General features: G+C 63.8%; 179 protein-coding genes, 2 tRNA genes and 42 pseudogenes (2 of these 223 running past the window's edge). 114 read left to right on the top strand and 109 right to left on the bottom strand.

Translation table 11 applies throughout. The features are described 5' to 3' along the window. The 3 genes from pcaH to pcaF form a co-directional block, all read right to left on the bottom strand. On the bottom strand, positions 1-89 hold the beginning of the coding sequence (pcaH, locus tag ACVWW3_RS33040; protein ID WP_247442101.1) for a protocatechuate 3,4-dioxygenase subunit beta. Its footprint begins 613 nt before the window's first position; only the first 89 of its 702 coding nucleotides appear in the window; the start codon lies at positions 87-89; its stop codon lies off the left edge, out of view. Between the two features lie 95 nt (positions 90-184). Next, positions 185-1,078 carry a dioxygenase family protein gene (locus tag ACVWW3_RS33035; RefSeq protein WP_456651887.1) on the bottom strand — a complete coding sequence of 298 codons (894 nt, stop codon included), beginning with the start codon at positions 1,076-1,078 and terminating at the stop codon, positions 185-187. 54 nt (positions 1,079-1,132) lie between these two features. Continuing rightward, complete coding sequence (pcaF, locus tag ACVWW3_RS33030) at positions 1,133-2,341, bottom strand: 3-oxoadipyl-CoA thiolase (protein ID WP_456651888.1); 1,209 nt, start codon at positions 2,339-2,341, stop codon at positions 1,133-1,135. A 216-nt stretch (positions 2,342-2,557) separates the two neighbouring features. Here pcaF and mutS point away from each other — a divergent pair, with 216 nt between their 5' ends. Beyond that, positions 2,558-5,293, top strand: coding sequence for a DNA mismatch repair protein MutS (gene mutS / locus ACVWW3_RS33025; RefSeq protein WP_456672268.1), 2,736 nt, complete (start codon positions 2,558-2,560; stop codon positions 5,291-5,293). 108 nt (positions 5,294-5,401) lie between these two features. Here mutS and ACVWW3_RS33020 read toward each other — a convergent pair whose 3' ends face one another. The 5 genes and pseudogenes from ACVWW3_RS33020 to ACVWW3_RS33000 all read right to left on the bottom strand — a co-directional run bounded on the left by ACVWW3_RS33020 (position 5,402) and on the right by ACVWW3_RS33000 (position 9,639). Further along, positions 5,402-6,199 carry a hypothetical protein gene (locus ACVWW3_RS33020; RefSeq protein ID WP_354103337.1) on the bottom strand — a complete coding sequence of 266 codons (798 nt, stop codon included), beginning with the start codon at positions 6,197-6,199 and terminating at the stop codon, positions 5,402-5,404. A 61-nt stretch (positions 6,200-6,260) separates the two neighbouring features. Further along, positions 6,261-6,770: an OsmC family protein gene (locus ACVWW3_RS33015; RefSeq protein WP_354048069.1), complete on the bottom strand. Its 510-nt coding sequence runs from the start codon at positions 6,768-6,770 to the stop codon at positions 6,261-6,263. Positions 6,771-6,822: 52 nt separating this feature from the next. Beyond that, positions 6,823-7,608: an ABC transporter ATP-binding protein gene (locus tag ACVWW3_RS33010; protein WP_456651889.1), complete on the bottom strand. Its 786-nt coding sequence runs from the start codon at positions 7,606-7,608 to the stop codon at positions 6,823-6,825. A 4-nt stretch (positions 7,609-7,612) separates the two neighbouring features. Continuing rightward, positions 7,613-8,458, bottom strand: a complete 846-nt coding sequence (locus ACVWW3_RS33005) for an ABC transporter permease (protein ID WP_247351664.1) — start codon at positions 8,456-8,458, stop codon at positions 7,613-7,615. A 208-nt stretch (positions 8,459-8,666) separates the two neighbouring features. Continuing rightward, positions 8,667-9,639: pseudogene (locus ACVWW3_RS33000) on the bottom strand (aliphatic sulfonate ABC transporter substrate-binding protein). A 188-nt stretch (positions 9,640-9,827) separates the two neighbouring features. Between ACVWW3_RS33000 and ACVWW3_RS32995 the strand changes: the two are divergent. Further along, positions 9,828-12,618 (top strand): annotated as a pseudogene (locus ACVWW3_RS32995) ([protein-PII] uridylyltransferase). 29 nt (positions 12,619-12,647) lie between these two features. Here ACVWW3_RS32995 and ACVWW3_RS32990 read toward each other — a convergent pair. Then, positions 12,648-13,552 (bottom strand): annotated as a pseudogene (locus ACVWW3_RS32990) (LysR substrate-binding domain-containing protein). A 184-nt stretch (positions 13,553-13,736) separates the two neighbouring features. Between ACVWW3_RS32990 and ACVWW3_RS32985 the strand changes: the two are divergent. Next, the gene (locus ACVWW3_RS32985; RefSeq protein ID WP_456651892.1) at positions 13,737-14,105 is read left to right on the top strand and encodes a nuclear transport factor 2 family protein; all 369 of its coding nucleotides are present in this window, start codon (positions 13,737-13,739) and stop codon (positions 14,103-14,105) included. 17 nt (positions 14,106-14,122) lie between these two features. On the opposite strand, the gene ACVWW3_RS32980 is transcribed toward ACVWW3_RS32985, so the two are convergent. Next, positions 14,123-14,653 (bottom strand): methylated-DNA--[protein]-cysteine S-methyltransferase, encoded by a 531-nt coding sequence (locus ACVWW3_RS32980; RefSeq protein ID WP_456651893.1) that lies wholly within the window; start codon positions 14,651-14,653, stop codon positions 14,123-14,125. Between the two features lie 98 nt (positions 14,654-14,751). On the opposite strand from ACVWW3_RS32980, the gene ACVWW3_RS32975 reads away from it, so the two are divergent. From ACVWW3_RS32975 to ACVWW3_RS32965, 3 genes and pseudogenes are all read left to right on the top strand, one after another. Then, a complete protein-coding gene (locus ACVWW3_RS32975; RefSeq protein ID WP_456652133.1) occupies positions 14,752-15,108 on the top strand; it encodes a DUF1304 domain-containing protein in 357 nt (118 codons plus the stop codon). Positions 15,109-15,257: 149 nt separating this feature from the next. Continuing rightward, positions 15,258-16,500, top strand: a pseudogene (locus ACVWW3_RS32970) (ABC transporter substrate-binding protein). 233 nt (positions 16,501-16,733) lie between these two features. Further along, positions 16,734-17,961 (top strand): annotated as a pseudogene (locus tag ACVWW3_RS32965) (ABC transporter substrate-binding protein). 120 nt (positions 17,962-18,081) lie between these two features. Here the strand turns inward: ACVWW3_RS32965 and ACVWW3_RS32960 are convergent. Beyond that, complete coding sequence (locus ACVWW3_RS32960; RefSeq protein ID WP_456652134.1) at positions 18,082-18,507, bottom strand: DUF1330 domain-containing protein; 426 nt, start codon at positions 18,505-18,507, stop codon at positions 18,082-18,084. 168 nt (positions 18,508-18,675) lie between these two features. Here ACVWW3_RS32960 and ACVWW3_RS32955 point away from each other — a divergent pair, with 168 nt between their 5' ends. After that, entirely contained in the window at positions 18,676-20,889 is a 2,214-nt protein-coding gene (locus ACVWW3_RS32955) for a transglycosylase domain-containing protein (protein WP_456651895.1), read from the top strand. Positions 20,890-21,216: 327 nt separating this feature from the next. Here the strand turns inward: ACVWW3_RS32955 and ACVWW3_RS32950 are convergent, their stop codons facing one another. From ACVWW3_RS32950 to ACVWW3_RS32935, 4 genes are all read right to left on the bottom strand, one after another. Beyond that, positions 21,217-22,056: a M48 family metallopeptidase gene (locus ACVWW3_RS32950; protein ID WP_247442073.1), complete on the bottom strand. Its 840-nt coding sequence runs from the start codon at positions 22,054-22,056 to the stop codon at positions 21,217-21,219. 217 nt (positions 22,057-22,273) lie between these two features. Beyond that, entirely contained in the window at positions 22,274-23,602 is a 1,329-nt protein-coding gene (locus ACVWW3_RS32945) for a polyhydroxyalkanoate depolymerase (protein ID WP_247351646.1), read from the bottom strand. Positions 23,603-23,724: 122 nt separating this feature from the next. Next, on the bottom strand, positions 23,725-24,543 hold the full coding sequence (locus ACVWW3_RS32940; RefSeq protein ID WP_247351643.1) for an ABC transporter permease: 819 nt from the start codon (positions 24,541-24,543) through the stop codon (positions 23,725-23,727). Continuing rightward, positions 24,540-25,343 carry an ABC transporter ATP-binding protein gene (locus ACVWW3_RS32935; protein ID WP_456651896.1) on the bottom strand — a complete coding sequence of 268 codons (804 nt, stop codon included), beginning with the start codon at positions 25,341-25,343 and terminating at the stop codon, positions 24,540-24,542. The genes ACVWW3_RS32940 and ACVWW3_RS32935 overlap by 4 nt, the downstream gene beginning before the upstream one ends. Positions 25,344-25,450: 107 nt before the next feature. On the opposite strand from ACVWW3_RS32935, the gene ACVWW3_RS32930 reads away from it, so the two are divergent. Both ACVWW3_RS32930 and ACVWW3_RS32925 read left to right on the top strand, forming a co-directional pair. Further along, on the top strand, positions 25,451-26,761 hold the full coding sequence (locus ACVWW3_RS32930; RefSeq protein ID WP_354103342.1) for an ActS/PrrB/RegB family redox-sensitive histidine kinase: 1,311 nt from the start codon (positions 25,451-25,453) through the stop codon (positions 26,759-26,761). 104 nt (positions 26,762-26,865) lie between these two features. Then, positions 26,866-27,420 carry an ActR/PrrA/RegA family redox response regulator transcription factor gene (locus ACVWW3_RS32925; protein ID WP_211395226.1) on the top strand — a complete coding sequence of 185 codons (555 nt, stop codon included), beginning with the start codon at positions 26,866-26,868 and terminating at the stop codon, positions 27,418-27,420. Between the two features lie 164 nt (positions 27,421-27,584). Here the strand turns inward: ACVWW3_RS32925 and ACVWW3_RS32920 are convergent, their stop codons facing one another. Next, the gene (locus ACVWW3_RS32920) at positions 27,585-28,073 is read right to left on the bottom strand and encodes an MmcB family DNA repair protein (RefSeq protein WP_354103413.1); all 489 of its coding nucleotides are present in this window, start codon (positions 28,071-28,073) and stop codon (positions 27,585-27,587) included. Between the two features lie 119 nt (positions 28,074-28,192). On the opposite strand from ACVWW3_RS32920, the pseudogene ACVWW3_RS32915 reads away from it, so the two are divergent. Then, a pseudogene (locus ACVWW3_RS32915) lies at positions 28,193-29,891 on the top strand (alpha-amylase family protein). Positions 29,892-29,905: 14 nt separating this feature from the next. On the opposite strand, the gene ACVWW3_RS32910 reads toward ACVWW3_RS32915, so the two are convergent. Continuing rightward, positions 29,906-31,504, bottom strand: a complete 1,599-nt coding sequence (locus ACVWW3_RS32910) for an alpha-amylase family glycosyl hydrolase (RefSeq protein WP_456651897.1) — start codon at positions 31,502-31,504, stop codon at positions 29,906-29,908. A gap of 172 nt (positions 31,505-31,676) precedes the next feature. Here ACVWW3_RS32910 and ACVWW3_RS32905 point away from each other — a divergent pair, with 172 nt between their 5' ends. After that, complete coding sequence (locus ACVWW3_RS32905; RefSeq protein WP_354049076.1) at positions 31,677-32,345, top strand: MBL fold metallo-hydrolase; 669 nt, start codon at positions 31,677-31,679, stop codon at positions 32,343-32,345. Positions 32,346-32,350: 5 nt separating this feature from the next. Here ACVWW3_RS32905 and ACVWW3_RS32900 read toward each other — a convergent pair whose 3' ends face one another. After that, a complete protein-coding gene (locus tag ACVWW3_RS32900; protein ID WP_247442059.1) occupies positions 32,351-32,731 on the bottom strand; it encodes a winged helix-turn-helix transcriptional regulator in 381 nt (126 codons plus the stop codon). 131 nt (positions 32,732-32,862) lie between these two features. Here ACVWW3_RS32900 and ACVWW3_RS32895 point away from each other — a divergent pair, with 131 nt between their 5' ends. Further along, the gene (locus ACVWW3_RS32895; RefSeq protein ID WP_456651898.1) at positions 32,863-33,165 is read left to right on the top strand and encodes a hypothetical protein; all 303 of its coding nucleotides are present in this window, start codon (positions 32,863-32,865) and stop codon (positions 33,163-33,165) included. 1 nt (position 33,166) lies between these two features. Here ACVWW3_RS32895 and ACVWW3_RS32890 read toward each other — a convergent pair whose 3' ends face one another. The 3 genes from ACVWW3_RS32890 to ACVWW3_RS32880 all read right to left on the bottom strand — a co-directional run bounded on the left by ACVWW3_RS32890 (position 33,167) and on the right by ACVWW3_RS32880 (position 36,276). Next, entirely contained in the window at positions 33,167-34,345 is a 1,179-nt protein-coding gene (locus tag ACVWW3_RS32890; RefSeq protein ID WP_456651899.1) for an extracellular catalytic domain type 1 short-chain-length polyhydroxyalkanoate depolymerase, read from the bottom strand. A gap of 140 nt (positions 34,346-34,485) precedes the next feature. Next, complete coding sequence (locus ACVWW3_RS32885) at positions 34,486-35,898, bottom strand: MFS transporter (RefSeq protein ID WP_456651900.1); 1,413 nt, start codon at positions 35,896-35,898, stop codon at positions 34,486-34,488. Positions 35,899-35,988: 90 nt separating this feature from the next. After that, positions 35,989-36,276, bottom strand: a complete 288-nt coding sequence (locus tag ACVWW3_RS32880) for a hypothetical protein (RefSeq protein ID WP_456672470.1) — start codon at positions 36,274-36,276, stop codon at positions 35,989-35,991. Between ACVWW3_RS32880 and ACVWW3_RS32875 the strand changes: the two are divergent. Both ACVWW3_RS32875 and ACVWW3_RS32870 read left to right on the top strand, forming a co-directional pair. After that, positions 36,196-37,373: pseudogene (locus tag ACVWW3_RS32875) on the top strand (LLM class flavin-dependent oxidoreductase). The gene ACVWW3_RS32880 and the pseudogene ACVWW3_RS32875 sit on opposite strands and share 81 nt — an antisense overlap. Positions 37,374-37,437: 64 nt before the next feature. Next, positions 37,438-38,814 carry a cytochrome P450 gene (locus tag ACVWW3_RS32870; RefSeq protein WP_456651902.1) on the top strand — a complete coding sequence of 459 codons (1,377 nt, stop codon included), beginning with the start codon at positions 37,438-37,440 and terminating at the stop codon, positions 38,812-38,814. Between the two features lie 100 nt (positions 38,815-38,914). On the opposite strand, the gene ACVWW3_RS32865 is transcribed toward ACVWW3_RS32870, so the two are convergent. Then, a complete protein-coding gene (locus tag ACVWW3_RS32865) occupies positions 38,915-39,757 on the bottom strand; it encodes an SDR family NAD(P)-dependent oxidoreductase (RefSeq protein WP_456651903.1) in 843 nt (280 codons plus the stop codon). A gap of 194 nt (positions 39,758-39,951) precedes the next feature. On the opposite strand from ACVWW3_RS32865, the gene ACVWW3_RS32860 reads away from it, so the two are divergent. The 10 genes and pseudogenes from ACVWW3_RS32860 (at position 39,952) to ACVWW3_RS32815 (ending at position 52,566) form a co-directional block, all read left to right on the top strand. Continuing rightward, positions 39,952-40,917: a sensor histidine kinase gene (locus ACVWW3_RS32860; protein WP_247442051.1), complete on the top strand. Its 966-nt coding sequence runs from the start codon at positions 39,952-39,954 to the stop codon at positions 40,915-40,917. 198 nt (positions 40,918-41,115) lie between these two features. Then, positions 41,116-42,852 (top strand): putative bifunctional diguanylate cyclase/phosphodiesterase, encoded by a 1,737-nt coding sequence (locus ACVWW3_RS32855; protein ID WP_456651904.1) that lies wholly within the window; start codon positions 41,116-41,118, stop codon positions 42,850-42,852. Positions 42,853-43,088: 236 nt separating this feature from the next. Next, a complete protein-coding gene (locus ACVWW3_RS32850) occupies positions 43,089-44,273 on the top strand; it encodes a substrate-binding domain-containing protein (protein WP_456651905.1) in 1,185 nt (394 codons plus the stop codon). Between the two features lie 168 nt (positions 44,274-44,441). Then, the gene (locus tag ACVWW3_RS32845; protein ID WP_354103352.1) at positions 44,442-45,233 is read left to right on the top strand and encodes an ABC transporter ATP-binding protein; all 792 of its coding nucleotides are present in this window, start codon (positions 44,442-44,444) and stop codon (positions 45,231-45,233) included. Further along, complete coding sequence (locus tag ACVWW3_RS32840; RefSeq protein ID WP_456651906.1) at positions 45,230-45,952, top strand: ABC transporter ATP-binding protein; 723 nt, start codon at positions 45,230-45,232, stop codon at positions 45,950-45,952. The genes ACVWW3_RS32845 and ACVWW3_RS32840 overlap by 4 nt, the downstream gene beginning before the upstream one ends. Then, on the top strand, positions 45,949-46,959 hold the full coding sequence (locus tag ACVWW3_RS32835) for a branched-chain amino acid ABC transporter permease (RefSeq protein WP_247351609.1): 1,011 nt from the start codon (positions 45,949-45,951) through the stop codon (positions 46,957-46,959). Before ACVWW3_RS32840 ends, ACVWW3_RS32835 begins: the two co-directional genes overlap by 4 nt. Beyond that, positions 46,956-48,043: pseudogene (locus ACVWW3_RS32830) on the top strand (branched-chain amino acid ABC transporter permease). The gene ACVWW3_RS32835 and the pseudogene ACVWW3_RS32830 overlap by 4 nt, the downstream one beginning before the upstream one ends. A 136-nt stretch (positions 48,044-48,179) precedes the next feature. Continuing rightward, a complete protein-coding gene (locus ACVWW3_RS32825; protein WP_456672267.1) occupies positions 48,180-51,377 on the top strand; it encodes a bifunctional diguanylate cyclase/phosphodiesterase in 3,198 nt (1,065 codons plus the stop codon). Then, the gene (locus ACVWW3_RS32820) at positions 51,377-52,432 is read left to right on the top strand and encodes a sensor domain-containing diguanylate cyclase (RefSeq protein ID WP_456651907.1); all 1,056 of its coding nucleotides are present in this window, start codon (positions 51,377-51,379) and stop codon (positions 52,430-52,432) included. Before ACVWW3_RS32825 ends, ACVWW3_RS32820 begins: the two co-directional genes overlap by 1 nt. 57 nt (positions 52,433-52,489) lie before the next feature. Beyond that, a tRNA-Arg gene (locus tag ACVWW3_RS32815) sits at positions 52,490-52,566 on the top strand. Between the two features lie 246 nt (positions 52,567-52,812). Here the strand turns inward: ACVWW3_RS32815 and ACVWW3_RS32810 are convergent. From ACVWW3_RS32810 to ACVWW3_RS32780, 7 genes and pseudogenes are all read right to left on the bottom strand, one after another. Next, complete coding sequence (locus tag ACVWW3_RS32810; protein WP_456651908.1) at positions 52,813-53,751, bottom strand: NmrA family NAD(P)-binding protein; 939 nt, start codon at positions 53,749-53,751, stop codon at positions 52,813-52,815. A gap of 85 nt (positions 53,752-53,836) precedes the next feature. Continuing rightward, positions 53,837-54,658 carry an alpha/beta fold hydrolase gene (locus ACVWW3_RS32805; protein ID WP_456651909.1) on the bottom strand — a complete coding sequence of 274 codons (822 nt, stop codon included), beginning with the start codon at positions 54,656-54,658 and terminating at the stop codon, positions 53,837-53,839. Positions 54,659-54,859: 201 nt separating this feature from the next. Then, positions 54,860-55,804 (bottom strand): annotated as a pseudogene (locus ACVWW3_RS32800) (nitrilase-related carbon-nitrogen hydrolase); the annotation flags it as partial. A gap of 139 nt (positions 55,805-55,943) precedes the next feature. Further along, positions 55,944-56,318, bottom strand: a complete 375-nt coding sequence (locus ACVWW3_RS32795) for a hypothetical protein (protein ID WP_456651911.1) — start codon at positions 56,316-56,318, stop codon at positions 55,944-55,946. A gap of 30 nt (positions 56,319-56,348) precedes the next feature. Beyond that, positions 56,349-56,723, bottom strand: coding sequence for a hypothetical protein (locus ACVWW3_RS32790; RefSeq protein WP_456651912.1), 375 nt, complete (start codon positions 56,721-56,723; stop codon positions 56,349-56,351). 41 nt (positions 56,724-56,764) lie between these two features. Next, positions 56,765-57,220, bottom strand: a complete 456-nt coding sequence (locus ACVWW3_RS32785; protein ID WP_456651913.1) for a hypothetical protein — start codon at positions 57,218-57,220, stop codon at positions 56,765-56,767. A gap of 30 nt (positions 57,221-57,250) precedes the next feature. Further along, a complete protein-coding gene (locus ACVWW3_RS32780) occupies positions 57,251-58,090 on the bottom strand; it encodes an alpha/beta hydrolase (RefSeq protein WP_456672266.1) in 840 nt (279 codons plus the stop codon). 144 nt (positions 58,091-58,234) lie between these two features. On the opposite strand from ACVWW3_RS32780, the gene ACVWW3_RS32775 reads away from it, so the two are divergent. Together ACVWW3_RS32775 and ACVWW3_RS32770 are read left to right on the top strand one after the other, a co-directional pair. Beyond that, on the top strand, positions 58,235-59,191 hold the full coding sequence (locus ACVWW3_RS32775; protein WP_456651915.1) for a GlxA family transcriptional regulator: 957 nt from the start codon (positions 58,235-58,237) through the stop codon (positions 59,189-59,191). Between the two features lie 166 nt (positions 59,192-59,357). Further along, positions 59,358-60,332, top strand: coding sequence for a GlxA family transcriptional regulator (locus tag ACVWW3_RS32770; protein ID WP_456672265.1), 975 nt, complete (start codon positions 59,358-59,360; stop codon positions 60,330-60,332). Here the strand turns inward: ACVWW3_RS32770 and ACVWW3_RS32765 are convergent. Next, positions 60,333-60,859 (bottom strand): annotated as a pseudogene (locus ACVWW3_RS32765) (integrase arm-type DNA-binding domain-containing protein); the annotation flags it as partial. Between the two features lie 398 nt (positions 60,860-61,257). On the opposite strand from ACVWW3_RS32765, the gene ACVWW3_RS32760 reads away from it, so the two are divergent. Both ACVWW3_RS32760 and ACVWW3_RS32755 read left to right on the top strand, forming a co-directional pair. Next, positions 61,258-61,500: a hypothetical protein gene (locus ACVWW3_RS32760; RefSeq protein WP_456651917.1), complete on the top strand. Its 243-nt coding sequence runs from the start codon at positions 61,258-61,260 to the stop codon at positions 61,498-61,500. 131 nt (positions 61,501-61,631) lie between these two features. Further along, positions 61,632-63,479, top strand: a complete 1,848-nt coding sequence (locus ACVWW3_RS32755; RefSeq protein WP_456651918.1) for an acyltransferase family protein — start codon at positions 61,632-61,634, stop codon at positions 63,477-63,479. A 223-nt stretch (positions 63,480-63,702) separates the two neighbouring features. On the opposite strand, the gene ACVWW3_RS32750 is transcribed toward ACVWW3_RS32755, so the two are convergent. Beyond that, positions 63,703-63,912 (bottom strand): hypothetical protein, encoded by a 210-nt coding sequence (locus ACVWW3_RS32750; protein WP_247351587.1) that lies wholly within the window; start codon positions 63,910-63,912, stop codon positions 63,703-63,705. 123 nt (positions 63,913-64,035) lie between these two features. Here ACVWW3_RS32750 and dinB point away from each other — a divergent pair. After that, positions 64,036-65,134 (top strand): annotated as a pseudogene (gene dinB / locus ACVWW3_RS32745) (DNA polymerase IV). A 79-nt stretch (positions 65,135-65,213) separates the two neighbouring features. Here dinB and ACVWW3_RS32740 read toward each other — a convergent pair. From ACVWW3_RS32740 to ACVWW3_RS32715, 6 genes and pseudogenes are all read right to left on the bottom strand, one after another. After that, complete coding sequence (locus ACVWW3_RS32740; RefSeq protein ID WP_247351582.1) at positions 65,214-65,507, bottom strand: hypothetical protein; 294 nt, start codon at positions 65,505-65,507, stop codon at positions 65,214-65,216. 267 nt (positions 65,508-65,774) lie between these two features. Then, a pseudogene (locus tag ACVWW3_RS32735) lies at positions 65,775-65,950 on the bottom strand (DNA-3-methyladenine glycosylase I); the annotation flags it as partial. 34 nt (positions 65,951-65,984) lie between these two features. Continuing rightward, a pseudogene (locus ACVWW3_RS32730) lies at positions 65,985-66,149 on the bottom strand (cyclic nucleotide-binding domain-containing protein); the annotation flags it as partial. 275 nt (positions 66,150-66,424) lie between these two features. After that, positions 66,425-67,166 (bottom strand): annotated as a pseudogene (locus ACVWW3_RS32725) (di-trans,poly-cis-decaprenylcistransferase). 29 nt (positions 67,167-67,195) lie between these two features. After that, positions 67,196-67,573, bottom strand: a complete 378-nt coding sequence (locus ACVWW3_RS32720) for a transcriptional regulator (RefSeq protein ID WP_456672264.1) — start codon at positions 67,571-67,573, stop codon at positions 67,196-67,198. After that, complete coding sequence (locus ACVWW3_RS32715) at positions 67,560-68,177, bottom strand: hypothetical protein (protein ID WP_247442027.1); 618 nt, start codon at positions 68,175-68,177, stop codon at positions 67,560-67,562. The genes ACVWW3_RS32720 and ACVWW3_RS32715 overlap by 14 nt, the downstream gene beginning before the upstream one ends. Before the next feature lie 202 nt (positions 68,178-68,379). Here ACVWW3_RS32715 and ACVWW3_RS32710 point away from each other — a divergent pair, with 202 nt between their 5' ends. Then, positions 68,380-69,636 (top strand): S1C family serine protease, encoded by a 1,257-nt coding sequence (locus ACVWW3_RS32710; RefSeq protein WP_456651920.1) that lies wholly within the window; start codon positions 68,380-68,382, stop codon positions 69,634-69,636. Positions 69,637-69,713: 77 nt separating this feature from the next. Here the strand turns inward: ACVWW3_RS32710 and ACVWW3_RS32705 are convergent, their stop codons facing one another. Then, positions 69,714-69,992 carry a DUF3551 domain-containing protein gene (locus tag ACVWW3_RS32705; RefSeq protein ID WP_247351570.1) on the bottom strand — a complete coding sequence of 93 codons (279 nt, stop codon included), beginning with the start codon at positions 69,990-69,992 and terminating at the stop codon, positions 69,714-69,716. A 149-nt stretch (positions 69,993-70,141) separates the two neighbouring features. Beyond that, positions 70,142-71,116 carry a Bug family tripartite tricarboxylate transporter substrate binding protein gene (locus tag ACVWW3_RS32700; RefSeq protein ID WP_456651921.1) on the bottom strand — a complete coding sequence of 325 codons (975 nt, stop codon included), beginning with the start codon at positions 71,114-71,116 and terminating at the stop codon, positions 70,142-70,144. A 125-nt stretch (positions 71,117-71,241) separates the two neighbouring features. Between ACVWW3_RS32700 and ACVWW3_RS32695 the strand changes: the two are divergent. Then, positions 71,242-71,653, top strand: a pseudogene (locus tag ACVWW3_RS32695) (VOC family protein). A 98-nt stretch (positions 71,654-71,751) separates the two neighbouring features. Then, positions 71,752-73,329 (top strand): annotated as a pseudogene (locus ACVWW3_RS32690) (ATP-dependent acyl-CoA ligase). A 16-nt stretch (positions 73,330-73,345) separates the two neighbouring features. Here ACVWW3_RS32690 and ACVWW3_RS32685 read toward each other — a convergent pair. From ACVWW3_RS32685 to ACVWW3_RS32675, 3 genes and pseudogenes are all read right to left on the bottom strand, one after another. Further along, positions 73,346-74,441 (bottom strand): annotated as a pseudogene (locus ACVWW3_RS32685) (HD-GYP domain-containing protein). A 263-nt stretch (positions 74,442-74,704) separates the two neighbouring features. Continuing rightward, positions 74,705-76,987, bottom strand: coding sequence for a molybdopterin cofactor-binding domain-containing protein (locus ACVWW3_RS32680; protein ID WP_456651923.1), 2,283 nt, complete (start codon positions 76,985-76,987; stop codon positions 74,705-74,707). Then, positions 76,984-77,475, bottom strand: a complete 492-nt coding sequence (locus ACVWW3_RS32675) for a (2Fe-2S)-binding protein (protein ID WP_027514647.1) — start codon at positions 77,473-77,475, stop codon at positions 76,984-76,986. Before ACVWW3_RS32675 ends, ACVWW3_RS32680 begins: the two co-directional genes overlap by 4 nt. Positions 77,476-77,773: 298 nt before the next feature. Here ACVWW3_RS32675 and ACVWW3_RS32670 point away from each other — a divergent pair. The 4 genes and pseudogenes from ACVWW3_RS32670 to ACVWW3_RS32655 all read left to right on the top strand — a co-directional run bounded on the left by ACVWW3_RS32670 (position 77,774) and on the right by ACVWW3_RS32655 (position 80,353). Next, positions 77,774-78,540: pseudogene (locus ACVWW3_RS32670) on the top strand (alpha/beta fold hydrolase). Positions 78,541-78,564: 24 nt separating this feature from the next. Further along, complete coding sequence (locus ACVWW3_RS32665) at positions 78,565-78,900, top strand: hypothetical protein (RefSeq protein WP_247351555.1); 336 nt, start codon at positions 78,565-78,567, stop codon at positions 78,898-78,900. 160 nt (positions 78,901-79,060) lie between these two features. Next, complete coding sequence (locus ACVWW3_RS32660) at positions 79,061-79,732, top strand: dienelactone hydrolase family protein (protein ID WP_456651925.1); 672 nt, start codon at positions 79,061-79,063, stop codon at positions 79,730-79,732. A 138-nt stretch (positions 79,733-79,870) separates the two neighbouring features. After that, a complete protein-coding gene (locus ACVWW3_RS32655) occupies positions 79,871-80,353 on the top strand; it encodes a hypothetical protein (protein ID WP_456651926.1) in 483 nt (160 codons plus the stop codon). Between the two features lies 1 nt (position 80,354). Here the strand turns inward: ACVWW3_RS32655 and ACVWW3_RS32650 are convergent, their stop codons facing one another. The 3 genes from ACVWW3_RS32650 to ACVWW3_RS32640 all read right to left on the bottom strand — a co-directional run bounded on the left by ACVWW3_RS32650 (position 80,355) and on the right by ACVWW3_RS32640 (position 82,580). Next, positions 80,355-81,101: a polysaccharide biosynthesis/export family protein gene (locus ACVWW3_RS32650; protein ID WP_456651927.1), complete on the bottom strand. Its 747-nt coding sequence runs from the start codon at positions 81,099-81,101 to the stop codon at positions 80,355-80,357. Between the two features lie 358 nt (positions 81,102-81,459). Beyond that, positions 81,460-82,116 carry a peptide-methionine (S)-S-oxide reductase MsrA gene (gene msrA, locus ACVWW3_RS32645; RefSeq protein ID WP_456651928.1) on the bottom strand — a complete coding sequence of 219 codons (657 nt, stop codon included), beginning with the start codon at positions 82,114-82,116 and terminating at the stop codon, positions 81,460-81,462. Between the two features lie 146 nt (positions 82,117-82,262). Further along, complete coding sequence (locus tag ACVWW3_RS32640) at positions 82,263-82,580, bottom strand: hypothetical protein (RefSeq protein ID WP_007616084.1); 318 nt, start codon at positions 82,578-82,580, stop codon at positions 82,263-82,265. 401 nt (positions 82,581-82,981) lie between these two features. Here ACVWW3_RS32640 and rpsT point away from each other — a divergent pair, with 401 nt between their 5' ends. From rpsT to ACVWW3_RS32580, 12 genes and pseudogenes are all read left to right on the top strand, one after another. Continuing rightward, positions 82,982-83,248 (top strand): 30S ribosomal protein S20, encoded by a 267-nt coding sequence (gene rpsT / locus ACVWW3_RS32635; protein WP_007598259.1) that lies wholly within the window; start codon positions 82,982-82,984, stop codon positions 83,246-83,248. Between the two features lie 1,250 nt (positions 83,249-84,498). After that, a pseudogene (dnaA, locus tag ACVWW3_RS32630) lies at positions 84,499-85,912 on the top strand (chromosomal replication initiator protein DnaA). Between the two features lie 256 nt (positions 85,913-86,168). Then, positions 86,169-87,287, top strand: coding sequence for a DNA polymerase III subunit beta (gene dnaN / locus ACVWW3_RS32625; protein WP_247351542.1), 1,119 nt, complete (start codon positions 86,169-86,171; stop codon positions 87,285-87,287). A gap of 257 nt (positions 87,288-87,544) precedes the next feature. Continuing rightward, entirely contained in the window at positions 87,545-87,910 is a 366-nt protein-coding gene (locus tag ACVWW3_RS32620; RefSeq protein WP_456651929.1) for an endonuclease domain-containing protein, read from the top strand. 82 nt (positions 87,911-87,992) lie between these two features. After that, the gene (recF, locus tag ACVWW3_RS32615) at positions 87,993-89,129 is read left to right on the top strand and encodes a DNA replication/repair protein RecF (RefSeq protein WP_456651930.1); all 1,137 of its coding nucleotides are present in this window, start codon (positions 87,993-87,995) and stop codon (positions 89,127-89,129) included. A gap of 120 nt (positions 89,130-89,249) precedes the next feature. Further along, a complete protein-coding gene (locus ACVWW3_RS32610; RefSeq protein WP_456651931.1) occupies positions 89,250-89,993 on the top strand; it encodes a hypothetical protein in 744 nt (247 codons plus the stop codon). A gap of 126 nt (positions 89,994-90,119) precedes the next feature. Further along, positions 90,120-92,289, top strand: a pseudogene (locus ACVWW3_RS32605) (hypothetical protein). A 281-nt stretch (positions 92,290-92,570) separates the two neighbouring features. After that, complete coding sequence (gene gyrB, locus ACVWW3_RS32600; protein ID WP_456651933.1) at positions 92,571-95,006, top strand: DNA topoisomerase (ATP-hydrolyzing) subunit B; 2,436 nt, start codon at positions 92,571-92,573, stop codon at positions 95,004-95,006. A gap of 292 nt (positions 95,007-95,298) precedes the next feature. Continuing rightward, positions 95,299-96,594, top strand: coding sequence for a UDP-N-acetylglucosamine 1-carboxyvinyltransferase (murA, locus tag ACVWW3_RS32595; RefSeq protein WP_456651934.1), 1,296 nt, complete (start codon positions 95,299-95,301; stop codon positions 96,592-96,594). A gap of 193 nt (positions 96,595-96,787) precedes the next feature. Then, positions 96,788-98,182 (top strand): MATE family efflux transporter, encoded by a 1,395-nt coding sequence (locus ACVWW3_RS32590; protein ID WP_456651935.1) that lies wholly within the window; start codon positions 96,788-96,790, stop codon positions 98,180-98,182. Beyond that, a complete protein-coding gene (locus tag ACVWW3_RS32585) occupies positions 98,179-98,667 on the top strand; it encodes a DUF2867 domain-containing protein (RefSeq protein WP_456651936.1) in 489 nt (162 codons plus the stop codon). Before ACVWW3_RS32590 ends, ACVWW3_RS32585 begins: the two co-directional genes overlap by 4 nt. Continuing rightward, positions 98,664-98,771, top strand: a pseudogene (locus ACVWW3_RS32580) (2-hydroxychromene-2-carboxylate isomerase); the annotation flags it as partial. The gene ACVWW3_RS32585 and the pseudogene ACVWW3_RS32580, both read left to right, overlap by 4 nt. Before the next feature lie 54 nt (positions 98,772-98,825). On the opposite strand, the gene ACVWW3_RS32575 reads toward ACVWW3_RS32580, so the two are convergent. Continuing rightward, positions 98,826-99,941 carry an FUSC family protein gene (locus ACVWW3_RS32575; RefSeq protein ID WP_247441991.1) on the bottom strand — a complete coding sequence of 372 codons (1,116 nt, stop codon included), beginning with the start codon at positions 99,939-99,941 and terminating at the stop codon, positions 98,826-98,828. 123 nt (positions 99,942-100,064) lie between these two features. Between ACVWW3_RS32575 and ACVWW3_RS32570 the strand changes: the two genes are divergently transcribed. The 3 genes and pseudogenes from ACVWW3_RS32570 to ACVWW3_RS32560 form a co-directional block, all read left to right on the top strand. After that, a complete protein-coding gene (locus tag ACVWW3_RS32570; RefSeq protein WP_456651937.1) occupies positions 100,065-101,432 on the top strand; it encodes an MmgE/PrpD family protein in 1,368 nt (455 codons plus the stop codon). Positions 101,433-101,696: 264 nt separating this feature from the next. After that, positions 101,697-101,945, top strand: coding sequence for a helix-turn-helix domain-containing protein (locus tag ACVWW3_RS32565; RefSeq protein ID WP_456672263.1), 249 nt, complete (start codon positions 101,697-101,699; stop codon positions 101,943-101,945). 151 nt (positions 101,946-102,096) lie between these two features. Further along, positions 102,097-102,528: pseudogene (locus tag ACVWW3_RS32560) on the top strand (DDE-type integrase/transposase/recombinase); the annotation flags it as partial. 403 nt (positions 102,529-102,931) lie between these two features. Here ACVWW3_RS32560 and ACVWW3_RS32555 read toward each other — a convergent pair. Further along, the gene (locus tag ACVWW3_RS32555; RefSeq protein ID WP_456651938.1) at positions 102,932-104,038 is read right to left on the bottom strand and encodes a hypothetical protein; all 1,107 of its coding nucleotides are present in this window, start codon (positions 104,036-104,038) and stop codon (positions 102,932-102,934) included. Then, on the bottom strand, positions 104,038-105,474 hold the full coding sequence (locus ACVWW3_RS32550; RefSeq protein WP_456651939.1) for an MBOAT family O-acyltransferase: 1,437 nt from the start codon (positions 105,472-105,474) through the stop codon (positions 104,038-104,040). Before ACVWW3_RS32550 ends, ACVWW3_RS32555 begins: the two co-directional genes overlap by 1 nt. 155 nt (positions 105,475-105,629) lie before the next feature. Between ACVWW3_RS32550 and ACVWW3_RS32545 the strand changes: the two genes are divergently transcribed. Next, positions 105,630-107,735, top strand: a complete 2,106-nt coding sequence (locus ACVWW3_RS32545; protein WP_456651940.1) for a S9 family peptidase — start codon at positions 105,630-105,632, stop codon at positions 107,733-107,735. 183 nt (positions 107,736-107,918) lie between these two features. Here the strand turns inward: ACVWW3_RS32545 and ACVWW3_RS32540 are convergent, their stop codons facing one another. The 5 genes and pseudogenes from ACVWW3_RS32540 to ACVWW3_RS32520 all read right to left on the bottom strand — a co-directional run bounded on the left by ACVWW3_RS32540 (position 107,919) and on the right by ACVWW3_RS32520 (position 113,039). Next, on the bottom strand, positions 107,919-108,638 hold the full coding sequence (locus tag ACVWW3_RS32540; RefSeq protein ID WP_456651941.1) for a ribonuclease activity regulator RraA: 720 nt from the start codon (positions 108,636-108,638) through the stop codon (positions 107,919-107,921). Positions 108,639-108,648: 10 nt separating this feature from the next. Next, positions 108,649-110,388 carry an L-arabinonate dehydratase gene (araD, locus tag ACVWW3_RS32535; protein WP_456651942.1) on the bottom strand — a complete coding sequence of 580 codons (1,740 nt, stop codon included), beginning with the start codon at positions 110,386-110,388 and terminating at the stop codon, positions 108,649-108,651. Continuing rightward, the gene (locus ACVWW3_RS32530) at positions 110,385-111,245 is read right to left on the bottom strand and encodes an ABC transporter permease (protein ID WP_354049720.1); all 861 of its coding nucleotides are present in this window, start codon (positions 111,243-111,245) and stop codon (positions 110,385-110,387) included. The genes araD and ACVWW3_RS32530 overlap by 4 nt, the downstream gene beginning before the upstream one ends. An 11-nt stretch (positions 111,246-111,256) precedes the next feature. Next, positions 111,257-112,018, bottom strand: coding sequence for an ABC transporter ATP-binding protein (locus ACVWW3_RS32525; protein ID WP_456651943.1), 762 nt, complete (start codon positions 112,016-112,018; stop codon positions 111,257-111,259). Further along, positions 112,018-113,039 (bottom strand): annotated as a pseudogene (locus ACVWW3_RS32520) (ABC transporter substrate-binding protein). The gene ACVWW3_RS32525 and the pseudogene ACVWW3_RS32520 overlap by 1 nt, the downstream one beginning before the upstream one ends. Positions 113,040-113,130: 91 nt before the next feature. Here ACVWW3_RS32520 and ACVWW3_RS32515 point away from each other — a divergent pair. From ACVWW3_RS32515 to ACVWW3_RS32505, 3 genes and pseudogenes are all read left to right on the top strand, one after another. Continuing rightward, positions 113,131-113,847, top strand: a complete 717-nt coding sequence (locus ACVWW3_RS32515; RefSeq protein ID WP_456651945.1) for a GntR family transcriptional regulator — start codon at positions 113,131-113,133, stop codon at positions 113,845-113,847. 183 nt (positions 113,848-114,030) lie between these two features. Next, positions 114,031-114,459 carry a response regulator gene (locus ACVWW3_RS32510; RefSeq protein WP_456651946.1) on the top strand — a complete coding sequence of 143 codons (429 nt, stop codon included), beginning with the start codon at positions 114,031-114,033 and terminating at the stop codon, positions 114,457-114,459. 67 nt (positions 114,460-114,526) lie between these two features. Further along, positions 114,527-118,029 (top strand): annotated as a pseudogene (locus ACVWW3_RS32505) (PAS domain S-box protein). A gap of 150 nt (positions 118,030-118,179) precedes the next feature. Here ACVWW3_RS32505 and ACVWW3_RS32500 read toward each other — a convergent pair. After that, positions 118,180-118,817, bottom strand: a pseudogene (locus tag ACVWW3_RS32500) (response regulator transcription factor). A gap of 150 nt (positions 118,818-118,967) precedes the next feature. On the opposite strand from ACVWW3_RS32500, the gene ACVWW3_RS32495 reads away from it, so the two are divergent. After that, positions 118,968-119,258: a hypothetical protein gene (locus tag ACVWW3_RS32495; RefSeq protein ID WP_354103393.1), complete on the top strand. Its 291-nt coding sequence runs from the start codon at positions 118,968-118,970 to the stop codon at positions 119,256-119,258. Positions 119,259-119,306: 48 nt separating this feature from the next. Here the strand turns inward: ACVWW3_RS32495 and ACVWW3_RS32490 are convergent, their stop codons facing one another. The 7 genes from ACVWW3_RS32490 to ACVWW3_RS32460 form a co-directional block, all read right to left on the bottom strand. Continuing rightward, the gene (locus tag ACVWW3_RS32490; protein WP_247345197.1) at positions 119,307-119,810 is read right to left on the bottom strand and encodes a response regulator; all 504 of its coding nucleotides are present in this window, start codon (positions 119,808-119,810) and stop codon (positions 119,307-119,309) included. Positions 119,811-119,951: 141 nt separating this feature from the next. After that, the gene (locus ACVWW3_RS32485; protein ID WP_247345200.1) at positions 119,952-120,266 is read right to left on the bottom strand and encodes a PilZ domain-containing protein; all 315 of its coding nucleotides are present in this window, start codon (positions 120,264-120,266) and stop codon (positions 119,952-119,954) included. A gap of 2 nt (positions 120,267-120,268) precedes the next feature. Continuing rightward, positions 120,269-121,150 carry a CheR family methyltransferase gene (locus ACVWW3_RS32480; protein ID WP_247445511.1) on the bottom strand — a complete coding sequence of 294 codons (882 nt, stop codon included), beginning with the start codon at positions 121,148-121,150 and terminating at the stop codon, positions 120,269-120,271. A gap of 59 nt (positions 121,151-121,209) precedes the next feature. Further along, complete coding sequence (locus tag ACVWW3_RS32475) at positions 121,210-121,596, bottom strand: response regulator (protein WP_247445512.1); 387 nt, start codon at positions 121,594-121,596, stop codon at positions 121,210-121,212. 29 nt (positions 121,597-121,625) lie between these two features. Beyond that, positions 121,626-122,099: a chemotaxis protein CheW gene (locus ACVWW3_RS32470; RefSeq protein WP_354049728.1), complete on the bottom strand. Its 474-nt coding sequence runs from the start codon at positions 122,097-122,099 to the stop codon at positions 121,626-121,628. Between the two features lie 108 nt (positions 122,100-122,207). Next, a complete protein-coding gene (locus ACVWW3_RS32465) occupies positions 122,208-125,003 on the bottom strand; it encodes a hybrid sensor histidine kinase/response regulator (protein ID WP_456651948.1) in 2,796 nt (931 codons plus the stop codon). Positions 125,004-125,421: 418 nt separating this feature from the next. Then, positions 125,422-125,682: a hypothetical protein gene (locus ACVWW3_RS32460; protein WP_456651949.1), complete on the bottom strand. Its 261-nt coding sequence runs from the start codon at positions 125,680-125,682 to the stop codon at positions 125,422-125,424. On the opposite strand from ACVWW3_RS32460, the gene ACVWW3_RS32455 reads away from it, so the two are divergent. The 3 genes from ACVWW3_RS32455 (at position 125,670) to ACVWW3_RS32445 (ending at position 127,313) form a co-directional block, all read left to right on the top strand. Next, positions 125,670-126,368, top strand: a complete 699-nt coding sequence (locus ACVWW3_RS32455; protein WP_354107886.1) for a Crp/Fnr family transcriptional regulator — start codon at positions 125,670-125,672, stop codon at positions 126,366-126,368. The genes ACVWW3_RS32460 and ACVWW3_RS32455 overlap by 13 nt on opposite strands. Positions 126,369-126,525: 157 nt before the next feature. Further along, complete coding sequence (locus ACVWW3_RS32450) at positions 126,526-126,903, top strand: Hpt domain-containing protein (protein WP_456652136.1); 378 nt, start codon at positions 126,526-126,528, stop codon at positions 126,901-126,903. A gap of 161 nt (positions 126,904-127,064) precedes the next feature. Further along, positions 127,065-127,313 carry a hypothetical protein gene (locus tag ACVWW3_RS32445; RefSeq protein WP_247339500.1) on the top strand — a complete coding sequence of 83 codons (249 nt, stop codon included), beginning with the start codon at positions 127,065-127,067 and terminating at the stop codon, positions 127,311-127,313. Positions 127,314-127,394: 81 nt separating this feature from the next. Here the strand turns inward: ACVWW3_RS32445 and ACVWW3_RS32440 are convergent, their stop codons facing one another. Further along, complete coding sequence (locus tag ACVWW3_RS32440; protein WP_247339499.1) at positions 127,395-128,015, bottom strand: LuxR C-terminal-related transcriptional regulator; 621 nt, start codon at positions 128,013-128,015, stop codon at positions 127,395-127,397. A gap of 338 nt (positions 128,016-128,353) precedes the next feature. Here ACVWW3_RS32440 and ACVWW3_RS32435 point away from each other — a divergent pair, with 338 nt between their 5' ends. Beyond that, complete coding sequence (locus tag ACVWW3_RS32435; RefSeq protein WP_456651950.1) at positions 128,354-129,517, top strand: hypothetical protein; 1,164 nt, start codon at positions 128,354-128,356, stop codon at positions 129,515-129,517. A gap of 219 nt (positions 129,518-129,736) precedes the next feature. Here ACVWW3_RS32435 and ACVWW3_RS32430 read toward each other — a convergent pair whose 3' ends face one another. Beyond that, complete coding sequence (locus tag ACVWW3_RS32430; RefSeq protein ID WP_456672262.1) at positions 129,737-130,021, bottom strand: hypothetical protein; 285 nt, start codon at positions 130,019-130,021, stop codon at positions 129,737-129,739. A gap of 55 nt (positions 130,022-130,076) precedes the next feature. Between ACVWW3_RS32430 and ACVWW3_RS32425 the strand changes: the two are divergent. Then, positions 130,077-131,292, top strand: a pseudogene (locus tag ACVWW3_RS32425) (EAL domain-containing protein). Positions 131,293-131,299: 7 nt separating this feature from the next. Here the strand turns inward: ACVWW3_RS32425 and ACVWW3_RS32420 are convergent. Both ACVWW3_RS32420 and ACVWW3_RS32415 read right to left on the bottom strand, forming a co-directional pair. After that, positions 131,300-132,160 carry a DMT family transporter gene (locus ACVWW3_RS32420; protein WP_456651951.1) on the bottom strand — a complete coding sequence of 287 codons (861 nt, stop codon included), beginning with the start codon at positions 132,158-132,160 and terminating at the stop codon, positions 131,300-131,302. Positions 132,161-132,509: 349 nt separating this feature from the next. Next, on the bottom strand, positions 132,510-132,854 hold the full coding sequence (locus ACVWW3_RS32415) for a hypothetical protein (protein ID WP_456651952.1): 345 nt from the start codon (positions 132,852-132,854) through the stop codon (positions 132,510-132,512). 142 nt (positions 132,855-132,996) lie between these two features. Between ACVWW3_RS32415 and ACVWW3_RS32410 the strand changes: the two genes are divergently transcribed. After that, a complete protein-coding gene (locus ACVWW3_RS32410) occupies positions 132,997-134,055 on the top strand; it encodes a nucleotide kinase domain-containing protein (protein ID WP_456651953.1) in 1,059 nt (352 codons plus the stop codon). Here the strand turns inward: ACVWW3_RS32410 and ACVWW3_RS32405 are convergent. The 3 genes from ACVWW3_RS32405 to ACVWW3_RS32395 form a co-directional block, all read right to left on the bottom strand. Further along, on the bottom strand, positions 134,044-135,717 hold the full coding sequence (locus ACVWW3_RS32405) for a hypothetical protein (RefSeq protein ID WP_456651954.1): 1,674 nt from the start codon (positions 135,715-135,717) through the stop codon (positions 134,044-134,046). The two genes, ACVWW3_RS32410 and ACVWW3_RS32405, sit on opposite strands and share 12 nt — an antisense overlap. A 126-nt stretch (positions 135,718-135,843) precedes the next feature. Beyond that, positions 135,844-136,350 carry an Nmad2 family putative nucleotide modification protein gene (locus ACVWW3_RS32400; RefSeq protein ID WP_456672261.1) on the bottom strand — a complete coding sequence of 169 codons (507 nt, stop codon included), beginning with the start codon at positions 136,348-136,350 and terminating at the stop codon, positions 135,844-135,846. Beyond that, positions 136,347-136,808, bottom strand: a complete 462-nt coding sequence (locus ACVWW3_RS32395) for a hypothetical protein (protein WP_456651956.1) — start codon at positions 136,806-136,808, stop codon at positions 136,347-136,349. The genes ACVWW3_RS32400 and ACVWW3_RS32395 overlap by 4 nt, the downstream gene beginning before the upstream one ends. Before the next feature lie 127 nt (positions 136,809-136,935). Between ACVWW3_RS32395 and ACVWW3_RS32390 the strand changes: the two genes are divergently transcribed. From ACVWW3_RS32390 to ACVWW3_RS32375, 4 genes and pseudogenes are all read left to right on the top strand, one after another. Next, positions 136,936-137,244: a type II toxin-antitoxin system HigB family toxin gene (locus ACVWW3_RS32390; RefSeq protein ID WP_456651957.1), complete on the top strand. Its 309-nt coding sequence runs from the start codon at positions 136,936-136,938 to the stop codon at positions 137,242-137,244. After that, on the top strand, positions 137,234-138,394 hold the full coding sequence (locus ACVWW3_RS32385; RefSeq protein ID WP_456651958.1) for an ImmA/IrrE family metallo-endopeptidase: 1,161 nt from the start codon (positions 137,234-137,236) through the stop codon (positions 138,392-138,394). Before ACVWW3_RS32390 ends, ACVWW3_RS32385 begins: the two co-directional genes overlap by 11 nt. A 454-nt stretch (positions 138,395-138,848) precedes the next feature. Next, a pseudogene (locus ACVWW3_RS32380) lies at positions 138,849-139,031 on the top strand (helix-turn-helix domain-containing protein); the annotation flags it as partial. A 1-nt stretch (position 139,032) separates the two neighbouring features. Then, positions 139,033-140,031, top strand: coding sequence for an integrase core domain-containing protein (locus ACVWW3_RS32375; protein WP_456651959.1), 999 nt, complete (start codon positions 139,033-139,035; stop codon positions 140,029-140,031). Positions 140,032-140,075: 44 nt separating this feature from the next. On the opposite strand, the gene ACVWW3_RS32370 is transcribed toward ACVWW3_RS32375, so the two are convergent. Together ACVWW3_RS32370 and ACVWW3_RS32365 are read right to left on the bottom strand one after the other, a co-directional pair. Continuing rightward, positions 140,076-140,165 (bottom strand) — tRNA-Ser (locus tag ACVWW3_RS32370). 546 nt (positions 140,166-140,711) lie between these two features. Next, positions 140,712-141,860 carry an ROK family protein gene (locus tag ACVWW3_RS32365; protein ID WP_456651960.1) on the bottom strand — a complete coding sequence of 383 codons (1,149 nt, stop codon included), beginning with the start codon at positions 141,858-141,860 and terminating at the stop codon, positions 140,712-140,714. Between the two features lie 345 nt (positions 141,861-142,205). Between ACVWW3_RS32365 and rplU the strand changes: the two genes are divergently transcribed. The 3 genes from rplU (at position 142,206) to ACVWW3_RS32350 (ending at position 143,718) form a co-directional block, all read left to right on the top strand. Then, complete coding sequence (rplU, locus tag ACVWW3_RS32360) at positions 142,206-142,601, top strand: 50S ribosomal protein L21 (protein WP_456651961.1); 396 nt, start codon at positions 142,206-142,208, stop codon at positions 142,599-142,601. Between the two features lie 97 nt (positions 142,602-142,698). After that, positions 142,699-142,968 carry a 50S ribosomal protein L27 gene (gene rpmA / locus ACVWW3_RS32355; RefSeq protein WP_007598923.1) on the top strand — a complete coding sequence of 90 codons (270 nt, stop codon included), beginning with the start codon at positions 142,699-142,701 and terminating at the stop codon, positions 142,966-142,968. Between the two features lie 156 nt (positions 142,969-143,124). Beyond that, positions 143,125-143,718 carry a GNAT family N-acetyltransferase gene (locus tag ACVWW3_RS32350; protein WP_456651962.1) on the top strand — a complete coding sequence of 198 codons (594 nt, stop codon included), beginning with the start codon at positions 143,125-143,127 and terminating at the stop codon, positions 143,716-143,718. A gap of 3 nt (positions 143,719-143,721) precedes the next feature. Here the strand turns inward: ACVWW3_RS32350 and ACVWW3_RS32345 are convergent, their stop codons facing one another. Further along, on the bottom strand, positions 143,722-144,636 hold the full coding sequence (locus tag ACVWW3_RS32345; protein WP_247339471.1) for a DMT family transporter: 915 nt from the start codon (positions 144,634-144,636) through the stop codon (positions 143,722-143,724). Positions 144,637-144,780: 144 nt separating this feature from the next. Between ACVWW3_RS32345 and ACVWW3_RS32340 the strand changes: the two genes are divergently transcribed. The 3 genes and pseudogenes from ACVWW3_RS32340 to ACVWW3_RS32330 all read left to right on the top strand — a co-directional run bounded on the left by ACVWW3_RS32340 (position 144,781) and on the right by ACVWW3_RS32330 (position 148,149). Then, a complete protein-coding gene (locus ACVWW3_RS32340) occupies positions 144,781-145,260 on the top strand; it encodes a MaoC family dehydratase (RefSeq protein WP_456651963.1) in 480 nt (159 codons plus the stop codon). 114 nt (positions 145,261-145,374) lie between these two features. Continuing rightward, entirely contained in the window at positions 145,375-146,415 is a 1,041-nt protein-coding gene (gene obgE, locus ACVWW3_RS32335; protein WP_354049743.1) for a GTPase ObgE, read from the top strand. 98 nt (positions 146,416-146,513) lie between these two features. After that, a pseudogene (locus tag ACVWW3_RS32330) lies at positions 146,514-148,149 on the top strand (alkaline phosphatase family protein). 133 nt (positions 148,150-148,282) lie between these two features. Here the strand turns inward: ACVWW3_RS32330 and ACVWW3_RS32325 are convergent. After that, positions 148,283-149,248 carry a Bug family tripartite tricarboxylate transporter substrate binding protein gene (locus ACVWW3_RS32325; protein WP_456651965.1) on the bottom strand — a complete coding sequence of 322 codons (966 nt, stop codon included), beginning with the start codon at positions 149,246-149,248 and terminating at the stop codon, positions 148,283-148,285. Between the two features lie 195 nt (positions 149,249-149,443). Between ACVWW3_RS32325 and proB the strand changes: the two genes are divergently transcribed. The 10 genes and pseudogenes from proB (at position 149,444) to ACVWW3_RS32275 (ending at position 159,118) form a co-directional block, all read left to right on the top strand. Further along, complete coding sequence (gene proB, locus ACVWW3_RS32320; RefSeq protein WP_247444058.1) at positions 149,444-150,565, top strand: glutamate 5-kinase; 1,122 nt, start codon at positions 149,444-149,446, stop codon at positions 150,563-150,565. A gap of 192 nt (positions 150,566-150,757) precedes the next feature. Continuing rightward, on the top strand, positions 150,758-152,056 hold the full coding sequence (locus ACVWW3_RS32315) for a glutamate-5-semialdehyde dehydrogenase (protein WP_456672260.1): 1,299 nt from the start codon (positions 150,758-150,760) through the stop codon (positions 152,054-152,056). A 20-nt stretch (positions 152,057-152,076) separates the two neighbouring features. Then, positions 152,077-152,721 carry a nicotinate-nucleotide adenylyltransferase gene (locus ACVWW3_RS32310; protein WP_247339463.1) on the top strand — a complete coding sequence of 215 codons (645 nt, stop codon included), beginning with the start codon at positions 152,077-152,079 and terminating at the stop codon, positions 152,719-152,721. A gap of 224 nt (positions 152,722-152,945) precedes the next feature. Continuing rightward, a complete protein-coding gene (rsfS, locus tag ACVWW3_RS32305; protein WP_247339456.1) occupies positions 152,946-153,302 on the top strand; it encodes a ribosome silencing factor in 357 nt (118 codons plus the stop codon). Positions 153,303-153,396: 94 nt separating this feature from the next. Then, positions 153,397-153,879, top strand: coding sequence for a 23S rRNA (pseudouridine(1915)-N(3))-methyltransferase RlmH (gene rlmH, locus ACVWW3_RS32300; RefSeq protein ID WP_456672259.1), 483 nt, complete (start codon positions 153,397-153,399; stop codon positions 153,877-153,879). A gap of 33 nt (positions 153,880-153,912) precedes the next feature. Then, entirely contained in the window at positions 153,913-155,244 is a 1,332-nt protein-coding gene (locus ACVWW3_RS32295) for a murein hydrolase activator EnvC family protein (protein WP_456651967.1), read from the top strand. Beyond that, positions 155,241-156,599 carry a S41 family peptidase gene (locus ACVWW3_RS32290; RefSeq protein ID WP_247339450.1) on the top strand — a complete coding sequence of 453 codons (1,359 nt, stop codon included), beginning with the start codon at positions 155,241-155,243 and terminating at the stop codon, positions 156,597-156,599. The genes ACVWW3_RS32295 and ACVWW3_RS32290 overlap by 4 nt, the downstream gene beginning before the upstream one ends. Before the next feature lie 144 nt (positions 156,600-156,743). Next, positions 156,744-157,974, top strand: a pseudogene (locus ACVWW3_RS32285) (divergent polysaccharide deacetylase family protein). A 76-nt stretch (positions 157,975-158,050) separates the two neighbouring features. Further along, on the top strand, positions 158,051-158,554 hold the full coding sequence (locus tag ACVWW3_RS32280) for an RNA pyrophosphohydrolase (protein ID WP_247339447.1): 504 nt from the start codon (positions 158,051-158,053) through the stop codon (positions 158,552-158,554). A 63-nt stretch (positions 158,555-158,617) separates the two neighbouring features. Beyond that, complete coding sequence (locus tag ACVWW3_RS32275; RefSeq protein WP_456651969.1) at positions 158,618-159,118, top strand: RNA pyrophosphohydrolase; 501 nt, start codon at positions 158,618-158,620, stop codon at positions 159,116-159,118. 256 nt (positions 159,119-159,374) lie between these two features. On the opposite strand, the gene ACVWW3_RS32270 is transcribed toward ACVWW3_RS32275, so the two are convergent. From ACVWW3_RS32270 to ACVWW3_RS32245, 6 genes are all read right to left on the bottom strand, one after another. Further along, complete coding sequence (locus tag ACVWW3_RS32270) at positions 159,375-160,943, bottom strand: adenylate/guanylate cyclase domain-containing protein (protein WP_456651970.1); 1,569 nt, start codon at positions 160,941-160,943, stop codon at positions 159,375-159,377. Positions 160,944-161,093: 150 nt separating this feature from the next. Then, a complete protein-coding gene (locus ACVWW3_RS32265; RefSeq protein ID WP_247339445.1) occupies positions 161,094-161,501 on the bottom strand; it encodes a F0F1 ATP synthase subunit epsilon in 408 nt (135 codons plus the stop codon). Between the two features lie 86 nt (positions 161,502-161,587). Then, positions 161,588-163,030, bottom strand: a complete 1,443-nt coding sequence (gene atpD / locus ACVWW3_RS32260; RefSeq protein WP_247339443.1) for a F0F1 ATP synthase subunit beta — start codon at positions 163,028-163,030, stop codon at positions 161,588-161,590. Between the two features lie 54 nt (positions 163,031-163,084). After that, positions 163,085-163,960: a F0F1 ATP synthase subunit gamma gene (locus ACVWW3_RS32255; RefSeq protein WP_354049751.1), complete on the bottom strand. Its 876-nt coding sequence runs from the start codon at positions 163,958-163,960 to the stop codon at positions 163,085-163,087. Positions 163,961-164,112: 152 nt separating this feature from the next. Next, positions 164,113-165,642, bottom strand: coding sequence for a F0F1 ATP synthase subunit alpha (gene atpA, locus ACVWW3_RS32250; RefSeq protein ID WP_247339437.1), 1,530 nt, complete (start codon positions 165,640-165,642; stop codon positions 164,113-164,115). After that, positions 165,642-166,202: a F0F1 ATP synthase subunit delta gene (locus ACVWW3_RS32245; RefSeq protein ID WP_247339434.1), complete on the bottom strand. Its 561-nt coding sequence runs from the start codon at positions 166,200-166,202 to the stop codon at positions 165,642-165,644. Before ACVWW3_RS32245 ends, atpA begins: the two co-directional genes overlap by 1 nt. A gap of 635 nt (positions 166,203-166,837) precedes the next feature. Here ACVWW3_RS32245 and ACVWW3_RS32240 point away from each other — a divergent pair. Beyond that, positions 166,838-167,347, top strand: a complete 510-nt coding sequence (locus ACVWW3_RS32240) for a septal ring lytic transglycosylase RlpA family protein (RefSeq protein ID WP_247444067.1) — start codon at positions 166,838-166,840, stop codon at positions 167,345-167,347. Positions 167,348-167,581: 234 nt separating this feature from the next. Here the strand turns inward: ACVWW3_RS32240 and ACVWW3_RS32235 are convergent, their stop codons facing one another. After that, entirely contained in the window at positions 167,582-169,792 is a 2,211-nt protein-coding gene (locus ACVWW3_RS32235; protein WP_456651971.1) for a primosomal protein N', read from the bottom strand. Positions 169,793-169,903: 111 nt separating this feature from the next. Between ACVWW3_RS32235 and ACVWW3_RS32230 the strand changes: the two genes are divergently transcribed. Further along, the gene (locus ACVWW3_RS32230; RefSeq protein ID WP_456651972.1) at positions 169,904-170,869 is read left to right on the top strand and encodes a tyrosine recombinase XerC; all 966 of its coding nucleotides are present in this window, start codon (positions 169,904-169,906) and stop codon (positions 170,867-170,869) included. A gap of 4 nt (positions 170,870-170,873) precedes the next feature. Here the strand turns inward: ACVWW3_RS32230 and ACVWW3_RS32225 are convergent, their stop codons facing one another. Continuing rightward, positions 170,874-171,437: a hypothetical protein gene (locus tag ACVWW3_RS32225; protein WP_247344388.1), complete on the bottom strand. Its 564-nt coding sequence runs from the start codon at positions 171,435-171,437 to the stop codon at positions 170,874-170,876. 120 nt (positions 171,438-171,557) lie between these two features. Between ACVWW3_RS32225 and ACVWW3_RS32220 the strand changes: the two genes are divergently transcribed. Then, a complete protein-coding gene (locus tag ACVWW3_RS32220) occupies positions 171,558-172,148 on the top strand; it encodes a DUF4337 domain-containing protein (protein ID WP_247344391.1) in 591 nt (196 codons plus the stop codon). Between the two features lie 97 nt (positions 172,149-172,245). On the opposite strand, the gene ACVWW3_RS32215 is transcribed toward ACVWW3_RS32220, so the two are convergent. From ACVWW3_RS32215 to zapE, 10 genes and pseudogenes are all read right to left on the bottom strand, one after another. After that, entirely contained in the window at positions 172,246-172,776 is a 531-nt protein-coding gene (locus tag ACVWW3_RS32215) for a hypothetical protein (RefSeq protein WP_456651973.1), read from the bottom strand. A gap of 33 nt (positions 172,777-172,809) precedes the next feature. After that, positions 172,810-174,211, bottom strand: a pseudogene (lpdA, locus tag ACVWW3_RS32210) (dihydrolipoyl dehydrogenase). A 57-nt stretch (positions 174,212-174,268) separates the two neighbouring features. Further along, a complete protein-coding gene (locus tag ACVWW3_RS32205; RefSeq protein WP_456651975.1) occupies positions 174,269-175,030 on the bottom strand; it encodes an SDR family oxidoreductase in 762 nt (253 codons plus the stop codon). A gap of 52 nt (positions 175,031-175,082) precedes the next feature. Then, on the bottom strand, positions 175,083-176,333 hold the full coding sequence (odhB, locus tag ACVWW3_RS32200; RefSeq protein ID WP_456672258.1) for a 2-oxoglutarate dehydrogenase complex dihydrolipoyllysine-residue succinyltransferase: 1,251 nt from the start codon (positions 176,331-176,333) through the stop codon (positions 175,083-175,085). Between the two features lie 160 nt (positions 176,334-176,493). Next, positions 176,494-179,463, bottom strand: a complete 2,970-nt coding sequence (locus tag ACVWW3_RS32195; protein WP_456651976.1) for a 2-oxoglutarate dehydrogenase E1 component — start codon at positions 179,461-179,463, stop codon at positions 176,494-176,496. A gap of 137 nt (positions 179,464-179,600) precedes the next feature. Continuing rightward, positions 179,601-180,485 carry a succinate--CoA ligase subunit alpha gene (gene sucD / locus ACVWW3_RS32190; protein WP_247344406.1) on the bottom strand — a complete coding sequence of 295 codons (885 nt, stop codon included), beginning with the start codon at positions 180,483-180,485 and terminating at the stop codon, positions 179,601-179,603. 34 nt (positions 180,486-180,519) lie between these two features. Next, positions 180,520-180,999, bottom strand: coding sequence for a DUF1579 family protein (locus ACVWW3_RS32185; RefSeq protein ID WP_456651977.1), 480 nt, complete (start codon positions 180,997-180,999; stop codon positions 180,520-180,522). A gap of 4 nt (positions 181,000-181,003) precedes the next feature. Next, the gene (sucC, locus tag ACVWW3_RS32180; RefSeq protein ID WP_247344410.1) at positions 181,004-182,200 is read right to left on the bottom strand and encodes an ADP-forming succinate--CoA ligase subunit beta; all 1,197 of its coding nucleotides are present in this window, start codon (positions 182,198-182,200) and stop codon (positions 181,004-181,006) included. A gap of 203 nt (positions 182,201-182,403) precedes the next feature. Continuing rightward, positions 182,404-183,372 (bottom strand): malate dehydrogenase, encoded by a 969-nt coding sequence (mdh, locus tag ACVWW3_RS32175; protein WP_456651978.1) that lies wholly within the window; start codon positions 183,370-183,372, stop codon positions 182,404-182,406. 222 nt (positions 183,373-183,594) lie between these two features. Further along, positions 183,595-184,779 (bottom strand): cell division protein ZapE, encoded by a 1,185-nt coding sequence (gene zapE, locus ACVWW3_RS32170; RefSeq protein ID WP_456651979.1) that lies wholly within the window; start codon positions 184,777-184,779, stop codon positions 183,595-183,597. Positions 184,780-184,918: 139 nt separating this feature from the next. Between zapE and ACVWW3_RS32165 the strand changes: the two genes are divergently transcribed. Continuing rightward, complete coding sequence (locus ACVWW3_RS32165) at positions 184,919-185,173, top strand: type II toxin-antitoxin system VapB family antitoxin (RefSeq protein ID WP_456651980.1); 255 nt, start codon at positions 184,919-184,921, stop codon at positions 185,171-185,173. Between the two features lie 41 nt (positions 185,174-185,214). Here ACVWW3_RS32165 and thpR read toward each other — a convergent pair whose 3' ends face one another. Together thpR and ACVWW3_RS32155 are read right to left on the bottom strand one after the other, a co-directional pair. Beyond that, positions 185,215-185,751: an RNA 2',3'-cyclic phosphodiesterase gene (gene thpR, locus ACVWW3_RS32160; protein WP_247444080.1), complete on the bottom strand. Its 537-nt coding sequence runs from the start codon at positions 185,749-185,751 to the stop codon at positions 185,215-185,217. 175 nt (positions 185,752-185,926) lie between these two features. Next, positions 185,927-186,564, bottom strand: a pseudogene (locus ACVWW3_RS32155) (GDSL-type esterase/lipase family protein). 55 nt (positions 186,565-186,619) lie between these two features. On the opposite strand from ACVWW3_RS32155, the gene ACVWW3_RS32150 reads away from it, so the two are divergent. The 4 genes and pseudogenes from ACVWW3_RS32150 (at position 186,620) to ACVWW3_RS32135 (ending at position 191,798) form a co-directional block, all read left to right on the top strand. Then, positions 186,620-187,342, top strand: coding sequence for an ABC transporter ATP-binding protein (locus ACVWW3_RS32150; protein WP_354049763.1), 723 nt, complete (start codon positions 186,620-186,622; stop codon positions 187,340-187,342). After that, the gene (locus ACVWW3_RS32145; protein ID WP_456651981.1) at positions 187,339-189,909 is read left to right on the top strand and encodes an ABC transporter permease; all 2,571 of its coding nucleotides are present in this window, start codon (positions 187,339-187,341) and stop codon (positions 189,907-189,909) included. Before ACVWW3_RS32150 ends, ACVWW3_RS32145 begins: the two co-directional genes overlap by 4 nt. Positions 189,910-190,178: 269 nt before the next feature. Beyond that, a pseudogene (locus tag ACVWW3_RS32140) lies at positions 190,179-190,971 on the top strand (Bax inhibitor-1/YccA family protein). 296 nt (positions 190,972-191,267) lie between these two features. After that, positions 191,268-191,798: a GNAT family N-acetyltransferase gene (locus ACVWW3_RS32135; protein WP_247344434.1), complete on the top strand. Its 531-nt coding sequence runs from the start codon at positions 191,268-191,270 to the stop codon at positions 191,796-191,798. A 27-nt stretch (positions 191,799-191,825) separates the two neighbouring features. On the opposite strand, the gene ACVWW3_RS32130 is transcribed toward ACVWW3_RS32135, so the two are convergent. The 3 genes and pseudogenes from ACVWW3_RS32130 to acnA form a co-directional block, all read right to left on the bottom strand. After that, on the bottom strand, positions 191,826-192,194 hold the full coding sequence (locus ACVWW3_RS32130; protein WP_456651982.1) for a DUF2794 domain-containing protein: 369 nt from the start codon (positions 192,192-192,194) through the stop codon (positions 191,826-191,828). A gap of 614 nt (positions 192,195-192,808) precedes the next feature. After that, positions 192,809-193,585 carry a DUF1223 domain-containing protein gene (locus tag ACVWW3_RS32125; RefSeq protein WP_247444084.1) on the bottom strand — a complete coding sequence of 259 codons (777 nt, stop codon included), beginning with the start codon at positions 193,583-193,585 and terminating at the stop codon, positions 192,809-192,811. 232 nt (positions 193,586-193,817) lie between these two features. After that, a pseudogene (gene acnA / locus ACVWW3_RS32120) lies at positions 193,818-196,539 on the bottom strand (aconitate hydratase AcnA). Positions 196,540-196,782: 243 nt separating this feature from the next. Here acnA and ccmA point away from each other — a divergent pair. The 5 genes from ccmA to ACVWW3_RS32095 all read left to right on the top strand — a co-directional run bounded on the left by ccmA (position 196,783) and on the right by ACVWW3_RS32095 (position 199,764). Continuing rightward, on the top strand, positions 196,783-197,385 hold the full coding sequence (gene ccmA, locus ACVWW3_RS32115; RefSeq protein WP_456651984.1) for a heme ABC exporter ATP-binding protein CcmA: 603 nt from the start codon (positions 196,783-196,785) through the stop codon (positions 197,383-197,385). Positions 197,386-197,461: 76 nt separating this feature from the next. Further along, positions 197,462-198,130, top strand: coding sequence for a heme exporter protein CcmB (ccmB, locus tag ACVWW3_RS32110; RefSeq protein WP_354048371.1), 669 nt, complete (start codon positions 197,462-197,464; stop codon positions 198,128-198,130). 76 nt (positions 198,131-198,206) lie between these two features. Next, a complete protein-coding gene (locus tag ACVWW3_RS32105; RefSeq protein ID WP_456651985.1) occupies positions 198,207-198,998 on the top strand; it encodes a heme ABC transporter permease in 792 nt (263 codons plus the stop codon). Beyond that, positions 198,995-199,180, top strand: a complete 186-nt coding sequence (ccmD, locus tag ACVWW3_RS32100; protein WP_456651986.1) for a heme exporter protein CcmD — start codon at positions 198,995-198,997, stop codon at positions 199,178-199,180. The genes ACVWW3_RS32105 and ccmD overlap by 4 nt, the downstream gene beginning before the upstream one ends. Further along, positions 199,177-199,764 (top strand): DsbE family thiol:disulfide interchange protein, encoded by a 588-nt coding sequence (locus tag ACVWW3_RS32095; protein WP_456651987.1) that lies wholly within the window; start codon positions 199,177-199,179, stop codon positions 199,762-199,764. Before ccmD ends, ACVWW3_RS32095 begins: the two co-directional genes overlap by 4 nt. A gap of 102 nt (positions 199,765-199,866) precedes the next feature. Here ACVWW3_RS32095 and ACVWW3_RS32090 read toward each other — a convergent pair whose 3' ends face one another. Together ACVWW3_RS32090 and ftsY are read right to left on the bottom strand one after the other, a co-directional pair. After that, positions 199,867-200,469, bottom strand: a complete 603-nt coding sequence (locus tag ACVWW3_RS32090; RefSeq protein WP_456651988.1) for a septation protein A — start codon at positions 200,467-200,469, stop codon at positions 199,867-199,869. 127 nt (positions 200,470-200,596) lie between these two features. Next, positions 200,597-201,546, bottom strand: a pseudogene (gene ftsY, locus ACVWW3_RS32085) (signal recognition particle-docking protein FtsY). 60 nt (positions 201,547-201,606) lie between these two features. On the opposite strand from ftsY, the gene ACVWW3_RS32080 reads away from it, so the two are divergent. Together ACVWW3_RS32080 and ACVWW3_RS32075 are read left to right on the top strand one after the other, a co-directional pair. Continuing rightward, a complete protein-coding gene (locus ACVWW3_RS32080; protein WP_247444093.1) occupies positions 201,607-202,308 on the top strand; it encodes an RluA family pseudouridine synthase in 702 nt (233 codons plus the stop codon). 252 nt (positions 202,309-202,560) lie between these two features. Further along, a complete protein-coding gene (locus tag ACVWW3_RS32075) occupies positions 202,561-203,670 on the top strand; it encodes a DUF2336 domain-containing protein (RefSeq protein ID WP_456651990.1) in 1,110 nt (369 codons plus the stop codon). Between the two features lie 133 nt (positions 203,671-203,803). On the opposite strand, the gene mtaB is transcribed toward ACVWW3_RS32075, so the two are convergent. Next, positions 203,804-205,057, bottom strand: coding sequence for a tRNA (N(6)-L-threonylcarbamoyladenosine(37)-C(2))-methylthiotransferase MtaB (gene mtaB / locus ACVWW3_RS32070; RefSeq protein ID WP_456651991.1), 1,254 nt, complete (start codon positions 205,055-205,057; stop codon positions 203,804-203,806). Next, positions 205,057-205,932, bottom strand: a complete 876-nt coding sequence (gene dapF, locus ACVWW3_RS32065) for a diaminopimelate epimerase (RefSeq protein WP_456651992.1) — start codon at positions 205,930-205,932, stop codon at positions 205,057-205,059. Before dapF ends, mtaB begins: the two co-directional genes overlap by 1 nt. A 235-nt stretch (positions 205,933-206,167) precedes the next feature. On the opposite strand from dapF, the pseudogene ACVWW3_RS32060 reads away from it, so the two are divergent. After that, positions 206,168-206,957: pseudogene (locus ACVWW3_RS32060) on the top strand (GyrI-like domain-containing protein). 5 nt (positions 206,958-206,962) lie between these two features. Then, complete coding sequence (locus ACVWW3_RS32055) at positions 206,963-207,682, top strand: SIMPL domain-containing protein (RefSeq protein WP_456651994.1); 720 nt, start codon at positions 206,963-206,965, stop codon at positions 207,680-207,682. Between the two features lie 145 nt (positions 207,683-207,827). Here the strand turns inward: ACVWW3_RS32055 and ACVWW3_RS32050 are convergent, their stop codons facing one another. Then, positions 207,828-208,892 (bottom strand): MBL fold metallo-hydrolase, encoded by a 1,065-nt coding sequence (locus ACVWW3_RS32050; RefSeq protein ID WP_456651995.1) that lies wholly within the window; start codon positions 208,890-208,892, stop codon positions 207,828-207,830. 331 nt (positions 208,893-209,223) lie between these two features. Between ACVWW3_RS32050 and ffh the strand changes: the two genes are divergently transcribed. The 7 genes and pseudogenes from ffh (at position 209,224) to ACVWW3_RS32015 (ending at position 215,243) form a co-directional block, all read left to right on the top strand. Then, on the top strand, positions 209,224-210,768 hold the full coding sequence (gene ffh / locus ACVWW3_RS32045) for a signal recognition particle protein (RefSeq protein WP_456651996.1): 1,545 nt from the start codon (positions 209,224-209,226) through the stop codon (positions 210,766-210,768). A gap of 85 nt (positions 210,769-210,853) precedes the next feature. After that, on the top strand, positions 210,854-211,186 hold the full coding sequence (gene rpsP / locus ACVWW3_RS32040) for a 30S ribosomal protein S16 (RefSeq protein WP_014438992.1): 333 nt from the start codon (positions 210,854-210,856) through the stop codon (positions 211,184-211,186). Between the two features lie 9 nt (positions 211,187-211,195). Further along, complete coding sequence (gene rimM, locus ACVWW3_RS32035; protein WP_456651997.1) at positions 211,196-211,726, top strand: ribosome maturation factor RimM; 531 nt, start codon at positions 211,196-211,198, stop codon at positions 211,724-211,726. 106 nt (positions 211,727-211,832) lie between these two features. Then, positions 211,833-212,589 (top strand): annotated as a pseudogene (trmD, locus tag ACVWW3_RS32030) (tRNA (guanosine(37)-N1)-methyltransferase TrmD). Positions 212,590-212,697: 108 nt separating this feature from the next. Next, positions 212,698-213,081 carry a 50S ribosomal protein L19 gene (gene rplS / locus ACVWW3_RS32025; RefSeq protein WP_247344496.1) on the top strand — a complete coding sequence of 128 codons (384 nt, stop codon included), beginning with the start codon at positions 212,698-212,700 and terminating at the stop codon, positions 213,079-213,081. Positions 213,082-213,532: 451 nt separating this feature from the next. After that, a complete protein-coding gene (gene leuC, locus ACVWW3_RS32020) occupies positions 213,533-214,939 on the top strand; it encodes a 3-isopropylmalate dehydratase large subunit (RefSeq protein ID WP_247444103.1) in 1,407 nt (468 codons plus the stop codon). Between the two features lie 94 nt (positions 214,940-215,033). Beyond that, positions 215,034-215,243 (top strand): hypothetical protein, encoded by a 210-nt coding sequence (locus ACVWW3_RS32015; protein WP_247344503.1) that lies wholly within the window; start codon positions 215,034-215,036, stop codon positions 215,241-215,243. A gap of 53 nt (positions 215,244-215,296) precedes the next feature. Here ACVWW3_RS32015 and ACVWW3_RS32010 read toward each other — a convergent pair whose 3' ends face one another. The 3 genes from ACVWW3_RS32010 to ACVWW3_RS32000 form a co-directional block, all read right to left on the bottom strand. Further along, entirely contained in the window at positions 215,297-215,863 is a 567-nt protein-coding gene (locus tag ACVWW3_RS32010; RefSeq protein ID WP_456651999.1) for a hypothetical protein, read from the bottom strand. A gap of 152 nt (positions 215,864-216,015) precedes the next feature. After that, the gene (locus ACVWW3_RS32005; RefSeq protein WP_247344509.1) at positions 216,016-216,282 is read right to left on the bottom strand and encodes a hypothetical protein; all 267 of its coding nucleotides are present in this window, start codon (positions 216,280-216,282) and stop codon (positions 216,016-216,018) included. Positions 216,283-216,333: 51 nt separating this feature from the next. Further along, a complete protein-coding gene (locus ACVWW3_RS32000; protein WP_247344596.1) occupies positions 216,334-216,615 on the bottom strand; it encodes a hypothetical protein in 282 nt (93 codons plus the stop codon). A gap of 154 nt (positions 216,616-216,769) precedes the next feature. Between ACVWW3_RS32000 and ACVWW3_RS31995 the strand changes: the two genes are divergently transcribed. The 4 genes and pseudogenes from ACVWW3_RS31995 to ACVWW3_RS31980 all read left to right on the top strand — a co-directional run bounded on the left by ACVWW3_RS31995 (position 216,770) and on the right by ACVWW3_RS31980 (position 219,303). Further along, on the top strand, positions 216,770-217,171 hold the full coding sequence (locus tag ACVWW3_RS31995; protein WP_456652000.1) for a metallopeptidase family protein: 402 nt from the start codon (positions 216,770-216,772) through the stop codon (positions 217,169-217,171). 90 nt (positions 217,172-217,261) lie between these two features. Continuing rightward, positions 217,262-217,864: pseudogene (leuD, locus tag ACVWW3_RS31990) on the top strand (3-isopropylmalate dehydratase small subunit); the annotation flags it as partial. Between the two features lie 84 nt (positions 217,865-217,948). Beyond that, positions 217,949-218,734 carry a hypothetical protein gene (locus tag ACVWW3_RS31985; RefSeq protein ID WP_456652001.1) on the top strand — a complete coding sequence of 262 codons (786 nt, stop codon included), beginning with the start codon at positions 217,949-217,951 and terminating at the stop codon, positions 218,732-218,734. A gap of 152 nt (positions 218,735-218,886) precedes the next feature. Beyond that, complete coding sequence (locus ACVWW3_RS31980; protein ID WP_456652002.1) at positions 218,887-219,303, top strand: hypothetical protein; 417 nt, start codon at positions 218,887-218,889, stop codon at positions 219,301-219,303. A gap of 33 nt (positions 219,304-219,336) precedes the next feature. Here ACVWW3_RS31980 and ACVWW3_RS31975 read toward each other — a convergent pair whose 3' ends face one another. Next, positions 219,337-220,986: a caspase family protein gene (locus ACVWW3_RS31975; protein WP_456652003.1), complete on the bottom strand. Its 1,650-nt coding sequence runs from the start codon at positions 220,984-220,986 to the stop codon at positions 219,337-219,339. Positions 220,987-221,143: 157 nt separating this feature from the next. Then, positions 221,144-221,413: pseudogene (locus ACVWW3_RS31970) on the bottom strand (CoA ester lyase); the annotation flags it as partial. A 25-nt stretch (positions 221,414-221,438) separates the two neighbouring features. Here ACVWW3_RS31970 and ACVWW3_RS31965 point away from each other — a divergent pair. Beyond that, positions 221,439-221,972 (top strand): annotated as a pseudogene (locus tag ACVWW3_RS31965) (hypothetical protein); the annotation flags it as partial. Positions 221,973-222,202: 230 nt separating this feature from the next. On the opposite strand, the gene ACVWW3_RS31960 reads toward ACVWW3_RS31965, so the two are convergent. Continuing rightward, a complete protein-coding gene (locus ACVWW3_RS31960; RefSeq protein WP_456652004.1) occupies positions 222,203-223,318 on the bottom strand; it encodes an MFS transporter in 1,116 nt (371 codons plus the stop codon). A 173-nt stretch (positions 223,319-223,491) separates the two neighbouring features. Then, positions 223,492-224,349 (bottom strand): HpcH/HpaI aldolase/citrate lyase family protein, encoded by an 858-nt coding sequence (locus ACVWW3_RS31955; RefSeq protein WP_456672433.1) that lies wholly within the window; start codon positions 224,347-224,349, stop codon positions 223,492-223,494. A gap of 136 nt (positions 224,350-224,485) precedes the next feature. On the opposite strand from ACVWW3_RS31955, the gene ACVWW3_RS31950 reads away from it, so the two are divergent. Further along, positions 224,486-225,130 (top strand): carbonic anhydrase, encoded by a 645-nt coding sequence (locus ACVWW3_RS31950; RefSeq protein ID WP_247444113.1) that lies wholly within the window; start codon positions 224,486-224,488, stop codon positions 225,128-225,130. Between the two features lie 81 nt (positions 225,131-225,211). Here the strand turns inward: ACVWW3_RS31950 and ACVWW3_RS31945 are convergent. Beyond that, positions 225,212-226,247 (bottom strand): annotated as a pseudogene (locus tag ACVWW3_RS31945) (aspartate-semialdehyde dehydrogenase). A 116-nt stretch (positions 226,248-226,363) separates the two neighbouring features. On the opposite strand from ACVWW3_RS31945, the gene ACVWW3_RS31940 reads away from it, so the two are divergent. Both ACVWW3_RS31940 and ACVWW3_RS31935 read left to right on the top strand, forming a co-directional pair. Then, positions 226,364-227,152: a hypothetical protein gene (locus tag ACVWW3_RS31940; protein WP_456652006.1), complete on the top strand. Its 789-nt coding sequence runs from the start codon at positions 226,364-226,366 to the stop codon at positions 227,150-227,152. Between the two features lie 155 nt (positions 227,153-227,307). Next, positions 227,308-227,686 (top strand): annotated as a pseudogene (locus ACVWW3_RS31935) (hypothetical protein). Positions 227,687-227,786: 100 nt separating this feature from the next. Here ACVWW3_RS31935 and leuB read toward each other — a convergent pair. Then, a pseudogene (gene leuB / locus ACVWW3_RS31930) lies at positions 227,787-228,718 on the bottom strand (3-isopropylmalate dehydrogenase) (it continues 183 nt past the right edge of the window).

The raw sequence follows: 228,718 nt of genomic DNA, 5'->3' as shown, positions 1-228,718 counted from the left end.
TTCGGCGCGCGCTTGATCGAGCTCTTGTATTCGGGCGACAGCGGCAGCGGATGCGCCTGGTTGCTGTCGACGGGATAGATGAATGTCATTGGCGAACTCCTCCCCGGCCCTGTTCGGTCCGACCGGTCAACGCTTCCGCCAATCATTATAGGATATAACTAATTGGGGGAAGCGGCTTTGAGCCCTATTTGATCGGCGGACGCGGCAGCACGGCCTCGCCGGCTTCGAGCCGGTAGACATGATCGAGCGAATACCAGGGCGTCGCGACATCGCGCTCTGTCGGGTGTGGCGCGTCATGACGCAGGAACTTGCCTATCAGCGCCTTCGTCACGCCGAACTGCACGTCGCTGTCGATATGCGGATCGGCCGGGTCGTAGACCTGCGAGATCAGCACCTTGAAGCCGGGCTTGAAGACCAGGGCATGCAGGTGCGCGGGACGATAGGGATGCCGGCTCTGCGCCTCCAGGAGACGGCCGACCACGCCATCGGTCGGAATGGGATAGCCGACCATCATCACGGAGCGGAAAGAGAAGCCTCCGTCCTGGTCGGTCGTAAACTTGCCGCGCAGATTCATGTCGACCTGCTCCGGGTCCTGGTTCTCATAGAGACCGACAGGCGACGCGTGCCAGACGTCGACCTCGGCGCCGGCGACGGGACGGCCGTCCCTGTCCACGACGTGACCGTTGACGAACAGCGGCGCGCCCGGCGTCTTGGAGCGCACGATCGATCCGCCATTCTCCATCCGCGGCGAGTTCAACCGCCAGAACGGTCCGAGCAGCGACTGGTCGGTTTCCGTGTTGCCCTGATCGCCATTGTTCAGCAGGCACACCAGCGGCGAGACGCCGAGCGAGCCCGCCATCAGCACGACCTCATTATGCGTGTCGGTCGAGAGCTCGCCGAGCTCGGCGATAACAGCCGTGGCGTCGCGGAATTCCTTCTCGGTCAGACGAACGTCGCGGACGAAGCCGTGCAAATGCTTGACCAGGGAGACCATGATCTGGCGCAGCCGCGGATCGGACGTCCGCTCCATCACCGCCAGGGCCGCGGCCGTGACGTCCTGCTCGCCCGCAATGATCATGGAAGCGGATCCCTAAAATTTCTCTCTCCCGCAAGCAGGGAGAGAGAAGAGAGCCTAGTTCAGCTTCTCGATCGCGACAGCCACGCCCTGGCCGACGCCGACGCACATGGTGGCAAGCGCGAGCTTGCCGCCGCGCTTTTCCATGCCGTGCACGGCGGTGAGCGCAAGGCGCGCGCCGCTCATGCCGAGGGGATGGCCGAGCGCAATCGCGCCGCCATGCGGATTGACGAAATCGGCATCGTCGGCAACGCCGAGCTGGCGCATGCAGGCGATGCCCTGCGAGGCGAAGGCTTCGTTGAGCTCGATCAGATCGAAATCACTGATCTTCTTGCCGAGACGCTCCATCAGCTTGCGGGTCGCGGGCACAGGGCCGATGCCCATGATGCGCGGCGGCACGCCGGCCGACGCAAGCCCGAGGATGCGGGCACGCGGCGTCAGGCCATGCTTTTTCACGGCGGCTTCGGACGCCAGGATCATCGCGGCGGCGCCGTCATTGACGCCGGAGGCATTGCCCGCGGTTACCGTGCCGGGATTGCGTACGATCGGCCTCAGCTTGGCGAGGGCTTCGAGCGTGGTCTCGGGGCGCGGATGCTCGTCCTTGTCGACGATAACGGGGCCGGCCTTGCCGCCGGGAATGGTGATCGGAGTGATTTCTTCGGCGAAATAGCCGGCCGCAATCGCCGCACCGGCGCGTTGCTGCGAGCGGATCGCGAAAGCATCCTGATCGGCACGCGACACCTGGAACTCTTCCGCAACGTTCTCGCCGGTCTCCGGCATGGCATCGACGCCATACTGCGCCTTCAGCAGCGGATTGATGAAGCGCCAGCCGATCGTGGTGTCGAAGATGTCGGCAGAGCGCGAGAAGGCTTCCTGCGCTTTGCCCATCACGAACGGCGCGCGCGTCATGGATTCGACGCCGCCGGCAATCGCGAGCTCGATCTCGCCGGAACGGATGGCGCGGCCGGCGGCACCGACCGCATCGAGGCCGGAGGCACAGAGCCGGTTCAGGGTTTGGCCGGGAACTGAATCCGGCAGGCCCGCAAGCAGGAGCGCCATGCGTGCAACGTTGCGGTTGTCCTCGCCGGCCTGGTTGGCGCAGCCGAAGAAGACCTCGTCAACCTGTGCCCAGTCGAGATTGGGGTGCTTGGCCATCAGTGCCCTGATCGGGGCGGCCGCAAGGTCGTCGGCGCGCACTTTGGCGAGGGAGCCGCCGAAACGGCCGATCGGGGTCCGCACGGCATCGCAGATAAAGACGTCACGCATCGCTGTTCTCCCTGAATGCCGCGATCGGGCCTAAATTCTTCAATGTCGACGGAGTTTTAGGAGGGCGCCCGCGGCAGGTCAATTGACTGATACGCGCGTGTTCCGAGGGGTGCGCACGCCAGCAGCGCATGCCGCGGTGCGGACAACGTGGAAAACCTCCCCGCCCCGGCCAAAGCGATAGGAGCGCGGGGCGAAATTTTGTAGGTTGCGCCGCCCATGACAATGCAACAACCGATCCCTGTACCGCCCCCCGACGAAGCGACCACGCCGCAGGCGGAAGCTGCCGCGCGCGTCACGCCGATGATGGAACAGTACCTTGAAATCAAGGCGGCCCATCAGGGCTTGCTGCTGTTCTACCGGATGGGCGACTTTTACGAGCTGTTCTTCCAGGACGCCGAGATCGCCTCCAGGACACTCGGCATCGTGCTGACCAAGCGCGGCAAGCATCAGGGCGCCGATATCCCGATGTGCGGCGTGCCGGTCGAGCGCTCCGAGGATTATCTGCACCGGCTGATCATCGCGGGGCACCGGGTGGCGGTGTGCGAACAGACCGAGGATCCCGCCGCCGCCAAGGCGCGCGGCAACAAGAGCGTCGTGCGCCGCGGCGTGGTGCGCCTGGTCACGCCGGGCACGCTGACCGAGGACACGCTGCTCGACGCGCGCGCCAACAACTATCTGATGGCGCTCGCGCGCGCCCGCTCATCGGCGGGCGGTGACCGCTTTGGCCTCGCCTGGATCGACATCTCGACCGCCGAATTCATGGTGACGGAGTGTTCGGGCGGAGAGCTCACCGCGACACTGGCGCGCATCAATCCGAACGAGGTGATCGTCACCGACGCGCTCTACAACGACAGCGAGCTCGGACAGACCCTGCGCGAGCTGCCGGCGGTGACGCCGCTGACCCGTGACGTCTTCGACGGCGCCACCGCCGAGAAACGGCTGTGCGATTATTTTGCCGTCGCGACCATGGACGGACTGGCGCAGCTCTCGCGTCTCGAAGCCACCGCCGCGGCCGCGGCCGTCACCTATGTCGACCGCACCCAGGTCGGCAAGCACCCCCCGCTGTCGCCGCCCGCGCGCGAGGCCTCGGGTGCGACGATGGCGATCGATCCGGCGACGCGCGCCAATCTCGAACTGACGCGGACGCTGGCGGGCGAACGCCGCGGCTCACTGCTCGACGCGATCGACTGCACGGTGACCTCGGCGGGGTCTCGACTGTTGGCGCAGCGGCTGGCCGCGCCGCTGACCGATGCGGCGGCGATCGCGCGGCGGCTCGATGCGGTCGGCAGCTTCGTTGCAGACTCTGCCGCGCGCGAGGACATCCGCAGCATCCTGCGCGGTGCGCCCGACATGTCGCGGGCGCTGGCCCGTCTGTCGGTCGGCCGCGGCGGCCCGCGTGACCTCGCCGGTCTGCGCGACGGCGTCATCGCCGCCGACCAGGTGCTGACGCGGCTCGGCGAACTCGACCAACCGCCGCAGGAGATCGCCGCGGTGATGGCAGCGCTGCAAAGACCATCGCGCGAGCTCGCGGCGGAATTCGCCAGGGCGCTCGACGATCAACTGCCGCTGATCAAGCGCGACGGCGGCTTCGTTCGCCAGGGCTACGAGCCTGCGCTGGACGAAACGCGAAACCTGCGCGACGCCTCGCGCCTGGTGGTGGCTTCGATGCAGGCGCGCTACGCCGACAGCACGGGCGTCAAGGGCCTGAAGATCCGGCACAACAACGTGCTCGGCTATTTCGTCGAGGTGACCGCGCAGCACGGCGACAAGCTGATGTCGCCGCCGTTGAACGCGACCTTCATCCACCGCCAGACACTGGCGGGCCAGGTGCGCTTCACCACCTCCGAATTGGGGGAGATCGAAGCCAAGATCGCCAATGCCGGCGATCGTGCGCTCGGCCTCGAGCTCGAGATTTTCGAACAGCTCTGCGCCAAGGCGCTCGACATCAGCGAGGATCTGCGTGCCGCCGCTCACGGCTTTGCGCTGCTCGACGTCGCGACGTCGCTGGCCAAGCTGGCGATCGACGAGAACTATGTGCGGCCCGAGGTGGACTCGTCTCTCGGCTTTGCGATCGAGGCCGGCCGCCATCCCGTGGTCGAGCAGGCGCTCAAGCGCAACGGCGAGCCGTTCATCGCAAATGCCTGCGACCTGTCGCCAGGACCTGCGCAAAAGTCCGGCCAGCTCTGGCTGCTCACCGGTCCCAACATGGCCGGCAAGTCGACCTTCCTGCGCCAGAACGCGTTGATTGCTCTTCTTGCTCAAATCGGAAGTTTCGTGCCGGCGAGGCGCGCGCGGATCGGCATTATCGACCGCCTGTTCTCCCGCGTCGGCGCCGCCGACGATCTCGCCCGCGGCCGTTCCACCTTCATGGTGGAGATGGTCGAGACCGCTGCGATCCTGAACCAGGCCGGCGAGCGCGCGCTCGTGATCCTCGACGAGATCGGCCGCGGTACAGCGACCTTCGACGGTCTCTCGATCGCCTGGGCCGCGATCGAGCATCTGCACGAGAGCAACCGCTGCCGCACGCTGTTCGCCACGCATTATCACGAGCTGACCGCGCTATCGGCAAGACTGCCGCGCATGTTCAACGCCACCGTGCGCGTGAAGGAGTGGCAGGGCAATGTCGTGTTCCTGCACGAGGTGCTGCCGGGCTCGGCCGATCGCTCCTACGGCATCCAGGTGGCGAAGCTGGCTGGCCTGCCGCCGGCCGTGATCACGCGCGCGAAATCGGTGCTGGCAAAGCTGGAAGCCCAGGACCGCGGCCAGACCGCACGCGCGCTCGCCGACGATTTGCCGCTGTTCGCAGTGCCCTCGCGCGCCGCGGCGGAAGCCGCGCCGCCGAGCGAAGCCGATCTGCTGATAGACGCCGTGAAGGCCCTGCACCCGGACGAGATGTCGCCGCGCGAAGCGCTCGATGCGCTGTATGCGTTGAAAGCGAAACTGCCGAAGTAGCGAACGGTCCTTCCGCAACCTTCATTGCGAGCGGAGCAGAGCAATCCAGCATCTCTCTGTGGCGGCAGTCTGGATTGCTTCGTCGCTTCGCTCCTCGCAATGACGAGGCTAGTGCGCCAATCGCTTCCTTCGCCCGTTCCACCACAGCGTCAGATTCCAAACGACGCAGGTGGAGAGCCCCATGCTAAGGCCGATCGCGGAGCCGAAATTGGCGGCGCCGACGTGCAGCACGGCGATCGCCATGCCGAATCCGAGCAAGCCCCAGGCGGAGTTGGCGAGCACGGCGGCGGTCGGCGGCCCCCCGATGCGCGGATGCAGGATCACCATGATGCTGGAGAACACGACCGGGTACAGCGCGATGATGCCGCTGATCCTGGGGCCGACCCAGCCCGACGTCGAGACCACGATGGCGACGAGGGTCGCAACCAGCAAAGCGCGCATCGGCACGTCATACCAGCGGCGCGTCACCAGCGGCATTTTCACATGGCGATAGCCCGCGAGTAGCGGAATGCAGATGCTGAACGCGATCAGATTGGCGACGAGCCCGGCGGCGAGCGGCCAGTCGAACTGGCGGATGATCGAGGCCAGCACGATCCATACCGCGACCGCGCTTCCGCAACTCACCAGAAGACTGTGCCGTTGCGACAGCACGACATAAATGAGGCACATGAAGATCGTGGCAGCATTGACCGGCAGGCTCGACAGCGCGCCCTGCGCGATGAAAGCGGCATCGTGGTCGAGCGCGAGGTAGACGTAGGAGGGACCGGCCGAGATCGGCAGGGTCGCCACCAGCGCTCCGATCACCGGGCCCGAGCGCTCGGTGATAACGGAGGCCGTCACGACGAACGCCGCCGCGATCGCCATGCGCAGGAGAAGGAAGAGAATGAAGTGGAGGTCGGGGGACATTTTTTTCTGTCATTCCGTCCTTGTGCGCAATTGCGCACAAGGCCAGGACGACACTTGTTGATTACATTCGCTGCATCGACACCGAGACTTTCGGGCCGTTCTTGATGGTCTGATAGACCACGCAATAGCGCTCGGTGAGCTTGAGCAGCAGGTCGAGCTTGTCCTGCGGCGCATCGGTGTCGACCTCGAAGCGCAGGCGTATCTCGGCGAAGCCGACCGGAGTCTCCTTGTCGACGCCGAGCGTGCCGCGGAAATCGAGATCGCCCTCGGCGTAAACGTCGCCGGTCTTCAAGGGCACCTCGATCGCGGTCGCGACCGACTTCAGGGTGACGCCGGCACAGGCGACCAGCGCCTCGAGCAGCATGTCGCCGGAGCAGAGCTCCAGGCCGGAGCCGCCGGTCGCGGGATGCAGGCCGGCCATTGCGATGGCGCGACCGGTCTCGACCTTGCAGGCGATGCCATCGCTATCCGTCGAGCCCTTGGCCTTCAACGTGATCATCGCGGTCTTGGGATCGGTCTTGTAGCGTTCCTTGATCGGGGCCTGCATCTGGCGCAGTTCTGCGGCGTCCATTGTTCTCTCCCGGAAGATACGCCTGCCGATGTACCGGCTCGGAGACGAATTGTCACCACCACATGGCCTGACCGGGACCCTGCATTGCGTCACGGTCGGGCACACTCCGGTCGAGCGAACGGTCGAGTGACGTCAGCACACTTCGCTTGAAATTCTCGAACAGCGGCGAATTGCGGTCGCGCGGCCGGCCCAGATTGATCTCGATCTGGTCGAACAGCCGGCCCGGCCGCGGCCGCATCACCAGCACGCGGTCAGCCAGCACCACGGCCTCGTCGACGTCATGCGTGACGAGGATGAGCGTCGGCCGCGTATCGGCCCAAAGATCGAGCAGATGATCCTGGAGATCCCTGCGGGTGAAGGCGTCGAGCGCCGAGAACGGCTCGTCGAGCAAGAGCACCTCGGGCTGAGGCACCAGCGCGCGTGCGATCGCGACACGCTGTGCCTGCCCGCCCGAAAGCTCGCGCGGCCAGGCCTGCGCCTTGTCGGCGAGCCCGACACGCTCGAGCGCGCGCGCCACTTTCTCACGCCGTTCGGTCGCAGGCAGGTCGGCGAGGCCAAAGCCGATATTGTCGGCGACACTGAGCCAGGGCAGCAGCCGCGGCTCCTGGAAGATGATGCCGATCTTGGCATGCGGCGAGGCGATCGCCTCGCTGTCGAGCGTCACGGTACCGGAACTCGTGCGGTCGAGGCCGGCGATGGCGCGCAGCAGCGTGGACTTGCCGCAACCCGAGCCGCCGATGATGGCGACGATCTCGCCTTGCTTGATTTCCGCCGAAAAGCGCGCCAGCGCCTGCACGCCGTTGGGATAGGTCTTGCTGACCCGTTCGAGCGCCAGCATCGCGTTACGCTCCCTTCGTGCGGCCGAAGGCATCCTGCCAGCGCAGGAAGGGCGCGGCCGCGACCTCGATCAGCCAATCCGTGAGCTTGCCGAGGATCGCGAAGATCACGATGGCGGCGAGGATCTGCGCGGGCTTGCCAAGCTGCTGGCCGTCGAGCAGGAGATAGCCGAGGCCTTCGGAGGCGCCGATCAACTCGGCCGCCACCACGAACATCCAGCCCAGGCCGAGACCGACGCGCAAGGACACGATATAGGCCGGCAGCACCGCGGGCAGCAGAATGCGGCGGATCATGGCGGGGCCGGAGAGACGGAAGGTGCGGCCGACCTCGACGATTTTTCGATCGACGATGAGGATCGCGCCCATCACGCCGAGATAGACCGGGAAGAACACGCCGACCGCGATCAGCACGATCTTCGAAGTCTCGAAGATGCCGAGCCAAAGGATGAACAGCGGCACCCAGGCCAGCGAGGGGATCGCGCGCAGCGCCTGAACGGTCGGATCGAGCAGCCGGCGCGCCAGCGACCAATACCCGGAGATAGCCCCGAGCAGCGTGCCCGCGACCACGCCGAACGCAAAGCCAAGACCGACGCGCCACAGCGTCGCGGCGATGTGACGGATCAGCTCGCCGGAGCGGGCGAGATCAGCGATGGTGGCAAAGACGCGCGAGGGGGGCGGCACCAGCCGGCCGTTGGACCAGCCAAACCAGACCACAAGTTCCCAGCCGAGCGCGAGGATCAGCGGCAACAACACACCCAGCATCGGCCGTGCATAACGCAAGATGCGCGACGGCGCGGCGGCGCTCTCGGCCGGTTCCGAGGTTTGTTGCAGGGCTGGCGCGTCGGAGATCATGGCCGTAGGAAGCGCGTCTGGTCGGGGAAAGCAACACTACTATTGCCGCGCCCTCCGCTGCTTTTCCCTTCTCTCCTTGCCGGAGAAGGTGGCGCGAAGTGCCGGATGAGCGGTTCTCTCCGCTCGCAATACCGATCGTGAGGAAAGATACCCTCACCCGCCTCGCTTCGCGAGGCACCCTCCCCACAAGGGGGAGGGAAAGAGCATCTCAATTCGTCGGCAGCGGGATCTGGTCGTCGATCAGCGCGTCCAGCGTCGCCTTCACGTCGACCTTGGAGTCGACGACGCCGGCCTGTTGCAGGGCGAGGCCCGCGGCGAGGATCGACTCGCGCTGCGGCGCGCCGATGCGGCTGTGGGTGAGCTCGGTGCGCTCCTTGAGCTGCTTGTCGACGACAGGCTCCGGCAGCTTGGTCACGGCGATGAAGGTCTTCTTCAGCTCGTCGTAATTGGCCAGCGAATATTTGCGCGCCTCTTCGTACATCGCGAGCACGCGGCGGGCGGCATCCGGATAGTCCTTCAAGAACTGCTCGCGCACATTGAGGATGCCCCAGGTATTGGCGTCGGCGTTGCGGTAGAACAGTTTTGCGCCCTCCTCGACCTCGGCCTGCGCCATCATCGGATCGAGCCCGGCCCACGCATCGACGTCGCCGCGGATCAGCGCGGTCTTGCCGTCAGCGTGCTGGAGCAGCACCGGCGTGATGTCTTTTTCGGTGAGGCCTGCGCCAAGCAGCGCGCGCACCAGGAAGATGTGCGGATCTGTACCGCGCGTCACCGCGACACGTTTGCCCTTGAGGTCCGCAACGGTTGCGATCTTGGAATCCTTTGATGTCACCAGCGCCGTCCATTCGGGACGCGAATAGACGTAGATCGATTTGATCGGGTTGCCGTTGATGCGGGGCGACCAGCGCCGCCGAGCCGGCGGTCGAGCCGAAATCGATCGAGCCGGCATTGAGGAATTCGAGCGCCTTGTTCGAGCCCGCCGACTGCACCCAGGTGACGGTGATGCCGTCCTTGGCGAACTCCTTCTCCAGGAGGCCCTTCTGCTTCAGGACCATCGACACCGGATTATAGGTCGCCCAGTCGATGCGGATTTCCTTGAGCGGATCCGCCGCCCGCGCCGCGGGGGTCACAGCAAGAGCCACCGCTCCCGCCAACAGTATGCGTCGTGTAATCCCAGTCATGCCCAGCCTCCTCCAAAACTTCATTGTTTTTCAATGAGTTATATCTAGAGGTCAACGAGAAAATCCGCCCCTTGAAAGCGCGCCGGCCGAGAACAGTTTTGCCCAAAGTCGTACCTTTCCAGCATGGAACGACTATTGCCAGAGAATGGCGGGTGACAGCGCCTGCGGCCTCTTATATCCGGTGAGACATGGACAGCGTCGCAACTGAGCACAAGGCCGAGGTGGACGATCGCTTCGACACCGCGCGGATCACCGCCGCGGTCGATGCGCTTGCCGAGAGACACCAGGGACGTGAGGACGCATTCCGCACGGCCATGGCGCAACTGCTCAAGGCCGAGCTGATCTCGGCGCGCGCCGCGGCACAAACGATCCTGCTGAAGGACCGGCACGGCCGGCGCTGCGCCGAGCGGCTGTGCCACGTGCAGGACGAGATCATCCGCATCCTGTATTCGGCCGCGACCCGCCACCTCTACCGCTCGCCGATCCCAAGCGGCGCCGAGCGCATGGCAGTGGTGGCGACCGGGGGCTATGGCCGCGGCCTGATGGCCCCCGAGTCCGACATCGATCTCTTGTTCATCCTGCCCTACAAGCAGACAGCCTGGGGCGAGCAGGTCGCCGAAGCCATCCTCTACTGCCTGTGGGACATGGGGCTGAAGGTCGGTCACGCCACGCGCTCGGTCGACGAGTCGATCCGGCAGGCGCGTGGCGACATGACCATCCGCACCGCGATCCTGGAGACGCGCTTCCTGACCGGCGACAAGCCGCTCTATGAAGAACTGGTCGCCCGCTTCGACAAGGAAGTCGTTCAAGGCACCGCGTCCGAATTCGTCACCGCAAAGCTCGCCGAGCGCGAGGAGCGGCATCGCCGCGGCGGCCAGTCGCGCTATCTGGTCGAGCCCAACGTCAAGGACGGCAAGGGCGCACTCCGCGACCTGCACACGCTGTTCTGGATCGCCAAATACGTCTACCGCGTGCGCGACACCAACGAGCTGGTCGAGCGCGGCGTATTCGACGCGCAGGAATACCGCACGTTCCGCCGCTGCGCCGACTTCCTCTGGTCGGTACGCTGCAACCTGCATTTCTATTCGGGACGGCCAGAGGAGCGGCTGTCGTTCGATCTCCAGCGCGAGATCGCGGTCCGGCTCGGCTATACCTCGCATCCCGGCATGCAGGATGTCGAACGCTTCATGAAGCACTACTTCCTGGTCGCCAAGGAAGTCGGCAACCTCACCGCCATCCTCTGCGCCAAGCTCGAGGACCAGCAGGCCAAGCCCGCGCCGGTGCTGAGCCGGATGATGGCGCGGCTGCGCCCCACTCCGGTGAAGCGGCGCGTGCCTGACAGCGACGACTTCATCGTCGACAACAACCGCATCAACGTTGCCGCGCCCGACGTGTTCAAGCACGATCCGGTCAATTTGATCCGCATCTTCCGCCTTGCGCAGAAGAACAACCTCGCCTTCCACCCGGACGCGATGCGCGACGTGACGCGCTCGCTCGGCCTGATCAACGCGCAGATGCGCGAGAATCCCGAAGCCAACCGGCTGTTCATGGAGATCCTGACGTCCGACAACGCGGAGATCGTGCTGCGGCGGATGAACGAGACCGGCGTGCTCGGTCATTTCATCCGCGCCTTCGGCAAGATCGTCTCGATGATGCAGTTCAACATGTATCATCACTACACCGTCGACGAACATCTGATCCGCTGCGTCGGCTTCCTCCCAGGACATCGAGCGCGGCGGCCTCGACGAATTCACGCTTGCAAGCGACCTGATGCGCAAGATCCGGCCTGAGCACCGGGCCGTGATCTATATCGTGACGCTGCTGCACGACATCGCCAAGGGCCGGCCCGAGGATCACTCGATCGCCGGCGCCAAGGTGGCGCGACGGCTGTGCCCGCGGCTCGGCTTCAGCGCGGCCGACACCGAGCTCGTGGCCTGGCTGATCGAGGAGCATCTGACGATGTCGACGGTCGCGCAGTCGCGCGACCTCTCCGACCGCAAGACCATCGAGAATTTCGCCGCCGTGGTGCAGTCGGTCGAGCAGATGAAGCTGCTGACGATCCTGACCACCGCCGATATCCGCGGCGTCGGTCCGGGCGTGTGGAACGGCTGGAAGGCGCAGCTGCTGCGCTCGCTATACTACGAGACCGAGCCGGTGCTGACGGGCGGCTTCTCGGAAGTCGACCGGGGAAAACGCCTCTCGGCCGCCTACGCCGAATTCCGCATGGCCTTTGCCGAGTGGCCGGCGGAGGAGCTCGATGCCTATATCGGCCGGCACTATCCAGCCTATTGGCTCAAGGTCGAGCTGCCGCGAAAAATCCGCCACGCCCGCTTCGTCCGCTCCAGCGAGCAGGCCGGCCACAAGCTCGCGATCAATGTCGGCTTCGACGAGGTGCGCGGCGTCACAGAGCTGACGATCTTCGCCGCCGACCATCCCTGGCTGCTCTCGATCATCGCCGGCGCCTGCGCCTCGGCCGGCGCCAACATCGTCGATGCCCAGATCTACACCACGACCGACGGACGCGCGCTCGATACCATCTCGATCTCGCGGGAATACGACCGTGACGAGGACGAGGGACGCCGCGCGACCCGCATCGGCGAGATGATCGAGGACGTGCTGGAAGGCAAGCTGCGCCTGCCGGAAGTGGTGGCGCGGCGCACCGTGCGCAGCAAGGCGCGCCCGTTCGTGGTCGAGCCGGAAGTGACCATCAACAACCAATGGTCCGACCGCTACACGGTGATCGAGATGTCAGGCCTCGACCGTCCCGGCCTGCTCTATGAGCTGACCACCGCGATCTCGAAGCTCAATCTCAACATTGCGTCTGCCCATGTCGCGACCTTCGGCGAGCGTGCCCGCGACGTGTTCTACGTCACCGACCTCCTGGGCGCGCAGATCAGCGCGCCGACACGCCAGGCCGCGATCAAGAGCGCGCTGATCCACGTGATGGCCGGCGACAAGGCGGCTCAGCCCGCGGCTTGACTTTCCCAAACGGACTCTGAGCCTTTCCATCATCGCGCCGCGTTTTGTCCAGAGAGTCGTAGCGCGTTCACCAGTGCAGACAGCGCGACTGGTTGATGCTGACGACTGGGGTAATACATGAAGAAGCCGGGAATTGGCGGCGTCCAATCCTCCAGCACGCGAACAAGGCGGCGCTTCGCAACATACTCGGCGACCTGATCTTCATAGGCGAGCCCGACACCAACTCCAGCGAGCGCCGCGCCTGAATCACCAGATGAGTATCGTCAATGATGAGCGGGCCGCTGACGTTGATCGTGACCGACTTTCGTCCCTGCTCAAACTCCCATCGATATGGACCGCCCGCAAGACGCAGGGTAATGCACCGATGATCGTTGAGATCCTTTGGCTTTTTGGGGATGTGTCGTGAAGCGAAATAGCTTGGCGACCCGACTACCGCCAATCGCAGTTCGGGCGTGACACGAACCGCGATCATGTCCTTTTGAATGTACTCGCCAAGCTGAATACCGGCATCGAACTCGCCTGCAACAAGGTCCACGGGGCCAGTGACGGTGACAACGTCCAGAACGATGTCAGGGTAGGCCTCAGCGAAAGCTCGGAGCCGCGGTAACAATACCATCACGGCAGCTGATCGTGACATTACGATTCGAAGCCGCCCTTCGGGTCGGCGTCGAACGCTTCGGGCTTTGTCGAGGGCATGACGAATTTGCTCAAGTGCCGGAGACAAGTCTTCCAGAAGAGCCGTCCCCGCAGCGGTCGGCGCAACGCTCTTGGTTGTTCGAGCGAGCAGCTGCAGCTCAAGCCGCTGCTCAAGCCTCCCTATTGTGTGGCTCAAGGCAGACTGAGACACACCTAGCTTTATCGCAGCGCGTGTGAAGCTTCGTTCACCGGCCACGATTGCAAACGCAGCGAGTTCGTTCATTTCGTTGGTCATCATTTATGAATATCGCTCACAAGCCCATGCCGTACAATACGTCTAGTCTCATAAGCTACCCTGCCGTAGCTTGAGCGAGCAAGAAGACGAACTGCAGTACTTTTCCGCACATGAGGGTTGGTTGACGCTCGGCGCAGTTGGCCGAGCCGCACGAATGAGTTCGGTGTAAAAGCCTTGAGGATGACAAATGGATATGGACGTTCCCGTCCTGCGCTCCCTTGCGCAGACCTATTTCGATGCTGCCTATGAAATGGATGCCGAGAAATTTGCATCCATATTTCACCCCTCGAGTTCAGTGACGAAGGTCGCCGAGGACGGCAACGTGGGCGTGACACCGATTGCGACCTGGCTGGCAGCGGTTCGCAACATGAAAGCTCCGAAGCAACAGGGCTTCGAGCGAGATGATCAGGTCCTGTCAATCGATGTTGAAAGGGAGCTCGCGCTCTTGAAGGTGAAATTTCAGATTCCGCCGCGTTCCTTCACGGACCTGTTGTCATGCTTAAAGGTGAACGGCACCTGGAAGATCGCGCAGAAGGTGATGACGTCGAAAATCTGACGGATTCGGTTACACTCTCAGACCTCCACCCCCTCGTGCCGCAGCAGCCAGCGCTTGCGCTCGAGGCCGCCGCCATACTTCACCAGCGAACCATTTGCGCCGATCAGGCGATGACACGGCAGCACCACGCTGATCGGGTTGGAGCCGTTGGCATGGCCGACGGCGCGAATGGCTTTGGGCATGTCGATCCCGGCGGCGAGCGCGCCGTAACTCATCGTGGTGCCGGCAGGAATGTTTGCGAGCGCGTTCCAGACCTTCTGCTGGAACGGCGTGCCGGCGACGCGCCATGAGATGCCTGAGAGCTGGCCGAAATCGCCTTCGAAATAGCCCGTCAGCGCAGTCCGCATCTCCGGCGGCGCAGGCTGGTCACTCAGCTCCACCGCACCGTAATGCAGGCGCAACAGTTCGCGCATGCGGTGCTCGTAGTCTTCCCAGTCGAGCGCGCGCAAGGCGCCCGCGGCGTCGGTGACCAGCAGGGCGATCCCGATCGGCGTCGCCAGACGATCGAGGCCGAAGCTTACAGACAGTGTGGTCGGTCGCGCGGGCATTTGCGGCACCATTGCATCGAAACACGCCATCGCACTTGCCACGCTGGCCGTGCTAACGTCCACCCGAAAGCTGACGCTTGGGGGAGCTCAACTTGATCCTGATCGCGAATATTCTGGTGGCGCTGGTTGCCGCACTGCACGCTTACTTCCTGATTTTGGAGATGTTTCTCTGGGACAAGCCGCAAGGCTTGAAGATCTTCCGCAACACGCCGGAGAAGGCAGCGATCACAAAGGTGCTGGCTGCGAACCAGGGGCTCTATAATGGTTTCCTGGCCGCTGGCCTGGTCTGGGGTCTGGTGCACGGCAATTCGGCTTTCGCGTTCCAGATCAAGGCGTTCTTCCTGCTCTGCGTGATCCTGGCCGGCGCTTATGGCGCGGCGACCGTCAGCACGCGCATCCTCATGGTGCAGGCGCTGCCGGCCGCGATCGCGCTGGTGGCGCTGTTCCTCGCCTAAAGCCCGCTGGCCTGAGACGCTTCGGCACAGCTCCGCGATCCTTGCGCGGCGGCGAACGTTCCTCCACAATCTTCGGCAGCGATGGCGACCGTTGCAATCAACGGAAAAAGACCATCGGCCGAAAATTCCGTCAGGAGGAACGACCCGATATGACCAATCGCAGAGCCCTCATAACGACCACGGCCGCGCTCGCCTTCGCGTTCTCCGTCAGCCAGGCCTTCGTAAGTCAGGCCCACGCCCAGAAGAAATACGACACGGGCGCGACCGATACCGAAATCAAGATCGGCCAGACCGTGCCGTTCTCCGGCGCCTATTCCGTCTACGCCAATATCGGCAAGACCCAGGCCGCCTATTTCAAGATGATCAACGATCAGGGCGGCATCAACGGCCGCAAGATCAATCTGATCCAGTATGACGACGCCTATTCGCCGCCGAAGACCGTCGAGCAGGTGCGCAAGCTCGTCGAAGGCGACGAGGTGCTCTTCACCTTCCAGATCATCGGCACCGCGGCGAACGCCGCCGTGCAAAAATATCTCAACGGCAAGAAGATCCCGCAGCTGCTGGCCTCCACCGGCGCCGCGCGCTTCAACGATCCCCAGAACTATCCCTGGACCATCGCCTACAATCCCAACTACGTGTCCGAGGGACGCATCTACGCAAAGTACATTCTCAAGGAGCATCCGAATGCCAAGATCGGCGTGCTCTATCAGAACGACGACATGGGCCGCGACTATCTCGCGGGCCTGAAGAGCGGGCTCGGTGACAAGGCCGCCGGCATGATCATCGGCGAGGTGTCCTACGAGGTGACCGACCCGACCGTGGACTCCCAAGTGGTCAAGCTGAAATCGCTCGGCGCCGACCTCTTGTACGATGCCTCGACACCGAAGTTCGCGGCGCAAGCCATCAAGAAGGTCGCGGAGCTCGGCTGGACGCCGGTGCACATTCTCGACATCAATGCGAGCCCGATCTCGGCGACGCTGAAGCCGGCCGGCCTCGACATCTCCAAGGGCATCATCTCGACCCAATATGGCAAGGAGCCCAGCGATCCACAGTGGAAGGACGATCCGGGCGTGAAGACATTCTTCGCTTTCATGGACAAGTATTTCCCTGAAGGCGACAAGCTCAACACCGTCAACACCTACGCTTATTCGGTGGCCGAACTGCTGACGCAAGTGCTGAAGCAGTGCGGCGACGACCTGTCACGCGAGAACGTCATGAGGCAGGTCGCCAACATCAAGGACTTCACGCCCCAGCTTCGCGCTGCCCGGCATCAAGATCAACACCGGGCCGAACGACTACCGCGTCAACAAGCAGATGCAGATGATGAAGTTCAACGGCGAACGCTGGGAGCTGTTCGGACCGATCATCGAGGACAATGGCACGGCGGGTTAGATCGACGCGTTGCTTAGGCGACAGCACACGCTGTCTCGCTCCCTCCCCCCTTGCGGCAGCCAGCAAGGGGGGAGGGCGGAGTGCGCAGATGAAGTGGTGCGCATACTTTAGCGCCCCTACGAACTGCTGGCGCGGCCCACCTTGCGTTGCAGCAACGCCTCCTCCACACTCGCCCTCAGCGGTGACATCCAGCAGGATCGATCACCTGCAATAACAAACCGAGGAAATTGCGAATGAGGAACGGAATTCTGCATCTGGCCACAGCAACGGCGCTGACTTTGGCGCTGTCGGTCTCTGGGGCCAATGCCCAGAAAAAATATGATCCGGGCGCCAGTGACACCGAGATCAAGGTGGGCCAGACGATGCCGTTTTCGGGACCGGCGTCGGCCTATTCGTCGATCGGCAAGACCCAGGCTGCCTATTTCAAGATGATCAACGACCAGGGCGGCATCAACGGCCGCAAGATCAATCTGATCCAGTATGACGACGCCTATTCGCCGCCGAAAGCCGTGGAGCAGATTCGCAAGCTCGTCGAAAGCGACGAGGTGCTCCTGACCTTCCAGATCATCGGCACGCCCGTGAACGCAGCCGTGCAGAAATATCTCAATTCCAAGAAGGTGCCGCAACTGTTCGCGGCGACCGGCGCCTCGAGGTTCACCGATCCGAAGAACTTTCCCTGGACGATGGGCTACAATCCAAACTACTTCGTCGAAGGCCGCATTTACGGACAGTACATCCTGAAGGAATATCCGAACGCCAAGATCGGCGTGCTCTATCAGAACGACGACCTCGGCAAGGACTATCTGAACGGCATCAAGGCCGGCCTTGGCGACAAGGCCGCCAAGATGATTGTGACCGAAGCGTCCTACGAAGTTTCCGATCCCACGGTCGACTCGCAGGTCCTCAAGATCAAGGACGCCGGCGCCGACCTGTTCTTCAGCGCCACCACGCCCAAGCAGGCGGCGCAGGCGATCAAGAAGATCGCCGAGATGGGCTGGCATCCGGTGCAGATCGTTGACATCAACGCCACTTCGGTCGGCGCGGTGCTGAAGCCGGCCGGCCTCGATGCCGCCAAGGGCCTGATCAGCGTCAACTACGGCAAGGAACCGCTCGACCCGAAATGGAAGGACGATTCCGGCATGAAGAAGTATTTCGACTTCATGGCCAAGTACTATCCGGACGGCGACAAGGACTCGAACTTCAACACCTACGGCTACGGCACCGCTCAGCTGCTGGTCCATGTGCTGAAGCAGTGCGGTGACGATCTGACGCGCGAAAACGTCATGAAGCAAGCCGCTTCACTGAAGGACGTCACCAGCGACATCGCGCTGCCGGGCATCAAGGCCAACACCTCGGCCAGCCGACTACCGCGTCAACAAGCAGCTTCAGATGATGAAGTTCAACGGCGAGCGCTGGGAACTGTTCGGACCGATCCTGGAGGATGCGGGTCCGGCGGGTTAGTTCTCGGCTAGAATTGCTTCAACCTCCCGGCCATCCACCTTCTTGGAGCAAGCAGGTAAGGCGTGGATGGCCGGGCCAAGCCCGGCCACGACGCTGGGGAAGGAAGTCCGCCCACGCCACTCAGGTCGGTATCTCGCCAAAATTCTTTCCCACCGGAAGCACCGCGTGCCGAATGAGCCGTGAATCCTCCACCGCGGCCTGCCTGTGCTTCACCGCTTCGCGGTAGACGGGATCGCGGATCATCTCGACGAAGGCTGCGACGCTCGGATACTCCGCGATGAAGCAATGGTCCCAGCGCTCGGCCTCGGGGCCGATCAGCATCAGTTCGAATTTACCCTGCCAGATAATGCGGCCACCGAGGCGCTCGAACACCGGGCCGCTTTCGCGGCCATAGGCCGCATAGGCTTCCGCGCCGCTTGCCTTGCGGCCATCCGGATAGGCCGCCTCTTTGCGCAAGCGCACCAGGTTCAGCATGTGGATCGGGCCGGGGCGGTCATTGTCCCGGAATTGCGCGAAAATCTCCTTGGTCGGATCGATGTGGCCCATCTGAGCTCCCTCTTGTTTCATGCCGACGATCCTAGCTCTGCCGCCCAACCAGCGGAACTGCGGCCAGCGAATGCCGCACCTCCTAATCACGCGTTAACGTCCGGGTAACCGGGCCTTAAACAGCGGCCGCTAGCGTGCGGCGGGGCGGGCTGACCGGGCGTTTTGCGTATGGGCTTGGGAAAGAAAAAGGGTGGGCGGAAGGAGCCGTTGTTCGGCTTGCCCGCGGCGCTCGCCGACCTGCGCCTGACCGCGGCGGACCGCGTCCCCGGCGGCGATGACAAGCCGAAGAGATCAACCAAATCATCCACCAAGCGCAAGAGCGACGATACTGGCGACGAGTCGCCGCGCGAGCGGAAGGCGCCGGCCGGCCGCGGCGGCGCCAAGCGGCGATCCAAGTCGCGCATCGGCGCTGGTCTCGGCCGCCTGGTCTATTGGGGCGCGGTGCTGGGCCTGTGGGGCGCGATCGCCGTGGTCGGCGTCGTGATCTATGTCGGCGCCCATCTGCCGCCGATCCAGTCGCTGGAAATCCCCAAGCGGCCGCCGACGATCCAGATCGTCGGCATCGACGGCAGCTTGCTGGCGCAGCGCGGCGAGATGGCCGGTGCCAACGTCTCGCTGAAGGATCTGCCGCAATATCTGCCCAAGGCGTTCATCGCCATCGAGGACCGCCGCTTCTACTCGCATTTCGGCATTGATCCCGTAGGCATCCTGCGCGCGCTCGTCACCAACGTCATGCATCGCGGCGTGACGCAGGGCGGCTCGACGCTGACGCAGCAGCTGGCCAAGAACCTGTTCCTGACCCAGGAGCGCACCATGCAGCGCAAGCTGCAGGAAGCGGAGCTCGCGATCTGGCTGGAGCGCAAGCACTCCAAGAACGAGATCTTGGAGCTCTATCTCAACCGCGTCTATTTCGGCTCCGGCGCCTATGGCGTCGAGGCTGCCGCGCAGCGCTATTTCGGCAAGTCGGCCAAGAACGTCACCGTCGCGGAAGCCGCGATGCTGGCAGGCCTCGTCAAATCGCCGTCGCGGCTGGCGCCGAACCGCAATCCCGAGGGCGCGGAAGCGCGCGCGAAAATCGTGCTCACGGCGATGGCGGATGCAAAATTCATCACCGACGCGCAGGCGCAGGCTTCGATCGGCCATCCCTCCTACAATGTGAAGCCGGTCGGCGCCGGCACGATCAATTACGTCGCCGACTGGATCGGCGAGGTGCTGGACGATCTGGTCGGCCAGATCGACGAGAGCATCAAGGTCGAGACCACGATCGACCCAAAGCTTCAGAGCGTGGCCGAAGCCGCCATCATCGACGAGCTCGCGGCCAAGAGCGTGAAGTTCAATGTCAGCCAGGGCGCGCTGGTGGCGATGACGCCTGACGGCGCGGTGCGCGCCATGGTCGGCGGGCGGAACTATTCCGAAAGCCAGTACAACCGCGCGGTCACCGCCAAGCGGCAGCCGGGCTCCTCGTTTAAGCCGTTCGTGTACCTCACAGCGCTCGAGCAGGGGCTGACGCCTGATACGGTCCGCCAGGACGCGCCGATCGAGGTCAAGGGCTGGAGACCTGAGAACTACACCCATGAATATTTCGGCGCGGTGACGTTGACGCAGGCGCTCGCGATGTCGCTCAACACGGTCGCCATCCGCCTCGGCCTCGAGGTCGGGCCGAAGAACGTGGTGCGCACTGCGCACCGGCTCGGCATCTCCTCGAAACTTGAGGCCAACGCCTCGATCGCGCTCGGCACCTCCGAGGTCTCGGTGGTCGAGCTGGTCGGGGCCTATGCGCCCTTTGCCAACGGCGGCCTGGCGGTGACGCCGCATGTCGTCACGCGGATCAGGACGCTCGGTGGCAAGCTGCTCTACATGCGCCAGACGGACGAGCGCAGTCAGGTCATCGACCCCCGCTATGTCGGCATGATGAACACGATGATGCGGGAAACGCTGATCAACGGCACCGCCAAGAAGGCGGAGATCCCGGGCTGGCCGGCAGCAGGCAAGACCGGCACCAGCCAGGACTACCGCGACGCCTGGTTCATCGGCTACACCGCCAACCTCGTCACCGGCGTATGGCTGGGTAATGACGACAACTCGCCGACCAAGAAGGCGACCGGCGGCGGCTTGCCGGTCGAAGTCTGGTCGCGCTTCATGAAGACGGCGCATGAGGGCGTGCCGGTGGCAGCCTTGCCGAATTTGCAAGCGACTTGGGGCCTGTCAAACCTTGCGCAGGCCGCATCGCAGGTGTCGCCACCGACGGCAGCAGCGCCGGGACCGGCACCGGCCAGCAACGGCGGCTATCGCCCGCCCCCCACGCGCGCCAATGCACGGCCGGAAGCAGCCGCAGGGCTCGACGGCTGGCTGATGGACCGGCTGTTTGGTGGCAATCGGTAGTTTCGGCTGAGGTCCTTGTGGCCCTCAAAACAAAAAACGCGAAAACAACCCCATGCACAGTAGCCGGCCATGGCCGGCGCGATGCGCGGTGGATGATGCGAAGGCTTTGATGCGGCGGGGAAAATCGAGCGCGCGGCGCGCGCCGTCGCTGCGTGGGGCGAGCGTCGCTTAAAACGCGCTGAGATCATCGCATTCTCAACTGTCATTCCCCGCCAAGGCGGGGAATCCAGTACGCCGCGGCCTCTCGATTCAATAACAACCGCCTCGGAATACTGGATCGCCCGCTTTCGCGGGCGATGACAGCATCAGGTGGAGTAGCAGCGCGCCCTAATCCTCGACCCCATACCGATGCAGATCATTGCCGTACGTATCGAGCCACTTCTTGGCGCGCTCCATCGACGGGCAAGCCTTTCCGCAGACGCGCCAGAATCGCGCCGAGTGGTTCATCTCGACGAGATGGGCGACCTCGTGGGCGGCGAGATAGTCGAGCACGTAGGGCGGCGCCAGGATCAGGCGCCAGGAGAACGACAGCGAGCCGGCCGAGGTGCAGGAACCCCAGCGACTCGATTGATCGCGGATCGAGAGCCGCTTCACCTTGACGCCGAGCTCGACGGCATAGGCTTCCGACGAGCGCTGAAGATCGCGGCGCGCCTCCCGCTTGAGGAAGTCGCTGACGCGGCGATCGGCATGCTCGGCGCCACCGGCGACGCAGAGAATGCGTTCACCGCTGTCGCGCACTTCTGCCCACACCGTACCACGCGTGCCGGCGCGATGAACGATGCGGTGGGGCACGCCCCGAAGCGGTATCACTGTGCCAGGCTGGAACGGCGCGGCCTTCGGCAAACGGCCGAGGCGTGCCGCGATCCACGCGCCGTGCCGCTGCGCAAAGTCTTTCGCTTCGGCGAGCGTGCCGCGCGGCGGCATGGTGAGGATGGCTTCGCGATCGCTCGGATGAATTCTGAGCGTGTAACGGCGCGCGCGGCGGTGCCGTCGCAGCCGAATCGCAAAAAATTGCGACCCATGGGTGATCAGGAGGGTCTTCGGTTCGTGGGGCCGCCGATAGAGGAGTGCGCGAGTGGCCATGTCTGTCAGTCCGGGGGGCAGGAGGGCGCCCGGATTCTGCCATAACCGTCGCCAGGGAAAGCGCTCGGCGCAAAAACAAATCATTTGCCCAATATACAGCGGTCTGGCGTCCGGGAGACCCTACAGACTGGGGTTGGAACCGGGTTTTTTCGCCCCCGCTGGACGCATGCGGCACCCCCAAGGGGTGAGCTTGGACTCACTCCTAGAAAGCTACCTGAATACCGCGAATCTGGAGGCTGCGTGCCCCCGTCGGAACCTCCGACAGGGCCTGAATTTTCGACGGGAAAGCCGAAAAACGCGTTTATTCGGCCGCGAGAGCCTGCAACGAGCTCGGATTCGCCGCCGACACCATGAAGTCATGGATGCGCGGCACGATTTCCGACTTGAAGCGCGAGCCGTTGAACACGCCGTAATGTCCGACGCCCTTCTGGACGTAATGAACGCGGCGATCATCGGGGATCGAGCTGCACAATGTGTGCGTTGCTTCGGTCTGACCGATCCCGGAGATGTCGTCGTTCTCGCCTTCGACCGTCATCAGCGCGACGCGCGTGACCTTGGAGGGATCGACGCGTGTTCCACGATGGGTCATCTCGCCTTTCGGCAGCGAGTGCTTCACGAACACGGTATCGACGGTCTGCAGGTAATACTCGGCGGAGAGGTCCATCACCGCGAGATATTCGTCGTAGAAATCGCGATGCTTGTCGACGAGGTCGCCGTCGCCCTTCACCAGATTGGCGAACAGGCGCTTGTGGGCGTCCATGTGCCGGTCGAGATTCATGCTGATGAAGCCGTTGAGCTGCAGGAAGCCCGGATAGACGTCGCGCATCATGCCCGGATGCGGGAACGGCACCTTGGTAATGACGGTGTTGCGGAACCAGTCGATGCCGCGCTCCTGGGCGAGATTGTTCACGCCGGTCGGATTGCGGCGAGTGTCGATCGGGCCGCCCATCAGCGTCATCGACGTCGGCACGAAAGGATCGCGCCGCGCTTCCATGATCGAGACGGCGGCGACGACGGGAACGGAAGGCTGGCACACGGCCAGCACATGCGTGTTGCCGCCGAGGACATGCAGCATCTCGATGACGTAATCGATGTAGTCGTCAAGATCGAAGCGGCCGTCGCTGAGCGGCACCATGCGGGCGTCGGCCCAATCGGTGATGTAGACCTCATGCGCCGGCAGGAAGGCTTCGACCGTGCCGCGCAAGAGCGTCGCATAGTGGCCGGACATCGGCGCTACGATCAGCACGCGCGGCTGCGGGCTGCGCAAGGGACGCGCGAACTTGCGATCGAAGTAGAGCAGGCGGCAGAACGGCTTTTCCCAGACCGGGCGGACCTCGACCGGGACACGGATGCCGTTGACCTCGGTGTCGTCGAGACCCCATTCCGGCTTGCCGTAGCGGCGCGTGGTGCGTTCGAACAATTCGCAGGCCGCGGCAACCGACTTGCCGACCTCGGTGCGCGCCCATGGATTGAGGGGATTCTGAAACAGCAGCTTGGTCGCGTCGGTGACCGCACGCGCCGGATTGAGAGAGGCCTGCGCCATCTCGTACATCCAGTACATCGGCGTCGTCAGGACCGGACTGCCTTCGGCCGCCAAGGGCGGCGCGCCGCCAAACTCACCAATAGGCATCGCTATATTCCTCTTCGCATCGCAGCATACTGCCGAATGCGTAATATTGCGTCAATGCATGGTTCCGTACATCTACGTGGCCGACGCGCCCAAACCATGCTGAATCCACCGATAAAGTGACGTCACTCGCCGCCCGACAGCAGCGAACCCTGCTTTCGGGCGCTGCGCAAAAGGGCAAGGAATGCCCCAAAAGATGCAACCAGCAGCACTACGTTGATGGCTAACGCACTCAACATCAGATCGGTCCTGAAGGTGTTTTCGATCAGCAGCGCGCGCATTCCTTCGAACACGTAGGTCGGCGGCAACGCCCAGGCGACATATTGCAGCCAGACCGGCAGCACGCTGACGGGATAGTAGACGCAGGCGAGCGGCATGATCGCGAACATCAAGGTCCAGACGATGCTCTCGGCGCCAAGGCCGTTTCGCAGCACCAGGCCAGAGACGAAGATGCCGACCGACCAGCTCGTGAAGATCAGGTTGCAGAAGAACGCGATCAGCGGCACGCCGAGCGCATAAACGTTGAAGTGAAACAGGAACAGCGCGAGCAGCGTCATCGGGATGACGCCGATCGCGAGCCGGATCAGGCTCATGATCATCAGCGACAGCAGAAACTCGATCGGCTTCAGCGGGCTCATCATGAGATTGCCGAGGTTGCGGGCCCACATCTCTTCCAGGAACGAGATGGAAAAGCCGAGCTGCCCGCGAAACAGGATGTCCCAGAGGATGACGGCGCCGATCAGCGTGCCGCCGGCACGCGCGAAGAAATTGGCATTCTGGGCGATGTAGAGCTGGAGGAAGCCCCAGGTGATCACTTGCAGCGCCGGCCAGTAGAGCAGCTCGAGCAGCCGCGGCCAGGACGACATCAAGAGATACCAATAGCGCAGGATCATCGCGCCGATGCGGTGCATGGAGATGCCGCGATGGAGGGAAATCTCGCTCATCGCGCCGCCTCCTTCGCACCGTTCACCCGGCCACGCGCGACGTCCAGAAACACCTCTTCCAGCGTGGTGCGGTTGTAGCGGGCCATGATGGCTTCGGGCGTATCATCGTCCTCGATACGGCCGCGCTTCATGATGATGACACGGTCGCAGAGCCGCTCGACCTCGAGCATGTTGTGTGAGGCCAGGAGGATGGTGGCGTTGTTCGCCTTGCGATAGCGCTCCAGATGACCCCGGACCCAATCGGCCGTGTCAGGATCGAGCGAGGCGGTCGGCTCGTCCAGCAACAGCAGCTCGGGATGGTTGATCAGCGCCTTGGCGAGCGCGACGCGGGTCTTTTGCCCGGCGGAGAGCTTGCCGTTGGCGCGGTCGATGAAATCGGTGAGATCGAGATCGTCGGCAAGCTCAGCGATGCGACCGGCCAGGTTCTCCACTGCATAGAGCTTGCCGAACACGGTGAGATTCTGACGCACCGTGAGCCGCATCGGCATGTCGACATAGGGGCTCTCGAAATTCATGCGCCCCAGCACGGAAGCGCTCTCCTCTGGCATCCGATGCCCGAGCACCTGCACACGGCCGGAGGTCGGCAGCACGAGGCCCATGATCGTCGCGATGGTCGTGGTCTTGCCGGCACCGTTGCCGCCCAGAAGGCCGGTGATGCTGCCGCGCGGAAGCGAAAACGAGATATCGTCGACGGCACGGGTCTGCTTGTAGACCTTGACGAGGTGATCGACCGCGATGGCCGCGGATGAGCTGCGATCCGCGACAGTCGGCCGACTTGAAGCCTTGTCATTCTCGGTCATGCTGGGCGTTCTTCTGCTATTGCTGCGGAGAGCGCAAGGCTTGTAATCCCGGGTGGTTCCGCGAGCTCTGCGTTTGTGATCGAGAAGGCACCGCAAAATTGGCCGACATGACTGAAATTGCCGCTTCCGACTTCCGCCCCTCGCAGCGGCATATCCGCCTGGACACGATCCTGCGGCTGCGCTGGCTCGCGGTGCTCGGCCAGCTCGCTGCGATTTTCATCGTGGCGCAAGGGCTGGAATTCGACGTCGAGATCGTCCCCTGCGTCAGTATCATCGCCCTGTCGGCGGCGCTCAATCTGGCGCTCCAGACCGTGTCCAATCCGCTGCAGCGGCTGGAGCCGATGCAGGCGGCCGGACTGCTCGCGCTGAACATCGTGGAGCTGGCGGGTCTGTTATTCTTCACTGGCGGACTCCAGAACCCGTTCTCGTTCCTGTTCCTCGCGCCCGTGCTGATCTCGGCCACCGCGCTGCCGGCCCGCTTCACCTTCGGCCTCGGCGTACTGGCTGTCGCCTGCGCCTCGGTCCTGGTCTTCTTCCATCTGCCGCTGCCCTGGGATTCCGATGATCCGCTGGTGCTGCCGCCGATCTATCTCGTCGGCGTCTGGCTCTCGATCGTGCTCGCGATCGGCGTCACCAGCCTCTACTCGTTCCAGGTCACCGAAGAGGCTCGGAAACTTGCGGATGCGCTGGCGGCGACCGAGCTGGTGTTGACGCGCGAGCAGCATCTGACCCAGCTCGACGGCCTGGCGGCGGCCGCAGCGCACGAACTCGGCACGCCGCTCGCGACGATCTTCCTGATCTCGCGCGAGCTGGAAAAGACGGTGAAGGATGCGAGTTTTGCCGCCGACCTGAAGACACTGCGCGAGCAGACGCAGCGTTGCCGCGACATATTGAGCAAGATCACCCAGCTCTCCGCCGAAGGCGCGCCGTTCGACCGCATGAAGCTGTCGGAGCTGATCGAGGAGGTGGTGGCGCCGCACCGCGATTTCGGCGTCGATATCAAGGTGCGTATCGCGGTCGCCATCGTGGCCGAGCCGGTCGGTTCGCGCAATCCGGCGATCCTCTACGGCGTCGGCAACATCGTCGAGAACGCGGTCGATTTCGCCCGCACCACGGTCGAGGTCAACGCGTGGTGGAACAACGACATGATCGAGATCGTGATCTCCGACGACGGCCCCGGTATTCCGCCCGACATCCTGAAACGGATCGGCGAGCCTTATTTGTCGCGGCGACGCACCCGGGATGAAGGCGGCGGGCTGGGATTGGGCGTGTTCATCGCACGCACCTTGCTCGAACGCACCGGCGCCAAGGTCTCGTTTACCAACCGAACCTTTCCGGACCATGGCGCAGTGGTCCAGATCACGTGGCCGCGAGAGCGTTTTGAGGCTATCGAGACCTTCGAAGAAACAATAGGATAGCCCGCGACCTTGCGTCGCACAGCACGGCCGATCGACTATTGGCGGCCTTGGCACCGCCCGATTGCGACGCCATATGTAGACGCGCTGGAGAGAGGGACAAAACCTTGAACGCCATCGCCGAATTGAACGAACAGACCGACCGCTCGCTTCTCATCGTGGAGGACGACAAGCCGTTTTTGGAGCGGCTGTCGCGCGCGATGGAAACGCGTGGGTTTGCGGTGACGTCATGCGACACTGTCTCGGACGGTCTGGCGCAGATCGGCAAGGCGGCTCCCGCATTCGCCGTGGTGGATCTGCGGCTCGGCGACGGCAACGGTCTTGACGTGGTTTCGGCGCTCAAGAAGAAGCGCCCCGACGCCCGTGCAATCGTGCTGACCGGCTATGGCAACATCGCCACCGCCGTGACCGCGGTGAAGATGGGCGCGATCGATTATCTCTCCAAGCCCGCGGATGCTGACGACGTCGTCGCCGCGCTGCTGTCGACCGGCTCGGACAAATCCGAATTGCCGGCGAACCCGATGTCCGCCGACCGCGTGCGCTGGGAACACATCCAGCGCATCTATGAGATGTGCAACCGCAACGTCTCGGAAACGGCACGGCGGCTGAACATGCACCGGCGCACGTTGCAGCGGATTCTAGCGAAGCGCGCGCCCCGATAATACTCACGGCTACCGTGCCCCGGACGCAGCGCAGCACGAAGTGATGCGCTGTTGAGCCGGGGCCTCATTCTTTTTAGAGAGCTAGAAGCCCCGCCTGTCTTCTGGGTCCCGGCGCTGCGCAGCAACGCCAACGCGTTGCAGCGCGTCCGGGACACGAGAGCCCGCTACTCCCAAAAATCCGCATGCCCCTGCGGATCGACCAGCCGGTTGATCCGCAAGGCCGCCGCCATGCCAAATCGCACCGTCATCTGCTTGCGCGTGGCCGCAGCGAGCTTGTGCTCGGGCGCCTCGCACTGCATGTGCGCGCCATAGGCATCCGCGACGATCAGGCCGGTGTCTTGCGGAAATATCCCGCAAGGCAAATCCTGCGTGAAGGCGAAGAACAGCCGGTCGCAATGGGCGCGGTATTCGTGCCATTTCTGATCGGCGCGCAGATCCTCCACTGACGATTTGATCTCGACGATCCAGATCTCGCCGCGCTCGTTCAGCGCGACGAGATCGGCGCGCCGCCCCGACGGTAGCGGCAATTCGCTGATGCAGGTGAAGCCGAGCGAGCGCAGCAACCGCGCCGTACCGCGCGCAATCGCCAGCGCCGTCTCGGACTGACGGCGGTCCGGCGGCGGCACGAGGGCAATGCGGGCGGTGTGGTCCATGGAGGAAGGATAGCCGATTCCACCTCCCATGTCGTTCCCGGCGAAAGGCGGAACCTGACCTCGCCTTAACACTTATCACGCAGCCGCCGCACCTCGGCGGAACATCGAGGCTGCGGCGCATGATCGACGATCTCTGGTACAAGAACGGCGTGTTCTATTGCCTGTCCGTCGGCACCTATATGGATGCCAACGGCGACGGCGTCGGCGATTTCAAGGGACTGCTGCGTCGGCTCGATTATCTGCACGGGCTCGGCATCACCACGATCTGGCTGATGCCGTTCCAGGACCTCGCCTGGCCGCGACGACGGCTACGACATCGCCGACTATTACAGCGTCGATTCCCGTTACGGCACGCTGGGCGATTTCGTCGAATTCACCCATGGCTGCAAGCAGCGCGGCATCCGCATCATCATCGACCTCGTGGTCAACCACACCTCGGACCAGCATCACTGGTTCAAGGAAGCCCGGCGCGACAAGAATTCGCCCTATCGCGACTGGTACGTGTGGTCCGACAAGAAGCCCGCAAATGCCAACACGGGCATGGTGTTTCCCGGCGTGCAGAAATCGACATGGACGCGCGACAAGGAAGCCGGCGCGTATTACTTTCATCGCTTCTACGATTTCCAGCCCGATCTCAACACCTCGAACCCGCACGTGCAGGCCGAGATCCTCAAGATCATGGGCTTCTGGATCCAGCTCGGCGTCTCAGGCTTCCGCATGGATGCGGTGCCCTTCGTGATCGCGACCAAGGGCGCAAAGGTGAAGAAGCCGATCGAGCAGTACGACATGCTGCGCGCATTCCGCGAATTCCTGCAATGGCGGCAAGGCGATGCCATCATCCTCGCCGAGGCCAACGTACTACCCGAAACCGACATGGAATATTTCGGCCGCGATGGCGACCGCATGCACATGATGTTCAACTTCCACGTCAACCAGCATCTGTTCTATGCGCTGGCGTCCGGTGACTCCCGTCCGCTGGCGAAATCGCTCAAGGCGACCAAGCCGCGGCCGGCCGCGGCGCAATGGGGCCTGTTCCTGCGCAATCACGATGAGCTCGATCTCGGGCGGCTGACCAAGGCGCAGCGCGACATCGTGTTCAAGAAATTTGGCCCCGACAAGGACATGCAGCTCTACGACCGCGGCATCCGCCGTCGCATGGCGCCGATGCTGGGCGGCGACCGCAGGCGGCTCGAGCTCGCCTACAGCCTGATGTGCACGCTGCCGGGGACGCCCGTGATCCGTTATGGCGACGAGATTGCGATGGGCGACGATCTTTCATTGCCGGAGCGCAATTGCGCGCGCACGCCGATGCAATGGTCGACCGAGCCCCAGGGTGGCTTCACCGATAGCGAGAAGCCGGCATGCCCCGTCATCGACAAGGGCCCCTACGGCTACCCGCATGTCAACGTCGCGAAACAGCGACGAGATCCCAACTCGATGCTGAACTGGACCGAGCGCATCGTCCGCATGCGCAAGGAGGTGCCGGAGATCGGCTGGGGCGATTTCGCGATCATTGCGACGCGCGATCCCGCCGTGTTCATCATGCGCTATGACTGGCGCAACAATTCCGTGCTGTTCGTGCACAATCTCGACGAGAAGCCGCGAGAGATCGCATTTTCCGTGGCGCTTCCTGATGATGCCGGCGAGCACCTGATCAATCTGCTTGCGGAAGACCACAGCCACGCCGACAAACGCGGCCAGCACCGCATCGTGCTGGAGCCGTATGGATATCGCTGGTACCGCGTCGGCGGATTGGATTATCTGTTGAAGCGGAGCGATATCGACGAAACGGCGCGGGGGATTAAACATCCGGGGTAGATGGCGCCGCACAGTTAGGACGGTGCGATGATCACACCCTCATTGCCCCGCAGATCCAGCACGCCCTCCAGCTTCTCCCCCTCGCGATCCAGAAACGTCGACAGCAGAATCTCACTGTCAAACTTTAGCGCGCTGGTAGTCACGGCAATCGGCTCAGGGCCGAGATTGAGCACGACTATGACCGCCCTGCCCTCGGCTTCGCGGCGATAGACCAGCAGATCGCCTTGCGCCGCGATCGGATGATAGTCGCCCGCGATCAGCGGCGGAGATGCCTTCCGTAACGCGATCAGGCGCTTGTAGAGCGCGAGGATCGAACGCGAATCGGCTTCGAGATTGACGACGTTTTCGTGGATGTGATCCTCCGGCAACGGCAGCCACGGCCTGACGTCGGAGAAGCCGGCGAAACCGGATGAATCCCACTGCATCGGTGTGCGGCAGCCGTCGCGGCCGACACCGATACCGGGCACGTTCTTCTCGAAGGGGTCGCGCACATCCTCGGGGGCGATCGCGAGCTGATGCATGCCGATCTCGTCGCCGTAATAGAGCGTCGGTGTGCCGCGCAGCGTCAGCAGCAGCATGGCGGCGACGCGGGCCTGCACCTCGCCGATGCGGCTTGCGACGCGCGGGCGATCGTGATTGCCGAGCACCCAGTTCGGCCAGGCGCCCTTCGGCAGCGCCTTCTCGTAATCCCCGACGATCTTCTCGATCGAGCGCGCGCTCCAGAACGTCGAGAGCAGCGCGAAATTGAACGGCATCTGCGCGCCGGTGAGGTCGTTGCCGTAATAGGCCATCAGCCGGTGCAGCGGCAGATAGATCTCACCGATCAGCACGCGCGCATCATGCGCATCGGTGACACGCCGCATCTCTGCGATGACGTCGTGCACCTCCGGCTGGTCGGTGGAATATTGCGTGAGGATCCTCTCGTTCGGCGGCCGGCCCTCGACATAATGCGGGTTCTGCGGATTGTCGCGGAAATCGGCGTCCTTGATCAGGTGCCAGATCACGTCGACCCGAAAGCCGTCGACGCCCTTCTCGAGCCAGAACCGCATCACGTCGTAGATCGCCGCGCGGACGTCAGGATTGCGCCAGTTGAGGTCGGGCTGCTGTGCGAGGAAGGCGTGGTAATAGTATTGTCCCGTCGTCCCGTCGAACTGCCACGCACTGCCGCCGAACTCGGACAGCCAATTGTTTGGAATCCCGCCACCGCCTGCCGGATCACGCCAGATGTACCAGTCGCGTTTGGGATTATCGCGCGAGGACCGGCTCTCGACGAACCAGGGATGCTGGTCCGAGGTGTGGTTCGGCACGAGGTCGAGGATCAGCTTGAGGCCGTTGTCATGCGCGGCCGCGAGCACCGCATCAAAGTCCTCCATCGTGCCGAACAGCGGCTCGATGCCGGTATAGTCGCAGATGTCGTAGCCGAAATCGGCCATTGGCGAGGGGAAGATCGGCGACAGCCAGATCGCGTCGACGCCGAGCGATTTCACATAAGGCAGCCGCCGGAGGATTCCGGCGAGATCGCCGACACCGTCGCCGTCGGAGTCCTGAAACGAGCGCGGGTAGATCTGATAGAAGATGCCGTCGCGCCACCAATTGCTGCCACCCTGAGCCATGCGGGAAACCACCTGAAATCTTGAGTCTCGCGCAGGAGAACGCGAGAGCAGCGCCCCGGTTCAAAACAGCAGGCGAATTGGGACCGCCGTGTGACGGCAGCTGCCCCTGTTCCCCGGCCAGGGCGCGAATCTTTTGCTTGGCGGCATGGCAAAAATCGGCATTGTGAGCCCCATGAGCGAGCAACATGAGACACAAGCCAAGGCCGGCGCGATCATCGTTCCCGTGACGCTGTTCGAGCAGAATTGCACCATCATCTGGGACGAGCCTTCCAAGAAGGCCGTGGTGATCGATCCCGGCGGCGACGTGCCAAAGATCCTGGACGCCATCAAGCAGACCGGCGTCACCGTGGAGAAGATCTGGCTGACCCACGGCCATATCGACCATGTCGGCGGCGCGGCCGAATTGCGCGATGCGCTGAAGATACCGATCGAGGGCCCGCATGTCGCGGACAAATTCCTGCTCGACAACGTCGTCGAAAGCGGCGCCCGCTTCGGCATGACAGGGGGACGCAATTTCGAGCCGGATCGCTGGCTCGACGAGGGCGACATCGTCGCGATCGGCGGTCTCACGTTCGAGATCTATCATTGCCCCGGTCACTCGCCCGGCAGCGTGGTGTTCTTCAACAAGGACATGCGTTTCGCCCACGTCGGCGACGTCCTGTTCGCGGGCTCGGTCGGACGCACCGATTTGCCCGGCGGCAGTCACGCGACGTTGATCGACTCGATCAAGACCAAGCTGCTGCCGCTGGGCGACGATGTCGGCTTCATCTGCGGCCATGGCGCCGGCTCGAGCATCGGCCAGGAGCGGATGACCAATCCGTTCATCACCGGCGAGATGTAAGGGGCCTATTCTGCGGCGTCTGCCAGCGCTGCGAGCTCACTGAGGTTACGGTCGCCCCAATCGCGGATCGCGGCGACCACCGGCACAAAACTCTTGCCCTTGCGGGTCAGGCGATACTCGACCTTCGGCGGCACCTCACCGAAATCCTTGCGGTCGATCAGGCCGCTTTCGGTCAGCGCCTTCAACTCGCGGCTGAGCACGCGCGGCGTGATCTCGGCGCTGCCTTCCGTGCCGCGCAGCAATCCGCTCCTGATCTCGCCATAGCGGCGCGGGCCGTCCTTGAGGTCCCAGACGATGCGCAGCTTGTACTTGCCGCTGATCATTTTCTGAAAGGCCGCGACCGGACAGGCCCGCGCCGGGTTCGGCTTTGCACTTTCCTTGGCCATGTCGTCTCCTCCATCTTCGGGAAGACGATAGGAGCAGCGCCGAAAAAGTCCATACTATCAATTTTGTCCATACTTGCAGGATCGCTACCAGCGCGCAGATGATGACGCACAAGACGAACAGGGAGCGTCACATGAAGCACTTCATGATCCGGTACGAATTCAAGAACGGCACGACGGAGGCCTGGCACCAGGAGGTCGGCCGCTTCATCAAGGCGATCGACGGCGATCCGGAGTTGAAAGGACGGATCGGCTATCGTGTCCTCAAAAATCGCGACGACGGCAGCTATTTTCATCTCGCCAGCGTCACGGATGATGCCGCGCAAAAAACGCTGCAATCGCGCGACTTCTTCAAGGCCTATCAGGAGATGACGCGCAAGGTCGCCGGCGGCGAGGTGACGGTGACGCCGATCGAATGGATCGGCGCGACCGCCTGAGTTATTTCATCAATCCCGCAGCCGTGAGCGCGCGCGTGATGATCTGGCCGAGATCGAGGCCGCGGACCTCCTCGCGCTTCGGCTCGGCCGGCTCTTCGGCGACCGCAGCGCGGATCGAACGGGCCAGATGCGGCGCGGATGTCAGCGGCGGCTTCGACGGGGCGGCGGGCTTCGCCTCCGCCGTCTTCGCGGCATCCGCAATCCAGCCGGTCAGGCCGAAGAATTTTGCGATGTGGTAGGATGAGGAGATGCCGGCCTCGATCAGGAACGCGCCTTCCACACCGTAGCGGTGATCGTTGTCGGCGATGCCGAGCGGCGTGCCGTGCGCCATCTCGGTGATAGCGTAGGACTCGACGAGGGTCTCGCCGTCCTTGTTCCACCAGGCCTGGCGCGGATAACCGTCGACATTGGTCTCCGCCATCGGCAATTCAGGCAGATCGTGCAGGTCGAGCCATTGCTTGACGATCTCGTTGGCATTGCCGGGATTAACGGTGCGGTCGGCGCTGCCGTGCCAAACCGACATCTTCGGCCACGGACCGCGATGATTGGAGGCCCGCCGGACCAGATCGCCGAGCTCGCGCGCGGGCCGCGCCGGGGAATGAAACATGCCGTCCAGCGCCTCGCGCAGGTTCGTCGCGATGCCGTAGGGAAGTCCCGCGATGACCGCACCGGCCGCGAAAACTTCCGGATAGGTCGCGAGCATCACCGACGTCATGCCGCCGCCGGCGGACAGGCCCGTGATGAAGATGCGCCGGGGATCGACGCGATGCGTTTCGGTCATGTGCGCGATCATCTCGCGAACCGAACACGCCTCGCCGCTATCGCGCGCGGTATCCTCCGGACTGAACCAGTTGAAGCAGGTGTTGCCGTTGTTGGCGCGCTGCTGCTCGGGCATCAGCAGTGCAAAGCCGTAGTGCTCGGCGAGCGTCGACCAGCCGGCACCGAGGTCGTAGCTTGCCGCCGTCTGGCCGCAGCCGTGCAGCACGACGACGAGCGCGCGCGGCTTCTGCAACTGCGCCGGCACGAACGAGAACATGCGCAGATTGCCGGGATTGTCGCCGAAGCTCGTCACCTCTTGCAACGGACTGGACGTATCGGCGCTCCGGCCGAACTCGGCGAAGCGCAATCCGTCCAGCTTTGGCAGACGTCTCAAGAGATCGACATTTCTGGTTAACGACACGGCAGCTCCTGACAGGCGACGTTCAACGTCCACCCAAACCAAATAGTTGCTGCAGTGCAAAATAAAAAGACCGTGTGCTGTCGTGATCTCCTAAATCGCGGGAGAACCTGCGGAAATCCGCACGTATTAACCGCGATGCCTCAACTTCGTGCAGAGACGCGGCGCATCCACGCCAGGAATGCGGCACAGATCATGATTAACGTCACAAACAGCACGAGCGAGACGAGAAGTCCTGCGCGCGCTGATTGCAGCGCTTCGACGGCGAAGAACACCGCGCCGATTGCGGCCACTCCGGCCGCATTTCCGATCTGCGCTGTCGTGCCGTACATGCCGGACGCCGAGCCTGCCGCGGCCGGTTTGACTGTCGAAAGCACCGCGCCCGAGAGCGGCGCCATCACCAAACCCTGGCCGTAGCCGAAGATGATCATGGTGAGCGCGAGCAGGAGCGCCGACGGCGTGTCGTCATAAAGCACGACAAGCGCAAGCGCGACGAGGCCCGCGATCTGAAGCGCGCATCCCTCGATCAAGACTTTGGAGTAGCGATGTCGCGCGCGTGCGCTGCTGTGGCGCGAGGCCACGACGAAAGCGAGCGCGAGCGGAATGAAGGCCGTGCCGGCCGCGAGTGGGGGGATTTTCAGTCCCCGCTGCATGAACAGCGTCATGACCAGGTAGAACGAGAGATTTGCAAAGAAGAAAAAGAACGCCGCGCCGAGGCCGCGCAGGAAGGCGGCGTCCGCCAGCAAGGTCAGATCAATCAGCGGCATGCCACCGGCGCGTGCCACGGCATGCTCCAGTTTCGGGAAGGCGAGGAGAATCACGGCGCCGATCGCCATCACCGCCCACAACCACGGCGCCCAGCCGACATCGTGGCCGAACAGCAGCGGTCCGATCAGGCACAGCAATCCAGCGAACAGAACGATACTGCCCGTGATATCGAGCCGCGTGCCGGCGCGACGCGGCACCGAGGGCATGATGCGCCAGGCCGCAGCCGCGATGACGAGACCGCAGGGTACATTGACGAAGAACACCGAGCGCCAGCCGGTGCCGGCGAGATCGATCGTGATCAGGAGCCCGCCGAGCAGGAAGCCGGCGGCGCCCGCGAGCCCGAGCACGATGCCGTAGATGGCGAAGGCGCGGTTGCGCTGTTCATCCGCGAACAGCAGATGCAGCGTCGCCAGCACCTGCGGCACCATCAGCGCGGCGGTCGCACCCTGCGCCAGCCGGGCGATGATCAGCTCAGCGCCTGACAGCGCGAGGCCGCACCACAGCGACGTCAGGGTGAAGCCGAGCAGGCCGGCCAGAAAGACGTTTTTGGTGCCGTGGATGTCGCCGAGCCGGCCGCCGGTGACGACCAGCGTGGCATAAGCGATCAAGTAGATAGCGACGACGGATTCGATCTGCGCCGGCGTTGCGTGCAGATCGACAGCTATCGTGGGGATGGCAACGTTCACGATGAAGGCATCGACGCCGAACATGAACTGAGCGGCCACGACGATCGCCAGCACCCACCAGCGGCGCGACGAATCGATCTGCTTTGTGACGGTTTGATGCATCGACGCGCGAACCCTTCGGATTTCACCGCGTCGATGCTCCCAGATCGGCGTCATCCGCGCGATTACCTCCGAGGTAGGAATCGCGAGGTCTCACTTCTTCCCCGGAGAGAGGAGAAGGGGCAGCTCCATCGCATGCCTGCATTCCGTCGCGCGGGACATCGCACGATTGCCTTCGCTGTCTCCAGCACGTAGCTTCGCGCCACAAACAAACAAAAAATCAAAGCCGGAGAGAACGCCATGGCGCGCCTGAAGTTCGGAGCCTTCCTTGCCCCGCATCACCCGATCGGTGAGCATCCGATGCTCCAGTTCCGGCGCGATCTCGACCTGGTCGAGCAGTTGGACAGCCTCGGCTATGACGAGTTCTGGTGCGGCGAGCATCACTCTTCCGGCTGGGAGATGATCGCCTCGCCCGAGATGTTTTTGGCCGCGGCCGGCGAGCGCACCAAGCGGATCAAGCTCTCGGCACCGGCGTGGTGTCGCTGCCCTATCACCATCCCTACAACGTCGCGCAGCGCATGGTGCAGCTCGACCACATGACCGGCGGCCGCGCCATTTTCGGCTCCGGGCCCGGCGCGCTCGCCTCCGACGCACATACGCTCGGCATCGATCCGATGACGCAGCGCGACCGTCAGGACGAGGCGATAGGGGTGATCCGCCGCCTCTTCAACGGCGAGCGTGTCACCGCCAAGAGCGATTGGTTCACCATGAACGACGCCGCGCTGCAGCTCCTGCCGCTGCAGGAGGAGATGCCGTTCGTGGTGGCCTCGCAGATCTCGCCTTCCGGCATGACGCTCGCCGGCAAATACGGCATCGGCATCATCTCGCTGGGTTCGATGACGACGCAGGGTTTGATGTCGCTGCAGCAGCAATGGCAGTTCGCCGAGGATGCCGCCCAGAAGCACGGCACCACAGTCGATCGCGCGAACTGGCGCGTGCTGCTGACCTGGCACGTCGCCGAGACGCGCGAGCAGGCTCGCCGCGAGGCCGGCCCCGGCCTGCTGCGCTGGCACAATGAATATAACGTCGGCACGCTGCAGCGGCCGGGCCTGACCGCGTTCGCCTCACCCGACGAGGCCGTGGACAAGACCGCCTTCGTCGAGGGCGCGGCCTCCGTCATCGGCACGCCCGACGATCTCGTCAAGATGATCAAGAATGTGATGCAGGTGTCCGGCGGTGTCGGCGCTGTCATCGGCTTCGTGCACGATTGGGCCAATCCGGAGAACACGCGCCGGAGCTGGGACCTTGTCGCGCGCTACGTGGTGCCGGAGATCAACGGCTATATCGACGGCTTGCGTAAATCGCAAAAATTCGTGATCGAGAACCGCGCGATCTTCGAACGAGCGGGACAGGCCGTGATGGCCAAGATCATGCAGAATGAGAAGGCCGCCGAAGCGTTGAAGGTGACCGGCGCCGGCCGCGTTGCGATTCCGGCCGTCAACGCGCCGGATTTGCAGAAGGAAGCGGCAAAGCGGTAAGCGCAGAGTCATCGTAGCCGGACTGTGCTATGCTGGCCGGGTCTAGCCAACCGGAGCAATCGTCATGTCGATGCAGAATGTGGCCGCCCCTGCGCTCGGCTTCACTCCGCCCAAGCGCAACGAGCTGACACACATCCCCGGCGACGAAGGCTGGCCGATCATCGGCAAGACCTTCCAGGTGCTCGCCGACCCCAAGGGGCATATCGAGGCGAACGGCGCCAAATACGGCCCGGTCTATCGCACGCATTTTTTCGGCGAGACCAATGTCGTGCTGCTTGGCCCCGAGGCCAACGAGCTCGTGCTGTTCGACCAGCAAAAGCTGTTCTCATCGACCCACGGCTGGAACAAGGTGCTTGGCCTGCTATTTCCGCGCGGCCTGATGCTGCTGGATTTCGACGAGCACCGGCTGCACCGCAAGGCGCTGTCGGTCGCGTTCAAGTCCGGGCCGATGAAGTCGTATCTGGGCGATCTCGACCGCGGCATCGCCGCGCGCGTCGCGCAGTGGAAGGCCAAGCCCGGCGAGATGCAGCTTTATCCGGCGATGAAGCAGCTCACGCTCGATCTCGCCGCGGCGTCCTTTCTCGGCGCCGATATCGGGCCGGAGGTCGACGAGGTCAACCGCGCCTTCGTCGACATGGTCGCCGCCGCCGTCGCTCCGATCCGCCGGCCGCTGCCCGGCACGCAGATGGCGGCCGGTGTCAGGGGCCGCAAGCGCATCGTCGGCTATTTCCGGGAGCAGATTCCGCTGCGACGCGGCAACCACGGCGGCGATGATCTGTTCTCGCAGCTCTGCCGCGCAACCCACGAGGACGGCGCGCTGCTCTCGGAACAGGACATCATCGACCACATGAGCTTCCTGATGATGGCGGCGCACGACACGTTGACATCGTCGCTGACGTCGTTCGTCGGCGAGCTCGCGGCAAACCCCGACTGGCAGGACAAACTGCGCGCGGAAATTATGGCGCTGGGGCTCGCGCCCGATGCGCCAAGCAGCTTCGACGATCTCGAAAAGATGCCGCTGTCGGAGATGGCCTTCAAGGAAGCGCTGCGGATCAGGCCGCCGGTGCCCTCGATGCCGCGCCGCGCGATGCGCGATTTCACCTTCAAGGGCTTTACGATTCCGGCCGGCACAGCGATCGGCGTTAACCCGCTTTACACCCACCACATGAAGGACATCTGGCCGGAGCCGGATCGCTTCGATCCTTCTCGCTTCACCGAGGAGGCGCAACGCAACCGTCACCGCTTCGCCTGGGTGCCGTTCGGGGGCGGCGCGCATATGTGTCTCGGCCTGCACTTCGCCTACATGCAGGCGAAATGCTTCGCGCGGCACTTCTTGCAGAACATCGAGGTGTCGCTGGAGCCAGGCTACAAGCCGGACTGGCAGATGTGGCCGATCCCGAAGCCGCGGGATGGGTTGCGGGTAAGGGTGAAGGCGGTGTGACCGCCCCAACCGTCATTGCGAGCGAAGCGAAGCAATCCAGACTGCCTCCGCGGAAGCAGCCTGGATTGCTTCGTCGCTTCGCTCCTCGCAATGACGAAAACTACCCGGCCCCCTGATCGAACGCCTTGCGCAGGGCCACGTAGCCCTGCTGCTGCTGAGTCCAGTTGCGGCCGCCGGTCATCGCGCCGTCAATGACGAGGTCATGTCCGTTGATGAAGCTGGATTCGTCGCTGGCCAGGAACACCGCGGCATGAGCGATGTCATCAGGAAGGCCGGCGCGCGGGATCGGCTGCGCGGTCTTGTAGACCTCGCGCATTACCGCCGGCGTCTTCTCCGCCGCATCGGTCGAAAGCCCGAGCGCCTTGCCGAAAATGCCGGTCGCGATGGCGCCCGGCGAGATTGAGTTGACGCGCACGTTGGACTCGCCGAGTTCCATCGCCACGCATTTGGTGAGATGGATCACCGCCGCCTTGGCCGCACCATAGACCATCGAGGACGAGAAACCGGCGAGACGGCCAGCGATGCTGCCGTTGTTGATGATGCTGCCAAAACCCTGCTTCTTCATGTGGGGCGCGGCGTGCTTCATGCCGAGCATGACGCTGCGCACCAAGGTCGCCATCGCCGCGTCGAAGCGCTCGACCTCGAGGGCTTCGACGCCACCGGTCTGCGCCGGGCCGCCAGCATTGTTGAACAGGCAGTCGATGCGGCCGAATTTGTCCACCGCGAGCCCGATCAGCGCCTGCATCTGCGCTTCGGCCGTCACATCCGTCTGGCGGAAGACGCAAGCCGCCCCGAGCTGCTTCGCCAGCGCCTCGCCTTCCGGTATACGCCGGCCCGCGATCACAATTTTGGCACCTTCGGCAACGAAGACTTCCGCAGTCCGCAACCCGATCCCGCTCGTCGCGCCCGTGATCACCGCGACCTTGCCATCCAGCCTGCCCATGGAATGTCCCTGTTTTCGAACCTCCTGACGCCAAATGGCGGACACCGATCGATCCCGGCGCCGCGACACTCGGCGCCGCAGCAGGCACTATTCCTGCCGGCTTCCGACAAGGCAAGCTTTGCTTGCGCCGGCGGCATGCGTAACATTCCCGGCGACCGCTCGATTGTCGCACGCATATCGCAACCGGACTGCGCATGGGGAAGCTGATCGACGAATTCCGCAAGGGCTGGCGGGGCGCGGCACCGCCATCGCTCGGCTTGAGCCTTGCGTTTGCGGTCACCTGCCTGCTGGTTGCGACGCTGGCGCGCTGGGCTCTCGCCCATATGCGGCCCGACGTCTATTTCACGCCGTATTTCCCGGCCGTGTTCTTTGCGGCCGCGTTCGGCGGCTTCCGCATCGGCGTCATCACGGCGCTGGTCGGCGGCGTGCTCGGCGTGGTCGTGAATTTCGGCGATGCCTTGGCCGATCCCTCGCGATTTGCCCTGCTGGCGCTCTATTGGGCGGTCTGCGCGCTGACCATCTGGGGCGTCGAGCACTATCGCTCGCTCCTCGTCGAGCAGCGCCGGATTTCCAGACGCCTGATCGAGGAAGAAGACTACCGCAAGCTGCTGGTCGACGAGCTCCAGCATCGGCTGAAGAACAAGCTGTCGACGGTGCATGCCGTGCTGCATCAGGTGCTGCATGATCAGCCGCAAATCTGGGCCCGGATTGATCCGCGGCTGCGGTCGCTTGCCGCGACCGATGATTTGATCTCGCGGATCGACAAGGCCGGCTGCGACATTCGCGACCTCCTGATCTCCGAGCTCGGCCCTTACGGCCATGTCCGCTTCTCCCTCAACGGCGACCGGCTGTTCCTGCCGCCGAAGCTCGCGGTCACCCTGTCATTGATGTTTCACGAGCTCGCCACCAACGCAGGCAAATATGGCGCGTTCTCCGCGCCGCGCGGATTGCTGCAGGTGTCATGGACAGTCAGCGACGACCGTCTGACCGTCACCTGGGATGAAACGGAGGGCCCGAGCGTGGACAAGGTCTCCGAGCCCGGTTTCGGCACCAAGCTGTTGAAGTCGGCACTGTCGGCCTTCGACGGCAAGTCCGAGGTCTTCTATCTCAGGACCGGACTTCATTGCACCATGCAATGCCGCATCCCCAAAAGCGGTTAGACACAGCGCAAACGAAAGCCGATCGCGCGCGGTTTCGCTGGGCGCGTTGACCCGCTGTTAATGACGATGGGCTGCGCGCGTCGCATCGCCGCAAAACACCCCCGTATTTCTCCGGACCCCTTAACCAAACTTAAGAGGGAACTGCGCAAGATCGCGCCATTGCAAATGCGCGCTGAAACAACAAGATTCATGACTTCTATGAACGACAACAAATATTCCGGCGCGAGTGAAGCCGAACTGGGATTCCTCAAGGAAATCGTTAGAATGCTGCCTGCCGGCCTGACCGTGCAGGACGAGCAAGGCGAATTTCTCCTGGTCAACGATGTCGCAGCCGCCCAGCTCGGCATGGACGGCAGCCGTCCCTCACCCAATCTCACGTCGCGCCGGGAAGCTTGCCAGCGGGCCCTGAGCTCCGGCCAGCCGGTCGTCGCCGAGGAAGCGCTCCACGACGGAGCCGCACGCCAGGTGCTGCTCACCACCCATCGTCCGATCCGCCTCGACGGACGCGAACTGCTGATCTCGGCCTCCTCCGACATCACCGAGCAGAAGAATTTCGAGGACCAGCTGTTCCGCTCGGCGTATTTCGACGAGCTGACCGGCCTGCCTTCGCGGCGCGTGATCGAACATCGCGCCACCAGCCTGCTCGCGCAGGGTCGCGCCGGCGAGCGCTTTGCGCTCGCCTTTCTCGACGTCGACAATTTCAAGCACATCAACGATTATTACGGCCACGCCGTCGGCGATGCCCTGCTGGCCGAGCTGTCGAAGCGGCTCGGGCGCGACTTGCGCGATTCGGACATGCTGTCGCGCATCTCCGGCGACGAATTCCTGCTGCTGCTGTCGCCGATCCAGAGCCAGGAGGAAGTCGCCGAATTCATGCAGTCGACGCTGGAGCGGCTGACGGCGCCGTTCTTCATCGACAATTCGGAAGTCTTCGCCTCCACCTCCGTCGGCATCAGCCTCTATCCCGATCACGGAAGCAGCTTCGAGACGCTGCGTCAGAACGCCGACATCGCGATGTACCGCATCAAGAATGACGGCAAGGGATCGGCGGCCTTCTTCGACTCCAGCATGGAGCGCGAGGCGTTGGCGCGGATGAAGATCGAGCAGTCGCTGCGGCAGGCCATCCTGGAGAAGCGCTTCTGCTGCGCCTTCCAGTCCAAGGTCGACATCCGCACGCAGGACGTGAAGGGCATCGAGGCCCTGGTGCGGCTGCGCGACGACGAAGGTGTGATCCAGGCACCCGGCTCGTTCATCAATCTTGCCGGCGAACTCGGATTGATCGACGAGCTGACCCATCTCGTGCTCGCCGAAATCGTCAAATCGATCGACCTGATCAACGAGACGTTTGGCGCGGAAGCAACCATCAGCATCAACGTCGCGGCCAAGCAGGCCGGCAACCCCGAATTCATGCGCAGCTTTGCGCAGGCGCTCGACGACACCGGCTTTCCGCAGCGTTTCATGATCGAGGTGACGGAAGACGCCTTCGTCGCCAAGAATCATTTCCAGGCTGAAATCCTGCCGATGTTCCGCAAGCTCGGTGTCGGCATCTCGATCGACGATTTCGGCACCGGCTATTCCTCGCTCTCTGCGCTCGCCGACATCACCGCCGACGAGATCAAGATCGACCGTTCTTTCATCACCGACATTCACAAGCGCCCGCGCAACCAGGGCATCCTGCGTGCGATCGAATCCTTGAGCGAAGCGCTCGGGATGACCGTGATCGCCGAAGGCATCGAATCCTACGAGGAGCTCGCCTATCTCCAGGCTGCAACCAAGATCCGCTACGCGCAGGGCTATTATTTCGCCCGGCCGATCTTCCTGGAGGAGCTGAAGCTCGCAACGCCCGTCTCCAGCGAGGCCCGGGCGAACGTCGCAAGCCGGCCGACGCAGCAGAACCGCCAAGGCTATTCGCGCGCGAGCGGCTATCGGCGGTAACCGCTCCGCCGTCCACACCCTTGCTTTGCAAAGCATGCTCAGCCCGATCCGAGGTGACATCAGCGCACCGGCAGGTCCGGCGCTGCCGATTTCTTCGGCAGAGGCAAGACGCCACGCACGCGTCAACACAGTGTCACACGCGCTCCCGCGCAAGGCGGCCGTAAGCTGTAATTGCAATGTTCGCACCGTTGTGCAAATCGCTATGACCGAGAAACGTTAAATCAGGAGGGACCATCGTGCGTCGTTCACTCATCACAACAACAGCCATTCTCGCCTTCGCCGCGAGCACCTGCGCACAGGCCGACGATCTCAAGATCGCGCTGATCTACGGCAAGACCGGCCCGCTCGAAGCCTACGCCAAGCAGACCGAGACCGGCCTGCAGATGGGCTTTGAATACGCCACCAAGGGCACCATGACGCTCGACGGCCGGAAGATCGTCGTCATCACCAAGGACGACCAGGGCAAGCCCGATCTCTCCAAGGCGGCGCTCGCGGAAGCCTATCAGGACGACAAGGTGGACATCGCGATCGGCACGACCTCGTCGGCCGCGGCACTCGCGATCCTGCCTGTCGCCGAGGAGAACAAGAAGATCCTGATCGTCGAGCCCGCGGTCGCGGATCAGATTACCGGCGAGAAGTGGAATCGCTACATCTTCCGCACCGCGCGTAACTCGTCGCAGGACGCGATCTCCAACGCGGTCGCGATCGGCAAGCAGGGCGTCACCGTGGCGACGCTGGCGCAGGACTACGCGTTCGGCCGCGACGGCGTCGCCGCCTTCAAGGAGGCGCTCGCCAAGACCGGCGCGACGCTGGCCGCCGAAGAATATGCCCCGACCTCGACCACCGACTTCACCGCGGTTGGCCAGCGCCTGTTCGACGCGCTGAAGGACAAGCCGGGCCGCAAGGTGATCTGGGTGATCTGGGCCGGCGCCGGCAATCCTCTGGCAAAGCTCCAGGACATGGACCCGAAGCGCTACGGCATCGAACTGTCCACCGGCGGCAACATCCTGCCGGCGCTCGCGGCCTACAAGGGCCTGCCCGGCATGGAAGGCGCCACTTATTATTTCTATGAGATTCCGAAGAACCCGGTGAACGACTGGTTCGTCGCCGAGCACCAGAAGCGTTTCAAGTCGCCGCCGGACTTCTTCACCGCGGGTGGCTTCGCCGCCGCGATGTCCGTCGTCGCCGCCGTGACCAAGGCGAAGTCGACCGACACCGAGAAGCTGATTACCGCGATGGAAGGGCTGGAGTTCGACACGCCGAAGGGCAAGATGATGTTCCGCAAGGAAGACCATCAAGCGCTCCAGAGCATGTATCACTTCAAGGTCAAGGTCGATCCGAACGTCGCCTGGGCCGTGCTCGAGCCAGTGCGCGAGCTGAAGATCGAGGACATGGACGTTCCGATCCGCAACAAGCGCTGAGTTGTCTTGCTTCACCTCTCCCGCTTGCGGGAGAGGCCGGGAGAGGGCTCTGTCCTCTTGTGGGTTCTCGCCTGAGGAGGCACCCTCTCCCCAGCCCTCCTCCGCAAGCGGGGGAGGGAGCGCACCGCGACCGCGGATCGTTTCCTCCTCTCATCATTTGCCAGACCAATGACGCCGACCCTCGAAACCCGCGACCTGACCATCCGCTTCGGCGGTCATGTCGCAGTCAACAGCGTCACCTGCAGCTTCCGCCCCGGCGAACTCACCGCGATCGTCGGCCCGAACGGCGCCGGCAAGACCACCTATTTCAACCTGATCTCCGGACAGCTTCGCGCATCAACCGGCAGCATCCTGTTCGACGGTACCGACATCACCCGGCACTCGGCGCCGATGCGGACGCGCGCAGGCCTGGGGCGCGCCTTCCAGCTCACCAATCTGTTTCCGAACCTCTCGGTGGAGGAAAACGTCCGCCTCGCCGTGCAGGCCGCCGACGGCACGCATTACGACATGCTGCGGCCCTGGACGGTCCGCCGTGAGCTGATCGCCCGCGCTGATGCGATTCTGGATCAGGTCGCGCTCGGCGGCCGCCGCGGCGTGGCCGCGACCGCACTGTCGCATGGCGATCAGCGCAAGCTCGAGGTTGCGCTGATGATTGCGCTGGAGCCGAAGGTGTTCATGTTCGACGAGCCAACCGCAGGCATGAGCATCGACGAGGTGCCGGTGGTGTTGAACCTGATCGCGCAGCTCAAGCAGGATAAAAGCAAGATCATTCTCCTCGTCGAGCACAAGATGGACGTCGTCCGCTCGCTCGCCGACCGCATCATCGTGCTGCATAACGGGCAACTTGTTGCCGACGGGCCACCGGCCGAGGTGATCGCCTCACCGATCGTGCAGGAGGCTTATCTGGGCGTCGCACCCAGGAAAGCTGCAGGGGAGAAAGCTGCGGGGAGCGCGGCATGACCGACCTGCTCCAGCTCTCCGGCGTACACACCCATATCGGCCGCTATCATATTCTCCAGGGCATCGATCTCGCCGTCGCGCAGGGGCAGACCACGATGCTGCTCGGCCGCAACGGCGCCGGCAAGACCACGACGCTGCGCACCATCATGGGCCTCTGGCAGGCTTCTTCCGGCGAGATCAGCCTCGCCGGCGAACGCATCGAGAGCCGTGCGACGCCCGACATCGCGCGGCTCGGCATCGGCTACGTGCCGGAGAGCATGGCGGTGTTTTCTGACCTCACGGTGAAGGAAAATCTGGTGCTGGCGGCGCGCGACGGACCGCTGGACGACGCCCAGCTCGACTGGATTTTTGGTTTCTTCCCGGCGCTGCGCCGGTTCTGGCTGTCGCGCGCGGGGAGTCTCTCGGGTGGACAGAAGCAGATGTTGTCGATTGCCCGCGCCATCGTCGAACCGCGCAAGCTCTTGCTGATCGACGAGCCGACCAAGGGGCTGGCACCCGCGATCGTGATGGCGCTGATCGAGTGCCTGAAGGAGATCAAGCGCAAGGGCGCCACCATCCTGATGGTCGAGCAGAATTTCTTTGCCGCCCGCGAGCTCGGCGACAACGTGCTGGTGATGGACAACGGCACCATCGTTCATCGCGGCGAGATGGCGGCCTTGGCCTCCGACGTGCCGCTCCAGGAACGACTGCTCGGCCTGAGCTTGGAGGCGCATCAGTGACTGAACTCGCGGCAACCGATCCGCTGCCGAAGCCGAAGCGCGACATCGCGCCGATCCTGCTGCCGATCGCGGTCGCCCTCGTGATGATCCCGCTGATCGGCTCCCCCAGCACCTGGCTGACGCTGACGGCCGCGAGCCTCGCCATGGGCATGATGATCTTCATCATGGCCTCCGGCCTCACGCTCGTGTTCGGCCTGATGGACGTGCTCAATTTCGGCCATGGCGCCTTCATCGCGGTCGGCGCCTATGTCGCGACCCTGGTGCTGGCGCCGTTCGCGGCCTCCCTTCAGGCGGATTCGCTGTGGATGAACCTCGCGGTGCTGGCGCCGGCGGCATTGCTGTCGATGGCGGTCTCCGGCGCGCTCGGCCTGATCGTCGAGCGGGTGCTGATCCTGCCCGTCTACGGCCAGCATCTAAAGCAGATCCTGATGACGACGGGCGGCCTGATCGTCGCCGAGCAGACGCTCTATGCGGTGTGGGGGCCGCAGATCATCCCGACGCCGCTGCCGACCTCGCTGCGCGGCTCCTTCATTTTCGGCGACGTCGCGATCGCCAAATACCGCGTGCTGGCGATGCTGATCGGCCTCGCCGTCTTCATCGCGATCCAGCTCGTGCTCAACCGGACCAAGCTCGGACTTCTGATCCGCGCCGGCGTCGAGAACCGCGAGATGGTCGAGGCGCTCGGCTATCGCATCCGCCGTCTGTTCCTCGGCGTGTTCATGACGGGATCGGCGCTGGCCGGCCTCGGCGGCGTGATGTGGGCTCTGTATCGCGAGCAGGTGCACGCCTCCATGAGCGACGACCTCACCGTCTTGATCTTCATCGTCGTCATCATCGGCGGCCTCGGCTCGATCGGCGGCTGCTTCATCGGCGCGATCCTGGTGGCGATGGTCGCCAATTACGGCGGCTTCCTGCTGCCAAAACTCGCTCTCGTCTCCAACATCCTGCTGATGGTCGCCATTCTGATGTGGCGGCCGCGCGGCCTCTATGCGGTGACCAGCCGATGATGATCCTCTCGGGCGATCCGCCGCGTAGCCGCGTCCTCACGCTCGTTCTCGTCCTCATTATCCTGGCGCTGGTGGCGACGCCGTTCCTGTTCCCCGGGGCGAAGGCGTTGAACGTCGCGGCCAAGATCTGCGTCTTCGCTGCGCTGGTCGCCTCCTACGATTTGCTGCTCGGCTATACCGGCTCGGTGTCGTTCGCACACACCATGTTCTACGGGATCGGCAGCTACGCGATCGCGATCGCACTGTATGGGATGGGCCCGAATTGGGCCGCGGTTGCAACCGGCATCGTCGTCGGCCTGCCGCTTGCCGCGCTGCTTGCGCTTGCGATCGGACTGTTCTCGCTGCGGGTCGCCGCGATCTTCTTTGCCATGATCACGCTCGCGGTCGCGTCCGCCTTCCAGGTGCTGGCCTCGCAGCTGTCCTGGCTGACCGGCGGCGAGGACGGCCGCAGCTTTCAGCTGCCGGAGCTGCTGCGCCCCGGCACGGTGCTGATCTCCAGGAACGTGCTCGGCTTCGAGGTCAACGGCCGCATCCTGACCTATTATCTGCTGTTCGCCGTCTCGGCGGTGATGATCCTCGCTTTGCTGCGGGTGGTGAACTCGCCGTTCGGGCGCGTGTTGCAGGCGATCCGCGAAAACCGTTTCCGCGCCGAAGCGCTCGGCTTCCGCACCGTCTTCCACCTGACCTACGCCAACTGCCTCGCCGCACTGGTGGCCGCCGGCGCCGGCATCCTCAATGCACTGTGGCTGCGCTATGCCGGCCCCGATACCTCGCTCAGCTTCTCGATCATGCTGGACATCCTCCTGATGGTGGTGATCGGCGGCATGGGCACGATCTACGGCGCGATCATCGGCGCCACCATTTTCATCCTTGCCCAGAACTATCTGCAGTCGCTGATGTTGGCGTCGCTTCCAAGGCGGCGTCGGAAGCCGGCCTGCCGCTGCTGCCGGGGCTGTTGCATCCCGACCGCTGGCTGCTGTGGCTTGGGCTGCTCTTCATCGCCAGCGTCTACTTTTTTCCGACCGGCGTGGTCGGGCGGCTGCGCAATGGCGGTGGCGACAAGAGCGCTGATACCTCGCATTAACGCGCGGTTAGTGATGCAGCGCAGCGGCTTGCTGAACACGACTGGGATCGCGCAACGCGATTAATGCTTAGGTAACTGGCTTTCCTAAGCTTTGCGCCATTTGTGCGGCGTATTCCTGTCCCTCCAGGGAGGGGGAATGCGCCAGGTCTTATCAGGGGTCGCAGCAGGAATGTCCCTAGCCGTGAAGAACGGCTGGGAGGCAGCGATTCGCCGCGGACCAGTGCTGTGGCTGACCCTGTGCGGCGTGTTGCTGGTCGCTGGGATCTTCGCCGTGACCGCCATGGCGGTCGGCGAATTTCGCGAACGAACCCTGGCCAATCGCGAGCGCGAGCTGGAAAACACGGTGCAGCTGATCGCGCGGCACTTTGATCAGCAATTCGAAGATTCCGACGTCGTCGCAGCCGATGTGATCGGGCAGATGAACCTGCCGGAAATCACCTCACCCGCGATGTTCCGCGAGCGGATGTCGGGGCCTGCCGCCAACCAGATGCTGCGCAGCAAGATCAGCGCGGTGTCCTACCTCGGCGACATCGTCATCTACGATGCGGAGGGTGAGATCGTCAATTGGTCGCGCGCCCAGCCGCTGCCCACGATCAACATCGCTGCCCGCGCCTATTTCCAGACTTTCAAGTCGGACCCGCGATCCGAGCCGGTGCTGCTGGAATCCGTGCGCAGCTACGTCATCGGCAAATGGACCACGGTCGTCGCGCGACGTCTGAACATGCCGGACGGCACTTTCCTCGGCGTCCTGGTGCGCCGGATCGATCCCGACAATTATCATCGCTATTTTGCTTCCGTGGCGCTCGGCGAAGGCGCGGCCATTTCGCTGTTCGACCGCGAAGGCAAGATGCTGGCGCGCTACCCGCATGTCGAAGACCTGATCGGCAAGAACTTCAAGGATGCGCCATTGATGCGCAAAATGCTGACCGACGGCGGCCGGCACACCCTGCGCGTCAAAGGTCCGATCAACGGCGAGGACCGCCTCGGCTCGGGGGCGTCACTGTCGCATTTCCCGCTGGTTATCGTCGCGACCAATACCACGAGCGCCGCGTTGGCCGATTGGCGGCAGCAGACCGGCTTCATGGTCACCACGGCCGGGCTTTCGGCCACGGTGATCGCGCTGATCCTGTTCCTGATCGTTCGACAGATCAACCAACAAAACCGCGAGGCGCAGCAACGGCTGGAAGCGGAGCGCGGGCGGCTCGACACGGCCCTGAACAACATGTCGCAAGGGCTGATCCTGTACGACGCTGCCGGATACATCGTCACCTGCAACCGCCGCTACGCCGACATGTTCGGCCTGTCTTCGGACGTCATCAAACCCGGCTGCCACATCCATCAGGCGATGGACCATCGCAAGGAACGCGGCGCGTTCGACGGCGATGTCGAGGCGTTTTGCGCCGACGTCATGAGGGTCGTGGCCGAAGGCACGGTTTCCACCAGGATCCACGAGCTGCCCAACGGCCGCGCTTTCCAGGTCATCAATACACCGCTCGCGCAGGGCGGATGGGTGGCCACGATCGAGGAGATCACCGAGCGGCGGAACCTGGAGCAGGAACGCGACCGCAACTACATGTTCCTGCGCGAGATCATCGACCATATCCCCTCGCAGATCACGGTGAAGGATGCCCACACCCGGCAATATCTGCTGATCAACCGGACCGCCGAGGAGCAATTCAACCAATCGAGTGAAGAGATCGTCGGCAAAACTCCCTTCGACTTGTATCCGGACGCCACGGCCATGGTCGTTACCGACGACGACAGCAAGGCGTTGCGGGAGACCAAGGGGTTGCTCAAGGGCGAGCACCCCTGGCAAAGCCAGACCAGGGGACTCCGCTACATCACCTCAACCCGGATCGGCATTCGCGATAAATCCGGCGAGCCGCGCTATCTCATCAACGTCGTCGAGGATGTCACCGAACGGCGGCGCGCCGACGAGAAGATCGCGCATATGGCGCATTACGACGCGCTCACCGACCTGCCGAACCGGGTGCTGTTCCGCGACCAGATCGAACACGAGCTGGAGAAGGTCGCCGGCGGCGGTCAGTTCGCGTTGCTCTATATCGACATCGACGAATTCAAGGGCATCAACGATTCGCTCGGCCATCACGTCGGCGACGAGTTGTTGAAGGCGATCGCGGGCCGGATCCGCGGCTGCCTCGGACAAGGCGACCTGATCGCGCGGCTTGGCGGTGACGAATTCGCGGTGATCCAGACCGGGATCGAGTCGTCTGCCGACGTGGTGTCATTCGTGACGCGGATCTTCGAGGCGATCCGACGGCCCTATCACTGCTTCGGTCATCAGCTCTCCACCGACGCCAGCATCGGCATCGCGCTGGCGCCGCAGGACGGCACCGATCTCGACCAGCTCATCAAGAATGCCGATCTCGCGATGTACGGCGCCAAGGCCGAAGGACGCCGCACCCACCGCTTCTTCGAGCCGGAGATGGATGCGAGCGCCAAGGCGCGTCTGAGCCTGGAGCAGGATCTGCGCCAGGCCCTGGTGACCGGCGGTTTCGATATTCATTATCAGCCGCTGGTTGATCTGCGCAGCAACGAGGTCGCCGGCTGCGAGGCGCTGCTGCGCTGGCGGCATCCCGAGCGCGGCATGGTGTCGCCGGCGGAGTTCATTCCGATCGCCGAGGACACCGGCCTGATCAACGAGCTCGGCGACTGGGTGCTGCGCATGGCCTGCAACGAGGCCGCAACCTGGCCGTCGCATGTGCGTGTCGCGGTCAACGTCTCGCCGGTGCAGCTCAAATGCGACACGCTGGCGCTGCGGATCGCCGGCGCGCTTGCCGCTTCCGGGCTCGCCCCGTCCCGGCTCGAGCTCGAAATCACCGAGGCCGTTCTGATCCGCGACGACGAGGCGGCGCTCTCGATCCTGCATCAGCTCCGTGCGATCGGCGTGCGCATCGCGCTCGACGATTTCGGCACCGGCTACTCATCGCTCAGCTATCTCAAGCGCTTCCCGTTCGACAAGATCAAGATCGACCGCTGCTTCGTCGCTGATATCGCGGAGACGAGCGGCGCGCCCGTGATCGTGCAGGCGGTGGTGAACATCGCCGCCGCCAGCAACATGACCACGGTCGCCGAGGGCGTCGAGACCGAGGCGCAGCGCGAGATGCTGCGCGCGCTCGGCTGCACGCAGATGCAGGGCTATCTTTTCAGCAAACCGAAGCCGGCCAGCGAGGTGCGAAAGCTGTTCGGCCAGGGCGATGGCTTGCCCCAAGCCTTACCGGTCCAAGCCTTGCCGGTCCAAGCCTTGCCGGTCCAAGCCTTGCCGGTCCAAGCCTTGCCGGTCCAAGCCTTGCCGGTGGCGGCGGTGGCCTGATGGCGAAGCCAGCCAAAATTCCACCCAAGACCGTCGACGTTGCGGATTCCTATGCCGTGCGGCTGATGCAGCATCTGGTGGTGCCGACTTTCGTGATCGACCCGAAGCGCCGCGTCGTGATCTGGAATCGTGCCTGCGAGCGACTGACCGGAGTGGCCGCCTCGGAGGTGATCGGCACCAATAAGCACTGGCAAGCGTTCTACGAGACCAAGCGCCCTTGCCTCGCAGACCTCGTCGCGCTCGACCGCCCGGAACAGCTGCCGGAGTTCTATTCGGAATATGCCGCACGCGGCCATAACGGGCTCGGCTTCAGCGCCGAGAACTGGTGCGTGATGCCGAAGCTCGGCAGCCAGCTCTATCTCGCCATCGACGCCGGCCCGATTCACGACGAGGCCGGCCATCTGATCGCGGTGGTGGAGACGCTGCGCGATCTCACCGACCAGAAGCGCGCCGAGATGGCGCTGAAGGAGCTTGCCACCAAGGACGGGCTGACCGGCCTGTCGAACCGCCGCTCGTTCGATCAGATGCTGTTGAGCGAATGGGCCCGCGCCCAGCGGACGCAGAAGCCGATGGCGCTGCTGTTCGTCGACGTCGATCATTTCAAGCTGTTCAACGACCGCCACGGCCACCAGAGCGGCGACGAATGCCTGCGCGCGGTCGCTGCCGCCGTCAGCCGCCATGCCGTGCGCCCGCTCGATCTTGCCAGCCGCTATGGCGGCGAGGAATTCGCGCTGATCCTGCCGGACCTGGATTGCGACGGCGCCTGCGTCATCGCCGACGAGATCCGCTGCGCCGTCATGGCCTTGCGGATCACCCATGGCGCCGACGGGGCCGGCGACCACGTCACCCTCAGCGTCGGCGTCGCCAGCCACATTCCGGGCGAAACCGACGGCAGCCCCGACCGGCTGCTGGGCGCGGCCGACGAGGCGCTCTATGCGGCCAAACGGCTCGGCCGCAACCGCGTCATCTGCGCCGAACGGCTGCTCGCCGAATTCGCCGGCCTCGGCCGGGACATCCTGCCGGTTCCTGGCCGCATCGCCCGCAAATCAGCCTAGCTGGAGACGGCGGAAGCGGTTGCCCGCTCCCGGTCAATCGGCTAAATGAACCCCACTGCACCCGTAGCTCAGCTGGATAGAGCGTTGCCCTCCGAAGGCAAAGGTCACACGTTCGAATCGTGTCGGGTGCGCCATTTCTCTTTTATCTTACAGAGCGATTCGCGGGTCTGAACCGAAATTCCGCTTCGGTCTCATTCGAACGAGCAAGCAATCTCTGAAAAAGTCATTGCGATTGCAGGTACACTGCGTTCGGAACTCGAGGAGTTCCCCCCGAGGGACCATCTTGGCAGATCGTGACTTGAAGTGAATGTCGGTATCGGTGGTTGCGTGCCCTCACGACCACGCTCTTTTGCGAAGCCGTACCCCTGCTACGATGCCGTTTATTCAGCCGCGCTCGAAGGCGCGACCGGTGCGAACGCATGCGCGTTCTTCTGCACGAACTCCCGAACGCTCATCGGAGGTACGCCGGTCAGTCCTTCGACATCCTTGCTGAACCGATCGTACCGGTTGTCCCGATGGAGCTGGGCCATCGTCACGACGTGCGAGATAACATGAGGTGGCATCCCGAAGTCGGCAAGTTGCCCCTTCATCATCTCGGGCGGAACGTCAACGTACGTGATCGTGCGGCCAAGCGCGGCCGAGAATTCGCGCGCGACCGCGTCCATGTCCTGCGAAACCGGGCCGGTCAGATGGTAGGTTTGGCCGATATGCTCGGTGGGCTCACTCAAGATCTCGGCGATCACCCGAGCGACATCGGCTGCAGCGATGGCTGAGTTCTTGCCCCTTCCAAAGGGCGCCATGATTTTGTCCTGCATGGAGACGGTTTTCGCGGTTTGAAGGAATAGCCCCTCCATGAAGGCCGTTGGTCGTACTTCCACCACTGGCAGCCCGGACCAGGACAATATCTGCTCCGCCAACCAATGCTGCTTTTGCTGTGGGCTGGGGGTCGTGTTGACGATGTCCATCTCGTTGACGGTCATCTGGGAGAGATTGACGAACGTCTTGACGCCGTGGTGCTTCGCGACGACGGCGACGTTGACAGCCGCTTCGAGATAGGTCGGCGCGACTGACATTGCGAAGCAGAGACGTTCGCACCCCTCGATCGCCCGATGTACCGCCGTAAGATCGAGCAGATCGCCAACTACGACTTCTGCACCGAGGGCGCGCAACCTTGTGGCCCGCTCGTCGTCCACACGAACCTGCGCCCGTACCCGGAATCCACGGGCGAGAAGCAGCTCCGTCACGGAGCGGCCCACCGAGCCGATCCGTCCAGCCGCCCCGGTCACGAGAATCGGAAGTTCATTTCGTGCCTTGCTCATCTTTCGCCTCACTCAGAATGACCATGTCTTGCCGCGCACGTATCCGCCTTGCCGCCGGTCGATCGGCAGGAGGACTTCGTCCCCGTCATCCCTTGAGGAAGGCCAGCAGGTCTGCGTTCACTTGATCGGCGTGGGTGACGCACATGCCATGTGGAGCACCGGCATATTCCTTCAGGCTCGCGTTTGGCAGGATCTTCACCGAACGCCGGGAGGCGATGTCGATAGGAACGATCTGATCGTCATTACCTTGCAGCAGCAGAGTTGGGATCGTCATCTTCTTGAGATCATCCGTGAAATCGGTCTCGGAGAAGGCCTTGATACAATCATACTCGCCTTGGAGGCTCCCCATCATGCCCTGAAGCCAGAAAGAGTCGATCTGGCCTTGCGAAACCTTTGCGTTGGGACGGTTATAGCCAAAGAACGGCATCGCCAATTCCTTGAAGAACCCCGCCCGATCGGCGACCACGCTTGAGCGCAGGCCGTCGAAGACGCTCATCGGCGCACTGTTGGGGTTCGTTGGCGTCTGCGCCATGTGTGGAGGCACCGCGGAAATCAGGACTGCTTTCAACACACGTGATGTGCCATGGCGGCCGACATAGCGCGCCACCTCGCCTCCACCGGTCGAGTGGCCGATCATCGTCACGTCCTTGACGTCGAGCTTCTCGAACAGCGTGGCGAGATCGTCGGCATAAGTGTCCATGTCGTTGCCGGTCCACGTTTGATCCGATCGACCATGGCTGCGTCGATCATGGGCGATGACGCGGTAGCCGTGGTTGGCCAGGAACAGCATCTGGGCGTCCCAGGCGTCTGCGGTGAGCGGCCAGCCATGGGAGAAGGTCACGACCGGACCGGCGCCCCAGTCCTTGAAGTAGATCTTCGCGCCGTCTCTCATTGTCGCGGTCGTCATGAGCTTTGATCCTTTGTGAGCAGGTTGGTGGGCTGGCGGCTCGGCGACCTTCGTCGCGTCCGCTAGCGCCGCTTTCGGGAGGCCGAGCGCGGCGACGAGACCACCGCCAGTGAGAAGGAGGTGCCGGCGTGAAGTCATGGGATTGCTGCCATTGCCGGACGCGAGCCGATTTCTTCCAGCCGATCGGCCGGTTTGACAGGTCTCCAGCGCTGGATGCGCGCTGCGCTCATGCACATGGGACTTCGGCCTGCGGTCGATCAGGAGGCTGAGCAGCTCCGGGCGGCTGTAGTGACCGCGCGAGTCCATCAGGCGCTTGCGCTTGTCGATAACCCAGAAATCTAGATCGGCGATGACCTCGCCTTCGCCCGATCGCAGCGGCGCGCCCATCAATGCGCCCTCTGGAGAGACGATCGCGGTGAAGCAGCCGCTAGAGATCGGCTCGATGCTGCTGCCGGTATCCTTCATGATCCGGGCTTGCTGCTCCGCGTTCAGCCAGGCGGTCGCACAGACCACGAAACACCCGGCCTCCAGTGCGTGCTGTCGGATATTGACCGAAATTTGCTCGGAGAAACCGTCGCCCGCGAACGAGCCAGGATACATAGCCGAGTGAATCTGCTCGCCGTCAGCCATCAAGGCGTAGCGGGCCAGAGGGTTGTAATGCTCCCAGCAGGCCAGCTGACCGATGCGTCCTACGGCGCTGTCGACACAGCGCAGGCCAGAGCCATCGCCCTGACCCCAGACCATGCGCTCGTGATAGGTCGGAGAAATCTTGCGACGGTGCTGGATGAGTGTGCCGTCTGCATCGAACAGTAGTTGCGCGTTGTAGACCGTGCCGCCATCACGTTCGTTGACGCCGACCGAGACGACCATGCCGGCTTGCTTGGCGGCATCGCCTATAGCTTTGGTGGCGTCGGACGGCACGGTCACCGCCTGATCGAGCAACTTGTAGTGCTCCGCGCCCATCAGGTAGGGCGCTTCGACGAAGGAAAAATAGGGGTAGTAGGGAATGACCGTTTCCGGGAAGGTCGCGAACTGGACGCCTTGGCGCCCGAGCTCGAGAATCTTCTTGACGACTTTGCCAACGGTGCCTTCCCGGCTGTAGAGAACGGGACTGATCTGCACGGCTGCGGCTTTGACAATAGGCATCGTGACGGGTCCTCCTTGGCGGGTTGTTGATGTAACCTTTGGTCCGCGCGACGCGCCTCACCATGCCAAGTCGGCTTCGATCAGTTGGACGATAGAGCTTGGAGCGCTACCAAGGTCACAACGAGGCCCACGGGTCGCATTACGAACGCGGAGGTTCCGCGATGAGCATCGCAAGCGGCGCAAGCGGCCCGAGCGCGATCAGCTCGAATTCCATCATTCCGGCCACACCCAGTGGAAGCTTCTCCAGGAGTTCGTCCGCCTCTGCCGTGCTGGTGGCGTTCACGATGAACACGACGCCGCGGTCCTCCGTCCGGGAGAACCACTGCTCGATCTTGCCGGCGAGATAATGACGAACCGTCGCGCGAACCTCGTGGGGGCGGATCGAGGCGATCGCCTCGGCCGTGCCCTTCGCAGTGACAGAGCCGATCGCCAGGATCTTGGTTGTCGGAGCGACAACCGCAGCGAGCGCGGGCAATATCTCAGCATGGACGCGCGCGTTCTTGACTTCAGACATTTTGCTATTTCTCTCGGCCCGCGGGTCGCATTACGAACGCGGAGGTTCGCCGATGAGCATGGCGAGAGGCGCGAGCGGCCCGAGAGCGATCAGCTCGAATTCCATCATGCCGGCCACGCCGAGAGGAAGTTTCTCCAGAAGTTCGTGCGCCTCTACGGTGCTGGTGGCGTTCACGATGAACACCACGCCGTAGCCCTCGGTCTGGAAGAACCATTGCTCGATCTTGCCGGCGAGATGATTGCGAACCGTCGCGCGAACCTCACGGGGCAGGACCGGCGCGATCGCCTCGGGCGTGCCTTTCGCCGTGACGGAGCCGATTGCCAGGATCTTGGTCGTTGGACCAACGACGGCGGCAAGCGCGGGCAATATTTCAGCGTGGACGCGCGGATTTTTAGGGTCATACATTCGATGTTCCTTTCGATCTATTGGTAAGGACCGCCTGCGAATTACTTAGCGGGATCGGTCAGAAGCACGCGGAGCGGGGCGATCGGGCCGAGTGAGATGATCTGGAACTCCATCAGCCCGGCCTGGCCGAAAGGAAACTTGCCCAGCAGGTCCAGAGCCTCCTTCGGATCGGTGACGTTCATCATGAAGACGACGCCGCTCTGGTCCTGCTTGAGGTACCACTGGTCGATTTTCCCAGCGAGATAGAGCCGTACCGTGTCGCGCACTTCGGCAGGCAGGAGCGGCTTCCACCGCTCCGGCAACCCTTTGGCTGTGAAGGTGCCGATCGCGAGCAGTTTGGTCGTCGGGACGTCGAGGCTCGATGATGGTGGCGCTGACTGAGCGAACGAAGCCGTCGGGCTGATCACCGCCAGTACCGTGACGAGGCCAACGGCGCGCGCGAGCTTGGTCAAGCGGCGTACGCGAACGGTGAGCCTGTCGAGCGCGCGCAGGCTCATGACAGCATCGCCTTCGCTACTTGCGCGGGCTCATCGGCCTGCAGCCAATGGCCCGCCGGTATGACGGTGAGGGACGCATTTTTGAGCTGAGATTGACGCCGCTCGGCCATGGCGACGGGGAAGTAGGGATCGTATTGTCCCCCAGATCAGCTTGACCGGAATATCGAGCGTCTTGAGCGCGGTCAGATGCTTGGCGTTTCGGGCGTGTTCATCGAAGAATTCCGCCGCCAACTGCACGAAGGCAGGACCGGCGCCGGGTCGGGCGACGAAGTTGTCGCTGATCAGCGGACCGATGAACGCGCTGAAATGGGGTCTTTGCGCCTCAGGCAAGGAGTCCAGGAATTTCTTCTGCTGCCATTTCAGCAGCCAGCCAAACTGTTCGGGGCTCTGGGCGATCGCTATTGCAAGGGCCTGCATGCTCCGAGTCGCAAAGAGCGTGATCATCTCGGGCCAAAGAACCGTGGAGTCCTCGCTATAGGCCGAGTTGAGCATGATCGCGGAGTCGACGCCTCCCGGATGGGCGAGCGCGTAGTTGAGCGTCGCCATCCCGGAGGAATCGTGAGCCACCGGAACGATCTTTCCCAGGCCCAGCCCCCCGACGACCGCTTCAAGGTCGCTCAGTTGCTGCTTAAAGCTATAGACAGCGCCGGCGGGCTTGTCCGAGGCGCCGAAGCCCAGGAAATCGAACGTCACCACGCGCCGGCCGCGGGCAACCAGGAACGGGATCAGGTCATCCCAGATATGCAGGTTGTCAGGGAAGCCGTGCATGAGCACGAAGGCCGGGCCAGAACCCGCATAATCCCGAGCGTAGACTTTTCCTTCGCCCCTAGAAATGCGATGCTCGACGAAGGCGGCGTGATCGGAAGACATGCATTACCTTTCTTCCTCACGGAAGCGCTGATGGGGGTCGCTTAGCGGCGAGGAGCCAGTGCGAGATTTGTTGCTCGGACTCTAGCGATTAAGGCGGGGCTGACGTAGGTCGTTCTTGCCACCATTCGTGCCACAGGAGCGAAAATGCATCGGGTCGGTTTCATCGTGCCGCAACAGTTTCAGTTGATGAGCCTTGCGGCGCTGACGGCGTTCGAGATCGTGAACCTGCCCCCGGCTGACCAGCGCTACGACATCCATTTGTTGTCAAGACATGGCGGTCCGGTTCGGTCTTCCTCAGGAATGATGCTGGAAACCGAGGCGTTCGGAGATCCCGCCTTCGACACGGTCATCGTGGGTTCGATCACCGAGATGGACATGCCTTCTTCCGATGCGACTACGATCGCGTTCGTGCAGGAAGCCGCCAAGGCGTCGAGGCGGGTCGCCTCGATCTGCAGCGGAGCGTTTGTACTGGCTGAAGCGGGCCTTCTGAGTGGTCGACGCGCGACGATGCACTGGGCCCATGCAGCTAGCTTCAGGGCTCGGTTTCCGGATGTTAGGGCGGAGGAGGACCGGATCTTCATCAACGATGGTCCGGTCTGGACGTCGGCGGGAATGACCGCGGGGATCGACCTCGTACTGGCGTTGATCGAAAATGATCTCGGTCCCGAAGCCGCGAAAATGGTCGCCAGGCTTCTGGTCATGAACCAGCGTCGGATGGGTGGACAAAAACAGCATTCCGCACTCCTCGATATGACGCCGAAGTCCGATCGCATCGAATTGGTCCTGGCGCACATCCGTCAAAATCTGGGGAACCCACTCACGATCAACGAGCTAGCAGCGGTCGCCAGCCTAAGCCCTCGCCAGTTCAGCCGCGCCTTTCTGAGCGAGACCGGCCAGTCACCGGCAAAAGCCGTCGAGCGGCTTCGGTTGGAGGCCGCCAGGTTCATGATCGAAGAGGGACGGCACACGGTTAACGTCGTGGCGCAGGAAACGGGCTTTGCGGATCGCGAACGCATGCGTCGCGCGTTCCTCCGGACCTTCGGCGTGCCACCGGAGATATTGCGTAGGAACGCTCGACGCGAGGCGGTAGCGGCTGCCTGACTTTGGGCTGTCAAGAAATTTAGGCTTTTGAGTCAGGCTCTCGACGTGGCGCCGAGCGGCGCTCTCTGCCACCGGCTCGCGCGCGAGCATCCGCATTCGATATCAGAGCATGCCTCGATGACACCCATCTGGGCTATTATCCACATTTCGGATACTAGGAGTAGCCATGCATCGGGTAGGTCTCATTGTCCCGCACGGCTTCCAGCTCTTGAGCCTTGCGCCCATGACGGCATTCGAAATGACGGGATTCGGACTTGCGAAGCCGCCCCCGGCCGATTCTCACTATGACCTTCATCTGTTGTCGGAACACGGCGGTCCCGTTCGATCCTCTTGTGGTTTGACAGTTGAAACCGAAGCATTCGACGATCCGGCTTTTGATACAATTATTGTCGGCGCGGTCACCGCGTTCGAAATGGCTCCATCGAGCGAAAACCTGATCACCTTTGTGCAAGAAGCTGCCAAGGTATCAAGGCGCACTGCTTCATTTTGCAATGGGGCGTTTGTTCTCGCCGAAGCCGGACTTCTCGATGGTCGCCGCGCGACGACGCATTGGATCCAAGCGACAAGTTTCAGGGCTCGGTTTCCGGATGTCAGGATGGAGGAGGATCGGATCTATATCAATGACGGTCCGATCTGGACGTCAGCCGGAATGACCGCAGGAATCGATCTTGTTCTAGCGATGATCGATAGGGACTTGGGTTCCGAAGTTGCGAAGGCTGCTGCCAAACTTATGGTCATCAATCAACGTCGTATGGGTGGACAAACGCAGCATTCCGCGCTCGTCGACATGACACCGAAATCCGATCGCATCCAGTTGGTCGTCGCGTATATCCGCCAAAATCTGCGGAATCCGCTCACAATCGAGAACCTTGCGGCGGTCGCCAACCTCAGTCCTCGCCAGTTCAGCCGCGCCTTTCTGGCCGAGACGGGGCAATCTCCGGCAAAAGCAGTGGAACGGCTTCGGCTGGAAACGGCCAGGTTCATGATGGAGGAAGGGCGGCACACGGTTAATGTCGTGGCGGAGGAAGTGGGTTTTGCTGACCGCGAGCGCATGCGTCGGGCGTTCCTCCGGACCTTCGGTGTGCCCCCGGAGGTATTGCGAAGGAATGCTCGACGGGAGGCGGTGACGACTGCGTTTTAACAGCTTCTTGGTCTTGACCGAAACCCGCGATTTTCCCGGCCATGATGTCCTTGAGGACCTTGTTGATGTCGGTCTTGGTAAGATCCTTAACCCGCCGGGTACCTATGAGTGGAATAATGTGACGCTCGATGCGGCCGGTGTCTGTGACAATCGTTGAGGCCTTCTTCGTCCGCCCTCCCTTTCCCAGGATGAGGCCGGCCTGGAGATCGGCGAGATAGCGGGTGCACAGCTCCTTCACAGTGATCGCCTTGTGATCGAGCTGGCGATCTTCGACCGGATCATCACCCCCAAGCGACCCGACCTAGTTGCACCCTTGCCTCTCGGCGTGAAGTCTCGGGCGCCCAGGCTCCGTGAAGCCCAATTGTGTATCGCCGTGAGCGACCCCTGGTTCGATACTGAATGACGTAGCTGCGCTTGCCCGAATTAAAGACCCGGAGTCCAAAGCCGGGCAGTTCGTCGTCCCAGATCAGGTAGTCTTTCTCTCGGGCATCCGCCGCCTCGACGACCCTCTTCGTGATCTTGACCATGACGTTCCTTCGTTCCGGGCGCGATCTCTCACGTAAGCAGGACGTAAGCAGGCGGGAGAAAATCGGTGCGGGCTTTCGGATAGGAACGTCGCTGTTGTTGTTGAGAATATCCAGTTGCCACAGCTAGATAGCGTAGAATAGCGTGCCCTATCGCATTTTTCGGATGGGTACGTTATCTTGCTCCGAAGGCAAGGGTCACACGTTCGAATCGTGTCGGGTGCGCCAGTAAACTCAGTCAGTTAGGCAGCTGGCCTACCGCCCCTTTGTGGTGGATAAGCGCCCGCCAGTTCTTCTTCCGCTGCGGCAGCAAAGGGTGCCATTCCACACCATCAACCTTGCCCTTAGCCCAGATCGCCGCGAGCGATTTAGCGGGCACGTTGACCGGCGAAGCAAGAAGCATGGATCGATTGCCGGGGACCAAGTCGAAGCCCATCCTGGCACCGCACCATGTCTACCTACGGTTTCCTTACGACGGCCCCGAACACACCCCGTCGAGCCGATCCGTCCTCAAGGGCATGCCGGTCATCCGCACCACAGATGAGGAGCGCGAGGTCTGGATGTGCGCGCTTGGGACGAAGACGGCGCTGCACCGGTCGCTGCCCGATGCCTACCCTGCGCATTGTCGCCTTCAACGCGATTGAAGGTTGGACCAAGGACGCAACCTCCGAAGTTGGCACGGCACCGCCTGGAACTTGCCGATCACGATCATGTCCACGAGTTGCCACTTCGTGTCGGATTGTGTCTCGATAAGAATTTCGCTATTGCGAAGTCGATGAAGCCGTCGGAAAACTATCGGCCAGACATTGACGGGCTGCGTGCCGTCTCAATCCTGCTGGTCGTCGGCTATCACGCGCACCCTTGGATGCTGCCCGGCGGCTTCGTCGGCGTTGACGTCTTCTTCGTCATCTCTGGCTTTCTGATCACGCGGATACTGCTGACGCCTGGTGGCATCTCGCTCGCGGCATTCTACGGCCGCCGCATCAAGCGCATCTTTCCGGCCCTGATCGCCGTGCTGCTGGCCACCTATGCGCTCGGATACGCCATCCTGCTGCCTCCACAGTTCCGGCTGCTCGGAGAGAACATCGTCGCCAGCGTTCTCTTCGCCTCAAACCTGTTCCAGCTCGGGCAGGCCAGCTACTTTGCGCCACTCGCCGGAGAGAACGCGCTTCTCCACCTTTGGTCGCTCGGTGTCGAGGAACAGTTCTACATCTTTTGGCCGCTGGCGCTCGGCCTGCTGGCGCGCTCGCCGCACCGGCGTCAATACATCCTCGGCGCCATCGCGCTGTCGCTGGTGGCGGGCGTGGCTCTGGCCAGGACGAACCTGGAGTGGGGCTTCTACGCCCCCTTGCCGCGGGCATGGGAACTGCTGATCGGCGGGCTCGTGGCCGAGGCCAACCTCGTCCGAAAAAGCAGGAGCAACCTTCTCGGCGCGATTGGCCTTGGTGCCATCGCATCTTCCGCTCTGCTGTTCGATCGCGCGATGGCCTTTCCGGGGGCGCTGGCATTGCTCCCCGTTATCGGCGCTGCACTGGTGATCGCGTCGCCAAATGCCGCGGTCAACCGCGTGCTATTGTCGAGCCGGCCCGCCGTGCTGCTCGGTCTCATCAGCTACCCACTCTATCTCTGGCACTGGCCGCTGCTGGCCTATCTCGGAATTGTACGGCACGGGGTTCCGAATTTCATCGAGATATGGGCCGCAGTTCTCGCCGCGACCGTGCTGTCAATCCTGACCTATCGCTACATCGAATCGCCGGTCCGTCATCGGCGCAATGCCGCGCCGGCTTTGTCGATCGCGCTGGCCTTGGTCGGCGTGATCGGAATCGCCACGATCCTCTCCGCCGGCTTTGTCTCACGATTTCCGCTGGCGCTACAGGCAATCGCGACCGTCAGCACCGATAACAATCCCGCATTCAGGGACCACTGCTTCCTGGAGGCGCCGGGGAGCAGCTTTGATGCGAACTGCATCGAGCAGGGCGACAAGCCGCTGCTCCTGCTGTGGGGCGATTCATCCGCCGCGTCGCTCTATCCGGCCGCGGCGGATGCGGCAAGGGAAGCCTCGTTCCGCGTGGGGCGTTTCAATGCGCCGGGCTGTGCGCCGATCCTCGATGCGGGACCGAATGCATCCTGCGTCGAGAGCAACGGCAGGGCCATTGCCGTCATCAAGGAATCTCACCCCGATATCGTCGTGCTGCATGCGATGTGGGGTTTCGATACCGACCTGAACAAGCTCGGCAGCACCATCGCCGCGCTTCGGAGCACCGGGGTAGCGCGCGTGGTCATCGTCGGGCCGCCGCCGGTGTGGAAGCGCACGCTGCCGCACGCGATCATCAACCACTATCGCTTCGCGCACGAGATTCCTGACCGGCTCGGCGCCGGGGTATCCGGGCCTGCAGAGGATGATCTGATGGCCGCTTTCAGCAAATCCGCCGGCGTCGATTATGTGTCGTTGCGGAAGGTGCTGTGCGATGAGCGGCAACAATGCCTCGTGCGCACGCCGGCCGGCGAGGTGATCGTGACCGATACGATACATCTGTCACCGGGCGGGGCTAGGCTGGTACTCGATGCCGTGGGGCGGGATTTGTTTCGGCAGGCTGCCTCTCCTAGCGCCGTCTTGCACTGAAGGCCGGACTACATAAAGCCGAGCTTAGCTCACCATGGTTAGCACAGGCTTGCTCGAAGGAGACGGCGGGACGGCGAAGGCCTGGAGCGTACTCTGTCTGGCGGGCCGGCCGCGCCAGTTTGTGGCGCGGTTTTCCAGTTGACACCTCGCCTGCTACGCGACTGCCAATGGTCGATACTTTACACGCTCGAACGCACGGCACATGCCCAGCCGGGCCCCACGCTCACGTCAGCATCGAGATGATCGCCTGGATCTGGTCGGAAGCCGACGTTACCAGTCCGTCGTACGACGTCTGACCGTGTGCGGCCGCCTTCAGGATGCATTCGGCTACGGCCGCTTTCAGGCCGAACACCGACTGGTCGGCCGGCACGCTCGCCATCACGGCCTCCAGCGCCTGACGCATCGTCACAATGAGCTCGGAACTGTATTGCATTGGCTGTCCCTCCGCGAGCTCATATTAGATCGCGGGGTCATGCTTGCCACTCACAAGCGTGAGATTGCGCTGTGAATCACACGTCACCTCGCGCTTCTCGTCGCGCAATTGTATCATCTGTCCATGAGCGAATCCGACACCGTGACCGGCGATGCCTCGCCCGTCCGCAAGATCATCCATATCGACATGGATGCTTTCTATGCGTCCGTGGAACAACGCGATAATCCGGACCTGCGCGGAAAGCCGGTTGCAGTGGGAGGCTCCGCGGAACGCGGCGTCGTCGCGGCCGCCAGCTATGAGGCCCGCACGTTCGGCGTTCGCTCTGCCATGCCGTCCGTGACTGCGAAGCGACAATGTCCCGATCTGATCTTCGTCAAGCCGCGCTTCGAGGTCTACAAGGCGATCAGCAGGCAGATCCGCGACATCTTCGCCGAGCACACTCCCATCATCGAGCCGTTGTCGCTCGACGAGGCCTATCTCGACGTGACGGAAAACCTGCAATGCATTCCGCTGGCGCGGGACATCGCACTGCGGATCCGCGAGAGGATCAAGGCCGAGACGGGCCTCAACGCATCGGCGGGCATCTCCTATAACAAATTTCTGGCCAAGCTCGCCTCCGACCATCGCAAGCCCAACGGTCAGTTCGTGATCTCGCCGGAGATGGGGCCCGCCTTCGTCGAGGCGTTGCCCGTCGGAAAATTCCATGGCATAGGCCCGGCGACCGGTGCGAAGATGAACGCGCTCGGCATGTTCACCGGCCTCGATATTCGTCGTCAGACGCTGGAGTTTATGAATGCGAATTTCGGCAAGTCGGGCGCCTATTACTATTGGATCTCGCGCGGTGTCGACGAACGGCCGGTCCGGGCCGACCGGGTCCGCAAGTCAATCGGCGCGGAGACCACGTTCTCGATCGACCTCAACGCATTCGACGCGCTGGTCGCCCGAGCTCAAGCCGCTCGTCGACAAAGTGTGGCGCCATTGCGAAGCGACCGGCAACCGGGGCCGCACCGTCACCTTGAAGATCAAATTTGCCGACTTCGAGATCATCACGCGCAGCAAGTCCGCACCTTCGCCGGTTGCGGGCCGGGACGATCTGGAGCGGTTGGCTTGCGGCCTGCTCGAATTCGAAATGCCGCTACCCAAGCGCGTCAGGCTGCTGGGGGTATCGCTGTCTGCCCTCCAGATGGGGGACGCAGAGCCGCAGCTGACTTTCGGCATTTGATCCTGGCGGTTCTAAACCCGTCCTGATCGGTGGCGGGATTCAGAACCGCCACCGATCAAATTCGATCGGCTCAGACCTATCAATGCCTCACGTGCTCGAACACCACGATCACGCCGGTCGGCTCGGGCTCATGCGCCATCAGGCGGGTCAGTTCGGGATCGCCCCAGTTGGCGAGGCTGACGACTTCGCCGCTCTGGCGCTCGGTGCCGGGCGGCGCCGTGGGCTCGACGACCTTCAGCCCCATATCGTCGACAAAGAAAGTGTGCTCGCCGAACATGCTGTTGAGCTGCGGCATGGCGGGATGCTCGTCGGGCAGCACCTGAGCGCCGAGCTGGTTGACGGTCTGCTTCACCTGTTCGGATGTGAGCTTCATGAGCTGCTCCGTTTCTGTCACGTCGGTTTCATTGAGCTGAGCCAGAGCAGGTTCCCTGCGTCGATGTTCGCTTGGCTCAATCTCCCGAACGGGTGCTGCGCACAAATGTTCCGACAGAATTCATTTCGTGATCGCGAGTTTCATTCGCCGCGCTCGCGGCACGAGATCGCCACAGGATGTCCACGATCCGGCGATCGAACAATGCTACTCGGCGGCTTCGACGATCCGGATGTCCCGGTCCGCGCCGTCGCCGAGCAAATCGTGAGCCGCCCATGCGTTGAACGGCGCCTGCACTTTTGCGAGATCACCTTTGGACTTGACCTCGTCGGCGATGTCGAGGCCGGCATCGCGCAGGCAAGCCACGACGTCTTTGAGGTGACAAAGCCGTCCCAGCCGACGAAGCGCTCCTGAAGCGGCCCGCAGCTTCCATCGAGGCGGCGCCCGACTGGCTCACATCCTTGGATCGGATTGCCGATCCTAGCCTGGCGAGACCTTGAGTGGCGGCAGGTTGATCATGCTCTGGAGCACTTCGCCGACCATGATCAGATGGGTGCCATGGCCGGCATATTGCTGCTTGAGGTCGGCGAGATAGGTGTTGGCGACGTTGAGCCACTGCGCCAGCGTGCGCGCGAGCAGCAGCGCTCAAGTTCACGGCAAGCCCGGCTATCGCGACAGGCGCTTGGCGAGGTGGATCGACTACCAGTCTCCCAGGCCGTACGTCACACACGACCGCGTTCAGGTGGTCTCGCGCTTTCCGACGCGCCGTTCAGGCCGCGCCGCCGTCATCGACTGTTCCTCGCTGTCCCGCGGTTGGTTGGCGTGATCGTCCGTCCCACTTCCTGAAAGAAGCCCAATCCCCGACTGAACCCGAAGACATCGCACATGACAGCCGCAGGGACCGTTGCCCGCCTTCTGCGTCACACGCGAGAGAGTGAAGGCACCTCCTCCGGCACGATCGCCTGGAGGCCGCCGAAGCGACGCTCGCGACCGTGGAAGGAGACCAGGGCCGCGGCGAGATCGCCCGCGTCGAATTCAGGCCACATCCGCTCGGTGAAGTGCAACTCGGCGTAGGCGCCTTCCCAGAGCAGGAAGTCCGACAGCCGCTTCTCACCCGAGGTGCGGATGATGAGATCGACGTCGCGCAAACCGGCTTCGCCGGTGACGAGCTGCGAGAACGCTTCGCGGGTGAGACTCGTCAGCGCCGCCGCCTTCGCCGCCGCGTTGAGGATGGCATCGCGGGCGGAATAGTCGACGGCGATGCGCAGATGAAGCGTGCTGCCGTGCGCGGTGGCCGCCTCGGCGCGCGCGATCGCGTTGGCGATGCCGTCGGGCAGGCGGTCGCGGCGGCCCGATCACGGTGAGGCGGACGCCGTTTTTCACCAGGCTCTGCACCTCATTGGCGAGATAGAAGCGCAGAAGCGTCATCAGCGCGGCGACTTCGGCCTTCGGCCTTCGCCAATTGTCGGTGGAGAATGCGTAGAGCGTCAGCGTGCCGATGCCCTGCTTGGGTGCGACCTCGACGATGCGGCGGATCGCCTCGACGCCGGCCTCGTGGCCGCGCATGCGCGACAGGCCGCGCCGCGTCGCCCATCTGCCGTTGCCGTCCATGATGACGCCGACGTGAAGCTTCTCGTTGCGGGATATAAGGTCGCTTTGCATTGCAAAGTCTCCGGTCAAAAAAGGGAAGATCAAGTCGAGACGATACCGAGACGGCCGAGCGGCGTCGCCTCCCGGCCGGCGGCCTTGGCCGCGTCGCGCACCAGGCGTTCGAGGACGGTGAGATAGTCGAGGAAGCGGCGGCGGCCGGCCTTGGTCAGGCGGCAGGTCGTGTGCGGGCGATTGCCCTCATGATAGCCCTTGGTCACCTCGACGAGGCCGGCTTCCTGGAGCACGGCGAGATGCCGGCTGAGATTGCCGTCGGTGAGGCCGCAGAGCTGCTTGAGATCGGCGAACGCCAGACCCTTCGGATGCGCCATCAGCGAGGTCAGAAGCCCGAGCCTCGCCTTCTCGTGGATCACGCGGTCCAGTCCTTCATAAGAGAAGGGCGCGCTGTCAGTCTTCGACATCATGATCTCCGGACGCGAAATACAGAATGCCCGCCATCACCGACTGCCCGATCACGAAGGGCAGGCCCATGGTCCATGGCGACAACGTGTGGGTTTGGCTCGCCAGCACCACCACCGCAAAGCCGGACATGAAATACCAGGCGCCGGCGAGTGCGACGGCGCGCGGCAACGAGCGGACAGAGGCGAAAATGCCGAGTGACACCAGGATCTGCCACAGGCCCGGCAGCAACCACAGCGTTTCGCCCGCGAACTTCCACATCACCACCGCAAGCAGAACACCGGCCACGCCTGCGGGCAGGAACTGCTCGACTGCCTGGTGAATCATGGCGTCGGCGAGACCCGAGTGATGGCGGCGCGAACGTGCGCGCATCTCGACGCCGATGATCAGGCCAGAGAGCGCGGCGGCAATGAACCAGCCGAAGAAGAAGCCGAGCGGCTCGCTGGTGGGATCCCCGAGCAGCCAGAATTGCAGGATTGCGGTGAGAAGCGCGACCGCGCCGGTCGCGGCCATCGTCGCCGAGCCGTAACCGCGGAATGCCGTGCCGGCCGCGATCTGGCTGCGGATCGCCACGATGTCGGCCAGTGCCTTGTCGAGATCGCGCATTGGCAACGCCAAAACCTCGTTCCGCCCACGCTTGCCGGGAAATGCTGGTCCCGTTACTTTGTATTGCAAAGTATATAGGATTGCAAAGTAAAGGCAAGCCGGAAGGTCGCTCCGAGGCCGCCGGCACGGTCCGACAACTGCCGGTTGCGCGGCACCTCCTCCCGCAGATAAGATCAGCGCAAAAGCGTTCCCGGGGGAAGGTATGTGGCTTAAGTCATTGATCGTTGCGTGTTTATTGCAGGTGAGCATCTTCAGCGCAGCGCATGCGGCCGGGCCGTTCGGCAGCGTCAAGGTCGGTAACTGGATCGGCGGCGCGTTCAGCAATGATGAAACGGGAGCTTTCTCGCATTGCGCCGCGACGACACCTTACGCGAACGGCGTCATCCTTGTCGTGGGTTACAATGCTGCCGGCATATGGTCGCTGGCCTTTGCGAGTCCCAGCTACCGCTTCAACAAGGGCGAGAACGCCGCGATTGACGTCATCTTCGATGGACAGGAGCAGGCTAGGCTGTTTGCTACGGCCAATCAGCCGAACATGCTCACGGCCGTCATGCCTGCCAACGTCGTGCGAACGTTCCAGAAAGCGAGCCTGATGGTCGCGACGGCCGGCCGCGCGGTCCTGAATTTCGACCTGACCTCGACCGGGCCCGTGATCGCGGCCCTGGCCAACTGCGCGACCAAGGTGAAGGCCGATGGGCTCAGCAAGGCCGGCGATTTCACCAAGATCGCCGCCAAGCCGCAGCCCGCGCCGGACAAGCAGGCGCCACCGGTCGGCAGCAAAGCTACCAGGGCCAGGAGCGGCACCGGCTTTGTGGTCAGCGCGAACGGCCACGTCGTCACCAACAACCATGTGATCGACGGCTGTGTCGGCGACATCAAAGGCAATCTCACCGGCGAGGCCTCGATGGCGCTGCGCGTCGTGTCGAGCGACGCGAACAACGATCTCGCGCTCTTGCAGGCGCCATCGACCATGACATTCAAGGAATTTGCGCGGATTCGCGACCGCTCGATCCGCTCCGGCGATTCCGTCATCGTAATCGGCTTTCCCTTCCATGGCCTGCTCACGTCGGACTTCACCGTGACGACCGGTATCGCGAGCTCGCTCAGCGGCATGCGCAACGACACGCGTTTCCTGCAAATCAGCGCGCCGGTGCAGCCCGGCAATAGCGGCGGCCCGCTGTTCGACACCACCGGTCAGATCGTGGGCGTTGTCACCGCAAAGATCCCCGTATTGCGCATCGCCGCCGCGACCGGCAACATTCCCGAGAACATCAACTTCGCCATCAAGACCGGCGCGTTGCGCGACTTCCTCGACAACAGCGTGGTGCCCTACCAGACCTCCGAGCCCAAGGGAGAGCTCAAGGGAGAGCTCAAGACCACCGACATCGCCGGCAACGCGCGGCCGTACACGATGCTGATCTCGTGCAACGGGACCGAGCAGGCCGACGCCAAGCGGTAGCGACAACGCGGGCTGCGTCTGCGTAGGCCCGATTCCGCTTCGCGCCATCCGGGCGACCAGGTCAAACCGCGAGCTCCTCAATACGGCGCGACGGGCCGCACGCGCCGGGACGACCGCGATTGTGGCAGAGGCGCCTGACCGTAGGCGACACGCGGATTGGGCCCGCAATACAGCAGCCGTCCAGACACGCTGGCCTGGCACTGCTCATAGGTGCTGTAAGCACACTCACCGGGATAATCATATTCCCCGCCCTGGGCGCACCATGGGTAGTCGCGTGCCGCCGCGGGCGTGACAGTGGCGAAGCCGGCAAGGACTGTCGCGCCAAGGCCCAGAAGCGCCAATTGTGTCTTGCGCATGATCCCAACTCCTCTCCTCGCGGCGCGAGATACGCGCCATATAGCATCAGGTTTCGCCACGCCGTTTTATTCCAGATCGACGGGTCTTGGCACCCAAGAAAAAAGCCCTGCCGAACGGCAGGGCTCCAATCACGATCATCACAAGATCGCTACTCGATCTTCAGGCCGGCGAACTCGACGACCTTCTTCCACTTCTCGGTCTCGGCCTTGATCTCCTCGCCGAACGCCTCGGGCGTCTGCACCCGCGGCTCGCCGCCGAGCTCGACCAGGCGCTTGGTCATGTCCGGCTCCTTCATCAGCGTGTTGATCTCGCTGTTGAGCTTGGCGATGATTTCCTTGGGCGTGTTCTTCGGCGCACCCATGCCGAACAGCGCGCTCGCCTCGTAGCCCTTCACGGTCTCACCGATCGCCGGCACGTCGGGCAATTGCGGCGAGCGCTCCGCCGTGGTGACGCCGATAGCGCGGAGCGAACCGGAACGGATGTGCTGGATGATCGAGGGCATGTTGTCGAAGATCACCTGCACCTGGCCGCCGAGCATGTCGGTGATCGCGGGCGCGGCGCCGCGATAGGGCACGTGCTGCATCTTGCAGCCCGTCAGCGCCATGAACATCTCGCCGGACAGATGCACCGAGGTGCCGTTGCCCGAGGAGGCCATGTTGACCTTGCCGGGATTGGCCTTCACGTATTCGATGAACTCGGCGACGGTCTTGGCCGGCACGTCCTTGTTGACGGTCATCACGTTCGGCACGCGCTGGAACGAGGCGATCGGCGCGATGTCCCGCACGAAGTTGAACTTCAGATTGGTGTAGAGCGAGGCGTTGATGAAGTTGGCCGGATTGACCAGTTGCAGCGTGTAGCCGTCGGGCTCGGCGTTGACGACCGATTCGGTGGCGATATTGTTGCCGGCACCCGGCTTGTTCTCGATCACGAATTGCTGGCCGATCTTCTCCGACAGCCGCTGGCCGATCAGCCGCGCCAGAATGTCGGTGGCCCCGCCCGGCGGATAGCCGACCACCCATTTCACCGGGTGGGCCGGATAATCGGCGGCAAGTGCCTTCGACAGCGGGCTGGCTGCAAGCGGACTGGCGGCGAGCAGGCTCAGCGCGGTACGGCGAGTGATCATCTCAAGGGTTCTCCCAACGTGTTGTTCTTGAAGCCAGACAGCTTGAAAGTGGCGTCGATGCGGTTGTAACAAAGCTTGCCGCAGGCGGAAAGTGCACGTGGCGCATCACGACGAAAGGATAAGGCATGGCGCTCAAGGTCGAAGCCCTCGATCATCTCGTGATCAACGTCGCGGACGTCGCAGTGACCGCCGAGTGGTACGGCAGGATTCTCGGCATGGAAGTCAAGGTGTTCGACCCCGGCGGGCGGCAAAGCGCCGCGGACTTCGCTACAATTCGGTAACCAGAAGATCAACGTCCGGCCGCGCGATGCCGACAAGGTGGAGTGGTTCACCGCGGATCACCAGACCGCCGGCAGCGAAGATCTGTGCTTTCTCACCTCCGCCGCGCCCGGCGAGGTGGTGGCGCATTTGAAGGCACATGGCGTCGCGATCGAGGAAGGCCCGGTTCCCAAGCAGGGTGCCCGCGGCACGCTGCGCTCGGTCTATTGCCGGGATCCGGATGGGAGTTTGATCGAGATTTCGTCGTACGCGGATTGACCGGCGCATTTGCTCCCTGCGCCATCCAATGGCAAAAGAGCTCCCGACAATAATCTGAAGACAGCCGCCAACCAGAAGCAGGCTGCACGGGAGCAAACATGCCGAACGACACGGCCGCCGGAATCGTGAGCCCATTCGACGGGCTCGACGTGCCCTCGCTGCTGTAGATGCGCGCCGAAATGCGCAGCTCACATCCGTTCCTGATCTGGGCGCCGTTCGACGCGCCCGCACGGCACTGGAGCTATCGCGAGTTTCACGAGCGGGTCGGCGCGCTCGCGGCGGGACTGGCGAAGCGCGGCGTGAAGCCGGGCGAATATGTGCTCATTCATCTCGACAATTGCATCGAGGCGCTGCTGGCCTGGTTTGCCTGTGTCGAACTCGGCGCCATCGCGGTGACCACCAACACGCGCTCGGCACCGGCCGAGCTCGACTATTTCGCCGATCATTGCGGCGCGGTCGCCGCGATCACGCAGCCGGCCTATGCCGAGATCGTCGCGCAGAACTGCCGCAACATCCGCTGGATGGCAGTGACCTCGCATGATTCGGGCGCGGTGCCTGCGCAAGCGGTCTCACGCGGCGACAGTTTCGAAGCGCTGTTCGCCGACAGTGCCAATCGTCCCAGGCGTGCGACAGATCCGCTCGCGCCGTGCAGCGTGCAGTATACCTCGGGCACGACATCGCGTCCGAAGGCGGTGCTGTGGACCCACGCCAATGCGCTGTGGGGCGCCAAGATCAACGCCGCGCACGAGGACCTGCACGCAAGCGACGTGCATCAGACCTATCTGCCGCTGTTCCACACCAATGCGCTGGCCTATTCGATGCTGGCGGCGCTATGGGTCGGCGCCACCTGCGTGATCCAGCCGCGCTTTTCCGCCAGCCGGTTCTGGGGCGTCGCGCGCGAGCACGGCTCGACCTGGACCTCGACGATACCGTTCTGCATGAAGGCGCTGCTCGAGCAGGAAGTCCCGCGCGATCACAAATTTCGCTTATGGGGCACCGCGATCAACGAGCCGCCGGCCTTCGCCGCTTTTGGCGTCAAGATCATCGGCTGGTGGGGCATGACCGAGACCATCAGCCACGGCATCGTCGGCGAGGTCGACCAGCCCAACGTCCCGATGTCGATCGGCCGCGCCGCGAGCGAATACCAGATCCGCATCACCGACGATGACGGAAGGCCGACGGAGGTCGGCGACACCGGCAATCTCTCGATCAAGGGCATCGTCGGCCTGTCGCTGTTCGCCGAATATCTGCACAACGAGAAGGCGACACGCGAGAGCTTCGACGAGCACGGCTTCTTTCTCACCGGTGATCGCGTGGTGCGGCTGGAGAACGGCACTATCCGCTTCGGGGACCGCAGCAAGGACATGCTCAAGGTCGGCGGCGAGAACGTCGCCGCGTCCGAGATCGAGCAGGTGGTCGCACTCGTCCCCGGCGTGCGCGAGGCCGCCGTGGTGGCGAAGACGCATCCGATGCTGGACGAGGTGCCGGTCGTCTTCATCATCCCGCAGGGTGGCGTCGCCGGTGCGCGGCCCGATCTGCACGAAGCCGTCATGACCGCCTGCCGCGCCGGCCTCGCCGACTTCAAGGTGCCGCGCGAAATTCGTTTCGTCGACGACATGCCCCGCTCGACGCTGGAGAAGGTGGCGAAGGCGGAGCTGAGGAAGATGGTGGGGTAGCTCGTAGGATGATGCTTCAGAACGATCCCAGCGCCACCGGGCGGAACGCCTGCAACAGCTGCTGGTCCAGCTTGCCGCCCATGCCTTCCATCATCGCAAACGCGCGCGAATGGGTGAAGGGCATGCGGTAGGCGCGCTTCTCCACGAGTGCGGCGTAGATGTCGACGATCGTCGTGACCCGCACGATGTCGCTGATCTGGTTGCTCGAAAGCCCGTTGGGATAGCCAGAGCCGTCGAGAAATTCGTGGTGGTGCAGCACGACGTCGAGCATCTCCGGCGGGAAGCCGCCCTGGGCTGCGAGCGCGTCATAGCCGCGGCGCGGATGCTGGCGGACTTCGGCCATCTCCTCGTCGGTGAGCTTGCCGGGCTTGTCGAGCAGCGCGGAGGGAACGAAGGCCTTGCCGACGTCGTGCAGCAGCGCGGCCCGGGTCAGCCGGCGCTGATCGTCCTCGCGCATGCCGAGGTGCTGAGCGAAGGAGACTGCAAATCCGGTGACGAACAGGCAGTGGCGGTAGCTGCCGACATGGTGGCAGCCCACCGTGGTGAGCCATTCGCGCAGCGAGGAGTGCTTGATCGCCTTCAGGATCTTGCTCTCGGCGGCGATGACGTCGTCGAAGGTCAGCGGCACGCCGAGCGGCAGCTTCTCGAACATCTTCTTCAGAATCGCATGCGCCGCCTCGACGCCGCGATTGAGCGTCTTGCCGCGATCGGACGCGTCATAGACGGCGGTGTCAGGGAAGGCCGCACGGATGCGCTGCAGGATAGCCTCGGGCTGAAGCGGCCGCGAGATGGTGTCGGTGGCGCCCAGCGCCCAAGCCTGCATGGTGCCGTGATGCAGGGCGTCCGCAAGCACGAACAGCCGCGGCATCGCGCGATAGGCGTCGCCGCGCAGCTTGTTGCGCACCCGCTGCACGCTCTCGGGCGAGCGCAAATTGATGTCGACCACGAGGCCGGAGAGCTCGCGCGAAGGCTGCTCGGGGAGCTCCTGGGTCGTCACCGTCGCGACGTCACCGACCGCCTTGAGGATGCTCGGCGAGCTCGGTGCTCTCGTCGCTCCGGTCGGAGGCGAGCAGAAGCCGGCGTTTGGCGGCGGTTTTGGCTGAGGCGTTCATGGCTTCCCCAAGAGCACACGGGACTGGATTTGGCGTCAGCCTAAGCCGGATCAGGTTCTCCGGCCCTTAAGAGGCGTGCTCAATGGAACCCTGCGGAATCAGAGACAATCTTACGGATTTCGCCTCCCCGAGCGGTTCCACTCAAAAGAGCGAAAACAACCCCATGCACAGTAGGGATGTGCTTGTAAATAAAGGGGTTTTCCAACGACAAATCCGCCGGAGACTGCCCCCCGGCGGATCATGTCAGGTCAATCGCGGCCGGCTTACGCCTTCATCGCGCCCTTCACGGCTTCGGCCGTGATCGGCAGGGCTCGGACGCGGGCGCCCGAGGCGTTGAAGATGGCGTTGCCGATCGCGGGTGCAATCACCGTCACGGCAGGCTCGCCGACGCCGGTGGCCTTTTCGCCATTGGCGATCACGGCGATCGCGACCTCCGGCATCTGGCTCATGCGCAAGGGCGTGTAGCTATCGAAATTGGTCTGTTCGATGCCACCATCCTTCAGCGTCGCCTTCTCGTACATCGCCAGCGACAGGCCCCACAGCGCCGCGCCCTCGACCTGGGCGCGGATGTTGTCGGGATGCACTTGCGTGCCGACGTCGGTTGCGACCGTGAGCTTCTTCACGGTTACCTCGCCCGACGGCGCAACGGCGACATGGGCAACGCAGGCCGTCCAGCTTGCGGTCGCGCGTTCCTGCGACGACACGCAGGCGACACCCATGCCCTCACCCTTCGGCAGCTTCCTGCTGCCGTAACCGGCGAGACCCATCGCGGCGAGCAGCGTGTTGCGGAGCCGCTGCGCGCCGCCGTCGTTCTTGCCGGCGCCGTCGAGCAGCGAGATGCGGAACTGCGCCGGGTCCTTGCCGGTCGCGGCCGCGATCTCGTCGATCATGCTTTCGACCGCCCAGAACGTCCAGCCGGGCGCCACCGATCGGAGCTGACCGGACGGGGTGGCGTTGTGCGCCATCTCGTTCTTGATCGCGCGCACATAATGGTTGGGCACGGTGTAGAAGAAGTCGGCCCCGTTCACCGTAAAGGAGTCGAGTGGACCCTTCTTGTCGACTGACGGCGTCAGGAAATCTGGGATTCCCCAGCGCTGGGTCGGCCAGGCCGAGACCACGTCGTGACTGAGCGCGATGAGCTTGCCGTCGCCGTCCACGCCGGCCTTCACTTTCTGCAAGGTGAGCGGACGCGAGAAGTCCATCGTCATGTCGTTTTCGCGCGTGTAGATCACCTTCACCGGCTTGCCGATCGCCTTCGCCGCCTGCACCGCCGGAATCATCATGTCGGCATCGAGCCTGCGGCCAAAGCCGCCGCCGAGCCACATCTGGTGCATGACCACGAACTTCGGATCGATCCCGGCTGCACCCGCGGCGATCCCGCCGGAGCGCGTCGCGAACTGATTGCCGGAATAGATGTGCAGGATGTCGCCCTTGAACTCCGCGGTGGCGTTCATCGGCTCCATCGGTGCGTGGATGTTGATGCTGGTGGTGTACTCCGCCTCAAGCACCTTGGCCGCCGTGCCGAACGCCGCCACGGGATCGCCGTCCTTGACAAAGAACTGACCGGAATCGTCGAGAGCCTGCAGCCGCTTGGCCTCGGCATACAGCGACTCGCTCGACACCTTCGCGTTGGGACCGCCGTCATAGCTGATCTTCAGCGCGGCAGCGGCCTTCTTGGCGTTGGCGTAGGTGCTGGCCACCGCCACCACCCAGCCCGACGTCGTCTGCGTCTTGTCGTCGAGGGTGACGGCCTTGATGAAGCCCGGCACCTTCTTGGCGGCGCTGTCGTCGACCGATTTCACCGTGGCGCCGAAGCGCACCGGCGGCGTGACCACCGCGCCATAAGCCATGCCCGGAATCATCACGTCGATGCCGTATTTGGCCGTTCCGTTGGTCTTGGAGGGGATGTCGAGCTGCGGCACCGACACGCCGATCATGGTGTACTGATCCGGCGTCTTCAGCTTGATCGCCTTCAGCTCGTCCGGCGTGAAGGTCTTGGTCGCCTTGCCGCTCTTGACGACATCTGCGAACGACATCTGCTTCTTCGACTTCGGATGCGCGATCATGGAATCGCGCACCACGAGCTCGGAGGCCGGCACGCCCATCGCGGCGGCCGCGCCTTCCGTCAAGGCCATGCGGCCCGCGGCACCCGCGCGGCTCATGGCGTCGAAGTTCATCATGGTCGACCAGCTGCCGCCGGTGATCTGCGCACCGAGCACGGGGTCGTTGAACTTCGGATCATTGGAGGCAAGCTGAACGCGCATGTCGCTCCATTTGGCCCCTAACTCTTCGGCCACGATCTGCGCCATGGTGGAGGCGATGTGCTGGCCCATGTCGGCCTTGCCGCAGGTGACGGTGACCAGACCATCGGGCGCGATCGCGTACCAGACGCTGGGCTCGAAGTTGGAAGGCGCCGCAAGCGCCTCACCGATGCCGGGTACACCGGAATAACCGAGCACGAGGCCGGTTGCGGCGGTGCCGACCAGGAAGGAGCGGCGGCTAAGATCTGATGTCTCTGATGTGACGTTCTTCACGTGCCGGTTCATGTGGGCCTCCGTTCGTTGCCGGAGGCGGATGCGGTGCGCATCTCGGTTGCGGCGCGCATGATTGCCTTCTGGATCCGCGAATAGGTCATGCAACGGCAGAGATTGCCGTCCATATGCGCCACGACCTCTTCCTTGGTCGGATTGGGATTCTTCGCGAGCAGCGAAGCCGCCTGCATGATCTGCCCGGATTGGCAGTAGCCGCATTGCGGAACCTGCTCGGCGATCCATGCCTTCTGCAAGGGATGATCGCCCTTGGCGGCGAGGCCTTCGATGGTGGTGATCTTCTTGCCGGCGACATCGCCGACCATGGTTTGGCACGAACGCACGGCTTCGCCGTTGACGTGCACGGTGCAGGCACCGCACAGGCCGGCACCGCAGCCGAATTTGGTGCCGGTCATCTGCAATTGCTCGCGGATCGCCCAGAGGAGCGGCGTGTCGTTCGCCGCATCCACGGACATACTCCGCCCGTTGATGGTGAGAGTTGGCATAGGCGTCTTCCCCTGCCGGTGCATGACGGCGGCAACTTGTGTCGCGGACGCCCACCGGGCCGGCGCCAGCCTTGCCCGCAAGAATGATCGGGTTCAGCGGCGGAGGCAAATGCAATTTGGAATCGATCGAAACAAACGCGGCGCCTGCTCGTTGTGCGTCGCGACAAGGGCGGTGTTGCAGCCACTGAACGCAACCGAGTGCGGCGCCAGGCATGCAGGCAATCGCAATCAGGCGGTTTCCTACGAGTAACCCAGCGCGTTAGGATGGACGAAGAAACAAGATAACAAGGTGGAAGCAATGCCAAGGATCGATCGGGACGGCGTCGGAATCTATTACGAGGTTCATGGCGAGGGACCGCCACTGCTGCTGACCCATGGCTACTCCCTCGACCTCGGCAATGTGGCATGGGCAGATCGATGCGCTTGCCGGGGATCACAAGCTGATCTTGTGGGACATGCGCGGTCACGGCCAGTCCGACTATCCCGACGATCCCGCCGCCTACAACGAGGCGCTGACCGTCGGCGACATGGCCGCGATCCTCGATGCAGCCGGCGCTGAGCGCGCCATCATCGGCGGGCTGTCGCTCGGCGGCTACATGACACTCGCTTTCACTCGCGCGCTTCCGATGCGCGCCCGCGCGCTGCTGATCATCGACACCGGCCCGGGCTTCAAGAAGGACGACGCGCGCGAGGCCTGGAACGCGCGAGCGCTCGCCACTGCCGACAGGCTCGATCGCGAAGGCCTCGACATGCTGAAGGCAGCGACGCGCGAGCGCGCCACGGCCAGCCATCGCAACGCCAGGGGATTGGCGCTTGCCGCACGCGGCATGCTGACCCAGCGCGATGCGAAGGTGATCGAGCTGCTGCCGGATATCAAGGTGCCGGCCGCTGATCGTTGTCGGCGCCGACGACACGCCGTTCCTCGCCGCGTCCGACTACATGGCGGCAAAAATTCCCGGCGCACAAAAAGTCGTGATCCCCGCCGCCGGGCATGCCGTCAACATCGATCAGCCGCAGGCTTTTGTTGACGCGGTGGTGCCTTTCCTGAAGAACTTGCCGGGATAGGACGGGCGGACAGGAACACTGGCAATGAAGCGAGCGATGTTGGCGGCGGGCGCGGTGTTGCTATCGGTATCTGCGCAGGCCGAGCCGTTCGGCACCATGCCGCCGCGCCTCCCTTTTGTTGCGACCTTGTCGAACAATACGCCACTCGCTTTCGGCATGGACGCCGAGCAGACCGCGCGCGCCCTGGGGCAGCCGCTGCGATACGTCCGCGGGCGTCCCGGCAGCGAGATCTACCTCGCTTTGCGCAACATCGGCGGCAGCGGATTGATACCCTCTCGCCATCGCCTGTTCCTGCAATTCCGTCACGGACGGTTGGCAGGATGGAAGGAAGACTACGGCGAAAACTGGATGTGGGAGTGATCCTCATGGTGAGGAGGCGCGAAGCGCCGTCTCGAACCATGCAGGCCCCCGCTGCTACCTCTCGGCCTGCATCCTTCGAGACGCTTGCTTCGCAAGCTCCTCAGGATGAGGGATGCGAGCGGAGTTCGTGATCGACGGTCAACCAAAAAGGACAACCCGCGTGGGACAAGACATCAAATTGACGGCTTCCGACAATTTCCAGTTCGGTGCCTATCGCGCTGAGCCCTCGGGCACGGCGAAGGGCGCGGTGGTGGTGATCCAGGAGATCTTTGGGGTCAATCATCACATCCGCTCGGTCTGCGATCGCCTCGCCGGGGAAGGCTATGTCGCGATCGCGCCGTCGATCTTCGACCGGACGTCGCCGGGCTTCCAGTCGGGCTACACGCCTGACGAGATCGCGGAAGCGCGCAAGTTCGTCGCCAGCCCGGATTGGGAGGCGATGCTGCGCGACACGCAGGCGGCAATCGATGCGGTGAAGAGCGTCGGCCCGGTCGGCATTATCGGTTTCTGTCTCGGCGGCAGCATCGCCTTCGTCGCGGCGACGCGGCTGTCGGGCCTGAAGGCCGCGATCGGTTATTACGGCGGCGCGGTCGTGCGCTTTGCCGACGAGACACCGAAAGTGCCGACGCAGCTGCATTTCGGCGAGAAGGATACCGGCATCCCCCTGACCGACGTCGAGACCGTCAAGACCAAGCGGCCGGATGTCGAGGTCTTCGTCTATCCGGGCGCCCAGCACGGCTTTCATTGCGACGAGCGTCCGAGCTACGACAAAGCCAGCTCCGACATCGCCTGGCCGCGCAGCATGGATTTTTTTGCCAAGCATTTGAAATAGGGCCGCACTTGCTGCCGTCATTCCGGGATGCGTCGAGCGGCGCAGGCCCGGAATGAGGAGAGCAGGAATCGGGTGGCTGCAGCACGGCGCGCGGCGATAGAGCAGGCGGATCAAGCCAGCTCACGCCAGGAGACCGCCATGCAGCAGGCCATCACGCACCTCGACATCCGCAATCCGTTCGGAACCATGGACGTCCCCTCGCCCGATGATTCCGAAGTGACAGACTATGCCGCGACCGCCACGCTGTCCGGCGATGCAACCGACGGCAACGCGGCGGCATGGGCCTCCATCGCGACAATGTACGATCCGATCGAGGGCCGCTGGACGAGCCGCTGGAATGGCGGCGCCGATCCGACCATCGGCGGCGATACGGCGGAGAAATGGAAGCAGGGGCGCGCCGAGGTTCAGGTCAAAAGCGAGCGAATCTATCTGCGCTTCGACTGGGACGACGGTCGTCGGCACGGGCTGATCGATGCCGCGCGCGACGGCGCGGGTCGCCTGGTCGGAAAATACATCAACCTGACCACGCCGGCGATCACGCGGCCATGGATCGGGCTCGTGGTCGACGCCAACAGGATCGACGGATGTTTTCCGAACGGACGGCTGGATTTCAGGCGGTGAGCTAGAACCAGCGCTCGCCGATGAACACGGTGTCCCCGGGGGCCAGGGGCGCGCCGAGCGGGACGATAGCGCGCATGGAGCCACCGGCTTCGGTGTGCGTGACGGTGACAACGTCGCGCTTGGCGCGCGGCGAGAAGCCGCCCGCGATCGCGACGGCGCTTTCGACCGTCATGTTCGGTACGTAAGGATATTGTCCGGGCGCGGAGACTTCGCCGAGGATGAAGAACGGGCGATAGGCCTCGATCTCCACGGCCACGGAAGGCTCGCGGATGAAGCCGTTGCGCAAGCGTGCGGCGATGTCGCCGGCGAGGCCGGCCGGGGTACGACCGCGTGCCGGCACGCCGCCGATCAGCGGCATGGTGATGGAGCCGCCAGCGTCGATGGCGTAGCTGTTGGTGAGACCTTCCTGGCCATAGACCACGACGCGCAGCCTGTCGCCGGCATCGAGATGGTAGGAAGAATCGTAGCGGACCGGCGCCGCCATCGGTGCGGCGTAACCGACCGGCATGGGCGCAGGCGAAGAGGCAAAGGAATTGCGCAGAGCCCCGATGGCGCCGCCACCGTCGCCGACGACGACCGGCTGTGGCGCGTAATAGGGCTGGCCATAGGCCATGGAGTCGAGATCGGCGCGCGGCTGCATCACCGCGACGGGGCCGGCGGTCTGCATGCAGCCGCCAAGCGCAAGCGCGGCGGACGCTGCCAAGGACGTTGCCAAGATCGACCATCGAAACGCGCGTGCAACCGGCACCGGACCTATCCCTCGAAACGAGACAAATCCAGTGTTGCACCGGTTATGGTTAATAAAGCGTTGAGGCGGCGCGACGATGCCGCGCTGCGCTCCCTCTCCCGCTTGCGGGCACTGCTATCGCATATGGCTTTTTGGGCCAGCCTGAACGCGCGCCTCGTCCTTCGAGACGACCGCTCTGCGGTCTCCTCAGGATGAGGCTAATCGGCATCGGTGCCTGTTGAAATTGTTGCCGTACACTCCATCCTCATCCTGAGGAGCCCGCCTAAAGCGGGCGTCTCGAAGGATCGGCCGCAGGAAACTGCTCTCAAATGCCGCTGCCCTGCTCTTGCAGGAGAGGTACAGCGAGTTCGTCGCCAGCTTACGCGCTCACACCGACGCCGATCGGGCAGGACACGCCGGTGCCGCCCAAACCGCAATAGCCGGCGGGATTCTTCGCCAGATATTGCTGATGATAGTCCTCGGCAAAATAGAATTCGCCGGCGGGTGCGATCTCGGTGGTGATAGCGCCGAGACCTTTTGCGGCAAGCGCCTTCTGATAGAGCGCCTTCGATTGATCGGCCGCTTTCTTCTGCGCGTCCGAATAAGTGTAGATCGCGCTTCGGTACTGCGTGCCGACGTCATTGCCCTGACGCATGCCCTGGGTCGGGTTGTGGCTCTCCCAAAAAATCTTCAGCAACTTCTCGTAGGAGATCTTTTTCGGATCGAACACGACCAGCACCACTTCGGTGTGGCCGGTGCGGCCTGAGCAGGTCTCTTCATAGGTCGGATTCGGCGTGTGGCCGCCGGCATACCCGACGGCGGTGGCGTAAACGCCGTCGCCGAGCTCCCAGAACTTGCGCTCCGCGCCCCAGAAGCAGCCGAGCCCGAACACCGCCTGCTCGAGGCCTGCGGGATAAGGCGACTGCAACTTCGCGCCGTTGACGAAATGGCTGGTCGCGGTCGGAATAGCTTGCGCACGGCCGGGCAGCGCTTCCGTGGCGCTCGGCAATGCGGTGGTCTTGCGCATGAAAAGCATGATTGAATCTCCGCAACGAGCTGTCGGTCGCTTGAGACAGGTGCTCAGGCGGCGTGCTCGCGATCAGGTGGGAATATAGGGATCTACGCCGCAAGGGGCAGCCCTGTTACGCCGCGCGCGCCCGGCTCAGTCGGGGGATTGAAAGCTCAATCCCGGGAATAACCGATCAGCGGCTTGCGCGGGCGAAACAGGATCATCAGGAGGATGCCCAGAATGCCGAGGACGGCGAAAACCGGTTGATCCAGCACCAGGCGGATCACCGAGGTCCAGAGCCATGGCGCCTTGGCCTCGACCCAGGTCCGGAACGCCGTCTGGCTGGCCTGATTGATGTCGTTCCAGAACTGGCCGAAGCGGGTGAACCGCAGGGTCTGGTCAGCCACCCAGCGGGCGCCGTCATAGACCATGAAGATGAATCCGCCGGCGAGCAGCAACAGCCCAATCAGTCGGAAAAAGCCGCGGATCATGCTTCACCTTATATGGTCGTCCGATCGGACGATCCTCGTAACGCTGCCAGCCAATACAAGGGAGACGGCAGAAATTCAACCTCTTCAGGGCGTTACGGCACTCATCCAGGCCCTAGGGGCTGGTTTTCCAGCCCGGGAAAGCGTTGACGGTGCCAAAGACCCTCTCTATAAGGGCGCCAACTGGCGGCGGGCGCAATCCTGCCGCCGCTGTTCTTTGAGCAGTTGCAGGCTCTTTGGGCTTAGAGGCTCTTTGGGCCTCAGAGACAGCCGCAAGGCTGTCGCTCATGTTCCGGGAACAGCCTAGCAACCGAACACCCTGATTCCGAGCGTCGATTACGCGGTCAAGCAAGCCGGCGCTACCGACCAAGACGCGACCGGTACCCGCAAAGGACATTGAGACCATGGCCAATACCACTTCCGCCAAGAAAGCGACGCGCAAGATCGCCCGCCGCACCGCCGTCAACAAGTCGCGCCGCACCCAGATGCGCGGTGCCGTGCGTAACGTCGAAGAAGCCATCAAGACCGGCGACCGCGCCGCCGCTGTGACGGCGCTGGCGAATGCCGAGCCCGCTTTGATGCGCGCAGCCCAGCGCAACATCATTCACAAGAACAACGCCAGCCGCAAAGTCTCGCGGCTCACCGCGCAGATCGCCAAGCTCGCCAAGTAAGCCCGCGAGTAATCTGGCGAGTGACCTAGCAAGCCTTCGTTCGATCGGACGATCCGGTCGCACATCGCACGCGTCAAACAGCCCGGCATCACGCCGGGCTTTTTTGTTGCCAGCCATAGTCACGCAAGCAGTCAGGCGCGACCGACCTTCGATCGAAGGATCGCGGCGTCCACACCATTAGTTCTACCTGCGGGTGATTTTGCAACAGGGGAAACTTTTCACCGCGGTGCAAAAAGCCCTTGCGAGGCGGGCTCAAGTTGAATTCCTGCGCCTGCGCGTTCTTCACACCGTAGTTTCACCGGATCGCGCCAGGCGATGGAGTTACCCTGTGAAACGAGACTCAAAAAACGGTGTCTCGCTAATCACTTATCGACATAGTGACGCCAAGCATTTGGAAAAATCGCCCGCGCGTCTCGCCGCGTGACGCTTTTGTAAAGAATTTTTGGCAGTGGCGGAGAATTGTCACACAAGGCGCGGCTCTTTCGATTCTGTGCACGAATCCAAAACCTTGGTCTGAAGCCTGTGCACAAGTCGCGCGCGGCGTTAACGCAGATCAAGTTTTTTGGCGCCTCAAGTGTGAATCAATTTCGTTGCGAGTCCTTCGGCATAGTGTATTCCTTAAGGCGTCAGCGGCGCCCACGATCTTGAGACCAGCGCGGTATCGGAAACGGGGCGAGCGTGCAAATCGGCGGCGATGTGCACGTAAGCGACGCTTAACCCAGCGATTGTCGGTTCGAAACCCATAGCAATATGGGAACGGTAGTTCTTTGTCTGAATGTCTCCAAGCGGGATCTTCCCGCTCGCGCCCAGCGCAAAATGAGAGACATCTCGAGGCTACTCCGACACGCAGGATGGCGAAGCCGAGCGGACGACGAGTACAGACGGGCGCATCCGCGGCTGGAGCAATTCAGATGCGGTTGTTTTTCAGGCAGGACCTTGCCGTGAGCGATCGCGGCAGGACGGGGAGGTATCATGTCCTACGGATTCAACGCGGTGTTGACACAGATTCCATCGTTCGACGATGCCGTCTCCGATCCGTCCTGCGTTCAGCCCCCCTCGTGTGAGGGCGCGCCGAGTACGCGCTGACCTCGCGAACTCTCCATCTCCGACATCGCTGATCTGACCTCGCGGCGTTCGCGCCGAACGGTCGAGCTGTGCCCGACGATGGAATCGCTTGAGGTCGCGCCATGACGGGGAACCCCGCATGGCGTTCACAACGCAACCTTATCTCTCAAGAGAAGTTTTTAACGATGAACCCATCGGAACAGGATCGCTGGTCACGCGTGAAGAGCCGGCTGCGCACGAACGTAGGCGAAGACGTCTATACGAGCTGGTTTGCTCGCATGGATCTGGAAGGTGTGCAGGAGGAGAGCGTGCGGCTCTCGGTTCCCACGCGCTTCCTGAAGAGCTGGATTCAGGCGCATTACGCCGAGCGCGTGCTGTCGTGCTGGCAGGCCGAGATGCCCGAAGTGCATCGTATCGATCTCACCGTGCGTTCGGCCGTGCGTCCGGTCGTTCAGCAGAAGGAAGTGCCCGCGCCGGTTGAAGCACGCCGCTCGCCTGCGCCGGAGCTGCGCTCGACCGCGACCGCGCCGGTCTCGGCCAATCACGATGCGCTCGGCGGCTCGCCGCTCGATCCGCGCCTGACCTTCGCAAGCTTCGTCGTCGGCCGCTCCAACACGCTGGCGCATGCCGCTGCGCGTCAGGTCGCGGAGGGTCGCCGCGGCGATCCCGTCATGTTCAATCCGCTCTACATCCATGCCGGCGTTGGCCTCGGCAAGACGCATCTGTTGCAGGCGGTGACCTGGGCCGGCAATTCCGGCAACGAGCGCAAGGTGCTTTACCTGACCGCTGAAAAATTCATGTACGGCTTCGTCGCCGCGCTGAAGACGCAGACGGCACTGGCCTTCAAGGAAGCGCTGCGCGGCATCGACGTGCTCGTGATCGACGATCTCCAGTTCCTGCAGGGCAAGTCGACCCAGGCCGAGTTCTGTCACACCCTGAACGCGCTGATCGACGCCGGACGCCAGGTCGTGATCGCGGCCGACCGTCCGCCGTCCGATCTCGAAAGCCTCGATGATCGCGTGCGCTCGCGGCTGGCCGGCGGCCTCGTGGTCGAGATGGCCTCGCTCGGCGAGGAGCTGCGGCATGGCATTCTCAAGTCGCGCGTCGCGGCGGCCCGCGCCCATCACGCGACGTTCGAGGTGCCGGAGGAGGTTCTGACCTATCTGGCCCGCGCCATCACCCATAACGGCAGGGATCTCGAAGGCGCGATCAACCGCCTGCTCGCGCACTCGAAGCTCAACAACCGGCCGGTGACGCTGGAAATGGCCGAGCACGAGGTGCGCGACCTGATCCGGCCGCAGGAGCCGAAGCGCATCAAGATCGAGGACATCCAGCGTGTGGTGGCGCGGCAGTATAATGTCAGCCGCTCCGACCTGCTGTCCTCGCGCCGGACCGCCAACGTGGTCCGTCCGCGCCAGGTGGCGATGTATCTCGCCAAGACGCTGACCCTGCGCTCGCTGCCGGAAATCGGCCGCCGCTTCGGTGGGCGCGACCACACCACGGTGCTGCACGCCGTTCGCAAGATCGAAGCCCTGGTTTCCAAGGACACCGGCGCTGTCGGACGAGGTCGAATCGCTGAAGCGTCAGCTTCAGGAATAAACGCCCAGGTCTTTCCCCTTCCCCCCGCCGCCCCGGCCATGCCTGGGCGGCGGGCGTGTTTTTGCCTGTAAATCGTGGGGAACCATCCCGCGATCCCTTGAAACGGATGACTTTACGCGCCACCTTGCGCGACCCTGAAGGCTTTGGTCATATCGGCTGGATGATCCGGCTTTGGGGGTCTTCGGTACCGTGGCGCGCGTCCCGCCGCCCGGCTTTTCCAAATTTGTGTTTCCTTGGGGATCGGGCGAGTAGTGCAATGAAGGTTACGGTCGAACGCGCGCAACTCCTGAAGTCGCTGGGCCATGTCCACCGCGTGGTCGAGCGCCGCAACACGATTCCAATCCTCGGCAACGTGCTGGTCCGGGCCGAGAACGCGAAATTGTCGCTGAAGGCGACCGACCTCGACCTCGAGGTGACGGAAACGCTCGCGGCGGAAACCGCGACCGCAGGGTCCACCACCGTGCCGGCGCACATGTTCTACGACATCGTGCGCAAGCTGCCCGATGGTTCGCAGATCGTGCTCGAAGCCGACGGCGACCGCGCCGTGCTGGCGATCCGCGCCGGCCGCTCCCGTTTCACGCTGCAGACGCTGCCGGAGAATGATTTTCCGGATCTGGCCGCCGGCGACATGTCGCATTCGTTCTCGCTCGCCGCCAAGGACGTCAAGCGGCTGATCGACCGCACCCAGTTCGCGATCTCCACCGAGGAGACGCGCTACTACCTCAACGGCATCTATCTGCATGCCGCAGGCTCCGCCAATGCCGCGACCCTGCGCGGCGTCGCCACCGACGGCCACCGCCTCGCGCAGCTCGACCTGGTCCAGCCCAAGGGCGCCGACGGCATGCCCGGCGTGATCGTTCCGCGCAAGACGGTCAGCGAGGTGCAGCGCCTGATCGAGGACAACGAGGCCGAGGTCACGATCGAGCTGTCGCAGGCAAAGATCCGCTTTACCATCGGCAATGTGGTCCTGACCTCGAAGCTGATCGACGGCACCTTCCCCGATTACAGCCGTGTCATCCCGCAGGGTAACGACAAGGAGCTCGTCGTCGACAAGAAGGATTTTGAGAACGCGGTCGACCGCGTTTCCACCATCTCCAGCGAGCGCGGGCGGGCCGTGAAACTGTCGCTGTCGCCGGGCAAGCTGGTGCTGTCGGTGACCAACCCGGATTCCGGCAGCGCGACCGAAGAGCTCGAAGTCGAATACGCCTCCGACGCTCTCGATATCGGCTTCAACTCCCGCTATCTGCTCGACATCGCAGCCCAGATCGAAGGCGACGTCGCAACGCTCCGGCTCGCCGACCCCGGCTCGCCGACGCTGGTGCAAGACCGCGACGACAAGAGCGCGCTGTACGTGCTGATGCCGATGCGAGTGTGAGGGACGTGCTCCCGCGCGGACACCAGGTATTCGTATTCCGTCATGAACCAGGCGCGATGCGCCTTACCGCGCCCTCTCCCCTTGCGGGAGAGGGCAGCTCCGCTATTAGCCAAGATCTTACTCGGGTGAGGGGTCCTCTCGCGACACTTCCTGTGCGGAGACAACCCCTCACTCGCCGTCGCTGCGCGACGGCACCCTCTCCCGCAAGGGGAGAGGGGAAGAGCACCGCGTCCCAACAACATTCAGAATGAGCGCCGATGCCGCGCGGCTCGCATCATCGGCCGACTGCCAGGCATCTTCGCCAGTTCGCGAAGAGCATGCGGCACGAGCCAACGGATGCGGAAGCAGCTATGTGGCGCTTACTGAGGGATCGCCGGCTATCGGCCTACAAATTTCGCCGACAGGCTCCGATCGAGAACTACATTCTCGACTTCGTCTGCTTCGAGAAGCGCCTTGTGATCGAGATCGACGGCAGTCAGCACGCAGAATCAGGAAGCGATGCAGCGCGTGATGCGGCTCTCTCCGCTGAAGGCTTTGTCATCGCGCGTTACTGGAACAATGACGTATTACAGCAGCCCGCTTCGGTATTGGAGGATATCCTTGCAAAGCTCGCCGGGCGGTAAGATACCCCTCACCCGTCGCCTCACTTCGTGAGGCGCCACCCTCCCCCACAAGGGGGGAGGGATCAGAGTGTGCCCGCAAATCATGACCCCCTCCCGCATTCATCGCCTGACGCTGACGCATTTTCGCAATTACCGGGCGGCGGGGCTCGAGGCGACGGCTGACATGGTGGCGCTGGTCGGGCCGAACGGGGCGGGCAAGACCAATTGCATCGAGGCGATCTCGTTCCTGTCGCCGGGACGCGGCTTGCGGCGTGCGACGCTGGACGACGTTGCCGACAACCAGGGCGACGGCTCCTGGGCGGTATCTGCACAGGTCGAGGGCGCGCTGGGCCTCGCCACGCTCGGCACCGGCATCGATCCGCCGCGCGCCGACAGCCCGGTCAGCCGGCGCTGCCGCATCGATCGCGAACCGGTCAATTCGGCGGCGTCCTTCGGCGACCATATCCGCATGGTGTGGCTGACGCCGGCGATGGACGGGCTGTTCATGGGTGCGGCGTCCGAGCGCCGGCGCTTCTTCGACCGCCTGGTGCTTGCCATCGACAGCGACCATTCCAGCCGCATCTCGGCGCTGGACCGCTCGCTGCGCTCGCGCAACCGCCTGCTCGAGACGCGCAATTACGACGACCATTGGTGTGACGCGATCGAGCGCGAGACCGCGGAGCTTGCGGTCGCCGTCGCCGCAACCCGCGGCCAGACTGCGGCACGTCTCACCGGCATGCTGAATGCACGCGCGCAGACCTCCGCCTTCCCCTCGGCGCAAATCGGGCTCGACGGCTGGATGGAGAACGCGCTGCTGAACGAGACGGCGACGTCGGTCGAGGACCGCTACCGCCAGATCCTGCGCGACAACCGTCCGCGTGACGCCATCGCCGGTCGCACCACGGACGGTCCGCATCTCACCGATCTCCAGGTGATCTACGCGCCGAAAAGCATGCCGGCGCGCGATGCCTCGACCGGCGAGCAGAAGGCGTTGCTGATCGGATTGGTGCTGGCGCATGCGAGCCTGGTCGCCGAGATGACCGGCATCGTGCCGCTGCTGCTGCTCGACGAGGTCGTCGCGCATCTCGATCCCAGCAGGCGCGCAGCGCTGTTCGACGAGCTGCGCAAGCTCGGCGCGCAGGTGTGGCTGACCGGAGCAGATCCGGCCGCCTTCGCCGAGATCGGCACCGGGGGCGAGATCTTTGACATCGAGAGCGGACAAGTCAGCGCGCGTCGGTGAGCCGCCGCATTGAACCCGCGTGGTTCCGTCAACGACTAGCTGTCTGAGGCCGCGCCGGCAGTGTCGCAGCGCTGCCATCGCGCAATGACACTGATGCGCGCGGCATTCCTGGAGAATGAGATGCGGACGGTAAGGTCCGGGGTGCAAGCCCCGGCACGATGGCGGGCGTTTGCGTGCGGCCTCGTCTTGCTCGCGACGTGCATGCTCGCGGCAAGCGCCGGCGCCTGGATGCCGCATCTGTCGCCGCTGTTCTCGGCCGACCTCACGCCGGATCCCGATGCCAAGCTGCCCGCACCGACGCGCTACAGTTTTAGAGGAATTCACACCACCCTGATGCGGGGCGTTGAAGCGCCGCTCCGCGTCAAGCTCGAAGCCACCGTGCCCGCCGAGCTCGGCGACATTCTCGCCTTCTACCGTGCGGAGCTTGGAAAGCTCGGCTGGCAGGAGCAACACGATAACGCTGTCGTCTCCGCCGATCACGTCCAGCTCACCTTCGCCTCCCCGCTCGGGCCGGCCATGCTGGAACTCGGCCGCAAGGACAGCAGCACCTCGGTCCAGCTCGTGCAGAAGAACTCGGACATTGCAGCCAGGGCGAACGTCATGCCCGAACCGGGCCAGGCGAAGCTGGCGTTCAGTAACATCGGTGAGACGGAAGCCGTGCTCGGGATCAACGAGCGGATCATCAAGCGCGCCGCCGGCGCCAACGCGGTCTCGCTGGATCTGCTGCCCGGCAGATATTCCTACGAACTGGGCGTGCCCGGCCGTCCGGCCCACACCAACATCCTCACCGTCGCGGCCGGCGATGCCTGGGAGCTCACCGTCGGGCGCGACGGCGAGGCATGGTCGCCGCTTCAGCTCTATTGAGACCTCCGAGATCTTTGAACCTGCCCGCTTCCTGAAGCGACTTCTGGTCTGAGACCGCGCCGACGGTGGCGCAGCCGTTGCAATCGCACGCGCCAAAGCGCCGCGCGGCATCCTGGAGACGTAACCATGTCGATGATCCCGCGCGGGACGCAAGTCCCGGCACGATGGCAGCTGCTTGCATGCGGTCTCTTCCTGATGGCGAGTTGCTCGATCGCGGCCGGCGCCGACGAGGGCATCGTCGACGTCCACGCGCTGCCGCAGCTCGAGGGCGCGGTGGAAGACACCTTGCGCCCCGATCCCTATCGCGTCGAGTATCGCGTGCCGACGCCGCAGGCGGTGACACTGCCGGCGGTCCAAAAACTCCTGAGCGCCAACGGCTGGGTGCCCTATGTGATGCCGCTGGAGGAGAATAGCAGCCTGCTGAAGTTCAAGAAGGGTCGGCAGGGCCTTTTCGTTCATTTCACGCAGGCGCTCGGCCGGCCCGACCAGTCCGTGGTTTACTACACGACCGACCGGATCTACGGGAACGTGCCATTTCCGGAAGGCGCAAGCGACATCGTATTTGACGGGACGCGGCCCTATCTCGACTGCATCGCGTCGACGCCGCTCGATGCAACGTCGGACTTCTACAGCAGCCAGATGGCTGCGATCGGCTGGCAGAAGCTCACGCCGGAAACCGCTGCGCGCTGGACGACCAGCCTGGATGAAACCGTTCCCAACGGCCTGCGCGCGTTCTACGCGCACGCCGATAGCAAGGAGACCGGCTTTTATCAACAGAAGCCCGTGATGCTGACGCTGACGCGCCGCGACGATGGCCGCACCAAAGTCGATATCCGGGTCGCGCCCTTTGCGCTACCCAGCGAGCTCAAAAGCGGATAGCGATCTGGCCGGCCTGCCGCGACCGAGCCCGACCAAGACGGCCAAGGGCCTCGGCAGCGCAAGCTCCGACAAGCGCGAAATGTCAGCCGCCGCGATGGCCGAGCTGCCCGCCGTGCTCGCTTTCTATCATCGCGAGCTCGCCGCGCGCGGCTGGCAGGAGGACGGCAGCGCGCCGCGCGCGCCCGGCGACGAGGTCGCGATCAGGATCTCTTCGGCTGAGGAAACCGGCCTGCTGCGGCTTGGCCGCAAATACGATTTCACCATGGTCAGCCTGACCGCGCAGGTGAAGGAATCCGCACTTGCCGCCCGTGCCCAGGCGAAGAAGGAGGCCGACGAGAAGTTCCTTGGGGATGCGTTAGGTGCGGCCAAGCAGCTCATCACCGCCGACGACGCAAGACGCAAGGTGCAGGCGGCCGCGCTGTCAGATGCGCCGCTGAATGCACTGGCCGACAGCAAGACGCCGGTGCCGCTGCCTGAAACCGCCGAGGGCGTGAAGTTCGAAGGCGGTGCCGGCCGGCTCGAATTCGCTTCCACCTCAAGCGTCAAGGCGCTCGCCACGTTCTACCGGGCGCTGCTGAAATCAGCAGGCTGGAAGGAGCAGCCGTCCGTCATCAACCAGCCGAACATGGCGGTAATGGAGTTCGCAAAGGGTGGCAAATCGATCTCGATGACCGTAATGCAGATGGGGCCGAAGGTGAATGTCAGCGCCAACGGATCGGGCCTGGTGATGGCTGCAGCGAAGCCCGCCCAGGCCAAGCCGGGACAGGTCGAGTCGGTGCAAGCCAAGCCGGCCGAGCCCCTCACGCTCGATCCCGATTCCGCCCTGCCGGTGCCGACGCAGCACAGCTCCACCGGGGTTAGCTCCACGAAATTCCCCGGCAGCGACCAGTCGTTCCGGAGCGAGCTCGAAGCCAGCATCCCCGCCGCGCTTGGCGACGTCCTCGCGTTCTATCGCACGGAGCTGACCAAGCGCGGCTGGCAGGAGAAGGCCGACGGCGCGACTGTGACCGCCGAGCGGGCGGAGCTCGCGTTCACCTCGCCGGAGGGACCGGCCGTGCTGAAGCTCGGCCGCGCCAGGGACGAGACAATCGTCAGCCTGGTGCAGCGGAATCCGCAGGCCGCGGCCAAGGCCGACATCATGCCGAAGGCCGGACAGGCCAGGCTGATGCTCGGCAATATGGGGCCGAAGGAAGCATCGCTGACGATCAACAATCAAACCGTGAAGATCGCGGCCGGCGCCGGCGGCCCGCAGTCGCCGAAGGGCCCGATGCTCGATCTGCCGCCCGGCAAGTACCAGTACGCGCTGCGTCTGGCGGGACGCCCTGCCCGGACCGAGACCCTCACCGTGGCCGCCGGCGATGCCTGGGGCCTCCTGGTGGGGCCAAGCGGAGACGTGCTGCCGCTTCAGATGTATTGAGCCTGCAAGGCCGTTCCGGGGCGTTCCAAGCGCCTCGGAACGCCCCTCGTCCCCGCAAAATCCACGTCTTCCACGGCCCGAAACTGCTTCTCGAATCGCGCTTTTTCCAGCGCCTGGAATCGGCCTTCGAAAGCCTTGAAAACCGGCCAAAAAATCCTATCTGATCAAGGACTTGCCGGGAGATACTTTGCGCTAGGCGCAATCCGTCTTTCGTGGCACAAATAGCCCGCATATCAGCGCCTTTTGCGCCGCTGATTCGGGCGACATCTCGAAGGCCTCTCATGACAGAACCTGCTCGGCAGACGCCTGCCGAAAACGAACCCTCAAATCCGAGCGATTACGGGGCGGAATCGATCCGCGTGCTCAAGGGTCTCGATGCCGTCCGCAAGCGTCCGGGCATGTATATCGGCGATACCGATGACGGCTCGGGCCTACATCACATGGTCTACGAGGTCGTCGACAATGCGATCGACGAGGCGCTCGCGGGCCACGCCACGCGCGTCGATGTCGTGCTCAATGCCGACAATTCCGTCACCGTGCGCGACGACGGTCGCGGTATTCCCGTCGACATCCACAAGGGCGAAGGCATCTCGGCGGCCGAGGTCATCATGACCCAGCTGCATGCCGGCGGAAAGTTCGACCAGAACTCCTACAAGGTTTCCGGCGGCCTGCACGGCGTCGGCGTTTCCGTCGTCAACGCGCTGTCGAGCAAGCTCGGCTTGCGCATCTGGCGCGACAACAAGGAGCACTACATCGAGTTCGCCCATGGCGACGCCGTTGCACCGCTCAAGGCCGTCGGCGACGCGCCCGGCAGGCGCGGCACCGAGGTGACGTTCCAGGCCTCGACCGAAACCTTCAAGAACATCGAATATGATTTCGCCACGCTGGAGCACCGGCTGCGCGAGCTCGCCTTCCTCAATTCCGGCGTCAACATCGCACTCTCCGACATGCGTCACGCGGTCGAGAAGCGCGAGGAGATGCACTATTCCGGCGGCGTCGAGGAATTCGTCAAATATCTCGACCGCAACAAGAAGGCGATCGTGCCGGCGCCGATCATGGTGCGCGCGGAAGCCAACGGCATCGGCGTCGAGGCCGCGTTGTGGTGGAACGACAGCTACCACGAGAACGTGCTGTGCTTCACCAACAACATCCCGCAGCGCGACGGCGGCACCCATCTCGCCGGCTTCCGCGGCGCGCTGACGCGCCAGGTCAACGGCTATGCCGATGCCAACGCGAAAAAGGAAAAGATTGCGCTCACCGGCGACGACTGCCGCGAAGGCCTCACCGCCGTTCTCTCCGTGAAGGTGCCGGACCCGAAATTTTCGTCGCAGACCAAGGACAAGCTGGTGTCCTCGGAAGTGCGCCCCGTGGTCGAGAACGTGCTCAACGAGGCGCTTCAGGCCTGGTTCGAGGAGCACCCCTCCGAAGCCAAGATGATCGTCGGCAAGGTGATCCAGGCGGCCGCGGCCCGCGAAGCCGCGCGAAAGGCGCGCGAACTGACGCGCAAGAGCCCACTCTCGGTCTCTTCGCTGCCCGGCAAGCTCGCCGACTGCCAGGAGAAGGACCCTGCGAAGTCCGAGCTCTTCATCGTCGAGGGTGACTCGGCAGGCGGTAGCGCCAAGCAGGGCCGCAACCGCGAGTTCCAGGCCGTGCTGCCGCTGCGCGGCAAGATTCTCAACGTCGAACGCGTGCGCCCCGACAAGATGCTGCACAGCGAGCAGATCGGCACGCTCATCACCGCGCTCGGCACCGGCATCAGCGACGAGTTCTCGATCGAGAAGCTGCGCTATCACAAGATCATCGTGATGACGGACGCCGACGTCGACGGCGCTCACATCCGCACGCTGCTGCTCACTTTCTTCTACCGGCAGATGCGGGAGATCATCGACGGCGGCTATCTCTATATCGCGCAGCCGCCGCTCTATAAGGTCAACCGCGGCAAGTCCGAGCAATACCTGAAGGATGAGCGGGCGCTGGAAGATTATCTGATCGATACCGGGCTGGACGATTGCGTCTATATTCCCGGCACCGGCGGCGATCGTACCGGCCGCGACCTGCGTTCGCTGGTCGACGACGCCCGCGCCGTCCGCGGCATCCTGCGCAGCCTGCACACCCGCTACAATCGCAAGGTGATCGAGCAGGCCGCCATCACCGGCGTGCTCAACAAGGCGATCTACGGCGATCCGGAGAAAGCCGCCGCGGCCGCGCAATACATCGCCGCCCGCCTCGACACCCTCGCCGACGAGGTCGAACGCGGCTGGGTCGGTCAATACGTGGAAGGCCATGGTTTCCAGTTCGAGCGTACGGTGCGCGGCGTCAAGGAAGCCGCCGTCATCGACGACGCCTTCCTCGGCTCGGTCGAGGCGCGAAAGCTGGACGAGTACACGGTGAAGCTCCATGACGTTTATGTCCGCCCCGGCAAGCTGCGGCGCAAGGACGTCGAGCACATGGTCTACGGCCCGGTCGATCTGTTCGAAGCCGTCACCGACGCCGGCCGCAAGGGCGTCACGCTGCAGCGCTACAAAGGTCTGGGCGAGATGAACCCGGAGCAGCTCTGGGAGACGACGCTCAACATCGACGCACGCTCGCTGCTCCAGGTGAAGGTCAAGGAGGTCGACGAGGCCGACGACATCTTCACCAAGCTGATGGGCGACGTGGTCGAGCCGCGCCGCGACTTCATCCAGGAACATTCGCTGAGCGCGACGATCGATATCTAGCCCCGACCTCGCTGTACCTCTCCCGCTTGCGGGAGAGGTCAGCGCGCGACGGGCGATGCGAAGCATCGTCCCGAGCGCGGCGGGTGAGGGCTTTCTCCTCGCGGGGATATTCTCCGTAGATTTCGACAATCCCACCGCGGACGCACCCCCTCCCTAGCCCTCCCCCGCAAGCGGGAGAGGGAGCGCACGTCCTTCGTGATAGCCATCGAGCCCGAATTGCTCCCCCGCTCAATTCTCTGTAGTTTCCGCCTCGAAAACCACCCGCCCCACCCAACAGAACAGTGAGACCTTCGTGGCGCCCATCCAGTACATCGTCGAGGGCGGTCAGCGGCTCTCGGGCTCGATCGAGCCGTCCGGCAACAAGAATGCGGCCCTGCCGATCATCGCGGCAGCCCTGCTCACCGAGCATCCGGTGACGCTGGAAAACGTGCCGCGGATTCGCGACACCGAGACGCTGGTCGAACTGATCCGCTCGGTCGGTGCCGCCGCGGAATGGACGGCCCGCAATACGCTTCATATTCACGCCAAGAGCATCCGCGCCGCCGATCTCGATCCCGACTTGTGCGTCCGCATCCGCGCCTCGATCCTGCTCGCGGGCCCGCTGCTCGCCCGCTGCGGCGAAGTCATGCTGCCGCCGCCCGGCGGCGACGTCATCGGCCGCCGCCGGCTCGACACGCATGTGCTGGCGCTGGAGCAGTTGGGGGCCAAAGTCACCGCAACCGACCGGCTCGAATTCCGCGCGGCAAGGCTGGCCGGCGCGGACGTGTTTTTGGACGAGCCCAGCGTCACCGCGACCGAGAATGCGCTGGTCGCGGCGGTCGCCGCCGACGGCGTCACCTATTTGCGCAACGCCGCGTCCGAGCCGCATGTGCAGGACCTCGCCAACTTCCTGGTCGCGCTCGGCGCGAAGATCGAAGGCATCGGCACCAACACCATGATCGTGCACGGTCCGGCGACGCTGGGCGGTGCGACTTACCGGATCCAGCCGGACCATATCGAGGTCGGCTCGCTGATCGGGCTCGCCGCCGTGACGCGCTCACCGCTTCGCATCGTGCGCGCCGGCGTCGAGCATCTGCGCTCGATCCGCATGGGCTTCGAACGGCTCGGCATCGTCTGCCGCATTGAAGGCGACGATCTCATCGTGCCCTCGAACCAGACGCTGAAGATCCAGGACGATTTTGGCGGCCACGTGCCGAAGCTGGAGGACCAGCCCTGGCCGGCTTTCCCGGCCGATCTGATGTCGATCGCGATCGTCACCGCCACGCAATGCGAGGGCGTGATCCTGATGTTCGAGAAGATGTTCGAATCGCGGATGTTCTTCGTCGACAAGCTGATCGCGATGGGCGCGCGCATCGTATTGTGCGACCCGCACCGCGCCATCATCGCAGGACCCAGCCGGCTGCACGGCGCGACGATGACCTCACCCGACATCCGCGCCGGCATGGCCATGCTGCTGGCGGCGGTCTGCGCCGAGGGCACCTCCACGATCGACAACGCCGACCAGATCGAGCGCGGCTACGAGCGCATCGACGAACGGCTGAATGCGCTCGGCGCGAAGATCAAGCGCGTGCCGGAGCGGAAGGACTGAGGCGGCTTCCACTTCTGGATTGAGATGGTCTCGTGCCCCGGACGCAGCGCAGCACGCGAGTGATGCGCTGCTGAGCCGGGGCCCATACCGCAAAGACAGCGCTCGTGATTCTGGGTCCCGGCTCGCGCTCCGCGCGTCCGGGACACGAGAGTGAGGCCATGTTTTCGTCGCCCTGCGATGCTATTGGATAGCCATGCTCGACACCGTCCAGCCCCGTTCGCAGCCGCAAGCCGGCGTGCCGCCAGATCCTCTCGCCGACGAGTTCGTCGAGACGCTGCGACTGGCCGTGCCGATGATGCTGACACAGCTCGGGCAGATCGCGATGATCACCACCGATCTCGCGCTGATCGGGCGGCTCGGCGAGGCCGCGGTCGCCGCGGCGGCGCTGGCTCATACAGTCTATTTCGTCAGCTTCACCTTTGGGCTCGGATTGATGGCAGCGGTTTCGCCGCTGGTCGCGCAGGCCTTCGGCGCCGGCGATGTCAGGCGCATCCGCCGCTCCCTGCGCGTCGGCCTGTGGGTCGCGCTCCTGATCTCGCTGCCGATGATGGCCTCGCCGCTCTATGGCGAGCACATCCTGGTCGCGCTCGGTCAAGCGCCGCACTCGGCCGCGCTCGCGCAGCGCTATCTGAACGGGCTGGCCTGGGGCATCGCGCCGGCGCTGGGCTTCATCGCGCTGCGCAGCATGATGAGCGCGGTGAACCGGCCGCAGGCGCCGCTGTGGATCACGCTCGCCGCGATCCCGCTCAATGCCGCGCTGGTCTATGCCCTGATCCACGGCCTGTTCGGCCTGCCGGAGCTCGGCCTGTTCGGCGCGGGGCTTGCGACCACCCTGGTCAATCTCGGCACTTTCGTTGCTACGCTTGCCATTGCGGGGCTGCGCAAGCCGTTCGCGGACTATCGTCTGCTCGCTCATCTCTGGCGGATCGACTGGCCCCTGATGCGCCGGCTCATCGCGATCGGCGCCCCGATCTCGTTCTCGTTGCTGCTGGAATATGGCCTGTTCTCGTCGGCGGCACTGCTGATGGGATTGATCTCGACCACGGCGCTCGCGGCGCATCAGATCGCGCTCCAGGTCACCGCCGTGCTGTTCATGGTCCCGCTCGGCATCGGCATGGCGGCCACGGTGAGGGTCGGCCACGCCTTCGGCCGCGGTGAGCCGCTCGCGGTGAAGCGCGCAGGTGTCGTCGCAGCGGTGATCGGGATCGCGTTCGTCTCGGCCCTGACCGTCGCGATCATCCTCGGCCGCTATCAGCTCGGACGGCTGTTCTTCGGGCGCGGCGAGGCGAGCATGGCGACCGTCGAGCTGACCGCGACGCTGCTGCTGGTCGGCGCGACCTTCTTCATCGCCGATGCAATCCAGACCATCATGGGCGGCGCGCTGCGCGGCATCAATGACACCAGGATGACGCTGGTATTCGCCGCTATCGGCTATTGGTGCGTCGGCTTTCCGATCGCCTGGTCGCTCGCCTTCCAGGCCGATTTCGGCGCGGTCGGTGTCTGGATCGGACTGTCGATCGGATCGTTCGTCTATGCCGGGCTTCTGACCTTGCGCTTTCGGATGTTGACGCGCAAATTGGCGGAATGACCGAAGCCGTCCGCGAAGTCACTCACGAGGTCGACGCCAACGCCGTGCTATCAGGCGCGCAGTTCATCGACGCCTTTCGCGTCGCGATTGGCAAACAACAGCTCGACGCCCGCGAGGCCTGCACACGGATGGTGCTGCACGGACCGCGCTGGATCGATGCGCTCGTGCGCCTGCGCAACGTCCTGGTGGCTCCGTTCGGACTGAAGACATCAGGCGAAGGCGCGCCCGCGCCAGGCGGCCTGATCGGCCTGTTTCCGGTCCTCAGCGAAACCCCGGATCGGCTCGTCGCGGGTTTTGACGACTTTCATCTCGACTTCCGCATCGTCGTCGAGGTGGCCGGCGATGCCGCGGGCCGGCGAGTGACATTGACCACGCTGGTGCGGACCAACAATCTGCTCGGCCGTGCCTATCTCACCCTGATCACGCCGTTCCACAAGCTTGTGGCCCGCAGCATGATGGGACGCATCGCGGAGCCGGCGCGATGACCCTGTCCGTCGACCTCTTCTACTCTTTCCGCAGTCCGTTCAGCTATCTGGGGCTGCCGAAGACGCTGAAGCTCGTCGCGGAATTTGATCTCGCGGTCAAACTCGCATCGACCTGCTGCTCTGGCGTATGCAGGGCAAGGGCCTGACGCGGCGGTAGCTCACTCCGCCGCGCGCGCGGGCTTGTCGGCCGCCGCCTCCGACCATTCGCCGACGACGCGGTCGAGATCGCAGAGATTCTGGTGCATCTGCTCCAGCGAAAAGCCCAGCGCGAAGAAGCGCTCCGCGGTATCGCTCGGCTGGCCCCGGATCAGGCCGTCCCGGCGCACAGCGGCGACCGCTTCGGCATAATGCTGAAGCGCGACGTGGACGGGATGGATCGGCGGGGCGCCGGCGCCTTCGCGCAAGGCCGCGGCGGCCGAGCGCAGGAAGCGTGCGATCACGGTCGAGACTTCCGTCAGCGGCGCGGCAAGCCGTGTCTGCACCTCGACCGGCAACGGCACCACGGTCGAGCGGCCGATCATCACGACGTCATGGCGCAGCCGCAAGATCGTGCGCAACAACGGGCCGGTGTCCGGCCCGCTCGACAATCGCGCAGAGCGCTCGCGCTCAGCTTCGGCGCCAATGGTATTCATGCCGACCATTGCGGCGCCGATACCGTCTTGAATCCGATGCAGCGCGTCATTGTCCCGGCCGCGCGTCAGGCCTGCGAGCAATTCGCTGAAGGCTTCTGCGATCAATTCGAGCAGCTTCGCCGCGCTGGCGCGAATTTGCCGCACCGCGCGCGATGGCAGCACCAGGAACGAGACGAGCAGCCCCGTCACCGCGCCGACCGAAACTTCGCTGACGCGATCAATCGCCGAGGCCATGGGATCGGCATGATGCATCGACGGAAGCACGAGCACGATCACGGCGGTCACCGTTGCAGAGCTTAGATTCGGATAGATCGATGCGACAAAGGCAAGCGGCGCCACGGCCAGCACCAGAAGACCCAGCAGGCCCAGTTCGCCGGAATAGGGGATCAGGATCGCGATAGCGCCGCCATAAATCGCGCCGCCGATGGTGCCGAGCATGTAGTCGCGTGTCGCCTTCAGCGAGCGCCCGACGCTCATCTGGGTCACGATGATGGAAGTGAGGACGGCCCAGAGCGGCAACAAGAGATGCAGCGCGGTGGCGAGCGCGTAGGCGCCGGTGGCCGCCACCGTGACCCGGACCGCCAGCCCCAATTGCGTCTTGCGCGACCAGACCCGGTCGAACAGCTCTCCTGCGAATGCCATCGTCGAGTATCCCGGTCCAACCCTCGTAAAGCCGCCAAAAGCATAGCTGATGCCCGCGGTCCCGAGGCCGCTTGAAAGGCCAAATCAGCCCGCTTAACTTGCGCGCCAAAACGAGGAAACACGATGGCCCACGAAACCGCAACGCTCGCCGCCTATGTCGCCAGCCTGAAATACGGGGATATTCCGGCGGAAGTGCTGGATCGGGCAAAACTGCTGACGCTGGACTTCCTCGGCAGCGCGATCCGGGCCCGCAGCGAAGCGGAATCGACCCCCTCGATCCTGAAGATGCTGGAGGCGCTGGCGCTCGACACCAAGGGCGACTCCACGGTGTTCGGCGACAGCAAGACCTGGACGCCGGCGGTCGCGGCGCTGCTCAACGGCGCACTCGGCCATTCCCTCGACTTCGACGACACCCACGCCGATTCCTCGCTGCATCCGAGCGCGCCCGTGGTTCCGGCCGCCTTCGCCATCGGCGAGATGGTCGGCGCCTCCGGGCGCGACGTGCTGACCGCGATCGTTGCGGGCTATGAAGTCTGCTGCCGGCTCGGCAACGCGCTCGACCCGACCTCGCATTATGCGCGCGGCTTTCACCCCACCGCCACCGCCGGCACCTATGGCGCAGCAGCGGCCGCCGGCAAGCTGTTCGGCCTCTCCGAGCAACAGCTCATCGCCGCTTTCGGCGTCGCCGGCAGCCAGGCCGCGGGCTCGCTGCAATTTCTGGTCAATGGCGCCTGGAACAAGCGCTACCAGGTCGGCGCCGCCGCGATGAACGGCGTAATTGCCGCAACGCTGGCGCGCAACGATTTCGTCGGCGCGACGGAATCGGTCGAGGGCAAGCACGGCCTGCTCGCCGGCTACACCGACGATGCGCATCCCGACAAGGCGGTCGCCGAGCTCGGCAAGACCTATGAGACGATGAAGATCGGCGTAAAACCTTATCCGAGCTGCCGCTACACCCATGCTGCGATCGACGCGCTGATCGCGATGCGGCGCGAGCACAATCTGACGCCCGATCAGGTCAAGCGCGTGGAGATCGGCCTGCACCGCAACGGCATCACGCTCACCGGCGACGCCGCGACCAAGCGCCATCCCACCTCGGTCGTCGGCGGCCAGTTCTCGATGTTCTTCACCGGCGCGCTCGCGCTCGACCAGGGCTCGTTTGGCTGGGACGACTACACCCGCCTTGGCGATGCCGCCATCGACGCGCTCGCCGACAAGTTCGACGTGGTGCAGGACGACCGGCTCGAAGTCGGCCGCACCCATCCCTTTGGCGCGCGCGTGAGTATCACGACGGACGACGGCGTGCATGAGCGGCTCTACCCCGATCCCTCGGGAGAGCCGACCTCCTTCCCCGACGCGCAGGCGATGCAGCAGAAGTTTTTGACCCTGGCACGCCCGGTGCTGAACGCGCGCGCGGAGAAATTCGCGGACGCGATTATGACGCTGGAGCGGTTCGATCGCGTGGCAAAGGCGACCGAGCTGGGGAGGTAGTAGATTCGCGCGACACGAGCGGTGCACCCTCGCCCCTTGTGGGAGAGGGTGGCTCGCCGCGCAGCGGCGAGACGGGTGAGGGGTTCTATCCGCGAAGCAAACCTCTCACCGTTGAATGCGCGGATAGAGACCCCTCATCCGGCGCTTCGCGCCACCTTCTCCCACAAGGGGAGAAGGAAAAAAGCTGTCCAGACCGGATAGATAGGTAACAAAGTAGACCGGATGGATGGGTGACAGTTCTCTGTCGGCTGGGAGGATCAGCCGATGCCTTGGCGAGAGAGCTGCGCAATGGACCAACGGGTTAGCTTCATCGCGGATCAGCGAAGCGGAATGTGGACGATGACGGAGCTTTGCGAACGCTACGAGATTAGTCGCAAGACCGGTTACAAATGGTTGGATCGTTATCAGATGGAAGGGCCTGGAGGGCTTACGGATCGCTCGCACGCGGGCGCGGGTGCATGGGCGAGCGACGCCGCAGCACATCGTGGATGCGATTGTGGGGCTGCGGCTTGAGCGGCCGAGCTGGGGACCGCGCAAGATCGTAAGCAAGCTTGAGGCTCGCCAAGGGGATATCGATTGGCCGTCGGCCTCGACGGCAGGCGAGATTCTCAAACGAGCGGGACTGGTTAGCAGCCGTCGGCCTCGGCGACGTGCGCCGCCGCGTATGGGGCAACTGACGGTGCCTCAGCACGCCAACCATGTATGGGCCCTCGACCACAAGGGCTGGATACGACTGGGCGACGGCTCTCGCGTTGAACCGTTCACGGTGACCGATGGCTTCAGCCGCTATTTGATTAGCCTGGCGGCGACGGGCAGCACGCAATATGCCGAGTGCCAACCGCCGCTGGAGCGGGCGTTTCGCGAGTACGGCTTGCCGCAGATAATCCGCTCCGACAACGGCTCGCCGTTCGCCTCGACCGGGATCACGGGTCTGACGGCGCTGTCGGTATGGTGGATCAAGCTTGGCATCCGCCATGAACGGATTGATCCTGGCCATCCGCAGCAGAACGGCCGACACGAGCGTTTTCACCTTACGCTTCTGGAAGCCATGCGGCCACCGCCGCCAACCCGGGCCGCGCAAGCTCGTCGCTTCGCGGCATTTGTGCGCGACTACAACGAAGAACGGCCGCACGAATCGCTTGGCCAGCACCCACCTGCCAGCGTCTATCAGACTTCGCCTCGTGCGATGCCAAGGCGGCTTCCCGAGCCGGATTATCCAGCCGAAGCCGCGGTACGCCAGGTCCGCTCCAACGGCGAGATCAAATGGCACGGCGAGCTCATCCACATCTGCAGTGCCCTCGACGGTGAAAAAGTCGCCGTCGAGGAAACCGAGGACGGATGCTGGCAAGTGCGCTCCTTCGACGTGCCCATCGGCATCATCGACCAGAAAACACGAAAGCTGCGGCGCTGCGCTAGCGCAGCGCCGCAGCCGACCAAATCATCAACCAGTGTCACCCATCCATCCGGGCTGTTCTGTTACCCATCCATCCGCTGGACAATCAGCGCTCCACGCGATATGCGGCGACCTGCGCCTTCAACTCGTCCAGCGACGCAAGTGATGCCTTCGGATCGACCCGATATTCCCCACTCGCCAGCCATTTCAACACTTTCGCATCGACGACCGGCGAATGGTGGATGACATCGCCGTAATTGTTGAGGTCGTGCGTGACTTCCTTGATCGCGCGGAAATCATAAAGGCGGACATTGGGAAGCTGCGTGAGGCGCTCCGCCACGCGCGTCGTGAGATCGGTGACGATCTTCAGCGTCGCAGGCGAGGCGTCGCGCATCGCGACGAATTGCAGGATCGAATAGGGCGGGAAGTAGATGTCGAAGGTCACGTCTGGGTGCCGCGTGATCAGGCCCACGGCATCGCGCTCGAAGTGCCGCACCATGGCGTCGTAGCCATAGCCTTCGCCGAGAAAGCGGCTGCGCACGGGATTTGTGATGTAGGCGAAGGCGGCAAGCGCCTTCTCTGCATTGTAGCCACGGGCGACGTCGAAATCCCGCGGCAGCGCGTAGATGTCGTCGACGTCAGGCAGTGCGAACTTGACGGGCAGATAAGGCGCGGCCCGGGTCAGCGGCTGCCGCAACGGCGGAACCGACCGCAGCAGCGCGAACAGGGATTCCTTCGCCATCGCCGCGCTGAAAAGATAGGACGCGATCCCCTTTGCCGTCCCGCGATAGAGATCGGCGGAGAAATAAGGATCCGTCTCGATGTCAGCCGCATCGACAAAAATAAAATCGTCCATCTGCCAGATCACGCGCTTTGCGCCGCGGTCGATTGCCTGCTCCAGCACAAAACCCTGCTGGCGCGAATTGGAGCCGGTCATCGCCAGCTTGAGCGAGTGCACGCCCAGCGCATGGTCGATGTCGCTCTGACGAAAATGGATCGCGAGCGAGGTGCCCATGAAGGCGGTGTCGAACGACTGGCTGCGGATCAGCCCGGCATTCTGCACGCGCGTGTCGTCCGAATAAAAGGGCGCGACGAGACGCGAGGACCGAAACAGTTGCAGGGGATCGACGCCGTAAATGAGCGCAGCCGCCCCGAGCACGCACGCGATGCTCGCGAGCAGAAGACGCCCTGGATATGTGAACGTGCCCCGCATCAGAACCGGAAATAGATGAATTCGCTGTGGCTCTGGATGCCCAAAATCCCGAACGCAAGCACCAGCGACGCGCCATAGAGGACCAGAGGCCGCATCCGTCCCGCCATCAAGCCCTCTCCGACCCTGCGGTTGGCGTGGTCGTATCCCATGAGTCCTTGCGTGTTCGGCGCCAGCCAGACCAGCGCGGCATAGATCGTGACCTGCGCCAGCGCCGCGATCTCCTCGCGGCCGAGGATGACGTTCGCCGGATCGGCCATGGAGCCGAGAACCCGCAGCGCCCAGTCGACCCGCTCGGCACGGAAAAACACCCAGGCGACGACGACGGCAAGGAAAGTGAGTACGGCCCCGGCGATCCGGACCGGACGCGCAAGAGCCCCCGGGATGTTCGGCACCAGCGCGTTGAAGGCGTGATTGACGCAGAGATAAGCGCCATGCAGCGCGCCCCAGACCACGAACGTCCAGGCAGCACCATGCCAGAGCCCTCCGAGCAGCATCGTGATCATCAAATTGACATAGCGCAGCACGCGGCCGTGGCGGTTGCCGCCGAGCGGGATGTAGAGATAGTCGCGCAGGAATTGCGACAAGGTCATGTGCCAGCGGCGCCAGAACTCGACGATGCTGGTGGCCTTGTAGGGCGAGTTGAAATTGACGGGCAGGAAGATGCCGAACATCAGCGATATCCCGATCGCCATGTCGGAATAGCCGGAGAAGTCGAAATAGAGCTGGAAGGTGTAGGCGAGCGAGCCAAGCCAGGCCTGATCAAAACTCGGCGCGCGCGCATCGAAGGCGAGCGCGACCAGCGGCTGGATGCCGTCGGCAAGGCATGTCTTCTTGAACAGGCCGATCGCAAAGATGATGATTCCGCACAAAATGAGATGCGCATGCGGATGCTTGGTTTCCTCCCGCTCGAATTGCGGGATCATGTCCTTGTGGTGGAGGATCGGTCCCGCGATCAGGTGCGGGAAGTATGTCACGAACAGCGCGTAGTGCGGCAGCGCGTAAGCCGCGACCTGCCCGCGATAAGCGTCAACCAGGAACGCGATCTGGGTGAACGTGTAGAAGGAGATACCGACCGGCAGCAGGATGTGGACCGCGAAATGCGTCCCGGTTAGCGCGTTGATGTTCTCGGCGGCGAAGCCGGCATATTTGAAAATGCCAAGCACCAGGAGATCGCCGGCGACGCCAATCGCGAGTGCCGCCTTTCGTTGCGACCGAGTAAGCTTCGCCACGATGAGGAGATGGCCGACGCCGTAGTTGAAGGCGATCGAGATCAACAACAGGGCAACGAACTGCCAGTTGCCGATGGCATAGAAAGCGAGCGAGGCCGCCGCCAGCCAGATCACCGGGGCCAGATTGCTGCGCCGTCCGAGCCAGAAATACCCGGCCAGCGCGGCCGGCAGGAACAGCAGGATGAACGGATAGGAATTGAACAGCATCGGCCTGGACCGGAGGCGGGACTAAAGGGATTTGGCCCCTAAAGCATAGATGCAGCCGGTCAACAACCCGATGGCGCAGTCCCTGGCGCAGCGGCGCTGGCAATTCGCGGAATCGGGACGATATAAGGTGGAGCACGCATCTGAACGAGGATCGAGTGACACAGGCCAAAACACCTTCCCAGCCCCCCATTGCCCCGCGCCGGCCGCATTCCTTCACGCAGCACGGGATCACCGTGACCGACGACTATGCCTGGCTGAAGGACGAAAAATGGCAGGAGGTGCTGCGCGATCCCGCGGTGCTCGATCCCGACATCCGTAAATATCTCGACGAAGAGAATGGCTACGCCGAGAGCCTGCTCGGCCATACCGCCGCCCTCCAGAAGTCGCTGGTGCGCGAGATGCGGGGGCGGATCAAGGAGGACGATTCCAGCGTGCCGTCGCCCGACGGTGAGTTCGCCTATTTCCGCAAGTTCCGCGAAGGCGGCCAGCACGAGCTGTTCGGCCGCATGCCGCGCGACGGCGGCGAGGGCCATATCGTGCTCGACGGCGATGCGCTCGCCAAGGACCACGCATATTTCAAATTCGGCGGCAGCCGGCACTCGAACGACCACAAGCTGCAAGCCTGGAGCGCCGACACCAAGGGCTCGGAATATTTCTCCATCCGCGTGCGCGACTGGGCGACCGGAACGGATCTTGACGACGTCGTCGAGGAGACCGACGGCGGCGTGGTCTGGAGCAAGGACGCGACGTCGTTCTTCTATGTGAAGCTCGACGACAATCACCGCCCGATGCAGGTGTGGCGGCACAAGCTCGGCACCAGGCAGGCCGACGACACCCTCGTCTACGAGGAGCAGGATTCCGGCTGGTTCACCCATCTGCACGAAAGTACCAGCGGCCGCTTCTGCGTGATCGCCGGCGGCGATCACGAGACCTCGGAGCAACGACTGATCGATCTCGTCAACCCCGAAGCACCGCCGCGCCTGGTCGCGGCGCGCGAGGAGGGCGTGCAATATTCGCTCGGCGATCGCGGCGACGAGCTCTTCATCCTCACCAATGCCGACGACGCCATCGACTTCAAGATCGTCACTGCACCGCTCAGTTCACCCGAGCGCAAGAACTGGCGCGATTTGATCCCGTATCGACCGGGTATCTACATCATCGATCTCGATCTCTATGCCGGCCATCTGGTGCGGCTGGAGCGCGCCAACGCGCTGCCATCCATCGTGATCCGCGAGCTCGCCTCGAACGAGGAGCATGCCATCGCCTTCGACGAGGCGGCCTATTCGCTCGACACGATGGGCTCCTACGAGTTCGAGACCACTACGCTGCGCTTTGCCTATTCGTCGATGACGACGCCGTCGGAAGTCTATGACTATGACATGACCAAGCGCACGCGCACCCTGCGCAAGCGCCAGGAGATCCCGTCGGGCCACGATGCGAACAACTACGTCACGACGCGCATCATGGCGAAGGCGCATGACGGCGCCGAGGTGCCGGTGTCGATCCTCTATCGCAATGGGCTGAAGCTCGACGGTTCGGCGCCGCTGCTGCTTTACGGTTACGGCTCCTACGGCATGGCGATGCCGGCCTCGTTCAGCACCAATCGCCTGTCGCTGGTCGACCGCGGCTTCGTCTACGCCATCGCCCATATCCGCGGCGGCGCCGACAAGGGCTGGGGCTGGTATCTCGACGGCAAGCGCGAGAAGAAGACCAATTCGTTCGACGACTTCTCAGCCAGCGCCCGCGCGCTGATCGACGCGAGGTACACCAGCGCAAAGCGCATCGTCGGCCATGGCGGCTCGGCCGGCGGCATGCTGATGGGCGCGGTGGCCAACCGCGCCGGCGAATTGTTCGCCGGCATCGTGGCCGAAGTGCCGTTCGTCGACGTGCTCAATACCATGCTCGACGACACGCTGCCGCTGACGCCGCCGGAATGGCCGGAATGGGGTAACCCGATCGAGAGCGAGAAGGATTTTCGCACCATCCTGTCCTACTCGCCTTACGACAATGTCGCGGCGAAAGACTATCCGGCGATCCTGGCGATGGGCGGCTTGACTGATCCGCGCGTGACCTATTGGGAGCCCGCCAAATGGATCGCACGCCTGCGCGCCACGATGAGCGGTGGCGGCCCGGTGTTACTCCGCACCAACATGGGCGCCGGCCACGGCGGCGCCTCAGGACGCTTCAACCGGCTCGACGAAGTCGCGATCGTGTACGCGTTCGCGCTGTGGGCGGCGGGGATGGTGGAGGCGGAGGTGTAAGCCACCTCCGCCGTCCTCCTGGCGAAGGGCAGGACCCATACCGCGTGAGCTATCGATGGCGTGCGGTGCGTGTACCGCGGGAAGGCCACTTAACTGCGAGTCTTCGCCAAACTTCTCCCTGGGGTATGGGTCTCGGCCTTCGCCGGGACGACACGAGTGATTGTGGTGCTATCTACTGCCCAACTACCGCCCGTTCTTCTTCCGCCATTCTGCAAAATCGGTGAGCGTCTGCGGATCGGTGGCCGGATAGAGTCCGAAAATGCCGCGGCACTTGTTGACTTCCTCGGTGACGAAGTCCTCGAACGCGGTCATCTCGAAGGTTTCGTTGGCGATCTCGTCGGCGAGATGCGCGGGGATCACGATCACGCCGTCGCTGTCGCCGAGAATGACGTCGCCGGGAAACACCGGCGCATCACCGCAGCCGATCGGCACGTTGATCTCGATCGCGTGATGCAGCGTCAGATTGGTCGGCGCGCTCGGGCGATGGTGATACGCGGGGATACCGATTTTTGCGATCTCGGCCGAGTCGCGAAAACCGCCGTCCGTAACGACGCCGGCGACACCGCGCTTCATCAAGCGCGTCACCAGGATCGCACCGGCGGAAGCGGCGCGCGCGTCCTTGCGGCTGTCCATCACCAGCACGCTGCCCGCCGGACAATCCTCGACCGCCTTGCGTTGCGGATGGGAGCGGTCCCTGAAGACGTCGATGGTGTTGAGATCTTCGCGGGCCGGCATGTAGCGCAGCGTGAAGGCCTCACCGACCATGGTCGGCTGATCCGCACCGAGCGGGTGCACATCCTGGATCATCTGGATGCGCAGGCCGCGCTTGAACAAGGCGGTGGCGACGGTGGCGGTGGAGACGGATTTGAGCTTGGTGCGGGTGGCTTCGGTAAGTTTGGCCATCTCATACTCTCTAGTAAATCGAGGGCTCGCCGATCGGCGCGCCGAAGTCAGTTTCGAGGAAGTCGAAGTCGCAGCCGTCATTGGCCTGCTTGATGTGTTTCGTGAACATCCAGCCATAGCCGCGCTGGAAGCGGCGCTCGGGCCGCTTCCAGGCGGCACGGCGCTTTTCAAGCTCGGCTTCGGAGACGTCGAGATTGATGGTGCGGGCGCCGACATCGAGCGTGATGCGGTCGCCGTTCCGGACCAGCGCCAGCGGCCCGCCGACATAGGATTCGGGAGCCACATGCAAAATGCAGGCGCCATAGCTGGTGCCGCTCATGCGCGCATCGGAGATCCGCACCATGTCGCGCACGCCCTGCTTCACGAGCTTTGTCGGGATCGGCAGCATGCCCCATTCCGGCATGCCCGGCCCGCCCTGCGGCCCGGCATTGCGCAGGATCAGGATGTGGTCTTCGGTGACGTCGAGATTGGGATCGTCGACCGCCTTCTTCATCGCAGGATAGTCGTCGAACACCAGTGCCGGCCCCGTGTGCTTGAGGAAGCGCGGCGCGCAGGCGGAGGGCTTGATGACGCAGCCGTCGGGCGCGAGATTGCCCTTGAGCACGGCGAGCGCGCCCTCCTTGTAGATGGGATTGTCGACCGAGCGGATCACGTCGTCGTTGTGCACTTCGGCGCCCGCGATGTTCTCGCCGACGGTCTGTCCCGTGACGGTGATGCAATCGAGATGCAGATGCTGCTTGATCTGGCCCATCAGCGCCGGCAGGCCGCCGGCATAGAAGAAGTCCTCCATCAGATAGGCATCGCCGCTCGGCCGCACGTTGGCGATGACAGGCACCTTGCGGCTTGCGATCTCGAAATCGTCGAGGCCGATGTCGAGACCGGCGCGGCGGGCCTGCGCGATCAGATGGATGATCGCATTGGTCGAGCAGCCCATTGCCATCGCCACAGCGATCGCATTCTCGAAAGCCTTGCGGGTCTGGATCGTCTTCGGCGTCAGATCTTCCCAGACCATTTCGACGATGCGGCGGCCGCATTCAGAGGCCATGCGGATGTGGTTGGCGTCGGCGGCGGGAATCGAGGAGGCGCCGGGCAGCGTCATGCCGATCGCCTCGGCAATCGCGGTCATGGTGGAGGCGGTGCCCATGGTCATGCAGGTGCCGTAGCTGCGAGCGATGCCGGCCTCGATGTCGAGCCAGTCCTTGTCGGAGATCTTTCCGGCGCGCCGCTCGTCCCAATATTTCCAGCCGTCCGAGCCGGAGCCGAGCGTCTTGCCTTTCCAGTTGCCGCGCAGCATCGGGCCGGCCGGCAGATAGATCGCCGGGATGTTCATCGAGGTCGCGCCGAGCAACAGCGCTGGCGTGGTCTTGTCGCAACCGCCCATCAGCACCACGCCGTCGACGGGATGGCTGCGCAGAAGTTCTTCCGCGTCCATCGCCAGCAGGTTGCGGTAAAGCATGGTGGTCGGCTTCAACAGCGATTCCGACAGCGACAGCGCCGGTAGCTCCAGCGGCAGGCCGCCGGCCATCAGGATGCCGCGCTTGACGTCGTCGACGCGCGACTTGAAATGCATGTGGCAGGGCTGTGCGTCCGACCAGGTGTTGAGAATCGCAATGATCGGGCGGTCCTTCCACTCCTCCGGCGCGTAGCCCATCTGCATGGCGCGGGAGCGATGGCCGAACGAGCGGAGATCGTCGGGTGCGAACCAGCGCGCGCTGCGGAGCTGGTCGGGCGTCATTTTCTTCTTGGTCATGATTGGGTGCCCCATTTCTGCACGGTGTTCCGCTCGATTGCGCGGAAGATCAGGTTCTCGACAAAAAGCCCGATGATAATCACCGTCAAGAGGCCTGCGAAGACCGCAGGTATGTCGAGGAGGTTGCGGTTCTCGAAGATGAACCAGCCGAGCCCGCCCTGCCCCGAGGACACGCCGAACACCAGCTCGGCCGCGATCAGCGTGCGCCAGGCGAAGGCCCAGCCGATCTTCAGGCCGGTGAGGATCGAGCCGAATGCCGCGGGAATCAGGATTTTCGCCACATAAGGCAGCCCGCGCAGGCCGTAGTTGCGTCCGACCATGCGCAGCGTGTTGGACACGCTCTTGAAGCCGGAATGGGTGTTGAGCGCGACCGGCCACAACACCGAATGGATCAGCACAAACACCAGACTGCCGTTGCCGAGACCGAACCAGATCAAGGCGAGCGGCAACAGCGCGATCGCCGGCAGCGGATTGAACATCGCCGTGACAGTCTCGAGGAAGTCAGTGCCGATGCGGGTGGAGATCGCGAGCACGGTGAAGATCGCGGCCAGGACGATGCCGGCCGAATAGCCCATGAACAGCACCTTCAGCGACGTCCATGCGCGCATCGGAATCGTGCCGTCCTTCACGCGCTCGAACATCGTGATGACGGTATCGTGCAGCGTGGGAAACAGCAGCGGATTGTCTAGGGTGAGGCCGTAGGCTTCCCAGATCGCCGCCAGGAACAGGATGATGACGGTCTTGCGGACAAAACCGTCGTTCCACAGCAGCTCAAGCACGCTCAGCTTGCGCTCGACCTCGGCTGCGCCGGCGGTGGCAGCCGGCGCGTCACGCAGCAATATTCTCGCTTCGCCCATGGCGGCTTCCCTCAATGCGCCGTTGCTTCGGCGGCGAACAGGAGATCGTGGATCTCCTTTTCCAGCCGGCCGGCGCTGCCATCGTCATTGGAGACCTTGTCGACGTCGACCACCTCGGCCTTGACGCGGCCGGGATGCGGCGACAACAGCAGGATGCGGTTGCCGATGCGGATCGCTTCCGCGATCGAATGCGTCACGAACAACACGGTGAATTTGGTCTCGCTCCAGAGCTGGAGCAACTCGTCCTGGCAAGTTCGCCGTGTCAGCGCATCGAGCGCGGCGAACGGCTCGTCCATCAGCAGGATGTCCGGCTCCATCGCCATGCCGCGCGCGATCGCGACGCGCTGCTTCATGCCGCCGGACAGCGTGTGCGGATAGGCATCAAACACGCGTGTCAGCCCGACCTTCTCGATATAGGCCCGCGCCCGCGCTTCGGCGTCCTTGCGCGATAGCTTTCGCGCGGTCAGCAGCGGGAACATCACGTTGGCGAGCACACTCTTCCAGGGCAGGAGCTGGTCGAACTCCTGGAAGATCATCATGCGATCGGCGCCAGGGCCGCGGATTTCGCGGTCGTTGATGGTCATGCGGCCTTCGCTCGGCGCCATGTAGCCACCGACGGCCTTGAGCAGGGTCGACTTGCCGCAGCCGGACGGCCCAAGCAGCACGAAGCGATCGGACTTGTCGACGGTGAAACTCACCCTTTCGGTGGCCGTGACGACGGCGCTGGAGGTCTTGTAGCGCAGCGTCACGGAGCTGACGTCGAGCAGCGCCATCAGTTACCCTTCAGATCGTGCGCGACGGGGAGATAGTAATCGGTCCAGGCCTTGGGCTGGGTCTTCAGCGTGCCGGTCTTGAACAGATGGGCGGCGAATTTCATCGTGCCCTGCGGCTCGAGATTCCACTCCATCATCCCGGGCTCCTTCAGAAGATCGAGCAGCTCTTCCACCGAGGTCTTGTCGCCGGTGATCTCCTTGTAGATCTCGACCGCCTGCCTGGTGTCGCTGCGGATCAGATCTTGCGCTTCCTTGGTGGCGTCGCGCACGGCCTGGATGATTTTCGGATTGGCATCGGCGAACTTCGTCGTGGTGAAGAACTGCGCCTGGCTCAGCGGGCCGCGCCCATCACGTCAGGCGAGCTCAGCACGACATGCGCGCCCGGCACGTTCTTCAGCTCAAGGAAGGTGAAGGGCGGGATCGAGAAGTGGGTGTGTACCTCGTGCTTGGAATTGGACAGCGCCGCATAGGCGTCCGGGTGGCCGAGCTGCACCGTGTTGACGTCCAGCTTCGACCATTGGTCGGCGCCGAAAGCCTCGGCGGCGGCGATCTGCAATACGATCGCCTGGGTCGAGACTTTCACGGTCGGCACGGCGATCTTGTCGCTGGGGCCGAAATCCCTGATCGACTTGATGTTGGCGTCGCGGCTGATCAGCGTCATCGGCTGCGCCGAGGTCGCGACGATGCCCTTGACGCCACCGCGGGTGCGATCCCACAGCAACAAAAGATTGCCTGTACCGGTGTTGAGAATATCGACGCCGCCCGCGAGCAGCGCGTCGGTCTGCGCACCGCCGCCGGAGAAGGTGACCCATTTGGTGGTGACGCCTGCTACGCCGAGCTGAGCTGCATGCTTCTCGATCAGCTTCTGCTTTTCCATGATGTGGCTCGGCATGTAGAAAATGCCGGGCTGGCGCGACAGCGAGATCTCGGACTTCTGCTGCGCCTGCGCCGTGGATACCGAGAGAGCGGTTGCGGCGATTAGGGTGGCGGCCGCCAATTGGCTGCGGAGATGCTTGATCATTGTTGTGTGTTTCCTCCGGGTGAGCGTCGCGCTGCGTTGACCCTGCTGATGCACTAATATATTAGTGCATCAAAGGCAAGCGGGACCCGACATGGAAGCAGCCCATACCGCGCCGCGCGCACCCGCAAAAACGGCATCAAGACTCGACCGTGCCCGACAGGCCGCGCCGCAGGTGTTCGAGCGGCTGCGCAATGCGATCATCGCCCTGGAGCTACCGCCGGGCGCGCCGCTGTCACGCGCCGAGCTTGCCGGCCAGTTCGGCGTCAGCTCGACGCCTGTCCGCGATGCCTTGATGCGGCTCGAGGAAGAAGGCCTGGTCGACGTGTTTCCGCAGCACGCGACCGTGGTCAGCCGGATCGATATCAACCGCGCCGAGCAGGCGCATTTCCTGCGTCAGGCGTTGGAGCTGGAGATCGTGCGCCTGCTCGCAGCCAACAGCGACGCCGCATTGGTAATCCGCCTCGATCACGCCATTGCGCTGCAACAACAATCTGCCAAGGCTGGTGACTTCGAGGCCTTCATGGCCGACGATAACTCTTTTCACGCGCAGCTTTACGCCGCGGCCGGCAAGCAGGATTTGTGGGCGCTGGTGCGCAGTCGCAGCGGGCATATCGACCGGCTGCGCCGGCTGCATTTGCCCTCGCCCGGCAAGGCCCAGAACATCGTCCGCCACCACAGACTGATTGCGCGCGCGATCGAGGCTGGCGATGCCGATGCCGCGCAACAGCATTTGCGCAAGCATCTGTCAGGTACGCTCAGTGAGCTCGACAAGATCCGGAGCCACCATCCGGAGTACCTGACCGACTAGCCGTGTGTGCTGATCATGTGCACGTAATCGTGCATATACAGCCGTCGAATCCAGACGCCGTTTACAATCGTCGGACGGGCGCGAAGTGCTTGCAGGATGGGCACAATCCGCGCAACAGTTTCGTATTTGAAGCTTTGATTTGGGTCGCTGGGAACATCCCTGCCCGACCCGGAGGTTTTTGACGTGGCCAACATCCTGATCGTGGATGACGACCCGGCCGTGCAAATCACAATCCGGCTGCTGCTGGAGAGAGCGGGCCATCACGTCACGCTCGCTGGCGATGGCCGCAAGGGGCTCGCGCTGTTCGCGGCCAGCCAGTTCGACTTGCTGTTCCTCGACATCTTCATGCCCGGCATGGACGGGCTGGAGACGATGCGCCACATCCGGGCGCGGGCGCCGACCATTCCGATCATCGTCATTTCCGGCCGTTCGATCACGCCGGGCGCTTTCGCAGAGCCGGATTTTCTCAAGATGGCGGCCAAGCTCGGCGCGGTCGCGAGCCTGCAGAAGCCGTTCCGCCCCGACGCGCTGCTCGCCGCAGTCGACCGCTACCTGAAAACAGCGCAATCGACGGCCGTGCCGCAACCCGATGCCGGCTCCGGCGGCCGATGACGGAGCGGTTCATGTTGCAACCTGGCAGAACATTCGGGACCGTACGCGACGTGGCGCGAGGGCCGACATGACCCTCGCAACCCGGCTGGCCATCGCAATGATTCTGCTGGTCGCAGTTGCGGTCTCCGCCGCCGGATGGCTGAGCCATTACAGCCTGGAGCAGGCCTTCCTGCCGCGCGTGCTCGACCGTATCGAGACACAATCCCGGCTGCTGGCTTCCCAGCTCGAAGTCCAGACCGACGGCGCACGCGCCGATATTGTCACGTTCCGCTCCCGTGCCGCGGTACGCGGCATGATCGACGCGCATTTCAACAACGGTATCGATCCAACTGACCACCTGTCAGAAAAGAACTGGCGCGAGCGGTTGCTGCCCCAACTCGTGGCCGTTGTCGGAGCCAACCCGACCTACGCGAAATTTCGCGTCATCAACATCGACGGCAGCGAATATCTGCGGATCGACCGATCCGGCCCGACAGGATCGGTGCGCATCGTCCCCGACGATGGCCTGCAAAACAAAGACGAGCGCTTCTTCTTCCAGGAAGCGATCAAGCTGTCGGAGGATCAGGTCTACGTCTCTCCGGTCGATCTGAATGTCGACGATGGCGTGATTCAGATGCCTTATGTGCCGACGCTACGCGTCGCGGCACCGCTGTTCGGGTCCGGTCACCGGCTGTTCGGCATCGTCGTCGTCAATGTCGACATGCGCCAGGTGTTCGACCGTATCAGGATAACGAGCCGGCGCGGGGAGCAGGTCTACGTGGTCGGCCGCAACGGCGATTATCTCGTGCATCCGGATCGCACCCGCGAATTCGGCTCGCAACTCGGGACGCCGACGCGCTGGCAGAACGACTTCCCCTATTTCTCTTCAGTCACCGGATCGACCCTGGGTGCGACCCAGGTCGGTGCGGGAAAACGACGGCAAGCCGAGCGGCACCGCGATCGCGCCCGCGATCCTGGCCGAGGGTCAGTGGGCCGGCATCATCCGCATCGTGCCCTACGCCGTCTTCATGGCGCCGGCCGTCATCATCGAGAAGACGACGATCACGATCGGCCTCATCGCAGTGATGGTCGCCGCCGTGCTGGCCGTGCTGCTGGCGCAGTCGCTGACCCGGCCGATCGGCCGGCTCACCACCGCGGTCGATGCGATCGGGCGCGGCAAGCCCGCCGATATTCCAATCGACGCATCAGGCGAGACCGGCCTGCTGGCGCGTGCCTTCGCCCGCATGGTCGAAGAAACGAACGCGAAGACATCGGCATTGGAGCACGAGGTTCTGGAGCATCGGCGCACGGAGGCCGCCCGCGACCAGCTCGCCGTTCGCGAACGCCTGTTCAGCGCGGCGGTCGAATCCTCGGACGATTCGATCGTCATGCAGACGCTCGACGGCACCATCATCGGGTGGAACGCGGCGGCCGAGCGCCTCTACGGCCATACGGCCGAGGAGGCGGTCGGACAGCCGACTTCGATCCTCCTGCCGGCCGATCGCCGCGAAGAGGGCAAGGATTATCTGCGGCGGATTTCGCGCGGCGAACGCATCGAACACTTCGAAACGGTGCGCCTGCGCAAGGACGGCACTCCGGTCGATATCTCGGTGAGCCTGTCGCCGATCAGGGGCGCTTTGGGCGAGATCATCGGCGCCTCCGGCTCGGCGCGCCGCCTCACTGACGCGCGCCAGACCGAGCGAGCACTGCAACAAACGCTCGAGGAGCGGCGACAGCTGTTCGATGCGTCGCAAGACCTGATCATGATCATGGATTCGCGCGGCCATATCGTGCAGATCAGCCCGAGCAGCCAAGCCGTTCTCGGCTACCCGCCGGACGAGATGATCGGCCGCAGCGGCGTCGACTTCATTCACCCAGCGCATCTCGATCAATCTCGCGAGGAAATGCGCGCACTGCGGCGCGGCGACAGTCCGAAGCTCGCCGACACCCGCTGCATCCACAAGGACGGGCGCGAGGTCTGGTTGTCCTGGCTCGGCAACTGGTCCGATCAGGCCAAGCGCTATTTCTTCGTCGGACGTGACATGACCGAGGCAAGGCATGCCGAAGAATCCTTGCGCGAAAGCGAGCTGCTCGCGCGCAACATCGTCGAGACCGCACTTGATGCCTTCGTCCAGACCGATGACCGCAGCACCATCCTGAACTGGAGCTCGCGGGCCGAAGAGCTGTTCGGCTGGCGGCGCGACGACGTGCTGGGCAAGAATGCGGTCGACCTCATCGTCGCAGAGAGTGAACGCGAGAGGGTCAAGGTCGGCCTTGCACGCTTTCTCGTGTCCCAGGACGGCCGGACGCTCAACCGCCGCCGCGAGCTCATGGTCCGCCGTCGCGACGGCAAAGAATTCAAGGCCGAGCTGAGCGTCACGGCATTGAAGCGCCGCGAGGGCCTGCTGTTCAACGTGTTCTACCCGCGACCTTACCGACAAGATCGCGGCCGAGGACCGCATCCGCCAGGCCGAGAAGATGGAGGCGGTCGGCCAGCTCACCGGCGGCGTGGCGCACGACTTCAACAACATTCTCACCGTCATCACCGGCACGATCGGGATCCTGGCCGAGGCGGTGGCCAAGGAGCCGGAGCTTGCAGCGATCACGAAGATGATCGACGAGGCCGCCTGGCGCGGCGCCGAGCTGACGCAGCATCTGCTGGCGTTTGCACGCAAGCAGCCGCTCCAGCCGCGCGAGATCGACGTCAACTCGCTGATGATCGACACTGCGAAGCTATTGCGGCCGACGCTGGGCGAGCAGATCCAGATCGAGTCCGTGTTCGAGGCGGAGAGCTGCGTCGCGATCGTCGATCCCAACCAGCTGACCACCGCAATCCTCAACCTCGCGCTCAACTCCCGCGACGCCATGCCCTTCGGCGGCAAGCTGATCGTGGAGACGGGCGCCGCCTATCTCGACGAAATCTATGCCAGCGTCAACGATATCAGGCCAGGCCACTACGTGCTGATCGCGGTGAGCGACACCGGCACCGGAATTCCCGCCAACATGCTGGCCAGGGTATTCGAACCTTTCTTCACTTCGAAGGGACCGGGCAAGGGCACCGGCCTCGGGCTTTCGATGGTCTACGGCTTCATCAAGCAGTCCGCGGGCCATATCAAGATCTACAGCGAGGAAGGCCACGGCACCACGATCAAGATGTATCTGCCGCCCGGCAAGACGCCGACGGCGGTCGGCGAGGGCGTGACGCCGGCGGCGATCGAAGGCGGACACGAGACGATCCTGGTGGTCGAGGACGACCGGCTGGTGCGCGACTACGTGCTGGCGCAGCTGCATTCGCTGGGTTACGTCACCTTGCAGGCGGCGAACGCCGCGGAGGCGCTTGCAATCGTCGCCGCCGGAAAACCGTTCGACCTGCTGTTCACCGACGTCATCATGCCCGGCAAGATGAACGGACGGCAGCTCGCCGACGAACTCCAGAGAACGCGTCCCGATCTCCGGGTGGTCTACACGTCCGGTTATACCGAAAATGCGATCATCCACCACGGCCGACTGGATTCGGGCGTTCTGCTGCTGGCGAAGCCCTATCGCAAATCGGATCTGGCGCGGATCATTCGCAAGGCGCTGCAAGCGTAGGGCGCGATCTCGTGTCCCGGACAAGGCGCAACGTGCAACGCAGAGCCGGGACCCAGAACTGTCAGCCGTGAGATTGGAGAGATGGGCCCCGGCTCAGCAGCGCATCATTGCATGATGCGCTGCGTCAGGGGCACGAAAGCCGAGCCAGTCTTACGACGCCCGCTGGGCCGCAGTCATCACGATCCGGATCAGATCGGCGGCATTGCGCGCACCGAGCTTCTTCATGATGTTGGCGCGGTGGTCCTCGATGGTGCGCGGGCTGATGCCGAGCGTGCGGCCGGCTTCCTTGTTGGAGGCGCCGGCGGCGAACTGTTCGAGCACCTCGCGCTCGCGCGCCGCGTCAACGGCTCGCGTCCGGGGAAATGCAGCGAGCCGAACTTCGGCGCGGCGTTCTCCGACTGCCTGCGTGCATAGGCGCCGATCGCCTCGTCGAGCCGGCCGACGATCTCGCTGCCGCGGAACGGCTTCTCGATGAAGTCGAGCGCGCCGCTCTTGATGGCCCCCACCGCCATCGCGATGTCGCCCTGTCCGGAGATCATGAAGATCGGTGCCGGATAGTCTTCGCCGTGCAGCTCGTTGAGAATGTCGAGGCCCGACTTGCCGGGAATATGCACGTCCAGCAGGACCGCCGCCGGTGTGCGGCTTCGCGCGACGGAGAGCAATGCTGCGCCGTCCGCAAAACAGATCACCTCATAGCCCGCGGCCTTCAACACCATCGACAAGGTGTCACGAACGGCAGCGTCGTCGTCGACCACGAAGATTTCACCGCGAGAGCTTTGTTCAGCCATGTGCCCACATCCGGTTGGCATGAAGGATTCGCGTCCGCGCCAACCGTTATGGCGTTCGGCGCGGATTCGGCCCACCCGTATTTGTACGGGACATGGACTTAACGCACAAGTAGCGGCAAGTCGCCTAATTACAGAGCACGGAGAATATCCATGCTGAATTTGGCCGCTACGCCGCCTCTGGTCGCAATGCCCGAAGCCGAGAGCCGTCTGCTGATTGCGGCTGACCTTCGCTTGCTGATCTCGCAGATCGAGACCAGCATGCGCCGGATCGCCACAGCCATGGATCAAGAACACGGCAGTGATCCGGAAGGTTCCGCCGATGTCTTCCTGCTCGACGACGTCACGCCCCGGTATGCCACGGCAAGCGCCGCCCTCGACGCCTGCCGGGCGGGCCTTGGCCACGCCGTGGAATGCCTGTCGGAAGCCAGCAGCACAGTGTAGATCGCTGCGGCGCGGCGGCCGCATTTCGTTGCATGGCAGGCCCGCGGCTCAGGCGCGGTGCCGTTCCACGATCGCGTCGCTGGCGACGCCACCCCAGGTGTGGATCGCCGGCAGGCCCATCGCGGTCTTGCCGAGATTGGCGAGGCTGATGCGCAACGCCGCCAGATCCAGCGGCTTGGGCAGGCTCTGGAGCACGATTCCGACGGAACGGGCGAAGCTGCGAGCGGCGCTGCGGCGCTTGCCGTCCATGCCGCTGATGACGATCACGGCGCCGCCAAATTTTGCCTTTGCCATCTCGCCCAGCACGTCGATGCCGTCGCCATCCTCCAGCACGAGATCGAGCGTCACGCAGTCGAAGCGCGCGGCGCGGAGCTTTTCGATCGCTTCCGCCACGGACGGCGCCACGGTGACTTCGTGGCCGGCCTGTCTGGCGGCGACCGTGATCAGGCTGCGCTGCGTGGCGTCGTCATCGACCACCAGGAGCTGAAGTGCGCGCCGCTCGGTGCCGTCGGGCAGGTTTGACGGGAGGGGGGAGAGAGAGCTTCTGGGCATTACCGTATCCTGAGATTGAGACCGGCCATGGATACATGGCTCGCGCTTAGGCGACGTAAAGCCGCTGCGGCAAATTCGGTCGGATGTTTCAGCAAATATGAACCAACGTCTCGGCAAACAGCGACGAGACGCACGTGAAGATCACGCCGCCTCGTCACGGCCACCGGCCGCGCGCTTCTTCCGATTCTTGCCACGCAGGAACTGGATGTCCATTTCGAGGCCGTTGACGCGCACCAGTTCGCAGCGGCGGTAAGCAAGGCCGGTCGACGACAACAGCAGGAAGAACTCTTTCAAGTTCAGGCCCTGAATCGAGCCTTCCACCGTGAGGATGGCGTCTGTATCGGAGATCGCGTTGAGCTTGCAGTCGCGGCGCCAGGTGCCGTCGATGGCCATGATGCAGACATCGTAGCCGCGACTGAACGTCACCCGCTCCAGACCCTTTCCATCCTCGGACATGCTTATCGTCCCGCCATCACAGCCACGCGCGGCGCGGCGCCGGCGAAAGCCGGCTTGGCAGCTGCGGCACGCGGGTCGTTCGGCTTGTAGAGACCGCGCCGCTCCGGAATCGGCTTGAACGTGTCGGTCAGTCCGACCACGGTTTCGGCCGCGCCCAGCACCAGGAATCCGTCTCCCTCGATCTGGCGCGCCAGACGGTTGAAGATGTTGATCTTGGTGTCCTGGTCGAAATAGATCAGCACGTTGCGGCAGAAGATGACGTCGAAGGTGCCGAGCTGGGCGAAATCGTGCAGCAGATTGAGCTGCCGGTGCTGGATCATCGCCCGCAGCTCCGGATTGATCTGCCAGGTCTCGCCGGTCTGCCTGAAATATTTCATCAGCATCTGGATCGGCAGACCGCGCTGCACTTCGAACTGGCTGTAGATGCCGGCCTTGGCCTTCTCGAGCACCTCCTGCGACAGGTCGGTCGCGATGATCTCGACGCGCCAGCCGGTCAGGGCCGCACCCATCTCTTTCAAGCTCATCGCCAGCGAATATGGCTCCTGTCCGGTCGAGCCGGCAGCGCACCAGATCCGCACGCTGCGGCGGCCGGCGCGGGCCTTGATCACTTCGGGCATGATGGTGTCGCGGAAATGATCGAACGGGACCTTGTCGCGGAAGAAGAAGGTCTCGTTGGTCGTCATCGCCTCGACCACGCTGGTGACGAGCGCGCTCGCGCCTGCGCCTTGCAGCTTTTGCACGAGCTCGCCGATGCCGGAGATCCCGGCCTTGCGCGCCAGCGGCAGCAGCCGGCTTTCAATCAGATATTGCTTGTCTGCGGACAGGTCGAGCCCGGAATGATCCCTCAGGAACTTACGCAGATACTCATATTCGGTCGCGGTCACGGATAGCCTCTCGGAAGCTGTACTGGGAACACTCTGGCTGGAACACTCCGCCAGATAACTCAGACCATGACTTGTCCGATCGGGATCAAGCCGACTTCAGCAAACTTGTCGGCGATGATGTCTTTGTCGAAGGGCTTCATGATGTACTCGTTGGCGCCGCCGCTGAGCGCCTGAGCGATATGAGCCACGTTGTTTTCGGTGGTGCAGAACACCACCTTGGGCTCCTCGCCGCCGGGCAGGCGGCGCATGTGGCCCATGAACTCGAAGCCGTCCATCACCGGCATGTTCCAATCGAGCAGCACTGCGTCGGGCAGCTTCCGCTGGCAGATCTCGAGCGCTTTCGAGCCGTCCTCGGCCTCGGTGACTTCGAATTCCAGGCCTTCCAGGATCCGGCGCGCGATCTTGCGCACGACGCTGGAATCATCGACCACCAAACACGTTTTCATTTGGTTCTCCGCTTCGATGTTTTTGGGGCTCACGCAGCCATTTGCACTTCGGTCTTCAATTCGAGGACGCGATCGACGTCGAGGACGACCATGAGCTGTCCGTCGAGGCGGTGGACGCCGCCGGCGAGCTTGGCCATGCGGGGATCGAGGTTGACGGGGTTTTCTTCCATGTTGTCTTCGGCAAGCCGCAGCACCTCGCCGATCTGGTCGATCAGCAGGCCGTAGGATTCGCCGCGCAGGTCGACGCCGACCGCCATCGGCGGCTTGCCGTCCTCGGGCCTGGGCAGGCCGAGCCGGGCGCGCATGTCGACCACGGTGACGATGCGGCCGCGCAGGTTCAGCACGCCCGCGATCTCGCGCGAGGACAACGGAACGCGGGTGACGCGCTCGGGCATGAACACGTCCTGGACGCGGGAGATCGGCAGGCCGAACAGCTGGCCGCCGATCATCGCGGTGACGTATTCGACCATGGCGCCTTCGCCGGACTGGGTCTTCCTGGTCATGTGCGTATCTCCTGATCCATGCCGGTTTGTTGGAGCATGATCTCCGCGCAAACGCGTTCCGCGTTTGTCGCGAGGGAAAACCGCTTCACACTTGTCCGGATCATGCGCTTACGCCGCCGCCCGGCTCAGCTCGGAGGCGCCGGCGGCGCCCGCGGTCTGTTCCTTCAGCGCCGCGATCAGACCGGGACGGTCGAACTTGGCGACATAGTCGTGGAAGCCGGCCTGACGGCCGCGCTCGATCGCCGCCGGCGACACCAGCGCGGAGAGGCCGATGATCGGCATCGCGCCCAGATTGCTGTCGGAGCGGATAACTTCCGCGAACTCGAACCCGTTCATGTCGGGCATCTCGATGTCGGTCAGGACCACGTCGAAGGTCTGCGCGCGCAGGGCCGCGAGGCCCTCCTGCGCGGTCGGCGCGGTGCGGACCCGGTAGCCGGCGGCCTTGAGCACCGGAGCCAGCATGTTGCGGAAGAACGCGCTGTCGTCGACCAGCAGCACCGATTGCGAGTGCAGCGACGGCTTCATCTCCTTGCGGGTGAACCAGTCGGCGAACGCCATCGGCAGGAAGTGGCCGACGTCGATCACTTCGGTGGCCTGGCCCTTGATCACGGCCGAGCCGAGAATGCCCTGGCTGGAGCCGCCGACCTCGATGTTGAGCCGTTCCTCGACGATGTCGATGATCTCGTCGACGACGAGGCCCATGGAGCGGCCGTCGTCGGAGAACACCAGGATCGGCTGGGCGCCCTGGCTGGCAATGGTGACGCTCTCCATGGCAACCAGCGGCATCAGCTGCTCGCGGTACTGCACCATGTAGCGGCCGTTGCTGAACTCGATCTTGTCGGCGGGCAGCTCCTCCAGGCGCGTGACCAGCCCGAGCGGGACCGCCTTGGGCTGGGACGAGCCGGCGCGGAAGACCAGCAGCGAGGTGGTCTGCTCGCCCGTTCCGATGTGATGGGCCCCGTTCTCGTTGGCCATGTCATGGGCCGAGGCGCCGGCGGCGCCGAGCGCCTTGGCAATGCCGTTGGGGTCGATGATCATGATGACCGCGCCGTCGCCCAAAATGGTGTTGCCGGAGAACATGTCGATGTGACGCAGCTTCGTCGACATCGGCTTGACCACGATTTCTTCGGTGTGGAACACGCCGTCGACCACGATGCCGAAGGTCTGGCTGCCGACCTGGGTCACCACGATAAAACCGTTCTCGGGATCGGAGACGGCGCCGTCGTCGATCTTGAGCAGCTTCTTGAGGTGGATCAGCGGCAACAGCTTGTTGCGCAACCTGAGGACCGCGGTGTCCTTGATGCGCTCGATGCGGTGCTCGGAGTTGGCGCGGGCACGGACCAGTTCGACCACGGCGAGCTGCGGGATCGCAAAACGGTCGCCGGCGGCCTCCACGATCAGCGCGGAGACGATGGCCAAGGTCAGCGGGATCTTGATGGTGACGGAGGAGCCCTCGCCGGCCACCGACTTGATGTCGATGGTGCCGCCGATCTGGTCGATATTGGTGCGCACCACGTCCATGCCGACGCCGCGGCCCGACACCGAGGTGATGGCGGCCGCGGTCGAGAAGCCCGGGGCGAAGATGAACTTGTGGATCTGGGCTTCGCTCATCTTCTCGAGCTCGGCCTCGGTGGCCAGACCCGAGGAGATCGCCTTGGCCTTGATCCTGTCGGTGTTGAGGCCGCGGCCGTTGTCGGCGATGCAGATGATGATGTGGCCGCCCTCGTGATAGGCGGACAGGCGGATGGTGCCCTGCTCGCCCTTGCCGCCGGCGAGACGCTCGGCCGGGGTCTCCAGGCCATGGTCGGCGGAGTTGCGCACCATGTGGGTGAGCGGGTCCTTGATCAGGTCGAGCACCTGGCGGTCGAGCTCGGTGTCGGCACCGTGCATCTCCAGCTCGATCTGCTTGCCGAGTTCGCCCGAGAGGTCGCGGACGATGCGGGGCAGCTTCTGCCAGGCATTGCCGATCGGCTGCATGCGCGTCTTCATGACGCCTTCCTGCAGCTCGGCGGTGACGTTGGACAGCCGCTGCAACGGCACCTTGAACTCGGTGTCCTCGTTGCGGCGGGAGATCTCCAGCAGCTGGTTGCGGGTCAGCACCAGCTCGGAGACCATGGTCATCAAATGCTCCAGCGTATCCACGTTGACGCGGATCGACTGGTTGGCGATGCGGTCGCCCTCGGAGGCCGTCTCGTCGGCCGCCGACTTCTTCGGGGCGGGCTTTGCCTTGGCGTCCTTGGCGTCCTTGGCCGTTTCCTTGGCAGCTTCCTTGGCCACAGGCGCCGGCGCCTCAGCGGCGGGCTCGGCTTTGGCAACGGGCGCGGGGGCCGGGGCTTCGATCGCGGTCTCGCGGAAGGCGCGCTCGAGCTCGTCGAGCGACACTTCGCCCAGACGCAGCGGCCGCTCCAGGGTCTGGTCGGCCAGCGCACCGGAGGTCGGCGCGGCTTCAACGGCGACAGGTGCTTCCGGCACCAGCGGCGGCGCTTCGGCCACGGGAGCAGCAGCGACACCTGCTGACATCGCCGCCATGCCATGCTCGACCATCGCTTCCAGCTTCTCGATCAGGTCGCGGTCGGTGCCCTCGGGCTCGGCTTCGGTCGCCTCGAGCCCGGCCAAAATTTCCTTGATGCGGTCGATCGAGGACAGGATCACCGTCACCGCCTGCCCGGTCACCGGCATGCCGTCACGGAATTTGCCCATCAGCGTCTCGCCGGCATGCGCCAGCGCTTCCAGGCGCGGCAATCCGAGGAAGCCGCAGGTGCCCTTGATGGTGTGGACCAGGCGGAAGATGTTATCCAGGATCTTGGCGTTGTTCGGCTCCTGCTCGAACTTCACAAGCTGATTGTCCACCGTGTCCAGGCTCTCGCCGGTTTCCGTCAAAAACTCCCGCAACAGATCATCCATGAGCTACGCCTTACTGACCTGGATCTCGACGCCCGAGCCGCGCTTGGCATGGACGGAAGCCCTACCTTGGATCGTTAGACATCCCCTTTCACGGTCCCGTTAATTTCATCCTCCGTGCTAATACGGATATTGAAGAGAAGTTTGTCGTTCGACCGCATGCGACAGCGCTTTTCGGCCAGACCGGCACCACGCCGCGACGGCCGGACGCATTGGGTAAACGTGCCGATAACAGCAAGGCCGGGCGCGCAGGAAAGCCCTGCTCGTGAAGCACGATATGCACGGCCTTCGGGGAATTGAACCGAGCCGCCTGCAATCCGGCGCGCTCTCGCCGCCGTCGCTTGGTGCTTTGCCGGGATTCGCCAGATCCGCGTTTGCGGTAAACGAACGGTTACCCGCGTCCGCTGCGGCCGGTGCCGCGCTAACCGAGGCACCCCGCCGAGGCAAGATCGCCGTCGGGACGGCGCTCCGCCAGACAATCGTTGATGGCGGCGAGCGACGCGATCATCCTCTGGACGCGGATGTGCACGCGGTCGCAGCCGCGGACGGACATCTTGTCCCAATTGCCAATATATCCCGACGGGAACATGATGAAACTTACCCGGACAGCAAGCGGTTTCGCGTGCTGCGACACGCTGATCCAGGAGACGGGAGGCAGCTTTGGAAACGATGGTGCGTTCATCCAACGGTTTCCTGTCCGCGCTGTCGGCAGACGATTATGAATTGATCCGCCCGCATTTGCGTATGGTCGATCTGCCGCATGACGCGGTGCTGGTCGAAACCGGCGAGACGCTCAAGCGCGCCTACTTTCCCCACCGCGGCGTCATCTCGCTGGTGGTGGAACTCGCCAGGGGCGAGCATGTGCAGGTCGCGATGATCGGCCGCGACAGCCTGCTCGGAACGCTCTCGACCATGGGCGATGCCTGCGCGCTGAACACGGCGATCGTGCTGGTTCCCGGTTCCGCCTCCGTGATGGACCTCGACGTGCTGCGCGTCGCGGCCGACCAGAGCGGCACCCTGCGGACGCTACTCACGCGTCACGGGTTGGCGGTCTACGCGCAGGTCCAGCAGACTGCGGGCTGCAACGCCGCCCATCCGGTGGAATCGCGGCTGTCGCGCTGCCTGTTGCACACCCATGACCTCTCCGGCGACTTTCGGCTGCTGCTGACCCAGGAGGCCATGGCGCAGATGATCGGAGCGCGGCGCAACAGCGTGTCGCTGGTCGCCAATACCTTGCAGCAGGCCAATTTCATCCACTACACCCGCGGGCACATCCAGATCCTCAACCTCGACGGCCTGCGCCAGACGGCGTGCGAATGCTACGCCACCGTGAAGGCGCAGTACGACCGGTTGCTCGGCCCGCGCTGACCGGCGCCGCCGCGTGGTGAACCGGCGGCTAATTCCGGCCTGCAAACACCGATCATCCTGCTACCGGAACTGAAATCGGGATGCCGTAGACACGCGCCTGCCGCGCAGCCGTTACGGGCCGGGCGGCAAGCGAACCGTGATCGAGGCGGGCAAAACCATGTTCGAAGTCACCGTCGCGGCGGCACAGACAGCGCTCGATGCCGAGCCCGCGCGCGAGCCGGGCGCGTACCAGGCGCTGGTGCGCGAGATCGGCGAGGACGGTGCCTGCGAAGTGCGCGGCGTGTTCTGGCGCGAGACCTGCGCGCGCCTGCAACAGTTCCGCACGCTCTCGCCCGCGCAGCACCACGGCAGGATCGCGCGCGAAGCGCATTCGCTGAAGAGCGCGGCCGCAACGTTCGGCTATGTCAGGCTCGCGGCGCTGGCGCTGCGGCTGGAGATGACCGCGGAGAGGCTGGGTGGCCCCGAATTCCGCGATCTCCTGGACCTGATGGACGCCGCCTACGCCGCCGCGCGCGCGCCGGAGCCCGAGGCCTAGATTCTTATCTGACGCGTTTTCTTCACGCGAACCGGCATCCACTTCGCTCGAAAACGCTCTGACCACTCACGCGTGCATCCCCGCCGTACTTCTACGGTTTGGGATTTTCACAGAAGGCTAATCATAAGTGGCGATAGTCACCGGAAACCAGGAGGGTTTCCATGTTCACCTATGAGACTGCGGACCAGAAAGAGGTCCGTCGCTTCCGCATCGCACAGTTCAACGGCCGGATGGCGACGGTGACCGCTGGCGAGGCGACGGTGACTGGCTTCGTGCGTTCGGTGCTGGTGCAGGAATCGAGCACACCGCCCCGCTGGACGATCACCATCATTCCCAACGGGCCGAAGGAAGAGCTCAAGCCGCTGCGGCCCTCGTCGCGCGCACGTCCGTTCGCTGAAGATTATTTCTGAGCGCGATCGGGCTCCGGGCTTTATCGCGAGATTGCTCGGGCCCGGCCCTCGCCGCCGACGGGCGGCACGGCACAAGAGCCTTCAGTCGATCGAATGCAGCAGCGCCGCACGGACGAGATCCGCGGTGTTGCGCGCACCGAGCTTGCGCATCGCCTCGGCGCGATGGCTCTCGAAGGTGCGCGGGCTGATCTGCATCCGAAGCGCCCCCTGCTTGTTCGAATAGCCCTCGCTGATCAGCCTCAGCACCTCGCGCTCGCGCTTGGTCAGCCGCTTCTGGCCTGACAGGCCGAGGATTTCGGCGCTCGGCACCCGCTGCGGCGCGCGCGCGGCGGCCTTCGATTCGGCGTCCTCGGCCCTGGACGCGGTCGGCAGGCCACCCTTGTGCGAACCGGCAAGCTGCTTGACCAGGCCACAAACCCGCTCGGTCTGCGCCAGCGCATTCTCCACCACCCGCTGCAAATAGGCACGGTCGCCCGTCACAGGCGCGAGCTGATCGCTGTGGTGCTTGATTTCGCCCATGTAGAGCAGGAGGGCAGTGAGGGGACCGTTGAGCTCGCGGGCGATGGCGGCGGCCATTTCGTCGGCCGCCTTGGCACGGGCGGCGTTCAGGCGGACGACATCGAGCTCTTCAGTTGGAGCAGCTTTGCTTTCGTACCATTCCGACGGCCGCGAATCAGTGGCCGTATCATTCTGTGACCCCATGTCACTCTTTAGCGGAACCCAGGCCGATCTGTGGTTAACTTTTTTCCCCGTAAGACTACGGTCATTTTGGCCATTTTGTGCTGAAACACCGGCATAGGCACACTTTATGCTTGAGTGGCTTCATCCCCCAACATGCTTAGGTTGATAAATCTGCCCAAATGCTGGGCAGATGGGCCGGAGCCTTTTAACCATCGCATCCCCGCCGGATACCGCCGCTCCCGGACTTTACGGATAAATTAACGGCGACTTGCTTCTCTATGTCGCACTTGAGAGCGCGCAAATGCCTCCATGCATTGGGCCGGTAGGCCTGCTGGAATCGTTGCGGAAGATTGCGTGCCATGAACGAGATCGACCAGCTATCGGACTTCCTGCAGAAGCTGACGCCGCTGTCGCGCAGCTGCCTGCTCAGCGAGATCGAGCGGCTTGAGCTGTGCGGCATCGACATGCCCGGCGCGGCCGATATCCACTCCAAGCTGCGGGCCGAATTTCGCAAGGACGGATCGAGCCAGGCGCGCGCCACCAGCCCCTCGCGATATTTCTTCGCGCCGCTCGAGCTGCTCCTGATCGACGGCGCGCCCGAGCACGCCAATCTGGGGCGGATCTCGCGCAACACCCTCACCCCGATCTGGGAGTGGATCTGCCGCGACCTGCTGCCGACCATGGCGCGCGACTACATCAAGGCGATCAACGACCAGGTCGCCGCCAACAACCCGAAGGAGGTGCTGAAGATCGCATCGACCTTCCAGACCAAGGTCGTCAAGGTTCTCGAGAGCACGCTCGCATCAGTGGAGAGCACCGAGTTCGCGCGCGGCAAGCTCGCGCAATACACGGCGTCGCGCACCGCCTTCGACGACGTGAAGAAGATGCGACATGTGCTGCGCGCCGGCGCCGCGCTGCCGAAGTTCAACGAAAAGCTACCCGAGAAGATCGCGAAATTCGACGACGGCCTAGTTGATCAGATCACGGCACGATTAGACGCCTTCAAGAAGGCCCATCCCGAGGCGCTGCCATTCGCGCTGACGCTGCTGGCGAGGCGGTTGAAGACGCCCTGGCAATTGGTGCGCATTGCCACCAAGCCAGCCGCAAGCAAGAGCGCCGCCGATGTCGCCGCCGCACCCTATGCCTTCGTCGTTCACATGGTGCTCGACCAGCTCGACGACAAACGCCTGGCTTTGCGTATCGCGCTTCGTCACAACCGGGTGCTGGTCGCGCGCGACCTGCTCACCGAGATCTACGACACCGAATATGCGCTCAAGGTGCGCATCGACGGCATCGAGAATTGCGAATGGGGCATTCGCCTCCAGCAATTGATGGACGCGATCGCGGCGCTGGTGTCCGCCGAGGTGAGCCGCTTCCCTTCCAATGTCGGCCACATTCTCGGCTCGCGCCGGCTGCGCAGCCACGACACGCTCGGCGGAAAGCTGAGCTATCTGGCCTGGAAGGGACGCGATGCGATCGAAGACGGTGCGGCCGCCTTGCGCAAATTGATCGGCCAAACCTGATCCCGCGCTACTGCGCGCGCGGCAGGCTCAGGAAGCGATCGAGAAATCGTCCTGACAGCACGAATCTGAACCACCAATACATTATTCGCCGCGTCGTCATTGCTGCGATCCCTGACAGCCCACCACCGGCTGCCCAGAGCAATAGCGCAGCTGCAGCAATACGCATGTGATGTGCTTCACAATGGCGCCGGCGCAGCCGGACGCATCGTCGCAGAACCGTCACGAGCGAAGCGGGAACATACGCGCATCGCGCGAAGCCCACGGGCAATTGAGGCGGCCATTATTCAATTGGGCGAAGGCGCGCGCGGCTTCGTCCAATTGCAGGACAGTGCGCGTGCATACCGCCAACACCGCACGTCGCGAAAATCTCCGATGATTGCCGCACGCCTGCGCGCGCCGCGCGGGCAGACCTAAAAACTTCTCCAACGAGATCCAGACAATTTTAGACATGATGGGTGCTTTAACGTTACCCAGATAATTCAACAATCGACTGAAGCCTTCCATATTTGAAACTGCTCACGTCGCTAACACACCGGTCGCGGAACGGGAGTGGTTTGCGATGAAAGATGAAACTGTTGAACTCGCTGGACGAAGGCCGAAAACCTTCGGACGACGAAAGGTGACGCCGCGCGCATGCGTGGCCGACGGCAAGCGCCATCTGCGCGCTTTTCTCTCCGAAGTGCTGGAGGATCTCGGCTTCGTCACCACCGAATGCGCCAGCGCCGACGAGCTGCGAACTGTACTGGCGAGCGAATTGCCCGACCTGATCCTGCTCGGCATCGCTGCCGACGGCATCGAGCCCGGCATGTTTCTGGAGACGCTGGTGCGCGAGGCATTCGACGGCAAGGTTCTGGCCGTCGGCGCCCGCGAGTCGATCATCGTCAGGGCCGTGCAGCAGGTCGGCGAGGAATATGGCCTTGCGATGCTGCCGCCGCTGACGACGCCCTTTGCGGCGGAGACGTTGCGCGATCGCGTCGCGATGCTGCTGCCGAACGAGCCGGCGCCGAGCCCGGCCGTGCATGTCGGCGAGGCCCTGCATGCCGGTTGGCTCGAGCTGTGGTACCAGCCCAGGATCGACGCGCGCACGCTGATCCGCAGCGGCGCCGAGGCGCTGGTGCGGATGCGGCATCCGACCTGGGGCGTGGTGCCGCCGGCCTATTTCATCCCCGAAGAGCACGACCCGCATCTGCGCGACCTGTCCGAATTCGTGATCGAGCGCGCCATGCAGGACTGGCACTATCTGCTGGAGCAGCAGAGCCCGGTCGATCTCTCGATCAATTTGCCCGCGTCGTATCTGACGGAGCCGCAGGCCGTGCGCGATCTCTGCCGCCGCATGCCGACGCATCCCGGCGTTCGGCGGGCTGACGATCGAGATCGACAGCGACGAGGCGATCCGCGACCTCGATCACCTCGCCGAGGTCGCCCGCGAAGTGCGCCTGCACAATATCGGCCTGTCGATCGACAATCTCGGCGCCAACTGGCCGTCGCTGATGGATATGGACAAGATTCCCTTCATCAAGCTGAAGGCCGACCGGCACTTCGTCACCGGCAGCGGCAGTGACCGCCTCAAGCGCACGGTGTGCCGCCACATCGTCGAGCTCGCGCAGGGCTACGGCGCCGGCACCGTGGCCGAAGGCGTCGAGAGCCGCGCCGATCTCGTCGCCGCCAACGAGCTCGGCTTCGACTGCGTGCAGGGCTTTCTGTTCGGCAAGCCGATGCCGCTGAAGAAGTTCGCAAGGAGCACGCTGACGCGGACGGTGATGGGAGGCGCGTGAGGCGGCCTCAGGCAAACCGCCGCGCGAAGAACACGCAGGCGACCACGAGCGCGGTCGCGGCGATCATGCTCCAGGCGACGGGCTCGTGCAGAAGCCAGCCTGCGAGCGCGAGTCCGAAGAACGGCTGAAGCTGCTGCAACTGGCCGACGCGGGCGATGCCGCCGATCGCAAGCCCGCGATACCAGAAGATGAAACCGACGAACATGCTGAACACCGAGACGTAGGCGAGCCCGATCCAGGCGGGCGCGCCGACGCCGCTCCAGGTCGACGGCCAGCTCCAGATCACGATCGGCACCATCAGCGGCAGCGCCAGCAGCAGCGCCCAGGAGATCACCTGCCAGCCGCCGAGGCGACGCGACAGCGCGCCGCCCTCGGCGTAGCCGAGCCCGCACAGCACGATCGCCGCGACCATCAGCAGATCGCCGCTCAGCGATGCGGAGCCGTCGTTGGAGAAGGCAAAGCCCGCCACCGTGGCGCTGCCGAGGACGGCGAACAGCCAGAACATCGGCTGCGGCCGTTCGCCGCCGCGCAAGACGCCGAAGATCGCGGTCGACAGCGGCAGCAAGCCGATGAAGACGATCGAATGCGCAGACGTGATGTGCTGGAGCGCGAGCGCCGTCAGCAGGGGGAAGCCGACCACAACCCCGATGGAGACGATGGCGAGCGAGACGAGATCATTGCGCGCCGGCCGCGCCTGACGAAGCAGGCCGAGCACGGCCACACCGATCAGCGCCGCGATGACCGCGCGCGCGGACGTCAGGAACAGCGCGGAAAAATCGCCGACCGCCACGCGCGTCGCCGGCAGCGAGCCGCTGAAGATGATGACGCCGAGCAGCCCGTTGCCCCAGCCGCTCCCGGAAGATTGCATGTCAGTCTCGCTTTTTGGTGACGATCCTCGGCCATCGCCGACGGCGCCGGCCGGCGTGCGTGCGTGCGTGCGTGCGTGACGATCAAGTCCCACGTCTTCCGCGACCGGACAACACAAAAGCTCGAAAACAACCCCATGCACAGTAGACGGGGGTAGGACGATCAATGGGTTAGGAGGAGCGAAATTAGGTTTTTAGCGGGCAAGCGGCAACTCCTAGTGCTACGCGCCATTTGCTTCGTCGGGCAAAACAGGGGCACACTGCCAACATTGCGGCAGATCCGAAGTGCGGACTGACCTCGCCCCTGGAGCGCACCACTAGTACGCTCTTGATCGTAACACAGCGATGGTTTTAGGGCGTACTGGGCCCCCTGTTGGTCTCTGTCGAAAGTCGCTCCGTCATTTCGGCTTCAACAAGCATTAAGTAACGACGCAAGTCACGGACGCACGCAATGAGCGTTCCGTCCTCTCCTTGCAGTCCCTCCTCGCTGATTTTGGTGAAGATGTCGTAGCCGACACCCTTCGAGATACTTTCAAAGCGATCCCATGGGCGCGCAATGGTGAAAAAAGCGCCGGCACCAGCGCGCTTTTTCCAACTGGCGTCATATTGTGCGTCCTTACGTTGGATGTAAGCGATGTCAGCTTTCGCAATCGCGTCGAGGTGGCGATGATACTTCAGCTTATCGGTCGTGTTCATAAGGAGCCTTCCTTGGGGATGAGTTCGATGATGATGAAATTGCCACGCTGCCCTTTTATTTGATCAGCCGATCCAAACACTGTAGGTGTCGCCCGCGTTGTGTGCAAAAGTGTAAACACGTTTACCCAACTCCGCGCGGTCCATGCCAACTGCCCAACCTAAGTTCAATTTCAACGATCCGCCCGCTCGTTCGCGACAGCGCGACAGAAAAATTACCATTGGCCGTCGCGAAGTCACCGTTACACCCGTCTTCGACGCGTACTGGCGGTTCGCTGCAGAGCGTCAGAGCATCTTTTTTCGTCGCCTTGAGGGCGCCAATGTTGCTCTGACGAACGATCCCGTCCTCCAGACCTTCAAGTTCACTAATGCCTATCGCGCCTCCGATCGGGTCAGCCAATATCTGACCCGAAACGTGATCTACCGCGATGATCTTCCGAGTGATGAGACGAACGTCTTTTTCCGTATTCTGCTGTTCAAGATATTCAACAAGATCGAGACTTGGACGACGCTCGAGAGAGAGGTCGGCCCTATTGCGTGGGAGACGTTCAGCTTCGAACGTTTCGATGCTGTTTTGTCTCGGGAGATGGAGCGCGGGAATCGCGTGTACTCCGCGGCGTATATAATGCCGTCTGGGGGCAGTTTTTTTGGCCATCAGGCAAAGCATCAGAACCATCTCCGCATGCTCGAACATGTCGTTCGCGAGCGCTTTCCGGCGCGCCTGCGAGACATGAAATCAATGGCCGACGGATTCACACTGCTGCAGTCCATTCCTTTCGTCGGGCCATTTCTGGCTTACCAATATGTCACGGACCTGAACTACAGCGAGCTTACTAATTTCGGCGAGAATGAATTTGTTGTGGCGGGACCTGGCGCACTCGATGGAATCTCGAAATGTTTCCAATCACCGCGCGAGCTTAGTCCGGCGGATGTCATTCGTTATATGTACGACAACCAAGAAGTACATTTCGCCGAGCAAGAGATTTCGTTTCGCTCGTTGTGGGGCCGGCGTCTTCAGCTCATCGATTGCCAGAATGTCTTTTGCGAAATTTCGAAATATGCGCGTGCAGCTTTTCCGAATTACACAGGGGTTGCCGGCCGTACGCGCATCAAGCAGAAATTCAAACTGACCGGAGCGCTGCCCGCGCCATGGTATCCGCCAAAGTGGGGCATTAATGCGCACGTGAGCGCCTCATGCCCTTGAAATGTCCCGCACGTCTGCGGTAGCCGTAGCGGTACAAATAACTTCATCAGGCGACAGAACAAACGCGGCTTTATAGTCGACAGCGTGCAGATGCCACGCCCGGTCGAGGACTGGGCCCTGCGCTTTCACACAGACGCGCGAACCGTCAAGACGAACCTCAATTTGCTTGAGAAGTTTGGATGAGTTGCCGTCGAGCTTCAAAGCATCCAGCACGGCGCGTTTTGCGGCGATTGTTTCGGCCAGGCGGTTGCGCTCATCTGCCCAGGATTTCTCAGATGTCGAGAGCGTGCAGACCGCGTTGGGCGCGACCTGAAGGTTGGCAGACCCCATCCCTAAGCCAACGGTGATACCAAGAACTTCTGGTGACACATTGGGCGTGAACGCAAGCGCTCGCGCGTTGAGATCGACGTGTATTGTGCCCTGCTTCTCCTCGGAAAGCTTGAAGAACATTTCGCAGCCTTCGAAGATAGCATCCTCCCACTCCCAATATGCGTTTTGTGACGACTCCAAATCCTCCACGTACATGCGGACAGTCTTCAGGACCCGAAACGTTATCAGTTTACGTTGCGGAAAGAGCCGCGTCGGCTTGCCGATGATGCAACGCCCTTCGGCTCTGGCCTGCTTCTCGCCCTCGGTGTGGATGGCTTTGATGACAAGCTCCTCCACAACTTGAGCGCGCCCCCCATCTTCAACTTCATCTACGCGATCATCTCCGCTCTTGCGCTTGCGTTTCATTAGGCCGCGAAGAACGGGCGACCAACCCAGATGCGCGACAAAGGCGAGATGAATGACATCGTGGAAGCGGTAACCATCATCTTTGTAGGCGTTGTCAGTAAGGTCGTCGCCTAGGGGCCGTCCATTAAAATACATCCGGGACTGTCCCGGCCCGATTCTAACGAAGGAGACATCGAAGGCACGAGGAAACTGCTCTTTCGGATCGCGCCTAGCATCGTGAAGCGGCGTTGGCGTTCCGCGCTCGGTGCGAAAGTTGACCTTCTGGCAATTGTAGCCAATGACCTCGTCAAGCGAAAGATTGTAGAGGGCGGCCATCGCAGAAAGGTGCCACACGATCTCCCCCAACACGACGTTCGTGGGCCGGTCGGCAATGTTCCTGTTCAATGCTAATTCGAAATCAGGCAGTCTCGGTCTCAGCAACTCAGCACCAAGCTGCCAAACCACCGCAACGCAGACCTCGAGCAATACCCGCCCGTCGGTGCGTGCCGTTTTGTAGGCAAGTTGCTGATAGTCGTCGAAGGTATAGCCGGAGGCCGGAGGAAATGATTCGGACAATTCAAGAAACGCTTGTCGCGCCTGAGGGTCCAGGACAAGCGCGATTTTACGAGCCCGTTCGTCGGTGCTACCAATTTCCTGACGGAGATTGCTGATGTCACCTGCAAGGATGTCAAAGGGTCCTTCGTTGGCGGCGTGCGCGCTAGCGTAGCAGTACCACAAAGCGTCGCCGAGTTCCTCCTTGATCTCGTCGTTCGGCTGATCCCAACTCGCCTCCCCGCCTTCGGACAGCAGTTTTTTCTTCACCGCCGCGACCAGCGAACCAATCTCGCTGACCAGGCCGTAGTAGGCGATGGCGCGCCGCTCGTCTGGTGTTTTCTCGGAGAACTGCGTTGTCCTGCGGACAAACTGATCGTAGTCGGTGACCATCATGGCGCGTTTCCCTATGCGGCCTTCTTACGCTTCGATTTCTTTTGACCGAGGAACTGCCAATGCGCCGGCTCGTCGATATAGCCGCGCTCTGGGTGCACGGCGAGCCACTCAAGGAACGCAGCCTTCTCAGCTTCGGAGTAAGTATGGCCGCTCACGCCGCACGAAGCAGGAAAGACGCTCTGGCAAAAGCAGCCCCGCTTTTCCCCAGTAAGAAAAATTGTTACTGATGAGGACTTTGTCGGTCGTGGCTGTATCGCGTCTCAGGTCGGCTGGCGAAAGACTTCCATCTTCCATGCTGTGGAATGAATATTCCTGGCGGTACGTGTCGGTGCCATCGCGATGATAGATGTTGTCTCCATAGCGGTACTGAGTGGTGCCAAGCATCGTCGGCTTCTTTTTCCGGAAACGCGGGTCGTTCCAATACGCATCGAAACTCGTGATTTCGTCCACCTGCATCCAGTACGTCAGGAAACCGCGCAAGTTCGGCAGTGCCGCGCCGGTACCCAAGATGTAGTCACCCAGCTGGGCGTTCTTGCGAATGCGCGGCTTGCAGCACGCAAGCGTGCAAGCCCCCTGAAACGGGTTGGGCGCAAAGCCAAGATCGTGCTCAACGACATACGCGAAGATGTTCATGTGGGTTTGGCCTGTTCTTGGACGTCTTCGACGCATTCATTGTGATCCATTTTGACCTTCGGCAACGTCGTGCCATCCGGCGTCTCGAAGCACATCACGTCATCATCTGCCGCTACCGCAGAAAACTTGTCCGAGTTCCATGGGATGATCGAATACGCGTACTTGGCGACCGGCGCGGGCGGCTGCTGCTTCGCTTCGGCGTTTTCGGGCCAAAGACAGATCACGCGGCGACCGCCATTCGGCGTTTTCTTGAGTTCGGCCTCGACATCGGGGGCGGCGCAAACGGCCGACGTCATGACCACGAGAACGATTTCGTCGTCACAAACAGGGTCGGGCTCGCCGACCTCAACTACAACTTCGAGTTCTTCGGCCGCACAACCGCTCGTGATCGCCAACTTCACAGCGGCATTGATCTCGGCGTTTGTCAGACCCTTACTCAGCAGCTTGATTTTCGCCATGGAACCTCCACCTTACCTCTAGAAGTTGTAGGCCCCAAGGCCTTATCACGCTCCCATTTTGGGATCATTCATTATTTTTTGCTTGATGTCAAGGTCGAAGCTCCCAAAATGGGAGCGGGAGGATTTGATGCGATTCGTGGGTCAGACCGAAGTAGCGGCGTTTTTGGCGAGCAGCCCAGTGTTGGCCGATCCAGTGCGCGCATGGCTGACTGAAATAAAGCACCGCCACTGGAATGGATTCCAGGAATTGGCTTTCGACTTCCGCAGCGCCGATGTCTCTGCTCCGCCCGAGGTCGTGTTCAATCTCGCGGCCACCGGTGTCCGCATCGCGACCCTGGTTGATTTCAGAAACGAGGTGGTTCTCCTGACCTCCATCCAACGCCGCTCGCCTCACTTGTCCGAACTCCCGACCCGGAAAGAATACCGTGGCCATTAAGCCAGTCCGAACAACAGAAGATCTTCAAGATGCCAAAGCCGAATTGGCTAAGCTTTTACGTCTGCCTTCAGCACCCAACAGAGATGACAACATTGCGGTTCTAGTCACGCTAATCGAGCAATTCGAAGAGAAGCATTTTCCTGTAAACGTCTCGGATCCTATTGCCGCCATTAAATACAGGATGGAGGAAAGCGGGTTTACACCGCGGGATCTCGAACCCTACATAGGCTCACGCGCGCGTGTTTCTGAGGTGCTTTCTGGGAAGCGGCAACTATCCATTGATATGATCCGCTCCCTTCACGAAGGGCTCAGTATTCCTTACGAAGCCCTCATTTCAGAAAGACGTCAGCCCTTAGATGGGAACAGTGTTTCGCAGCCAGTGGTCGCTCGGATGAACTCGTTAGGGTTCACGCTCGATCAAGAAAAAGTGCCTGCGTTTATTTCCTCCTCGATGCCAAACAGCAATCCTCTTGCATTATTACGGAAAACGCGAACACAGCGCGCAGCACTAAAAACAGATCAAAGCGCGTTGTTGCTTTGGCAAGCGGCCGTCGTTCAAAGAAGAATTAGGACGCCCACACCCTTTAAGCCTCAGGCTTTCGGGGCAGAAGCTCTTCGTCAGATCGCACGGCTTAGCGTAAAGTCGGATGGCCCAATTCGTGCCGTTCGAAGATTGAGTGAACTGGGAGTGTCTGTAGTAATTTTGCCGCCGCTACCGGGCACCTTTCTTGATGGCGCTGTTATGTCCGATATGGATGGACAACCAATAATCGGCCTGACGCTTCGCAACGACCGAACAGATAGCTTCTGGTTCACACTCCTGCACGAATGCGCACACGTCGCGCTTCATTTTGCAACGCTCGTAAAGGGTGACATGGTTTTCATCGACGATATGGAAATTCGTAGTGAGGACGAATACGAACGCGAAGCCGATGCTCTCGCAAGAGAGTCCCTTATCCCTTCAGATATTCTGAACCAGATTAATTGGGGGCCGGAGACAACGTTAGATGATCTTACAACGCTCGCAGTGCGTGCCCGCGTTCACCCCTGCATTGCCGCTGGCCGTTGGCAGAAAGATCATCACAATTACAAAAGGTTTTCACGACTGATTGAGCGAAATGCCATTCAAGAAATGTTTGATGTGAAGTGATTTTCCTAGGCTCCTGCCATCTGCAACCTCTACTCGCTACAACTAACTAGGTGGCAATTCGCCCGCTATTCAGCGAACCAGGCCGGCGAGCGTCCATTCTCATCGAGAGCGCACTCGCGCGACGTACGCCGGCATCGGCGAGCCTTTGACCGCCAAATACCAGTTCGGCTAATGCATCGCCTGCTGCGGCCCAAGCCGACGAACAAGGTAAGTCGGCGCGCCTCGCCGGCGGCTGGTGCTGCCCGTATTCGGGGCTGCGCGGTCATGGACTACTTGACCTCGGGGGATACACGCTTCGGCACTTGCACACTCGCGCAGGCCGGAAGCGCGACTTTTCAAGGTTTTCTCCGCGAAGAAAGTGTCGGATAGGATCTGAGCGGCCCGAGACATAGGTGACATTTCGTACCGGACACATGGGTTACACTTTTCGCTTTTTTGCGAGCGGGAGGTGTGGATGCCGTGGAAAGCGAGTTCGGTCATGGAAGAACGCCTGCGCTTTGTCGCCCGCCTGTTGGACGGGGAGGCCATGACGGACGTGTGCCGGGATTTCGGCGTCTCGCGCAAGACCGGCTACAAGATGTTCGATCGCTACAAGGAGCACGGTCTTGAGGCCCTGAGCGATCGCTCGCGGCGGGCCGGTGCGCTACGCCAACCAGCTGCCGGAGCAGATCGAGAGCCTGATTGTCCGGCTCAAGGGCGAGAAGCCGCACTGGGGCGCGCGCAAGATCCGGGAACTGCTGGTCCGACGGCTGGACGGCGATACCCGGGTTCCGGCCAAGAGTACCATCCATGCGGTGCTCGACCGCCATGACCTGGTCAAGCGCGCCGGCGGGCCGCGCCACCGCGCGCGCGGCACGCCGCTCTCCGCGGGCACGGGACCCAATGAGCTGTGGTGCGCCGACTTCAAGGGCGAGTTCAAGCTCGGCAATGGCCGCTACTGTTACCCGCTGACCGTCACCGATCATGCCTCGCGCTTCCTGCTGTTGTGCGAGGCGCTCGATTCCACGCGCGAAGAGCCTGCCATTACCGCCTTCGAACGGCTGTTCCGCGAGCGTGGCTTGCCGCTCGCCATCCGCTCCGACAACGGCGTGCCCTTTGCCAGTCCCAATGCCCTGTTCAATCTCTCAAAGCTCGCGGTCTGGTGGCTGAGGCTGGGCATCACCATCGAACGCATCAAGCCCGGCCATCCACAGCAGAACGGACGCCACGAGCGCATGCACCTCACCCTCAAGAAGGAGACGACCCGTCCGCCGGGCGCCAACAGCCTGCAGCAGCAGGAACGCTTCGACGCCTTCGTCCGCGAGTTCAATACCGAACGGCCGCATGAGGCGCTGCAGATGAAATGCCCCGCCGAACTCTATCGCGCCTCACCACGCCGTTACGATGGCTTGCCCGAGTTGATCTATCCGTTCCACGATCGCGAGGTTCTCGTGACCGCTTGCGGGCGCCTTTGCCTGCATCGCAAGATCAACGTCTCGACCGTGCTGGCCGGCCAGAAACTCGGCATCAAGGAGGTCGACGACGGCATTTGGCTCGTCAGCTTCATGCACTATGATTTGGGATATTTCGACCTGGAGCAGAAAACCCTGCAACCCCTCGACAACCCGTTCGGCACGAGGTTGTCACCCATGTCTTAGGTACGACCTGTGACCGATGTCTCCGGGCTGGACAAATCGTCAATTGGCGGAGAGGGAGGGATTCGAACCCCCGATAGGCTTGCACCTATGCCGCATTTCGAGTGCGGTGCATTCGACCACTCTGCCACCTCTCCTGAAGGCGCCAAGTAAGGAGCAGGGCCCCTGTGGTTGGGGGCGTTAATAGGCGAGGATGGCGGGCCAGACAAGGCGCGCGAGCGGAAAATCAGACCGGTTTTCCGGCCGGCCCCACGATGTCGCGGTGGCGATGGGGGCGACCCTCGGATTTCGGCGGCAGTTTGAGCGAATTGGGCGTGAACCGTTGGCCAATGACCCGGCGCGAGCCCCGAGGCGGCGCCATCGCCGCCCGAATCGCCGATGTTCCGGAAAGCTCAAGAAGCCCCCAAAGGGAGGTGGGACCGCCAGACGCGGTAAACACTGGCGGTCCCGGTGCCGCTCATTGAAATACTGGCTGGGAAGGGCGGCTTCGCCGGCCAGGTGAGGCGACGGCTCGACCCTAGCGTGCGGCCCGTGCGCCGCAACGCAAACCGGCCCTTAACCTAACCAGTCAAGGTTACTCTGGAGCCGCTTCCGTTCCGATGAAATCGGAACGGGTCTCCAGATTGGTGTTTTGGCGCGTTTTCTTGACGCGAACCGGCATCCACTTCGCTCGAAAACGCTGGCTAGTCGGCCTTGTTGCCGTTCTTGCTCTTTTTCTTGCCGTTCTCCGTGGAATCCCGGTCTTTTCCGCTATCTTTGCCTTGGCCGCTGTCCTTGTGGCGATTGGTGAAGCGGGCATTGCCGAGCCCGGTGCCGATGGTGAGCACGCCCCAGCGATCGACGTCCTGCATGAACGGCACTTCCGAGAGGCCCTGAACCACGCCGTCATTGTGCATCAGGATCGCGGTGTCGTGCTCGCCGATCTCAGGAATGCCCTCGATCAGGCTCGCCGGCAGGTTGAACTTGCTGCTCTCCCAATTGCCCGGCAGGTTCTGCGCGCCTTTCTCGATCGAGCCGTCCTCGTCGATCACGCCGGGACAGGCGATGCCGATGAAGGGTGCCAGCTTGAAGCCTTCCGCCTCGGCCTCCGTGATCAGCCCCTTCAGCATCTTGGTGAGCCGCTTCACTGCGCCTTCGCGCGTCGGCTCGTCGTCGGCATGACGCCACAGCTCGGACTTCACGACCTTGGCCTTCGACAGGTCTTTTGCCTTTTTCCAGCCGGTCTCGACCAGGCCGCAGCGGATGTTGGTGCCGCCGATATCGACGGCGAGGATGCTGTCATAAGCTTCGAAGATCCATGACGGCGCCAGATGCAGCGCGCCGATCAGGCCGGCTTCATCGGGATGATGGCGGATCGGCATCATGTCGATCTTGAAATCCTCGGATTTGAGGATGATCTCGGCGCGGGCGATCGCGAGCTCGCCGAGTCGGGAATCGCGGAAACCACCGCCGACCACGATCCGCTCGGTCTTGGCCCAGGCCTTGGACTTCAGGAAGCGGCGCGTGACGTAAGCGAGCTCCTGCGCGAAGTCCTCGATCGCGCTGTGCACGACCGCGGAGGCCTCGACATCGTCACCGACCAGGATGGCATCCAGGGTCTTCTTGCTGACCTCCTCCGACGGCTCCTTGCCGAACGGGTCTTCGCCGGTCTTACGCAGCGGCTTGCGCCAGCGATCGAGGATCTCGCGGAACGCGCCCTTGCTGGCGCGGTCGCCGAGAAAGCCGTCCTCGTCCTTCATCTCGATGTTCAAACTGTCGACGTCCACCGACGGCAGCCGTGCCGCGCCGTGGGTGGCGATGCCCGTCGTCTTGACCAACTCTTCCGTTGCCATGGATGCCCCCTCGCCCTTTGCGAACTTCGTCAGGACAACGGCGGCGGAACCCGTTGGTTGCAGCGCGGCGCGGGATTCAATAGGAAGCCCCGATCTGGCCCAAATCCTTCAAATCCGGGCCGTTTTCGCCTGCTTTTCCTTGACTCCCGGGAGCGAGCGGCTATAAATCCCGCAACCGGCGCGGGGCGTTTCTCGCGCCGCTTGTTTTTGCGTGGGTTTTCAAAGGGATAACTCCCGCCCGCACAAAACTCGCATAAACCAATATTCGCATAAACCCGCGACTGACAAAAAGCCGGCCCCGACACTATGTCGCGAGGCCGGGAATGAACACGAAGGAAAACAACGATGTTCGCAGTCATCAAAACCGGCGGCCGGCAGTACCGCGTCGTTCCGGATGATGTCCTGGAAGTAGGCAAGATCGAAGGCGAAGTCGGCTCGATCGTGCAGTTGAACGAAGTTCTGCTGGTCGGTGGCGACACGCCGCTCCTGGGCCTGCCGACGATCGCAGGTGCGTCCGTGGCGGTCGAGGTGCTCGACCACAAGCGTGGCCCCAAGGTCATCGCGTTCAAGAAGCGCCGCCGCAAGAACTCGCGCCGCAAGCGCGGCTATCGCGACGAGATCACGGTGTTGCGCATCAGCGAGATCCTGACGGACGGCGCCAAGCCCACCAAGGGCCCGCGTCCGAAGCGGGAAAAGGTCGTCAAGCCAGAGACCACGACCGAAGACGCCGACGCCGCATAATTTGATCACGCGCAATCACGAAGTGATGCGTGAGAAATTGTGAAATGATTCCGTCAAGGAATTGATCTAGAAATACGTAAGATTTCGGAGACGAGCCATGGCTCACAAAAAAGCAGGCGGTTCATCGCGCAACGGTCGCGATTCCAAAGGCAAGCGCCTCGGTATCAAGGCGTTCGGCGGGGAAGTTGTGATTCCCGGCAACATCATTGCGCGTCAGCGCGGCACCACCTGGCATCCCGGCCTTAATGTCGGCATGGGCACCGACCACACTTTGTTCGCCAAGGTCGAGGGTCGCGTAACGTTCCAGGCCAAAGCCAACGGTCGCACCTTCATCTCGGTGCTCCCGCTCGCAGAGGCGGCTGAATAGACGGTGGATCAAATTTGGAGTCCGCCGGGTCCCAGACCGAACCGGCGGAGTCCTTGAGATCAAAGAGATCGAAGGCTCCAGGGGGAGGCGGGAAACCGGCCTCCCCTTTCGTTTGACTTGCTCACTTTTCACTTAGTGACTTCGACGGAGCCGGACATGTTGCAGGATTTTTCGAGCGTGACCTTGCGGGAGGCGAGAGCAAGCGTCGTCGCCACCGAGCGGCTGACCTTGCGGCGGCCGACCCTCGCCGATGTCAGGACCATCGCGCTCCTGGCCAACGACCGTCGCGTCGCCGAGAACACCCGCCGCCTCCCCCATCCCTATTCGCAGGACGACGCCGTCGAATTCGTTCGCGCCACCGCCGCGCTCGGCAGCGAGACCGTGTTCCTGATCGAGCACGATTCCGGTCCGGTCGGCATGGTCGGCATCGACCGCTCCACGCCCGACAATGCCGAGCTCGGCTATTGGCTCGGCGTCGAGCATTGGGGCCGGGGCTTTGCCACCGAGGCCGCACGCGGCGCGATCGACTTCTTCTTCGAGGAGTTCGAGGACGACCATCTTTATGCGGGTGCACGCGTCACCAACCCGGCTTCGCGCAAGGTGCTGGAGAAGTGCGGCTTCCAGTGGAGCGGCGTCCAGCTGCACCGGTTCCTGGCGCTGGGCTCGTCCACACCCGTCGACTGCTTCCGTCTCTCGCGCAGTGTGTGGGCCTCGCTGAAGAGCTGGAGCAGTGCAAGGCGCGTGAGGTAGGCGCTACGCCGGCGGATTGACCTCTCCGCCGGCGCGGCCGAGATCGCGCTCACGCAGGTAGATATAGAACCCGGCGCCGATGATGATGGCGGCGCCGACGATGGTGGCGACCTCGGGGACGTCGCCGAACACGACGAAGCCGAAGATCACCGCCCAGACGATCATCGAATATTGATAGGGCACGACGACGCTGGCCGGCGCGAGCTTGAGCGAGCGGTTGACGCAGAACAGCGCGGTGACCGAGACGCATCCCGCCAGCGCGAAGATCACGAGGCTGCCTGATGTCGGCGGCACCCAATGGAACGCCGACAGCACCGCGCCCAGCAAAAACGTGCCGACGAATTGCGAGGACGCCATCACGATATCGGGCGTCTTGCGCAGGCTGCGGGTGATCAGCATCAGCGTTGCGAAAGACAGACTGCCGCCAAGCGCGATCAGCGCCGGCAGGCTGATCGTCTGCGCGGATGGCCGCAGCGCGATCAGCACGCCGCAGAAGCCGATCAGGATCGCCGTCCAGCGCCGCCAGCCGACCTTCTCGCCGAGAAAGATCGCCGACATCGCGGTGACGAAGATCGGGCCGGCCAGATAATAGGTGATGACGTCGGCGAGCGGCAGATAGACCGTCGCGAGGAAGAAGGCCGCCACTTCCAGCGTCGACAGCACCACGCGGAAGAGCTGGAGACCCGGCCGCTCCAGATGCCGGAATTGGTGACGCTGCCGCCAGACCAGCGGCGACAGCAGCAGCAGCGCCGCGCAGGCGCGCAGAAACAGCAGCTGCCCCACCGAATAAGTCCCGACCAGGAACTTGCCCATGGCATCGCCGAACGAGAACATGAAGATCGACAGCACCATGAGTGCAATGCCGGCGAGGCGCGCCGAGCGCTCGTCATAGGCCGAGAGATTTTTGAAAAGGGGCATCGAGCGCCGTTGTAATGACGTGGACGCAGCGGACAAGCCCGCGTTGGACGAATTGAACGGATTGTCGCACTCTCCGCGTCGCGGTAGCGATAGGCTGCCCACGAACGAAAGAGCCAAGAAGAGAGCCAAGAAAAGAGCTAAGACATGACCGACTTCGACCCGGCCCGGCATCGCATGATCCCCGCGCAACGCTGGTTTGAGGATTTCGTGGTCGGCGAGCGCTTCGTGCTGCCGAGCCGCACGCAGACCAATGCGGTGTTCGCGGCGTTCCAGACCGCGAGCGGCGACACCCATCCGGTGCACTATGATGTGGAGTATTGCCGCAGCCGCGGCATGCCGCATTTGCTGGCCCACGGTTTCCAGACCTTGATCCACACCGCACCCGGCGCGGGTCTGTTTCCGTTCATGGTCGAGGAATCCCTGGTCGGCTTCCTCGAGCAGTCGAGCCGGTTCCTCAAGCCGGTGTTCGCTGACGACACCATCTATCCCGCGCTCGAGGTCGTCGAGCTGGTGCCGGGACGCACGACCGGCACGGTGACGCTCAAAAGCACCGTGTTCAACCAGCGCAAGGAGCTGGTGCTGGAGGGCACGCAGAAATTCCTGATCCGGCGGCGGCCGCTCTGACGTCGTCCTGGATCTGGTCTTGCGGTTAAGCAAGGCCCATAAATCGCCGAATTTCGGCCGATTTGCGGGTCAATCCGGGTTGCCGCGCGGGACCGGCTGGCCTACCTATGGCCGATGAAATTCCTCGACGAAGCAAAGGTCTACATCCGCTCCGGTGACGGCGGAAACGGCTGCGTGGCGTTCCGCCGCGAAAAATTCATTGAATTCGGCGGTCCCTCCGGCGGCAATGGCGGCCGCGGCGGCAATGTCATAATCGAGGTCGCAGACGGCCTGAACACGCTGATCGACTATCGCTACCAGCAGCACTTCAAGGCCCAGAAGGGCGAAAACGGCGCAGGCTCGGACCGCCATGGCGCCAATGGCAAGGCGATCGTGCTGAAGGTTCCCATGGGCACGCAGATCTTCGACGAGGATCGCGAGACCATGATCCACGATTTCACCAATGTCGGCGAAAAATTCGTGCTGGCCGAGGGCGGCAATGGCGGCTTCGGCAACGCGCATTTCAAGACCTCGACCAACCGCGCGCCGCGCAATGCCAATCCCGGCCAGCCCGGCGAAGAGCGCTGGATCTGGCTGCGGCTGAAGCTGATCGCGGATGCCGGCCTCGTCGGCCTGCCCAATGCCGGCAAATCGACCTTCCTCGCCAAGGTCAGCGCGGCCAAGCCGAAGATCGCCGACTATCCCTTCACCACGCTGCATCCGCAGCTCGGCGTCGTGAATGCCGACGGTCGCGAATTCGTGCTGGCGGACATCCCCGGTCTGATCGAAGGCGCGCATGAAGGTGTGGGTCTCGGCGACCGCTTTCTTGCCCATGTCGAGCGCTGCCGCGTGCTGCTGCATCTCGTCGATGCGACTTGCGAGCATGCCGGCAAGGCCTACAAGACGGTGCGAACGGAGCTGGACGCCTATGCCGGGCAGCTCACCGACAAGATCGAGATCGTGGCGCTGAACAAGATCGACGCGGTCGAGCCGGACGAGCTCAAGAAGCAGAAGGACCGGCTGAAGCGCGCCGCCAAGAAGACGCCGCTGCTGCTCTCCGCCGTCACCGGCGATGGCGTCAAGGAAGCGTTGCGCGCATTGGCGGATGTGATCGGCGAGAGCCCGGTCTCCGCCAAGGCGAAGAGCGCGGCCGAAGCCGAGCCGTGGTCAGTTTGATCTGGTCGGTTTGATCCGGTCGACCTGATCCCGCCCTGCTTGTCTTCGCTGACGCCATAGCGCAGCATCGAACAATCAAGACACGGCGGGGATGACGCATGGCGCGCGCGAAGAACGTTCTCTGGATCATGTGCGACCAGCTTCGCTATGACTATCTCGGCTGCACCGGCCATCCCACGCTGAAGACACCGAATATCGACGCCATGGCGAAGCGCGGCGTGCTGTTCAGCAAGGCCTATGTGCAGTCGCCGATCTGCGGCCCCTCGCGGATGTCGTTCTACACCGGGCGCTACATGCGCTCGCACGGCTCGCACTGGAACGGCTGGCCGTTGCGCGTCGGCGAGCCCACGCTCGGCGATCACCTCAAGAAGCTCGGCGTGCGCAACGTGCTGGTCGGCAAGACCCACATGGCACCCGATCTCGAAGGCATGAAGGCGCTCGGCATCCCGCCGGAATCGGTGATCGGCGTGCACGTCGCCGAATGCGGGTTCGAGCCTTATGAGCGTGACGACGGCCTGCATCCGACCGGCCGTCCGCGTCCGAAATACGACGAATATCTGCGCCAGCAGGGTTTTGAAGCGACCAATCCCTGGGAGCATTGGGCGAATTCAGGTGCGGCGGAAGACGGCTCCTTGCAAAACGGCTGGCTGCTCGTGCACGCCGACAAGGCCGCGCGCGTGCCGGACGAGCATTCCGAGACGCCCTACATGACGCGTCGCGCGATGGACTTCATCAGCGAGGCCGAAACCGACGGCAAGCCGTGGTGCCTGCATCTTTCCTACATCAAGCCGCACTGGCCCTACATCGCGCCCGAACCTTACGCCAGCATGTATTCGCCGGATGACATGATCCCGGTGATCCGCTCAGAGCGCGAGCGCCAGAATCCGCATCCGGTGTTCGGCGCCTATATGGACATGCGCTACTCCCGCAACATGGCGCGCGACGAGGCCCCGCGAGAAGGTGATCCCGACCTATATGGGCCTGATCACCCAGATCGACGACCAGATGGGCGTGCTGATGAAGTTTCTGGAGGAGCGCGATCTCGTGGAATCCACCATGATCGTGTTCACCTCCGATCACGGCGACTATCTCGGCGATCACTGGATGGGCGAGAAGGATCTGTTCCACGAGCAGTCGGCCAAGATTCCGCTGATCATCATCGATCCCTCGAAGGAAGCCGACGCGACGCGCGGCACGCGCAGTGACGCGCTGGTCGAAGCCATCGATCTCGCGCCGACCTTCGTCGATTATTTCGGCAGCAAGGTGCCGGGCCACATCCTCGAAGGACGCTCGCTGCTGCCGCTGCTGCGCGGGCCGACTCCATCCGACTGGCGCAAGGTCGCCTTCTCCGAATACGACTATTCCATGCAGGATGTCCGGCTGAAATTGAACCAGCCGATCGAACGCTGCCGCCTGTTCATGGTGTTCGACGGCCGCTGGAAATACATCCATGCCTCCGGCTTCCGCCCGATGCTGTATGACCTCGAAACCGATCCGGAAGAGTTTCTGGATCGCGGCGACGACCCGGAGTGCGCCGGCATCATCGCGCGATTACAGGCGGAATTGTTCGACTGGGCGCTGCATCCCAACGACCACATCACCACACCCCGCGAGAAGATCGCGAACTATGCCGACAACCAGCTTCAGGTGAAGGGCGGCGTCCTGATCGGCATCTGGGACGAGAAAGAGCTCGCGTCGATCAAGGACGGCATCGCGCAGCGCGCGAAGATGTAATCCTCATGGTGAGGAGGCGCGAAGCGCCGTCTCGAACCATGCAGGCCCGGCTCTCGCACCTCGGCCTGCATCCTTCGAGACGCGCGCAAAGAGCGCGCTCCTCAGGATGAGGGGAGAAATCGCGCTACGCTTCTCAATTCTCGATCTTGTATCCCGTCGCCTTCACGATCGGCTGCCAGAAGGCGGCGTTCGCGGCGAGCTCCTTCGTCAGACCCTCCGCAGTGCTGCCGACCGGGATCAGGCCAATGGCTGTCAGCTTCTCCTTCACTTCGGGCTTGGCGAGCGCGGCGCTGGCGGCCGCGCCGAGCTTGCTTGCGAATTCCGGCGAGCTGCCGGCGGGAAGCCACATGCCGTACCAGGCGTCCGCGACGAGATCGATGCCGCTCTCCTTCAGCGTCGGGACGGTGAGCGCGAACGGCGAGCGCTCCGCGCTTGCGACCGCGATGATCTTCACGCCCTTGGCGCGGTGCTGCGGCAGCGCGTCGGCCAACGTGGTGATGCCGAACGAGATGTGGCCGCCGATGATGTCATTGAGGATGGGCGCGCTGCCCCGATAGGGCACGCGTGTCATGGGAATGCCGAGATCCTTCTCGAGCTTGGAGCCCATGAAATGCGGAATGGTGCCGTTGCTCGGCACGCCGAACGACGTCTTGTCCGGATGCGTCTTCAACCAGCCGACAAATCCCTTGAAGTCGGCGGCATCGATCCCCGGGCCGATCACGACGGCGAATTCGAACCGGGCCAGCAGCGATACCGGGACGAAATCCTTTGCAGTATCGAAGCTCGGCGTCGCCTCCACCATCGGCAGCAGGTACATCGTGGGGCCGGTCGTCACCAGCACCATGCTGCCGTCGGGGCTGGCCCCCTTCACCGCCTTGATGCCGATCAGGCCGTCACCGCCGGTGCGGTTCTCGACCACGATGGTCCGCTGCAGCGCCGGCGCCATCTCCTGTGCGATCAGCCGGCACAGCGTGTCGCCGCCCGCTCCCGCCGCGAACGGGAAGATCATTTTCGTCAGCCCGGCCTGCGCTTGCGATCCGCCCGCTTGCGCCAGCAGCGGCAACCCCAGGCATCCGGCGATGAAGTTGCGGCGATCCATTGGTTTCCTCTTTGAGCCCATTATCGTTGGCGACAATTAGAGCCAGACAGGCGTCCCGGACAAGCGCTGTTTACCGGGCCTGCCGCCTTGCGCCGGCCATCGTCCTGCTGCAAAAGCAGGGCCTTACCGGCGCCGCTCTCCGCTCCGCCGTGTCCGATGCAGAGCAATCCGTCACACGCGCCAACACATACACCCATGGCCAGCCCCGAACTCAGTCAATTCCGCCGCATCGTCGTCAAGGTCGGCTCCGCGCTGCTGGTCGATTCCGACAGGGGCGAGGTGCGGGCGTCCTGGCTCGCCGCGCTCGCCGACGACATGGCCAAGCTGCACGGCGAGGGCCGTGACGTGCTCGTGGTCTCCTCAGGCTCAATCGCGCTCGGCCGCAGCCGCCTGAAATTGCCGCGCGGACCGCTGAAGCTCGAGGAGAGCCAGGCGGCCGCCGCCGTCGGTCAGATCGCGCTGGCGCGGATCTGGTCGGAGGTGCTCGGTGCCCACGGCATCGGCGCCGGCCAGATTTTGGTGACGCTTCAGGACACCGAGGAGCGCCGCCGATATCTCAACGCGCGCTCCACTATCGGCAAGCTCCTGGAGTGGCGCGCGATCCCCGTGATCAACGAGAACGACACGGTCGCCACCAACGAGATCCGCTACGGCGACAACGACCGCCTCGCCGCGCGCGTCGCCACCATGGCGAGCGCGGATCTGCTGGTGCTGCTGTCCGATATCGACGGGCTCTACGATGCCCCGCCGAAGAACAATCCGAACGCCAAGCTCATTCCCGTCGTCGACAGCATCTCGTCGGAGATCGAGGCTGTCGCCGGCGACGCCGAGTCTGAGCTGTCGCGCGGCGGCATGCGCACCAAAGTCGAGGCGGCGAAGATCGCCACCACCGGCGGCACGCATATGCTGATCGCCTCCGGCAAGATCGAGCATCCCTTGCAGGCAATCGCCGATGGCGGCCGCTGCACCTGGTTCCTGACGCCCGCCAATCCCATCACTTCGCGAAAACGCTGGATCGCGGGCTCGCTGGAGCCGAAGGGCACGCTGACCATCGACGCCGGCGCAGTCGCCGCGCTACGTGCCGGCGCCAGCCTGCTGCCGGCCGGCGTGATCAAGGTCGAGGGCCAGTTCGCCCGCGGCGACGCCGTGATCGTCCGTGGCCCCGACACCAGCGAGGTCGGCCGCGGCCTGATCGCCTACGATGCCGACGACGCCGAGCGGATCAAGGGCCGCTCTTCCCCGGACGTGATGGCGATCCTCGGCATCAGCGGGCGGTCAGAGATGATCCACCGCGACGATCTGGTGATGGGCGGGTAGACCGGCAGGCATCCACGTTCTTGCAGGCGCCGGCCGAGGCGTGGATGGCCGGCAAGCCCGGCCATAACGCCGGAGCTAGGCCATTGACCGAGCTGTCGTCCGGCACGTGAAGCCCTGCCATACCCTCCCGACGCTTCGCAAAAGCGGGATTTCCGTGCTAGGACACCGCCTTAGCAGAAGGTTGAACGAGCTATGGCCGCCCCCCTCAAAGCCGTCGACGGTAATGCCGATCTTCAGGCGCTGATGACCGATCTCGGTACCCGTGCCCGCGCTGCCGCGCGCGTGCTGGCGCTGGCGCCGCCGCCGGAGCAGAAGAACCGGGCGCTCGAAGCCATGGAGCGGGCGATCCGCGCGAACTCTGCCGCGATCCTCGCCGCCAATGCCGAGGACGTCACTGATGCCCGCGCCTCCGGCCATGCCACCTCCTCCTTCATCGACCGCCTGACGCTGACGCCGGCGCGGGTCGAGGGCATGGCCGAGGGGATCGGCATCGTGCGCAGCATTGCCGATCCGGTCGGCATCGTCACCGAGAGCTGGCAACGGCCGAACGGCATGACCATCGAGCGCGTGCGCGTGCCGCTCGGCGTCGTCGGCGTGATTTTTGAGAGCCGGCCGAACGTTGCGGCGGACGCCGGCGTGCTGTGCCTGAAGTCCGGCAATGCCGTGATCCTGCGCGGCGGCTCCGACAGTTTTCGCTCCTGCCGCGCCATCCATGAATGCCTGGTGCAGGGCCTGCGTGAAGCCGGCCTCCCCGAAGCCGCGATCACGTTGGTGCCGACGCGCGACCGCACGGCGGTCGGCATGATGCTGTCGGGATTGAACGGCGCCGTCGACGTGATCGTGCCGCGCGGAGGCAAGAGCCTCGTCGCGCGCGTCGAGCAGGAAGCGCGCGTGCCGGTGTTCGCGCATCTCGAGGGCGTCAACCACGTCTATATCGATGCCAGCGCCGACCTCGCCATGGCGAAGTCGATCGTGCTCAACGCCAAGATGCGCCGCACCGGCGTCTGCGGCGCGGCCGAGACGCTGCTGGTCGATCGCGCTGCTGCCGGCACAAAGCTGAAGCCGCTGGTCGAGATGCTGATCGAGGCGGGCTGCGAAGTACGCGGCGACGACGCCGTGCAGAAGACCGATGCGCGCGTGAAGGCTGCGAGCGCAGAGGATTGGGACACTGAATATCTCGACGCGATCATCGCGGCGAAGGTGGTGGACGGCGTCGACGGCGCGATCGCGCATATCCAGAACCACGGCTCGCACCATACCGATGCGATCGTGAGCGCGGACGAGACCGCTGCGAAGAAATTCCTGAGCGAGGTCGATTCCGCGATCGTGCTGCACAATGCCTCGACGCAATTCGCCGACGGCGGCGAGTTCGGCTTCGGCGCCGAGATCGGCATCGCCACCGGCAGATTCCATGCCCGCGGTCCGGTTGGGGCCGAGCAGCTGACGAGCTTCAAGTATCGCATCCACGGCACCGGGCAGACGCGGCCGTAAACGACGCGGGGCGCGGGGCATTGAGCAACAATTTCGTCGCGCCACGTTCCTTCGCGCAGGCCATACCAACCCACACTTCGGGCATGCGCATCGGGCTGCTCGGCGGCTCGTTCAATCCGCCGCACCAGGCCCATCGCGCGATCAGCCAGTTCGCGCTGAAACGCCTTCAGCTCGATCGCGTCTGGTGGTTGGTGACGCCGGGCAATCCGCTGAAGGAGAACGGCACGCTGCACGAGCTCGGCGGGCGCATGCAGGCGGCGCGCGAAATTGCCGACGACCCCAGGATCGAGGTGAGCTGTCTCGAATCCGTCATTCGCACGCGCTATACTATCGACACCATCAACACCTTGCGCCGCCGCCTCTCCGGCCTGCGCTTTGTCTGGATCATGGGCGCCGACAACCTCGCTCAATTCCATCGTTGGCAGCACTGGCAGCGCATCGCCGGCCAGGTGCCGATTGCGGTCATCGATCGCCCACCGCAGAGTTTTCGCGCGCTCGCCTCTCCCGCCGCCCAGGCGCTCAAGCGCTACCGCGTGCCCGAGAATGAGGCAGCATTGCTTGCGGACCGGGCTGCGCCGGCGTGGGTCTTCCTCACCGGAATGAAGCTGAATCTCTCTTCGACCGGCTTACGGAACCCGGACGGAAGCTGGAAAGGTACGAAGTGAGTCAGACTCTGCGGAGGTCGTTGTCAACTTCGGGCTCTCTGGCATATTGAAACCCTTAACCCCACATGATGTAGTGTAACCAGTGAGCGTCGGATTCGGCGTTCGCGATACAGTGAAAGGAATGGTCCCTGGCCACATCTGTATTGTCCAAGTCAGCTTCGACGAAGTCTGTTTTACCCAAGGTTGCCAAGCCGGCGCGTAAAACATCGACCAAAGCTGCAGCCTTGAAGGCGCAACCCGACGCCGACAAGACGCTGAGCCTGATCCTCTCCCGCCTGGACGACATGAAGGCGGAAGAGACGGTCACCATCGACCTTCGCGGCAAATCGGCCTACTCCGACTACATGATCGTCACCACCGGCCGGGCCAACCGGCACGTCGGCGCGATCGCGGAGAACGTCGCCAAAGGCCTCAAGGAAAACGGCATCAAGAACATCCACGTCGAGGGCTTGCCCAATTGCGACTGGGTGCTGATCGATTCCGGCGATGTGATCGTTCACGTGTTCAGACCCGAGGTCCGCGAGTTCTACAATCTCGAGAGATTGTACACACAGGGCCCAGGGGCGGCGAAGGCGATCTAGAGGCTCTGGCCGATTTCGAATCGGCTGACGCGCATGCTAGCGTCGTGCGCGCGCAATTTGCGCGCGGTCTTGAAAACGCTACCTTGAAGCTATCATGCGTGTTGCTGTCATTGCGGTGGGCCGGCTGAAGCAGGGTCCCGAACGGGAGCTTGCCGACCGCTATTTCGAACGATTCGACGAGGTCGGCCGAAAGCTCGGATTCCGCGAGCTCGCCATCCACGAATTGCCCGAAAGCCGCGCACGCGACACGGCGACGCGGATGGCCGAAGAGGCCGCGGCGATCTCCGCGCATATTCCCGAGAAATCGATGCTGGTGGCGCTGGACGAGCGCGGCCAGAATCTGGATTCCACCGTATTCGCACGGCATCTCGGCCGCTGGCGCGACGAGGGGGCCGGTCATACTATCTTCATGATCGGAGGGGCGGACGGACTTTCGCCCGAATTGCGCCGTAAGGCTAAGCTCGCGATCGCGTTCGGCTCTGCGACCTGGCCGCATCAAATGGTCCGCGTCATGCTTCTGGAACAGCTTTATCGGGCCGCCACCATTCTGGCCGGCCACCCCTATCACCGCGCATGATGCGCGCTACAACGAGCACCTTTGCCTAAAGCGATGCGAGCGCCGATTCTCAACCTGCTGCTGATCGCCGGCGTGACTGGCGCAAGCCTCGCGCAAGCTCAGACGCAAGGCCAAACAATTGCGCCGCAGGCTGCGGCCATCTCGCCCGATGCGATCAAGCAGCGCGAGCAGGAGCTCGAGGCCGCCCGCGCAAGCAAGAAGAGCGCGGAGGAAGCGCAGGCCAAGCTCAAGACCGAGATCACCTCGCTCGGCCAGGACCGCACCCAGCTCAATCAGCAATTGATCGACACCGCCGCCAATGTGCGCACCGTCGAGACCAAGATCGACGAAGCCGAAGCGCGGCTGCGTTCGCTGAACGGCCGCGAGCAGGCGATGCGCAGCTCGCTCGATTCGCGCCGCGCCGACATCGTCGAGGTGCTGGCGGCCTTGCAGCGCGCCGGAAGGCGGTCGCCGCCGGCGCTGCTGGTGCGGCCCGAGGACGCGCTGCAATCGCTGCGCACGGCGATGCTGCTCGGCGCCGTCGTGCCGGAATTGCGCGGCCGCGCCGAGAAGATCGCCGGCGAGCTCGGCGAGCTCGTGTCCTTGCGCAAGACCATCGCGACCGAGCGCGACCAGCTCGCCTCCGACCGCGACAAGGTCCGCAACGACCAGACCCGGCTCACCGCCTTGGTTGACGAGCGGCAGCGCCAGCAGGCGTCGCGTGAAAAGGACCTGGATGCCGAGAACTCGCGCGCCATCACGCTCTCAAGGCAGGTCGGCGATCTCCAGGGGCTGATCGCCAAGATGGAGCAGGAGCTGCAAAGCGCCGCCAAGGCAGCCGAGAAGGCAGCTGAGGCCGCAAAGCAGGCCGAGGCAAAGGCCGCCCTCAACGCCAAACCCGGCCCCGGCGCTTTCAAGGACCGGTCCCGGACCACTCCCGCGATGGCCTTCGCCGCCGCCAAAGGCCTCCTGCCTCTTCCAGTTAACGGTAACAAGATCAGGGATTTTGGCGGTTCCGACGGGCTCGGCGGGGTCCAAAAGGGCATTTCGCTGGCAAGTAAGCCCGGCTCCCAGGTCACGACGCCGTGTGACGGCTGGGTGGTCTATGCCGGCCCGTTCCGCAGCTATGGACAACTCTTGATCCTCAATGCCGGGGGCGGGTATCATGTCCTGATCGCCGGGATGGAGCGCATTTCGGTAAACATCGGACAGTTTGTCCTCACGGGGGAGCCTGTCGCGTCCATGGGGTCGACCTCTCAAGTCGCCTCCATTCTCGCCACGAACGCGAGTCAACCTGTGCTGTATGTCGAGTTCCGCAAAGACGGCACTCCAATCGATCCAGGCCCATGGTGGGCCGCAAATGAAGGCGAGAAGGTTCGCGGATGATGCGCAAGACTTCAGTTATCCTCCTCAGCGCGGCCACCGGTGCGGCGCTGACGCTGTTCGTGACCCAGCCGCGCGCAGTCTTCATGGGCTCCAGCGCACGGGCTGCCACCGCGGACACCTATCGCCAGCTCAACCTTTTCGGCGACGTCTTCGAGCGCGTGCGCTCGGACTATGTCGAGAAGCCCGACGACACCAAGCTGATCGAATCAGCCATCAGCGGCATGCTCACCGGACTCGATCCGCATTCGAGCTACATGGACGCCAAGAGCTTCCGCGACATGCAGGTGCAGACCCGCGGTGAGTTCGGCGGCCTCGGCATCGAAGTCACGATGGAAGACGGCCTGATCAAGGTGGTCTCGCCCATCGACGACACGCCTGCCTCGCGCGCCGGCGTCATGGCCAACGACATCATCACCAGTCTCGACGACGAAGCGGTGCAGGGCCTGACCCTGAACCAGGCGGTCGAGAAGATGCGCGGCCCGGTCAACACCAAGATCAAGCTCAAGATCATCCGCAAGGGCCAGGACAATCCGATCGACGTCACGCTGGTGCGCGACAACATCCGCGTCCGCTCGGTGCGCGCCCGCATCGAGGCCGACGACATCGCCTATATCCGCATCACCACCTTCAACGAGCAGACCACCGAAGGCCTGAAGCGCGAGGTCGCCAACCTCTCGAATCAGATCGGCGACAAGCTGAAGGGCTACGTCATCGACCTCCGCAACAACCCGGGCGGCCTGCTCGAGGAAGCGGTCACCGTCTCCGACTCCTTCCTGGAGAAGGGCGAAATCGTCTCAACCCGCGGCCGCAACGCCGATGAGACCCAGCGCCGTACCGCGCATGCGGGCGACCTCACCAAGGGCAAGCCGGTCATCGTGCTGGTCAATGGCGGCTCGGCCTCGGCGTCGGAGATCGTCGCCGGCGCGCTGCAGGACCACAAGCGCGCGACCATCGTCGGCACGCGCTCGTTCGGCAAGGGCTCGGTGCAGACCATCATTCCGCTCGGCTCGGGCAACGGCGCGCTGCGTCTGACCACGGCGCGCTACTACACGCCGTCGGGCAAGTCGATCCAGGCCAAGGGCATCGTGCCCGACATCGAAGTGCTGCAGGACGTGCCGGACGAACTGAAGTCGCGCACCGACACCAAGGGCGAGGCTTCGCTGCGCGGCCATCTCAAGAACGACGGCGACGAGAAGACCGGGTCGCAGTCCTACGTGCCGCCGGACGCCAAGGACGACAAGGCGCTCAAGCTCGCCGACGATTTGCTCCATGGCATCAAGAACAGCGCCTCCGCGGCGCCCACGCCGGGCGGCGACAACAAGACCACGACCGACAAGCCCAAAGCGGCAAACTAGGTCGGCGCATCGCGATCTGACGGAAAGGGCGGCTCACGGAGCCGCCCTTTTTGCTTGGAACGCCAGACACCCCCGGCCTATCCCGGCCTGCCGCCGCTTGACCCCGCCGTGGTATCGTCATGGGTGAGTGATTCGGGATCGCGCATGACTGAAACGGCCGATGATCTGAGCGCCCCGCTCGGACAGGACAAGCCGCGCCGGAAACACCGGCGGCGGCTGCCGTTCACGGCCATGCAGGCGCTTGCGATCCTGCTTGGCCTGTTCCTGGTCGCTTTTGCCGGCTTCGCGATCTTCAACAAGGATCCGCTCGGCGGCGAGCCGATGACGCGGCTCGCGATCCGCGAGCCCCAAGCCACGGACAAGGCCAGCGACGAGAAGCCGGCCGCTTCCAGCCACGGCCAGGAAAGCAAACAGGAAAGCAAGCACGAGACCAGGGAAGCGCCGAAGCAGGCGGGCGAGCAGAAGACCGTCACCATGATCGACGGTTCCACCGGCACGCGCCAGGACGTGGTGATCGGCGGCAGCGATCCCGCCGACAAGGGCGGAGCGGCCTCCGCACCGCCGCCCGTCATGACCGGGATCGACCCAAAACTCCTTGAGAAATCGCGCTACGGCATGATCCCCGTGGTTGCCGGGGATCTGAAACCGTTCAACGTCTATGCGGCGGATGCCGACCGCGCCAAGGCCGCCAAGATGCCCGTGGTCGCGATCCTGATTGGCGGCCTCGGCGTCGGCGCAGCCAAGACCACCGATGCCATCATGCGGCTGCCGGGCGGCGGTGACGCTGGCCTTCACGCCTTATGGTTCCGATCCAGGAAAACTCGCCGAGCGGGCCCGCGCCCAGCGCCACGAGATCTTTCTCCAGATCCCGATGGAGCCCTACGACTTCCCCGACAACGATCCGGGACCGCAGACGCTGCTGACCTCGCTGAGTGCCGACCAGAACATGGACCGCCTGTACTGGCATCTGAGCCGGATGCAGGGCTATGCCGGCCTCACCAATTTCATGGGCGCCCGCTTCATCGCCACGGAGCCGGCGATGCAGCCGATCATCCGCGAGGCGGCCAAACGTGGCCTCGGCTTCTTCGACGACGGTTCCTCGCCCCGCAGCATCGCGCCCCAGGCCGCGGCAAGCCAGGCGATGCCGTTCGGCAGGGGTGACATCGCGATCGACGTCGTGCCGACCCCGGCCGAGATCGACCGCGCCCTGAACAAGCTCGAAGCGGCGGCGCGCGAGCGCGGCGCGGCCGTGGGCACCGCCTCCGCCCTCCCGGTCTCGATCGAGCGCATCGGCGCCTGGACCAAGACATTGAGCGACCGAGGTATCCTTTTGGTGCCATTGACAACCGCGATGCTGAAATCAAAATCCAGCTAAATCAACGGATTGGTACGGCGCGGGTCCTGCGGGGCCGGATCAAGCCTTACCGACAGCATGCGAGAGGCCTGGCGGAATGGCGCGTTACGAGGATCTGCCCTACCGGACCTGCGTCGGCGTGATGCTGATCAACAAGCAAGGCCTGGTGTTCATCGGCCGCCGCGCCGGCGGCATCGAGCATGTCGACGACACCCATGTCTGGCAGATGCCGCAGGGCGGCGTCGATCCCGGCGAGGACAATTGGGACGCCGCCAGGCGCGAGCTCTACGAGGAGACCAGCGTGCGCTCGGTCGAGCGGCTCGGCGAGGTTCCGGACTGGCTCACTTACGACATTCCGCGCACTGTTGCGGGCCGCGCCTGGAAGGGTCGCTATCGCGGCCAGCGCCAGAAATGGTTTGCGGTCCGCTTCACCGGCAAGGACAGCGAGATCAACGTCGAAAAGCCCGGCGGCGGTCACAAGGCCGAGTTCGTGAACTGGCGCTGGGAGCCGATGAAGAACCTGACCGGGCTGATCGTCCCGTTCAAGCGCCCGGTCTATGAGCGCGTAGTGAAGGAATTTTCCGCGCTGGCGGAGGATTAGTTCAAGTCGCCATTCCAGGTTGATGCTAATGCATCGCCTGGAATGACGACGAGAGATCCGCACGTGACCGATCAAAAGCCTTATCGTCCCAACGTGGGTATCGCGCTGTTCAATGCCGACGGCCGGGTGTTGATCGGGCACCGCTTCAAGGGCGACGGACCCGAGATCATCCTGCCGGGCCTCGATTGGCAGATGCCGCAAGGCGGCGTCGACGAGGGCGAGGACCTGCGCGATGCGGCGCTGCGCGAGCTCTGGGAAGAGACCAGCGTCAAGAGCGCAGCCTATCTCGGCGAGACCGACTGGCTGACTTACGAATTCCCGCCTTACGATGGACCGCAGACGCATCGGCTGGCGAAATTCCGCGGGCAGCGCCAAAAATGGTTCGCCCTGCGCTTCACCGGCAAGGATGACGAGATAGATCCGTTGACACCGCGCAACGACCAGCCCGCGGAGTTCGACGCCTGGCGCTGGGAGCGGCTCGACCGTGTCCCCGATGTCGTGGTCCCGTTCCGCCGCGAGGTCTACCGCGCGGTGGCCCAACAGTTTGCGCCCTTCGCAAACTAAAAAACGCGAGAACAAGCCGGTGTCGTTGCAGAGCGCATTCCAGCGCTTAGGACGGGCATGGGTGACCGCACCACCAGCCACGGGCTCGCTCAGCCTCTCCCGCTTGCGAGAGAGGTCGGCGCGAAGTGCCGGGTGAGGGCTTTCTCCGTTTAGGGACCGTCTCTTTGCAGATGCACCCTCTCCCCAGCCCTCCCCCGCAAGCGAGGGAGGGAGCGCATCTCGCAAGCGTCAACGATCGGGCCTAATCAGCACACGCCTAATTCACCGGTCCAACCGTGAACGGGCCGATTGCGATCACGTGGCAATCGCTGTCGCGCCTGGCGCAGTCGGCGAGCGCGGAATTGACGGCGGTCTGCTCGTCCGCGGCCTTCAGGCCGAGGCCCGGCCGGCCCGCGCTGCCGACCGCGACTGCGTTCCAGCCCATGCCATCGGCGAGCTTGCGCACGACCTCGTCGCGCGCATCTGCGACGATCGAGGTATTGGACGCCGCATGGAAGAAGCCGGTGATCCTCAGCAGGGTCGGGATCGGCACGACGAAATTCTCGTCGACCGCAACGACCATGCAGGCGACGCCGGCGATCGCGCCGCACGATTCCAGGGAGCGCCGCGCAGCATCGTCGGCGGATGATGCGCCCATCACCATGAAATATTGACCGCCCGGGCCCAGCGCGACCGAGCGGGATTTCGCCGCGGGGACGAACATGTTCTCGAGCCGGACTTTTGCGGGATCGCGCACCATCGGAAAGTCCTTTGGGACGAAGGCGCGCTCGGTCATTGGATCGTGCCGGATAAAGGGCTGCGGCGGCATCGGCGGCTTGCCGTGCGTGTAGACGACATTGTTGCCGACCGCATAGAGTTCGCAGGGCCGCGGCGACTGCGCGGCATCCGCCCGCTTCTGACACTGATCGAGCGCAGCGTTGCGCGCGGCTTCCTCGTTCAGCTGATTGAGCGCGGAGCCGGTGATGCCGCCGACGTTCAGCGCAAAGGCCTTGTAGTCGCCGGCGGCGGAATATTCGCCACCGAGGTAGCCGCGGATACGCTCGCCGATGAAGGGCACGCTGTCGGCAGGAAACTTGCCGACCATCGGCGAGGCGGATGGTGCCGGCATGGGCATCGGGCTTGATGCTGGGCCTGGCGCGATCGCTGCGATCGCCGGCGCCTTGTTGGTCTCGAGCTTGGTGAAATAGAGGAAGCCGCCGACAGCAATCGCGACGACGGAGACGACACCGACCACCAGCGGCCACATCCAGTTCAGCGCGGGCGCTACTTTCGCCACCTTCTTGATCTGCGGCGTTGCGTAACTGCCGTCCACGCGCCGCATCGCCACCATGTAGGCGTGCACCGGCGTCGGGATGTTCTTGACCTCCTGAGCGCCGATATCGGCGAACTGCACTGACAGCTTGTTGGCGACCTGCTCGTGCACGGCGCGGGAGACGCAGATGCCACCGACCTCGGCGAGGCCCTCGAGCCGGGCGGCGATATTGACGCCATCACCGAGCAGATCGCCGTCGCGCTCAACCACGTCGCCGATGGTGATGCCGATGCGGAACGACATCTGCCGGCTCGGCGGATAGGCCATGTTGCGGGTTCGCAGGGATTCCTGGATGTCGATCGCGCAGCGCACCGCATCGACGGCGCTTGGAAATTCCGCGAGCACGGCGTCGCCTGCGGTGTTGAAGATGCGTCCGCCGGCCTTCGCGATGAAATCGTCGACGACCTCACGATAGGAGGCCATACGCCGCAGCGTCTCCTCCTCGTCTTCCGCGACCAGCCTTGAGTAACCGGCAATATCGGCCGCGAAAATCGCTGCGATCTTGCGTTTCATCTGCTGCCCGCCCCGAAACAAAATTCGCCAGCGCAGAATGCCGCCATCGGCGGCGCGGTGCAACAAAGTTTCAGCGCCCGCCACTTCCGTGACGAGCGCTGAACTTATTCAGGAATTTGTAGCTTGAGCCCCGGTGCGATGCGCCGGGGCTTAGTGCATAGCCGTGCTGTTGAGCTGCTGCTGGATGCTCTTGAAGTGGTCGAGCCGCGCGATGGCCTGATCGAGCTCGCTGCCTTCGTGCTCCTTCAACCCTTCTTCCATCTCCGAGACGGTCGCGGCGAACTGAGCACGGTCGAGCTCGGCCAGCGACGTCGCGACGTCGGCGAGCACGGTGAGGCCCTTTTCGGAGACTTCGGCGAGACCGCCGAGCACGATGATCTTCTCGTGCTTGCCGCCGGTGGTGATGGTGAGAATGCCGGGCCGGATCGCAGCCACGACCGGCGCATGTCCCGCCAGCACGCCGAAATCACCCTCGACGCCGGGGATGTCGACCTGGTCGACCTCGCCCGAGAATGCGAGCTTTTCCGGCGAGACGAGATCGAAGTGGAAGGTGGCCATGGGAAACCTGCGAATGGTGAGTAGCGAATAGCGAATGGAGCGGGAGCAGCGAGACCATTCGCTACTCCCTACTCGCCGTTCGCAGCTTAGGCCGCCTCGGCCGCCAGCTTCTTGCCCTTCTCGAGCGCCTCTTCGATGGTGCCGACCATGTAGAAGGCGGCCTCCGGGAGGTGGTCATACTTGCCTTCGCAGAGACCGCGGAAGCCCTTGATGGTGTCCGCGAGGTCGACGAACTTGCCGGGCGCGCCGGTGAAGATTTCGGCGACGTGGAACGGCTGCGACAGGAAGCGCTCGATCTTGCGGGCGCGGGCCACCGTCAGCTTGTCCTCTTCCGAAAGCTCGTCCATGCCGAGGATGGCGATGATGTCCTGGAGCGACTTGTAGCGCTGCAGCACCTGCTGGACCATGCGCGCGGTCGTATAGTGCTCTTCGCCGACGATATTCGCCTGCAGCATGCGCGAGGTCGAGTCGAGCGGATCGACCGCCGGATAGATGCCCTTTTCCGAGATCGCACGGTTCAGCACCGTGGTGGCGTCCAAATGTGCGAACGACGTCGCCGGCGCCGGGTCGGTCAAGTCGTCAGCCGGCACGTAGATCGCCTGCACCGAGGTGATCGAGCCCTTGTTTGTGGTGGTGATGCGCTCCTGCAGCGCGCCCATGTCGGTTGCCAACGTCGGCTGATAGCCCACGGCGCTGGGAATACGGCCGAGCAACGCCGACACTTCCGAGCCCGCCTGAGTGAAGCGGAAGATATTGTCGATGAAGAACAGCACGTCCTGGCCCTGGTCGCGGAAGTGCTCGGCGACTGTCAGGCCGGACAGCGCGACGCGCATGCGGGCACCGGGCGGCTCGTTCATCTGGCCGAACACCAGCGCGCATTTCGACTTCACGCTCGGGTCGGGATTGTGCGGGTCGGCGTTGACCTTGGATTCGATGAACTCGTGATAGAGGTCGTTGCCTTCGCGGGTGCGCTCGCCGACGCCGGCGAACACCGAATTGCCGCCGTGCGCTTTGGCGACGTTGTTGATCAGCTCCTGAATGAGCACGGTCTTACCGACGCCCGCGCCGCCGAACAGGCCGATCTTGCCGCCCTTGGCGTAAGGCGCGAGCAAGTCGACGACCTTGATGCCGGTGACGAGAATCTCGGCCTCGGTGGCCTGGTCGGTGTAGGTCGGCGCTTCCTGGTGGATGGCGCGCTTGCCTTCGGACGGGATCGGGCCCGCTTCGTCGATCGGCTCGCCGATGACGTTCATGATGCGGCCGAGCGTGCCGGCGCCCACCGGAACCTCGATCGGTTGGCCGGTGTCGGTCACTTCCTGGCCGCGCACCAGACCTTCGGTCACGTCCATCGCGATCGTGCGCACGGTGGACTCACCGAGATGCTGCGCGACTTCCAACACGAGGCGGATGCTGCCGTTCCTGGTTTCCAGCGAATTGAGAATGGCCGGCAGGTGGCCCTCGAACTGAACGTCGACGACGGCGCCCATGACCTGGGTGACGCGACCGACCTGGTTAGCTGCTGTGGCCATGATTAGCTCTCCTTCGAAATTCTTTACTTGAACGACCGTCGTTTGGTTCGTGCGTCAGACCGCCTCGGCGCCGGAGATGATCTCGATCAGCTCCTTGGTGATCTGGGCTTGACGGGTTCGGTTATAGATCTGGGTTTGCTTGCGGATCATTTCGCCGGCATTGCGGGTGGCATTGTCCATCGAGCTCATCTGCGCGCCGTAGAACGAAGCGTTGTTTTCCAGGAGCGCGCGGAAGATCTGCACGGCGATATTGCGCGGCAACAGGCCGGAGAGAAGTTCGTCCTCCTCCGGCTCGTAGTCGTAGGACGTCGACGGCGCGTTCGCCGCCTTTGCTTCCACAGTCAGCGGAATGATCTGCTGCGCGGTCGGGATTTGCGCAATCACCGACTTGAACTGCGAGTAGAACAGCGTGCAGACGTCGAACTCGCCGGCGTCGAAACGCGCCAGAACCTTCTTCGCGATGTCCTCGGCGTTGACGAAGCCAAGCTGGCGAACGCTGCGCAAATCGAGGTGCTCGACGATCTGCTTGTCGAACAGGCGGCGGAGCTGCTCATAACCCTTGCGGCCGACGCAGAAGAATTTGACTTCCTTGCCCTGCGCAATCAGCGCCTGTGCGCGCTCGCGCGCGAGGCGCACGATCGAGGAGTTGAAAGCGCCGGACAGGCCGCGCTCGCCGGTGCAGACCAGCAGCAGGTGAATCTGATCCTTGCCGGTGCCGGCCAGCAGCGTCGGCGCGCCGGGCGAGCCCGCAGCGGCGCTGGCGATGTTGGAGATCACCGCGCTCATCTTGTCGGCATAGGGCCGTGCCGCCTCGGCCGCTTGCTGGGCGCGGCGCAATCTGGACGCGGCGACCATCTGCATGGCCTTGGTGATCTTCTGCGTCGCCTTGGTCGAGGCGATGCGAACCCGCATGTCTTTAAGTGAGGCCATTCTTCGTTCACCCCGACGGTTCGATCTCTTGCGATCAGACCGTTAGCCTGTCCCTGTCGTCATGCCCGGGCTAGTCCCGGGCATTCACGTCTTCGCCGCCATGCGATGAGGCACGGACGGCCGGGACAAGAAGCCCGGCCATGCGACGGCTCTTATGCAAAGCTCTTGGCGAAGCCTTCGACCACCGACTTCAGCTTGGCAGCACTGTCGTCGGAGAGATCGCGGCTGTCGCGGATCGCATTGAGGATCTCGACGTTCTTGCCGCGCAGCAACGACAACAGGCCGTCCTCGAACGCGCGCACCTTGTTGACCGGGAGCGGATCGAGATAGCCGTTGGTGCCGGCCCAGATCACGCAGACCTGCTCTTCCATCTTCAGCGGCGCGAACTGCGGCTGCTTCAGGAGCTCGGTCAGGCGCGAACCACGGTTGAGCAGGCGCTGGGTCGAGGCGTCGAGGTCGGAGCCGAACTGCGCGAACGCCGCCATTTCGCGGTACTGCGCGAGCTCGCCCTTGATCTTGCCAGCGACCTTCTTGGTGGCCTTGGTCTGCGCCGAGGAGCCGACGCGCGACACCGACAGACCGACGTTCACGGCAGGACGGATGCCCTGGAAGAACAGGTCGGTTTCCAGGAAGATCTGGCCGTCGGTGATCGAGATGACGTTGGTCGGAATGTAGGCCGACACGTCGTTGGCCTGGGTTTCGATGACCGGCAGCGCCGTCAGCGAGCCGGAGCCCTGGTCCTTGTTCAGCTTCGCCGCGCGCTCGAGCAGGCGGGAGTGCAGATAGAACACGTCACCAGGATAGGCTTCGCGGCCCGGCGGGCGGCGCAGCAGCAGCGACATCTGGCGGTAGGCGACGGCCTGCTTGGACAGATCGTCATAGATGATGACGGCGTGCATGCCGTTGTCGCGGAAGTACTCGCCCATGGTGCAGCCGGTGAACGGCGCGATGTACTGCATCGGCGCCGGATCGGAGGCGGTGGCGGCGACGATGATCGAGTATTCGAGCGCGCCCTGCTCTTCCAGCACCTTCACGAACTGGGCAACGGTCGAACGCTTCTGGCCGATCGCGACATAGACGCAATACAGCTTGATGTTCTCGTCCGGCTGCGCGTTGAGCGGCTTCTGGTTGAGGATGGTGTCGAGCGCGATCGCGGTCTTGCCAGTCTGACGGTCGCCGATGATCAGCTCGCGCTGGCCGCGGCCGATCGGGATCAGGGCGTCGATCGCCTTGAGGCCGGTCGCCATCGGCTCGTTCACCGACTTGCGCGGAATGATGCCGGGCGCCTTGACGTCGACGCGCATGCGCTTGTCGGCCTGGATCGGGCCCTTGCCGTCGATCGGGTTGCCGAGCGCGTCGACGACGCGGCCGAGCAGGCCCTTGCCAACCGGCGCGTCCACGATGGCGCGGGTGCGCTTGACGGTCTGGCCTTCCTTGATCTCGCGGTCGGCACCGAAAATAACGATACCGACGTTGTCGGTTTCAAGGTTCAGCGCCATGCCGCGGGTGCCGTTCTCGAACTCGACCATTTCACCGGCCTGGACGTTGTCCAGACCGAAGACGCGAGCGATACCGTCACCGACGGACAGCACCTGTCCGACTTCGGAGACTTCAGCTTCCTGGCCGAAATTCTTGATCTGGTCCTTGAGGATCGCGGAAATTTCCGCGGCGCGGATGTCCATCAGCCTGCCTCTTTCATCGCGTGCTTGATCGAATTGAGTTTGGTGCGAAGCGAACTATCGATCATACGGCTGCCAAGCTTGACCACGAGGCCACCGATGATCGAGGGGTCGACTTTCACGTTGAGCGCGACGTCCTTGCCGGTCACCGACTTCAGGGCAACCTTGAGGGCGTCGAGATTCTTGTTCGAGAGCGCTTCCGCCACGGTGACGTCGGCCGTTACCTCGCCCTTGAACCTGGCGACGAGGGCGCGGTAGGCGCGGATGACGTCAGCCACCGCGAACAGGCGGCGGTTGGCGGTCAGAACCTTGAGGAAATTGGCGGAGATGCCGGCGATGCCGGCCTTGTCCAGCACGGCCGAGAGGGCCCTGGACTGCGTTTCGGCCGCAAACACCGGGCTGCGGACGAGGCGCGTCAGATCGGCGCTTTCGTTCAGCAAGCCCTCGAATTTGTCGAGATCGGCTTTGACCTCGTCGACCACTTTCTGGTCGCGGGCCAGTTCAAACAAGGCCGTTGCATAACGACCCGACACACCGGAAACGGACGTATCTTCTGCAGCCACAGACGCGCTCTTTTTGCTGTCAAACTCGCAAGGGAAAAACCGTCGCCACAAAGCGGCGCCTAGCGATCCAAGCCCTTGGAATTCAAGCGGGACTTCGATTTTCGACCCCGCACGGGAAGTGCCGGGCTCGTTAAAATCGCGGCTTTGCTAACATAGCAGGCGCGCACGTGCAACATGACGCCAAATTAAAGGCACGACGTTCTGTCGCCAGTTCGGCGCAGTCCACGACGACGCAACGACGACCTGCCACCTGACGGAATTGTCGCGCGCTCGGCACCGATACCCGCCCGTGGTTCCTGCCCTCAGCGCATAGCGGCCATGAACACGGATCGCTGAGGCGTGATTCCCGCCCGCCGGCTTCACTCGCCGAATACTTACCCAATTCTAAACGCTGGAAGCGATGACTTCAGTTTACAGTACTTACAAGTAATTAGAAGGTTAACAAACCGTTAAAACGAAATATTACGGAACATCAGCTGAATACCGGTCGAGAGTAACAAGATGTTTCATAAGGACACAGAACGGAATTACTGCCCAATTCACGCCTCATTAGGAATCGAAACGCGATCCCGCTCGCAAACTTACGAGGGCTCCACTTGCCACATATGCGGCAATACTAGCTTAGGGACCACTAAATGCTGACTTTGAAGACGCTGGGCTCTATGACCCGGCCGCGTACGGCGATCGCTTTTGTTGCCGCAACACTCCTCGTCGGCGGAACCGCCACCGAAGCTTCCGCCAAATCCCGGCATCACCATCGGTATTCTCACCATCATCACCGCCATCACGCCCAGAACGATGCCAACGCGACCACCGATTGGCGTAACGCCAATGCGTCGATGACGCCATCGCAGGGCACCGGACGTTCCTTCTCCGGCATGGCTTCGTTCTACGGCAACGAGTCCGGCAGCAAGACCGCCTCGGGCCAGCGCTTCAACCAGAACGCCATGACCGCGGCGCACCGTTCGCTGCCGTTCGGCACCAAGCTGCGCGTCACCCATGGCGGCTCGAGCGTCATCGTCACCATCAACGACCGTGGACCGTTCATTCGCGGCCGTGTCCTTGACCTCTCCACGGGCGCCGCCCGGGCCATCGGCCTCACCGGTGCCGGCGTCGGCCGCGTCACCGCGGAAGTCGTCTCCTAAGGCGCGACAGCGCCTCACCGCACAAGTGCAGTTCCCGTCATCGTCCGCATGGACGTGTGAGCAGCGGGATCAGCGCGGGTGAAACAAGCCCGCCGTCTTGGGGGACGGCGGGCTTGTTTTATCCCTTTTGTCATTGCGAGGAGCGCAGCGACGAAGCAATCCAGACGGCTTCCGTGGAGAGAATCTGGATTGCTTCGCTGCGCTCGCAATGACGGGGAGAGAGTTTTGTAGTCCCTATAAAAAGCTCTGCGGATCGACGTCGACTTCGAGCTTTTGATTGCCTTTCGGCTTCGGGCACACGGCAAGCCAGTTGCGCAAATAATCCGACAGGTCGAAGCCGCGCGCCGATTTCACCAGGATGCGGAAGCGGTAGCGGCCCTTGATGACCGCGAGCGGGGCTTCCGCCGGGCCCAGCACCACCACGCGTTCGTCGCGCGGCGCGAGCGCCACGAGACGGCGGCCAAATCCTTCGGCGCTCGGTCGGTCGCCGGCCGAAATGATCAGGCTCGCGAGCCGCCCGAACGGCGGATAGAGCGTGCGCTCGCGCAAGTCGATCTCGCTGTCGTAGAAGGCTTCCCGGTCGCAGGCGATCAGCGCCTTCATCACGGGATGGTCGGGCTGGTGCGTCTGGAGATAGCCGACGCCGCGGCCCTGCTCGCGCCCGGCGCGGCCGATCACCTGGTTGAGCAATTGCCAGGTGCGTTCCGACGCACGCGGATCGCCATTGGACAGGCCGAGATCCGCATCGACCACGCCGACGAGATTGAGCCGCGGGAAATTGTGGCCCTTGGCGACGAGCTGCGTGCCGATGATGATGTCGACGCGGCCCTCCGCGATGTCATTCAGTTCGGAGCGCATCGTCTCGATCGAGGTGATGAGATCGCTCGACAGCACCATGGTGCGCGCTTCCGGGAATAGCGCGGCCGCCTCTTCCTGCAAGCGCTCGACGCCGGGCCCGACCGCGACCAGCGATTCCTCCGCCGAACAATGCGGGCAGGTTTGCGGACGCGGCATCGAGAAGCCGCAATGGTGACAGACGAGCCGCTGGCGAAAGCGGTGATCGACCAGCCAGGCATCGCAGATGGTGCAGGCGAAGCGATGACCGCAGGCGCGGCACAGCGTCAGCGGCGCATAGCCGCGGCGATTGAGGAACAGCAGCGCCTGCTCGCGCTTTTCGATCGCGATTTTGATCTCGGAAGCGAGCCGCGGCGAGATGAAGCGGCCGCGCGCCGGCGGCCCGCGGCGCATGTCGATGGCCTCGATATGCGGCATGTGCTGACCGCCGAAGCGCGATGGCAGCGCGATGCGCTGATAGCGGTTCTTGCGCGCATTGACCTCGGATTCGACCGACGGCGTCGCCGAGGCCAGCACGATCGGGACCTTTGCGATATGCGCGCGCACCACCGCCATGTCGCGCGCGTGATAATGCACGCCCTCGTCCTGCTTGTAGGCTTGGTCGTGCTCTTCATCGACCACGATGAGGCCGAGATTGCCGTAAGGCAGAAACAGCGCCGAGCGCGCGCCGACCACGACCGGCGCGCTGCCCTCGGAGATCGCCGCCCAATTGCGCGCGCGGGTGCGCGGCGTCAGCTCGGAATGCCATTCCAACGGGCGCGCGCCAAAACGCTGCGCGAAGCGATCGAGGAACTGGCCGGTCAGCGCGATCTCCGGCATCAGGATCAGCGACTGTCTTCCGCGGCGGATCGCCTCGGCCACGGCTTCGAAGTAAACCTCGGTCTTGCCCGAGCCGGTGACACCGTCGAGCAGCGCGACGTGGAAGGTGCCGTTGGCCGCGAGCGCGCGCATCGTATCGACAGCAATGCGCTGGAGCTGTGTGAAATCCGGCCGGCTGAAATCCGGATCGGGGGCCGGCGGCGGCGGAGGCGGCGGCATCGGCTCGACCGTCAGCGTGCCTTCGTCGACGAGGCCGTCGATCACGCCGGCCGAAACGCCGGCTTCTTTGGCGGCTTCCGATTTGCTGTGCAGCAGCCGGTCCGACAGCACCTCGATCAGGCGCTGCCGCGCCGGCGTTAGCCGCCGCGGGGAATCACCGACCAGGCGCACGCCGGCGCGCACCCGCTCTGGGCCGAGGTTCTCGCCCATTCGCAGGCACATGCGCAGCACCATGCCGCGCGGGCTCAGCGTGTAATTGGCGACCCAATCGACCATGGAACGCAGCTCGGGCTTCAACGGCGGGATGTCGAGCTTTTCGCTGACCTCCTTGAGACGGTTGTGCAGGCGCGGATCCGGATTTGCGTTTTCGGCCCAGACCACCGCGATCACCTCGCGCGGGCCGAGCGGCACGCCGACGAGATCGCCCGCCTTCAGCTCCATCCCGCGCGGCACCTTGTAGGAATAGGTCTGGTCGAGCGCGACCGGCACCAGCACGTCGACCATGCGGGTCGCGTTGGCGGGGGCGGTCTGGCTGCGCGACGAATGATCCATGAGGGAGAATCGGAACCTGGGGGCCTTGAAGCTAACGCCTGGGGGAGGCCTTAGCGAACAGTAAACGGGTGTGATGCGATATACTGAGTGGAATCATTACGTCCAGAGCGCATGAGCAAAGCGGCCGCCCCACAAATCGAGCTCGCCAGCGCCGATCCCTCGATCGCGCAGGAGATGACGCGCTGGCTGTCCCATCTCGGCGCGGAGCGGCGGCTGTCGCCGAAGACGCTGGAAGCCTATAGCCGCGACTTGCGGCAGTGCCTGGATTTCCTCTGCGCCCATTGGGGCGAGCGCGTCACGCTCAAGCGTTTCGCCGCCCTTGAGGCCACCGACATCCGTGCCTTCATGGCGATGCGCCGCGCCGACGATATTGCCGGCCGCTCGCTGATGCGCGCACTCGCGGGCCTGCGCTCGTTCGGCCGCTTTCTCGAACGCGAAGGCAAGGGCAAGGTCGGCGCACTCTCGGCGATCCGCGCGCCGAAAGTCGCCAAGTCCCTGCCAAAACCGTTGCCCATGGCGTCGGCCAAACGTCTTGCGGACGCCGACGAACGCGCCGGCGAGGATCGCGAGACCTGGATTTTGGCGCGCGATGCCGCGGTGATGGCGCTTCTGTATGGATCAGGCCTGCGTATCTCCGAAGCGCTTGGCCTGACGCGCCGCGAGGTGCCGCGTCCCGGCGAGGGCGACGTGCTGATCGTGACCGGCAAGGGCAACAAGACCCGCATGGTGCCGGTGCTCCAGAACGTGCTCGCGCTCGTGCAGGAGTACGTCGCGATGTGCCCGTATCCGCTGCCGGCCGAAGGCCCGATCTTCGTCGGCGCACGCGGCGGGCCCTTGAGCCCGCGCATCATCCAGCTCGCGATGGAGCGGCTGCGCGGCGCGCTCGGCCTGCCCGACAGCGCCACGCCGCACGCGCTTCGCCATTCCTTCGCGACGCATCTGTTGTCACGCGGCGGCGATCTGCGCGCAATTCAGGAATTGCTCGGCCATGCCTCGCTCTCGACCACGCAGATCTATACCGGCATCGATTCCGAGCGGCTGCTGGAAGTCTATGCCAGCGCGCATCCGCGGCGGTGAGGCATCAGTCGGCGAGATACTCAATGTCAAAGATGTAGTTCGAGCCGCGGCCGATCTCGGCGCGAACATAGGGCTTGAACTTGAGGCGGTCATAGACCGGCGTCGTCGCCTTCACCGTGTGACCCCCGATATCGGCAAGATGTTCGGCGATTCGCTTGCCGGACCCGCGTAAGCTCTCCACGCGCCCCTCAATCACGAGGCGCGGCTCGGCATAGTCCGAATACAATGTGCTGGCGAATAGCCAGGTCCCGGCAGCACCAAGCACAAGGGCGACCACAAGCTTCCACTTGGAAAGCCGTGGCGAACCCTGGCCGCCGTTCATCAACCTGCGCAGGGCCAATCCAAACATAGTCAGCGAGAACATCACGCCGAACAGATAGGCATCCGTGACGCCCGCGATCGAGCTGCGCCAGTAGAGAAGGCCGAGGACGAAGTAGACGAAGAACGCGCTGATCGCGGCCACGATGACGTAGAGGCGCAGCCGGGGATGGCTGATCGCCGCCAGCAGGACGACGAAAAGGGCCACGATCGGCCAAAACGCCCAGGCGATGAATTCCGCTGTAGTCATGCGCTGAACGTAAGACGCGTGACAAAAAAATCCCTTAAAGCATCCGCTCAAATGATCGCTTGGCGCTTGCGCCGGAACAACGGTTCGGTCAATCGTGGGGAACCGAGCCAGGAGGGACTTATGAGCGCACATGAAAGCATGGAGCATGCCGAGCATGCCGAGCACGCGTCCGGCTCGAACAAGAAGATCGCCCTCCTGATCGCCGTGCTGGCGCTGTTCCTGGCGATCTCGGAGACGCTCGGCAAGGGCGCCCAGACCGAATCGATCAGCAAGAACGTCGAGGCCGCCAATCTCTGGGCGTTCTTCCAGGCGAAGAGCGTTCGCCGCACCGTGGTGCTGACCGCGTCCGAGCAGGGCAAGCTCACGCTCGGCGCCACCACCGACGACGCCATGAAGGCGACGGTGCAGAAGCAGATCGACGATTGGACCAAGACCGCGGCGCGCTATCGCTCCGAGCCGGAGACCGGCGAAGGCACCGAGCAGCTCGCCGAAAAGGCCAAGCACGCCGAGCACGAGCGCGACGAGGCGACCGCGAAATACCATCACTTCGAACTGGCGTCGGCCGCCTTCCAGATCGGCATCGTGCTGGCCTCGGCCACCATCATCACCGGCATCATCGCGCTCGCCTATGTCGCCGGTGTTTTGACCCTGGCCGGCATCTTCATGACGGCGCTCGGCCTGTGGATGCCCCATCTGCTGCATTTGCATTGATGCGCTGAAGAGACGTACACCGCTGTCATGCTCCGCGAAGGGGCACCCAGTAGGCCGCCCGCCTTCGCGGGCAATGACACCGAACAAGTGGCGATGATCAGCGCGCTTCGTGCACGCTCTTGCGAAAACGCTGGATCAGGCGGAGCGTGCGGGAGGACCAGCCTTCGCCATTGCCGGCGATCAGCTCCCTGATGCGGCGCTTGACCGGATCGACCAGCTCGGCGGCCTTGGCGCGCAGCTTCATCACGAGCTGATAGAGCCGCTCGAACCAGCCCATCTCCATCAGCTTGTCGCGCGTCACGTCGAACACGAAAGCGGTGACGCCGACCCCGAGCAGCTTTGCGAACAGGATCGTGACGACCGCGCTGGTCCAGTATTCGTGCGTGAGCAGCCACAGGCCGACCAGCTTGAGCGGAAACAGCGGAACGATCGGGACCGCGAACACGATCAGCGTCATCGCCGGCGACAGCGCGTCGACACGCTCCGACAGCCATTGCTTGAACCGCGCGAGCGGAATGATTGCGACGACCCGCGCGACGATCGGTTCGAGATGATCCCACAGCCAGGCTTCGATCAGGAAGATGATCGCAAGCAGGACCCAGATCGGTTGAAGCAGGCGGCGCAGCATGTGTTTCCCGCCCGATTCGGAGCTGGGCGCGACCTACATATGGATGGCCCGCTTGCCGACTGCAAGCGCGGCCTCCTTGATGGCCTCCGAGCGGGTCGGGTGCGCGTGACAGGTGCGGGCAAGATCCTCGGCGCTGCCGCCAAACTCCATGAGAACGGCCGCTTCATGGATCATTTCGCCGGCTTCGCGGCCGATAATGTGCACGCCCAGCACGCGATCGGTCTTCGCATCTGCGAGAATCTTCACAAAACCGTCGGTGGTCTGGTTGACCTTGGAGCGGCCGTTGGCGGTAAAGGGAAACTTTCCGACCGTATAAGCCACGCCCGCCTGCTTCAGCTCCTCCTCGGTCTTGCCGACGCAGGACACTTCCGGCGTGGTATACACGACGCCCGGGATAACATCGTAGTTCACGTGACCGGCCTGCCCGGCGATGATCTCCGCGACCGCGACGCCTTCATCCTCGGCCTTGTGTGCAAGCATCGGGCCCGCCACGACGTCACCGATGGCATAGACGCCCTTCACGCTGGTGGCGAAATGCGGATCGATCTGCACGTGGCCGCGATTGTCGAGCGCTACACCCGCTTCCTTCAGCCCCAGCCCGTCCGTGTACGGCGCGCGGCCGATGCAGACCAGAACGACGTCGGCTTCCAGCGTCTCGGCAGCGCCGCCGGCGGCGGGCTCGACCCTCGCCTTCAGCATCTTGCCGGAGGTGTCCACGCCTGTGACCTTGGCGCCGAGCTTGAACGCAAAACCCTGCTTCTCCAGGATGCGCTGGAATTGCTTGGCGATCTCGCCGTCCATGCCGGGCAGGATGCGGTCCAAAAATTCGACGACGACCACTTCGGCGCCGAGACGATGCCAGACCGAGCCGAGTTCGAGGCCGATCACGCCGGCACCGACGATCAGCAGCTTGCCGGGGACCTTGTCGAGCGACAGCGCGCCGGTCGACGACACGATGCGGGTCTCGTCGATCTCGATGCCCTTCAGACGCGCGATGTCCGAGCCGGTGGCGATCACGATGCTCCTGGTTTCGATGACCTGCGACTTGCCGTCGGCGGAGATCTCGACCTTGCCGGTGCCCAAGATCTTGCCCGGTGCCCTTGAGCACGTCGATCTTGTTCTTCTTCATCAGGAACTCGACGCCCTTGACGTTGCCGTCGATGCCCTGCTGCTTGAAATTCATCATCGAGGGCAAATCGAGCTTCGGCGCCGAGATTGACACGCCCATCTTGGCGAAAGAGTGCCCGGCTTCCTCGAACATTTCGGAGGCGTGCAGCAGCGCCTTCGACGGCATGCAGCCGACATTGAGGCAGGTGCCACCGAGCGTGGCGTTCTTTTCGACCACGGCGACTTTCATGCCGAGCTGGCTTGCGCGCACCGCGCAGACATAACCGCCCGGTCCGGTGCCGATGACGACGAGATCGTAGGTAGCCATGAGAGAAAGTCCCGTGAGTTTAGCGTGATGAGGATGTGTCGGCGTCCGCGCGGCGCGTCAGCGTCCGCCGGACACATCGAGAGTGGCTGCGGTGACGTAGGAGGCCTCGTCCGACATCAGCCAGACGATGGCGTTGGCGATTTCGTCGGCGGTACCGACGCGCTTCATCGGCACCATATGGGCCAGACGATGATGCCGATCGGGCTCACCGCCAGAGGCGTGGATTTCGGTATCGATCAGGCCGGGGCGGATGCCCGCGACACGGATGCCTTCGCTCGCGACCTCATAGCCCAGGCCGATGGTGAAGGAATCGATCGCGCCTTTGGAGGCGGCATAATCGACATAAGTATTGGGTGCGCCGAGCTTGGCGGCAACCGATGACAGATTGACGATGACGCCGCCCGTGCCGCCGTGTTTCGTGGACATCCGCTTCACCGCTTCGCGGGCGCAGAGGATGGAGCCGGTGACGTTGACCGCCATGACGCGCTGGATGCGCTCGGCCGACATCTCGTCGACGCGCACGCCGCTGGTCCCGACGATGCCGCCATTGTTCACGAGCGCGCCGAGCGTGCCGAATTGATCGGCGGCCTTGAACAGCGCGAGGATGTCGCTTTCTTCGGCGACATCGCATTTCACCGCGATCGCCTTGCCATTGCTGACCGCGATCGCGGCAACCACCTCGTCGGCGGCCTGCTTGTTGCTGGCATAGCCGACGACGACGCGGAAGCCGCGCGCGGCCGCCGCAATCGCGGTCGCGCGGCCGATGCCGCGGCTGCCGCCGGTGATGACAACGACTTTATCCGTCACGCGCGCCTCCATGGTTCGACACGCGCCGCCGCGAAAGGCGACGGCGCTCGCAGAGCATCAGGGATCAGAGATCGAGCACCAGGCGAGCCGGATCTTCCAGGCTCTCCTTGACGCGAACCAGGAAGGTGACGGCTTCCTTGCCGTCGATGACGCGGTGATCGTAGGACAGTGCCAGGTACATCATCGGGCGGACCTCGACCCTGCCGCCGATCGCCATCGGCCGCTCCTGGATCTTGTGCATGCCGAGGATGGCCGACTGCGGCGCATTCAGGATCGGGGTCGACATCAGCGAGCCGTAGATGCCGCCATTGGTGATGGTGAAGGTGCCGCCCTGCATCTCGTCGATCTTGAGCTGGCCGTCGCGGGCGCGGCGGCCGAAATCGGCGATGCCCTTCTCGATGTCGGCGATCGACTTGTTGTCGCAGTCGCGCACCACGGGCACGACGAGGCCCTTGTCGGTGCCGACGGCGACGCCGATGTGGTAGTAGTTCTTGTAGATCAGATCGGTGCCGTCGATCTCGGCGTTGACAGCCGGGATGTCCTTCAGCGCCTGCACGACGGCCTTGGTGAAGAAGCCCATGAAGCCGAGCTTCGAGCCGTGCTTCTTCTCGAACGCATCCTTGTAGTGCGCGCGCAGCGCCATGACGTTGGTCATGTCGACCTCGTTGAAGGTCGTGAGCATGGCGGCGGTGTTCTGCACGTCCTTGAGGCGGCGCGCGATGGTCTGGCGCAGCCGGGTCATCTTGACGCGCTCTTCGCGGGCGGCGTCATCGGCCGGCGACGGCGCGCGGACCTGAACGGCGGCGGCAGGCTGGTTGACCGGGGTCGGCGCAGACGCCGCACGCTCGATCGCGGCGAGCATGTCGCCCTTGGTGACGCGGCCGTCCTTGCCGGAGCCCGGAACGGTCGAGGCGTCGATGCCGGTCTCAGCCGAGAGTTTGCGCACGGACGGGGCGAGCGGGGCGTCGGCCGGCGGCGCCTTTGACGCCACAGCGGGAGCAGCCGCTGCGGCGGCGGCAGCAGGAGCGGCAGCCACGGGCTTTGCGGGCGCAGCGGCAGCCGGCTTGGCAGCGCCAGCGGCACCCTCGGTGATCTGGCCGAGCAGCGCACCGACCGCAACGGTCGCGCCATCGGCGGCGACGATCTCGCTCAGCGTGCCGGCGGAGGGCGCCGGGACTTCGATGGTGACCTTGTCAGTCTCGAGCTCCACCAAGGGCTCGTCGACGGCGACGGGATCGCCGGCCTTCTTGAACCAGCGGCCGATGGTGGCCTCAGTGACGGATTCGCCGAGGGTCGGCACACGAATTTCAGTCATGGTCTTTTCCTTAAGGAGATCGCCAATGCAGACATGAGTGCAGATGTCATCGCCCGCGGATGCGGGCGATCCAGTACGCCGTGACAGTCGTGATAAAGACGGGCGGCGCGGAATACTGGATGCCCCGCCTTCGCGGGGCATGACGAGGTGTAAAGACTTTTCAGCTCAATGCTTCGTCCAGGAACGCCTTCAACTGCGCCTGATGCTTCGACATCAAGCCAGTGGCGGTCGCGGCGGAAGCGGCGCGGCCGACATAACGCGGACGCCGGCTCACACCGTTCACCTGATTCAGCACCCATTCCAGATAGGGCTCGATGAAGTGCCAGGCACCCATGTTGCGCGGCTCTTCCTGGCACCACACCATTTCGGCCTTCTTGAAGCGGGACAGCTCGGCCACCAGCGCCTTCAGCGGCACCGGATAGAGCTGCTCGACGCGCATCAGGTAGATGTCGTCGATGCCGCGCTTCTCGCGCTCCTCGTAGAGATCGTAATAGACCTTGCCGGTGCAGAGCACGATGCGACGGATCTTCTCGTCGGGAACGAGCTTGGTCGCCTCGCTCGGCTGCATCTGGGCGTCATCGTAGAGGATGCGGTGGAAGGTCGTACCCTTCGCAAGCTCCTCAAGACGCGACACCGCCCGCTTGTGACGCAGCAGCGATTTCGGCGTCATCACGATCAGCGGCTTGCGGATCTCGCGATGAAGCTGCCGGCGCAGCACGTGGAAGTAGTTCGCCGGCGTAGTCGGGTAGACCACCTGCATGTTGTCTTCGGCGCACATCTGCAGGAAACGCTCGAGCCGCGCCGAGGAATGCTCCGGTCCCTGGCCCTCATAGCCGTGCGGCAAGAGGCAGACGAGGCCGGACATGCGCAGCCATTTGCGCTCGCCCGAGGAGATGAACTGGTCGAACACGACCTGCGCGCCGTTGGCGAAGTCGCCGAACTGGGCTTCCCACAGCGTCAGCGTGTTCGGCTCGGCGAGCGAGTAGCCGTACTCGAAGCCGAGCACCGCTTCTTCCGACAGCAGCGAGTTGATGACCTCGTAATGACCCTGCTCGTGGCCGAGATGGTTGTACGGCGTGTAGCGGCTCTCGTCCTCCTGGTCGATCAGGACGGAGTGGCGCTGCGAGAAGGTGCCGCGCTCGGAATCCTGACCCGACAGGCGGACATGGTGGTTCTCGTTGAGCAGGGTGCAGAACGCCAATGCCTCGCCGGTCGCCCAATCGATGCCAGCGCCGGTGTCGATCGCCTTGGCGCGATTATCGAGGAAGCGCTGGATGGTGCGGTGGACGCGGAAACCGTCCGGCACCTTGGTGATCTTGCGGCCGATATCCTTCAGTTCGGCGGTGTCGACGCCAGTGACGCCGCGCCGCGCATCTTCTTCCTGATCGGCGATCTTGAAGCCGGCCCATTTGCCGTCGAGCCAGTCGGCCTTGTTGGGCTTGTAGCCGGAGCCGGCTTCGAGCTCGGCATCGAGCCGCGCGCGCCAGTCCGCCTTGGCCTTCTCGACCTCGCCCTCGGTCAGCACGCCTTCGCTGATCAGGCGGCGGGCGTAGAGCTCGAGCGTGGACGGATGGGCCGCGATCTTCTTGTACATCACCGGCTGGGTGAAAGCCGGTTCGTCGCCCTCGTTATGGCCATGCCTGCGGTAGCAGAACATGTCGATGACGACGGGCTTGTGGAATTTCTGTCGGAACTCGGTCGCGACCTTGGCCGCGAACACCACGGCCTCCGGATCGTCGCCGTTGACGTGGAAGATCGGCGCGTCGATCATCTTCGCAACATCCGACGGATACGGCGAAGAACGGGAATAACGCGGATAGGTGGTGAAGCCGATCTGGTTGTTGACGATGAAGTGCACGGAGCCGCCGGTGCGGTAGCCCTTCAGGTCCGACAGGCCGAAGCATTCCGCGACCACACCCTGGCCGGCAAACGCTGCGTCGCCGTGCATCAGGAGCGGCATCACCGAGATGCGCTGGTCCGGCGGATCGCCGTGCTGATCCTGCTTGGCGCGGACTTTTCCGAGCACGACGGGATCGACGATCTCGAGATGCGAGGGGTTGGCAGTCAGCGACAGATGGATGCGGTTGCCGTCGAACTCGCGATCCGAGGATGCGCCGAGGTGATATTTGACGTCGCCCGAGCCTTCGACCGCGTCAGGGTTGGCCGAGCCGCCCTTGAACTCGTGGAACAGCGCGCGATGCGGCTTGCCCATCACCTGGGTCAGCACGTTGAGGCGGCCGCGATGCGGCATGCCCAGCACGACCTCCTTCACGCCGAGATTGCCGCCGCGCTTGATGATCTGCTCGAGCGCGGGGATCAGCGATTCAGCACCGTCCAGGCCGAAGCGCTTGGTGCCGGTGAACTTGGTGTCGCAGAATTTCTCGAAACCTTCGGCTTCGACCAGCTTCATCAGGATGGCGCGACGGCCTTCGCGGGTGAAGGAGATTTCCTTGTCCGGCCCCTCGATCCGCTCCTGGATCCACGCCTTCTGCGCCGCGTTGGTGATGTGCATGAACTCGACGCCGAGCGTCTGGCAGTAGGTGCGCTCGCAGATCGCGGTGATTTCGCGCAAGTTGGCGTATTCAAGACCGAGCACATGGTCGAGGAATATCTTGCGGTCGAAATCGGCTTCGCTGAAGCCGTAGGTCCGCGGATCGAGTTCTTCGCGATTGCGCTGGGCTTCGATGCCGAGCGGATCGAGCTTGGCGTGGAAGTGACCACGCATGCGGTAGGACCGGATCAGCATCAGGGCGCGGACCGAGTCGCGCGTGGCCTGGAGCAGGTCGGCGGAAGAGAAGCCGCCGCCCTTGTCGCCGCCCCTGGCCTGCGCCTTGGCGGCGATCTTGGCACCGACCGTCTTCTCGACTTCCGCCCAATTGCCGTCCAGGGCGGAGGTTAGATCGTCCTGCGGGGTCAGCGGCCAGTTGGCGCGCTCCCAGGACGGGCCTTCGGCGTTCTTGCTGATGTCAGCGGGCTGGTCGTTGAGGCTCTTGAAGAAGTCCTGCCACTCGGCATCCACCGAGGACGGATCCTTCTCGTAGCGGGCATAGATTTCGTCGATGTAGGTGGCGTTGGTGCCCTGCAAAAAGGATGAGAGGGCAAAGGCTGCGTTCGCGTCTTGGCGAGACATACTTGAATTCCTGGCGATTTCGGTTCGCGCATAACAAACGGCGCTGGCGCTGGGCTCCCCGGCAGAGGACCAGCGCGACAGGCACCATTTACCCTATTTGCTGCGAAACTTCGCCCGGAAAAGTACGAAGGAGTGAATTAGCCCTTCAATTTTTCGGCAAGCGTGTGCCCAAGGCGGGCGGGAGACGGAGACACTGTAATTCCTGCCGATTTCATCGCGTCGGTCTTGGAACCCGCGTCGCCCTTGCCGCCCGAAATGATCGCGCCGGCATGGCCCATGCGGCGGCCGGGAGGGGCCGTGACACCGGCAATGAAACCGACCATCGGCTTCTTGCGGCCGCGCTTGGCTTCGTCCTTGAGGAACTGGGCGGCGTCTTCTTCGGCGGAACCCCCGATCTCGCCGATCATGATGATCGACTCAGTCTTGGGGTCGCCCAGCAGCATTTCCAGCACGTCGATGAACTCGGTTCCCTTGACCGGGTCGCCGCCGATGCCGACCGCGGTGGTCTGGCCGAGGCCTTCCTGGCTGGTCTGGAACACGGCTTCGTAGGTCAGGGTGCCGGAGCGGGAGACGATGCCGACGCTGCCGGTCTTGAAGATGTTGGCCGGCATGATGCCGATCTTGCACTCGCCGGCGGTCATGACGCCCGGGCAGTTCGGCCCGATCAGGCGCGACTTGGAACCGGCCAGCGAACGCTTCACGCGCACCATGTCGATGACAGGAATGCCCTCGGTGATGCAGACGATCAGCGGGACCTCCGCATCGATGGCTTCGCAGATCGCATCGGCCGCGCCCGGCGGCGGCACGTAGATCACGGACGCGTCGGCGCCGGTCTTCTCACGCGCCTCGCGCACGGTGTCGAACACCGGCAGGCCCAGATGCGTCGCGCCGCCTTTGCCCGGCGAAGTGCCGCCGACCATCTTGGTGCCGTAGGCAATCGCGGCCTCCGAGTGGAAGGTGCCGTTCTTGCCGGTAAAGCCCTGGCAGATGACCTTGGTGTTCTTGTCGATCAGGATGGACATGAGGTCTGCTTTCGCGAAACTAACGTGTGAGAGGTCAGTGGATGCGGCGGTAGACGCCGGTGAGGACGTCGGCCCAGCCTTCCGCGTCCGGCGAGAACTGGATCTTCAACGAATAGGAATCGTCGTCGATGATTTCGTAGACGTGGCGCGCATTGCCGCGGAGCGAGCCGCGCACCAGCGTCAGGGTCTTCCCGACCCAGCCGCCGGAGGCGGGCGAGGGCGGCGTGTAGCCGAGCGAGTCGTACCAGAACAATTTGTAGGTCCGGTCCTCGCGGTCGAAGGTGAAGATGCCGTGGGTGGCGAAGACCTGCTTGCCGTCGCGCGTCTGCACCGAGTCCTGGATCAGGTAGAAGCCGTTAAGATCCATATGCGCCACGACGTGCGAGGTCGCCGACCCACCTTCCGTCCAGCGCGACGGAAAGACCACCTCTTCGCCATTCCATTCGCCGGCGAACGCGGCAAGACGCGCGTGCTCCGGCAGCGGTGATGATGCGGCGAGATGGTCCTGGGTCATGGCCTTAGCCTCCCTTGACGGCCTTCACGATCTTCTGCGCGGCGTCGTCGAGATTGTCGGCCGGCACCACGTTCAGGCCGGATTCACGGATGATCTTCTTGCCCAGTTCGACATTGGTGCCTTCAAGGCGAACCACCAGCGGCACGCTGAGGCCTACTTCACGCACCGCAGCCGTGACGCCTTCGGCGATCACGTCGCACTTCATGATACCACCGAAGATGTTGACCAGGATGCCCTTCACGTTGGGATCGGCGGTGATGATCTTGAAGGCGGCCGCGACCTTTTCCTTGCTGGCGCTGCCGCCGACGTCGAGGAAGTTCGCCGGCGCCATGCCGTAGAGCTTGATGATGTCCATCGTCGCCATGGCGAGACCGGCGCCGTTGACCATGCAGCCGATGTTGCCGTCGAGCGTGACGTAGTTGAGATCGTACTTCGACGCCTCGATTTCCTTGGCGTCTTCCTCGGTCTCGTCGCGCAGCGCCAGCACCTCGGGGTGACGGAACAGCGCGTTGTCGTCGAACGACACTTTTGCGTCGAGCACGCGGAGCTGGCCCTGCTTGGTCACGACCAGCGGGTTGATCTCCAGCATCGACATGTCCTTGGCGACGAACGCTGCGTAGAGCTGCGCGGTGAGCTTCTCTGCCTGCTTGGCGAGATCGCCGGAAAGCTTCAGCGCGTTGGCGACGGTGCGGCCGTGATGGCCCATGATGCCGGTCGCGGGATCGATCGAGAAGGTCACGATCTTCTCGGGGCTGTTGTGCGCGACGTCCTCGATGTTGACGCCGCCCTCGGTCGATACCACGAACGAGACGCGAGAGGTCTCGCGGTCGACCAGGATCGAAAGATAGAATTCCTTGTCGATGTCGGAGCCGTCCTCGATGTAGAGGCGGTTGACCTGCTTGCCGGCGGCGCCGGTCTGGATCGTCACGAGCGTGGCGCCGAGCATCTGCTTGGCGAACTCGGAGACCTCCGCGGCCGACTTGGCGATGCGGACGCCGCCCTTGTCACCGGCGGATGCTTCCTTGAACTTGCCCTTGCCGCGGCCGCCGGCGTGGATCTGGCTCTTGACCACCCAGACCGGGCCCGGGAGGGCCTTGGCCGCTGCGTCTGCGTCAGCCGCCTTCAGGACCGCAACGCCCTTGGAGATCGCCACGCCGAACTCATTCAGCAGCGCTTTGGCCTGATATTCATGGATATTCATATGGTCGCTCCCTGAACCCGCGGGCGGTGACCGCATGGGCCCACCTCAGTCTTGTGGCTGGCATACCATATACCACAGGAACTGCAACTCGGATTCTTTGACATCGATCTCTGGACTTGCGGACCCGGAACCCGCCCGACGCGGCCCCCGGAAATGAAACCGCCGAAGACCGGGTCTCGGTCTTCGGCGGGGACGTTTTGACCTTAGCGGCCGAGAAGATCGGGTGCGATCTTCTTGCAGGCGTCGACCAGGCCCTGAACCGCGCCGACCGACTTGTCGAAGGCCTCGCGGTCCTTGCCGACGAGTTCGATCTCGACGACGCGCTCGACACCCTTGGAGCCGATCACGACGGGCACGCCGACATACATGTCCTTCACGCCGTATTCGCCGTTCAGGTAGGCGGCTGAGGCCAGCACGCGCTTCTTGTCGCGCAGATAGCTCTCCGCCATCGCGATCGCGGAGGCCGCGGGGGCGTAGAAGGCCGAGCCGGTCTTGAGCAGATTGACGATCTCGGCGCCGCCGTTGCGGGTGCGGTCGACGATCTCGTCGAGGCGCGCCTGCGAGGTCCAGCCCATCTTGATGAGGTCGGGCAGCGGGATGCCGGCGACGGTGGAGTACTTCACCAGCGGCACCATGGTGTCGCCATGGCCGCCCAGCACGAAGGCGGTGACGTCTTCGACCGAGACGTTGAATTCGTCGGCCAGGAAGTAGCGGAAGCGCGACGAATCCAGCACGCCGGCCATGCCGACGACCTTCTTGTGCGGCAGGCCGGAGGCCTTCTGCAGCGCCCAGACCATCGCGTCGAGCGGGTTGGTGATGCAGATGACGAAAGCGTCGGGGGCGTACTTCTTGATGCCGGCGCCGACCTGCTCCATGACCTTGAGGTTGATGGAGAGGAGGTCGTCGCGGCTCATGCCGGGCTTGCGCGGCACGCCGGCGGTGACGATGCAGACTTTTGCGTTGTCGAGCGCCTCGTAGGAGTTCGCGCCGGAGAAATGCGCGTCAAAGCCGTCGACCGGCGAGGACTGCGCGATGTCGAGCGCCTTGCCCTGCGGCACGCCCTCGGCGATGTCGAACATCACCACATCGCCCAGCTCTTTCAAGCCGATGAGATGAGCCAACGTTCCGCCGATCTGACCGGAGCCAATCAAAGCAATCTTGTCGCGCGCCATGTGAACCTGTCCTTTAGACACGTCAGGAGGGGAAAACTGAGACGGGTGGTTATCCCTTTAGCCTCCCCCGTTCAAGTCGCCGGTTGCCCAATTGTCGGGCTGGCCGCGTATTGGAGCGCATCCCTGTCATTCCAGAGCGCATCCAACCAGCTTGCACGAAACATGGTCCAATGGCGGGCTCCGTCGCGGCCCCCCGGGAATGACAGCGCTGGCAAATAGGACTTAAGTCTCCACCAAGCCCTTGGTCGAGCCGCTGGCGGTGGAATCCTTGCGGCCATGGGGCAGCGCCAGATAGGATTCCGAGCTCATTTCAATCAGGCGCGACGACGTCCGCTTGAACTCGTTGGCCTCGTTGCCCTCGTGGGCGAGGTACAGCGAGATCGGGTTGGCATCGGCGGAAGCCATCAGCTTCACGGCATTGTCATAGAGTGTGTCGATCAGCGTGATGAAGCGCTTGGCGGCGTTGCGCTGGGAGAGGTCCATCACTGGAATATGGTCGACCAGGATGGTGTGATAGTCGTGCGCCAGCCTGAGATAGTCGGATGCGCCGAGCGGCTTCTCGCAAAGATCGGCGAACGAAAACCGCGCCACGCCGGGGGCCGAGCAGGGCACGTGCAGGATGCGCCCCTTGATCGAAATATCGCGCGACTTGCATTTGGCGCTGCCGGACATCTTCGACCAGGCGCGGTCGAGCGCAGTGTCCGCCTCAGTGTCTGCCGGCGTCAGCCACATCGGCACGCCCTGAAGTTTTTCCAGCCGAAAGTCGGTGCGCGCGTCGAGCCGCAGCACGTCCATGTGGTCGGTGATCTGCTTGATGAACGGCAGGAACAGCGAACGGTTCAGGCCGCCCTTGTAGAGATCGTCAGGCGCGACGTTGGAGGTCGCGACCACCACGGTGCCGAGCTCCAGCAGCTTTGCGAACAGGCGGCCGAGGATCATCGCGTCGGCGATGTCGGTGACGTGGAATTCGTCGAAGCAGAGCAGCCAGCTCTCCTCGAAGATGGCGTTCGCAGTCAGCGTGATGACGTCGCCGTCGGCGATCTCGCCGCGCGCGATGCCCTGGCGATAGTCGTAGATGCGCTCGTGCACATCGGCCATGAACTCGTGGAAATGCGCGCGCCGCTTGTGCTCGACGGTACTGTGCTGAAAGAACAGGTCCATCAGCATGGTCTTGCCGCGGCCGACCTCGCCATGGACGTAGAGCCCGTGCGGCGCCTCGTCCTTGTCGCTGCTGAACAGGCGACTGAGCAGGCCCTGCTTGCGCGGCGGCTTGTAATCGGCGAGCCGCCGGTCGAGCGCCGTATAGGCTTCGGCGATTTCGGCCTGCGCAGCGTCGGGCTCGATCGCGCCGCACGCGATCTGGGCCTGATACGCCTCGCGGAATGGGGAACTGGGGGTCGAGAGCATGGCTCTTTACCGCCAGAGACTGGCGGAAATTGCAACTGTGTATTGGCGCAAGGGGCGCATGCGCTTACCCTGGTCCACGTGGGTGCGGGCGGATGATTGAAATATCAGAGAGTTTAGCGGCTACTTTGAGGTTCCTGACATGGCTCTTAGTATCGAGGACCCCGAGACCGAGCATCTCGCGTGGAGGCTGGCGCAACTCACCGGCGAGACCGTTGTGGTCGCGACGAGGCGAGCTATCGAGGAGCGGCTTAGCCGGATCGACAATCAGCACCGCAAGGCTGCTCTCTTGGACGACATGGCTGCGAGCCGCCGACGCTGGAGCGAGCTGCCTGTGGTAGCCGACCAGACGGCAGACGAAATGGTTGTCTATGACAAACACGGGTTGCCATTCTGACCGCGATAGACGCCACGCGCCATATGGCTCGCGAGCCAAGCTCACTCACACAACTCGTAAGCGTCCTCGACCACATAGGGACCGCCGCCGGTGGAGGCGCGCGAGGAGAACAGCACGAAACGTTCGGCCGTGAACGCCTTGCTGGGAAAATAGCCGCGCAGCGAGAGATAGTCGGCGACATCTCGGTCGGTGGCGTCGTGCAGACGGGCCAGCGTGACATGCGGGATGAACTTGCGGCCTTCAGGGTCGAGGCCGATCCGCTGCATCATGCGCTCGAGCTCGGCCTGCAATTCCATCAGCGGCTTGCTCGGCACGATGGTTGCGACCACCGCGCGCGGCTTGCGTCCGCCGAAACTCTGCAAACCCTGCACCTTCACCTCAAACGGCTTGCGGTCGACGCGAAACAGCATCGAGGCGATTTCGTTGGCGGACATGCCGTCGATATTGCCGATGAAACGCAGGGTGACGTGGTAATTCTCGGGATCGATCCAGCGGGCGCCGGGAAGCCCGCCCCGCAAATTGGAAAGCGACTGGCCAATCTCGGCCGGAATTTCCAGACCGGTGAACAAACGCGGCATCGTTTCGCACTCCCGATGCTTGGGCATGATCCCTTCGGAAAGACCATATCCAAATTTTAGAGCCGGCGACGAATCACCGGTACCCCAATTCCTATCGCAGTTGTGTGACCCTGCGAAGCATCGCGCGCCTTACCCCGGTAAAACCCTGGGAATTACGGTCGGCGCTGCCTGCTTTTCAACGCCGTTGCTCAGCTATCGTGCCAAGGAATGCCTCAACCGTGGGCAAGATATTCTTGACGATGATGTCGACGCCCGCCGCGGTCGGATGAATGCCGTCGGCCTGGTTGAGTTTGGCGTCGGCTGCGACACCGTCAAGAAAAAACGGATAGAGCGGCACGTCGAATTTTTTCGCCAGATCCGGATAAATCGAATTGAAGCGTGCCGCATAATCCGGGCCGTAATTCGGCGGCGCCAGCATGCCGCACAGCATCACCGCGATCTTGCGCGCCCTGAGGCGCTGGACGATCTCGGTGAGCGCGGTGCGCGTCAAATCGGGATCGATGCCGCGCAGCGCGTCGTTGGCGCCGAGCTCGATGATGACACCATCGGTTCCGTCAGGGACCGACCAGTCGAGCCGGTCACGGCCGGCGGACGAAGTGTCCCCGGACACCCCCCCGCGTTGGTCATGTCGACGTCTATGCCTTTGGTCTGCAAGGCTTTTTTAAGCTTTGTGGGGAATGCTTCCTGGGCCGGGAGACCGAGACCGGCGCTTAAAGAATCGCCGAGAACGACAAGCTTGACTGGTTTCGCCGCTTCCGCCCAGGCCGGATTTGCGACCGTCATCAAAGCGAACATCAACACGGCTATGTGCATGAACAATCCGTAACGCCTCTCGACCGCGCGTACGGAGTTGCCATATGACCGGACCATGGACACTCGCATCTCTTCCTCTTCGCTCGCCGACAGCTCGGCAGACACCATCGCCATCTCCAACGTCAATCTGTCATTGGGTACGGGCGCGGCACGCGTTCACATTCTCAAGGATATCAGCTTGCGCGTCGGCCGTAGCGAGACGATCGGCCTGATCGGCCCGTCAGGCTCGGGCAAATCCACGCTGCTGATGGTGATGGCGGGGCTCGAGCGTCCTGATAGCGGAGAGGTGGTGGTCAGCGGCACGCCTTTCAATGCCCTCGACGAGGACGCGCTGGCCCGCTTCCGCGGCCGCCAGGTCGGCATCGTATTCCAGTCCTTCCATTTGATCCCGACGATGACGGCGCTGGAGAACGTCGCCGTGCCGCTCGAGCTCGCCGGCAATCCCGACGCCGCCAAGCGCGCGGCGCAGGAGCTGCAATCGGTCGGGCTCGGTGATCGCCTGCATCATTATCCGACGCAACTCTCCGGCGGCGAGCAGCAGCGCGTCGCGCTGGCGCGCGCGCTGGCACCCGATCCCGCGATCCTCGTTGCCGACGAGCCGACCGGCAATCTCGACGAAGCCACCGGCAAGCAGATCGTCGATCTCCTGTTCAGCAAGCATGCCGAGCGCGGCATGACCCTGGTGCTGGTCACGCACGATTCCTCGCTCGCGCATCGCTGCGATCGCGTCATCCGCCTGCGTTCGGGGCGCATCGACACGCAGTCTGCACCCGCATGAGCGCAGCAGTCGAACCGTTCGCGAAGCCCAACGGCGTCGCGCTGTCGCTGCGCTACGCGCTGCGCGAATTGCGCGGCGGCTTGCGCGGCTTTTACGTATTCATTTCCTGCATCGCGCTCGGCGTGATGGCCATCGCCGGCGTCGGCTCGGTCTCGGCGAGCCTGAGCGACGGCCTCGCTCGCGAGGGCCGCACGCTGCTCGGCGGCGACGTGTCGTTCGTCTTGTTTCAGCGCGAAGCGAAGCCGGAGGAAGTCGCCTTCCTGCGTTCGCGCGGCACGGTCTCGAGCGCCGCCACACTGCGCGGCATGGCGCGCTCGGCGGAGGGCCAGCTCGCACTGGTCGAGATGAAGGCGGTCGACGACACCTATCCGATGCTCGGACAGCTGACGCTGGCGCCGCCGCTGCCGATGTCCGACCTGCTCGCGGAGCGCGACGGCGCGTTCGGCGCCGCCGCCGATCCGACGCTGCTGGCGCGGCTCTCGCTCAAGACCGGTGATCGCGTCACCGTCGGCTCAGCAACGTTCCAGATCCGCAGCACGGTCGAAGCCGAGCCCGACAAGCTCGCCGGCGGCATCGGCTTCGGCCCGCGTTTCCTGATCAGCGAGGCGGGCCTGCGCGCGACAGGCCTGATCCAGCCCGGCAGCCTGGTGCGCTGGGTCTATCGGGTGAAGCTGCCGGAGATCGCCAACAGCGAGCGCGACACCGAAACCTTCATCGCGGATGCGCGCAACGCCGCGCCGCAGGCCGGCTGGGAGGTCCGCAGCCGTTCCAATGCCTCGCCGCAGCTCGAACGCAATATCAGCCGCTTCACGCAGTTTTTGACGCTGGTCGGCCTCGCTGCGCTGCTGGTCGGCGGTGTCGGCGTCGCCAATGCCGTCAAGAGCCATATCGACCACAAGCTTGAGGTGATCGCGGCCTTGAAGGCCGTCGGCGCCACCGGGCGCGACGTGTTCGGCATCTATCTCGCGCAGGTTCTCTTGCTCGCAGCGATCGGCTCGTTGATCGGCCTTGCGCTCGGCGCCGCCATGCCCTTTGCGATCGTCGGCCTGTTCGGCAAGCTGCTGCCGCTGCCGGTGGTCCCGGCGGTGCATGCCGACGAGCTCGCGCTGTCGTTCGTCTACGGGCTGCTCACTGCGCTTGCCTTCGGCCTGTGGCCACTCGGGCGCGTGCACGACGTGCCGGTGGCCGCGCTGTTCCGCGACACCATCAGCAACGAATGGCACCGGCCACGCTGGAGCTACCTCGTTTTCATGGCCGTCGTGGTCGCGCTGCTGATCGCGGTCGTGATTGGCCTGTCGTTCGACAAGCGCATCGCCGCGGTGTTCGTGGCCTCCTCTGTCGTCGTGTTCGCGCTGCTGCGCGGCATTGCCGTGCTGCTGATGGCGATCGCGCGGCGGCTGCCGCGCACGCGGTTGCCGATGCTGCGCCTCGCGATCGCCAACATCCACCGGCCGGGCGCGCTGACGCCCTCGGTCGTGTTGTCGTTGGGCCTCGGACTCGCGGTGCTCGTCACCATCACCCAGATCGACGGCAATCTGCGCCGGCAGTTCCTGGCGGCATTGCCCGAGCACGCACCATCGTTCTTCTTCATCGACATCCCGAGCACGCAGGCCGAGCAGTTCGACGGTTATCTGCGCCAGATCGCCCCTGGCGCGAAGGTCGAGGACGTGCCGATGCTGCGCGGGCGCATCGTCGGAGCCCGCGGCGTCCACGCCGAGGAGCTCAAGCCCACTACCGATTCCGAGTGGGTGCTGCAGAGCGACCGTGGCCTGACCTATACCGCCGATCTGCCGAAAGGCTCCAAGGTGGTCGAGGGCGAGTGGTGGAGCGCCGATTATACCGGCCCACCGCTGGTTTCGATGGAGAAGAAGATCGCGGACGGGCTCGGCCTCAAGCTCGGCGACGAGGTCGTGGTCAATATCCTCGGCCGCGACATCCCCGCGAAGATCAGCAATCTGCGCAGCATCGACTGGCAGGGCCTCGGCATCAATTTCGTCCTCGTGTTCTCGCCGAACGCATTCAAGGGCGCGCCGCATACCCACATCGCGACGCTGACGGAAGCCGGCGGCGACGCGGCTGGCGACGGCAAGATCATCAAGGAGGTCGCCGACGCCTATCCGATGGTGACGAGCGTGCGTGTGCGCGAGGTGATGGAGACGGTCGGCTCGGTCGTGACCAATCTGGCACTGGCGATCCGCGGCGCCAGCGCCGTGACCCTGATTTCGGCGATCCTGGTGCTGGGCGGCGCGCTCGCCGCCGGCCATCGCCACCGGGTCTACGATGCGGTGATCCTCAAGACCCTGGGCGCGACCCGGCTGCGGCTGCTCGGCGCCTATGCGCTCGAATACCTCCTGATCGGCCTCGCCACTGCGGTTTTCGGCGTTTTCGCCGGCAGCGTCGCTGCATGGATGATCGTGACCCGGCTGATGACGCTCACCTTCGTCTGGCAGGCCGGCAGCGCGGCCGGCGTGGTCGCGGCCGCCCTGGTCGTCACGGTCGGCCTCGGGCTCGCCGGCACGCTCCTGGCGTTGAACAAAAAGCCCGCCACGGTGCTGCGGAATTTGTGACAAATGGTAGCGGGCGGCTGTGCGGGGGCGGAATCGCACGATTCCGGCGATTAACCACGTTTGCTCGCCAGGATTGCGGGCGAGGGCGACATTCAGCCGCGCGTGGACGGTTGCAGCGAATGTGCTAGTTTCCCACATATCGAATGGGTTCGGAGCCCCGATTGTTAGCCAAAATTTAGTCGGCAGACATCGGTATCCGAGATAGAATTTGACGAACCGGTGGCATGGAGCCCTCATGCCGGACCGGGCTAACCAACGGGAATTCGACCATGTCGGACCTAGACCGTAACTACGCTTCTCCTTTCGGCAGGGCCGCCGGGCGTGTTGACGCCGCGACGGTCGATGCCGGCCTGCGCGCCTACATGCTGCGCATCTACAACTACATGAGCATCGGCCTGGCCATCACCGGCCTTGCCGCACTCGGCGTCTACATGGCCGCCGTGACGGATGTTCCGACCTCCGGAAGCCGTCCGCGTCGGCAAGCTGTTCCTGACGCCGTTCGGCTACGCGATGTTCGTCAGCCCCCTGAAGTGGCTGTTCATGCTCGCGCCGCTCGCCATGGTGTTCGTGATCTCGGCGGGCATCAACCGTCTCGCGCCCTCGACCGCCCAGATCCTGTTCTGGGTGTTCGCCGCGCTGATGGGCGTCTCGCTGTCCTCGATCTTCCTGGTGTTCACGCACACCTCGATCGTGCGGGTGTTCTTCATCACCGCGGCGACCTTCGGCGCGCTCAGCCTCTACGGCTACACCACAAAGCGTGACATGAGCGGAATGGGTTCGTTCCTGTTCATGGGCCTGATCGGCATCGTCATCGCGAGCCTGGTCAACCTGTTCCTGGCGAGCTCGTTGCTCCAGTTCGTCGTGTCGGTGGTTGGCGTGCTGGTGTTCGCGGGCCTCACCGCCTGGGATACCCAGCGGCTGAAGAACGACTACATCTACGGCTACGCCTCGGCCGGCGGTGAAGTCGCGGAGCGTGCGGCCATCACCGGCGCGCTGTCACTGTACCTGAACTTCATCAACCTGTTCACGCTGCTCCTGCAGCTCCTCGGCCAGCGCGACTAAGCGCGAGCCCAGAGCGAACAACACGAGCCCCGGCTGAAAGGCCGGGGTTTTTGTTTGGGGCCGGACGTCGCAGCACCCGCCGCTGTCATCGCCCCGCCTTGTCCGCAATTGCGCACTGGGGCGGGCGATCCTGTACGCCGCAGCGGCTCCGTTCTAGCCGCGCTGTCTCGGAGTACTGGATGCCCGCCTATGCGGGGCATGACAGCGGAGAAGATGGGGCCTGCTGCGCTCGCAAAGACGACGCCGAGAAGCCGTTGCCTCTTCCAGCCGTCCCGGGAACGCTCTAATCTCGCCCCATGTCCGCACCTGAAATCAGGCCCACCCTCGAGGCCGACCTTCCCGCCATCACCGCCATCTACCAGCAGGCCGTCCGCGAGGGCACCGCGACCTTCGAGCTGGACCCGCCCGACCTCGCCGAGATGACGCGCCGCTATCGTACGCTGATCGACGGCGGCTATCCCTATTTCGTCGCCATCCTCGACGGCCGCGTTGCCGGCTATGCCTATGCGGGGGCCTACCGGCCGCGGCCGGCCTACCGCTTCACGGTCGAGAACTCGATCTATCTCGATCCAGGCTTTCACCGTCGCGGCGTCGGACTTCTGTTGCTGGAGCGTCTGGTCGTCGAATGCGAGGCGCGAGGCTTCCGCCAGATGATCGCGGTGATCGGCGATTCCGCCAATGCCGGCTCGATCGGCGTGCACACCAAGGGTGGCTTCAAGATGATCGGCACGCATCCCAGCGTCGGGCTGAAATTCGGCCGCTGGCTGGATACGGTGATGATGCAGCGCGACCTCGGCGAGGGTGCGGGTACGGTGCCGGGGAAGTAGGCTCGCTCTCGCAGGATGGGTGGGCAGCTACACCACAGCCAGCTTGCGATCGATCACCAGCAGCACGCGTTCGAGCTCGTGGCCGCGGCGCAGGATCAGACCCGTCGCAGAGATCACGCTGTACATGCCCTGCTTGCGCGCGAGGCGCGGATCTTTTTCGATGCGATAGATCGGCACTTCCGAGGCGCGGCGAAACACCGAGAACACGGCGCGGTCTTTCAGGAAGTCGATGGCATAGTCACGCCACTCGCCGTCGGAGACCATACGGCCGTAGAGATTGAGAATACGATGCAACTCGAGCCGGTTGAACGTCACCCGGCCCAGTTGCGCATTCGCAGCGGCTGGGCGCGCCGCCGCGCGCTGTTCGCTCGGATCGGCATCCTCCGACAGACTCATAGAAAGCCTCCTGTCGCCACAGCATGACCATGTCCGCGAAGACCGTCCCCGGAACCGCGGATCATGACAGCTGCATGATTGCCCCAACTGTTCCCCACCGCAAGGGGGCCTTGAGAGGACGCATAAAATCCGGTGCGAATTCCGGGCACACGCACGGTGGAACTCTGTCGCGCAAACCGTCACGGGATCGTTAGCAAGAATCATAGTGTCGCCGCTTTTCCGCCAAGCGACTGCCGCCCTGCGCTGCGAAAAGGCGTGTGTGCGTTGACCCGGTCCTTTCGGTTCCGGATTCCTCAGCCCCCAGCCCCCCGGGGTCGTCAGGATCGGGTCTGTTCGCACGACAAGGAGGGCCAACGCAAGTTGGTCCTTTTTTGTTTGTGCCGGGATGTTTCTGCCTCGACGGATATCTCACCACAAACTCTCTCCCCTCATCCTGAGGAGCCGCGAAGCGGCGTCTCGAAGGATCGAGGCCGGGCTGCATCAGCGGGGCCTGCATGGTTCTCGCGGCGATGCGCAGCATCGTCCGCCACGCGCGCAAGGGCGCGCTCCTCACCATGAGGGTTGAGAGCCCAGTACGCCGCTCAGGCAGTACGACTCTTAGAGAGAGAATCGAATCAGTGCAGCGACGTATACGCCGCGCCCAGCATCGGCCCCGGCTTTTCCCGGCTGCCGTCCTGGACATAGACCACAGCGCCGTCGACGCCGTCGCGCGTGAGGTTCTCGATCGGCACCGTCCAGCTTTCCGAACGGCCGGTCCAGTCGCCGACCTTGAGCAGGTTGCGAACCACGTTGTGATAGATGACCTGCTGTCCGCGATTTTCGCCGCGGCTGATCGCGATCGGCACCGATTTCGCAATCGAGCAGATCCAGACCTCACCACGCGAGACCGCCGGCTCCTTGCTCGCGGCCACCGAGACATTGATCTGCTTGCCCGCGAGCGACATCGTCACCGGCACGCTCATCACGCCCGTGCCCTTGTCGGTCTTGCCGATCGCGCTTTCGATGCCGGTGCGGTCGCTGCCGACGACATGCGTCGAGCCGTTGACCACGACCTGGGGCGTGTAGACTTCGCGGTCGCCGCGCATGCGCGAATAGGCACGCTGCCGTGCAGAAAAACGCGAATCCGCCAGTGTGTCCTTCCAGCCGAGATAGTCCCAATAGTCGATGGGCATGCTCAGCGCGATGATCGAGGGATCGCTGGAGAGGTCGCCGATGATCTTGTCGGCCGGCGGGCAGGAGGAGCAGCCCTGCGAGGTAAACAATTCGACAACGGCGCGGGGCTCAGCTTCGGCAGGACGAATGACGGCGACGATCGCACATATCCCAAGTGCTCCCGACCAGAGGGCACCGGACCAACGCGAAACCAGATGAGAAGCCGTCATTGTTGTCATGTCGAACGCCGCACACCATTGCACGTGAGAAGGAATCTTATCGCCTGATGGTCACCGTAGTCTTACGGGGGCGCGGCACATTCAACCGTCCAGTAACCGTCCAAGGCGGGGTTATCCACCTGACGGGCCCATCTGACCCGTACCGCAAACGCGCGAAGGCGGCCTTGTGATAGGCCGCCTTCGTGTAACCTACTACTCACTTCGCAGTGAGCCACCGTTCACAAATCCGCGCTTACGCCGCGAGCTTGCGCAGCACGTAGTGCAGGATGCCGCCGTTGCGGTAGTATTCGAGCTCGTCGAGCGTATCGATGCGGCAAAGCAGCGAAATGCGCTGCAACGAGCCGTCGCCGGAGACAATCTCCGCGGTCAGCTTCTGGCGCGGCTTCAAATCGCCGACGAGACCACGCAACGTGACCTTCTCGTCGCCCTTCAGACCGAGCGACGACCAGGAGGTGCCGTCCTCGAAGGTCAGCGGCAGCACGCCCATGCCGACCAGGTTGGAGCGGTGGATGCGCTCGAAGCTCTGGCAGATCACGGCGCGCACGCCGAGCAGACGGGTGCCCTTCGCGGCCCAGTCGCGCGAGGAGCCGTTGCCGTATTCCGCGCCCGCGAACACCACCAGCGGGACCTGCTCCTGCTGGTACTTCATCGCGGCGTCGTAGATCGACATCTGCTCGCCGTCGGGCCAGTGCTTGGTTAGGCCGCCTTCGGGGATATTTCCGTCCGCACCTTTGAGCATGAAGTTCTTGATGCGGATATTGGCGAAGGTGCCGCGCATCATGACTTCATGGTTGCCGCGCCGCGTGCCGTACTGGTTGAAGTCGGCCGGACGCACCTGGTGCTCGCTGAGGTATTTGCCCGCGGGCGAGGTGAGCTTGATCGAACCGGCCGGCGAGATGTGGTCGGTGGTGATCTTGTCGCCGAACATGGCGAGGATGCGCGCCTCGACGATGTCGGTGACCGGTTCCGGCTCCTTCTTCATGCCGTCGAAATAGGGCGGGTTCTGCACATAGGTCGAGCTCATGTTCCAGCGATAGGTCTCGCTCTCGACCGTCTTGATCTTGCGCCAGTTGGTGTCGCCCTTGAACACGTCGGCATACTTCTTCTTGAAGATCGCCGCGGTCACGAACTTCTTCATGAAGGCGTTGATCTCCTTCGTCGTCGGCCAGATGTCCTTCAGGTAGACCGGCTTGCCGTCCTTGCCTTCGCCGAGCGGCTCGACGGCCAGGTTCTTGGTGACGCTGCCCGCGAGCGCGTGGGCGACGACGAGCGGCGGCGAGGGCCAGATAGTTCGCCTGCACGTCCGGCGAGACGCGGCCTTCGAAGTTGCGGTTACCGGAGAGCACGGCAGCCGCGACGATGCCGTTGTCGTTGATCGACTTCGAGATCTCCTCGGGCAGCGGGCCGGAATTGCCGATGCAGGTGGTGCAGCCGAAGCCAATCAGGTTGAAGCCGACCTTGTCGAGATCGGCCTGGAGACCGGAATCGGCGAGATAGGCCGCCACCACCTGGCTGCCCGGGGCGAGCGAGGTCTTCACCCACGGCTTCGCCTTGAGGCCCTTCGCGGCGGCGTTACGCGCCAGCAGACCGGCGCCGATCAGCACGCTCGGATTCGAGGTGTTGGTGCAGGAGGTGATCGCCGCGATCACGACGTCACCATGGCCGAGGTCGAAGTTCCTGCCGTCGACGGCAAAGCGCTTCGCCGGCTCGTCGGTCTTCTTGTATTCGCTGGCGAGGGCGAGGGAAAAGCCTTCGGCGACCGACGGCAGCGCAATGCGGCCTTCGGGACGCTTCGGACCGGCCATCGAAGGCACGACGTCGCCGAGGTCGAGCGTCAGCGTCTCCGTGAACACCGGATCGGCCGACTTGGCGGTGCGGAACAGTCCCTGCGCCTTGGCATAGGCCTGCACCAGCGCGACCCGCGCCGGGGCGCGGCCGGACGTCTTGAGATAATCGAGCGCAGCGGCGTCGACCGGGAAGAAGCCGCAGGTCGCGCCGTATTCGGGCGCCATGTTGGCGATGGTCGCCTTGTCGGCGACGGAGAGATGGTCGAGGCCGGGGCCGAAGAACTCGACGAACTTGCCGACGACGCCGAGCTTGCGCAGCATCTGCGTCACTGTCAGCACGAGGTCGGTCGCGGTGACGCCTTCCTTCATCGCGCCCTTCAGCTTGAAGCCGACGACGGTCGGCAGCAGCATCGACAGCGGCTGACCGAGCATGCAGGCTTCCGCCTCGATGCCGCCGACGCCCCAGCCGAGCACGGCGAGACCGTTGACCATGGTGGTGTGGGAGTCGGTGCCGACCAGCGAGTCGGGATAGGCGACCTCGAAGGTGCCGGTCTTCTTGCCGACCGTCATCTTTTCCTTCTTGGTCCAGACCGTCTGCGAGAGATATTCGAGATTGACCTGGTGGCAGATGCCGGTGCCGGGCGGCACGACGGAGAAGTTCGTGAACGCTTTCTGGCCCCACTTCAGGAACTCGTAGCGCTCCTGGTTCTGCTTGTATTCCTCGGTGACGTTCTTGCCGAAAGCCTTGTTGTCACCGAAGAAGTTCACGATCACGGAGTGGTCGATAACGAGATCGACCGGCACCAGCGGATTGATCTTCTCGGCATCGCCGCCAAGCTTCTGCATCGCGTTGCGCATCGCAGCGAGGTCGACCACCGCCGGCACGCCGGTAAAATCCTGCATCAGCACGCGAGCCGGGCGGAACGCGATCTCATGCTCCAGCGACTTCTTGCGCAGCCATTTCGACACCGCGACGATGTCTTCCTTCTTGACCGAGCGACCGTCCTCGTTGCGGAGCAGGTTCTCGAGCAAAACCTTCATCGAATAGGGAAGTTTGGAAATTCCCTTCAGACCATTCTTCTCGGCCGTGGGCAGGCTGTAATAGACATAGGTCTTGGCGCCGACCTTGAGGGTCTTTTTGCATTTGAAGCTGTCGAGCGAGGTCATGAAAGGAAATCCCAATTGTTAGTTATACCCGGCAAGGGGTATTTTAACACCGTCAGCGATTCCGGCTAGGTCGCTTGCAGGGGCAGGTTAAGTTGCTGCATCAAGTAGTTCCGGGCTTATAGAAGCTTTCTAACGGCGCCGCCACAGCCACAATGGTGCCGCAGCAATTCGCGAGCCAAAAATTCCCATGCGCTACCCCAAGATTTCCTGAGGCCTGGCTTGAGCGGATTGATACGAGGCACGATGCAGCTTTCCGGACGCGGGGTGATTTGCGTGCGGGGCGGACGCGACGTGTTTTCCGGGCTCGATTTCGAGGCCGGCTCCGGCGAAGCCGTGGCGGTCGTGGGCCGCAACGGATCGGGCAAGACGTCGCTGCTGCGGCTGATCGCGGGCCTGCTCGTTCCGGCGGGCGGCACGATCGCGCTGGACGGAGGCGATGCCGAGCTCACCCTGCCGGAGCAGTGCCACTATCTCGGTCATCGCGACGCCCTGAAGCCGGCCCTGAGCGCGGCGGAGAATCTGGCATTCTGGGCCGATTTTCTCGGCGGCGAGCGTTTTGACCCCGTCGAAAGCCTCGCCATCGTCGGCCTCGACCACGCCGCCCATCTGCCGGCCGCCTTCCTGTCCGCCGGCCAGCGCCGCCGGCTCTCGCTGGCCCGCCTGCTGACGGTCCGCCGTCCGGTCTGGCTGCTCGACGAGCCGACCACGGCGCTGGATGTCGCCGGCCAGGACATGTTTTCCGGATTGATGCGCGAGCACCTCAGCTGCGGCGGCCTGATCATCGCCGCCACGCACGCCCCGCTCGGCATCGATTCGCGGGAGCTTCGGATCGGGGGTGTGGCATGAGACGGTCCGACCCTCAGATTTCCACGCGGTCGGGTCTAGCCTCGTCCTTCCGCCGCTGCCTTGCGAGAGCCACCCCATGACCGCCCTGTTCGCCCTCATTCGCCGGGACATCCGGATCGCGCTTCGCGTCGGCGGCGGGGCGCTGATTGGCGTGTTGTTCTTCCTGACTGTGGTGGTGCTGATGCCGTTTGCGGTGGGGCCGGATCTGGCGCTGCTGTCGCGGCTCGGGCCGGCGATCCTGTGGCTGGGCGCGCTGCTGGCGAGTCTGCTGACGCTCGACCGGCTGTTCATGGCCGACCACGAGGACGGCTCGCTCGACCTGATCACCATGAGCCGGACACCGCTGGAACTCGCCTGCGCGTCGAAAGCGCTGGCGCATTGGCTCGCCGCCGGCCTGCCGCTGATCGTCGCAACCCCCGTGCTCGGCCTGTTGCTCAACCTCGACATGGTCGCAACCGGCGCGGTGGCGCTGACGCTGCTGGCCGGCACCCCGGCGCTGACGTTTACCGGCATGATCGGCGCGGCGCTGGCGGTGACGCTGCACCGCGGCGGCTTGCTGATGGCCGTCCTGGTGCTGCCGCTGTCGATTCCGGTCCTGATTTTCGGGGTCGCGGCCTCGCAGGCCGTGATCGTCGGACCCATGACGTTCGGCGCGCCGTTCTCGATCCTGTGCGCGCTGTCGCTGGTCAGCCTCGTGGTCGGCCCTTTCGCGGCCGCGGCGAGCCTGAAGCATGGACTGGACTGACCTTGACCCCGATCAACTTTCGCTCCGGACTTTCGTGCTGATTGCCTGAGCGCTTACCTGTGATTATCAGAACACCATGACGCTGATCGACCTCGCCAACCCCACACGGTTCCTCGCGCTGACGGCGCGGGTGTTGCCATGGCTTGCGGCCGCGACTGTCATCCTGCTCGCGATCGGGCTCTACCAATCGGCCTGCGCGCCCGACGACTATCAGCAGGGCGCGACGGTGAAGATCATGTTCATCCACGTGCCCAATGCCTGGCTGTCGATGTTCGTGTGGGGCGTGATGAGCCTGGCCTCGCTCGGCACGCTGGTGTGGCGGCATCCGCTCGCCGATGTCGCCGCCAAAGCTGCAGCCCCGATCGGCGCCGCCTTCACCTTTCTTGCGCTGCTGACGGGCTCGCTGTGGGGCCGGCCGATGTGGGGCACCTATTGGGAATGGGACGCGCGGCTGACCTCGGTGCTGATCCTGTTCCTCATGTATCTCGGCCTGATGGCGCTGTGGCGCGCGGTCGACGATCCCTCCCGCGCGGCGCGCGCCGCGGCCGTGCTGACCCTAGTCGGTGCGATCAACCTGCCCATCATCAAGTTCTCGGTCGATTGGTGGAACACGCTGCACCAGCCGGCATCGGTGATGCGGATGGGCGGCTCGTCGCTCGACAAATCCTTCTTGATCCCGTTGCTGGTGATGGCGATCGCGTTCACGCTGCTGTTCGTCACGCTGCATCTGGCTGCGATGCGCAACGAGATTTTGCGCCGCCGTGTCCGCTCCCTGCAAATGATGCAGGCGAGCCGTGTAGCGTTTTCAAGCGAAGTGGGCACCGGTTCGCGTAAAGAAAACGCGTCAAACGAAATTGGGGCTGCATGACGATGTCGCTTGGTCCCTACGCGCCCTTCATCGTGACGTCCTACGCGGCAGCCGCCCTCGTGGTCGTGATCCTGATCGGCTGGATCGTGCTCGACTACCGTAGCCAGACCCAGCGCTTGCGCGATCTCGACCGCAGCGGCATCACCCGCCGTTCCGGGCGCAGCGGGAGTGATCAGCGATGACGAGCGATCAACCGACGTCCGCTCCGCCGCAGCGCCGCACCTTCCTGATGGTGCTGCCGCTGATCGCCTTCATCGGCTTGGCGTTGTTATTCTGGTTCCGGCTCGGCAGCGGCGATCCCTCGCGGATTCCTTCCGCGCTGATCGGTCGTCCCGCGCCGCAAACCACGCTGCCGCCGCTCGATGGATTGCAGGCTGACAACGCGCAGATCCCCGGCCTCGATCCCGCCGCATTCAAGGGCAAGGTCAGCCTCGTCAATGTCTGGGCGTCCTGGTGCGTGCCGTGCCACGACGAGGCGCCGCTCCTGACCGAATTGGCAAAAGACAAACGTTTCCAGCTCGTCGGCATCAACTACAAGGACGCCGCCGACAACGCGCGGCGCTTCCTCGGGCGCTACGGCAACCCGTTCGGCCACGTCGGCGTGGACGCCAACGGCCGCGCCTCGATCGAATGGGGCGTCTATGGCGTGCCGGAGACGTTTGTCGTCGGACGCGAAGGCACCATCGTCTACAAGATGGTGGGACCGATCACGCCGGACAATCTGCGGACGGTGTTGTTGCCGCAGATGGAGAAGGCGCTGAAATAGTCACCGTCATTGCGAGGAGCCCTTGCGACGAAGCAATCCAGACTGTCTCCGCGGAGGGATTCTGGATTGCTTCGCTTCGCTCGCATGACGAGTTGGGAAAATTCAACCCTTCCGCACATCCCCCGCCTCGGCCTCGCTCGCTTCCAGCGACGCCGGCTCGAGGTGATAACGCTTGGTCAGCGGCATCTGGGCGATGGCGAAGACCATGGTCAGCGGGGTGACGCCGAACACCTTGAAGTTCACCCAGAAGTCCGTGCTCTGGGTGCGCCAGACGATCTCGTTCAGCACCGCCATGCCGGCGAAGAACAGCGCCCAGCGCAGTGTGAGGATGCGCCAGCCCCGCGGCGTCAGGTTGAACATCTGGTCGAACATGACGGCGATGAAGGAGCGACCGAACAACAGGCCACCGCCGAGGATCGCGGCGAACAGGGCGTAGATGATGGTCGGCTTGAGCTTGATGAAAGTCTCGTCGTGCAGCACCAGGGTCAGCGTGCCGAACACCAGCACGATGACGCCTGTCACGATCGCCATGATCGGGATGTGCCGCGTCACCACATAGGAGGCGATCATCGCAATGACGATCGCGACCATGAAAGCGCCGGTCGCGGCGAACAGATTGAACTTCGCATTCACGAAGAAGAATACGAGTAGCGGGCCGAGCTCGGTCGCAAGCTTGAACAACGGATGCGGCTGGGTCTTGTCCATTCTTTGACCTTTGTTGCTGTCATCCCCCGCGGAGGCGGGGGATCCAGTATTCCGAGACGCTTGTGATCCACAACTAACGGCGCGGCGTACTGGATGCCCCGCCTGCGCGGGGCATGACGATAGAAACCTACGATTCGATTCCGGCGATGGCGCGGGCGAAGTCGCGCGCGGTGAACGGCGCGAGATCGTCGACGCCTTCGCCGACGCCGATGAAGTGCACCGGCAGTTTGAATTTTTCCGCGAGCGCCACCAGAATGCCGCCGCGGGCGGTGCCGTCGAGCTTCGTCATCACGAGGCCGGTGACCCCTGCCGTGCGGTGGAAGGCCTCGACCTGCGAGAGCGCGTTCTGCCCGACGGTGGCATCCAGCACAAGCAGCACCGCATGGGGCGCAGTCGCGTCCACCTTGCGGATGACCCGCACGACCTTTTCGAGCTCGTTCATCAGTTCGGCCTTGTTTTGAAGCCGACCGGCGGTGTCGATCAGGAGCACGTCGACGGCCTGCTCCTTCGCCGCCGTCAGCGCGTTAAAGGCGAGGCTCGCTGAATCCGAGCCCTGCGCGCCTGAGATGACGGGCGTCTTTGTGCGTTCGCCCCAAACCTTGAGCTGCTCGATCGCCGCGGCGCGAAACGTGTCGCCGGCGGCCAGCATCACCTTACGGCCTTCGGACGCGAATTTTTGCGAGAGTTTTCCGATGGTGGTGGTCTTGCCGGAGCCGTTGACGCCGACCACGAGGATGACGAAGGGCTTCTTGCCGGCGTCGATCTCGAGCGGCTTCGCCACCGGCGCCAGCACCTTCTCGACCTCGATCGCGACGACGTCCTTGACTTCGTCCGCCGAGATCGCCTTGTCGTAGCGCCCCGTGCCGACGGCCTCCGCAATCCGCACCGCGACCGAGCGGTGCCGAGGTCGGCGCGCAGCAGCACGTCCTCGATGTCGTCGAGCATGGCGCGGTCGAGCTTGCGCTTAGTGACGAGGTCGGCGACCGCGGTCCCGAGCGAGGACGAGGTGCGCTTCAGCCCGTCGGACAGGCGGCGCCACCAGCTCAGCTTGGGGGTCTCGGGGGTGGTATCGTTCATGGTGGCGGTGTGTTAGCCGTTCCGGCTCCCAAACGAAAGTCTTGACCGAAAGTCCTGCAATTGCTCGATGTTCCCGAATTGACCGCTGATGAAATCCTGGCGCGCGTGCTCCATCGCGACGGATTGATGCTGGTCATCGACAAGCCGGCCGGCCTGCCGGTGCATCGCGGCCCCAAGGGTGGCGCCAATCTGGAAACTTCCTTCGACGCGCTCCGTTTCGGCCTGCCGCGGCCGCCGGTGCTGGCCCACCGGTTGGACAAGGACACCTCCGGTTGCCTCATCCTCGGCCGTCATCGCAAGGCGACCGCCTCGCTCGGCCTGCTGTTCAAGCATGGCAAGATCGGCAAGACCTACTGGACCATCGTCGAGGGCGGCCCCGCCCAGGACGAAGGCATCGTCGATATGCCGCTGGGCCGCCTCAATGCCGAACGTGGCTGGTGGCAGAAGCCGGATCCGGAAGGCCAGAAGGCGGTCACCAACTGGAAGGTGATGGGCCGGGGCAATGGCCTCACCTGGCTCGCCATGGAACCTGTGACCGGGCGGACCCATCAATTGCGGGTGCATTCGGCGTCGACGGGATGGCCGATCTTTGGCGATAACATTTACGGCAACGGCCCGCGTTTCGGGGAACCGAAACTGCACCTGCATTCCCGCGAGATCGTGGTGCCGATCTCCCGGAATAAGGAGCCGGTCCGCGTCGTGGCGCCGGCCCCGCCCCACATGCACGAGCGGCTCCGCGCCTGCGGGTGGAACGGAGAATAGCCATTTCAGACCCTCATGGTGAGGAGCGCGGAACGCGTCTCCGGACGATGCCTTGCATCGCCGGGCGAACCATGCAGGCCCGCATCTCGCCCTGCGGCCATCCTTCGAGACGCCCGCTTCGCGGGCTCCTCAGGATGAGGAGCAGTGCCCGCCGCGCTCCCTATAGTTTACGAAACGTTCAGTGCTCGTCCCTAATGATGGCGGTTGCTTAGAACAAGCTTCCGTCAATCTGCTCAGGACGAGCTGCGCGTCATGTCCACGGCCGGGTTATCGATCATCGACGAGGTCGAGTGCGCGCTTCGGACAGGCTCCGCGGAAAAGGGCCTGGCAACCGCCCGCCGCGTCACCGACCTGTTCCTGTCCTCCGCCGGCAGCTTTGACGACGAGCAGATCGCACTGTTCGACGACGTGCTCGAGCGCCTGATCGGCACCATCGAGCTCCGGGCCATCGCCGACATGGCCGCGCGCGTTGCTCTCGCCGAGATCAGCGCGCAGCTCGCGCCGATCGCGCAGGCGCCGCCATCGGTCATCCGCCGCCTCGCCAACAATGACGAGATCCGCATCGCCGGTCCCGTGCTCCAGGAATCCGCGCGCCTCGACGATGGCGAGCTGGTGAAGATCGCATCGAGCAAAGGCGAGCCGCATCTGCTCGCGGTCGCCGGGCGCTGGTGGCTGAAGGAGATCGTCACCGATGCGCTGCTGGCGCGGCGCTATCCCAGCGTCAGCCGGCGACTTGCCGCCAATCCCGGCGCGCGCGTTTCCGGCAACGGATTTGCCGTCATCGTCGGACAGGCCGAGGCCGATCCCGAACTCGCCGTCAGCGTCGGCGTCCGCGTCGACCTGCCATCGGATCTGCGCCGCGAGTTGCTGCGCTCGGCGACCGACGCCGTGCGCACCCGCCTGTTGTCGCGCGCGCCGACGCATCTGTTCGACGAGATCCAGGGCGCGATTGCAGCGGTCACCGTCGGCGTCGAGCGCGAAATGTCGGGGGTCCGCGACTTCGAAGGTGCCAAACGGGCAATTGCAAACCTCAAGGCGGGCGGCCAGCTGACCGAGACGACATTGCTCGGCTTCGCCACGCAGCGGCGCTATGAAGAAGCCGTGGCGGCGTTGGCGGCACTGTCCGGATCGACCGTCGAAGTGATTCGCCCACTGATGCAGAGCCTGCGCGAGGACGGCCTGCTGGTGCCGTGCAAGGCGGCACAGCTCAGCTGGGAGACCACCGCCGCCGTGCTCGAAAGCCGTTTTGCGACGGGCGCGATGAAGCCGGCGGACATCGCGAGGGCGCAAGGCCATTACGCACGCATGACGCCGGAGAATGCGCGGCGGACGCTCAGGTTCTGGCAGGTGCGGGCGTTGTAGGCGTACGCTGCGTACCAAGTTGAAGATGTCGTCACCCGCGAAAGCGGGTGATCCAGTATTCCAGAGACATTCGTGAGGTACGGAGGGGCCGCGGCGTACTGGGTCGCCCGGTCAAGCCGGGCGACGTCACTGACTATGTGGCTAACCGCTCGCCATCACTAGCCGTAATTCTGAGCGGCACGACGCTTCCCACCTCTTCGCCCCCAATCGCCACCGGCAGATAATGCTCCGTCCGTCCTTGCTCCGCGCTCTCGATCAGCACTTCACGCGTGGCGCCGATCTCGGCTTGCAGCCGGTGGCGCAATGCCGCTTCGCCCGCCGCACGTAGCCGCTTCGCGCGTTCCTTGATGACTGGCCCCGCGACCTGCGGCATCCGCGCGGCCGGCGTGCCGGGGCGTGGCGAATAGGGGAAGACGTGCAGGAAAGTCAGTCCGCATTCCTCGACCAGATCGAGCGAGCGCGAGAACATCTCCTCGGTCTCGGTCGGAAAGCCCGCGATGATGTCGGCCCCGAACGCGATGTCCGGCCGCAGACGGCGCACCTGGTCGCAGAACGCAATTGCGTCGCCACGCGAATGCCGCCGCTTCATGCGCTTCAAGATCATGTCGTCGCCGGACTGCAGCGACAGATGCAGATGCGGCATCAGCCGCGAATCGTCGGCGATGGCATCTAACAGATCACGATCTGCCTCGATCGAATCGATCGAAGAGATGCGCAGCCGCTTGAGCTCCGGCACATGCCGCAAAATCTGCTTCGTCAGCATCCCGAGTTTCGGTGCGCCCGGCAGATCACTGCCGTAACTGGTGAGATCGACGCCGGTCAGCACGATCTCGGCATGGCCGCGCTCGACCAACGCCCGCACCTGATCGACGACGGCGCCCATCGGCACCGAGCGCGAATTGCCGCGCCCGAACGGAATGATGCAGAAGGTGCAGCGATGGTCGCAGCCGTTCTGCACCTGCACGAACACGCGCGGCAAGCCGCTCGCAAAACCGTCGATAAGATGCGGCGCCATCTCCTTCACTGCCATGATGTCGCTGACAGCGATTTTTTCGCTGGCACCGAGATCAAACGCCGCACGCGCATCGTGCCAGGCGCTGCTGCGCATCTTGTCGTCATTGCCGACGACGCGATCGACCTCGGCCATAGCGGCGAACATGCCGCTTTGCGTCTGCGCGGCACAGCCGGTGACGACGATGCGCGCTCCCGGCCGCTCGCGCTTCAATTTGCGGATCGACTGGCGCGCCTGGGCCACCGCCTCGTTGGTGACGGCGCAGCTGTTGATGACGATGGTATCTGAAAGGCCCGCGCTCTCGGCCTCGCGGCGGATCACCTCGGCCTCGAAGGCATTGAGGCGGCAGCCGAAGGTGACGATGTCGACGGCCATCAGCCGACCGGCGCGAACAGCGCCGGATCGAAACTGCCTTCATATTCGAAGGTCGCCGTGCCCGTCATCAGCACGTGGTCGTCGCGCTCGCGCCATTCGATACCGAGCTTGCCGCCGGGCAGCGTGATCTCGACATTGCGCCCGGCGCGCTTCAGCCGCGCCGCCGCGACTGCGGTGGCGCAGGCCGCGGAGCCGCAGGCCCTGGTGAGGCCCGCGCCGCGCTCCCAGGTGCGGATCGTGATGTGGTCGCGATCGACGATATGGGCCAGCGTGATATTGGCGCGCTCGGGGAAGATCGGGTGATTTTCCAGCAGCGGACCAAAGCGCTCGAGATCGTAGGCGTTGACGTCATCGACCCAGAACACCGCATGCGGATTGCCCATGCTCACCACCGAGGGCGAATGCAGGATCGGACTGTCGATCGGACCGATCTGCAATTCGATGTAGCGGGTGTCGCGGAATTCCTGGTCGAGCGGAATGTCCTGCCAGCCGAACTTCGGCGCGCCCATGTCCACGGTATAGAGATCGGGCGTCGGCCCCTGCCAGCAATTGAGCAGGCCCGCGGCGGTTTCGAACGTCACCGTCGTCTGGCCGGTCTTCTCGAACAGGCGCCGCACCACGCAGCGCATGCCGTTGCCGCAGGCGCCGGCCTCGGAGCCGTCATTGTTGTAGATGCGGATGAAGGCTTCGGTGCCGTCGAACCGCGGCTTCTGCAGCACCATCAACTGGTCGTAGGGCACGCCGCCTTGAGCCGACGCCACCGCGCGGGCATCGTCCGGGGTGACCGGCGAGGTGGAATCGCGCATGTCGACAACGACGATCTCGTTGCCGATGCCGTTCATCTTGGCAAATGCGTGATTGGCCAGCGCGCTCATGAAAATTCCCGAATTTCGCCTGCCTTATATGGCGATCCTTGCCGGCTTGGCCAGTGATTTGCCACCTGACGTCAGGACGTCTGCCATGACGCATCTGTCATGGGACGAATTCGGCGCTCGCGTGTTAGAACGACGCAATTCGCGCAAACCGGGACGCGCAGCCGGGTTAAGCCCTTGGTGGATTAAGGCCTTGGTGCGCAAGGCCTTAATGCGTAAGGTTTTGGGGAGAGTAAAAATGTTCAGGTTTCGTCGTCTCGCTTTGGCCGCGCTGATCCCGGCAGCGGCCTTGTCGTTTGGTCTGTCCGCCACGCTGGCCCAAACGCCGAGCCCGGCGCCGGCCACATCAGCGAGCCCCGCGCCGGCCCCGTCGGCTTCGCCCTCCCCCGCGGCAAGTGCCTCGCCCGCACCCGTGGCAACGCCCTCGCCGGCGGGGGGCCAGCGCCTCGCCAAGCCCTAGCGCTTCGCCAAGCCCTGCAACGTCGCCCTCACCCGCAGCCAGTGCCTCACCGAGCCCCGCCGCCCCGCCGCCCGCTGCCGCCGCAAACCCGGCTCCCGTGCAGACCGCCGATCCCTTCGGCCAGGAGGCCACGCTCGAGCCCAAGAAGGTCGTGATGGTCAAGGGCACGGCCAATTGGGACTCGGCCTTCGACACGCTGATCGACGCCTTCAAGGCGCTGAACACGCTGCTGGACAAGCAGGGCATCAAGCACGCCGGCAATTCGATGATCGTCTACACCTCGACCGACGACACCGGCTTCACCTTCCTTGCCGAGATCCCGGTCGAGCAGGACCCGAAGAACCTGCCCAAGGACATGAGCGTCGGCAAATCGCCGGAGGGCAAAGCCCTGAAATTTGTCCATCGCGGCTCCTACGACAACATGGACAACACCTACGAGGCGATCACCAATCACCTCGACGACAAGAAGCTGGAAGCCAAGGACACCTTCATCGAGGAGTACCTCACCGATCCCCTGAAGACGGCGGAGGACAAGCTCGTGATCAATGTTTTCGTGCCGCTGAAGTGAGACCGATGAAAAAGCCTGCCATCCTTTTTACCTCCCTTGTTACGTCCTTTGCCGCCGCGCTGCCGGCAACGCCTGCGCTCGCCGACGATTTTCCGCCCGCGATTACGGTGAGCGGCGAAGCCACGGTTTCCGCAGCACCCGATCTGGTGCATATCGATGCCGGCGTAGCCAACGACGCCAAATCGGCGAAGGAAGCTTCAGACGCCAACAACGCCGCGATGGGCAAGGTGCTGCTGGCGCTGAAGGGCGCAAGCATTGCCGAGAAAGATTACCAGACCTCGCGGCTGTCGCTGCAACCGCAATACAGCCAGAACAAATCCACCGGCGCCTCGCCCGTGGTCGGCTTCCGCGCCTCGAACCGCGTCACCGTGAAAATTCGCGACGTGACCAAGGTCGCTGGCATCATCGACACGCTGGTCGGCGCCGGCGCCAACGATATCGGCAACATCTCCTTCGAGGTGACGCAGGCCTCAAAACTGCTCGACGACGCCCGCGAGCAGGCGGTCACCGATGCCCGCCGCAAGGCGGAGATCTATGCCAGGGCCGCCGGTGTGACGCTGGGTGCGCCGCTCAGCGTATCCGAAGGCGGCGCCCCGATGCCGCTGTTCAAGGGCCGCATGGCCGCTGCTCCAATGGCCGCAGGCGGCGCCGCCGTCGCACCGGGCGAGGAAACACTGTCGGTGACGGTGAATGTGAGCTGGGCGATCAAGCCAAAAGAGCAGTAGGTCTCGTGTCCCGGACGCGCTGCAGCGTGAAACGCTGCTGCGCAGAGCCGGGACCCAGCGTGCCGCAAGCATGGACCCCGGCTCTGCGGCGCACCATCGAAGAGACGCTGCGCTGCGTCCGGGGCACCAGCGGCTTGCCAGGACGTTAAATCTCCACCACCTGGCCCGGCTTCATCGCCACGAACCGCTCTTGCTGAATCTTCGCTGCATCCAGCGCCTCGACCAGCGCCTTGGCCGGCGCGTCGATTGCCTCATCGGTCAGCTGGAACGTGCCGTGATGATGCCCCAGCGCGGCTTGCGCGCCGCAATCCGCCAGCGCCTTCACCGCATCTTCCGGATTCATGTGCTGATCGCGCATGAACCAGCGCGGCTCGTAGGCGCCGATCGGGAGGATCGCGAGACGCAACGGCCCATACTTCTCGGCGACGCGGCGAAAATGCTTGCCATCGCCGTAGCCGGAATCGCAGACGACGTAGATTTTCCCCGCCGGCGTCTCCAGCACGAAACTCGCCCACAGCGCCTTGTTGCGATCGAACATGCCGCGCGCTGACCAGTGCCGGGTCGGCACCAGCGTCACGGCGATGCCGCCGCCGAGCTCGACGCGATCGTGCCAGTCGAAGGCTTCCACCTTGAGCGTGGAATCGGTACTCCGCATCGTGACGTCGTTGCCGAGCGGGGTGACCACGCGCGGGGCAAAATTCTTGGCGAGCCGCGACAGCGTCGCGATGTCGAGGTGATCGTAATGGCCGTGCGAGACCAGCACGATATCGATCTTCGGCAGCTTGTCGAAGCCAATGCCGGGATCGTTATGCCGTTTCGGTCCCGCGAAGCTGACGGGCGAGACCCGCGTCGACCAGACGGGATCGACGAGGATGTTGAGGCCGCCGGTCTGGATCAGCCAGCTGGCATGGCCGACGAAGGAGAGCCGCACCTTGTCGCCGTCGACGCGCGCCGGCGGGGCATCGGCGTGGGGGCTCGGCGCCCAGTCCGGCCAGGCCGCGCGCTGTCGCTTGCCGCCGAACTGCCAGCGCAGCACCTCGCGAAGCGATTTCGGCGGCGCGCCGTCCGGATCGAAGAAGGTCAGCCCGTCGAAATGGTCGGAGGCGGGACCGTCATAGGTTTTCATGCGGGACATCCAAAGAGAGGGCACGCCAACCAACGCGCTGGCCCCGGCAAGCAGTCCGAAAAGGCGGCGGCGGGTGATCTTCACGGGTCAAGCTTCAGGGCTGGTCGGAGCGGCAGGACATCACCCTCATATGGGCCGGGCCAGAGAAAAAGGAACCTGCGGTCAAAAGAATCATCTTTTCAGTGACTTACCATGGCGAAGGCGTTCCGCCCCCCTAACTTTCCTTGACTTTTGAGCGTCAGCGGCGTTTAACCCCGCCACTTCTCGGAAAGGCTTTCTTTTCGACCCGCCGACTGGTCCCTGAGGCCAGAGGCCAACGCCCGACAGCGCTATGCGCCCTCGGGCGTAAAGGTGTTTGGATTTTCTGCTCCCCCGCCCCCGCGCTTGCGGGGAGAGGTGAAAAAGGACAACGGCATTGTTCGACAATCTGTCGGAACGGCTTGGCGGCATTCTCGATCGTCTGACGGGGCGCGGTGCGCTGACCGAAAAGGACGTCGACGCCGCGATGCGCGAGGTGCGCCGCGCGCTGCTGGAAGCCGACGTCGCGCTCGAAGTGGTGCGCAGCTTCACCGAGCGGGTCCGCGAGCAGGCGATCGGCGCCACCGTCGTCAAGTCGGTCACGCCAGGCCAGATGGTGGTCAAGATCGTCCATGACGAGCTGATCAACATGCTCGGCGCCGAAAGCCAGAACATCGACGTCAATTCCGTGCCGCCGGTGCCGATCATGATGGTCGGCCTGCAAGGCTCCGGCAAGACGACCACCACCGCAAAGCTCGCCCGCCGCATGGTCCAGCGCGACAAGCGCAAGGTGCTGATGGCGTCGCTCGACATCTACCGTCCCGCGGCGATGGAGCAGCTGGCCGTACTGGGCCGCGACCTCGACATTCCGACGCTGCCGATCGTCGCCGGCCAGCAGCCGGCTCAGATCGCGAAGCGCGCGCTGGAGGCCGGCAAGCTCGGCGGCTACGACGTCGTGCTGCTCGACACCGCCGGCCGCACCACGCTCGACGAAGAGATGATGGCGGAAGCGGCAGCGATCAAAGCCGCCGCCAATCCGCATGAAGTGCTGCTGGTGGCAGACAGCCTCACCGGCCAGGACGCCGTCAACCTGGCCCGCGCCTTCGACGAGCGCGTCGGCCTGACCGGCATCGTGCTCACACGTGTGGACGGCGACGGCCGCGGCGGCGCCGCGCTGTCGATGCGCGCCGTCACGGGCAAGCCGATCAAGCTGCTCGGCACCGGTGAAAAAACCGATGCGCTGGAGGATTTCCATCCCGACCGTATCGCCGGCCGCATCCTCGGCATGGGCGACGTGGTCTCGCTGGTCGAACGCGCCGCCGCCAATATCGACGCCGAAAAGGCCGCGCGCACCGCCGAGCGCATGCGCAAGGGTCAGTTCGACCTCAACGACATGCGCGAGCAGCTGTCGCAGATGGCGAATATGGGCGGCATCAGCGGCCTGATGGGCATGATGCCCGGCATCGCCAAGATGAAGAACCAGATCGCGGCCGCCGGCATCGACGACAAGATTTTGAAGCGCCAGGTCGCGGTGATCGATTCCATGACGCGCGACGAGCGCCGTCATCCCGATTTGCTCAAGGCCAGCCGCAAGAAGCGCATCGCCGCAGGTTCCGGCCAGAGCGTCGAGCAGGTCAACAAGCTGCTCAAGATGCACCGGAACATGGCCGACATGATGAAGGCCATGGGTTCGGGCAAGCGCGGCCCGCTCGCCGGTATCGCGCAGGCGATGGGCTTTGGCGGCGGCATGAAGCCGCCTTCGCCGGAAGAGATGAAGGCGCTGCAGGAAAAAATGCAGAGCGGCGGCGGCGGCCTTCCGAGTTTGCCGAAGGATTTGCCGGCCGGTCTTCGCACCGGTCTGCCGAATGTTCCTGGACTGACCGGGCTGAGCGGCAAGCCGATGCTGCCGGGCCTCGGCGGATTTCCGGGCAAGAAGAAATGAGGAATTCGTCGCACGGGATCGCAAGCATCCCGCGCAACGCGGAATACCGATCAACCGAACAAACCGTACTTTCAAGGAGAACCAGATGTCCGTCGTTATCCGCCTCGCCCGCGCAGGCACCAAGAAGCGCCCCGTCTATCACGTCGTCGTCGCCGATTCGCGCTTTCCCCGTGATGGCCGCTTCATCGAGCGTCTCGGCTATTTCAACCCGCTGCTGCCGAAGGACAACGAGACCCGCCTGAAGCTCGACATGGACAAGGTCAAGGCCTGGCTCGCCAAGGGCGCGCAGCCGTCGGACCGTGTGTCGCGCTTCCTCGACGCCGCCGGCGTCAAGAAGCGCGAAGCGCGCAACAATCCGGAGAAGGCCGTGCCGCGCAAGGAGCGCAAGGCGCAGGCCGAAGCCGCCGCGAAGGGTTAAGGCCAGACCATGCCGGAGCTGGTCTGCGTCGCGCGGATCGGCGCCGCGCATGGTGTGCGCGGCGCGGTCAAACTGTGGACCTTCACCGAAGATCCCTTTGCCATCAGGCGCTACGGTCTGCTCTCGTCGAAGGACGGCAAGCGCCAGTTCGAGGTCGCGCAGGCACGCGAGGCCAAGGATCATCTGGTCGCGACGTTCAAGGGCGTCACGACCCGCGATGAGGCCGAACGGCTCAACGGCATCGAGCTCTACGTCGCGCGCGAAAAGCTGCCCGCGACCGACGCGGACGAATATTACCACACCGATTTGATCGGGCTTGCCGCCGTCACCCCTGACGGCGACGCGCTCGGCCGCGTGCTCGCGATTCATAATTTCGGCGCCGGCGACCTCATCGAGATCGCTCCGCCCAAAGGCCCGACGCTGCTGCTGCCGTTCACGAACGCGGTGGTGCCCGAGGTCGATCTTGCCGGCGGCCGCGTCGTGATCGCGCTGCCGCAGGAGATCGAAGGCGAGGACAAGGGCGAAGGCCGGGACGCATAACCACAGGCCGTGGTTTTGGTTAAGCTGTAGCGCCGATCATCGCAAAACGGGCAGCGGTGGCTATGGGTCCCGGGACTTCGCTGGGACGACGGATTTCTTAGGACCAATGACCAATCCCCTACCTTGGCGCGCGACGGTGCTGACGCTGTTTCCGGACATGTTTCCGGGGCCGCTGGGCGTGAGCCTGGCCGGCCGGGCGCTGGCGTCCGGGCTTTGGGAGCTGGAGGCGCGGGACATCCGGGCCTCGGCCACCGACCGCCACCGCAGCGTCGACGACACCCCGGCCGGTGGCGGGCCGGGCATGGTGCTCCGGGCCGATGTTCTGGCGGCGGCCATCGATGCCGCCAAAAGCGAACAGGACCGGCCGAAACTGCTGATGAGCCCTCGGGGTCGGCCATTGACCCAGGCCCGCGTCCTGGAGCTGGCCAAGGGTCCGGGTCCCCTGATCGTCTGCGGGCGGTTCGAGGGGGTGGATCAGCGGGTGATCGACGGGCGGGGGCTGGAGGAGGTCTCGATCGGCGATTATGTCCTCTCCGGCGGCGAAATCGCGGCCCTGGCCCTGATCGATGCCTGCGTCCGGCTGCTGCCGGGCGTGATGGGCAAGGAAGCCTCGGGAACCGAGGAAAGCTTTTCGGACGTGCCTGCTCGAATACCCCCAATACACCCGTCCGCAGCTGTTCGAGGGAACTCCGATCCCCGAAATCCTGACCTCAGGCAACCATGCCAAGGTCGCTGGCTGGCGGCGGGCGGAAGCGGAGGCCCTGACGGCGGCCCGGCGACCCGATTTGTGGGCCCAAATCCCAAGCAAGGCCCCGAATCGGGCCGGACGCCAAAAAACGCCAAAAAACAAGACAGACGGGTGACAAACGCTCCGGCTTGTCCTATAGGAGCGGCCACATCCGCAATAGCTGGATAGACGAATTTCGCGCAGCCCCCGTCCTGCGGCTGGGCGCGCCGATGGAGACTTACCCATGAACCTGATCCAACAGCTTGAAAAAGAGCAATTCGACAAGCTCGCCGCCGGCAAGGAGATTCCGGAGTTCGGACCGGGTGACACCGTGATCGTCAACGTGAAGGTGGTCGAAGGCGACCGATCCCGCGTGCAGGCCTATGAAGGCGTCTGCATCGGCCGCTCCGGCGGTGGGCTCAACGAGAGCTTCACCGTCCGCAAGATTTCCTACGGCGAGGGCGTCGAGCGCGTGTTCCCGGTGATGTCGCCGATGATCGACTCGATCAAGGTGGTGCGCCGCGGTAAGGTGCGTCGCGCCAAGCTCTATTATCTCCGTAGCCTTCGCGGCAAGTCGGCCCGCATCGTCGAGAAAAAGCAGGACCGCGCCACCGCCGTCAACGAGTAAGCTCTCGCTTACAGGCGAGTTTCGGAGAGCGCGGGGCCAAACCCCGCGCTTTTTTGTTGCCTGCTCGCAGGTCTCGCCCCTCATCCTGAGGAGCGCGGAACGCGCGTCCCGAAGGATGCAGGCCCGCCGATGGCCTCGCCCTTCGAGACGCGCGCTGAGGCGCGCTCCTCAGGGTGAGGGGCATGTCTTGCGCGAGCCTTGAAAGCCCTCGCGATTCCAATTCGGCCTGCTATATATTCTTGGAATGTTTCCAGATCCGACCAGCCTCTCGTCCGCCAAGCGCATCGTCATCGACGATCGCTCACGGCTGCCTGGCCGGTTCTTCGGGCGCTTCGCGACCTCGGCAACGTCAGAGCTTACGCGCGCAGCCTAAAAGCTGCGCTGACGATTTTGTTGCCCCGCGCGCCACCCGCGCAACCCGCTCTACACAACATTCCTGGAGCTGACGCTCATGTCCAAGCCGACCACATTGTACGACAAGATCTGGAACGACCATCTGGTGCACGAAGCCGAGGACGGCACCTGCCTGCTCTATATCGATCGCCATCTGGTGCACGAGGTGACCTCACCGCAGGCGTTCGAAGGCCTACGCACCACCGGGCGCAAGGTCCACGCGCCCGAGAAGACGCTCGCTGTCGTCGATCACAACGTCCCGACCACCGACCGCACCAAGCCGAACCCGGATCCGGAGAGCATCGAGCAGATCAAGGCGCTGGCTGACAACGCCAGGGAATTCGGCATCGAATATTACGACGAGTTCGACAGGCGCCAGGGCGTCGTCCACGTCATCGGCCCCGAGCAGGGCTTTACGCTGCCCGGTACCACCATCGTCTGCGGTGACAGCCACACCTCGACGCATGGCGCGTTCGGCGCGCTCGCGCACGGCATCGGCACGAGCGAGGTCGAGCACGTGCTGGCGACGCAGACGCTGATCCAGAAGAAGGCGAAGAACATGCGCGTCACCGTCGACGGCAAATTGCCGGACGGCGTGACAGGCAAGGACATCATCCTGGCCATCATCGGCGAGATCGGCACCGCGGGCGGCACCGGCTACGTGCTGGAGTACGCCGGCGATGCGATCCGTGCGCTCAGCATGGAAGGCCGCATGACCGTCTGCAACATGTCGATCGAAGGCGGCGCGCGCGCCGGCCTGGTTGCGCCCGATCAGAAAGCCTACGACTTCCTGCGCGATCGTCCCAAGGCGCCGAAGGGTGCCGCCTGGGACGCGGCGATGCGTTACTGGGAGAAACTGCGCTCCGACGAGGGCGCGCATTTCGACCACGAGCTGCGCCTCGACGCCGCCAAGCTGCCGCCGATCGTGACCTGGGGCACGAGCCCCGAGGACGTGATCTCGGTGACCGGCATCGTGCCCGACCCCGACAAGATCGCGGACGAGGCCAAGCGCCTGTCGAAGCACCGCGCCTTGAAGTACATGGGCCTGACCGCGGGCACGAAGATCACCGACATCAAGCTCGACCGCATCTTCATCGGCTCCTGCACCAACGGCCGCATCGAGGATTTGCGCGCGGCAGCAAAGATTGCGCAAGGCAAGACCGTTTCAGCGCATGTCAACGCCATGGTCGTGCCGGGCTCCGGCCTCGTGAAGGAGCAGGCCGAGGCCGAGGGTCTGGACAAGATCTTCATCGCGGCCGGATTCGAATGGCGCGAGCCGGGCTGCTCGATGTGCCTCGCCATGAACCCGGACAAGCTGGCTCCGGAAGAGCGTTGCGCCTCGACCTCGAACCGCAATTTCGAGGGCCGCCAGGGCTTCAAGGGCCGCACCCATCTGGTGTCGCCGGCGATGGCGGCGGCCGCGGCGATCGCGGGTCACTTCGTCGACGTCAGGGAGTGGCGCTGAGCCGCTTCCTGCAATTTGAACGATCGCGGCAAACCGCCGTTAATCGGCAGCGCCGATACTGCGTCCTCGCGACGGTTTCGCGAGGACACGCCTCATGGTCAACAAGCCTGAATATGTCGATCTGATCAGCGCGGCGACGCCCCAGCATCGGCGGCGCACCGCGCCGCTGCGCATCGTCGCCAAACCCGAGGTCGAGGAAACCTCAAGGCTCAGCCGCTGGCCGCCGGCGATGTTCAAGCAGTGGAAGCTGGAGAACCTCACACGCTGGAAGTCGGCTTCGTGGAAGCTGAAGGATTGGCTTTAAGCCACCGAATGAAAAAGGGCGCCACCGAGGCGCCCTTTTCATTTCGATCGTGCTTACCAATACCGGTACGGATGGTGCCAGCGATGCCAGCGGCAGACGCGGCGCGGGCCGTAATAGGTCCAGATGACCCGGCAGCGGCGCGGATAGCTGTAATAGGGATAGTAGCCGCCGTAATAGCGCCGGTGGAAATGGCGATGGCCGTAGTAGGCGGGACGATAGCCGCCATAACGGTGATAGCCGCCAAAGCGATGAACTCCGCCGTAGCGATAGCCGCCACCATGAAAGGCGGGCGCGGCGCGGAAGCCACCACCGTGGAAGCCACCGCCGCGAAAGCCACCGCCGCGGAAGCCGCCGAAATGTCCTCCGCCACCGTGGAAGCCGCCCCCTCCATGGAAGCCGCCGCCATGTCCACCACCGCCATGTCCACCGCCGCCACCGCCGCCGTGACGAACCTGGATCATGTCGTCGCTTGCGGCCTTCGCCGCCGGCAACGCCGTCGGATTGATCGGAGTCATTGCTTCAGCACGACGCGTGGTCCCGGCCGACAGCATCAGCGTCGTGGCGGCCGCAATCCCGAGCAAGCGGATCGGGCTTGCTCTGAGACCCAATATCCTCAGCATCGATTTCTCCCTGAATCTGGACAGCGGAGTTGCGACGCTCGTTCGCGCCGTGCGTCTGCGCTGTTCATTGACGGTCGCTCCCGAGATTAAATTAGGGACGGCGACGTGAATGCCTCATGAATGAACGATGTTCCCGGCGTCGTGCTGCGACGTCACCACCACGGCCCGAAGCTGAGCACGAACGGTGCGGGCACGCCGTAAGGATAAGGGCGGTAGTAGACAGGCCGCGCGTAGTAACGCGGCTCGTGAGGTGCGACGCGGCGCACAGCGTCATGATGGCGTCCGTGACGCCGCGCACCGAGGTCCGTTGCGGACGCCGACGCCTTTCTTGTCGCGGCATCCTGCGTCGCGGCAATGGAGACGCCGGGTAAAGCGACGATCAGCCCGAGGGCAACCGCTACTCCGATCCATCTCGTCATGATCGACCTCTGCTGCGCCCGCATGCGGTGCTGCCGGCGGGATCGGCCAACTCAGCCCCGACGCCAGTAGCAGCTCATATGCGGCACGATCACCGTGCCGCTGGGGCGGTATTCCTGCACATAGGTGGCGTTGCACTCGCGGACCGCATCGGGACCGGGGTTGTAGCGCGGATAGACGCCGTCAGGAGTGTAGTAGGGCGTAACGCGCAGACGCGCCGGCCGCCGCTTGCGCGGCGGCGGGACATCGTCTGACGAGGCCGCCTGGGCCAGCCTGATGCCGTGGGCCGCGGTCTGGGCTTCCGCGCCAACGCAAAACTGCGAAAACAACCCCATGCACAGTAGCGTCAGCGCTGTTTTCGTTCGCATTTTTCCGCCCACTTGAACGTCCTATTCGAGGCCTACGCTCCCCGTTTTGACGGCGCCCGTCAACCTCGCCGCGCTTATAATGCCGGATGCATCGCCGCGGAACCCGCGCTAAGAGGGATCCATGTGGACGGAATTGAAAGCGCCTTCGCTGGCCGAGATGGAAGCGACGGCCCATGACATCTTCGAGCGCCTGCCAACGGAATTTCGCAAGCTCTGCGAGGGCGTGATCATCCGCGTCGACGACCTCCCGACCGAGGAAGTCCTGGACGCGATGGAATGCGAAAGCGAGTTCGACCTGCTCGGCCTGTTCCAGGGCGTCGGCCTGCCGCAGCAGAGTTTTGGCGATGTGGCGCGTTTGCCCAACATGGTCTGGCTCTACCGCCGGCCGATCCTGGATTACTGGGCCGAGCACGACGAGAGCCTCGGCCATATCCTCCGCCACGTCCTGATCCACGAGATCGGCCATCATTTCGGCCTCTCGGACGACGATATGGCCGCGATTGAGGCCCAAGAGCCGGGTTGAGCAGACGAGATCTGCCGAATTCGGCCTAGGATTTGGGGCTCGATCGCGATAAATATCGGTTCTTCTGAGCCACCCCGGGAAAGCGCAACCATGGACAAGTTCACCACGCTGGAAGGCGTCGCGGCGCCGCTGAAGATCATCAATGTCGATACCGACATGATCATTCCGAAGCAGTACCTCAAGACCATCAAGCGCACCGGCCTTGGCAAGGGGCTCTTCTCCGAGCAGCGCTACAAGGACGACGGCAGCGAGAATCCGGATTTCGTCCTCAACCAGCCCGCCTATCGCAATTCGAAGGTGCTGGTCGCCGGCGACAATTTCGGCTGCGGCTCGAGCCGCGAGCACGCGCCCTGGGCGCTGCTCGACTTCGGCATCCGCTGCGTGATCTCGACCTCGTTCGGCGACATTTTCTACAACAACTGCTTCAAGAACGGCATTCTGCCGATCCGCGTGTCGCAGGAAGACCTCGACAAGCTGTTCGACGACGCCGAGCGCGGCGCCAATGCGACGCTGACGATCGACCTGCCGAACCAGGAGATCCGCGGCCCTGACGGCGGCACGGTCAAGTTCGAGATCGACCCGTTCCGCAAGCACTGCCTGATCAACGGCCTCGACGACATCGGCCTGACCATGGAGAAGAAGTCCTCGATCGACACTTATGAAGAGAAGCTCAAGAGCGAACGCGCCTGGGCTTTGATCGCAAGCTTTTACACGAGCCCCGGTGCCATCAGCGCCGGGGCTTTTTCTTTGCCCTCATTATCTCGTATAGCTTCGCGCATGCTGCCCGACATTGTCACCTTCTGGCATGGCCCGATGGACACCCTGCGCCAGACCTGTCTCCGTTCGCAGCTCGCGGCCGGCCACAAGGTCACGGTCTACAGCTTTGACACCATTCCCGGGCTGCCCGCCGGCGTCGACAATGCGGAGGCCGAGGCGATCCTGCCGCATGCGTTCTCCGAACGATTGCGGCCGCCGCAGCCGGACGGTGGCTGGCGCGACTGGACCACGCTTCAGTTCAGTGACTTCTTCCGCATGAAGCTGATGGCAAAGGGCCTCGGCCTGTGGCTCGATGCCGACGTGCTGCTGCTGAAGCCCGTCGAGATCGATCCGGCAAAACCCTACTTCGCCTGGGAGCGGCCGCGCCAGCTCGGCAATTCCGTGATCTACCTGCCGCCCAAGCACGGCATCGTTGCCGCCTTCGAAGAGCTGATGGAGCAGGAGGAGCTGACGCCGAACTGGCTGTCGCTGCGCCATCGCGTCACCTTTGCGATGCGTCGCCTGCGCGGCGGTTCGAACCGCCTCTCCGACATCCGCGTCGCGATCTTCGGACCAGCGGCATTGACCGCGCTCGCGCGCCGCACCGGCGAGCTGAGCTGCGCATTGCCGAAGCAGTCGTTCTACGCCGTGCATGCCGAGCCAAAACTGTTCTTCGATCCGTCGAGCTATCTCGGCCTCATCACCGACCCCGACATCATCGGCCTGCACATCTCGCCCAAGGGCCGCGGCGGCGAAAAGCCGATCCCGGGCAGCCTGTACGCATGGGCGGCGGAGCGGTTCGCATAGCTATCACGCAGAAGGTGCGCTCCCTCTCCCGCCTGCGGGAGAGGTGCAGCGGCGGCCGTGGCCTCGCTATCTCAAATTTGATCCAGCGCAACACGGTCCTGCACCATGATGCCTAGTCTTGCTCCCATCGCACGCGCCCAACGGAGCTTCGTATGAGCACCGCAAGCAGGCCTTATCCTGTCGTCCAGGACCTCATCGAGTCCTTTGCAAGCTGGCTGAAGCATCGCCGCGAGCTGAACGAGATCCGGCAGCTCGACCGCGCCGATTTCGACCGGATCGCGCAAGACCTCAGGATCGCGCCTGACGATCTCGAAGAGCTGGTCCGCCACGGCAAGCACGCCGCCGACGAGCTGCCGAAGATGCTCGAACAGCTCGGCATCAGCGCCGAAAGGCTCGGCCGCGCGCAGCCGCTGCTGCGCGACATGGAGCGGGTCTGCTCGCTCTGCAATCAAAAGGGCCAATGCGACCGCGAACTCGCCGACGGCACCGCCGCGGAGAACTACCGCGGCTTTTGCGCAAATTCTTCGACGCTGGAGTCGCTCGATCGCGCCGACGTTACGCCGAGCTGAGGCGGCGTCACCCGACGGAACGTCAACCGGCCTCTAAATCGCGCCATTTCGCGCGCAAGCATCACGCTGGGCAAATCCCTTCACGAGCTTTTTGCAGGCGCGATAGCGCTCTTCCATGCTCGTTCCTCCGACATGACCTGGAGGGCTCGGTTCAGCCGCGCTTTCCTTTTTGACTGGGCGAGGCTGCGAGGCTTTCTCGCGTTTGGTCGAAGGCTCAACTTCCTTTGGCACCGGCAAAAGCTGCCAGACCGGGTGAAGCTCTATGCTCACCGTCTCAGCTGGATTTTCCTTTTTGAAGGAAGAGAGGGCAAGGACGTTCTTTTCCAGCCTGACAGCAACTGGCGTCCCGTTGATTGAAAATTTGTTATCCGTAATATACTCCACGAACGATCGGTACCCCGCCTCATCTTTCACCCACGATGTCTTTCTCGGCGGCCCCCAGAGGTAGTATCCCCTGGCTAACCCGGTGGCAGAGACCTCCGTAACGATCAGCATGGCATACCGCCCTTTGCCATTCGCCCATCCACGCTTGTTGGACCACACGCCGACAAATCTGGAGTTGGCATTGAGCGGATCGTTCTGATCAGGCGAGATAGCGAAGCTTGGCAGTTTGAGTTGCTGAGCTGCCGCGATGACTGCAACTTTCTGGTTATCTTCGGGCGCAAATAGATTTCGGACGACAGTTTTTGCGTCCGATTTCGAAGGAGCGGCTGGAGATGAGAGCACCGCAACTTCGTTGGCCCTGAAATTCTTGACCCGCTGGCGCGCTTCTGCGGCGTGGCTGCTGCGGGGATACCTGGCCAGAAACTCCTCATAAAGGCCTGCCACCGTGGACGTCTGGATAGCCAGCCAAAACTTCTCGTCTTCTGTAGGATTTGCGGACGCGGGAACCGACGCGGCTGGCGCTTGACCGCTCGCCACAGGAGCTCTCAGGTAAATCTCTTCCTTCGACAAAGAGCCATATACGAAAGGCTGCTGCTCGCGCCTAGTGGCCGCCATCACGTCGTCACGAACACGACGAAACAGAAACGATATCTCCAGGCCCGGCGTTTCAATGTGGCGAAGGAGCGATGCCGTGAATGGGCTGTTCCGGCCATCCCCGTCACTTGCCGTAGTACCGTCCCGGGCGGCGTACGCAATCAGAACGTTATCGGATGGCTCCGTCGGTGCGAGTCCGCGAGCCACGGCCCGGGTGCTCATCGAACGCCTCATCTTTGCGGCAAAGGGATTGTTGCGGCATGCGTCCAGTATCACAAGGCCCAACTTTCGTGCCTTCGAAACCTGGAGGCTCACCGAGCGCAGGCTGATGGCCTCGCTTTCGATGTCGGAATCGCTGCGCAGCTCTGCGCCGACCGGAATCAGCCAATTTTCGCCACTGACCTCCATGCCATGTCCGGCATAGAATACAACCGCAAGGTCTGCTCCGTCAGCAGAGCGGCCGAACTCGACGACAGCCTTCCTCATCTCTTGCGCAGTCGCGTTCTTAACCTGGGTGACTTTGAAGTCGAGCCGCTCCAGCGCGCGGCCGATGTCGGCCGCATCGCGCGTCGGGTTTGGCAACTCGGGCACCTTCTCATAGGCGCCATTACCGATGACGAGCGCAACCCGAGCCTGCTGCGCAAGCGCCGGCGTGGCGAATGAAAATGACGTAACGAGAAGGACCGATACAAAAAAGATGCGCATCAAATGCTTGCCTGGATCAATATCTGGCGTGAGGGTAGCATTGTCTCTCACCACCGCAACTGGAAAAGCCGGGATGGTGGTCGTTAGAGGACCGCCGCTCTCCGGACATACCGGCGACTGAGTCGATGTTCGTTCGGCTTGAGCGGAACCGTGCCCCTCAACTCTTCCCCATTGCCGCGATCGCGTCCGCGATCTCGATCGTGCGTCGGGCCATGTCGGCGTGCAGGCGCTCCACCATCGCGCCGTCGAGACGGATCGCGCCGCGCGAGACGTTCTCCGGCAATTCGAACGCCGCGATGATCTTTCGCGCGCGCGCGACTTCCTCCTCGGGCGGCGTGAAGATCGCGCTGCAGGCGTCGATCTGCGACGGATGAATCAGCGTCTTGCCGTCAAAACCGAGATCGCGGCCCTGCGCGCAGGCGTTGGCAATACGGAGGCGGAGGCGATCCTGCCGCATGAAGCTGATGGCAAAGGGCCTCGGCCTGTGGCTCGATGCCGACGTGCTGCTGCTGAAGCCCGTCGAGATCGATCCGGCAAAACCCTACTTCGCCTGGGAGCGGCCGCGCCAGCTCGGCAATTCCGTGATCTACCTGCCGCCCAAGCACGGCATCGTTGCCGCCTTCGAAGAGCTGATGGAGCAGGAGGAGCTGACGCCGAACTGGCTGTCGCTGCGCCATCGCGTCACCTTTGCGATGCGTCGCCTGCGCGGCGGTTCGAACCGCCTCTCCGACATCCGCGTCGCGATCTTCGGACCAGCGGCATTGACCGCGCTCGCGCGCCGCACCGGCGAGCTGAGCTGCGCATTGCCGAAGCAGTCGTTCTACGCCGTGCATGCCGAGCCAAAACTGTTCTTCGATCCGTCGAGCTATCTCGGCCTCATCACCGACCCCGACATCATCGGCCTGCACATCTCGCCCAAGGGCCGCGGCGGCGAAAAGCCGATCCCGGGCAGCCTGTATGCGTGGGCGGCGGAGCGGTTCGGCTGAGCACCTAATTTGATCCAGCGCGACGGAGAACTTTCAGGGCTACTGTGCCAATGCGTCGACGTTGGAGCGCTCGATCGGGTGACCCACGGCGCACTGAATATCTGCCCTGCGCATTGCTGGGTTCCTGTGCCTGCTGCCCGTCCTTACGGATGCGGGTCATTTGTCGGGGCGCCTGCTCTATGCCAGCGGAGCGGACGCGCGGCAGCGATGATTGCGGCGCCGGTGACCCGCTAACGCTGTAAGCGGCTGGCAAGGACAAACATCGGCAAAGATGCAAGCTGCGCGGCGATTGCGAAGATGACCAGCGCCAGAATCGAGCGCTCATAGAGCAGACCCGTCACGACACTGCCGATCAGCCAGCCAATGCCATAGCCTCCATAGAACAGACCGAAGGCAAGGTTGCGCCTGCCTTCCGGCAGGACGGTGGCAACCAGCGCCTTGAGCAGCGTGTCCTGAGTGGCGTAGCCGATTCCCCACAATACGATGCCCACAAGCGCCGTGCCGAAGCCGCCGAAGAACACGAAGGGCGAGAACGTCGCCGACAGCAGAACTGCAACGAGCAGGACCGGCAGCCCGAAGCGATCGAACAGCTTCCCGAAAGCAAGACTGACGAGGACTCCGCATCCGGTGGAGATCGCGAGGAAGACAGGTATCCACTGCCCGGTCACGACGTGCGTTCGATCGAAATGATACGAGATCAGCTCAAAGCTCATAAGGCCGGCAGCAAAGAATGCGCCTGCGATCATGTAGCCCCAGAAGGCAGGCGAGAAATCACCGGCCGAAGCGGTCTGACCCTGCTCGAGCTTCGAAGGCACGGGAAAGCCGGCGCGCGCCACAGCGAGCGAGAGGAATGCAAGCAACGCCGGAATCAGCAGCAGCAGATAGCCCAGCTGATAGCTGCCATTCCAGAAAAGGACGGCGGCAATCATGAGCGGTCCGATCGTAGCTCCGACCTCGTCGAGCGCGGTGTTGAGACCGTAAACCCACCCCTTGCCGAGTTCGCCGGTCGTGTACGAGATCATCGCCTCGACCGTCGGCTTGCGGATCGCGCGCCCGACACGCTCGGCCAGCACCAGCAAAGCGGCGATCTGCCAGTTTCCTGCAACCGCCATCGCAGGCACCGCAATCAGGTTGATGCCATAGCCAATGAAGGTGATGAGCCAATAGCGCCCGCTCTTGTCGGCAAGGTATCCGGAGAAGGGCCGCAGCGCATAGCCAAGAAACTCTCCCGCGCCGGCGGTGATGCTGACCACGGCGGCGCTCGCCCCCAGCGTCGCCATGAACGGGCCATTGATGCTGCCGCCGCCCTCATAGGTGACATCGCCGAACAGATTGACGATGCCCATGGTGAACACGAACGTGAAGGCCGGCGAACTTCCTTGCCAAATGCGCATGCAGCGATAGCCCGCGCCAAGGCGGGCTCCGATTGTCCCAGCCGCTCGTGCAAAGCAACGGCCGATGATGGCGTCGGTTCCCGAGGGACCCGCGCCCATTGTATGGAAGCGCCGAGGAGGCTGAGCTACGGCTTGCCCATCGCGGCGATCGCATCCGCGATCTCGATCGTGCGTCGCGCCATGTCGGCGTGCAGGCGCTCCACCATGGCGCCGTCGAGACGGATCGCGCCGCGCGAGACGTTCTCCGGCAATTCGAACGCCGCGATGATTTTTCGCGCGCGCGCGACTTCCTCCTCGGGCGGCGTGAAGATCGCGTTGCAGGCGTCGATCTGCGACGGATGAATCAGCGTCTTGCCGTCAAAACCGAGATCGCGGCCTTGCGCGCATTCGGTGGCGAAGCCGTCGGAATTGGCGATGTCGCTGTAGGGACCGTCGAGGATTTCGAGGCCGTGGGCGCGCGTTGCCAGGATGCAATGCGTGATCATCGGGATCATCGCGGTGCGGCCCGGCAGCATCTTGATCCGGGTCTCGCGCGAAATGTCGTTCGGACCGAACACAAAACCTGACAGGCGCCTCTTGGGATCGCGCCCGGCGGCAGCCAGTTCCTCCGCATGCAGCACCGCGCGCGCGGTCTCGATCATGGCCCAGACTTTTACGGTCGGCGCCGCACCGAGCTCGGCGAGACGGCGGCCGATCGTGTCGAGGTCCTCGACGGTGGAGACCTTCGGGACCAGGATGCCGTCGGGCGAGGCCTTGGCCGCCATCGCGAAATCGTCGGCCCACCAAGTCGTGTCGAGGCCGTTGGTCCGGATCAGGATCTCGCGCTTGCCGAACCCTTTGGCCGCGATCGCGGCAGCGATCCCGTCGCGCGCCAATGCCTTCGCATCAGGCGCGACGGAGTCTTCCAGATCGAGGATCAGGCCATCGGCGGCGAGATTGCGCGCCTTTTCCAGCGCGCGGGGGTTGGAGCCGGGCATGAACAGATGGCTGCGGCGCGGGGCGGGTCATGCAAGCGTTCCTTCCGGTTTCCTCGTCTCACTTCCGACCGAAGCCGATAGCATCTGGCCTGCCTATTCGAAAGGCTTGTTCGCCCCTGCGGTATATGATTAGGCATAGGCCATGAACACATTCCCAGAGCACTTGCTGGAAGGCTACAAGGCCTTCGCGACCCAGCGGCTGCCGACCGAGCAGACCCGCTACCGCGAGCTGTCGGTGAAGGGGCAGTTCCCGGAAGTGATGGTGATCGGCTGCTGCGATAGCCGCGTCTCGCCCGAAGTGATCTTCGACGTCGGCCCGGGCGAACTCTTCGTGGTCCGCAACATCGCCAATCTGGTGCCGGTGTATCAGCCCGACGGCAACGCTCACGGCGTCTCTGCGGCGCTGGAATATGCCGTGACGGTGCTGAAGGTGAAGCACATCGTGGTGCTCGGGCACGCACAATGCGGCGGCATCCGCGCTTTCGTCGACAAGATCGAGCCGCTGACGCCTGGCGACTTCATCGGCAAATGGATGCAGATGTTCATCAAGCCCGGCGAAGTGGTGGAGCAGCGCGACCACGAAACCATGGCGCAATTCGTCGAGCGCATCGAGAAGGCCGCGGTGTTCCGCAGCCTCGAAAACCTGATGACCTTCCCGTTCGTGCAGAAGGCGGTCGATGCCGGCCAGATGCAGACCCACGGCGCCTATTTCGGCGTCGCGGAAGGGTCGCTGTTCGTGCTGGACAAGGACGCGAAGGAATTCAAGAACGCGCGAAGCGTGGCTTGAAGTCGCCCTTCGTCGGGTGGGCAAAGCGAAGCGTGCCCACCACTTCTTTCGTCATCTTGGAGAGATGGTGGGATCCCGCGCTTACGCCGCCTTTTTCTTCGCGCTGATCAGCTTGCGGTTGATCAGGACTTCGGCGATCTGAATCGCATTGAGCGCGGCGCCCTTGCGCAGATTGTCCGACACGCACCACAGCACGAGACCGTTCTCCACCGTCGCGTCCTCGCGGATGCGGCCTGATATAGGTGGCGTCCTCGCCGGCCGCTTCGTACGGCGTAGCGTAGCCGCCGGGCTCATGCTTGTCGATGACGAGGCAGCCCGGGGCCTTGCGCAGGATGTCGCGCGCTTCGTCCGCGGTGATCGGATTCTCGAACTCGATGTTGACGGCCTCGGAATGGCCGACGAAAACCGGCACGCGCACGCAGGTCGCGGAGAGCTTGATCTTGGGATCAAGAATCTTCTTGGTCTCCGCCATCATCTTCCACTCTTCCTTGGTGTAGCCGTCCTCCATGAAGACGTCGATCTGGGGGATGACGTTGAAGGCGATGCGCGTGGGAAACTTCTTATTGACCAGCTCCTGGTTGGTGTAGACGGCCTTGGTCTGCGAGAACAGTTCGTCCATCGCATCCTTGCCGGCGCCCGACACCGATTGATAGGTCGAGACCACCACGCGCTTGATGGTCGCCTTGTCGTGCAAGGGCTTGAGCGCGACCACGAGCTGCGCGGTCGAGCAGTTCGGGTTGGCGATGATGTTCTTCTTCTTGAAGCCCGCGGTCGCGTCCGCGTTCACTTCCGGCACGATCAACGGCACGTCCGGATCCATGCGCCAGGCCGAGGAATTGTCGATCACGACGGTGCCGGCGGCGCCGATCTTCGGCGACCATTCCTTCGACACCTCGCCGCCCGCCGACATCAGGCAGATGTCGACGTCGGAGAAGTCGTAATGCTCGAGCGCTTTGACCTTAAGGATGCGGTCGCCATAGGAGACCTCGACGCCCATGCTGCGGCGTGACGCCAGGGCCACCACCTCGTCCGCGGGGAATTTGCGCTCATCGAGGATGTTGAGCATTTCCCGTCCGACATTGCCGGTCGCGCCGACGACTGCGACTTTGTAACCCATCGTTCACTCTCCGACGAAAAAGCTCTTTCCTGAAGCTGAGGCTTAAACAGGAAGAGCAGCGCTTCTATGCGAGAACCGGCCTCAAGACAACGTTGGACCATGCCTGAAGGCCGTGGATGCAGTCGCCTGAGGCCAGCACGGCCGCAACCCCCACCCAAATCCAATTGACGCTCGCAGCCTTCGCCGATGAGATCGTCGGCACGCTGGCGCGTCTGTTCGTCTATGTGGGGGCTTTGGTGCTGTTTGCCATCCTCGGGCTTGCGGCACTCGGCCAGCTGCCTGAGCTCCGCGACGATGGGCCGGCGGTGAAGCCGGGTTGGAGCGTAGCCGACCGCTCGCATCCGGCCTTCGCCCTCAGCCGGCTCGATTCATCAGAAAAAACAGGAGCCTACACCATCCTCAGGCATCCCGAAGGCGGCCGCAGGGACGTGATGCGCTGGGCGAGCGAGGCGGACAGGCCCGTGGCCGAGCTCGAGATTTACCGGGAAGGCGACGAATTTGACGTGGCGCGTCCGGCGACCGCGGACCTGGCCGTCCAGATGGGACTGGGCACCGCGACCCCACTTGAGCAGGCCGGCCTGATCGACACCAAATTCGGCCATGTCGCCCTGTTCCGGCCAACGGGCACAGCGGCGGGCGCGTCGTCCTGCCTCGGCTACCTCAAGCGCAGCGAGGAGCCAGCGCTCCAGATCTCCGGCTTCTCCTGCCAGGGCGGCACCCTGCCCGAGCGGCGCGCGGCGATCGCCTGCACGTTGAACCGGCTGACGCTACTCACCTCGGGCAACGAGCCGAAGCTGGCCGAATTGTTCGCCCATGCGGAGCTGAAGCGCCGCGCTTGCACTTCCCAGGGTTCGTCGGACTGGCTGCTGGGTGCCGCGAACGCACAATTGCGCGGAGCGCTCTGACCGGCATCAAGCTCAAGTGGCTGGTATTCATGCAACTTTTGCCAACGCGCACGATTATTCCGCGCTGGTGTGACCCAATAGACCTAGTTGCGGCCGCCCCGGCCGGGCTAGTATGGGATGATATCGACTGGCGGCTGCCGCCTGAAGGGGACGTGATGAGCTCGAAATTCTCTGCCAAATTGGCGACGTGGCTCGCGGCAGGCGCCGTGGTTTGCCATGAGCCTCGCGACGCCGGCCTCGGCCGACACCAAGCCCAAGCGCTATGACGATCGCGGCCGGCATTATTACGGACCGAGCGGCCCCAACACCGTCTATCAGCAGGGCCGCACCCGCCTCTATGTGAGCAAGCGCTCCTGGCTCGACGGCGGCACCGAGGTCAATCCGGGCGACCGCAAGTTCTCCGACTATGCGTTTCCGCCGGAGAATGGTCTCCCGACATTCGCGCGCGAGAACAACACCCGTCCAATCGATCGCCAGCCGCTCAGCACCCCGTCGGATGTTGGCGGATACCCGCGAAATTTCCCGCTGTACTGAGGCGGAATTATCGACCTGAATCAAAAATGGCCGGGCTCGCGCCCGGCCATTTTTGTTTGTCGTGTAGCCCGGATTTCGCGAAGCAATCCGGGCTACGACTCTAAGCGTGCAGCTTCTGCAATTCCTTCAAGATCGCTTCGCCCATCTGCGTGGTCGAGGCGGCTGTGGTGCCGTCCGACTTGATGTCGGCGGTGCGCAGGCCGCTGGCCAGCACGGCCGCGATCGCGGCATCGACCTTGTCGGCGAGATCGCCCATGTCGAAGGAATAGCGCAGCGCCATGCCGAAGGACGAGATCATCGCGATCGGATTGGCGAGACCCTGGCCTGCGATATCGGGCGCCGAGCCGTGCACGGGCTCGTACAGCGCCTTGCGCTTCTTGCTCTTGACATCGACCTCGCCGAGCGAGGCCGAGGGCAGCATGCCGAGCGAACCCGTCAGCATCGCGGCGATGTCGGACAGCATGTCGCCGAACAGATTGTCGGTGACGATGACGTCGAACTGCTTCGGCGCCTTCACCAGCATCATGCCGCCGGAATCGGCGAGCTGGTGCTCGAGCGTGACATCAGGGTATTCGCGCTTGTGGACCTGGGTCATGACCTCGTTCCAGAGCACGCCCGACTTCATGACGTTGCGCTTCTCCATCGACGTCACCTTGTTCTTGCGCTTCTTCGCAAGCTCTCGAAGGCGACGCGGGCGATGCGCTCGATCTCATAGGTGTCGTAGACCTGAGTATCGATGGCACGCTTCTGGCCGTTGCCGAGATCGGTGATGGTCTTGGGCTCGCCGAAATAGACGCCGCCGGTGAGCTCGCGCACGATCACGATGTCGAGGCCCTCGACCGCCTCGCGCTTCAGGCTCGAGGCATCCGCCAGCGCCGGATAGCACACCGCCGGCCGGAGGTTGGCGAACAGGGCGAGATCCTTGCGCAGGCGCAGCAGGCCGGCTTCGGGGCGCACCTCGTAGGGCACGGCATCCCATTTCGGGCCGCCGACCGCGCCGAAGATGATGGCGTCGGCGGCAAGCGCCTTGGC

The sequence above is a fragment of the Bradyrhizobium sp. LM2.9 genome, assembly GCF_054056555.1.
This window is presented reverse-complemented; position numbering and strand designations above follow the sequence as displayed.

Excerpts from the sequence above, each read along its gene's own strand:
- ACVWW3_RS33035 (WP_456651887.1), bottom strand. The coding sequence starts at position 1,078 with ATGATCATTGCGGGCGAGCAGGACGTCACGGCCGCGGCCCTGGCGGTG.
- pcaF (WP_456651888.1), bottom strand. The coding sequence starts at position 2,341 with ATGCGTGACGTCTTTATCTGCGATGCCGTGCGGACCCCGATCGGCCGT.
- mutS (WP_456672268.1), top strand. The coding sequence starts at position 2,558 with ATGACAATGCAACAACCGATCCCTGTACCGCCCCCCGACGAAGCGACC.
- ACVWW3_RS33020 (WP_354103337.1), bottom strand. The coding sequence starts at position 6,199 with ATGTCCCCCGACCTCCACTTCATTCTCTTCCTTCTCCTGCGCATGGCG.
- ACVWW3_RS33015 (WP_354048069.1), bottom strand. The coding sequence starts at position 6,770 with ATGGACGCCGCAGAACTGCGCCAGATGCAGGCCCCGATCAAGGAACGC.
- ACVWW3_RS33010 (WP_456651889.1), bottom strand. The coding sequence starts at position 7,608 with ATGCTGGCGCTCGAACGGGTCAGCAAGACCTATCCCAACGGCGTGCAG.
- ACVWW3_RS33005 (WP_247351664.1), bottom strand. The coding sequence starts at position 8,458 with ATGATCTCCGACGCGCCAGCCCTGCAACAAACCTCGGAACCGGCCGAG.
- ACVWW3_RS32985 (WP_456651892.1), top strand. The coding sequence starts at position 13,737 with ATGGATATGGACGTTCCCGTCCTGCGCTCCCTTGCGCAGACCTATTTC.
- ACVWW3_RS32980 (WP_456651893.1), bottom strand. The coding sequence starts at position 14,653 with ATGCCCGCGCGACCGACCACACTGTCTGTAAGCTTCGGCCTCGATCGT.
- ACVWW3_RS32960 (WP_456652134.1), bottom strand. The coding sequence starts at position 18,507 with ATGGGCCACATCGATCCGACCAAGGAGATTTTCGCGCAATTCCGGGAC.
- ACVWW3_RS32955 (WP_456651895.1), top strand. The coding sequence starts at position 18,676 with ATGGGCTTGGGAAAGAAAAAGGGTGGGCGGAAGGAGCCGTTGTTCGGC.
- ACVWW3_RS32950 (WP_247442073.1), bottom strand. The coding sequence starts at position 22,056 with ATGATTTGTTTTTGCGCCGAGCGCTTTCCCTGGCGACGGTTATGGCAG.
- ACVWW3_RS32945 (WP_247351646.1), bottom strand. The coding sequence starts at position 23,602 with ATGCCTATTGGTGAGTTTGGCGGCGCGCCGCCCTTGGCGGCCGAAGGC.
- ACVWW3_RS32940 (WP_247351643.1), bottom strand. The coding sequence starts at position 24,543 with ATGAGCGAGATTTCCCTCCATCGCGGCATCTCCATGCACCGCATCGGC.
- ACVWW3_RS32935 (WP_456651896.1), bottom strand. The coding sequence starts at position 25,343 with ATGACCGAGAATGACAAGGCTTCAAGTCGGCCGACTGTCGCGGATCGC.
- ACVWW3_RS32930 (WP_354103342.1), top strand. The coding sequence starts at position 25,451 with ATGACTGAAATTGCCGCTTCCGACTTCCGCCCCTCGCAGCGGCATATC.
- ACVWW3_RS32920 (WP_354103413.1), bottom strand. The coding sequence starts at position 28,073 with ATGGACCACACCGCCCGCATTGCCCTCGTGCCGCCGCCGGACCGCCGT.
- ACVWW3_RS32910 (WP_456651897.1), bottom strand. The coding sequence starts at position 31,504 with ATGGCTCAGGGTGGCAGCAATTGGTGGCGCGACGGCATCTTCTATCAG.
- ACVWW3_RS32905 (WP_354049076.1), top strand. The coding sequence starts at position 31,677 with ATGAGCGAGCAACATGAGACACAAGCCAAGGCCGGCGCGATCATCGTT.
- ACVWW3_RS32900 (WP_247442059.1), bottom strand. The coding sequence starts at position 32,731 with ATGGCCAAGGAAAGTGCAAAGCCGAACCCGGCGCGGGCCTGTCCGGTC.
- ACVWW3_RS32895 (WP_456651898.1), top strand. The coding sequence starts at position 32,863 with ATGAAGCACTTCATGATCCGGTACGAATTCAAGAACGGCACGACGGAG.
- ACVWW3_RS32885 (WP_456651900.1), bottom strand. The coding sequence starts at position 35,898 with ATGCATCAAACCGTCACAAAGCAGATCGATTCGTCGCGCCGCTGGTGG.
- ACVWW3_RS32880 (WP_456672470.1), bottom strand. The coding sequence starts at position 36,276 with ATGCTCGCCGCACCAGAACTCGTCATAGCCGAGGCTGTCCAACTGCTC.
- ACVWW3_RS32870 (WP_456651902.1), top strand. The coding sequence starts at position 37,438 with ATGTCGATGCAGAATGTGGCCGCCCCTGCGCTCGGCTTCACTCCGCCC.
- ACVWW3_RS32865 (WP_456651903.1), bottom strand. The coding sequence starts at position 39,757 with ATGGGCAGGCTGGATGGCAAGGTCGCGGTGATCACGGGCGCGACGAGC.
- ACVWW3_RS32860 (WP_247442051.1), top strand. The coding sequence starts at position 39,952 with ATGGGGAAGCTGATCGACGAATTCCGCAAGGGCTGGCGGGGCGCGGCA.
- ACVWW3_RS32855 (WP_456651904.1), top strand. The coding sequence starts at position 41,116 with ATGAACGACAACAAATATTCCGGCGCGAGTGAAGCCGAACTGGGATTC.
- ACVWW3_RS32845 (WP_354103352.1), top strand. The coding sequence starts at position 44,442 with ATGACGCCGACCCTCGAAACCCGCGACCTGACCATCCGCTTCGGCGGT.
- ACVWW3_RS32840 (WP_456651906.1), top strand. The coding sequence starts at position 45,230 with ATGACCGACCTGCTCCAGCTCTCCGGCGTACACACCCATATCGGCCGC.
- ACVWW3_RS32825 (WP_456672267.1), top strand. The coding sequence starts at position 48,180 with ATGCGCCAGGTCTTATCAGGGGTCGCAGCAGGAATGTCCCTAGCCGTG.
- ACVWW3_RS32820 (WP_456651907.1), top strand. The coding sequence starts at position 51,377 with ATGGCGAAGCCAGCCAAAATTCCACCCAAGACCGTCGACGTTGCGGAT.
- ACVWW3_RS32810 (WP_456651908.1), bottom strand. The coding sequence starts at position 53,751 with ATGAGCAAGGCACGAAATGAACTTCCGATTCTCGTGACCGGGGCGGCT.
- ACVWW3_RS32805 (WP_456651909.1), bottom strand. The coding sequence starts at position 54,658 with ATGACGACCGCGACAATGAGAGACGGCGCGAAGATCTACTTCAAGGAC.
- ACVWW3_RS32795 (WP_456651911.1), bottom strand. The coding sequence starts at position 56,318 with ATGTCTGAAGTCAAGAACGCGCGCGTCCATGCTGAGATATTGCCCGCG.
- ACVWW3_RS32790 (WP_456651912.1), bottom strand. The coding sequence starts at position 56,723 with ATGTATGACCCTAAAAATCCGCGCGTCCACGCTGAAATATTGCCCGCG.
- ACVWW3_RS32785 (WP_456651913.1), bottom strand. The coding sequence starts at position 57,220 with ATGAGCCTGCGCGCGCTCGACAGGCTCACCGTTCGCGTACGCCGCTTG.
- ACVWW3_RS32780 (WP_456672266.1), bottom strand. The coding sequence starts at position 58,090 with ATGTCTTCCGATCACGCCGCCTTCGTCGAGCATCGCATTTCTAGGGGC.
- ACVWW3_RS32775 (WP_456651915.1), top strand. The coding sequence starts at position 58,235 with ATGCATCGGGTCGGTTTCATCGTGCCGCAACAGTTTCAGTTGATGAGC.
- ACVWW3_RS32770 (WP_456672265.1), top strand. The coding sequence starts at position 59,358 with ATGCATCGGGTAGGTCTCATTGTCCCGCACGGCTTCCAGCTCTTGAGC.
- ACVWW3_RS32760 (WP_456651917.1), top strand. The coding sequence starts at position 61,258 with ATGGATCGATTGCCGGGGACCAAGTCGAAGCCCATCCTGGCACCGCAC.
- ACVWW3_RS32755 (WP_456651918.1), top strand. The coding sequence starts at position 61,632 with ATGAAGCCGTCGGAAAACTATCGGCCAGACATTGACGGGCTGCGTGCC.
- ACVWW3_RS32750 (WP_247351587.1), bottom strand. The coding sequence starts at position 63,912 with ATGCAATACAGTTCCGAGCTCATTGTGACGATGCGTCAGGCGCTGGAG.
- ACVWW3_RS32740 (WP_247351582.1), bottom strand. The coding sequence starts at position 65,507 with ATGAAGCTCACATCCGAACAGGTGAAGCAGACCGTCAACCAGCTCGGC.
- ACVWW3_RS32720 (WP_456672264.1), bottom strand. The coding sequence starts at position 67,573 with ATGTCGAAGACTGACAGCGCGCCCTTCTCTTATGAAGGACTGGACCGC.
- ACVWW3_RS32715 (WP_247442027.1), bottom strand. The coding sequence starts at position 68,177 with ATGCGCGATCTCGACAAGGCACTGGCCGACATCGTGGCGATCCGCAGC.
- ACVWW3_RS32710 (WP_456651920.1), top strand. The coding sequence starts at position 68,380 with ATGTGGCTTAAGTCATTGATCGTTGCGTGTTTATTGCAGGTGAGCATC.
- ACVWW3_RS32705 (WP_247351570.1), bottom strand. The coding sequence starts at position 69,992 with ATGCGCAAGACACAATTGGCGCTTCTGGGCCTTGGCGCGACAGTCCTT.
- ACVWW3_RS32700 (WP_456651921.1), bottom strand. The coding sequence starts at position 71,116 with ATGATCACTCGCCGTACCGCGCTGAGCCTGCTCGCCGCCAGTCCGCTT.
- ACVWW3_RS32680 (WP_456651923.1), bottom strand. The coding sequence starts at position 76,987 with ATGAACCGGCACGTGAAGAACGTCACATCAGAGACATCAGATCTTAGC.
- ACVWW3_RS32675 (WP_027514647.1), bottom strand. The coding sequence starts at position 77,475 with ATGCCAACTCTCACCATCAACGGGCGGAGTATGTCCGTGGATGCGGCG.
- ACVWW3_RS32665 (WP_247351555.1), top strand. The coding sequence starts at position 78,565 with ATGAAGCGAGCGATGTTGGCGGCGGGCGCGGTGTTGCTATCGGTATCT.
- ACVWW3_RS32655 (WP_456651926.1), top strand. The coding sequence starts at position 79,871 with ATGCAGCAGGCCATCACGCACCTCGACATCCGCAATCCGTTCGGAACC.
- msrA (WP_456651928.1), bottom strand. The coding sequence starts at position 82,116 with ATGCTTTTCATGCGCAAGACCACCGCATTGCCGAGCGCCACGGAAGCG.
- ACVWW3_RS32640 (WP_007616084.1), bottom strand. The coding sequence starts at position 82,580 with ATGATCCGCGGCTTTTTCCGACTGATTGGGCTGTTGCTGCTCGCCGGC.
- rpsT (WP_007598259.1), top strand. The coding sequence starts at position 82,982 with ATGGCCAATACCACTTCCGCCAAGAAAGCGACGCGCAAGATCGCCCGC.
- dnaN (WP_247351542.1), top strand. The coding sequence starts at position 86,169 with ATGAAGGTTACGGTCGAACGCGCGCAACTCCTGAAGTCGCTGGGCCAT.
- ACVWW3_RS32620 (WP_456651929.1), top strand. The coding sequence starts at position 87,545 with ATGCCGCGCGGCTCGCATCATCGGCCGACTGCCAGGCATCTTCGCCAG.
- recF (WP_456651930.1), top strand. The coding sequence starts at position 87,993 with ATGACCCCCTCCCGCATTCATCGCCTGACGCTGACGCATTTTCGCAAT.
- ACVWW3_RS32610 (WP_456651931.1), top strand. The coding sequence starts at position 89,250 with ATGCGGACGGTAAGGTCCGGGGTGCAAGCCCCGGCACGATGGCGGGCG.
- gyrB (WP_456651933.1), top strand. The coding sequence starts at position 92,571 with ATGACAGAACCTGCTCGGCAGACGCCTGCCGAAAACGAACCCTCAAAT.
- ACVWW3_RS32590 (WP_456651935.1), top strand. The coding sequence starts at position 96,788 with ATGCTCGACACCGTCCAGCCCCGTTCGCAGCCGCAAGCCGGCGTGCCG.
- ACVWW3_RS32585 (WP_456651936.1), top strand. The coding sequence starts at position 98,179 with ATGACCGAAGCCGTCCGCGAAGTCACTCACGAGGTCGACGCCAACGCC.
- ACVWW3_RS32575 (WP_247441991.1), bottom strand. The coding sequence starts at position 99,941 with ATGGCATTCGCAGGAGAGCTGTTCGACCGGGTCTGGTCGCGCAAGACG.
- ACVWW3_RS32570 (WP_456651937.1), top strand. The coding sequence starts at position 100,065 with ATGGCCCACGAAACCGCAACGCTCGCCGCCTATGTCGCCAGCCTGAAA.
- ACVWW3_RS32565 (WP_456672263.1), top strand. The coding sequence starts at position 101,697 with ATGCCTTGGCGAGAGAGCTGCGCAATGGACCAACGGGTTAGCTTCATC.
- ACVWW3_RS32555 (WP_456651938.1), bottom strand. The coding sequence starts at position 104,038 with ATGCGGGGCACGTTCACATATCCAGGGCGTCTTCTGCTCGCGAGCATC.
- ACVWW3_RS32550 (WP_456651939.1), bottom strand. The coding sequence starts at position 105,474 with ATGCTGTTCAATTCCTATCCGTTCATCCTGCTGTTCCTGCCGGCCGCG.
- ACVWW3_RS32540 (WP_456651941.1), bottom strand. The coding sequence starts at position 108,638 with ATGGCCAAACTTACCGAAGCCACCCGCACCAAGCTCAAATCCGTCTCC.
- araD (WP_456651942.1), bottom strand. The coding sequence starts at position 110,388 with ATGACCAAGAAGAAAATGACGCCCGACCAGCTCCGCAGCGCGCGCTGG.
- ACVWW3_RS32530 (WP_354049720.1), bottom strand. The coding sequence starts at position 111,245 with ATGGGCGAAGCGAGAATATTGCTGCGTGACGCGCCGGCTGCCACCGCC.
- ACVWW3_RS32525 (WP_456651943.1), bottom strand. The coding sequence starts at position 112,018 with ATGGCGCTGCTCGACGTCAGCTCCGTGACGCTGCGCTACAAGACCTCC.
- ACVWW3_RS32515 (WP_456651945.1), top strand. The coding sequence starts at position 113,131 with ATGGAAGCAGCCCATACCGCGCCGCGCGCACCCGCAAAAACGGCATCA.
- ACVWW3_RS32495 (WP_354103393.1), top strand. The coding sequence starts at position 118,968 with ATGCTGAATTTGGCCGCTACGCCGCCTCTGGTCGCAATGCCCGAAGCC.
- ACVWW3_RS32490 (WP_247345197.1), bottom strand. The coding sequence starts at position 119,810 with ATGCCCAGAAGCTCTCTCTCCCCCCTCCCGTCAAACCTGCCCGACGGC.
- ACVWW3_RS32485 (WP_247345200.1), bottom strand. The coding sequence starts at position 120,266 with ATGTCCGAGGATGGAAAGGGTCTGGAGCGGGTGACGTTCAGTCGCGGC.
- ACVWW3_RS32475 (WP_247445512.1), bottom strand. The coding sequence starts at position 121,596 with ATGAAAACGTGTTTGGTGGTCGATGATTCCAGCGTCGTGCGCAAGATC.
- ACVWW3_RS32470 (WP_354049728.1), bottom strand. The coding sequence starts at position 122,099 with ATGACCAGGAAGACCCAGTCCGGCGAAGGCGCCATGGTCGAATACGTC.
- ACVWW3_RS32465 (WP_456651948.1), bottom strand. The coding sequence starts at position 125,003 with ATGGATGATCTGTTGCGGGAGTTTTTGACGGAAACCGGCGAGAGCCTG.
- ACVWW3_RS32455 (WP_354107886.1), top strand. The coding sequence starts at position 125,670 with ATGGTGCGTTCATCCAACGGTTTCCTGTCCGCGCTGTCGGCAGACGAT.
- ACVWW3_RS32460 (WP_456651949.1), bottom strand. The coding sequence starts at position 125,682 with ATGAACGCACCATCGTTTCCAAAGCTGCCTCCCGTCTCCTGGATCAGC.
- ACVWW3_RS32450 (WP_456652136.1), top strand. The coding sequence starts at position 126,526 with ATGTTCGAAGTCACCGTCGCGGCGGCACAGACAGCGCTCGATGCCGAG.
- ACVWW3_RS32445 (WP_247339500.1), top strand. The coding sequence starts at position 127,065 with ATGTTCACCTATGAGACTGCGGACCAGAAAGAGGTCCGTCGCTTCCGC.
- ACVWW3_RS32440 (WP_247339499.1), bottom strand. The coding sequence starts at position 128,015 with ATGGGGTCACAGAATGATACGGCCACTGATTCGCGGCCGTCGGAATGG.
- ACVWW3_RS32435 (WP_456651950.1), top strand. The coding sequence starts at position 128,354 with ATGAACGAGATCGACCAGCTATCGGACTTCCTGCAGAAGCTGACGCCG.
- ACVWW3_RS32430 (WP_456672262.1), bottom strand. The coding sequence starts at position 130,021 with ATGGAAGGCTTCAGTCGATTGTTGAATTATCTGGGTAACGTTAAAGCA.
- ACVWW3_RS32420 (WP_456651951.1), bottom strand. The coding sequence starts at position 132,160 with ATGCAATCTTCCGGGAGCGGCTGGGGCAACGGGCTGCTCGGCGTCATC.
- ACVWW3_RS32415 (WP_456651952.1), bottom strand. The coding sequence starts at position 132,854 with ATGAACACGACCGATAAGCTGAAGTATCATCGCCACCTCGACGCGATT.
- ACVWW3_RS32410 (WP_456651953.1), top strand. The coding sequence starts at position 132,997 with ATGCCAACTGCCCAACCTAAGTTCAATTTCAACGATCCGCCCGCTCGT.
- ACVWW3_RS32405 (WP_456651954.1), bottom strand. The coding sequence starts at position 135,717 with ATGATGGTCACCGACTACGATCAGTTTGTCCGCAGGACAACGCAGTTC.
- ACVWW3_RS32400 (WP_456672261.1), bottom strand. The coding sequence starts at position 136,350 with ATGAACATCTTCGCGTATGTCGTTGAGCACGATCTTGGCTTTGCGCCC.
- ACVWW3_RS32395 (WP_456651956.1), bottom strand. The coding sequence starts at position 136,808 with ATGGCGAAAATCAAGCTGCTGAGTAAGGGTCTGACAAACGCCGAGATC.
- ACVWW3_RS32390 (WP_456651957.1), top strand. The coding sequence starts at position 136,936 with ATGCGATTCGTGGGTCAGACCGAAGTAGCGGCGTTTTTGGCGAGCAGC.
- ACVWW3_RS32365 (WP_456651960.1), bottom strand. The coding sequence starts at position 141,860 with ATGGCAACGGAAGAGTTGGTCAAGACGACGGGCATCGCCACCCACGGC.
- rplU (WP_456651961.1), top strand. The coding sequence starts at position 142,206 with ATGTTCGCAGTCATCAAAACCGGCGGCCGGCAGTACCGCGTCGTTCCG.
- rpmA (WP_007598923.1), top strand. The coding sequence starts at position 142,699 with ATGGCTCACAAAAAAGCAGGCGGTTCATCGCGCAACGGTCGCGATTCC.
- ACVWW3_RS32350 (WP_456651962.1), top strand. The coding sequence starts at position 143,125 with ATGTTGCAGGATTTTTCGAGCGTGACCTTGCGGGAGGCGAGAGCAAGC.
- ACVWW3_RS32345 (WP_247339471.1), bottom strand. The coding sequence starts at position 144,636 with ATGCCCCTTTTCAAAAATCTCTCGGCCTATGACGAGCGCTCGGCGCGC.
- ACVWW3_RS32340 (WP_456651963.1), top strand. The coding sequence starts at position 144,781 with ATGACCGACTTCGACCCGGCCCGGCATCGCATGATCCCCGCGCAACGC.
- obgE (WP_354049743.1), top strand. The coding sequence starts at position 145,375 with ATGAAATTCCTCGACGAAGCAAAGGTCTACATCCGCTCCGGTGACGGC.
- ACVWW3_RS32325 (WP_456651965.1), bottom strand. The coding sequence starts at position 149,248 with ATGGATCGCCGCAACTTCATCGCCGGATGCCTGGGGTTGCCGCTGCTG.
- proB (WP_247444058.1), top strand. The coding sequence starts at position 149,444 with ATGGCCAGCCCCGAACTCAGTCAATTCCGCCGCATCGTCGTCAAGGTC.
- ACVWW3_RS32315 (WP_456672260.1), top strand. The coding sequence starts at position 150,758 with ATGGCCGCCCCCCTCAAAGCCGTCGACGGTAATGCCGATCTTCAGGCG.
- rlmH (WP_456672259.1), top strand. The coding sequence starts at position 153,397 with ATGCGTGTTGCTGTCATTGCGGTGGGCCGGCTGAAGCAGGGTCCCGAA.
- ACVWW3_RS32295 (WP_456651967.1), top strand. The coding sequence starts at position 153,913 with ATGCGAGCGCCGATTCTCAACCTGCTGCTGATCGCCGGCGTGACTGGC.
- ACVWW3_RS32290 (WP_247339450.1), top strand. The coding sequence starts at position 155,241 with ATGATGCGCAAGACTTCAGTTATCCTCCTCAGCGCGGCCACCGGTGCG.
- ACVWW3_RS32280 (WP_247339447.1), top strand. The coding sequence starts at position 158,051 with ATGGCGCGTTACGAGGATCTGCCCTACCGGACCTGCGTCGGCGTGATG.
- ACVWW3_RS32270 (WP_456651970.1), bottom strand. The coding sequence starts at position 160,943 with ATGAAACGCAAGATCGCAGCGATTTTCGCGGCCGATATTGCCGGTTAC.
- ACVWW3_RS32265 (WP_247339445.1), bottom strand. The coding sequence starts at position 161,501 with ATGGCCACCTTCCACTTCGATCTCGTCTCGCCGGAAAAGCTCGCATTC.
- atpD (WP_247339443.1), bottom strand. The coding sequence starts at position 163,030 with ATGGCCACAGCAGCTAACCAGGTCGGTCGCGTCACCCAGGTCATGGGC.
- ACVWW3_RS32255 (WP_354049751.1), bottom strand. The coding sequence starts at position 163,960 with ATGGCCTCACTTAAAGACATGCGGGTTCGCATCGCCTCGACCAAGGCG.
- atpA (WP_247339437.1), bottom strand. The coding sequence starts at position 165,642 with ATGGACATCCGCGCCGCGGAAATTTCCGCGATCCTCAAGGACCAGATC.
- ACVWW3_RS32240 (WP_247444067.1), top strand. The coding sequence starts at position 166,838 with ATGCTGACTTTGAAGACGCTGGGCTCTATGACCCGGCCGCGTACGGCG.
- ACVWW3_RS32235 (WP_456651971.1), bottom strand. The coding sequence starts at position 169,792 with ATGGATCATTCGTCGCGCAGCCAGACCGCCCCCGCCAACGCGACCCGC.
- ACVWW3_RS32230 (WP_456651972.1), top strand. The coding sequence starts at position 169,904 with ATGAGCAAAGCGGCCGCCCCACAAATCGAGCTCGCCAGCGCCGATCCC.
- ACVWW3_RS32225 (WP_247344388.1), bottom strand. The coding sequence starts at position 171,437 with ATGACTACAGCGGAATTCATCGCCTGGGCGTTTTGGCCGATCGTGGCC.
- ACVWW3_RS32220 (WP_247344391.1), top strand. The coding sequence starts at position 171,558 with ATGAGCGCACATGAAAGCATGGAGCATGCCGAGCATGCCGAGCACGCG.
- ACVWW3_RS32215 (WP_456651973.1), bottom strand. The coding sequence starts at position 172,776 with ATGCTGCGCCGCCTGCTTCAACCGATCTGGGTCCTGCTTGCGATCATC.
- ACVWW3_RS32205 (WP_456651975.1), bottom strand. The coding sequence starts at position 175,030 with ATGGAGGCGCGCGTGACGGATAAAGTCGTTGTCATCACCGGCGGCAGC.
- odhB (WP_456672258.1), bottom strand. The coding sequence starts at position 176,333 with ATGACTGAAATTCGTGTGCCGACCCTCGGCGAATCCGTCACTGAGGCC.
- ACVWW3_RS32195 (WP_456651976.1), bottom strand. The coding sequence starts at position 179,463 with ATGTCTCGCCAAGACGCGAACGCAGCCTTTGCCCTCTCATCCTTTTTG.
- sucD (WP_247344406.1), bottom strand. The coding sequence starts at position 180,485 with ATGTCCATCCTGATCGACAAGAACACCAAGGTCATCTGCCAGGGCTTT.
- ACVWW3_RS32185 (WP_456651977.1), bottom strand. The coding sequence starts at position 180,999 with ATGACCCAGGACCATCTCGCCGCATCATCACCGCTGCCGGAGCACGCG.
- sucC (WP_247344410.1), bottom strand. The coding sequence starts at position 182,200 with ATGAATATCCATGAATATCAGGCCAAAGCGCTGCTGAATGAGTTCGGC.
- mdh (WP_456651978.1), bottom strand. The coding sequence starts at position 183,372 with ATGGCGCGCGACAAGATTGCTTTGATTGGCTCCGGTCAGATCGGCGGA.
- zapE (WP_456651979.1), bottom strand. The coding sequence starts at position 184,779 with ATGCTCTCGACCCCCAGTTCCCCATTCCGCGAGGCGTATCAGGCCCAG.
- ACVWW3_RS32165 (WP_456651980.1), top strand. The coding sequence starts at position 184,919 with ATGGCTCTTAGTATCGAGGACCCCGAGACCGAGCATCTCGCGTGGAGG.
- thpR (WP_247444080.1), bottom strand. The coding sequence starts at position 185,751 with ATGCCGCGTTTGTTCACCGGTCTGGAAATTCCGGCCGAGATTGGCCAG.
- ACVWW3_RS32150 (WP_354049763.1), top strand. The coding sequence starts at position 186,620 with ATGGACACTCGCATCTCTTCCTCTTCGCTCGCCGACAGCTCGGCAGAC.
- ACVWW3_RS32145 (WP_456651981.1), top strand. The coding sequence starts at position 187,339 with ATGAGCGCAGCAGTCGAACCGTTCGCGAAGCCCAACGGCGTCGCGCTG.
- ACVWW3_RS32135 (WP_247344434.1), top strand. The coding sequence starts at position 191,268 with ATGTCCGCACCTGAAATCAGGCCCACCCTCGAGGCCGACCTTCCCGCC.
- ACVWW3_RS32130 (WP_456651982.1), bottom strand. The coding sequence starts at position 192,194 with ATGAGTCTGTCGGAGGATGCCGATCCGAGCGAACAGCGCGCGGCGGCG.
- ACVWW3_RS32125 (WP_247444084.1), bottom strand. The coding sequence starts at position 193,585 with ATGACAACAATGACGGCTTCTCATCTGGTTTCGCGTTGGTCCGGTGCC.
- ccmA (WP_456651984.1), top strand. The coding sequence starts at position 196,783 with ATGCAGCTTTCCGGACGCGGGGTGATTTGCGTGCGGGGCGGACGCGAC.
- ccmB (WP_354048371.1), top strand. The coding sequence starts at position 197,462 with ATGACCGCCCTGTTCGCCCTCATTCGCCGGGACATCCGGATCGCGCTT.
- ACVWW3_RS32105 (WP_456651985.1), top strand. The coding sequence starts at position 198,207 with ATGACGCTGATCGACCTCGCCAACCCCACACGGTTCCTCGCGCTGACG.
- ccmD (WP_456651986.1), top strand. The coding sequence starts at position 198,995 with ATGACGATGTCGCTTGGTCCCTACGCGCCCTTCATCGTGACGTCCTAC.
- ACVWW3_RS32095 (WP_456651987.1), top strand. The coding sequence starts at position 199,177 with ATGACGAGCGATCAACCGACGTCCGCTCCGCCGCAGCGCCGCACCTTC.
- ACVWW3_RS32090 (WP_456651988.1), bottom strand. The coding sequence starts at position 200,469 with ATGGACAAGACCCAGCCGCATCCGTTGTTCAAGCTTGCGACCGAGCTC.
- ACVWW3_RS32075 (WP_456651990.1), top strand. The coding sequence starts at position 202,561 with ATGTCCACGGCCGGGTTATCGATCATCGACGAGGTCGAGTGCGCGCTT.
- mtaB (WP_456651991.1), bottom strand. The coding sequence starts at position 205,057 with ATGGCCGTCGACATCGTCACCTTCGGCTGCCGCCTCAATGCCTTCGAG.
- dapF (WP_456651992.1), bottom strand. The coding sequence starts at position 205,932 with ATGAGCGCGCTGGCCAATCACGCATTTGCCAAGATGAACGGCATCGGC.
- ACVWW3_RS32055 (WP_456651994.1), top strand. The coding sequence starts at position 206,963 with ATGAAAAAGCCTGCCATCCTTTTTACCTCCCTTGTTACGTCCTTTGCC.
- rpsP (WP_014438992.1), top strand. The coding sequence starts at position 210,854 with ATGTCCGTCGTTATCCGCCTCGCCCGCGCAGGCACCAAGAAGCGCCCC.
- rimM (WP_456651997.1), top strand. The coding sequence starts at position 211,196 with ATGCCGGAGCTGGTCTGCGTCGCGCGGATCGGCGCCGCGCATGGTGTG.
- rplS (WP_247344496.1), top strand. The coding sequence starts at position 212,698 with ATGAACCTGATCCAACAGCTTGAAAAAGAGCAATTCGACAAGCTCGCC.
- leuC (WP_247444103.1), top strand. The coding sequence starts at position 213,533 with ATGTCCAAGCCGACCACATTGTACGACAAGATCTGGAACGACCATCTG.
- ACVWW3_RS32015 (WP_247344503.1), top strand. The coding sequence starts at position 215,034 with ATGGTCAACAAGCCTGAATATGTCGATCTGATCAGCGCGGCGACGCCC.
- ACVWW3_RS32010 (WP_456651999.1), bottom strand. The coding sequence starts at position 215,863 with ATGCTGAGGATATTGGGTCTCAGAGCAAGCCCGATCCGCTTGCTCGGG.
- ACVWW3_RS32005 (WP_247344509.1), bottom strand. The coding sequence starts at position 216,282 with ATGACGAGATGGATCGGAGTAGCGGTTGCCCTCGGGCTGATCGTCGCT.
- ACVWW3_RS32000 (WP_247344596.1), bottom strand. The coding sequence starts at position 216,615 with ATGGGGTTGTTTTCGCAGTTTTGCGTTGGCGCGGAAGCCCAGACCGCG.
- ACVWW3_RS31995 (WP_456652000.1), top strand. The coding sequence starts at position 216,770 with ATGTGGACGGAATTGAAAGCGCCTTCGCTGGCCGAGATGGAAGCGACG.
- ACVWW3_RS31985 (WP_456652001.1), top strand. The coding sequence starts at position 217,949 with ATGCTGCCCGACATTGTCACCTTCTGGCATGGCCCGATGGACACCCTG.
- ACVWW3_RS31980 (WP_456652002.1), top strand. The coding sequence starts at position 218,887 with ATGAGCACCGCAAGCAGGCCTTATCCTGTCGTCCAGGACCTCATCGAG.
- ACVWW3_RS31975 (WP_456652003.1), bottom strand. The coding sequence starts at position 220,986 with ATGCGCATCTTTTTTGTATCGGTCCTTCTCGTTACGTCATTTTCATTC.
- ACVWW3_RS31960 (WP_456652004.1), bottom strand. The coding sequence starts at position 223,318 with ATGGGCATCGTCAATCTGTTCGGCGATGTCACCTATGAGGGCGGCGGC.
- ACVWW3_RS31950 (WP_247444113.1), top strand. The coding sequence starts at position 224,486 with ATGAACACATTCCCAGAGCACTTGCTGGAAGGCTACAAGGCCTTCGCG.
- ACVWW3_RS31940 (WP_456652006.1), top strand. The coding sequence starts at position 226,364 with ATGCAGTCGCCTGAGGCCAGCACGGCCGCAACCCCCACCCAAATCCAA.